152 protein-coding genes and 1 pseudogene (2 of these 153 cut by a window edge) are annotated in these 230,686 nt (G+C 47.4%); 125 read left to right on the top strand and 28 right to left on the bottom strand.

The window, feature by feature from the left end:
• The 3 genes from E0496_RS18250 to E0496_RS18240 all read left to right on the top strand — a co-directional run.
• A protein-coding gene (locus tag E0496_RS18250; RefSeq protein ID WP_161601468.1) for a fibronectin type III domain-containing protein crosses the window boundary here: on the top strand, positions 1-4,601 show its 3' portion. Its footprint begins 1,615 nt before the window's first position; 4,601 of the gene's 6,216 nt are visible here — the last part of the coding sequence; the start codon falls outside the window, past its left edge; its stop codon occupies positions 4,599-4,601.
• A gap of 554 nt (positions 4,602-5,155) precedes the next feature.
• On the top strand, positions 5,156-8,401 hold the full coding sequence (locus E0496_RS18245; RefSeq protein ID WP_141503181.1) for a family 43 glycosylhydrolase: 3,246 nt from the start codon (positions 5,156-5,158) through the stop codon (positions 8,399-8,401).
• Positions 8,402-8,486: 85 nt separating this feature from the next.
• Entirely contained in the window at positions 8,487-11,972 is a 3,486-nt protein-coding gene (locus E0496_RS18240; RefSeq protein WP_141503180.1) for a carbohydrate-binding protein, read from the top strand.
• A 333-nt stretch (positions 11,973-12,305) separates the two neighbouring features.
• Here the strand turns inward: E0496_RS18240 and E0496_RS18235 are convergent, their stop codons facing one another.
• The 3 genes from E0496_RS18235 to E0496_RS18225 are packed head-to-tail and all read right to left on the bottom strand — an operon-like array spanning position 12,306 to position 16,730.
• Complete coding sequence (locus tag E0496_RS18235; protein WP_141503179.1) at positions 12,306-13,319, bottom strand: sugar ABC transporter substrate-binding protein; 1,014 nt, start codon at positions 13,317-13,319, stop codon at positions 12,306-12,308.
• On the bottom strand, positions 13,294-14,934 hold the full coding sequence (locus tag E0496_RS18230) for a response regulator (RefSeq protein WP_141503178.1): 1,641 nt from the start codon (positions 14,932-14,934) through the stop codon (positions 13,294-13,296). The genes E0496_RS18235 and E0496_RS18230 overlap by 26 nt, the downstream gene beginning before the upstream one ends.
• Positions 14,931-16,730, bottom strand: a complete 1,800-nt coding sequence (locus tag E0496_RS18225; protein ID WP_141503356.1) for a sensor histidine kinase — start codon at positions 16,728-16,730, stop codon at positions 14,931-14,933. The genes E0496_RS18230 and E0496_RS18225 overlap by 4 nt, the downstream gene beginning before the upstream one ends.
• A gap of 282 nt (positions 16,731-17,012) precedes the next feature.
• On the opposite strand from E0496_RS18225, the gene E0496_RS18220 reads away from it, so the two are divergent.
• The 15 genes from E0496_RS18220 to E0496_RS18150 all read left to right on the top strand — a co-directional run bounded on the left by E0496_RS18220 (position 17,013) and on the right by E0496_RS18150 (position 36,821).
• On the top strand, positions 17,013-18,047 hold the full coding sequence (locus tag E0496_RS18220; RefSeq protein WP_141503177.1) for an ABC transporter substrate-binding protein: 1,035 nt from the start codon (positions 17,013-17,015) through the stop codon (positions 18,045-18,047).
• Between the two features lie 85 nt (positions 18,048-18,132).
• Positions 18,133-19,656: a sugar ABC transporter ATP-binding protein gene (locus E0496_RS18215; protein WP_141503176.1), complete on the top strand. Its 1,524-nt coding sequence runs from the start codon at positions 18,133-18,135 to the stop codon at positions 19,654-19,656.
• The gene (locus E0496_RS18210) at positions 19,653-20,678 is read left to right on the top strand and encodes an ABC transporter permease (RefSeq protein ID WP_141503175.1); all 1,026 of its coding nucleotides are present in this window, start codon (positions 19,653-19,655) and stop codon (positions 20,676-20,678) included. Before E0496_RS18215 ends, E0496_RS18210 begins: the two co-directional genes overlap by 4 nt.
• Positions 20,671-21,639 carry a galactofuranose ABC transporter, permease protein YjfF gene (gene yjfF / locus E0496_RS18205; protein ID WP_141503174.1) on the top strand — a complete coding sequence of 323 codons (969 nt, stop codon included), beginning with the start codon at positions 20,671-20,673 and terminating at the stop codon, positions 21,637-21,639. Before E0496_RS18210 ends, yjfF begins: the two co-directional genes overlap by 8 nt.
• A gap of 73 nt (positions 21,640-21,712) precedes the next feature.
• Positions 21,713-22,777 (top strand): ABC transporter substrate-binding protein, encoded by a 1,065-nt coding sequence (locus E0496_RS18200; RefSeq protein WP_241674857.1) that lies wholly within the window; start codon positions 21,713-21,715, stop codon positions 22,775-22,777.
• A 26-nt stretch (positions 22,778-22,803) separates the two neighbouring features.
• Positions 22,804-23,844 (top strand): S-layer homology domain-containing protein, encoded by a 1,041-nt coding sequence (locus E0496_RS18195; protein WP_241674856.1) that lies wholly within the window; start codon positions 22,804-22,806, stop codon positions 23,842-23,844.
• Positions 23,845-24,229: 385 nt separating this feature from the next.
• On the top strand, positions 24,230-24,988 hold the full coding sequence (locus tag E0496_RS18190; RefSeq protein ID WP_141503173.1) for an IclR family transcriptional regulator: 759 nt from the start codon (positions 24,230-24,232) through the stop codon (positions 24,986-24,988).
• Positions 24,989-25,086: 98 nt separating this feature from the next.
• A complete protein-coding gene (locus tag E0496_RS18185; RefSeq protein ID WP_141503172.1) occupies positions 25,087-25,992 on the top strand; it encodes a fumarylacetoacetate hydrolase family protein in 906 nt (301 codons plus the stop codon).
• 13 nt (positions 25,993-26,005) lie between these two features.
• A complete protein-coding gene (gene gucD / locus E0496_RS18180; protein ID WP_141503171.1) occupies positions 26,006-27,487 on the top strand; it encodes an alpha-ketoglutaric semialdehyde dehydrogenase GucD in 1,482 nt (493 codons plus the stop codon).
• A 19-nt stretch (positions 27,488-27,506) separates the two neighbouring features.
• On the top strand, positions 27,507-29,501 hold the full coding sequence (locus tag E0496_RS18175; RefSeq protein ID WP_141503170.1) for a YjhG/YagF family D-xylonate dehydratase: 1,995 nt from the start codon (positions 27,507-27,509) through the stop codon (positions 29,499-29,501).
• Positions 29,502-29,616: 115 nt separating this feature from the next.
• Positions 29,617-31,152, top strand: a complete 1,536-nt coding sequence (locus tag E0496_RS18170) for a glycoside hydrolase family 43 protein (RefSeq protein WP_141503169.1) — start codon at positions 29,617-29,619, stop codon at positions 31,150-31,152.
• 364 nt (positions 31,153-31,516) lie between these two features.
• Positions 31,517-32,440, top strand: coding sequence for an ABC transporter permease subunit (locus E0496_RS18165; protein ID WP_141503168.1), 924 nt, complete (start codon positions 31,517-31,519; stop codon positions 32,438-32,440).
• Entirely contained in the window at positions 32,437-33,384 is a 948-nt protein-coding gene (locus E0496_RS18160) for a carbohydrate ABC transporter permease (RefSeq protein ID WP_141503167.1), read from the top strand. The genes E0496_RS18165 and E0496_RS18160 overlap by 4 nt, the downstream gene beginning before the upstream one ends.
• Positions 33,385-33,427: 43 nt before the next feature.
• A complete protein-coding gene (locus E0496_RS18155; protein ID WP_141503166.1) occupies positions 33,428-35,185 on the top strand; it encodes a type 2 periplasmic-binding domain-containing protein in 1,758 nt (585 codons plus the stop codon).
• Between the two features lie 94 nt (positions 35,186-35,279).
• The gene (locus E0496_RS18150) at positions 35,280-36,821 is read left to right on the top strand and encodes a carboxylesterase/lipase family protein (protein ID WP_141503165.1); all 1,542 of its coding nucleotides are present in this window, start codon (positions 35,280-35,282) and stop codon (positions 36,819-36,821) included.
• 42 nt (positions 36,822-36,863) lie between these two features.
• Here the strand turns inward: E0496_RS18150 and E0496_RS18145 are convergent, their stop codons facing one another.
• The 7 genes from E0496_RS18145 to E0496_RS18115 all read right to left on the bottom strand — a co-directional run bounded on the left by E0496_RS18145 (position 36,864) and on the right by E0496_RS18115 (position 46,121).
• On the bottom strand, positions 36,864-37,628 hold the full coding sequence (locus E0496_RS18145) for a helix-turn-helix transcriptional regulator (RefSeq protein WP_141503164.1): 765 nt from the start codon (positions 37,626-37,628) through the stop codon (positions 36,864-36,866).
• Positions 37,629-37,934: 306 nt separating this feature from the next.
• The gene (locus E0496_RS18140) at positions 37,935-38,855 is read right to left on the bottom strand and encodes a carbohydrate ABC transporter permease (protein ID WP_141503163.1); all 921 of its coding nucleotides are present in this window, start codon (positions 38,853-38,855) and stop codon (positions 37,935-37,937) included.
• Between the two features lie 19 nt (positions 38,856-38,874).
• Positions 38,875-39,783 (bottom strand): ABC transporter permease, encoded by a 909-nt coding sequence (locus tag E0496_RS18135; RefSeq protein WP_421924217.1) that lies wholly within the window; start codon positions 39,781-39,783, stop codon positions 38,875-38,877.
• Positions 39,784-39,944: 161 nt separating this feature from the next.
• A complete protein-coding gene (locus tag E0496_RS18130) occupies positions 39,945-41,642 on the bottom strand; it encodes an ABC transporter substrate-binding protein (RefSeq protein WP_141503162.1) in 1,698 nt (565 codons plus the stop codon).
• Positions 41,643-41,766: 124 nt separating this feature from the next.
• The gene (locus E0496_RS18125) at positions 41,767-43,512 is read right to left on the bottom strand and encodes a sensor histidine kinase (RefSeq protein WP_141503161.1); all 1,746 of its coding nucleotides are present in this window, start codon (positions 43,510-43,512) and stop codon (positions 41,767-41,769) included.
• A 13-nt stretch (positions 43,513-43,525) separates the two neighbouring features.
• Positions 43,526-45,091 carry a response regulator transcription factor gene (locus E0496_RS18120; protein ID WP_161601467.1) on the bottom strand — a complete coding sequence of 522 codons (1,566 nt, stop codon included), beginning with the start codon at positions 45,089-45,091 and terminating at the stop codon, positions 43,526-43,528.
• Positions 45,092-45,218: 127 nt separating this feature from the next.
• On the bottom strand, positions 45,219-46,121 hold the full coding sequence (locus E0496_RS18115) for an AraC family transcriptional regulator (protein ID WP_141503159.1): 903 nt from the start codon (positions 46,119-46,121) through the stop codon (positions 45,219-45,221).
• A 116-nt stretch (positions 46,122-46,237) separates the two neighbouring features.
• On the opposite strand from E0496_RS18115, the gene E0496_RS18110 reads away from it, so the two are divergent.
• The 7 genes from E0496_RS18110 (at position 46,238) to E0496_RS18080 (ending at position 60,752) form a co-directional block, all read left to right on the top strand.
• The gene (locus E0496_RS18110; RefSeq protein ID WP_141503158.1) at positions 46,238-48,670 is read left to right on the top strand and encodes a glycoside hydrolase family 31 protein; all 2,433 of its coding nucleotides are present in this window, start codon (positions 46,238-46,240) and stop codon (positions 48,668-48,670) included.
• Positions 48,671-48,835: 165 nt separating this feature from the next.
• Complete coding sequence (locus E0496_RS18105; protein WP_141503157.1) at positions 48,836-50,704, top strand: cache domain-containing sensor histidine kinase; 1,869 nt, start codon at positions 48,836-48,838, stop codon at positions 50,702-50,704.
• Entirely contained in the window at positions 50,685-51,500 is an 816-nt protein-coding gene (locus E0496_RS18100; protein ID WP_141503156.1) for a response regulator transcription factor, read from the top strand. Before E0496_RS18105 ends, E0496_RS18100 begins: the two co-directional genes overlap by 20 nt.
• Positions 51,501-51,557: 57 nt before the next feature.
• On the top strand, positions 51,558-52,940 hold the full coding sequence (locus E0496_RS18095; protein WP_141503155.1) for an ABC transporter substrate-binding protein: 1,383 nt from the start codon (positions 51,558-51,560) through the stop codon (positions 52,938-52,940).
• A gap of 185 nt (positions 52,941-53,125) precedes the next feature.
• Positions 53,126-53,998 carry a carbohydrate ABC transporter permease gene (locus tag E0496_RS18090; protein WP_141503154.1) on the top strand — a complete coding sequence of 291 codons (873 nt, stop codon included), beginning with the start codon at positions 53,126-53,128 and terminating at the stop codon, positions 53,996-53,998.
• Positions 53,998-54,819, top strand: coding sequence for a carbohydrate ABC transporter permease (locus E0496_RS18085; RefSeq protein WP_141503153.1), 822 nt, complete (start codon positions 53,998-54,000; stop codon positions 54,817-54,819). The genes E0496_RS18090 and E0496_RS18085 overlap by 1 nt, the downstream gene beginning before the upstream one ends.
• Before the next feature lie 101 nt (positions 54,820-54,920).
• A complete protein-coding gene (locus tag E0496_RS18080) occupies positions 54,921-60,752 on the top strand; it encodes an InlB B-repeat-containing protein (RefSeq protein ID WP_141503152.1) in 5,832 nt (1,943 codons plus the stop codon).
• A 189-nt stretch (positions 60,753-60,941) separates the two neighbouring features.
• Here E0496_RS18080 and E0496_RS18075 read toward each other — a convergent pair whose 3' ends face one another.
• Together E0496_RS18075 and E0496_RS18070 are read right to left on the bottom strand one after the other, a co-directional pair.
• Entirely contained in the window at positions 60,942-62,375 is a 1,434-nt protein-coding gene (locus E0496_RS18075) for an alpha-L-fucosidase (protein WP_141503151.1), read from the bottom strand.
• Positions 62,359-64,431, bottom strand: a complete 2,073-nt coding sequence (locus E0496_RS18070; RefSeq protein ID WP_141503150.1) for a beta-galactosidase — start codon at positions 64,429-64,431, stop codon at positions 62,359-62,361. Before E0496_RS18070 ends, E0496_RS18075 begins: the two co-directional genes overlap by 17 nt.
• Positions 64,432-64,631: 200 nt before the next feature.
• On the opposite strand from E0496_RS18070, the gene E0496_RS18065 reads away from it, so the two are divergent.
• From E0496_RS18065 to E0496_RS18045, 5 genes are read left to right on the top strand one after another with little or no spacing between them, the layout of a single operon-like run.
• Entirely contained in the window at positions 64,632-66,266 is a 1,635-nt protein-coding gene (locus E0496_RS18065) for an extracellular solute-binding protein (protein ID WP_141503149.1), read from the top strand.
• A gap of 7 nt (positions 66,267-66,273) precedes the next feature.
• Positions 66,274-67,185 carry an ABC transporter permease gene (locus E0496_RS18060; protein WP_141503148.1) on the top strand — a complete coding sequence of 304 codons (912 nt, stop codon included), beginning with the start codon at positions 66,274-66,276 and terminating at the stop codon, positions 67,183-67,185.
• A gap of 19 nt (positions 67,186-67,204) precedes the next feature.
• Positions 67,205-68,074, top strand: coding sequence for a carbohydrate ABC transporter permease (locus E0496_RS18055; protein WP_141503147.1), 870 nt, complete (start codon positions 67,205-67,207; stop codon positions 68,072-68,074).
• A gap of 29 nt (positions 68,075-68,103) precedes the next feature.
• The gene (locus E0496_RS18050) at positions 68,104-69,834 is read left to right on the top strand and encodes a sensor histidine kinase (protein ID WP_141503146.1); all 1,731 of its coding nucleotides are present in this window, start codon (positions 68,104-68,106) and stop codon (positions 69,832-69,834) included.
• A gap of 2 nt (positions 69,835-69,836) precedes the next feature.
• The gene (locus tag E0496_RS18045) at positions 69,837-71,420 is read left to right on the top strand and encodes a response regulator (RefSeq protein WP_161601465.1); all 1,584 of its coding nucleotides are present in this window, start codon (positions 69,837-69,839) and stop codon (positions 71,418-71,420) included.
• On the opposite strand, the gene E0496_RS18040 is transcribed toward E0496_RS18045, so the two are convergent.
• A complete protein-coding gene (locus tag E0496_RS18040; protein WP_206669803.1) occupies positions 71,417-72,232 on the bottom strand; it encodes an AraC family transcriptional regulator in 816 nt (271 codons plus the stop codon). The two genes, E0496_RS18045 and E0496_RS18040, sit on opposite strands and share 4 nt — an antisense overlap.
• Before the next feature lie 397 nt (positions 72,233-72,629).
• Between E0496_RS18040 and E0496_RS18035 the strand changes: the two genes are divergently transcribed.
• The 3 genes from E0496_RS18035 (at position 72,630) to E0496_RS18025 (ending at position 76,235) form a co-directional block, all read left to right on the top strand.
• Complete coding sequence (locus E0496_RS18035; RefSeq protein WP_141503143.1) at positions 72,630-74,315, top strand: type 2 periplasmic-binding domain-containing protein; 1,686 nt, start codon at positions 72,630-72,632, stop codon at positions 74,313-74,315.
• Between the two features lie 75 nt (positions 74,316-74,390).
• The gene (locus E0496_RS18030; RefSeq protein WP_141503142.1) at positions 74,391-75,308 is read left to right on the top strand and encodes an ABC transporter permease; all 918 of its coding nucleotides are present in this window, start codon (positions 74,391-74,393) and stop codon (positions 75,306-75,308) included.
• 18 nt (positions 75,309-75,326) lie between these two features.
• Positions 75,327-76,235, top strand: a complete 909-nt coding sequence (locus E0496_RS18025) for a carbohydrate ABC transporter permease (protein ID WP_141503141.1) — start codon at positions 75,327-75,329, stop codon at positions 76,233-76,235.
• A 111-nt stretch (positions 76,236-76,346) separates the two neighbouring features.
• Here the strand turns inward: E0496_RS18025 and E0496_RS18020 are convergent, their stop codons facing one another.
• On the bottom strand, positions 76,347-78,053 hold the full coding sequence (locus E0496_RS18020; protein WP_241674855.1) for an RICIN domain-containing protein: 1,707 nt from the start codon (positions 78,051-78,053) through the stop codon (positions 76,347-76,349).
• 285 nt (positions 78,054-78,338) lie between these two features.
• Between E0496_RS18020 and E0496_RS18015 the strand changes: the two genes are divergently transcribed.
• The 7 genes from E0496_RS18015 to E0496_RS17985 all read left to right on the top strand — a co-directional run bounded on the left by E0496_RS18015 (position 78,339) and on the right by E0496_RS17985 (position 87,324).
• Entirely contained in the window at positions 78,339-79,133 is a 795-nt protein-coding gene (locus E0496_RS18015; RefSeq protein WP_141503140.1) for an alpha/beta hydrolase, read from the top strand.
• A 397-nt stretch (positions 79,134-79,530) separates the two neighbouring features.
• Positions 79,531-80,511: an ABC transporter permease gene (locus tag E0496_RS18010; protein ID WP_141503139.1), complete on the top strand. Its 981-nt coding sequence runs from the start codon at positions 79,531-79,533 to the stop codon at positions 80,509-80,511.
• 14 nt (positions 80,512-80,525) lie between these two features.
• Positions 80,526-81,440 carry a carbohydrate ABC transporter permease gene (locus tag E0496_RS18005; RefSeq protein WP_141503138.1) on the top strand — a complete coding sequence of 305 codons (915 nt, stop codon included), beginning with the start codon at positions 80,526-80,528 and terminating at the stop codon, positions 81,438-81,440.
• Positions 81,441-81,502: 62 nt separating this feature from the next.
• Positions 81,503-83,101 carry an ABC transporter substrate-binding protein gene (locus tag E0496_RS18000; RefSeq protein WP_139997235.1) on the top strand — a complete coding sequence of 533 codons (1,599 nt, stop codon included), beginning with the start codon at positions 81,503-81,505 and terminating at the stop codon, positions 83,099-83,101.
• A gap of 80 nt (positions 83,102-83,181) precedes the next feature.
• Entirely contained in the window at positions 83,182-84,918 is a 1,737-nt protein-coding gene (locus E0496_RS17995; protein ID WP_139997236.1) for a histidine kinase, read from the top strand.
• Between the two features lie 2 nt (positions 84,919-84,920).
• The gene (locus tag E0496_RS17990; RefSeq protein ID WP_141503137.1) at positions 84,921-86,549 is read left to right on the top strand and encodes a response regulator; all 1,629 of its coding nucleotides are present in this window, start codon (positions 84,921-84,923) and stop codon (positions 86,547-86,549) included.
• A gap of 220 nt (positions 86,550-86,769) precedes the next feature.
• Positions 86,770-87,324, top strand: a complete 555-nt coding sequence (locus tag E0496_RS17985; RefSeq protein ID WP_141503136.1) for a helix-turn-helix transcriptional regulator — start codon at positions 86,770-86,772, stop codon at positions 87,322-87,324.
• 132 nt (positions 87,325-87,456) lie between these two features.
• Here the strand turns inward: E0496_RS17985 and E0496_RS17980 are convergent, their stop codons facing one another.
• Genes E0496_RS17980 through E0496_RS17970 form a run of 3 tightly spaced genes read right to left on the bottom strand, consistent with a single transcriptional unit; the run spans position 87,457 to position 90,082 of the window.
• Complete coding sequence (locus tag E0496_RS17980) at positions 87,457-88,251, bottom strand: ABC transporter permease (RefSeq protein ID WP_139997239.1); 795 nt, start codon at positions 88,249-88,251, stop codon at positions 87,457-87,459.
• Positions 88,252-88,269: 18 nt separating this feature from the next.
• Positions 88,270-89,043 carry an ABC transporter permease gene (locus E0496_RS17975; RefSeq protein ID WP_206669802.1) on the bottom strand — a complete coding sequence of 258 codons (774 nt, stop codon included), beginning with the start codon at positions 89,041-89,043 and terminating at the stop codon, positions 88,270-88,272.
• Between the two features lie 28 nt (positions 89,044-89,071).
• The gene (locus E0496_RS17970; protein ID WP_141503134.1) at positions 89,072-90,082 is read right to left on the bottom strand and encodes an ABC transporter ATP-binding protein; all 1,011 of its coding nucleotides are present in this window, start codon (positions 90,080-90,082) and stop codon (positions 89,072-89,074) included.
• A 219-nt stretch (positions 90,083-90,301) separates the two neighbouring features.
• Between E0496_RS17970 and E0496_RS17965 the strand changes: the two genes are divergently transcribed.
• The 6 genes from E0496_RS17965 (at position 90,302) to E0496_RS17940 (ending at position 100,229) form a co-directional block, all read left to right on the top strand.
• A complete protein-coding gene (locus tag E0496_RS17965; RefSeq protein ID WP_206669801.1) occupies positions 90,302-92,137 on the top strand; it encodes an ABC transporter ATP-binding protein in 1,836 nt (611 codons plus the stop codon).
• Positions 92,127-93,944, top strand: coding sequence for an ABC transporter ATP-binding protein (locus tag E0496_RS17960; protein ID WP_141503132.1), 1,818 nt, complete (start codon positions 92,127-92,129; stop codon positions 93,942-93,944). The genes E0496_RS17965 and E0496_RS17960 overlap by 11 nt, the downstream gene beginning before the upstream one ends.
• A gap of 80 nt (positions 93,945-94,024) precedes the next feature.
• On the top strand, positions 94,025-94,657 hold the full coding sequence (locus E0496_RS17955) for a hypothetical protein (protein ID WP_141503131.1): 633 nt from the start codon (positions 94,025-94,027) through the stop codon (positions 94,655-94,657).
• Positions 94,658-95,052: 395 nt separating this feature from the next.
• On the top strand, positions 95,053-96,765 hold the full coding sequence (locus E0496_RS17950) for an extracellular solute-binding protein (RefSeq protein WP_241674854.1): 1,713 nt from the start codon (positions 95,053-95,055) through the stop codon (positions 96,763-96,765).
• 91 nt (positions 96,766-96,856) lie between these two features.
• Positions 96,857-98,626, top strand: coding sequence for a sensor histidine kinase (locus E0496_RS17945; RefSeq protein WP_421924150.1), 1,770 nt, complete (start codon positions 96,857-96,859; stop codon positions 98,624-98,626).
• The gene (locus E0496_RS17940; protein WP_141503130.1) at positions 98,601-100,229 is read left to right on the top strand and encodes a response regulator transcription factor; all 1,629 of its coding nucleotides are present in this window, start codon (positions 98,601-98,603) and stop codon (positions 100,227-100,229) included. Before E0496_RS17945 ends, E0496_RS17940 begins: the two co-directional genes overlap by 26 nt.
• 274 nt (positions 100,230-100,503) lie before the next feature.
• On the opposite strand, the gene E0496_RS17935 is transcribed toward E0496_RS17940, so the two are convergent.
• Positions 100,504-101,661 carry a family 8 glycosyl hydrolase gene (locus E0496_RS17935; RefSeq protein ID WP_141503129.1) on the bottom strand — a complete coding sequence of 386 codons (1,158 nt, stop codon included), beginning with the start codon at positions 101,659-101,661 and terminating at the stop codon, positions 100,504-100,506.
• 107 nt (positions 101,662-101,768) lie between these two features.
• Between E0496_RS17935 and E0496_RS17930 the strand changes: the two genes are divergently transcribed.
• The 6 genes from E0496_RS17930 to E0496_RS17905 all read left to right on the top strand — a co-directional run bounded on the left by E0496_RS17930 (position 101,769) and on the right by E0496_RS17905 (position 110,921).
• Entirely contained in the window at positions 101,769-102,872 is a 1,104-nt protein-coding gene (locus E0496_RS17930; protein WP_141503128.1) for a response regulator transcription factor, read from the top strand.
• Positions 102,873-103,046: 174 nt separating this feature from the next.
• The gene (locus E0496_RS17925) at positions 103,047-105,041 is read left to right on the top strand and encodes a glycoside hydrolase family 43 protein (protein WP_241674852.1); all 1,995 of its coding nucleotides are present in this window, start codon (positions 103,047-103,049) and stop codon (positions 105,039-105,041) included.
• A gap of 301 nt (positions 105,042-105,342) precedes the next feature.
• Positions 105,343-106,068: an ABC transporter ATP-binding protein gene (locus E0496_RS17920; RefSeq protein WP_175598081.1), complete on the top strand. Its 726-nt coding sequence runs from the start codon at positions 105,343-105,345 to the stop codon at positions 106,066-106,068.
• Positions 106,043-107,101 (top strand): efflux RND transporter periplasmic adaptor subunit, encoded by a 1,059-nt coding sequence (locus tag E0496_RS17915; protein ID WP_241674851.1) that lies wholly within the window; start codon positions 106,043-106,045, stop codon positions 107,099-107,101. The genes E0496_RS17920 and E0496_RS17915 overlap by 26 nt, the downstream gene beginning before the upstream one ends.
• Before the next feature lie 85 nt (positions 107,102-107,186).
• Complete coding sequence (locus E0496_RS17910) at positions 107,187-110,024, top strand: ABC transporter permease (protein WP_241674850.1); 2,838 nt, start codon at positions 107,187-107,189, stop codon at positions 110,022-110,024.
• Positions 110,025-110,027: 3 nt separating this feature from the next.
• Positions 110,028-110,921 (top strand): ABC transporter ATP-binding protein, encoded by an 894-nt coding sequence (locus E0496_RS17905; RefSeq protein ID WP_141503126.1) that lies wholly within the window; start codon positions 110,028-110,030, stop codon positions 110,919-110,921.
• Positions 110,922-111,059: 138 nt separating this feature from the next.
• Here the strand turns inward: E0496_RS17905 and E0496_RS17900 are convergent, their stop codons facing one another.
• A complete protein-coding gene (locus E0496_RS17900) occupies positions 111,060-111,821 on the bottom strand; it encodes a helix-turn-helix domain-containing protein (protein ID WP_141503125.1) in 762 nt (253 codons plus the stop codon).
• Between the two features lie 380 nt (positions 111,822-112,201).
• Between E0496_RS17900 and E0496_RS17895 the strand changes: the two genes are divergently transcribed.
• The 13 genes from E0496_RS17895 to E0496_RS17835 all read left to right on the top strand — a co-directional run bounded on the left by E0496_RS17895 (position 112,202) and on the right by E0496_RS17835 (position 130,670).
• Positions 112,202-113,584 (top strand): ABC transporter substrate-binding protein, encoded by a 1,383-nt coding sequence (locus tag E0496_RS17895; RefSeq protein ID WP_141503124.1) that lies wholly within the window; start codon positions 112,202-112,204, stop codon positions 113,582-113,584.
• A gap of 95 nt (positions 113,585-113,679) precedes the next feature.
• Positions 113,680-116,574: an extracellular solute-binding protein gene (locus E0496_RS17890; RefSeq protein WP_141503123.1), complete on the top strand. Its 2,895-nt coding sequence runs from the start codon at positions 113,680-113,682 to the stop codon at positions 116,572-116,574.
• Positions 116,575-116,594: 20 nt separating this feature from the next.
• Positions 116,595-117,551: a carbohydrate ABC transporter permease gene (locus E0496_RS17885; protein ID WP_141503122.1), complete on the top strand. Its 957-nt coding sequence runs from the start codon at positions 116,595-116,597 to the stop codon at positions 117,549-117,551.
• A 14-nt stretch (positions 117,552-117,565) separates the two neighbouring features.
• Complete coding sequence (locus tag E0496_RS17880) at positions 117,566-118,429, top strand: carbohydrate ABC transporter permease (RefSeq protein ID WP_175598083.1); 864 nt, start codon at positions 117,566-117,568, stop codon at positions 118,427-118,429.
• Positions 118,430-118,445: 16 nt separating this feature from the next.
• The gene (locus E0496_RS17875) at positions 118,446-119,903 is read left to right on the top strand and encodes a hypothetical protein (protein WP_141503120.1); all 1,458 of its coding nucleotides are present in this window, start codon (positions 118,446-118,448) and stop codon (positions 119,901-119,903) included.
• A complete protein-coding gene (locus E0496_RS17870) occupies positions 119,896-120,522 on the top strand; it encodes a Yip1 family protein (RefSeq protein WP_141503119.1) in 627 nt (208 codons plus the stop codon). The genes E0496_RS17875 and E0496_RS17870 overlap by 8 nt, the downstream gene beginning before the upstream one ends.
• Positions 120,523-120,539: 17 nt before the next feature.
• Positions 120,540-123,092, top strand: a complete 2,553-nt coding sequence (locus E0496_RS17865) for a DUF5696 domain-containing protein (protein WP_141503118.1) — start codon at positions 120,540-120,542, stop codon at positions 123,090-123,092.
• Entirely contained in the window at positions 123,089-123,997 is a 909-nt protein-coding gene (locus E0496_RS17860; protein ID WP_141503117.1) for a carbohydrate ABC transporter permease, read from the top strand. Before E0496_RS17865 ends, E0496_RS17860 begins: the two co-directional genes overlap by 4 nt.
• A 16-nt stretch (positions 123,998-124,013) precedes the next feature.
• Positions 124,014-124,964 carry a carbohydrate ABC transporter permease gene (locus tag E0496_RS17855; protein WP_141503116.1) on the top strand — a complete coding sequence of 317 codons (951 nt, stop codon included), beginning with the start codon at positions 124,014-124,016 and terminating at the stop codon, positions 124,962-124,964.
• 130 nt (positions 124,965-125,094) lie between these two features.
• Positions 125,095-126,384 carry an endo-1,4-beta-xylanase gene (locus tag E0496_RS17850; RefSeq protein ID WP_141503343.1) on the top strand — a complete coding sequence of 430 codons (1,290 nt, stop codon included), beginning with the start codon at positions 125,095-125,097 and terminating at the stop codon, positions 126,382-126,384.
• A 131-nt stretch (positions 126,385-126,515) separates the two neighbouring features.
• Positions 126,516-128,045, top strand: a complete 1,530-nt coding sequence (locus E0496_RS17845; RefSeq protein WP_141503115.1) for a glycoside hydrolase family 43 protein — start codon at positions 126,516-126,518, stop codon at positions 128,043-128,045.
• Between the two features lie 33 nt (positions 128,046-128,078).
• Positions 128,079-129,593 carry a glycoside hydrolase family 43 protein gene (locus tag E0496_RS17840; RefSeq protein WP_141503114.1) on the top strand — a complete coding sequence of 505 codons (1,515 nt, stop codon included), beginning with the start codon at positions 128,079-128,081 and terminating at the stop codon, positions 129,591-129,593.
• 69 nt (positions 129,594-129,662) lie between these two features.
• Positions 129,663-130,670, top strand: a complete 1,008-nt coding sequence (locus E0496_RS17835) for an endo-1,4-beta-xylanase (protein WP_141503113.1) — start codon at positions 129,663-129,665, stop codon at positions 130,668-130,670.
• A 163-nt stretch (positions 130,671-130,833) separates the two neighbouring features.
• On the opposite strand, the gene E0496_RS17830 is transcribed toward E0496_RS17835, so the two are convergent.
• Positions 130,834-132,057 carry an SGNH/GDSL hydrolase family protein gene (locus tag E0496_RS17830; protein WP_141503112.1) on the bottom strand — a complete coding sequence of 408 codons (1,224 nt, stop codon included), beginning with the start codon at positions 132,055-132,057 and terminating at the stop codon, positions 130,834-130,836.
• 558 nt (positions 132,058-132,615) lie between these two features.
• Here E0496_RS17830 and E0496_RS17825 point away from each other — a divergent pair.
• From E0496_RS17825 to E0496_RS17720, 23 genes and pseudogenes are all read left to right on the top strand, one after another.
• The gene (locus tag E0496_RS17825) at positions 132,616-133,539 is read left to right on the top strand and encodes an aldose 1-epimerase family protein (RefSeq protein ID WP_141503111.1); all 924 of its coding nucleotides are present in this window, start codon (positions 132,616-132,618) and stop codon (positions 133,537-133,539) included.
• A 110-nt stretch (positions 133,540-133,649) separates the two neighbouring features.
• On the top strand, positions 133,650-134,147 hold the full coding sequence (locus E0496_RS37200) for an L-arabinose isomerase family protein (RefSeq protein ID WP_421924141.1): 498 nt from the start codon (positions 133,650-133,652) through the stop codon (positions 134,145-134,147).
• A 55-nt stretch (positions 134,148-134,202) separates the two neighbouring features.
• A pseudogene (locus E0496_RS37195) lies at positions 134,203-134,918 on the top strand (L-arabinose isomerase family protein).
• 434 nt (positions 134,919-135,352) lie between these two features.
• Positions 135,353-144,001 (top strand): immunoglobulin-like domain-containing protein, encoded by an 8,649-nt coding sequence (locus tag E0496_RS17815; RefSeq protein WP_141503110.1) that lies wholly within the window; start codon positions 135,353-135,355, stop codon positions 143,999-144,001.
• 165 nt (positions 144,002-144,166) lie between these two features.
• Positions 144,167-145,078 carry an ABC transporter permease gene (locus tag E0496_RS17810; protein WP_141503109.1) on the top strand — a complete coding sequence of 304 codons (912 nt, stop codon included), beginning with the start codon at positions 144,167-144,169 and terminating at the stop codon, positions 145,076-145,078.
• 18 nt (positions 145,079-145,096) lie between these two features.
• Positions 145,097-145,978 (top strand): carbohydrate ABC transporter permease, encoded by an 882-nt coding sequence (locus E0496_RS17805; RefSeq protein ID WP_141503108.1) that lies wholly within the window; start codon positions 145,097-145,099, stop codon positions 145,976-145,978.
• 64 nt (positions 145,979-146,042) lie between these two features.
• Positions 146,043-147,806: a sensor histidine kinase gene (locus tag E0496_RS17800; RefSeq protein WP_161601464.1), complete on the top strand. Its 1,764-nt coding sequence runs from the start codon at positions 146,043-146,045 to the stop codon at positions 147,804-147,806.
• The gene (locus E0496_RS17795) at positions 147,766-149,454 is read left to right on the top strand and encodes a response regulator (RefSeq protein ID WP_206669800.1); all 1,689 of its coding nucleotides are present in this window, start codon (positions 147,766-147,768) and stop codon (positions 149,452-149,454) included. The genes E0496_RS17800 and E0496_RS17795 overlap by 41 nt, the downstream gene beginning before the upstream one ends.
• A 101-nt stretch (positions 149,455-149,555) precedes the next feature.
• Positions 149,556-151,232 carry an extracellular solute-binding protein gene (locus tag E0496_RS17790; RefSeq protein WP_141503105.1) on the top strand — a complete coding sequence of 559 codons (1,677 nt, stop codon included), beginning with the start codon at positions 149,556-149,558 and terminating at the stop codon, positions 151,230-151,232.
• A 76-nt stretch (positions 151,233-151,308) separates the two neighbouring features.
• On the top strand, positions 151,309-154,032 hold the full coding sequence (locus E0496_RS17785; RefSeq protein ID WP_161601463.1) for a family 78 glycoside hydrolase catalytic domain: 2,724 nt from the start codon (positions 151,309-151,311) through the stop codon (positions 154,030-154,032).
• A gap of 343 nt (positions 154,033-154,375) precedes the next feature.
• On the top strand, positions 154,376-156,670 hold the full coding sequence (locus E0496_RS17780; RefSeq protein ID WP_141503103.1) for a helix-turn-helix domain-containing protein: 2,295 nt from the start codon (positions 154,376-154,378) through the stop codon (positions 156,668-156,670).
• A gap of 327 nt (positions 156,671-156,997) precedes the next feature.
• Complete coding sequence (locus E0496_RS17775) at positions 156,998-157,852, top strand: ABC transporter permease (RefSeq protein ID WP_141503342.1); 855 nt, start codon at positions 156,998-157,000, stop codon at positions 157,850-157,852.
• Positions 157,853-157,877: 25 nt separating this feature from the next.
• Positions 157,878-158,774 carry a carbohydrate ABC transporter permease gene (locus E0496_RS17770; RefSeq protein ID WP_141503102.1) on the top strand — a complete coding sequence of 299 codons (897 nt, stop codon included), beginning with the start codon at positions 157,878-157,880 and terminating at the stop codon, positions 158,772-158,774.
• A gap of 104 nt (positions 158,775-158,878) precedes the next feature.
• Positions 158,879-160,546 (top strand): type 2 periplasmic-binding domain-containing protein, encoded by a 1,668-nt coding sequence (locus tag E0496_RS17765; protein WP_141503101.1) that lies wholly within the window; start codon positions 158,879-158,881, stop codon positions 160,544-160,546.
• Positions 160,547-160,805: 259 nt separating this feature from the next.
• Entirely contained in the window at positions 160,806-162,602 is a 1,797-nt protein-coding gene (locus tag E0496_RS17760; protein WP_206669799.1) for a hypothetical protein, read from the top strand.
• Between the two features lie 316 nt (positions 162,603-162,918).
• Complete coding sequence (locus tag E0496_RS17755; protein WP_141503099.1) at positions 162,919-165,279, top strand: glycoside hydrolase family 95 protein; 2,361 nt, start codon at positions 162,919-162,921, stop codon at positions 165,277-165,279.
• Positions 165,280-165,579: 300 nt separating this feature from the next.
• On the top strand, positions 165,580-167,481 hold the full coding sequence (locus E0496_RS17750) for a sensor histidine kinase (RefSeq protein WP_161601462.1): 1,902 nt from the start codon (positions 165,580-165,582) through the stop codon (positions 167,479-167,481).
• Entirely contained in the window at positions 167,462-168,955 is a 1,494-nt protein-coding gene (locus E0496_RS17745) for a response regulator transcription factor (RefSeq protein WP_161601461.1), read from the top strand. Before E0496_RS17750 ends, E0496_RS17745 begins: the two co-directional genes overlap by 20 nt.
• A 39-nt stretch (positions 168,956-168,994) precedes the next feature.
• Positions 168,995-170,275, top strand: coding sequence for an ABC transporter substrate-binding protein (locus E0496_RS17740; protein ID WP_206669798.1), 1,281 nt, complete (start codon positions 168,995-168,997; stop codon positions 170,273-170,275).
• A gap of 228 nt (positions 170,276-170,503) precedes the next feature.
• The gene (locus tag E0496_RS17735; RefSeq protein WP_161601460.1) at positions 170,504-171,829 is read left to right on the top strand and encodes an ABC transporter substrate-binding protein; all 1,326 of its coding nucleotides are present in this window, start codon (positions 170,504-170,506) and stop codon (positions 171,827-171,829) included.
• A gap of 77 nt (positions 171,830-171,906) precedes the next feature.
• Positions 171,907-172,779, top strand: a complete 873-nt coding sequence (locus tag E0496_RS17730; protein ID WP_141503094.1) for a carbohydrate ABC transporter permease — start codon at positions 171,907-171,909, stop codon at positions 172,777-172,779.
• Complete coding sequence (locus E0496_RS17725; protein ID WP_141503093.1) at positions 172,779-173,606, top strand: carbohydrate ABC transporter permease; 828 nt, start codon at positions 172,779-172,781, stop codon at positions 173,604-173,606. Before E0496_RS17730 ends, E0496_RS17725 begins: the two co-directional genes overlap by 1 nt.
• Before the next feature lie 80 nt (positions 173,607-173,686).
• Positions 173,687-176,443 carry a family 78 glycoside hydrolase catalytic domain gene (locus E0496_RS17720; protein ID WP_141503092.1) on the top strand — a complete coding sequence of 919 codons (2,757 nt, stop codon included), beginning with the start codon at positions 173,687-173,689 and terminating at the stop codon, positions 176,441-176,443.
• A 143-nt stretch (positions 176,444-176,586) separates the two neighbouring features.
• Here the strand turns inward: E0496_RS17720 and E0496_RS17715 are convergent, their stop codons facing one another.
• A complete protein-coding gene (locus E0496_RS17715) occupies positions 176,587-178,377 on the bottom strand; it encodes a family 43 glycosylhydrolase (protein ID WP_206669797.1) in 1,791 nt (596 codons plus the stop codon).
• Positions 178,378-178,756: 379 nt separating this feature from the next.
• Here E0496_RS17715 and E0496_RS17710 point away from each other — a divergent pair, with 379 nt between their 5' ends.
• The 4 genes from E0496_RS17710 (at position 178,757) to E0496_RS17695 (ending at position 182,640) form a co-directional block, all read left to right on the top strand.
• A complete protein-coding gene (locus E0496_RS17710; protein WP_141503090.1) occupies positions 178,757-179,431 on the top strand; it encodes a response regulator transcription factor in 675 nt (224 codons plus the stop codon).
• Positions 179,428-180,795 carry a sensor histidine kinase gene (locus E0496_RS17705; RefSeq protein ID WP_141503089.1) on the top strand — a complete coding sequence of 456 codons (1,368 nt, stop codon included), beginning with the start codon at positions 179,428-179,430 and terminating at the stop codon, positions 180,793-180,795. Before E0496_RS17710 ends, E0496_RS17705 begins: the two co-directional genes overlap by 4 nt.
• Before the next feature lie 243 nt (positions 180,796-181,038).
• Positions 181,039-181,980, top strand: coding sequence for an alpha/beta hydrolase (locus E0496_RS17700; protein ID WP_141503340.1), 942 nt, complete (start codon positions 181,039-181,041; stop codon positions 181,978-181,980).
• Positions 181,981-182,016: 36 nt separating this feature from the next.
• Positions 182,017-182,640 (top strand): hypothetical protein, encoded by a 624-nt coding sequence (locus tag E0496_RS17695; protein ID WP_141503088.1) that lies wholly within the window; start codon positions 182,017-182,019, stop codon positions 182,638-182,640.
• Between the two features lie 121 nt (positions 182,641-182,761).
• Here the strand turns inward: E0496_RS17695 and E0496_RS17690 are convergent, their stop codons facing one another.
• The 3 genes from E0496_RS17690 to E0496_RS17680 are packed head-to-tail and all read right to left on the bottom strand — an operon-like array spanning position 182,762 to position 183,570.
• A complete protein-coding gene (locus E0496_RS17690; protein ID WP_161601459.1) occupies positions 182,762-182,917 on the bottom strand; it encodes an S-layer homology domain-containing protein in 156 nt (51 codons plus the stop codon).
• Positions 182,910-183,128 (bottom strand): S-layer homology domain-containing protein, encoded by a 219-nt coding sequence (locus E0496_RS17685; protein ID WP_141503086.1) that lies wholly within the window; start codon positions 183,126-183,128, stop codon positions 182,910-182,912. The genes E0496_RS17690 and E0496_RS17685 overlap by 8 nt, the downstream gene beginning before the upstream one ends.
• Before the next feature lie 49 nt (positions 183,129-183,177).
• The gene (locus tag E0496_RS17680; protein ID WP_141503085.1) at positions 183,178-183,570 is read right to left on the bottom strand and encodes a hypothetical protein; all 393 of its coding nucleotides are present in this window, start codon (positions 183,568-183,570) and stop codon (positions 183,178-183,180) included.
• A gap of 334 nt (positions 183,571-183,904) precedes the next feature.
• Here E0496_RS17680 and E0496_RS17675 point away from each other — a divergent pair, with 334 nt between their 5' ends.
• The 21 genes from E0496_RS17675 (at position 183,905) to E0496_RS36555 (ending at position 211,043) form a co-directional block, all read left to right on the top strand.
• The gene (locus tag E0496_RS17675; protein ID WP_141503084.1) at positions 183,905-184,774 is read left to right on the top strand and encodes a YitT family protein; all 870 of its coding nucleotides are present in this window, start codon (positions 183,905-183,907) and stop codon (positions 184,772-184,774) included.
• A 357-nt stretch (positions 184,775-185,131) separates the two neighbouring features.
• A complete protein-coding gene (gene cyoE, locus E0496_RS17670; protein WP_141503083.1) occupies positions 185,132-186,052 on the top strand; it encodes a heme o synthase in 921 nt (306 codons plus the stop codon).
• 405 nt (positions 186,053-186,457) lie between these two features.
• Positions 186,458-187,147 carry a hypothetical protein gene (locus E0496_RS17665; protein ID WP_141503082.1) on the top strand — a complete coding sequence of 230 codons (690 nt, stop codon included), beginning with the start codon at positions 186,458-186,460 and terminating at the stop codon, positions 187,145-187,147.
• 49 nt (positions 187,148-187,196) lie between these two features.
• Entirely contained in the window at positions 187,197-187,448 is a 252-nt protein-coding gene (locus E0496_RS17660; protein ID WP_141503081.1) for a hypothetical protein, read from the top strand.
• Positions 187,449-187,560: 112 nt separating this feature from the next.
• Entirely contained in the window at positions 187,561-188,283 is a 723-nt protein-coding gene (locus E0496_RS17655) for a metallophosphoesterase (protein ID WP_141503080.1), read from the top strand.
• 218 nt (positions 188,284-188,501) lie between these two features.
• A complete protein-coding gene (locus E0496_RS17650; RefSeq protein ID WP_141503079.1) occupies positions 188,502-189,008 on the top strand; it encodes a GNAT family N-acetyltransferase in 507 nt (168 codons plus the stop codon).
• A gap of 197 nt (positions 189,009-189,205) precedes the next feature.
• On the top strand, positions 189,206-189,709 hold the full coding sequence (locus E0496_RS17645) for a DinB family protein (RefSeq protein WP_141503078.1): 504 nt from the start codon (positions 189,206-189,208) through the stop codon (positions 189,707-189,709).
• 138 nt (positions 189,710-189,847) lie between these two features.
• The gene (locus E0496_RS17640) at positions 189,848-190,198 is read left to right on the top strand and encodes a hypothetical protein (RefSeq protein WP_141503077.1); all 351 of its coding nucleotides are present in this window, start codon (positions 189,848-189,850) and stop codon (positions 190,196-190,198) included.
• Positions 190,199-190,243: 45 nt separating this feature from the next.
• Positions 190,244-190,498, top strand: a complete 255-nt coding sequence (locus E0496_RS36215) for a hypothetical protein (protein WP_206669796.1) — start codon at positions 190,244-190,246, stop codon at positions 190,496-190,498.
• Between the two features lie 346 nt (positions 190,499-190,844).
• Positions 190,845-193,652, top strand: coding sequence for a beta-galactosidase (locus E0496_RS17630; protein ID WP_141503076.1), 2,808 nt, complete (start codon positions 190,845-190,847; stop codon positions 193,650-193,652).
• Positions 193,653-193,796: 144 nt separating this feature from the next.
• On the top strand, positions 193,797-194,825 hold the full coding sequence (locus tag E0496_RS17625) for a LacI family DNA-binding transcriptional regulator (protein ID WP_141503075.1): 1,029 nt from the start codon (positions 193,797-193,799) through the stop codon (positions 194,823-194,825).
• A gap of 322 nt (positions 194,826-195,147) precedes the next feature.
• Entirely contained in the window at positions 195,148-196,548 is a 1,401-nt protein-coding gene (locus E0496_RS17620) for an ABC transporter substrate-binding protein (protein ID WP_141503074.1), read from the top strand.
• Positions 196,549-196,660: 112 nt separating this feature from the next.
• The gene (locus tag E0496_RS17615) at positions 196,661-199,588 is read left to right on the top strand and encodes an extracellular solute-binding protein (RefSeq protein ID WP_241674849.1); all 2,928 of its coding nucleotides are present in this window, start codon (positions 196,661-196,663) and stop codon (positions 199,586-199,588) included.
• A gap of 39 nt (positions 199,589-199,627) precedes the next feature.
• Positions 199,628-200,566, top strand: a complete 939-nt coding sequence (locus E0496_RS17610) for a carbohydrate ABC transporter permease (RefSeq protein ID WP_141503337.1) — start codon at positions 199,628-199,630, stop codon at positions 200,564-200,566.
• A 5-nt stretch (positions 200,567-200,571) separates the two neighbouring features.
• Entirely contained in the window at positions 200,572-201,435 is an 864-nt protein-coding gene (locus E0496_RS17605) for a carbohydrate ABC transporter permease (RefSeq protein WP_141503073.1), read from the top strand.
• A 20-nt stretch (positions 201,436-201,455) separates the two neighbouring features.
• Positions 201,456-202,904: a gluconolactonase gene (locus E0496_RS17600; protein WP_141503072.1), complete on the top strand. Its 1,449-nt coding sequence runs from the start codon at positions 201,456-201,458 to the stop codon at positions 202,902-202,904.
• The gene (locus E0496_RS17595) at positions 202,882-203,499 is read left to right on the top strand and encodes a Yip1 family protein (RefSeq protein ID WP_141503071.1); all 618 of its coding nucleotides are present in this window, start codon (positions 202,882-202,884) and stop codon (positions 203,497-203,499) included. Before E0496_RS17600 ends, E0496_RS17595 begins: the two co-directional genes overlap by 23 nt.
• A 22-nt stretch (positions 203,500-203,521) precedes the next feature.
• Positions 203,522-206,104 carry a DUF5696 domain-containing protein gene (locus tag E0496_RS17590; protein ID WP_141503070.1) on the top strand — a complete coding sequence of 861 codons (2,583 nt, stop codon included), beginning with the start codon at positions 203,522-203,524 and terminating at the stop codon, positions 206,102-206,104.
• A complete protein-coding gene (locus tag E0496_RS17585; RefSeq protein WP_141503069.1) occupies positions 206,101-207,000 on the top strand; it encodes a carbohydrate ABC transporter permease in 900 nt (299 codons plus the stop codon). The genes E0496_RS17590 and E0496_RS17585 overlap by 4 nt, the downstream gene beginning before the upstream one ends.
• Before the next feature lie 59 nt (positions 207,001-207,059).
• Positions 207,060-208,076 (top strand): carbohydrate ABC transporter permease, encoded by a 1,017-nt coding sequence (locus E0496_RS17580; protein ID WP_421924123.1) that lies wholly within the window; start codon positions 207,060-207,062, stop codon positions 208,074-208,076.
• A 9-nt stretch (positions 208,077-208,085) separates the two neighbouring features.
• Positions 208,086-211,043: a glycoside hydrolase gene (locus E0496_RS36555; RefSeq protein WP_241674848.1), complete on the top strand. Its 2,958-nt coding sequence runs from the start codon at positions 208,086-208,088 to the stop codon at positions 211,041-211,043.
• A 606-nt stretch (positions 211,044-211,649) separates the two neighbouring features.
• Here E0496_RS36555 and E0496_RS17570 read toward each other — a convergent pair.
• Entirely contained in the window at positions 211,650-211,880 is a 231-nt protein-coding gene (locus E0496_RS17570) for a hypothetical protein (protein WP_206669795.1), read from the bottom strand.
• Positions 211,881-212,282: 402 nt separating this feature from the next.
• Here E0496_RS17570 and E0496_RS17565 point away from each other — a divergent pair, with 402 nt between their 5' ends.
• From E0496_RS17565 to E0496_RS17515, 11 genes are all read left to right on the top strand, one after another.
• Positions 212,283-214,241: a glycoside hydrolase family 127 protein gene (locus E0496_RS17565; protein ID WP_141503067.1), complete on the top strand. Its 1,959-nt coding sequence runs from the start codon at positions 212,283-212,285 to the stop codon at positions 214,239-214,241.
• A gap of 43 nt (positions 214,242-214,284) precedes the next feature.
• Positions 214,285-216,096 (top strand): sensor histidine kinase, encoded by a 1,812-nt coding sequence (locus E0496_RS17560; RefSeq protein WP_141503066.1) that lies wholly within the window; start codon positions 214,285-214,287, stop codon positions 216,094-216,096.
• Positions 216,097-216,107: 11 nt separating this feature from the next.
• Positions 216,108-217,682, top strand: a complete 1,575-nt coding sequence (locus E0496_RS17555) for a response regulator (protein ID WP_141503065.1) — start codon at positions 216,108-216,110, stop codon at positions 217,680-217,682.
• Between the two features lie 147 nt (positions 217,683-217,829).
• A complete protein-coding gene (locus E0496_RS17550) occupies positions 217,830-219,236 on the top strand; it encodes an ABC transporter substrate-binding protein (RefSeq protein ID WP_241674847.1) in 1,407 nt (468 codons plus the stop codon).
• 101 nt (positions 219,237-219,337) lie between these two features.
• Entirely contained in the window at positions 219,338-220,240 is a 903-nt protein-coding gene (locus tag E0496_RS17545; protein WP_141503064.1) for a carbohydrate ABC transporter permease, read from the top strand.
• Positions 220,240-221,085, top strand: coding sequence for a carbohydrate ABC transporter permease (locus E0496_RS17540; protein WP_241674846.1), 846 nt, complete (start codon positions 220,240-220,242; stop codon positions 221,083-221,085). The genes E0496_RS17545 and E0496_RS17540 overlap by 1 nt, the downstream gene beginning before the upstream one ends.
• A 13-nt stretch (positions 221,086-221,098) precedes the next feature.
• Positions 221,099-222,169 carry a M24 family metallopeptidase gene (locus tag E0496_RS17535; protein WP_141503062.1) on the top strand — a complete coding sequence of 357 codons (1,071 nt, stop codon included), beginning with the start codon at positions 221,099-221,101 and terminating at the stop codon, positions 222,167-222,169.
• Between the two features lie 40 nt (positions 222,170-222,209).
• The gene (gene dapA, locus E0496_RS17530; RefSeq protein WP_141503061.1) at positions 222,210-223,082 is read left to right on the top strand and encodes a 4-hydroxy-tetrahydrodipicolinate synthase; all 873 of its coding nucleotides are present in this window, start codon (positions 222,210-222,212) and stop codon (positions 223,080-223,082) included.
• Positions 223,083-223,108: 26 nt separating this feature from the next.
• Positions 223,109-224,545 (top strand): aldehyde dehydrogenase family protein, encoded by a 1,437-nt coding sequence (locus E0496_RS17525; protein WP_141503060.1) that lies wholly within the window; start codon positions 223,109-223,111, stop codon positions 224,543-224,545.
• A gap of 63 nt (positions 224,546-224,608) precedes the next feature.
• Complete coding sequence (gene rpoN, locus E0496_RS17520; protein ID WP_141503059.1) at positions 224,609-225,919, top strand: RNA polymerase factor sigma-54; 1,311 nt, start codon at positions 224,609-224,611, stop codon at positions 225,917-225,919.
• 181 nt (positions 225,920-226,100) lie between these two features.
• Positions 226,101-228,230, top strand: a complete 2,130-nt coding sequence (locus tag E0496_RS17515) for a LamG-like jellyroll fold domain-containing protein (RefSeq protein WP_241674873.1) — start codon at positions 226,101-226,103, stop codon at positions 228,228-228,230.
• A gap of 65 nt (positions 228,231-228,295) precedes the next feature.
• Here E0496_RS17515 and E0496_RS17510 read toward each other — a convergent pair whose 3' ends face one another.
• Genes E0496_RS17510 through E0496_RS17500 form a run of 3 tightly spaced genes read right to left on the bottom strand, consistent with a single transcriptional unit; the run spans position 228,296 to position 230,120 of the window.
• Entirely contained in the window at positions 228,296-229,498 is a 1,203-nt protein-coding gene (locus E0496_RS17510) for an NAD(P)/FAD-dependent oxidoreductase (RefSeq protein WP_141503333.1), read from the bottom strand.
• A 5-nt stretch (positions 229,499-229,503) separates the two neighbouring features.
• On the bottom strand, positions 229,504-229,857 hold the full coding sequence (locus E0496_RS17505; protein ID WP_141503058.1) for a (2Fe-2S)-binding protein: 354 nt from the start codon (positions 229,855-229,857) through the stop codon (positions 229,504-229,506).
• Positions 229,854-230,120, bottom strand: coding sequence for a (2Fe-2S)-binding protein (locus E0496_RS17500; RefSeq protein ID WP_141503057.1), 267 nt, complete (start codon positions 230,118-230,120; stop codon positions 229,854-229,856). Before E0496_RS17500 ends, E0496_RS17505 begins: the two co-directional genes overlap by 4 nt.
• Before the next feature lie 177 nt (positions 230,121-230,297).
• Between E0496_RS17500 and E0496_RS17495 the strand changes: the two genes are divergently transcribed.
• A protein-coding gene (locus tag E0496_RS17495) for a M24 family metallopeptidase (protein WP_141503056.1) crosses the window boundary here: on the top strand, positions 230,298-230,686 show its start. The gene runs 712 nt beyond the window's last position; only the first 389 of its 1,101 coding nucleotides appear in the window; the start codon lies at positions 230,298-230,300; its stop codon lies beyond the right edge, outside the window.

The following is a 230,686-nucleotide window of genomic DNA, read 5'->3' as shown; positions in this document are numbered from 1 at the left end:
GGATATTTAAACGATTTTACGGTTACGGCCATTTTTCCCGTTTTATGAATCCGGGGGACAAGCGTTTTGATGTAACACGCTCTCCAGTGCAAGACATTAATATCGTAGGCTTCAGAAACAACACAGATTTCTCCATTACGGTCTCAAACGCCAAGAATGACGATAGCATTCAGCCGCTAGAATTCACGCTTAATCAGTTCCCAGTAGGCACATCTAGCGTTACTGTATTTCGCACCTCCGGCAGCGAGAACCAGCAGAAGCTGGCGACGATTCCAGTCGTGAACGGTAAGTTTGTCATTAACATCCCATCTGCCAGCATAGTCACGATCGTACCATCCGAAGGTACATACGCGACATTTAATAGCTTAGATGGCGAACGAGATATATTCTCCACGCTCGAAGCGGAACGAAACGATAATAGCGTTCAAGGTAACACAGCAGGCAATGCTGGGCGAGCAGGCGAAGCAGTAGCTTTGAAAAATGACAACTATCTTACCTACAACAATGTCAATTTTGCAGACGGATCTGCGAATGGGGGCGTTGTTCGAAGACATTTACTCTATCTTACCGCACAAGCGAAAGCGGCCAAAGGCGGGAATCTGGTTGCGTATGTTCTACCCGTAGGGACGGAGGTTAACGACGCGAACGAGATCCGTACATTTGGCAGAGAGGTTGCCCGAATTGAGGTGCCGTCCAATAATGGATATGGCCAATTTCAGGATATGGTCGCAACGGGCGACCTCAGCGCCTATGGTCATAAAGACTTCTATATCGTAGCAGAAACAAATGGCAGCAGTTCAATTGTAGTTGATCGTTTCTTATTCGGAGCAAATGATTCTGATTGGAGCACTGCCGCTAACAACTCGACAGTATCCATTCCTGGCAACTTGCTGCTCAATGGAGATTTCGATACTGCAACAGCTTCTAATACGAACAATTGGTCCACCGGACGTTACGATAACGGAGAGTTCCGACAAGCCGTGACGGGTTCGGAGTTTACGGCCGATACGATTCAAAGTTACACAGGGTTCTCTCGTAACCTGAAGAACAATTCAACGTCGCGGGTAGCTGGATCAGCAAAGTTGACAAACCGAGTGGATGCAGCTAATCAGTACGATGGTATCTGGCAGGACGTTACTGGCAAATTGACGGTTGGTGAAAGCTATGACTTCAAGGGATACTTCATGTCCATGAAGCATCGTCCAGAAAGTTATGACGTTGCGGCGGAGAATCCTGGCGATGTGGAAGTAGCCTTGGTCTATTACGATAGCGATGGTCATCAGCTTGCCCTGACTCCGATAAGCGGACGCAACATGCCCGAACCCTATCAAGCGCGTGAAGCCGGTGATCCTGGGTACTGGAACAGCAATGGACAGTTCGTCGGTCGGATTTTAAAAGGCGGACCGCTTAGCTTGAGTTCATTCCAGCCTGTCCATGTTAAGGTTGCGGACTGGCATGAAAGCGATGGGGAGTCATTTGTCTATAGCGAGCCTGCCAATACGGCTAAGACTGTTCTGGCTGTATATGCTAAGGATTCGAATATCATGTACGCTGATTTGCTGTCTTTGACCCCGCCAATGATAGCGAATTACAATATTTTTGTCGATGGAAGCCTACCAGCAAACTTTTCGCAGGATAAGTTTGATTATACGTATACAGTCAATGGTACTACCGTGCCTGTTGTTACGGCGTCCTCCAATGATCCAACTGTGAGGGTTAGCATTACGCAAGCAAGTAGTGCTAGCGACACAGCCGTTATACGCTTTATCAAAGGACAGGCGGTCAAGACGTATACGGTAGCATTCTCAACGATGCAAGTATTTAACTTTGCGGAAGGGCTTCCTTCCGGCTGGAGCGTAGGCAATCCTACTGAGAATGCGATAACGTTTAATCCATCGGGAAGCGCAACTCTAAACACAGTTAAGCAAGATGCGGCTTATCCCAATAGCTCCAACCTGCTGCAGTTGCCAGGATCTGCAGAAGGGGACTGGACTCTGACTGCGAGGCTTTCTGTGGATAAAGCTCTTAGCGATGCATTATTTACGAACGCTACGCAAGTAGGTATCGGTATTCGAAAAGCGGACACCGGCGAATTCTTCCGGATCGCCGCGACAAGATTGGACAACAGTATAAAAGTAATTAGCACGGGTTTGTCGGGCACAACAACAAGCAGCAATCAGACCGGACAAACGAGTCTGAGCGGTACAAACTACTACCTCCGTATCGTGAAGACTGGCAACAATGTGCAGGGGTATTTCTCTACCAATAACGGCTCGAGCTATACCATTATGAGCGGCAGCCCTGGCGCTACTGTGCCGACTACGTTCACTCCTGAATTTTTCAGAGACGCAAAGGTTTTGTTGTACGGAAGTAACTTAAGCTCCTCCGATTTGCAAGTAACCTACAACGATGTGACACTTTTGAAATCGAATGGTACAGCAATTGTAAGTCCAGATCAAATGGCTGTGGAGCAGGCCGCGGGCCAGATTGGCCTGTCCATTACAGTACCGGATACAAGTGTAACTCAGCCAGCTTTGCTTATGGAATTGGCACAAGAATATCTCAACCATGACGAAGCTCTGGAAATGCTTGGCGTTACTGTCGTTATATCGTATGAGGATGGTAAGTTTGCCCTTACCATAACGAAAGGCACTTCGTCCATAACTGTAAATTCGGTTTCGATTATAGGAGACGGCAAGGGCACAGACATAACTTCGCCGACTTGGGCAGAAGGCAGCGTGCTTACCAGTTCCAATGTCACTAGCACTGGCCTTACCTTGACATGGACCCCAGCAGAGGATGATGTCAAGATCACCGGCTATAAAATCTACAAGGGGGCAGAAGAAATCGCGTCTCTCAGTGGAGATATCAACACGTATGAAGTGACCGGATTAACTGCAGAAACAGAATATACGTTCAAGGTCGAAGCGGGTGACCTGGCAGACAACTGGAGTACGGATGGGCCTTCGCTACCGGTTGTAACGTCTCCGTTGTCGGATACAGCTCCGCCAACATGGTCAGAAGAAAGCACACTAGTGGAGTCTGACGTTGAGACTACAAGCCTCACGTTAACATGGTCCGCTGCACAAGATGACAAAAGCGTAACAAAGTACAAGATTTACAAAGGGACAGAGGAACTGGCAATTGTAGCAGGAACGGTCACCTCCTACAAGCTGATCGGCTTGGCGCCGGAGACGAAGTATGCATTCAAAGTGGAAGCAGGAGACGAAGCGGGCAATTGGAGCACGGACGGTCCAACGGTATCTGTCACAACATTGCCATCAGCCGATACGACAGCACCGACATGGCTGGAGGGAAGCGTTCTTGCGCAATCCAATGTTGGAGCCACAGGCCTTACGCTGACGTGGACGCCGGCCGAGGATGATTCCGAGATTACCGCCTATAAGATCTTTAAAGGCACAGAGGCGATTGCGACTGTGTCCGGCACGGTATTAACTTATGATGTAGCAGGCTTAACACCGAATACAGAGTACGCTTTTAAAGTAGAAGCAGGGGACGTAGGCGGCAATTGGAGCGGGAATGGTCCTTCGGTTACCGTGACGACGTTATTGGAAGCGGATACGGCAGCGCCGGCATGGAAACAAGGAAGCCTACTTGAGGCAGTCTCCGTGTCAACAAGCAGCCTCACCTTAACCTGGTCGGAAGCATTGGACAACACAGGTGTAACGGTTTATAAGATCTTTAATGGCACTACAGAGGTAGCCACAGTAGACGGGAACGTTCACTCGCATCCAGTTACGGGACTTGCGTCGAATACGTCGTATACGTTCTTCGTACAAGCAGGTGACGCGGCCGGCAACTGGAGTACGGACGGCCCAAGGGCGAGCGTGACAACACAAAGTGCGACTACGCCTCCGCCAACAACACCAACACCAACATCGCCAACAACAGCGACACCGACACCAACACCGACACCGACACCAACACCAACACCAACACCAACACCAACACCAACACCAACACCAACACCAACACCAACACCAACCCAATCGCCGAAGCCGACACTTGGGCCTCATGCCTTCCATGATGTGGGTAGCAAGTACGACTGGGCGTCCGTAGCGATTAATACGCTGTATGCAAACGGCGTAATCAAAGGAACGTCTGAATCGACCTTTAGTCCCGACAAGAAGATTACGAGAGCGGACTTTGTTGTGTTGCTGGTCAGGGCGCTTGGATTAACAGCGGACATTGAGTCCAGCTTCTCAGATGTCAACGAAACCGCCTATTACTACGAAGCGCTGGCCATTGCGAAGAAACTGGGTATTATAACCGGCGTTGACGCCAGCCGCTTCAATCCAGATGGCGAGATCTCAAGACAGGATATGATGGTAATTGCCGCAAGAGCGATGACGGCGGCAGGACGTTTGACAATGAACGGCAGCGAGGATGAATTGAGCGGCTTTAAAGATGCAGCCGACATTTCCGGTTATGCCAAAGACAGCATAGCAGCCTTGATCAGAGAAGGCATCATTAAGGGAGATGGCGAGTCTATTCATGTTGGCGGCACGGCAACAAGAGCGCAGGCAGCCGTCGTTATCTTTAGAATATACACCTATCAGGACAACGACTCTGAGGAATGAAAAAGCATAGTAGAACGATGAGAGGGAAGCTGCGAAGCTTCCCTCTTTCGCGAGCAAAGGACGAGAGAGGCGCGATATCAAGCAGTTTTGCAGCAGCATCTTAGTGGAGAGTTTTCAGCGGTTAATGGGAACAAAGGAACAACCCAGTACCGGCATAATGCTGGGTTTGTTGTATTATGCGCTCGTACCATGGGATATGAACGGGGTTAGAGCTTCATTTCCGGAGAATGGATTCACTGAATTTACAAGCTGGAGAAGAATCGCTAAAAAGTTCACTTTTAGAAAAAGAAATTACATCGTGATTTGCAGGCAGTCTCGTTATAATTAGAAAACAATACGGGACGGTGAAGGGAGGAGTGGAATGATTAAGGCAAGCGAAATCGGAACATAGGCATTTAATTAGAAGACAGAAAAGGAGGGGATGTTTTCATGTAAGCAGCTTAGAATTAGGATTAAGCAGCTATCCATATATCGAGGGATACAAAATGTATCATTAGGTCGTTCGACTATTGTCGCATTGAATACCAGATTGAACCAAAACGGGAGGCATTGAAATGAGGTTAAAAAAGTGGGCAGCATTCGCTTTGGTATTTACTTTGCTAGTGACTCTTCTGCCGAACACGCCCGTGCTAGCTGCGGATACCACTGCCAAGAATCCGATCATCTGGGCAGATGTGCCTGATGTTTCGGTCATCCGCGTCAACGACACCTATTATATGACGAGCACGACCATGCATATGAATCCCGGCGTTCCCGTTATGAAGTCTAAGGATCTCGTCAATTGGGAAATCGTCAATTACTTATACGATGTTCTCGCAGCAACAGATAAGCAAACGCTTTCAAACGGTCAAAGCCTTTACGGGCAAGGATCGTGGGCGAGCAGCATTCGATACCATAATGGCAAGTTTTACGTGGCATTTGCCTCCAACGATATCGGCAAAACGTTTATTTTTCAAACGTCTGACATTGAGAAAGGTCCGTGGGAGAAATACGAGCTTGCGGGTGGCGTCTACCATGACATGTCCCTGCTGTTCGATGATGACGGACGGGTATACATGGTTTACGGCAACGGAACGATTCGAATTATTGAGCTGACTTCCGATGCTACGGCTGTCAAAGCGGGCGGCATGAATAAAGTCATTATTCAAAATGCAAGCGCTCCCGCAGGAAGCGGTGGGCTTGGCGCGGAAGGCTCGCACATTTATAAGATTGACGGCAAATATTATATTTTTCATATTTCCTGGCCTTCAGGCGGGATTCGAACGCAATTGGTGCACAAATCCGACGCAATCGATGGCCAATATGAAGGGAAGGTTGCACTTCGATCGGGCAGCAGCGCAAGTGGCGCCGGTGTCGCCCAAGGCGGCATCGTTCAATCGTCTGATGGCAAATGGTATGGCATGCTGTTTCAGGATTTCGGTTCGGTCGGTCGTATCCCTTACATCATACCGGTGACTTGGAGCGCAGATGGATGGCCTGTATTCGGGGATGTCAACGATACGGGTATTGCAGCAGAGCTCTCGAAGGCTTGGGTATCCTCGGATAACTTTGATCAAAGAGCCGAGAAGTCAGCCGCCTATCATACGGAAGTGGTCAGCGGAGAGAATGACCACAACGGTTCCAATCTCGGATTGGTCTGGCAGTGGAACCATAACCCAGACAACCGGTACTGGTCACTTACCGAGCGTACGGGTTATCTGCGGCTGACAACGGGAAGCACAAGCACAAGCATCCATAATGCTAGAAATACGTTGACGCAAAGAACGTTCGGACCGGAAAGCTCGGGAACGATTGCGATTGATGTTAGCCATATGAAAGACGGGGATTATGCCGGTATTGGCTCATTTCAGCAAAATTACGGGTTTGTCGGCATCAAAATGTCCGGTACGGCTAAATCGGTAGTCATGGTAAACGGAAATTCAACCTCTGCTGTGGAGGTCGCTAGTGTTCCGCTGAATCAAGACACCGTCTATCTCCGTACGGAGCTGGACTTCAAGAATAGAACGGACAAAGGTTACTTCTACTACAGTCTGGATGGGGAAAGATGGGCGGCAATCGGTAATACGCTGCAAATGTCCTACACGCTCCCGCATTTCATGGGATATCGATTCGCCTTGTTCAATTATGCTACCAAAACGACAGGAGGCTACGTTGATTTTGACTATTACCGGATCGACGACAAGCTGGCAGGATCGAATTTCGATACGAATTTGAAGTCGCTGCAGGTAAATGGCGCTGCGCTGAACGGGTTCAGCCCAAGCCGATATACCTACGCGCTGGATGTTCCATCTGGATCGGCTCCGCCACAAGTGACTGCGACCGCGAACGATCCCGGCGCGATCCTATCCATTGAGCAGGCAACGGCGGTACCGGGTACAGCTAAAATTTCTGTGAGCAGGGAAGGCTTGCAGACATCGGTGTATAGCATTCAGTTTGATACGCCGTCCTTTGTGGCCATTGAAGCAGAGACGGCTGCGAATCATACGGATCATGCCTATGTATCCGGCGTTATTGAAGGCCATACCTGGTCGCTAGTGGACGGACAATCGACAAAGGCGATGTTATTCGGTCCTGATACGGGCCTCGCGAGGTCAGGCACGGATGCAGCTTCGCTTGCAGCAGGCTCCAAGCTTGGTTATAAGGTCAACATCCCGGCATCGGGCGCCTACCATGTGTGGATTCTTGCCAAAAGCGTCGATTTCAACTCGGATTCCGTTCATGTCGGAATCGATAACCAATATCGATTTACATCCAACGGGATTCAAGGCATCAGCAACAGTCAATTCAGATGGGTGAATCTGAGTAATGGCGGTACGACTGTGCCAGGAGGAACAACGCTCAATTTGACCGCCGGCGTCAATGAGCTGAACTTCTGGGGAAGGGAAGATGGTCTGATCATCGACCGAGTCTACCTCACTACAAGCAACGCAACGACCGATCCGGTCTGGCCTCCGGCTGAGCCGGCGACTCCAACCGCGGCTTTATTAGCGGAAGATAGCGTTAAACCAGGCAGCAGCTTTGCGGTAGACGTTAACCTTAACAACGTTACGCAAGCGGTCCATGCCCAGGACATTACCTTAACGTACGATGCCAACGTATTCGAATACGTTGGTGCGGCAGGTGTAAACGACAACATTCAACTTGTCGCGGAAGACAAATCTGTCGAAGGCAAAGTGAGACTTGTCGCTGCCCACATTGGGGGAGTAACCGGAGCGAGCACGCCGATATTGAAGGTGAACTTCAAGGTAAAGGCAGGCGTGTGGAATACGACCGGAACCATTGCTGTTTCCGAAGCCAAGCTAGGCGCGGGGCCAGATGGCACCGTTATTCAAGCGGGGCTTAGCACAAAGAGCATCGCGGTAGGCAACGTCGAGGTCGTCATCGATAAAACGGCTCTGAACGCGGCGATCTTAGCAGCTCAAACGCTGTATGACGATGCTGCCGTCGGCAATCAAGCGGGTCAATATCCGCAAGCGGCCAAAGATGCGCTTAGTCAAGCCATTAACGCAGCTCAAGCCATCGCGGGTAACGGAAGCGCGACGCAGCAACAGGTCGACGATGCCGTCACGGCACTGAACGGCGCGGTTATGGTCTTTAAAGCCGCTGTGATACAAGAATCGTCTGCAGATCTCAATACCGATGGCAGCATTAATGTAGGAGACCTTGCCATCGTAGCTTACCATTACGGTAAAAACTCCACGAGCGCGGATTGGGCAGCAGCCAAGCTTGCGGACATGAATACAGACAGCAAGATCGATATCACAGATCTGTCCTATGTGGCTTCCAAAATTCTGAAGTAAGCGCATAACATTGCATTCGGACGGTCCTGTCCCAATAGCGAGGTTGGCTACTGGGACAGGAAATTGAGAAAGGTGGAGAGTTTGAATGAAGAAGAAATGGAAGAAATGGCTGACGATGACGATGGTGGCCGCGCTTATTATCATGTTAATTCCGGTGGGAGCGAAGGTGCAGGCGGCCGACGCAGCACTTGCCCCGGCGATTGGAAAGACGCCGGGCAACGGCAACCCGCTGTTCTCGCACAAGTTTGGCGCGGATCCCTATGCGATGGAATATGACGGCCGCATTTATATTTACATGACTAACGATATTCTTCAGTATAATGCCGATGGATCGGTAAGGGATAACACGTATAGCTTAATTAATAAGATTACGGTCGTTTCGTCGGACGACATGGTGAACTGGACTGACCATGGGGAGATACCGGCAGCAGGGTCGCAAGGCGCGGCCAAGTGGGCCAACAACTCATGGGCGCCAGCAGCGGCACATAAAACAATCGACGGGAAAGAGAAGTTTTTCTTGTATTTCGCGGACAGCGCTAACGGCATCGGCGTGCTTACGGCAGACAGCCCGATTGGCCCGTTCACGGATCCGCTTGGAAAAGCTTTAATTAACCGCAACACGCCGGGAGCAAGCGACGTTACGTGGCTGTTCGATCCTGCGGTTCTGGTGGACGATGACGGAAGCGGATACATCTATTTCGGCGGAGGCGTTCCGGCGGGCAAGGAGTCCGATCCCGGAACGGCGCGTGTCGCGAAGCTTGGGGCGGATATGATCAGCTTGGATCTGTCTGCAAGCGGAGGAACGGCGAAGCCGATTAATCCGCCGTGGCTGTTTGAGGATTCAGGTATTAATAAATACAACGGAAAATATTATTACTCCTATTGTACAAACTTCTCCAGTGGCAATCGGCCGGATCATCCGACGGGAACCATTGCTTATATGGTAAGTGACAACCCTCTAGGCCCATTCACCTACGTCAAGACGATACTGCCTAATCCTGCGACGTTCTTCGGCGTCGGTGGCAATAACCACCATGCGATCTTCGATTTCAAGGGCGAGTCATACATCGTCTATCATGCGCAAACGCTCGCGAAGGCGATGGCGGAGAGTGGTACAATGCCGGAAATGGGAGGCCAGGCTCACGGTTACCGCAATGCGCACATTAATAAATTGAGTTTCGATGAGAGCGGTGTGATCCAAAATATAACGGGCGATTATAAAGGCATACCACAATTGAAAGCGTTTAATCCCTATACAAAGGTTGAAGCAGAAACGTTTAGCTGGAACGGTGGCATTGCGACCGAGAAAACAAGCGAGCCTGGACCTTTGGCAGCGAGCATTAATCTGGCCGTCGGCAATATTGACGATGGGGATTGGACCGCTATTTCCCAAGTCGACTTCGGAACTGTAGGCGCGGGTACGTTCACGGCTAATGTCGCAAGCGCCACAGGAGGCGGGAAAATCGAGCTTCGCCTCGACAGCGCGAGTGGCCCAGTAGTCGGGGAGCTGTCCGTATCGAGCACGGGAGGAGAGAACAGTTGGCAGACGAAGACGACAAGCATTGTCGGTGCATCAGGCGTACATGATCTCTATTTAATATATAGAGGAGCTCCCGGCAAACTGTTCAAGGCCGACTATTGGCAATTCGAGCAAAAGAGCGAGACACGCGAGCTTGCCGCCATTCATGCGTCAATTGACAGATATAAGCTTGATATCGTCTCTGGTACGAATAAAGCAGCCCTGAAGGTTACGGCTGTTTATCGTGATGGAACAAGCGAAGACGTAACGGAACAGGCTGTCGCTGAGCCGAGTCAGAGCGGTATTGTCAGCATTGGAGACAGAGCAGTAACCGGCGTAGGGTATGGCTCGACAAGCATTAATGTTAGCTATGGCGGAAAATCGGATGTGCTTCATGTGTTGGTCAAGGACTTGAACAGCGAGCTAACTGTGAAGGAAATTAAAATCGATAATGCGACGATAGCGCTGGATTCCGGCCAAACCGCAGCTTTCAAGGTTACGGCGGAATACATAGACGGGCATACAGAGGACGTAACAAAAACCGCGGTTTATACGAATCCAAATCCTAGTGTCGCGGAAGTGGCTAACGGGAAGATAACGGCGAAAGAAGGAGGTACAACCGACGTTGTCGTCAGCTTCAAGGGAGCATTTGGCGATGCTGTAACTGCCCATATCAGCGTAACGGTAAATCGGCCTTCCATCGTAGCGATCGAGGCGGAAACGGCTGCGGAAAATACGGAGAACGCATACGTAACCGGCGTTATCAGCGGACATACTTGGTCGCTGGCGGATGGCCAGTCCACAAAAGCGATGCTGTTCGGGCCAGACACGGGCTTTAGCATGTCGGGAACGGACGCGGCTACGCTTGCTACAGGATCTAAACTAAGCTATAAGATCGACTTCAAAACTTCTGGCAATTACCAGTTATGGGTGCTTGCCAAGAGCGTCGATTTCAATTCGGACTCTATTCACGTCGGATTGGATAATCAATATAAATTCACTTCTAATGGCATTCAGGGCGTGAGCGGAAGTCAATTCAAATGGGTTAATCTCAGCAACGGAGGTACTGCCGTGCCCGGCGGATCGGCTATAGCAGTCACAGCCGGTGTGCATGAGCTGATTCTATGGGGAAGGGAAGACGGTTTGATTATTGATCGGATCTATTTGACGACGAGCACTTCAACTGCCGAACCGGTATGGCCTCCGGCAGAGCCCCAAGCGCCTTCGACGGAGCTAACGGCAGACAGCCTCGTCAAGCCTGGCAGCAGCTTTACGGTTGCTTTGAATCTAAATCATTTGGAACAAATCGTTTATGCACAGGATATCACCTTAGATTATGATGCGAACCTATTTGAATTCGTGAACGCGGAAGGCGCGAGTGACAATATTAAAATCGTGACAGAGGACAAAGCGGTGCTAGGCAAAGTCAGGCTCTTGGCCGTCAACATTGGAGGCCTCTCCGGTGTGAGCACGCCTGCACTTCGTATGAACTTCAAGGTGAAGGCTGGCGTACAGAATACGTCTGGTTTAATAACCGTTGCCGACGCTCAGCTGGGTATTCCTCCGGAAGGGACCGTCGTTCAGGCTTTGACGAGCAGCAAAACGATTGCCATCGGCATCATTGAAGTGATCATCGATAAAGCGGCGCTGATATCAGCCATTGCCGAAGCTGAAGCCCTGTTCAAAGCCGCAGTTGTCGGCACGCTTCCTGGTCAATATCCGCAAGCGGCCAAAGAGGCGCTCGGCTCGGCCATTGCAGCAGCCAAAACGGTGAAGGACAATGCAAGCGCTACGCAGCCTCAGGTGAATAGTGCCGCAGCTGAGTTGATTGTAGAGATCAATACGTTCAAAGCGAAGGTTATTAAGGAAGCATCCTCGGATCTGAATAATGACGGAAGCGTTAACGTAGGCGATTTGGCGATCGTGGCATACCATTATGGCAAGAATGCAACAAGCGCGGATTGGTCGGCAGCCAAGCTTGCGGACATGAACGGCGACAACCGAATTGATATCACCGATCTGTCGCATGTGGCTTCTAAACTGCTTCAATAAATAATGTAGGATTAATTCGTGCCAGTAAACGGCATTGCCCTATCCGTCTATGCTGTGAGCAGCATAGACGGATAGATATAGCCGAGTTTCGGTTTCTCATTCGTACAAGAATAGAGGAGCAATTGGCCTCATCTCGGTTATGCAAGTTAAGTTATGAACGGAGACAAACGGATTAGTATTGTGGATTTTCCCATGTAGCTTGCAAATGAATTGACAAAGAATTTAGAAGGATTAATCAGTAACAGTCAAATGATAGAACAAAACCTCCGTACTCACGTTAATGTAACGTGAGTACGGAGGTTTTTTGGGTTTTGGCCGTCAAGGCTTTGTCTATTAACGTCTTTGTTGATTGTAAAGTTTGGCTATGTCGGGGAACGAATTAACGGTTTCGATAGTCAGAACTCTGGTGCCGGTATCGATCCGGTCCGGGAAAGGCTTGTTTTGCGCGGCGCTCATCAGGCTTACGATGATTTCTATAGCCCATTGCTGCTCATTTTGTGAGACGACCGAAGTAATTTGACCGTTATGAATCGCTTCCTTAATATCGCTTTGCATGCCGAATGCCACAACGTCCCTGTTCAATCCTTTCGCTTTCCAGACGAGAATTGATGACGAGGCAGACCATAGATCGAGCGAAACGAATGCGTCAAAATGCGGATGACTGTCGATCATGACCTCCATGTCGGCCAGAGCTTGATCCTCGCTCCCATGATTGTACCGGATATCGAGCACCTGGATGTCCGTATGCTTATCAATGTAATTAAGCATCCCTTCAAGCCGCCGCTGCTGAGCGGGCATATTCGGAAATCCGTTCTCCACAAGCAGCATGCCTCTGCCCTTGAGCAGCCGATCGAGCACTTTGCCGACAAGCGCGCCTCCTTCATAATGGTCGGCTCCGATATAGGATAATCGGTTGCTGCTTGGAGAATCCGTCTCGAAGCAGATGACCGGAATGCCGGCTTTGATCGCCCGATCGATGACCGGAGCGAGGGCATCCCCATCAACCGGACTGACGGCAATGCCATCCACGCCTTGATTAATCATTTGGTCCATCATCCGGATCTGCTGCTCCAGGTTGACTTCGTCTGGGGCTTTGACGATCAGTTCGATGCCGAGCGGACCGGAAGCGTCTTCTGCCATTTGGGTAATCATTTCGTAGAAGGGATGAGCCATCGGATACAGGATGCCAAGCGTTAAGCCGGCTGGCTTATCCACTTTATATTCTGAAATCTTATTGATGGGGTTATGTGCCTCCGGCCCGCCGCTCGAACAGGAACTTGCGAATAATAAAGCTAATACAGTAAGAAGAGTGGAGAACCGCTTAGCCGTGCTCGAAGGCAGCTTCATGACTGGCTCCTTTATTCCCGAGGGATAATCCGCCGTTCTTACGGAATTGCTTAGTCGTAAGTCCGGTGACGCGCTTGAACAGGTTAGAGAAGTAATGGGAGTCGTTATAGCCGACCTGAAAGGCCACTTCATAGGATTTCGCTGGGGTTGTCAGCAGCAGCTCCATTGCTTTCTGAATACGCGTTTGGGTTAAATATTCGATAAATGTCTGTCCGGTTTCCTGGCTGAATACTTTGCTCAGGTGGCTAGGGCTTAGCCGCACGAATTCGGAGGCGCTCTGAAGCGAAATGTATTCTTTATCGTAATGTTCCTCGATATACGTCTTCATCTTGACAATCAGCTCGCCGTATTTGTCCGAGCCCTCGGCTCTCCAACGCCAATACTGTGCCGCAAGACGGACCAGATAGGACGATGCGTCCTCCTTCGTCCTAATATTGCCGATCTCGGCTTGAAAGTAGGACAACGCTTCCATGTGCGGGATGCGAAACGATTGCTCGGACGCGTGCAAGACTTCAATCGTGAGATCGCTTAGAATGTAGTATCCGAGGGAAGAGCTTTCCCAGTCTTGCCCGTTCAAGCCGGCCATATACGCTCCTACGAAATGCTCGGCTTCAGCAGGTGTCCCAAGCTTTAGAAATTCCAAGAATTTGGAACGATCAAGGAAAGCGGACGGATCAAGTGGAACCTGTGCTGACGATTTCATCTCAAGTCGGTTCTGCTTGGAAAGCCGTTGCCAGTGCATAGCCTCCTCCGCATCCAAATAGGAGAGATGAATGCCCTGCAGCCGATCTTGTACGCTCCCAATTCCGATGGAGGTTGCTGTACTGAAGATGTTATCGGCTTGTTCTCGCATGCTGCGGAAGCAAAGGAGCCGTTCCTCGAGCTGCTGGCGTGAATCCCCTGTAACGATCCACACCGTCTCGGACCTGCTGCGCCTGTAAGTCAGCATAACGCAAGCGGGAGATAACGGGACAGGTAGCTGCTCATCACTCAGCCCAATGGTTGCGTTCTTGACCGAAGTCTCTTCGCGGTCCTCCCCGGCCGTGCAGCGATCATCCGACACGACGACCGCATAATAGGAGGACAGCAAGTTTAGCGCTAGTGCCGAGCTCCAATGAATGGCCTCTGATGCGGTCAAGAATCCACAGCACAAATCGCCCAGTAGCTTTTCTTTCGTCATAGTAATAATTTCATTTTCTTTCAGCAGTTCCTTGCGAACTTTCTCCTGCTGCTGTTTCTCTTCGTCGATTTTCCGGCTGACACCATGCAGAATCGCAAGCATGTTGGCCGCGCTTACCGGCTTTAGGGCATATTCCTCAACACCTAGGCTTAAAGCCTTCCTTGCATATTCAAATTCGCCATGGCCGCTCAGGATCACGATCTTGACATTCGGCATCCGCTGGCGGACGATTCCGCTAAGTTCGAGTCCGTCCATGAATGGCATCTTGATGTCTGTGATCAGAATGTCGGGCTGCAGCTGTTCGATCAGTTGGAGCGCGATTTCGCCGTCAGGCGCGTCGCCTACGTACCGGAAGCCTTCCTTCTCCCATTGAATACATTCCTTGACCATCTCGCGAACGAGAATTTCGTCATCCACAAGCATCACATTTTTCATTGCGATAACTCCTCTCTCATTGGAATTCGAATCATGACCTTCGTGCCGATGCCAGCTGTGCTTTCCACGGTCACGCCATACTGTTCTCCGTAATACAAGCTTATCCGCTGCTCCACGTTATGCAGGCCGAAGCCGCCGGATACTTCTTTTCCGGTTTCCTCCGGTAGCAATTGCGCCTTCAGATTGCGCTGAAGCGCTTCTAGTCTTTCTGCGGACATTCCGGCGCCGTTGTCCTCCACCATGAGGAGGATCTCTTTCTCTGGGGTGCTGCAGCCGACGATTCGGACTAGACCTTTGCCTCGTTTGTTTTTGATGCCGTGATAGATAGCGTTTTCAACAATGGGCTGGACCGTCATTTTTAGAATAGAGAAGCCATTCAATGCGGGATCGACATCAATTTCATAATCGAGTATGTCACGATAACGCATTTGCTGGATGATCAAGTAGCTGTGAACATGTTCAATCTCCTTCTCCAAAGTGATCCAATCGCGGCCTTTGCTTAAAGAGATTCGGAAAAGCTTGGATAACGCTTCGACAAGCAGAATCACTTGCTTGTTCCTGCCGGCTTCTGCCATCCAGACGATGGAATCAAGCGTATTGTATAAGAAATGAGGATTAATCTGCGCCTGAAGCGCGCGCAGCTCCGCCTTCTTCATGGCTTCATGTTCTTTCAAGCTTTGGTCAAGCAAATGTTTGATCTTCTCGAGCATGGTATTAAAGCTGTTGCTTAAATTAGCGATTTCGTCTTTGCCCGACGTAATAACCTTGGCTTCCAGGTAGCCGGAAGCGGCCAACTGCATTTTGTTTTTCAGCAATTGAACGGGTCTTGTCAGTTTGGAGGAAATAAAGAAGTGAAGCGTAATGGCAAACATGATGCTCAGGATGACGCTAATAATAATCATTTGCCTGATGGAGTTGGCCTCTTTCACGATTTCCTGCAGCGGAACGTAACCGATGATATGCCATCCCGTTCTAGGAGATTGCGCAGAGAAGATGAATTTCGGTTTTCCGTGCGACGAGTCGATATAGTGGCGGTCCGATTGCACGATAACGTCGCTTGCGCTCGGAAGCTGTCCGGCAAGGCGGCCTGTCGGCGAGAAGATAGGCACGCCATTGGCGTCGGCGACATAGAAGAAGCCCGATTCGCCCAGCGTTGTTCCGTCGATCGATCGGCTCACGACTGAGTCGTCGATGTCAATGACGATAAAGCCGATTACCTCGTGGGTAATCCGTTGCTTGACCGCGGTCATGATGGAGATGACGTTCGAATTTTGGTAAAGAAAGCCATCGAGCCGATCCAGAGGGGATGACTGGGTAGGAGGTATATTCAGAATGTCGTCAGGATGGTTCGTCAAGTATACGAAATGCGGGTTACGAAGCGGGTTTTTATCCAATTGAAAGACGCCTCTGCGTTCGCTTATGCCTCTGCCGTACAAATTAATGATCGATATGTTGAGTACGCTCTCGTCGGTATAAGTGTCCAGATACGCATCCATAGTCTTCAGAATGTCTTTGGCATCGGAATAGGTGTCGCTTTGTGAGAACAGAAAATGCAGGACGCGCGGATCGTTGCCTAGCTCCAGTAATTTTCCAGTATCCTCAAAAAGCAGATCAATGTCGCGCGCTAACTGCTCGCCGGCAATCATGGAAGACGCTTTGCTGTTGCCGTACACGGTGTTGAATGATTTCTTATAGGACACGAGGCCAACGACGATAAGCGGCACGCAGGTAAGGATGATGAACATCGTAAGTAATTTCGCCCTTAGGCTGGATGCGATCCAATCTATCAACTTCATATTCACGAGTGACCTTTCTTATCAACGATTAGAATGATAAAAATTGAAGCGCTATCATCCCTAATTATACCAAAAGGGTAAGAGGAAGGATATGGAAGCGTAAACATTCGAAAAAAAATACAACAAACTCACAAGAAAGCAAACCAATTCGGAATCAGCTTCCGAAACGCGTAAAAATTTACAAGGTTTACGTATGAAACTCCGTATAAGGCATCATGGAAAGCCATCTATAATCGTGTCAAACCAATTCAGTTGGTTACCACAAGGAGAGGAATGAAGAAGATGAAACCGACTACAAAAAAGGGTCTAGCTTTGATCGCGATGGCTATGCTGGTATTCACGACAGCTTGCGGGGGGAATGGGGGATCAAATTCTCCAGCGAACAATAAAGGCGGTTCAAGCCCATCCGCGACGGAGACGACGGTAGCGCCAGACGACAAAAAGATTACGCTTGGCTTCTCGCAAGTTGGGGCAGAGAGCGGCTGGCGTACCGCCAATACGCAATCGGTTCAGGACTCGGCAAAGGAAGCGGGCTTCGAGCTGAAATTCTCCGATGCACAGCAGAAGCAAGAAAACCAAATTAAAGCCATTCGCACTTATATTCAACAGAAGGTGGATGTAATCGCTTTCTCTCCGGTCGTTGAATCCGGTTGGGACACCGTATTGAAAGAGGCGAAGGATGCCGGAATTCCGGTTATTTTGACGGACCGCGCGGTTGACTCCACGGATACTTCTCTTTATGAAACCTTCATCGGCTCCGATTTCGTTGAGGAAGGACGAAGAGCAGGCACTTGGCTAGTCGACCAGTTCAAGGATGCAACGGGCAATGTCAACATTGTCGAATTGCAGGGCACAACCGGTTCCGCTCCTGCGAATGACCGCAAAGCGGGCTTTGCTGAAGTGATTGCTTCCAATGCTAATCTGAAGGTAATTGCTTCTCAGACGGGCGACTTTACGCGCGCCAAAGGCAAAGAGGTTATGCAAGCGTTCCTTAAAGCTCATGCGGATATAGACGTGTTGTACGCTCATAACGATGATATGGCGCTTGGCGCGATTCAGGCAATCGAAGCGGCCGGACTCAAGCCGGGAGTAGACATTATCATTATCTCGGTTGATGGTGTCAAGGACGGATTCGTAGCGGCAAGTGAAGGGAAAATTAATTTTATCGTCGAGTGTAATCCCCTGCTCGGGCCACAATTGATGCAGGCCGTAAGAGATGTTGTGGAGGGCAAGGAAGTGCCGAAGCGCATCGTGACAGAGGAAGGCGTGTTTACGTCAGAGGAAGCGAAGAGCGAGCTTCCAAACCGCAAGTATTAAATCTGGCATAGGGTTAAATGAACGATAGCCGTATCCCGGCGCCATGCCGGGACGGCTTTATCTCTAAACAGAAAGGAGCATTCAAATGGAAGAAGGCCGGCCCATCCTGCATATGAAAGACATTCACAAACAATTCCCCGGTGTCAAGGCATTGTCGGGCGTGCAATTCCGTTTGTTTCCCGGCGAGATTCACGCGCTAATGGGGGAGAACGGCGCGGGTAAATCGACGCTGATTAAAGTCTTGACAGGTGTTTATTCCATCGACCGCGGACAGGTAGAGATGGATCAGGAGCGCATTTCGATCCAAAGCCCGCAGGAAGCGCAGGCGGCAGGAATCAGTACGGTGTATCAGGAAGTCAATCTTTGCCCGAATTTATCTGTTGCGGAGAATATTTATATCGGCAGGGAGCCAAGACGCTTTGGCCGTATTCTATGGAAAGAACTTAATAGCGCCGCCGCAAAGCTGCTGGAGGAACGCATGAATCTAATGATTGACGTGACGAAGCCGCTGCATTCGTATCCGATCGCGATCCAGCAATTGATTGCCATCGCGAGAGCGCTGAACATTTCGGCGAAGGTGCTCATTCTGGACGAACCAACGTCAAGTCTCGACCGCGTCGAGGTGAGCCAACTGTTCAACGTTATGAACAAGCTGAAGAGCGAAGGGCTCGCGATCTTGTTCGTCACGCATTTCCTTAATCAGGTCTACGAAATTTCGGATCGAATAACCATTCTCCGGGGTGGAGAATTTGTTGGGGAGTATGCGGCTTCCGCGCTTTCCCGTATAGAGCTCGTCTCCAAAATGATCGGCAAGGAGCTGGAGTTGCTGGAAGAGCTTCCTAAGATGTCATCCCTTGACGGTAACGGAAAAACCGGCAGTGAGCTTCTGCTCGAAGCGAAGTCGCTCGGCAGGCGGGGCTCGATCGAGCCGTTCGATCTGTCCATACGCGCAGGGGAAATCGTTGGACTCGCCGGTCTGCTCGGTTCTGGCAGAACAGAAGCGGCAAGACTGCTATTCGGAGCGGACTCTCCTGATCAAGGCTCTCTCAAGATTGGCGATAAAGGCTCCGCGCACACGCCGAGACAAGCCATCGATAACGGCATCGCTTTCTGTTCAGAGGATAGGAAAGGGGAAGGCATCATCGATGATCTGACCATTCGGGAGAACATTGTACTGGCGATGCAGGCTTCCCAAGGCTGGCTGCGTACAATTTCGAAGAAGAAACAGTCCGAAATCGCGGAGCAGTTCATTGAAGCGCTGAACATTAATCCGCCCAACCCTGATCAATTGATCAAACATTTGAGCGGGGGCAATCAGCAGAAAGTGCTGCTCGCCAGATCGCTGCTGACCGAACCGAGGCTGCTGATACTGGATGAGCCAACACGCGGAATCGATATCGGAGCGAAGGCGGAGATTCAGAAGCTCGTTATGTCCTTATCGAAGAAGGGCATGTCCGTTCTATTCATCTCCTCTGAGCTTGAGGAAGTGCTTAGGGTAAGCGACCGAATCGCTGTCATGCGCGACAGGAAGAAAGTGAAGGAAATGACGGACGGAGAAATGAACGAGCAGCTCGTTATGAAGGCGATTGCTGGAGGAGGAGAGGAATGAAACATCATTTGTTCTGGCCGCTGACGATTTTGGCCCTGCTATTAGTGTTCAATTTGCTTTACGACCCAACATTCTTCTCTATTAAGGTTAGGGATGGCCATCTCTATGGGAGCCTGATCGACATCTTGAACTTCGGAGCCCCGCTGTTGCTGGTTTCAATCGGCATGACGCTCGTTATCGCAACCAAAGGCATCGACTTATCGGTCGGTTCCATCGTGGCGATCACTGGGGCGATGGCTTGCCTGACGATTAGCAAGGGCCCAGACCAGAATGCGCTCGTGCTTGTAGCAACAGCTGTCGGTTTGTCGCTCGTTCTATCGCTTGCGCTCGGGCTGTGGAACGGCTTTCTCGTCGCAGGAGTCGGCATCCAGCCTATCATTGCTACGTTAATTCTAATGGTTGCTGGACGCGGAGTCGCCCAGCTTATTACGAGCGGGCAAATTATTACCGTATCCAGCAGCTCTTATAAGTTTATTGGGGCAGGCGTACTGTTCATGCTGCCGTTCTCGATCTTCATCGTCGCCGCGGTATTCGCGGTCGCGTCTCTCTTGACAAGAAAGACAGCTATCGGCTTGTTTATCGAATCGGTCGGCAATAAGCCGGTGGCCAGCAGGCTTGCGGGCATCCGAGCGAAATCGGTCATGATTGCGGTTTATCTATTCTGCGGGTTATGCGCAGGGGTAGCCGGTCTTATTCTGAGTTCCAACGTGTCAAGCGCCGATGGGAACAACGCGGGCCTCTGGTATGAGCTTGACGCTATTCTTGCAGTCGTGATCGGCGGGACTTCGCTCAATGGCGGCCGGTTCTATCTGGCAGGCACCGTCATTGGGGCGTTGATTATCCAGACGTTGACCACCACGATTTACATGATTGGCGTGCCGCCGGAAATTACGTTGGTCGTCAAAGCGTTCGTCGTGCTTGTTGTCTGCCTTATTCAGTCCGAATCATTCCGGAAAGCAATTGTCGGCAGATGGAAAACTCGTCGCTATCCAGCTGAGAAGGAGGTAGCGCGCCATGTTTAAACGACAGCATTTGCCAATTATCGTAACTCTGGCTCTGTTCGTATTTATGTTCATTGCAGGCTCTTTCCGATACACAGGTTTCTTCTCCACGCAGGTTCTGCTCAATTTGTTTATCGACAACGCCTTCCTGCTCATTGTTGCAATCGGGATGACGTTCGTCATCGTTTCCGGAGGAATCGATCTCTCCGTCGGATCGGTTATTGCGTTGACGTCGATGATCTCGGCTTCGCTGCTGCAGGAGGGCTGGTCGCCAGCAGCGGTCATCCCGCTGGTCTTGCTTCTCGGTTCCTTATTCGGTTCGGGGATGGGCGCAATTATCCATTATTTCAAAATTCAGCCGTTCATTGTCACATTGGCGGGTATGTTCCTGGCAAGAGGACTGTGCTATGTCATCAGTACGAACACGATAACGATTAACAATGCATTCTACACATCCGTAGCGCAGACAAAGGTCTATCTGCCGGGCGGCAATTTTGTCTCGATCAGTGTAATCATCGCGCTGCTTTTGTTCGTTCTAGCGTTCTACGCGGCACATTACACCCGTTTCGGCCGTAACACCTATGCGATTGGCGGAAATGAACAGTCAGCGGTTCTCATGGGATTGCCGGTCGCGCGGACGAAGATTGGGGTTTACCTGTTCAGCGGCTTTTGCTCGGCGCTCGGAGGTGTTGTGCTTACGTTTTATATGTTATCCGGCTATGGTCTTCATGCCATTGGGATGGAGTTGGACGCTATCGCTGCGGTCGTCATCGGAGGCACGCTGCTGACAGGCGGATTTGGTTATGTTGCGGGCACTTTGTTCGGCGTTCTGATCCAAGGTGCCATTCAGACAATTATTAGCTTCGAGGGAACGCTTAGCTCTTGGTGGACCCGTATTGTCATTGGCCTGCTCCTGTTTTTATTTATTTTGCTGCAAAGGCTGTTCAGTTCCAGACAACTGCTCCAGAAGCATCGCGCCTAGAAGAAAAAGGGATTTGACTTAAATGTGTCGAATCTCCTAATTCGTCCATTATATGCAATTGGAAGGTGTCGAGATGAGAAGAACGCTTGAAATACGGTACGGCAAGGCAGTGGGTCTAGCGATGTTGATGCTCGTCTTGGTAGCGGGGATCATTGGGTGCAAGACGGATGAAACGGAAAAGATTTCTGGCAACGTCGTGAACCAGACGCCTTCTTCTTCGAATCGGAACGATGAGGAGGAAGCGGAGCCGCTGAGGCGTTCGTTCAAGCTTGGTTTCTCCCAGCTCGGATCGGAGAGCGATTGGCGTCTTGCGAATACCAAGTCCATTCGGGAAGCGGCGAATGAAGCGGGAATACAGCTATTTCTCGAAAACGCGGAGCAGTCGCAAGAAAAGCAAATCGAGGCGGTGCGTTCGTTTATCGACCAAGGTGTCGATGTTATCGCCATAGCGCCTGTCGTAGAGACGGGATGGGAGCCAATTTTGCGTGAGGCCAGGACAGCTGGTATTCCCGTTCTCATCCTCGACAGGAAGATGGAGCTTTCGGATCAATCGCTATATGTCACTTTCATAGGCTCCGATTTCTACGAAGAAGGGCGAATGGCGGGAAGGTATTTGCTGGATAAGATGAGAGACCGTTCGGGTGAGATTCGTATTGCAGAACTGCGCGGCACGGAAGGAGCATCTCCTTCCATCGACCGAGGAGGAGGCTTTCGGGAAGCGCTAGGCGAGTTTAAGGAAATGAATATTATCGCAAGCGAGTCAGCAGATTTTACTCAATCACGGGGCAAGGAGGTCATGAAGTCATTTCTTGAGACCCATAAAGGAGCGATTGACGTTCTATACTCGCATAACGATGACATGGCGCTTGGCGCAATCGAAGCTGTCGAGGAATATGGTTTGCAGCCGGGCAAGGATATCATCATTATTTCCGTGGACGGCACTCGGCAGGCCTTCGAGATGATGATCGAAGGCAAGATTAACGCTGTAGTTGAATGCAATCCGATGCTGGGACCGAATGTGATGCAAGCCGTGCTGGAACTGATGGAAGGCAGGACGCTTCCGAAACGGATTATTACGCCTGAGAGAATCTACACGGAGGTGACGGCAGAGCGAGAAGTTTCGAATCGCAAATATTAGCTTGATCAAATGATAATAGCGAAAGGATGGGGAAGCGCTTGAAATATCGAGTCGGAATGATGCTTCTAGCTGCTTGGCTCGCATTTTCCATACTGCCGGCGTACGCGATGGCCAAGGACGCCTCTTTCAGCTTGTCAGTCTCCAATCAGACGTCCATGAAGGGAAATCAAGTTGTGGTGACGGTGACGGGATCGGACCTTGCCGATGTATATGGTTTCGAAATTAATCTGAAGTACGATAAAGACAAACTGTTGTACAAAAAAAGCGCAAGCTTGCTGCAAGGCTTCTCCGTTCCCATAGCTCCAGAGGACGGCGTTGTCGTATTCGCGCACACGAAGGTTGGCAAGGCTGCAGGCTTATCGGGAAAAGTCGAGCTCGCGGCAATTACGTTCGAAATGATAAGCAATAAGACCGCAAAGACGACAGTGGAATTAACGCGCGTGAAGCTGGTGAAAAGCGATCTTACGGATACTGTACTCGAGCCCGGAACGAAAGCGGAAATCGCAGTACAAGCAGTTGGAAATTCCGGCACATTCAAGGATATTGCGGGCCATTGGGCTAAAGAAGGGATAGAACGCGCGGTCAATATGGGATTTGTAAGCGGTTACGGAGATGGAACCTTCCGACCGGATTTGAAGATTACGCGTGCGGAGTTCGTTGTGATGACCGCGAGGGCGTTTGATTTCGAAGCTAAAGGCGGGATGTCGCTAAATTTCAGCGATGTAGATAAAATCCCGGTTTGGGCAAGGTCTTATGTCGCGGAAGCGGAGCAAGCTGGCCTTATTAAAGGCTACGCGGACGGCAGCTTCCGACCTAATCAATGGATTAGCAGGTCCGAAATGGCGGTTCTGATCATGAGGCTGTATGACGGAGAGCTCAATACCAGCGCAAAGGCTACGTTTGCCGATAAGGAACAGATAAAGCCATGGGCGCTTCCGTCCGTCGCGGCCGCCGCTGATTTAGGAATCATTAAGGGCAAGAACGGTAATCGTTTCGCTCCTGCCGATTCTGCTACTCGGGCTGAAGCAACGATTATGCTGCTTCGTCTGCTTGATGCAAACAAGTAACTCTTGATATTCAGTATTGAATTGTGCTCGGCACGATTATGTTGGAAATGACGGATAGTAATATAAAGCGTCTTATGGCCAGTGCAATCGGGTAGCGAGTGACTGAAAAGAAGCGGAGCTGCTGGCTCTGCTCGCGTTATCCGTACTTACGGAAACGATGCGGCGTTGTTGTCCGGTCTGCATGCCAAGGGTGCTTCACGGTCGATCATGATAAGGAAGACGATGGTTTGCAGGAAAGGCGAATCGTATTTGCCACGGCGGCCGAAAAAAGAGACAAGTTGGAATTTAAAGGAGATAACCAACTGGACGACATCGTCGCTAGTTTGGTACAATATATAAGAACAATGTTCTATATTATAAAACTAAGGAAAGGGGGGGATTTTTCATGCCGATCATTCAATCACTCGACCGTGCACTTACTATTTTAGATTTATTTGATGAGCATAATCGAGTGTTGAAAATAACCGAGATCAGTACCAGGGTCGGCTTGCATAAAAGTACCGTGCATTCCCTGCTAAAGACGCTTCAACTTCATCGCTACATTGAACAGGATGAGAACGGGCTGTACCGGCTTGGCATGCGTTTGCTGGAGAAGGGGCAGCTGCTGTTGCAGAGCTTTGACATTCGTGAGATCGCGAGAGGACCGATGGACGCACTGTCAGGGAAGACGGGACAGACCGTTCATCTTGTCATTCGGGACGGAGCGGAGGGCGTCTACATTGATAAAGTCGAGGGCAGCAAAGCAGCGATCCGATATTCCCGGATTGGCCGGCGTGTACCTCTGCACAGCAGCGCAGTCGGTAAAGTACTAGCAGCTTACATGCCGGAGGCCGAGCTAGAGCGTCTGTTGGAGGGGTACGACTATTCCATTCATACGCCTCAGACGATCTCAAACCAGTCAGCTTTTCAAGGAGAGCTGATATCGGTACGGAACGCTGGCGTCGCCTACGACCGGGAAGAGAATGAAGCAGGTGTTCGCTGTGCCGCGGCACCAGTGTACGATCACAACGGCCACATGCTGGCAGCGATTAGCATCTCAACGATGACGTCAACTGTCGGAGATGAGGAATTGGCGGCATTCGTCTTGCTTTTGCAAGAAACGGCAGAACAGATCTCCCGCGGACTCGGCCACCGTCCAAGCTAACGAGACGGTACGTAAAGATCCAGGCCGGGTCTTCTTTTGCTGTAATATAAGAACATAGTTTTATAATATAAAACAACTTAACTGGAGGCCATACAATTATGCGTATATTTCGATACCTAGAAAATTTGCGTCCCTATTTGGGAGTTATAACTGAAGGCGGAGATACATACCGGCTAGATGCGCCGGATCTCATGACACTCGTAGCAGATGCCCACATCGCAGGATTGTCAACTGCTGCTTATGTGGAGAGCATGCTCGGCAGTCTCTCTGCGATCACAGCTCCGGCAGAATCGCTGAACTTGACGACGCCACTGGACGCACCGGAGGTATGGGCGGCAGGGGTCACGTATCAGCGCAGCCGTGAGGCGCGGAATTACGAGGCGACGGAGGGGCGGCTCGATGCTGACACTTTCTATGACAAGGTGTACGATGCCGAACGGCCGGAGCTGTTCATGAAATCGACAGCGGCCCGTACCGTTGGACCTGGCGAGTCGGTATGCCTGAGAAGCGACTCCACGTGGCAGGTGCCGGAGGCAGAGCTTGGGCTTGTCCTGGACAGTTCCGGCGCAATTATCGGTTATACGGCCGGCAATGATATGAGCTGCCGCGACATCGAGGGCGAAAATCCTCTTTACCTGCCGCAGGCAAAAATTTGGAAGCGTTCCTGCTCGATTGGACCGTTCGTCCGGTTGGCAGAGACGGTTGCTGATCCGTATGCCCTCTCGATTACTTGCCGCATTTACCGGGACGGAGCACTAGTCGTTGAAGAAACGGCTCATACGGGGCTGTTAAAGCGCAAACTGGAGGATCTTGTCGGCTTCCTGAAACGGGATAATGAGCTGTTCGACGGTACGGTGCTGCTGACAGGGACCTGTCTTGTTCCGCCGAACCAGTTCACGCTGGCCTCTGGTGACCGGATCGAAATTGAAATCGAAGGTATCGGAACACTGGTGAACACGGTAATTTGCGCTCATGAGCTGGACACGGCTCCTATTCATGCATAAGGGGGAAAAAATAATGACAAACAGCGAAAACACAACGAACCTGAATGTTCCTGAAATTGACAACTATATTGGAGGCGAATGGAAGTCGCCACTCACGGGCAGACGCAAGCCAGGCTTTAATCCGGCCCGCAGCAGCGAGATGGTTAGCTTAATTCCCGAATCCGACTACGAGGATCTAAGCATTGCGGTTGAATCCGCCGAAGCGGCTCGGAAAGCTTGGCGAAAGCTGGCGGGTGCGCAGCGCGGAGCGCTCCTCTTCAAGGCGGCTGATCTGCTGGAGAGCCGTATGAATGAGATCGGCCGTGCGATGACCCGAGAGATGGGCAAGACGCTTGGCGAGGCGAAGGGCGAGACGGCTCGTGGCGCGGCTATTTTACGCTATTACGCAGGTGAGGGGATGCGTTCGGTCGGCGACGTGATTCCGGCAACAGATGCGGAAGCGCTGATGTTCACGACCCGTGCACCGCTTGGCGTCGTCGGCGTCATTTCACCTTGGAATTTTCCTGTTGCAATTCCTATATGGAAAATGGCTCCTGCACTGGTGTTTGGCAACACCGTCATCTGGAAGCCGGCGGCTGAAACGGCCCTCACCGCCTCACTGGTCATGGCTTGCTTCCACGAAGCCGGTTTTCCGGCGGGCGTTGTAAACATGGTCATCGGAGACGGTGCCGTTATTGGACAGGGGATTGCCGAGCATCCGGGCATTCACGGCGTAACCTTTACAGGCTCTGACACAGTCGGCAAGCGTGTCGGCCAGACAGCTCTGGCACGCGGGGCGAAGTACCAGCTGGAGATGGGCGGTAAAAATCCGATCATCATCGCAGCTGATGCCGATCTGGATCTAGCGGTTGATGCTACAATTAGCGGAGGGCTTCGCTCCACCGGCCAGAAGTGTACTGCAACGAGCCGGGTTATCGTCGTCAGTGACGTTTACGAGACGTTTAGGACGAAATTGCTCGAGAAGGTAACAAAGCTTCAGGTAGGCGACGGCTTGAACCCGGAGACGTGGCTTGGCCCGTGCGCTAGCCGGAAGCAGTATGAAACTGTGCTTGATTACATTCGCAAGGGTAAGGAAGAAGGAGCAGAGCTGCTGTTCGGCGGCGAGCGACTGGACGATCCGGCGTTAGCGGACGGCTATTTCATCACTCCGGCCGTATTCGACAAGGTGACTTCGTCGATGGCCATTGCTCGGGAGGAAATTTTTGGGCCGGTGCTGGCGTTAATTGAGGCACGCGACCTGGATGAGGCAATTGAACTCGCGAACGATACAAAATATGGACTCAGCGCCTCCCTTTATACGAGCAATTTGGGTTATGCATTAAAGTTCATTCAGGAAACGGATGCAGGTCTCGTTCGGGTTAACGCCGAGACTGCTGGCGTGGAGCTGCAGGCACCGTTCGGTGGCATGAAGGGCTCCAGCTCCCACTCTCGTGAGCAGGGACAGGCGGCCGTCGAGTTTTACACATCAGTGAAAACGGTATTCATGAAGCCATAACTAGAAGGGGATACGTGCGATGGAGGATCTGTTAAAACATGTTATGGGCCCGGACGGCGCGGATTATTTCGAGGTGGCCACGCATGCTCCGGGGCCTTCTGGCAAGCTCCCGCTGACCCCGGAGCTTTTACTGAACGCGCCAAGCGGCGACCTGTTCGGCTGGAGCCAGAATGTCGGCATGGGATGGCGGACGGATCGCTTGCTGGGCAGGGAGGTTCTCATTATGGGGACGCTTGGCGGTATCCGCAACGAGGATGGGACACCTGCCGCGCTAGGCTACCACACTGGCCACTGGGAAATCGGTCTATTAATGAAAGCGGCGGCGAAAGAAATTACCGAGGCGGGCGGTATCCCGTTCGCAGCTCATGTTAGCGATCCGTGCGACGGACGCTCGCAGGGTACATCGGGTATGTTCGATTCTTTGCCTTACCGCAACGATGCGGCAATGGTGATGCGTCGACTGATCCGCTCGCTGCCCACCCGAGCAGCTGTTGTGGGAGTTGCGACCTGTGACAAAGGCTTGCCTGCAATGATGTTGGCGCTTGCCGGAATGAAAAGTTTGCCTGGTGTTATTGTGCCTGGCGGCGTTACGCTGCCGCCGACAAATGGCGAGGATGCCGGCAAAATCCAGACGATTGGCGCACGATACGCAAACGGCGAGCTGTCGCTCGAGGAGGCTGCCGATCTTGGCTGCCGAGCCTGCGCGACGCCGGGCGGAGGCTGCCAGTTCCTCGGAACGGCGGGAACGGCGCAGGTCGTAGCGGAGGCACTCGGGCTGACCGTGCCTCACGCCGCGCTAGCTCCCTCGGGCCAGCCGGTCTGGACAGAGATGGCGCGTCAATCCGCACGTGCGGCTATGGCGCTTGCCAGAAAGGGCCTCACACTGGCTGACCTGCTTACAGACGCGTCTATTCAAAACGCAATGGCGGTTCATGCTGCGTTCGGCGGCTCGACGAATCTGCTGCTGCATATTCCTGCGATTGCTCATGCTGCAGGGCTCAAGGTGCCGAACGCCAGCGACTGGGCGGCAGTCAACCGCAAGGTTCCACGGCTGGTCAGTGTGCTGCCGAATGGTCCTGTTCCACATCCGACAGTTCGTGTGTTTCTTGCCGGCGGAGTGCCGGAGGTTATGCTTCATCTGCGGCGGCTCGGCGTGCTTGATGTAAGCGTGCTCACCGCAGCTGGTGTGACATTGAATGAGACGTTGGACTGGTGGGAGACCTCTGAGCGGCGGCAAAGCATGCGAAACTATCTTGCAGAGCAAGAAGGGATCGACCCCGATACAGTTATCTATAGCCCGGATCAGGCGCGGATCGCTGGCTTGGCGCCGACGGTTACGTTCCCGACTGGAAATATCGCGCCGGAAGGCTCCGTCATAAAGTCAACGGCTATCGATGCGTCGGTTCTTGACGTCGATGGTGTATTCCGGCATGTCGGACGGGTCAAGGTATACACGACCGAGCGCGACGCCATTCGCGCCATTAAGACCGGAGGCATCTCCGCTGGCGACATATTGGCACTGATCGGGCGCGGCCCAACAGGGACCGGGATGGAAGAGACGTACCAGTTGACATCAGCGCTGAAGCATTTGACCTTCGGCAAGCAGGTGTCGCTTCTGACCGACGCCAGATTCTCTGGCGTGTCGACTGGCGCCTGTATCGGACATATCGGGCCGGAAGCACTTGCAGGCGGTCCAGTCGGGCGCTTGCGTGATGGAGACTGGGTAGATATCCGTATCGACACACGCAAGTTAGAGGGCTCCATCGATATGGTCGGCTGCGGCGAACTGCCGGACACTCCTGAGGCGGGGGCAACGATCCTTTCCTCAAGAACGCCGCATCCCTCGCTTGCGGAAGACCCTGATCTTCCGGATGATACCCGTCTTTGGGCCGCGCTGCAATCAGCGAGCGGCGGAACCTGGAAAGGCTGTGTGTATGATACAGACCGCATTATTCAGACGCTGGAGGCAGGCAAGCGTATGCTTGCACTGGAAGCTGGCGCTGGAGAAGGCTGATTCATCAGGACTTGACAGAGGTATTGCGTCAAGGGGATAAGGGTTGGGACAAGTAATGTTGATGAATGGGCCTGCTCGCTTGAGCGGGTCCAATTACAGAATAGGGGAGATACAAATGTCAAAGAACCCTATTATTTGGGGGGATTACCCGGATCTCGACGTCATACGGGTTGGCGATACGTACTACATGGTCAGCACTACCATGCATATGATGCCGGGCTGCGTCATCTTGCGCTCGTATGATTTGCTGCATTGGGAAACGGCAACGCATGTATTCGATGTTCTAGAGAATACGCCTGCACAGCGGCTAGAAAACGGACAGCAAATTTATGGGCAAGGGATGTGGGCTGCATCTCTACGCCATCATAATGGGAAATTTTATGTTGTCTTTGCGGCGAATGATACACGCAAGACTTATTTGTATTCAGCTGAGGAGATCAACGGACCTTGGACTAAGCAATATATTGAAGGCTTTTATCACGATTGCTCGTTGCTGTTTGACGATGACGGTCGCGTGTATTTAATCTACGGAAATGCAGAGATCATGCTCACGGAACTAAAGGACGATCTTTCCGGTCCCAAGCCTGGCGGCCTAGAACGTGTGATCGTAAGAGATACCCCGCCGTATGATTTGGGTTATGAGGGGGCGCACTTTTACAAGATCAGAGGCAAATATTATGCCTTCTTTATTCACATATCGCCAGCGTACGGCCGTAGAACCCAAGCTTGTTATGTATCGGATTCGCTGGAGGGTGAATTTTCTGGCGGTGAGGTCTTCAATGACGATAGGGGGTACTTCAATTCTGGAGTCGCGCAAGGCGGGATCGTTGATACGCCGGAAGGACTATGGTATGCCCTATTATTTCAAGACCATGGAGCTGTGGGCAGGGTTCCGGTCATCGTCCCATTGGAGTTTGTGGATGGTTTCCCGGTTTTTGCGAAGGAGACGCCAAAAACGATTGATATCCCAAGCACAAGACCTGACTACACGTACAAATCTCTGATTGGAAGCGATGAATTCCGCTATGAGCCGGATTCAAACGGGAAGGTTCAATTGAAAGATTTTTGGCAATGGAATCATATTCCTAATGAAACGCTTTGGTCGGTGACAGAAAAACCAGGAAGCTACCGAGTGCGCTCCGGAAATATAAGCCCTAACCTGACATTTGCGATCAACACGCTCACACAACGCGCAATAGGTCCTGCTTGCGAAGCAGTGGTTACCCTTGATGGAAGCGAGCTGAACAATGGCGATTATGCGGGGTTATGTTTCTTAATCGGCACGTACGCCTACATAGCCTTGACCCAAGAAGAGGGGCAATTATATCTGGTGTTGATGGCTAGAAAAAGCGAAGATACATCTTTATTCGGAAGCATGGTGGATGACGAGCCTGGGACAGAGTATGCCAGGGTTCCCATCTACGGAACTAAGGTAATGCTTAAAGCGTACGGCAACTTTATGAATAATGCGGATACATGCACGTTCAGCTACCGGGAGGGTGAGGAATGGAAGCAGCTCGGTAATCCACATCAAATGGTATACAAGCTTGATTATTTTATGGGATGCCGCATCGGGCTGTTTTTATTCTCTACAGATAGGTTTGGAGGAATGGCCGAGTTTTCGAAGTTCCAGTACAATGTATTATCGTAATTTGCTTCATAATCAGAAGCCGAAGTAAATAACATGCTCCTCTTACAGTGAACAGGTGAATTTATTCTTAACCTGAGTCTGTTTAGGGAGCTTTTTTTATATTGAAATTTATTGAACTGCTATTAAATTTACAATCAAACCATCGCAGGATATATCAATTATACGTGAGTATAGATCATTGTTTTTAGGCGGCTTATAATTTACTATTTATAAGAAAGTTGGTAATTAATTGAAGGATAAATAATGCGTTTACGGAGGTGTATGGGCCAGAAAGGGAGTGTTTGCTGGTTGTCTGGCATCGCAAATTATTTCATTTCTGTAGTATTGGAAGCGCTTCCAATTAAATTATTTATAGGGGGATTACATGGTGCGTACAAAAGAATACAGGATGAAAAGTGAATCTATTAAAAAATTTCTATACATACTGCCTTTCATGTGTTTACTTGCTATCTTTGCATACTACCCGCTATATGGTTGGGTTTATGCCTTCTTTGACTATACGCCGCCGACACCTTTGTCTCAATCCACTTTTGTTGGTTTCAAGTGGTTTCGATCCTTAGTTGAAAACCAAGTAAAGATAGACCAATTGCTTCAGGTTATTAAAAATACGTTCGGGATGAGCGGCTTGGGCTTGCTCTTCTCATGGCTTCCAATGATATTTGCTATATTTCTGAATGAAATAAAGGCTTTGCGATTTCGGAAGTTTGTGCAGACGGTTACGACCTTGCCTAACTTTATCAGCTGGGTACTGGTCTATTCTCTGGCATTTTCTATGTTATCGAGTGAAGGTATCATAAACGGTCTATTGAATCAATTGGGATTCACCGATTCTCCGATCCTATTCCTTCAAGACTCTGAACATGTATGGATCACCATGTGGGGGTGGTCAATCTGGAAAACATTAGGCTGGTCAGCCATCCTGTATATAGCGGCCATTATGAGTATAGATGAATCCCTTTATGAAGCGGCGCGTGTTGACGGAGCGACAAGGATGCAGGTCATATGGCATGTGATTTTACCGAGTTTGATGTCCACCTATTTTGTTTTGTTAATGCTGCAAATTGCGAGCTTTCTGAATAATGGCCTGGAGCAATATTTTGTTTTTCAAAATGCATTTAACAAAGAAAACATACAGGTTCTGGATTTATATGTGTACAACCTAGCCATGGGAGGCGGGAGCTATTCCGTTTCTGTAGCGATCAGCATGCTGAAGAGTTTGGTTAGTGTTGTGCTTCTCTTTTCAGTGAACGGATTATCAAAAATGATAAGAGGAGAGAGCGTGGTATGAGCGATAAAGCAGCAGGCCTGGCAGTGAACAATGTTCACACTAACAACAAGCATTCCAGCATAACCGAAATCTTAATTTCAGCTTTGATTTATACCCTGTATACGCTGTTTGCTCTCCTATGCATTTTTCCATTTTACTCTATCATTATCAATACCATTAGCGCCAATGATCTTAGCGCCAGAGGTGAGATTGTATTTTACCCGCAGCAAATCCATTTCCAGAACTACTTGGATGTATTTAAGATTCCGGGACTATGGAACGCTGCCGTTGTATCTTTGGGAAGAACGCTGATCGGGACTTCTTTGACCGTTGGGGCTTCAGCCTTTTTGGGATTCATGTTTTCTCAGGAGGATATGTGGGGGAGAAAGTTCTGGTACCGCTTCACAATAATTACGATGTTTTTTAATGCAGGAATTATTCCGTGGTATCTCACCATGCGCTCCTTGCATCTGACAAACCATTTTTTGGCCTACATTTTGCCGACAATAGTAGCCCCGTTTTTTATCATTCTTGTAAAAACCTTTGTGGAATCAACGCCCAAGGAATTGCAGCAGGCTGCAAGTATCGATGGGGCTGGGATTATGACGATCTTCTTCAAAGTGATATTGCCTATTAGCAAGCCGATATTGGCTACGGTTGCCATATTTGCAGCAGTTGATCAATGGAACTCTTTTCAGGACACACTGCTTCTTGTCACTGATAGCAAATTGTATAGCCTGCAGTTCATTTTATATAACTATATTAATCAGGCAAGTTCATTATCCACAATGGTAAACCTTCAAAATGCCGGTTCTACAGCCATGGCAACTTTGGCAACCAAACAAACGACAACTTCAATCCGTATGACAGTTACCATTATTGTTGTTGCGCCTATATTGCTGGTTTATCCGCTCTTCCAGAGGTTTTTTGTAAAAGGGATTATGATAGGGGCAGTGAAAGGCTAACCTGCACCATTATAATAAAAAAATGAATCGAGGGGGTTTACCATTGAGTAATCGTAATAAAACGGGTAAAAAATCGATGGTTGTGTTGTTTACTTGCATATTCATGGTTACAACAGCATTGGCTGGCTGCAGCAAATCTGAGCCCAGCACAAATGAATCGGGACCACAAAACAACACCACGATTGATCACAGCAAGCCGCTAACCCTCACCGTATTCAGCAACGCGGCAAATTACCAAGGAGAGCAGACCGGATGGTATGGGAAGCTACTCAAAGACAAGTTTAATATTACATTGAACATTCTTGCACCTCAGGTAGCTGGCGACCAGTTATACAAGACAAGATCAGCAGCAGGTGATCTGGGAGATATTCTGATCATCGAGAATAGTCAGTTGGAAGAGTTGATTCCTGTCGGTCTTGTGATGGATATCACCGATCGGGTTGCAAATACGAAGTACCTGTCACAATATGTGGACAATCATTTCAAGCCATTTAATGGAGGATTTGATAAAGTAAATCCGGAAGGCAAGATTTATGGTCTGCCGACTTTTGTAGCGGATACTTCACCAACGACATTCTCAGAAGAACTGCCTTACTCCAGTCCAATCCTGCCTTGGGATTACTATAAGGGAGTAGGAGCTCCTAAGCTGAACAATCTGACCGATTTACTGAATGTACTGAAGCAGATGCAGGCAGAATACCCTAAGACGCCAGACGGCAAACCGATCGTTCCGATCACGCTGTGGAAGGACTGGGACGGCGGGGGCATGGAAAATGTACGCTGGTTGAGCAACTGGTACGGTTATGAACAGCCTAATGGTACGTCTACGATACAGTTGAATGCAAAAGGCGACATCGTTCCGCTCATCGATGACAACAGTATGTACAAAAAAATTGTGCAATTCTATTTTACTGCGAATCAAATGGGTCTGATCGATCCGGACTCGGCTTCCCAGGACTGGAACAAGGTTGCTGAGAAGCTTACCAACAAGCAGGTGCTTCTCTTGTGGTACTCATGGCAAAGAGGGTTTTACAACTCGATTGAAAGAGGGATGAACGGAGATGGGAATGTCGCAGTTCCGATCGCTGACACCCGAATCATTCAAAGCAGCGATGCTTATTACGGCAGCGGGAGAGTATTTGCAGTTGGTTCAAAAGCCAAGGAACCCGACAGAATCATGGAATTCTTGGATTGGTTTGTGTCTCCTGAAGGCCTGCGCTACACGACGAATGGTTTTGAAGGCTTCAACTACGAAAAGACAGCAGACGGCAAGTTTAAGCTGACCCAAGTCGGTCAAACGGCATTTCAGGAGAATACACCTGTTCCGGAGGAGTACGGGGGCGGCGGGTACCAGGATGGCCAAAGCAAGATCAATAGTATGATCATGAGCGATTTTGTGAAGGACCCCGATTCAGGAGAGTTTTATAACAATAATTACTGGAATTCTACCAAAGAAGCTAACAAGACAACCTTAACGACAGATTGGCAGAGTACATTTAATGCAACAAACGCAACAGAATACTACCTGAAAAATAATATGATCGATATTGTACCCAACATTAATACAAGTTTTGGTGTCGATTCATCAGATATTAAAAACAAACGAAGCCAAATTTCGGATTATGTTAAAAATACATCATGGAAGATGGTATTCGCAAAGAATCAAGCTGATTTCGACCAGCTGTGGGCAAAGTTGAAGACAGATGTGGAGGGCCTAGGTTGGAATGATGTCGTTGCCTCGGATACGGAAAAAGCTAGAAAAATCGTTCAAATGCGTGCCGAAGCGTTAGCAAGCAAGTAAAATCTTTAAAAATTTCAAACAAGAGGGATATGAATGATCAATCATACATATCTCTCTTGTTCTTGAATACTTGAAACGAAGGGAGTCGTTATACTTGCTTAGAGTCATAAAGGTTAAAAATGGAATGGTCCAGGGGCTTCCAGCAGCGGACCCACGAATTACAAGTTTTAAAGGGATCCCTTTTGCAGCTCCACCCGTAAAAGAAAATCGCTGGCGTGCCCCACAGCCCGCGCAAGACTGGGAAGGCGTACTCAAAGCATTCGAATTCGCACCAATATCGATGCAGGTGAGACAAGAGATCGACGAAAACAATATCTATACCCGCGAGTGGGCCGTGGAACCTGACATCGCGATGGATGAGGATTGCCTCTACCTAAATGTATGGACGCCGGCCAATCGTACAGATGAAAAACTACCGGTATATGTATGGTATTTTGGCGGAGGACTGCAGGTTGGCCATACAGCCGAAATGGAGTTTGACGGCGAACGTTTGGCTAGACGGGGTATCGTGGTAGTTACAATTAACTATCGTCTGAATGTCTTTGGGTTTTTGTCCCATCCCGACATTACGGCGGAAGCCCCAGAAGCCCCCGCGAACTTCGGCAACCTCGACCAACAGGCGGCTACAAAGTGGGTGAAGCATAATATTGAAGCTTTCGGCGGTGACCCGGACAATATCACCATCGGCGGGCAGTCCGCCGGCGGGGGAAGCGTTATGAGCCAGCTCACATCACCCCAGAATGAAGGGCTCTTTCAGAGGGCAATTATACAAAGTGGGATCTTTACTCCTTTATACCCGGGAAATCTTATGCCTGTTCTTCGGAGTCGCTTGTCAGAAGCGGAACAGGACGGTGTGAAGTTTTTTGAGTATCTCGGTATATCCTCGCTTGCAGAAGCCAGGCAACTGGATGCGGTGTACCTCCGCGACAAGGCGGTGGAATACCATGGATTCTGGGGCACCGTCGCAGACCAAGTATTTAGCTTAGGTAACCCGTTTGAATTGTTTCTCCAAAACAAGCGCTGGATGGTACCGGTAATGTTCGGTCATACGTCCACCGAGTTTTTCAGCGTTCCGCAAGCCGACACCATTGAGGACTTCAAGCAAATGGCTATCGCTTTGTTTGGCAATGATGCGGATACCTTTATGGGGCTTTGCTGCGTTCAGCCTGATCATATCGAGGAGAGCAAGAAGAAGGCTTCGGTGAGCGGCATTGAATATGCCATTCGTATTGCTGCGCAAGGGAGCGCCGATGCAGGTGTCGATACCCCGCTGTATTATTATAATTTTGATGCTGAAATACCGGGTTGGGATAACCCAGGCACTTTTCACTCGGTGGATCTCTGGTTTTTCTTCGAGACGCTCGCTAAATGCTGGAGACCATTCGTAGGCAAACATTATGATTTGGCTCGACAGATGTGTAATTACTGGGTGAACTTCATCCGATCTGGGGACCCGAACGGACAAGACTCTACAGGAGAGGAATTGCCGCAATGGGAGCCCTATACACCCGAAGCCCCGTATGGGATGCTGTTCGCAGATCGGGCCGAGTTTTCTAAGGAGCAACCTAGCGAAATCATGAAGTTTCTAGTGGAACAATATTTTAAGAAGAAAAGGCCGGCCTTGCACCCGGAATAAGAGAGTAAAAACCGATTTTTCCATAGCTTTACGGGATGAAAATTAATTATTGACAAGCTTTTGAAAGTTTCTTGGCGAATGCCCTGTTATTTGTTTGAATTGTCTGCAGAAGTGTTCCACATTGTGATATCCGCTAAGAGAAGCAATTTCAGCAATGCTCTGAGTGTTATGAATTAAGTATTCTTTGGCCATTCGAATGCGGCTGTTGATGACATCATCCATGCAGGAAATACCAAAAGTTTTTTTGTAGATATTCTGAAGATAGCCCGGACTGATACGGAGATAATCCGCCATTTTTGAAACCGTCCAATAATCGCCAGGATGGTTTTGAATGGCGATGCGAAGCTTCAATAAAGGATAGTACTGAGGCATAATGTCAGCTTGAAAGTAGGATTCTAATAGCTTGTTGAACAGCGTCCGGAGCAGACAGTCCATGGAAGATTCTTTGTAATCTCGATTAAAGTTGTGTTCAATGACGAGCAGTTCAAAAAGCTTGCGGCAGTAGTCCGGATCATTCAAGAAAAAGGGAACGCCAAAGGGAAGCGAAGATTCCGTAATATAGGGTTCATTGCTCTCGAAGCGGATCCAGTCATTGACGAATTGATCCGCACAGGCCCGGTAATATACTTTTTGATGCGGAGAGTAGAGGGTGGCACTGTGGGCGGGATATTCCTTTAGATCGCCATTGACCCAGAATTGCGCGGGGGTTTTGTTAATGACAAGGAGCCAGTGAGTGCCAATGGGGACATCGATAACAAAATTCTGTTCGTGCGAAGTATTGCATTCTACATAATGAATACGGGTCATGAGCCCCTCCTTGTAATTAAATCTACTATATAGAATAGAAGAAAATTATGGATTAATATTCAAATGCGTTACAACAGTCAATTATATATACACCAATGGTAGAAACGTTGATTTGCAATTATGCCCTTTCAGCTTCCCGGATGGAAGCGAAAGGGCTAAAAAGGTTACATTCTCGTTAGTTTAAGCCTTGTTATCCTTGTGGACTGCCGCAAGGGAACCCGCATGTACGGTAACACGTAAAGATGAGGGCTAAACGCTTCCTCTTCTACCCGAACAACCGCTCCGCTCCACATGATCCTGTTGTCTTTAACCTTTCACACCGCCAACGACCATCCCTTTGACAAAATACTTCTGTAGAAACGGATAGACCATAATAATCGGCAAACTGGCTACGATCGTCATCGTTGCGCGAACCGATGTTGGAGTAACCGTTGTTACATTTCCCTGCGCGTTAGCAAAGGCATCAGCCGCCGAGCCACCTGAACTTGTCGTAGCGCTTGATGTGGACAACACTTTCATCAGTTCATACTGCAATGTACTTAGATTAGGTCGTGAAGAGTTGTACAAGAATACGTCAAACCAGGAGTTCCACTGGGATACCGCTACGAACAGAGACACCGTAGCCAGAGCCGGAACGGTAAGCGGAAGCACAATACGCACAAAGGTGGTAAAGTCTCCGGCGCCATCCATTTTGGCCGATTCCATGATTCCCTCCGGCAAACCTTCAATGAAGGAACGAATAACAATCATATTGAATACGCCGATAATACCCGGGATAATGTATACCCAGAAGCTGTTCAGCATCCCAAGCTCTTTGGTCAGCAGGTAGGTCGGAATCAAGCCGCCGCTGAAATACATCGTGAAAATAAAGGTCATAGATACAAATTTCTTCAATGCATATTCAGGACGGCTGATTGTATAGGCCAGCATCGCCGTACAAAAGACGGAGATGATTGTCCCGATAATCGTCCGCGCCGCGGAGATAAAGGTCGCATAAAACACATTGGATTCGTTAAACACATATTCAAAGTTTCTCAGAGTCCATTCGCGTGGCCAAATATAAATGCTGCCTCGAATCGAATCATTCGCATCGTTAAACGACAAGGCAAACATGTTCAAGAAGGGATAAAGGGTCAAAATAACCAGAATAATCATAAAAATGATATTACACACATCGAATATTTTATCGCCTATCGAAGAATTTCGAGCTGATTTGGCTTGTTCCATAGCCTTTGCCTCCTTTCATTTAGTACAATCTGCTTTCGCCCATTCGTTTGGCGAGGTTGTTGGCGGCGATGAGGAAGATGAAGCTTACCACGGTTTTAAACATACCGGCTGCGGTCGCTAAGCCAAAGTTATTCATTTGCATCCCGTACTTCAAGACGAAGATGTCCAGATTTTCCGAGAATTCAACATTGATACCGTTGCCCAGCAAGTACTGCGCTTCGAACCCGGACTCCAGAATATGGCCCAAATTCATAATCAGTAGGATGACAATGACCGGCTTCATGCCCGGAAGCGTAACATGCCACATCCGTTGAAGGCGCGAGGCGCCATCCATTTCAGCCGCTTCATATTGAGTCGGATCAATCGTTGTAATAGCGGCCAAGTAAATGATGGTGTTCCAGCCGACATTCTTCCATACTTCCGTTACGCCAAGAATCCCCCAGAAATATTCGCCAACTCCCAACCACAAAATAGGATGATCGATAAGCTGCAATCGGAGCAGCAATACATTGACGATACCCTCTGGCGCGAGTGCTGTTTGCACGATATTTGCAGCGACTACCCATGAAATAAAATGAGGCAAGTAGCTGATTGTCTGCACCGTTCGCTTAAAGTAAACCTTACGCAATTCATTCAGCAGCAGTGCCAGCACGATGGCCGTCGCAAATCCCAGTACCAGATTAATAGAGCTCATAACGAGCGTATTGCGCAGGACTAGATAAAACTGTTGTTCCTGAAACAAAGACTTGAAGTTATCTAAACCGATCCAGGTCTGGTCAAAGAGATCCTTTGCCAATTTGAATTTTTGAAAAGCAATCGTCCATCCCCAGAGCGGAATATATTTAAATAGAATAACCCAGACGAGAAAAGGCAAGGACATCAGCATCAGCATTTTCTGTTTGGATAATGTTTTGAATAAGGTTCTCAGGCGCGAATCTTCAGAAGTCGATCCTGCCAGCTGTACTGCATGTTTCTTCACCCGATCCGTCTCCCTTCCGGCTAAAACTGTCTCTCTTGAGCAAGCTTAGAAGGGAAAAGTGAAGTGGCTTCACTTTTCCCGGTTCATTATTATCATTCAGATACTGTTGTCTACCAATTTCCTTCGATACGATCCTTTACTTTGGCGGTAACAAATTTTTCAAATCCAGCAGAACCTAGCTTATTAAACTCTGCGATGTATTCATTCCAAATGGACTCAAAGGCTGTCTCAGAAGCGAACACCATTTTTGGATAGTATTTCTGCTGTAGATCTCCTGCTTTCTGATTGAAGATCTGTTCAGGAGAGCCTTGTTCCTTCTCAATACTCCAGGCAGGGTACCATGCGCGTTCTACCGGTTCGGAGTAAAAGCCGGAGAAGGTCTTCAGACCGTAGGCTTTTAGCAGGGCTAGATCGCCCTCCGTGTAATTGACTGCCGCTACCTCTGGCTGACTGGTAGGCACATGAGCGTTTCCGTCCTCGTACACCGAGTTATTGCCATAACGCGGCCACTCATAATCGAAGTACGCCCAGCCGTATGTGCGTCTGAATTCATTGTCGTTGCGGTTGGCTAATTGCTCCTTGCTCATGATGAAACGTCCTTCTTCATTAATAGAATAAGTGACATCTTTCTCACCCCATTGAATGAGCTTCTGATTTTCTTCTGTCAGCATGTTATCCCAATATTTAATGATTCGTTCCGGGTCCTCAGCACTCACGGTAATTCCCAGCCCGCGGTTGTTGACGAAGGAAGGAGGATCAATATAGGCATCTGTGATGCTTTCATCAAAGACTATAGGAAGCGCCACATAACGAAGGTCGTCATTGCCCGCCGCTTTCAGATTGTTGGTAGCATCGCCAATCTGCCAGGAATAGTTGACATATCCCAGCACACGGCCCGATGTAAGTTTAGCCAAGTACTGGTCTTTGTTTGCAGTAAAGGTTTCTGGGTCAAGCAAGTTTTTCCGGTTTACCGCGTTTAATGAGGAAAGCCAGCGCTTCTCATATTCGCTAGCCATATAAAGCTTGGCTTCATGAGTCTGCATGTCAACCATGACGTTGCCGTCATTCGGATATCCGGCTAGATGCATCGGCTGATTGGTGATGGTGAAAAACTCACCAGGAGTGCCCGCGAACGTAAGGAAGCCAATCGTGCCTTTTCCGTCTACAGTAGGGTATTTAGCTTGATACTGCTCGATTAGATCAAAATATTGATCAAGCGTTTTCACTTCCGGATAACCAAATTCTTTCAGTACACGTCGTTGCATCCAAAATGTACTGGACGCGTCTGGCTCCATCAAATAGCCGTTTACATTGGCCGTGAAAGGAAGAATATAGATGTTTCCGTCCTCATTCGTGATTTTGTCCATATAATCGCCGTACACACGCTTGATGTTAGGACCATACTTCTCAATCAGATCGTTGAGCGGGATGAACGCGCCTGCGTCCAGAAGCTTAGAAAGCTCGCCTACTGGGGAGATGACATCAGGATAATCGCCGCCGGCGATCATGACACCAGACTTTGTGCTTGCATCCCCTACAACATATTCCATCTTCCAATCGACACCTGTCTGGCCTTGGAGAAGTTTGCCGATGGTCGTGTTGCTTGCAATCACGTCTTTATTCGTTCCGAAGGCAAAGTAATCGTAGGTTACCGGTTCTGTACTAACCTCACCTTTCGTTCCTTCTGTTGCTTTGTTTCCATTTGTTTGCTTGTTTCCTCCTGCATCATTATTTGAGCAGCCAGCAAGGAGGATTGTCATAGCCGTTAGAACGGCCAGGCTGGATTGCAGCCATTTTTTGTTGCGCATTGCCGTATCCCCTTTCTCTATCAAAGTATTGTAAGCACTTTCAGTATAGAAGATCGTGTTTATGATTGTTATATAGCAAACCTTAGATCGGTCTTTGAATAATTAAGTACTTATTGCTCGGAATTTATTTTTTTTTGTCCAGCGGTAGACGCAGCATGATCCGTGAGCCTCCCCCTGGAGAACTGTCAATCGTGAAGGTGAACGATTCACAATAGCATATTTTCAGGCGAGTAATGACATTTTTCATTCCGATAGAATCGCCCATGATCGCTTCCTCATGGAGGTAATGATGAAGCTCGCTGATCTTCTCCTGATCCATGCCCACCCCGTTGTCTGCAATAAGGAAGACAATCTGACCTTGTTCTTGCGCGATCTGAATCGTAATATAACCGATGCCTGGCACGCTCTCGATGCCATGAATGCTTGCATTTTCCACAAACGGTAAAAAGGTCATCTTCGGAATTTCAATATCTAGCAGGGATTGATCCACTTCGATATGAAACTCCAGTTTCGTATCGAAACGGTACTTCTGAATTTCCAGGAAGCTTTCCATTAATTCAAGCTCCTCGCGAATCGTAACGAAGCTCCGTTTCCAAAGAATCGATTTACGGAAGATTTTCGCCATGTTCTGAATCGTCTTGGCCGTCTGTAACTCACCCTTCATCTGACTCCGCATTCGGATCGTCTCCAGCGCATTGAATAAAAAGTGGGGGTTGATCTGACTGTGCAGCGCGTGCAATTGGGCTTGTCTTTGGCTCAGCTCTAGCTCTTTCTTCTGTATTTCCGTTACATACACATCATTGATCAGATTCTCAATCCGCTCACTCATTCGATTGAACTCCACTGCAAGCTCGCCGACCTCATCCCGTTCCCGATGATAAGGAATACGTTCGAAGTTTTTGCCTTTTACGGACTTCATGTGTTTCAGGATCTTTTGAATGCGTGTGTGGATCGAGCGGGAAACAATGACAATCACAATCGTAGGCACAAGGAAATTAATCCCTGCAAACCAAAGGATAAATTGCCCTGATTGTCGGACATCATATAGGATTTTCTCTTCATCCAAGACCCCGTAGATCGTCCAGTCACCCAAATAGCGGTTATTATGATATTGCTTGCTAATGACGATTGCCTTATTTGGTACAGGTATTTCCTTAAGAGTTAGTGTCCGTCCTGTTGTGATCAGATCACTTGGTTGGCCGCTGGACAGACGGCCGTAACGAGCTTGAAAAGACGGATCCATAAAGTAAAAATCCCCCTTAAAGCTGGATAAATCAAGAATTTGGTTAATATAACTCATGTTTAAGTCGATTTTCATCACATGCTCATAGGTCTCAAACCGGAGATCGGATAGTTTTTGAATAACGCTGATACTATCGGACGTTACGTACAAATAGGGATATGTGTTATTGGAATTTTTGATTTGATGATACCAATCCGTGTTCCGCATTTCGTCCTCGAGTCTGATGATATGGCTTGAGGCGAGTATCGTCGGATTGTCGCTCATAATCACAACAGAGCTGATGGATTTGTACTCCTTGTCGGCTCGGTTGAATAGATTTGTTATGGCATTTAGAGACTCTACATAGTGATCATGAGACGCATGAACCGTGTTTAAATGATTGTTGAGCTGCTTGTTAATAGAATACAGATAGGAAATACCAGCTGCATCTTCAATGACCGCCCCTAATTCGGCTTTCAAAAGATTTATCGCTTGTTCCGCATCTGCTGTTTTCTGATTTTTGATGTTAATGGTGGTCACATGATAGAACATTACGTTAGTCAGCACAATGGGTATAAACACGCACACAATATAAATGAAGACCAGCTTGTTTCGGAGCTTCAAATGATGAAACCGATAGTTAAGCACGGGGGGAGCCTCCTTATTTCTTACCGATGATCTTATTGCGATAATCCGTTGGTGTCATGTTTTCCAGCTTTTCAAACTGGGCAGCAAAATAATCGGCATTTTGAAAGCCTACGAGATCCGCGATTTCGTACATGCGTTTTTTCGTTTGCCGCAGCAGCCGCTTCGCCTCCTCGATGCGAAGCGACAGCACATACTCATTGAAATAAACGCCGTAATTTTTGCGAAACAGCTGACCGAGGTAGACCGAATTCATATGAAATTCGGAAGCAATCCCTTTTAAATAGATGTTTTCTTTGTAGTGGCTGTCGATATATTTTTTTACTTTTTCAATACTGCCCTCGTTCTTTTCGCCTCGCTTTTTCGCTATATAGGTAGCCGCTTCTTCTATAAACTGCAAGAAAACATATTTTAACTGCTTCAAATTGCGGTATTTCATTTGCCAATTAAGCAACTCGTCCAACCATTGAAGATCTTTTTCGTTACCTTCCAGCTGCCGGATGATATTGATGATAGCAATCATGATTCGCCTTATTGTGTTCGTAACTGCACCTGAAGCGAAATGCCGTTCCTGAAAGGCAATAAAAATGGCATCAATTGCGGAGTGATAACCTTCCGTTTGATTAGCTTCAATCTCATAGATGAGCTTGCTGTGCAGTACTTCATCCACATCAAAGTAATATAAGGGCAGCTTATGCAGGTCCGATGCCATAAAGATGCCGTTGGAGCCGGCGGCAAAACGATAATTCAAGCATTCCTCGGCACTGGTTCCGGAATGAGCGATCTGTTTTAAATGACTTGCCGTGTGACCTATAAACAAAGCTATTGTCGTTGCAAGCTCCGTCTCCAGCATATCAAGCAGCTTGGTGTAGTTCGTCCGCACTGCTACGTTTTGCTCGTCCAGCCACAACTGAGGCACAATAAAGCCATATTGATTGTACGCGCGTACATGAATGAGCAGAGGTTGCCCCTCATGATGAAAATATTGCTGGAGCGATGTTTGCAGTGCGGGAAAATAGTCAATTACCCCTTGAGGCAGCCTATCCTGTATTTCTGCAATGATATACGTATAGGAAGAGGAGAGTGGAAGCTCCAGCGCATGGGCAATCCGTGCCATCACTTGCTCGCTTGGTTCGGTCTGCAGCAAGCTTTCGATGACGGTTTCGATAAGCGGCTTTTCTCTCGTTATCGATAAGAGCTGTTTTTGATTCAGCGTATTGGCTATTTTCTTCAAGGTGGATGTAAACTCCTGTTCATCAACCGGCTTCAGGATATAATCTGACACGTTGTAACGGAAGGCTTGCTGAGCATAAGAGAAATCGGGGTACCCGCTTAAGATAATAAACAGCGGTTGATGCTCGCACTCTGCTTTCACCTTTTGAATCAATTCCAGACCGTCCAGTACGGGCATGCGTATATCCACAATGACTAAGTCCGGGGTCTGTTGTTCGATAAGGCCCAGTGCTTGCTCCCCGTTTTCCGCTTCGCCACAGATTTCAAATTGTAACGAAGACCAATCCATTAGACTTATTAACCCTTTGCGCACAAAAATTTCGTCATCTACGATCAGCACTTTATACATGAGGCTTCCTCCTCGTAATTCAATGATAAGAACCATTTACTCTCCAGTATCCTGTCGTTTTACACAGCCGCCTCGCGCTTTCGAGGTATTGTCTGCCCAGTTAAGAGTAGGAGAGCTTGTCATGCAGTCAGTTCGGGAAAGCAGCGTTCCCTTTCAGTCGTTTGAATCTCGATGGCGAGATTCCTTTATATTTCCTGAATTGTTTTGAGAAGTAGCTCAGATGCTGAAAGCCGTTCTCGAGCGCTGCTTCTAACATGCTGCAGGAGCCGGATTGTATCATGAGCGCGGCACTGTTCACACGGAGCAAATTAATGTATTCCAAGGGCCTCATGCCTGTCAGTTCTTTGAATAGCCGACACAGATGGGACGGCGATATGGAGCCGATGGTTGCCAGATTGTCAAGCGTGAGCGGAGATTTGTAGTTTTCGTCGATGTATTCCAGCACTTGAAGCATATTCTTCCACTTGTGCGCGTTTAACGAATTGGACCGTTCGTAAAGCTGTTTTGGAATCAATTGCGGGTAGAGAGCCGCAAGAAGCATATAAAGCTGCCCCTTTACGCCAAGCTGAAATCCGTCATGCCCGTTATGGTATTCCGTAAGCAGATCTTCGATTTTATTAATCACGGGTCGATCCTGAGCTCGCTGTCGCGATAGCAGGGGAGGGAACAGCAACTCCCCCCTTAGAAGCGGATTCAAGTACTGCTCCTGACATAAATCGGGATGTAGGGCGGATAGCCATGAGAGCTTGAATACGATGGCGGTATAGGAGCAACCTGCTTCGACATCACTATAGCCGCTGTGGGGCTCTCCCGAATTGATGATTAGGCAATCTCCAGCCTGCACGGAAATCTCGGAATGGTTCACGGAGAAAACGGCTTGTCCCGCTCTTATATGGATCAATTCGATCTCCTCGTGCCAATGCATCGGTAGAATTTGCTGATTACCCAGATAGTAATCCACGTTATAAACGGCGAAAGGAAAGTCTGAGGAGCCGTGCGGCACTTTTTCCAGAAGACGGTATTCCAGCAAAGCAATTCACCTCCATATCAATATTGAGTCAATTATAAGCAAAATTGAGTTAGAAGTTAATTAAAAAAATCAATATCATGATAACTGTATGAAATTATATAACGGGAGGGTTTGAAATGCCAATCTTGGATTACAAGCAGTTGCCGGAAGCTCTGTTGATTGAAATGGGTGACGCAAGAATGCGGATCATTCCATATAACGACAAAGTCATTCGAATTCAGTATACGAAGGAAGAGGATTTCAGCGCCAAAGCAAGCATGGCGGTAGTGGGTGAGCCGGATGCCGAAACCTCCTACAATCTGGAGGATCATGGAGATGAGCTTATCTTTCTTACGGCTCAGCTGAATATTCGAATAAATAAACAATCAGGTTCATTTTCTTATTACGACGCGGGCGGCTGCTTGTTGACGAGTGAGCCTGCGCGGGGCGGTAAGACGCTGGAGTCGGTAGACGTCTTCAAGTCGGTGTTCGACGAGTCGTCCAATTTGGATACAGGGCAGGGAGCAGACGGACTGAGGGTTAGAGCTGAGAATATCCGGAAGACGTTCGACCGCAAGGCATACCGCACGAAGCTTGAGTTTGAATGGGCGGATGGAGAAGCGTTGTACGGATTGGGCTCTCACGAGGAAGGCATGTTTAATTTGCGAGGACAGCATCAATATTTGTACCAACAGAATATGAAAGCAGTTGTACCTATTCTAGTTTCGACAAGAGGGTATGGTATTTTCCTCGATAGTTATTCACTAATCATGTTCCATGATGATGCGTTCGGCTCCTATCTGTCTTCCGAGGTTGACGATGAACTTGACTATTATTTCATCTGTGGCCCGGAAATGGATGAGATCGTGAGCGGCGTTCGTTTCATGACCGGGAAAGCGCCAATGCTTCCCAAGTGGGCGCTCGGATATGTACAGTCCAAGGAGAGATATACCTCGCAAGAGGAATTGGTCGCCACCGTCCGGGAATATCGGGAACGACGCTTGCCGATCGATTGCATTGTCCTGGATTGGAAGTCTTGGACGGGGGAACTTTGGGGCCAGAAGACGCTGGATCCGGACAGGTTCCCAGAGCCTGGTGCCATGACGGAGCAATTGCACGCGATGAATACACGTCTCATGGTATCGATCTGGCCCATTATGAATCCGGAAAGCGATAATCATAAGGAGATGCTGCAGCATGACGGGCTTCTAGGCAATCGTGCTACCTATGACGCATTCCAGGAAAAGGCGAGGAGAATCTATTGGAAGCAGGCGAACGAAGGTTTATTTTCGAATGGCGTTGATGCCTGGTGGTGCGATTGCACGGAGCCGTTTGAGGCTGACTGGCAGGGAGCTGTCAAGCCGGGACCTGAGGAGCGCATGATTATCAATTCGGATGAGGCTAAGTTGTATTTGGACCCGGAACTAATCAACGCGTATTCGCTGCTGCATTCCCGAGGCATCTATGAAGGCCAGCGCGCGGAGTCGCAAGACAAGCGAGTTGTTAATTTGACACGTTCCGCGTATGCTGGGCAGCATCGTTATGGAACGGTCACTTGGTCCGGCGACATCTCGGCGAACTGGGATACAATGCGCAAGCAAATTCCGGACGGCCTTAATTTCTGTGCGACGGGTTCTCCCTATTGGACTCTGGATATCGGAGGGTTTTTTGTTCAAAATAAGCCTGATCTATGGTTTTGGAGCGGGGATTACGACGATGGCGTCAATGATCTCGGTTATAGGGAGCTTTATGTCCGGTGGTTCCAGTATGCCGCATTCCTGCCGTTGTTTCGTTCCCACGGCACGGATACGCCGCGGGAGATCTGGCAATTTGGGGGGGCTGGAGAGCCTTTCCACGATGCGCTCTTGTCGTTTCTTGAGCTGCGCTACAAAATGATGCCTTATATGTACTCCTTAGTCGCCCGTATCTATCGGGACGATTACACGATAATGCGAGCGCTGCCTTTCGATTTCCGGCAGGATGCCGCCACATATGACGTTGACGATCAATTTATGTTCGGTCCTGCTCTGCTCGTTAATCCCGTCACTCGGCCAATGTACTACGATGTCAATTCTAAGCCCATTGAAGGATCGGTTAAGACGAGAAGCGTTTATTTGCCTCATGGGAGTAAGTGGATCGACTTTTGGGAGAACCGTGTCTACGAAGGCGGCCAGAATCTGGAAGCTGAGGCACCGTTGGAACGCATTCCGTTATTCGTTCGGTCAGGCTCCATTCTTCCGATGAAAAATGGAATGCAATTTGCTGACGATCGTTCGGACGGGCGACTGTATGTCCGCATCTATGGAGGCCAAAGCGCATCGTTCGACTATTATGAAGACGAGGGAGACAACTACCGCTATGAGAGCGGCGAGTACGCTACCATTTCTATGGATTGGAACGAGGAGACGCGTATGTTCACGCTTGGAGACCGGAAGGGCAGTTATCCGGGTATGGCTAACCAAATAGACATCACCATTCTTCTGCATGAACCGGGTGCCGATGGGCATTCCATAACGCTTGCTGACAAACCGGTTATTTATGCTGGAAAAAAACATGAGATTGCTTTTTAAACGAGAATAGCGGGAGTAACGCTAGCCAGGAGGTTGGGCTAGCGTTGCACTTTCACTGAACTCTGGATGGAAACGAACATTCCTTAGCACAATTCCGACAGCATTCGTCGCTTGACGGCCTGCCATGTTAATATGGAAGCAATACCACTGGAGAATAGGTGACTTATGATCTGGAAACTGACAGGCTCTATACGATATCAGCTATACATGACATATGCCCTCATCATCGTACTTGTAACCGCCATTTATGTAGGCGCTTTCTTTTTATATGAATCAAAGCAGATTACGCTACGTTCACTGATGTCTATCAATGAGCTCTCCCTTAGCTTGTCGAATAAATTAGATCTCGAAATACAGAAGATAGATGATGTGACGCTCAGTGTTGCTTATTCGAATCTCATCAAGGATCGTCTTCTGCAGCTCTCGGGAAGTCGCGATAAGAAGGAGCCAGCCTCTTATTCGGCCGATCAAATTGCGGACATTAAGGAGCTGAGCGAGATTATGGTGGCAGCCATAGGGCCAACCCAATCCGTCAGGGAATTGACGATTTACGATTTCGAAGGAAATCGCATCTCTACCGGCGCATTGTTGAAGTATACGAAGGAGGATGTTAATTCGAAGTCTTGGTACGAGGAAGTCATTCAAGGCGAAGGAGGAATTGTCATCGGCATGCCTGAGCCGGATGAAGAGCTTGCGCAATCATTTGTTTTTTTCAAAGACAAATATTTTATTTCATTGTACCGCACTTATTTCGGTGGGTTCGGGGAAGCTCAGGGAATCATTAAAGCCCAGCAGGATGCAGAAACAATATTTAGCAGCTTGATCGATCTCGAACTTCGTAACGAAAGCAGAAAGCGCTTCTACGTCATGGACAGCAAAGGCAATCAATTATATCCGTACGAAGGGGAGGACAAGACGGCCGGCTATTATTTCGAGCAGCGAGCCAGTCAAGAACGCCATCCTATTTATATAAACAATCCGTTGAGCGGAGAGAAGGAGTTGGTCTCCTATCACTTATCCGAAGAGACGGGCTGGCTGCTGGCGGTCGTGATTTCGAAAAAGGAGTTATTCGAGCCTCTCAGGCAGTTTACTCTAACGGCAGCGGCGATCACCTTAGCGATACTCGTCTTTACCTTGCTCTTCTCTTATTACGCAGCGCAGAAAATAACGAGGCCGATAGCCAGACTGCATTCCTCGATCAAAAAAATAGACCTGACTGGGACGCTCCAACCGAAGCGCCAAACTGACAGCGGCATAAACGAAATCGAGGCGCTTAATCTAGCCTTTCAAAATATGCAAGCGAAATTACAAAGCTCCGTCGATAAGTTGTTGTATTCGCAGTCCCAGGAGATCACAGCAAAAATAGCAGCGCTCTCATCCCAAATGAACCCTCATTTCTTATTTAATACAATTACGACGGTTAGCATTATGGCCGAAGAAGGAATGTCCGAGGAAATCTTGCATCTCTGCCAGAAGCTATCCACCATGTTACGTTACATTTCGTCGGAAGAATCCAATGTTGTAAGTCTTGGTGCCGAAATTGACTATACATCCGCTTATCTAGAGTGTATGAAAATCCGGTATCAGGATGATTTGCTCTACGATATTGCAATCACGGATGAACTGATGGGAATTCCGATACCTAAGCTGATCATACAGCCGCTAGTTGAGAACTGCATGAAGCATGCCATACACGTTGAAGGGCCGTGGAAAATTTTTGTGAAAGGGTATGTGTACGAAGACGAATGGCTCATAACTGTGACGGATAATGGTCCCGGCATGCCGGAGGACAAGCGCAGGCTATTGGTTGGCAAAATAAACGAATTAGAGGAGACGGGCCGATTCCCGGGCTTGAGTATCGACGGAATGGGGCTGCTGAATATTTATTTTCGCTTGAAGTTCACTTATGGCGAGCGCATGGTTTTTGCGATAGAAGAGAGGAATAGTGGTTTTTCAATCACAATCGGTGGGCCGTTATCCAAATTAACTGAACAACTCGAAGGAGGAATGGAAAATGGGAAGCAGCACGTATAATGTACTGGTTGTGGAAGACGAGCCCATGATTCTGAACAATATTGTGAAGAAGCTGGATCAGTCGAATATGGGGTTTACGGTTGTACAGACTGCGAAAAACGGACGACAAGCGCTAGATCAGCTTGGGGTGGAACTTCCCGATGTCGTCTTCACAGACATTCGAATGCCCCTGCTAGACGGGATGCAGCTTGTTCAGCAAATTGATGCCTACTATTCTACGGTGCGTACAGTTATTCTATCAGGCTACAACGATTTCGAATACGCTCGCACGGCCATTCGGTACAATGTCAGGAACTATCTATCCAAGCCGCTTGACATGCAAGCGCTTCATCAATGTCTGATGAGGCTAAGAATCGAACTGGATGCAGAACACGACAGCGTGCTCGAGCGAATGAAAGTGCTCAAGGCAACCCAGGGAGTGAGTGTCCAGGATTCGATTGAGATGCTAAGGCTATTCCTAAATGAGAATTATATGCATGACTTCCGGTTGGACCAGATTGCCCAGGAGCTGAACTTCAATTCCTCCTACCTGAGCAAGTGGTTCGTGAAGATCGTTGGGGAGACTCCTTCCAACTATATTATTCATTTGAAAATATCGAAGGCCAAGAAGCTGCTGCAATCCGTCCAAGAATTATCGGTTAAGCAAGTAGGCGAGATGGTAGGGTATGCCGATCAAAATTATTTCAGCCGGCTGTTTAAGCAGCAGACGGGACTGAGTCCGAGCCAATACCGAGAGATGTGCCTGCGGGGAGAAAATAAACACATAACATTACACGATCATATGCATAGCGAATAAAAGAAAGCGCACTCATAATAAGGATGAAGCTAACAATAAAAGGGAGGCACCACATTTATGGCAAATATCCGAAAGGCCTTATCCATGGCAACCTGTGTACTGACGGTTGCTGCTGTCACGGCGGGATGCGGCAGTACGAATGGAAACAATATTGATTCGGTCAGTAACGCCCCGTCACCGTCAGGAAATACTGCGTCGACGGATCAGCCGACAAAAAAGAACATGACGTTGACCGTCATGGCTTCGCAAGACCAGATCATGGACGCCGAAGTAGAGCTTGCAAAGACATTTGAGGCTAATACAGGGATCAAAATCGATTATCAGATCGTACCGTCGGATCAGTTCACAAGCTTGATCGGCGCTAAGCTGAATTCCGGAGAGGGTCCGGATGTCATCGTGACGCAAGGCGGGAAGCTTACGCTTAAGTCGACCTTGGACCCGGAGAAGAACCTGGAGGATTTGTCCGGTGAGGGTTGGGTATCCACGCTTAAGAAGCCGTTCAACGAAGGTGTATCTTACAATGGCAAGGTATACGGCTTACCGCTTTGGGATCTAGGCGGAACCTCCAGCTGGGTGCTGGTGTATAACAAAAAAATCTTCTCGGAGCAAGGTTTGATGCCTCCGAAGACGTACGACGAACTGCTGGATGTTAGCGCAAAGCTTTCGGAGAACGGCATTACGCCGATTTATGAAGCGGGTTCCGACGGTTGGCATCACCAGCTTCCTCTGCTCGAAATGGGACCAAGGGTGGAGGAACTGAGCGGAGGCTTATATGATAAGCTGAATGCCAACGAGACGCTGCTGGCGGATAGCCCGGAAATGCTCAAGCTTGTAGAGCAGGTAGCTGCTCTCGTCGAGAAAGGCTACTACGGCAAGGAACACTTCAGCAACACCTATGCCGATGCCTATAACGCGATGTCATCAGGTAAATTCGCAATGATCTTCGACAGGTCCAATTTCGGCAACGAACTCCTCGCGAACAAGCCGGACTCCGCTTACAAGGCAGAGGACTTCGGAGCCGTCGTCATGCCCTTCCTGGACAATCAGACCTTGAACGTAAATCCGCAAGGTCCTTCCAAATTCGTGTACAAGAATGGCAAACATGTGGCGGAAGCTAAGCAATTTTTAGCGTACTTAGCTGAACCGTCAAACATGCAGACGTATCTGGATCAAACCAGCCGTTTCTCCGAGCTGCCTTTCGAAGGGGTAACGCCTAAGAAAAACGCAGTTCTTGAGGAAATCAAAGCAGGCAGTAACGGACAAGAGGGAGCAGTCCTTCAAGCAGGTGTCAGCTACATCGATCCGCAGTGGATGGATATCGGAAAAGACTTGACTGCCGTCTTCTCGGGCAAACTGGAGCCAGCCGATTTGCTGAAAAACATCGACAAACGAAGAAGCCAGCAAGCGACCGCGCAGAAGGATCCGGCTTGGTCTAAATAAGCGAGTCCAATAGCTAAACAAGGGACCCTCGATTCATTTCGTGGGTTCTTTGTTTTCGTAGAATACCTTCCTCATGCGATAAATGAATGCATAAAGTTAAGCGTTTTCGTGTATAGCAAGCTCTTTGAAGCGCCTTCATAATAAAAACATGCAATTCATTCATTAGCGAAGAAGGAGAAGAAGGAATGAACATTCAAAAGAAGATTTACCCCGCCTATTTTTTGTTTGGGGCCCTGCTGTTGTACGTTTTTTTGTATGTATTGCCTAGTTTGGTAGGTATGTATTATTCGTTTACGGATTGGAGCCGATTCGACGATACGGTCCGTTTCATAGGGTGGGACAATTACAAGTCCATATTTTCTTCCGATGAGAACTATTTACGGTATATTGGAAACACACTTCAGCTCACAGTCGTAACAACGATTCTGAAGACCGTGCTGGGGTTGGGTCTGGCGTTAATCGTAGGCCAGAAATTATGGGGAAAAAACTTTCATCGTGCTGTAATCTTCTTGCCTACCGTGCTCTCGTTTCTCATTACCGGATTGACCTTCCAATCTATCCTGGCGCCATCCGGACTTCTGAATTCCTTCCTCCGTACGTTTGGGTTAGACAGCTGGACGCGCAATTGGCTTTATGAAGGCAATTGGCCGTTCTGGTCAATCTATGGCATTGACGTGTGGAAGGGCATGGGCTACATCATGACGATCTTCCTAGCGGGGCTTATGACAATTTCCAAGGATTATTATGAAGCAGCAGACATTGACGGGGCTCACTTCTGGGGAAAACTTCGTTACATTACGCTTCCGCTCCTGTTGCCATCATTCGCGGTGACGACGGTTCTCAACCTCGTTTACGGTCTGAGAGTATTTGATATCGTCTACGTGCTGACGCAGGGAGGGCCTGGAGATCAAACGGAAGTGTTGTACTCCGTAATCTTTAAGCTGTTCGGATACGGCTACTATGGGCTCGGAACGGCCTTGTCCTCGTTGATGTTCGTCATTATGGTTGTCATTGGTTATTTCATTATTCGGTTGCTCAACAAGGAGGTTGAAGCGTAATGGCCACAAAACGGTTATTCAGCAGTCTTAGGCATTTGTCCGTGTGGACGGTCTCTCTGATCATGCTTGTGCCACTGCTCCTAATTCTACTTAATTCATTTAAAACGCAAGGGGAAGCAGCTTCCATGAATTTCAAATGGCCTTCTCAATGGGTATTTTCCAACTACACGGTTGTCATTGAGAGCGGAAAGCTCTTGCAGTCATTCGGCAACAGCATGCTCTATTCGGTCGTATCGGTTGTTCTTGGCATTGTTCTATGCGCGATGGCTGCGTATGTTCTCTCCAGGAAAAAAACGAGGATTAATCGTTTCCTATACTTGTTCGTTGTACTTGGCATTACGATGCCAGTGAACCATATCGCACTCATTAAAGTCATGCAAACCTTTAATCTGATGAATACTCAGATCGGACTCAGTTTGTTGTACACAGCATTGCAAATCCCTTTCAGCGTGTTTTTGATTTACGGCTTCGTCTCTACGGTTCCGCGTGAGCTCGACGAGGCGGGAGTCATGGACGGCTGCGGCAGCAATACGCTTTTCTTTAGAATCATCTTTCCTTTATTGCTGCCGGTAGTTGTTACAGTGATGCTTCTGAATTTTCTGGCGTCATGGAATGAGTTTATTTTTCCGCTTTATTACTTGAACAGTTCCTCATTATGGCCGATGACTCTTGCGGTTTACAACTTCTTTGGCCGTTATGAGACCGCTTGGAATTTGGTAAGCGCGGATATCGTGCTGACGAGCTTGCCTGTCATCCTGATCTACTTGCTTGGACAGAAATATATAGTATCCGGCATGACGGCAGGATCGGTCAAAGGATAAATAAGTGCATAACACTTTGCGTTTGGGTGCATATCGAACGAGGAAGTGGCGTGATAAAATCGAAAGCGGTTACACTATTATGCCGAAGGGGGATTAAAAGGATGAATCGGAACAAGAAAAAATGGAAATGGCTGTCCGGATTCATAGTACACGTGATGGTTATCACGATGCTTTTGCCTGCATTAACGATTACGGTACAAGCGGCGGAGGGCGGTGGAAACGCCGCTGCTTACTACGTAGCGCCAAATGGCAGCGACAGCAACCCAGGCACTTTGCAAGCGCCTTGGAAAACGATTGAAAAGGCTCGCAATACCTTAAGAACATTAAATAAAAGTATGGCGGGAGATATCGTCGTCTATTTGCGGGGAGGGTCCTACTACTTGGATGAGACCATCTCGTTTACCGAGGACGATTCTGGCCAGAACGGACATGTTATCAGCTATGAAGCTTATCCCGGCGAGAAGCCGGTCTTAAGCGGTGGAGATCCTGTCTCGGGCTGGGTGAAGGATACCTCTAATCCTAACCTGTACAAAGCGCCATTGATCAGAGATGAGAAGCTCAGAGCTCTGTACGTTAATGACGAACGGTCGTACATGACGAGCAAGTCGCTGTCTTCGCCAGGCTCATACGGAACTTATACGGTTACGGCGGGGCAGGCGGACTGGGCGTGGCAAGGCGGCAGCGTGGCAGCCGGAACTAAGTTCACGGCTTCGCAGCTTCCGGTTACGACGCGAAATCATTCCGACATCGAGTTGGTTACCCAAATGACTTGGAACAAAGTCATCGTCGGGGTTGATGAAATTATCGACATCGGAGGCGGTCAGGTAGCTGCAATGCTGCAGCAACCATACGGCGCGCTCGCACAACGGATCAACTGGTCGCCATACCGTCCGAATGGCACGCAGGAGGTATACAATGTATTTGAATGGCTAACGCAACCAGGTCAGTTTTACTTCGACCGGGCAGCTCAAACGCTTTATTATTATCCTCGGGCCGGCGAGAACATGGCTACGGCAGAAGTAATAGCGCCTTCTCTTGAAACGTTGGTGGATCTGCAAGGTACGCCGAAAACGGGACAAATCAGCAATATTACTTTTAAAGGTATTTCTTTTGCCCATACCGACTTTAATTTATACGAACTGGAAGGATCCATAGGACTAGCTACTGTTCAGGCAGCTACTATTGTAACCGCTTTCGCTGACCCGAACTGGCATAACGACGTTTATCGGAATTATGATTTGTTCCCGGCAGCCGTTCGCATCGACGCGGCAAGAAATATTAAAATCCTGGACGGGGAGATTAAGCTGACCGGTTCCGTTGGGGTGTCGATCGAAAACGATGTCGAGCAAATCGAAATTTCGGGCAATTCGATCTATGAGACTGGCGGTGCCGGCATCGTCATTGGTCATCCCCAGCATGTTTACGAGAACGATTGGAACGATACTGCCTATCAACGGGCTGGGAAAGCTCCCGCTTCCAAAGAAAAATATAAAAACGGCACGGAGTCGGTACCGAAGGATATTTATATCCGCAATAACTTCATGTACAACGACGGCAGCCTATTCCCTGGCCATGCACCGATTACGTCGTTCTACACACAAAGAATGTATGTGGAGAACAACTTTATTTATGGCGCGGCATACAGCGGCATGAGCATCGGCTGGGGTTGGTGGAACTTCGATGGCTCTTCAGGCGCCATCTTCCCTGGCAAACCCAATACGACGTCGAAGGCAAACTACATTAATAAAAACAGAGTTGAGGAAATTGGGCGCATCTTGCATGACTGCGGCGCCATCTATACGCTCGGCCAGCAAGGAAACAGCGACTGGACACAATCTTCTGAAATTTCCGAAAATTATTTGAATGTTTCGCGAATTAAAAATACGCCTGACGGATCGAGATGGATTAACGGTATTCACCCTGATGAAGGGAGTGCATACATCGAGATGGAGCGCAATGTTATTACGAATACGCTGCGATCGGTGTATGAAATTCAGGAGTTTGGGCGGAAACATGACCTGACAGTTCGGGATGGATTCTCCAATACTTCGGCGATGTTATGCTGTGCGCCGAATACGACGGTCACAAACCAGTTCGTGGACGAGAATTATATTTGGCCGCTTAAAGGTTATGAAGTCGTCATGAATGCAGGACTCGAAGACGAATACAAGCACTTGGTAGGGCAAAATATCTGGAGGGACACAGAGAGAGTATTCCCATCCAATCTGCGCGTGGCGGGGTCACAAGACATTCCGGTAAAAGGTCTGCTTGGCAGTAAAGACATTCTCTGGTTTGCCCCGGAGGGAACAAGTGTATTTGTTGAATCGGATCTGATCACAAGCGCTGCCGGGGACGCAGAGCTTATGCCAATTCCAGAAGAACCGGGCGAATACAAGATGTACATCGAATACGCGGACGGCTCCGTGTCGGAACCGTCCGAGTTCAGCCTCTTTATCGGCAGCGATGTTGCGAACGTAAGGGAAGGGGAGAAGTATCAGGTTTCGGAGAAGAACCCTCTCCTTTTGCAGTTGAACAACAATTACAAATATACGCTGAACGGATCAGCTATTTCTCAAAATCATAAGATTGGTTCCGAAGGCAGCTACACCTTGATTGCAACTAGCATCGCTGGCATGCCGAACGTAACGATTCAATTCGAAACGTACGTGTCCGACGCGAACAAGCTTCTCCCTAGGGAAACCTATATCGCGCCAGGCGCCGAACTGGAGCTGGCAGTCAATCTGAACGATCCAACCAAATCGATCTGGATCTTGCCGTTTGTGGTTACAGAGATCGTGGAGGGGCCTCAGATGGTGAAGGTAACCGGCGACAAGACGAAGATCACGGTGCCTTCCGTTCTGGATAACTACTCCATAGCTGTACTGGATGCTCAAATGAACGTGCTTAGCCGTTCGGAAGCGACGATTCACGTTACGGACAGCGTGCTGCCTCCAAGCGAAGGCAGGAAGCTATGGCTGGATGCTAACGAAGGCGTGACCGCCGATGCCCAGGGACGAGTGTCCTCATGGAACGACCGAAGCGGCAACGGCATGTCCGCGACACAGGCGACTGCCGCCAATCAACCGATTTTAATTGAGGACGCTCTCAATGGAAACAACGCATTGCGATACAATGGAACGGCTGCACATTTGATCCTTACGCCGCTCGATTTGAATCAAAATAATGGAGCAACGATTATTCTCGTCAGCAAGTCTGGCTCTTCCAGCACGGGAGCGAGCCAATCGGGCGATTCAAATTCGCCGATCTATTTCCATGAAAGCGGTTCGTGGGGCAAGATTTACCTGACGCCGTTCACCGATCGGATCATGGGACGCTATGGCTCGGGACAAAGCAACAACGTCGTCACATATGTCAGACCTTCGGCGAAGACCGGCTACTCCGTTTCCGGATTTATGAAGGACGGTACAAGCGAATATATCTATGTCGATGGCGTACGCGTACAGACATATACAGGCAAGCTGGCAACCATTCAGAACAACTCGACGACCGGCTGGATCGGCATGGCTCAAGCGGGTACTAACAAGTCGTATTTTAACGGCGAAATCGCGGAAATATTAATTTATAATAAAGCTCTCAGCGAAGCGGAAATGAACACGGTGAATCAATACATCAAGGATAAATATTATTCGTATTCCGTACATTTTAATGTCAACGGCGGAAGCGAAATCGTCAACAAGAAGGTGGCGCAAGGCGAACGGCTTGCTGAGCCAGCAGCACCAACAAAAACAGGCAGCACGTTCGCTGGCTGGTACAGTGATATTGAGTTCACAATGCCTTTTGAATTCACGACTCCAATCACGGCAGAATTGACGCTTTTCGCGAAGTGGGAAATCAATCCATACAAGGTGTCCTTCGACAGCAGCGGTGGAGCGAATATTGATGCCCAAACAGTAACGTATGGCAGCTATGCGAGCGATCCGGGCGTTTTGGAGAAGGAAGGATATGCATTCGGCGGCTGGTACAGGGATAAAGGGTTAACATTGCCTTTCACTTTTACCACTCCGATTGCGGAAGACACAATGCTTTATGCCAAATGGATCTCAAATCAATACACCGTAGACTTCAACGCTAACGGCGGCACGGCAACGCCGAATCAGATGGTCTCGCATGGAGGAATGGCTGCTGCGCCAACCGCGCCTAGCAAGCCGGACCATACATTCGATGGCTGGTATGGAGATAGCGGGCTGACGATTCCTTTCATGTTCACGACTCCAATTACGGGCAATACGACGCTCTATGCGAAGTGGACGGCAGACGGATACACCGTTATCGCATTTGACAGCAACGGCGGATCCGCAGTGGATAGCCAAACCGTTGCACATGGTGGAACGGCAGCGGTACCTTCGCCACCGATGAAGGCAGGGCACTCGTTTGACGGTTGGTATACCAACAGCATGCTGACGGACGTTTACGATTTTACGGCGACTGTTGCAGGCGAATCGATTACGTTGTATGCGAAGTGGACAGCGAACACGTATAACGTTGTCTTCAACAGCAACGGAGGCACGGTTATTGGCAATCAAAACGTGATTTACGGCAGCCTGGCGGAAGAACCTTCCTCACCAGCCAAGAATGGTTATTCCTTCGGCGGCTGGTATGCCGACGAAGCTTTGACAACGCCTTACGTATTCTCAACTCCGATTACCGGTGCAATAACCTTGTTTGCGAAGTGGGTTGTGGACGGTTATACGGTCGTATCCTTTAACAGTAATGGAGGATCAGAAGTGGCTAGCCAGTCGATTTCGCTTGGCAGCACCGTTGGAGAACCGGGCGCACCATCCAAGACAGGCTACAAATTTGCAGGATGGTACTCTGACAGTGGGTTGACTTCGCTGTATGACTTCTCTATTCCGGTTGAAGGAGACACGATGATCTTGTACGCCAAATGGACACCGGAGAGCAGCGGTCCTTCCTATCCGACGACTCCGGTTGATCCTAGGGTGACGTCTTCGACAGGCTCGATTACCGTTCCTGTCGGCAGCGCTGGCGAAGTGAGTTTGGCTGATGCGGCCGTCAAAGTTGTCATTCCTTCCGGCGCAAGCAGCGAAGAGCTAAAGGTAACCATTGAGAAGCTCACTGATACGAGTGAGTGGAACGATTCCCATGAGCTGCTGCTGACTTCAGTTTATGAAATTACGAAAAATTTCTCGAAAAACTTCAACAAACCTGTAACGCTCACGTTTGTTTTCGATTCATCCCTATTGTCGAATGGAAAAGGACCGAACGTCTATTATTTCGATGAGAAGGAAAACATGTGGGTGAAGATAGGCGGCGAAGTGAGCGGCAATCGGATTACCGCTCATACCGATCACTTAACGAAATTTGCAGTCTTCGCAAGTGATGAACCAACCTTGCCGAATAAGAATGAGCCGTCCGTTACGTTCAGCGACGTTGCTGGTCATTGGGCGGAGATGTCCATCATGAAGGCTGCGGATCTGAAAATCATCAGCGGTTTCCCGGATGGTTCGTTTAAGCCAGAGCGTCAAGTAACCAGAGCAGAGTTTGCGGTGATGGTGATGAAGGCGCTGAAGCTTGATTTGGAAGGAGCATCGCTTGTCTTCGAGGACGAGGAACAAATCAAAAGCTGGGCAAGAACGTCTGTCGCGCAAGCAGTGGAAGCCGGTATTATTCAAGGCTACACCGACGGAAGCTTCCGTCCGGACGCGGAGATTACGCGGTCCGAGATGGCTGTGATCATCGCCAAAGCGATGAAGCTAACGGTCGAAGACGGTGTTGACACCACGTTTTCCGACAACGAACTAATCCCGAATTGGGCAAGAGGCGCTGTTGCGGTGCTTAATCAGCTCAACGTAATCAAAGGTATGGATGGAAACATTTTCTATCCAGCTGGCAAAGCGACTCGCGCGCAAGCGGTGAGCATCGTCGTAGCTATGCTTGAAAACAACAAATAAGTTTGAACAGTTTATAAGGACTATAAGGACGGCAGAGGGATACATTCCTTCTCCGTCCTTTTTTCTATCTCTAGCTATAGTGAGTTTATCCAACGAGGAAAGGGTACAGCGAGATCTGTAAAGGGCTGAAATGACGTCGAATAAATCGGGCAGCGCAAGGATGATACCTTTAGCTGCCCGATTTGTGTTTTATTCGTTATTTTGAGGACTTAGATACAATTCAACTGCGGAAAGCGTGGGACACCATCTGGATTCAGCAATCGTCAAGCGAACCTGCTTCGCTTTCACCGGAGGGAAGCTGCAAATTCGTTTGTAGCCGACGACGGTGCATTCATACAGCTTGTTCCAGGCACCATTTGCCCAATACTCGATGTTTAGTTTCTCAATTCTTTGACCGGTTGCAATATGCTCCTGAAGCACGATTGTGTTGAAAGTGCTCTCTTCCAGAAGCTCGATCTCGATGACGGCTCGTTCCGTCCCTTCCTTGGGAGACCAATACGTGTGTTGGTCGCCATCCAGGATTCGCTCGGCCTCGTGCTGCTCATCCAATGATTCGGAGGCCGTAACACGTCCTCCGGAAGCAAGATTATCCTGAAACGTAGCCCTGAGTATGCTGCCAAGTTCCTCCATGCGCCGCGCATCGTTCTCATGAATCAATCCGCGTTTGTCGGGAGGCAGGTTCAGCAAGAACGTCGAGTTGCCGCCAACCGATTTGTAGTAGATATCCAGAAGTTTCTCGAGGCTTCGAACCTGATCGTCTTCGGAGGCATGATAGAACCATCCGGGGCGGATAGACGTGTTGACTTCAGCCGGATACCACGTCAGGCTCGGCTTGTTCTTGATCGCTTCCCTGCTGCCGAGGTTCTCGTCTCGGGAATTCGCCCGTTTGGAGAACTCGCCGTCATCGACGTGCTGGGACGCCTCCTGGATCTTCTCGCAATCCAGCAACTCCTCTGGAACTACGCTCCATTCAGAATCCCGCGTATGTCCCGCTTCATTGCCGCACCAGCGCACATCCGGACCGCATACCGAGATGACGGCGCCTGGCTGGAGCTCGCGAACCACCTCGTAATATCCGTCCCAATCGTAGACTTGCTTCATTCCATTGGGGCCTTCGCCGCATGCGCCGTCGAACCATACACAAAAAATATCCCCGTATCCGGTCAACAGTTCGCGCAGTTGGTCTTTTAAATAGTCATTGTAGAGCGAAGAACCGTAGCGCTTGTCATGACGATCCCACGGGGATAAATAGACGCCGAATGCGAGGCCACCTTCTCGGCACGCATCCGCCACTTCCTTGACCATGTCTCCTTTTCCGTCTTTCCATGGACTTTGTTTAACCGAATATTCCGTGAAGGCACTCGGCCATAGGCAGAAGCCGTCATGATGCTTGCAGGTCAAAATCAGTCCCTTCATGCCAGCGGATTTACACACATCCACCCATTGTTTGGCATCAAATTCTGTCGGATTAAAGATGGCAGGATCTTCGTCGCCAAGTCCCCATTCTTTATCTGTAAACGTATTAACCCCAAAATGGATAAAAGAATAAAACTCCAGCTCTTGCCAAGCTAACTGGCGCGGGGAAGGCACAACTTGGGCAAGGCTCTTAATAGATACGCTCATGGATTATTTCTCCTTTGATTTGGTTTTGGAATTGTACAAGCTCTGCGTCATAAGCGTCTAAAAGCAGCTCGGATTCGAATGATTGACCGGACAAGAGGCCTAATCCGGAAAGAGGCAGTGACAGCGCCTGAGTTTTGCCTGTTGTATTAACATATAGAATATCACCATTGTCCAAGCGCCGCGCGCTTACGCCTGGAGGCGTTGTAGGCCCATCGACAATTCCAAGCTCCGTATATAGGGAGTCGAGGAGAACGGTCAGAAACTCCGTGTTTGCCGGTAGTGCGACGTAGATGGCTTCGCCTTTGCCGTAGCGATTGCGAGTGACGGCGGGAGAACACTCCCATGTATTGGTGAAGGCCGCCATAATCTCGGCAGTACGAGGCTCCAGAATCTCGTAATAGTCGATCTTGGGCTGGAGTTCCCGGCAGTCCATCATGATCGTTGGCTTCTCGCGCTCCAGGCCCAGCTCCGATTTCTCTAGTCCGCCGGCATTCTCCGATGGGGTATGGCTGCGAGTCCTAATAAACGCTCCGCTGCGGATTCCGAATACATCGCTGAGGCCTCCTGGCTGCGCGGTATCAAATACCTGATTGTGCGCGTTGACCTTCGCCGAATAGGCAGTCATGATGACAGTGCCGCCTTGTGCAACAAAGGAACGAACGGCCTCGGCCGACTCGCTGTCCATCACCGCATGCCCCGGGACGATCAGCAGCTTGTAGCTTTTTCGAATGTCGCGCAGATTGACGATATTGCAGTCCAGATTGGCGAGCTCAAGCGCTCCGTACGCCTGCAAGACCTGCTCGGTATAGTCGGTCTTATAGAAGCTTTGATTTCTTGCCATTATCTTCAGGCTTTCATAAGAATAGGCAACGGCAATCTCGGCATTCGTCTTGCGCGGGAGCCCTCTGTCCTGCAGCAGCTTGAATTCCTCCGCGATTTGTTTGAACTCATCATATTTCCAGCCGGGAAGGCCGTCATGATCTACGAGACCGAATACGTACTGCTCCTCGCCGCCAAGCATCGTGCGCCAAGTCCAAGCGCATACAGCTTGCGCTCTGTGAATCAGAGACAAGTAAGCATACATTCGCATGGCATTGCGGGGAGAGGCATACCCACCGAAATCCCCGGTCTGGAATTCTAAACACCAGATTGGCTGATCCAGCTCCCCGATCCGATGGTCCATGAAAAAGCAGGCCGCGGACAACGCTCTCCGGTCCTCCGGATTTGTGCCGGGATAGAACCCGATGCCAGGTAAATCAATTATCGTGCGATATTGCTTTAAATAATCGAAGCCATAGCCGGGATTCTCGGACCAGTGATTAGTCGTTTCCCTTGCGTGCGGCGCCAGTTCCTTGACGATATCGCTTAACCCTTGCATATAGGCTAGCGTCTCATCAGAATAGAAGCGGGACATGTCCAGCAAACGCTCTGGAGCGCCTTTCACTTGTCCGGAGATCGGTAGCACAACATCGTTGAAGCTGTTAAGCTTTCTAGACCAACGCTGCGAAGCCCAGGCATGATTGAGCCGCTCGACCGTATCGTATTTGTTTCGCAGCCACGCTTCGAATCGATCCCTGGCTGCACTGGAATACGAAGGGGAACCTGAGCCAAGCTCGTTGCATAGCCCGAAGGCGTACAGCGCAGGATGATGCCGATAACGAACTACCAGCTTTTTGGAAAATGAGTAAGCGTATTCTTGAAAGGCAGGGTGGCCAATGTCTTCCATATAACGCGTTTGCGCTTCCATTCGGAGACCGTTAGGTGCCGTAAGTGAAATTTCGGGATATTTTTTGTGAAGCCATGTCGGTGCGGGACGAGTCGCAATATCCAGAACGACTTTGATGCCGGCCTCAGCGAACAAATCCATCACTTCATCAAACCATTCAAAGGTATAGCTGCCTTCTGAAGGCTCGAAGCTGTCCCAGCACAGATGGCCTAATCGCACAATATTGAAAGAAGCTTTCCGCATCAACTCAATATCGTGACTCCATCGCTCACGCGGCCAGTCGTGGGGATGGTAATTTGCGCCTGCAAATAACATAATAATCACCGCCATATAAAAATATTAAAGCTAGGAATTATGATAAATGCTTAAATGAAATTAATAAATATAAAAAAAGAATGTAATGATATAAGAAAATGAAAGTAGTCTGCTTCGACCAAAATAGTTATATAAATCTCTTAATATTGTTATTTATGCAACCATCTGCACGAGGATATACTGAGCGTATGAAAAGAGAAACAGGAGGCCACGAAATGAAGAAAAGAATTGCGAAGCAAACGGCAATGGCGATTGTAACAAGCTCATTGCTGCTGTCGGCGATGGGGTGCAGCCAGGAGCCGAATTCGGTAAAGGAAGAAGGCGCCTCACGCGAAGCCATCATTACTCTGGGGCGCGTAGTAGGATCGGACAACAAATTCAAGAACGGAGAGAGTATTGAAGATAATGTCCATACCCGGTGGGCGAAAGAAAAGTTCGGCATCGACTTCAAGGTCGATTGGAGTGTAGGAACCGGAGAGGCCTATGATACGAGACTCCGTCTGCTGCTTAATTCGAATGACAAGCTTCCAGATGTTTTCACACTTAATAATCCAACCCTCGAAAATCAAGTGGTCGATTCAGGTAAAGTCATGGATATTGGCGAAGCCTTTGAAAAGTACGCTTCACCGCGTCTCAAAGAGCTCTATTCGCAGTATCCGGAAGTTTGGAACGCGGTGTCGTATGATGGCCAGCATTATGGGTTACCAACGTTTAACGCCAATAGTTCATTTAGTGTGCTATGGATCCGTCAGGATTGGCTTGATCAGTTAGGGCTGAAGCCGCCTACCACGATGGAAGAGATGGAGACGGTGATGGACGCTTTCGTGAATAAGGACCCTGACGGCAACGGACAAAAGGATACTATTGGTTTGTCACTCTCTCTAAAAAAAGGAGTTACAGCCGTGAAGGATACCTATATGGTATCGAGCGATTTTCTCTTCGGTCAGGCGGCTATCCCTACGTACTGGACAGAAGCAGCCGATGGCAATCTGCAATACGGCTCCATTCAGCCAACTGTAAAGGAAGGGCTGGTCAAACTGAGCGAATGGATGAGCAAGGGCTATCTCGATAAAGACGCGGGCATTATGGATGAAGCTAAAGCTGCGGAATCCTTTGTTCAGGGGAAATCGGGGATGGTATTTGGTCCGACATGGATGTCGACGTATCCGTTCAATCAGGATATGGGCTTTGATTATCGGCCTATCCCGGTCCCTGCTGGAGTCGATGGAAAAGTGGGCTTCGGCAGTGAACCGCAATCGTCTGTTCGATTTTATTTCAATAAGGATTTTAAGCATATGGATGCATTCTTCGATTATTTGGATGCCATCATGGGTCCCGGATTCTATGATCCTGATTCCGAATTCGCTAATGGCTGGGCGGAAGGCTACGACTATGTCATGGTAGACGGTGAGCCGGTGTACGACCAAGACAAAATTCCGGGGGGATGGATCGACGTCAAGAAATATTCGATTTATGGAAATGATATTCAAACGCCGAAAAAGGAACTTGAGGTTATGGCTAAACTGGGGCGGGGCGAGACGCCAGAGACGCCATATGAGAAATACTTTTCGGCTAGGCCGAAAAAATGGGGTGAGGCAGCCGCAGTTCTGGAAACCTATCTTGACGATTCGGCTGTTTTTGACCGATATACCGGCCCACCTACGGCAACAATGGTTCAAAAAGGCGAGCTGTTGCGCAGAATGGAAAACGAAGCGTTCATGGAAATTATTTATGGTCAAAAATCGCCGGATTCATTTGATGCGTTTGTGGAAAAATGGAAGTCTTCTGGCGGCGACGATATCACGAAAGAAGTTAATGAATGGTATCAAGCTGTGAATGCGAAGGAGTGAGCTTTAAATGACGGAGGGAAAGAAGATCAGGAGAGGGTTGTTTCGCCATCTCCCTCTTCATTTGATTATTTTGCCATCGGTAATCTGCTTGCTGATATTTAATTATGCGCCAATGGCAGGATTAGTCATGGCATTTCAAGACTATAAGCCTCGTTTGGGACTGCTGAAGTCAGCATGGGTTGGTTTTGAGCATTTTCAATACATGTTTACGTATCCTGACAGCTTGCAGGTGATCTATAACACCTTGATTATCGCTGCTTTTAAGATTGTCGCGAATATCGTGGTGCCAATCGTTTTTGCACTGCTGCTTAATGAAGTTCGCAAGCTCGTATTCAAACGTTTTGTTCAAACGCTGGTTTATCTGCCTCATTTTCTGTCTTGGGTGATTCTCGGCGGCATATTGACGGACATTCTGGGCAATAAAGGCATTATCAATCAGTTGATTTTATTATTAGGCGCCGAGCCTGTGTTCTTTCTTGGAGACGGTACATGGTTCAGGGTGACGGTTATCGTAAGCGATGTATGGAAGGAATTCGGCTTCTCCGCCATCATCTATCTCGCGGCGATGAGCGGTATCAATATGTCGTTGTACGAAGCGGCGGAGATAGATGGCGCGGGCCGTTTCAAGCAGACGCTTCATGTCACGCTGCCAGCGATGGTGCCTGTTATATTGGTAGTGGGTACACTGTCTTTGGGCAACATCCTCAATGCAGGCTTCGATCAAATTTTTAATTTGTACAATCCATTGGTCTATAAGACAGGCGATATTATTGATACCTTTGTGTACAGGGTAGGCCTCATGAGCGGGTCGTTCAGCTTTGCAACAGCTGTCGGTTTATTCAAATCGGTTGTTAGCTTCGTACTTATTGTTGCAGCATACCGACTTGCCTACCGCTTCGGCAATTATAGAATTTTTTGACATAGGCAGGTGATAAATCATGCATCAAAAGACGATTGCATATCGTTGGTTTACGACAGGAAACACTATTTTTTTAGCAGTATTAGCAATTCTATGTATATTGCCGCTCATCCATGTGGGTGCCGTATCCTTTAGCTCCAGCTCCGCCGCTACTGCCAACCGGGTCTATTTCTGGCCTGTCGATTTTACGGCCGAGGCTTATTTGAGAACGTTGACGAATCCTTCTTTTCTGCGTTCTTTGCTCTTTTCGGTGGAAAGGACGGTTGTTGGTACATTATTCTCTATGTTTTTGACTGTAACGGCAGCCTATACGCTGTCGCGGTCGTTTGCCGGAAGATCTTTTTATGCATGGTTCTTCGTATTTACCATGCTATTTAACGGCGGATTGATTCCTACCTACCTTGTCGTTACTCAGCTTGAACTGACCAATACCCTTTGGGCGCTGATTCTGCCATCCGCAGTCAATGTGTTTAATACGATTCTGATGATGCAGTTTTTTCGGGCTATTCCTAAAGAACTCGAAGAGGCGGCACATATAGACGGAGCGGGGTATATACGGTCACTAGTTTCCATCTATCTTCCACTGTCGCTTCCTTCCCTGGCTACGCTGTCTTTGTTTGCTATGGTTTGGCACTGGAATTCATGGTTTGACGGTTTGATCTACATGACAGATTATCGGAAGTACCCGCTGGCCACCTTCCTTCAGACCATCATTCAGAGCGGGGACATGCGCAATACCAACATTGATCCGGGGCAGCTTCAGATTTTGTCGGAGCGGACGGTTCGATCAGCACAGATCCTGATTGGCGCTTTGCCTATTTTGATCGTGTATCCTTTCCTTCAGAGGTTTTTCGTGCAAGGCTTGACGATGGGAGCGGTCAAGGAATAAAATAGGCAAAAACTCGGGAGTCGTGGCGGATGAGCAAAAAGGAACGCAGTCTCTTTTCTAAACTGGTCGGCTCGCTCGTCTTGCTGCTGCTGCCGGTTCTGATCCTTTCGGTATACTCCAACAGGGTAAATGAAGACGTCATCACCGGCCAACTGAAACAGTCTAACATTAGCCGGTTGTCGACACTAGGCACGCAGATGAACCATATCATCATGCAGATGGAAACTTTTTCACATATGCTGCTTCGCGATCCGAATGTAGTTGAATTTCAAGATTTGTCTCTGCTTAACACCAGCCATTACGAGCAGATCAAAAAGAAGAAAATTATTTTGGACAAGCTGAATCTTCAGGCGGCCTCTACGAACTGGATCAATGATATTACCGTGTATTCGCCGCAGTCGAAGCAATCCTTGTCTACCATGCATGGGACGATGTTCAACCCGGAGCGGCTTCGGAAGTTAAGCGAGGAGAATTGGAATTTTATTTGGAACCGTAGTGGTGTCGGTGAGCTTGGCAAGGTCATTCATCTTACCTTCGAGCAGTTCGAAGGAGGCATTACAAACGCGAACGCCATTATCGAGATTGGCTTCGATATGAGCAACGTAATTCGTATGCTGGATGAATTCAAGGCGCAGGGCAACGGAGAGGTTTTGTTCTATAGGTCTCGTGAAGCATATCTGACTGCCAGCTCGATGCCTCCGCTTCTCCTTGAACAAGGTCTGTCAGCGTTGCAGAGCATTTCGCTTGCGAACGAAGGAGACTTAACTCTGAAACTCAACGGCACTTCATATCTGTTGACCTATTCCGATGTTCAGGCTCTTGACGGCTATGTGGTCCATATTGTGCCGCTGGATGAGATCCTTACACCACTGCGGGTGACCAATCAGTTCAGTTATCTAGTCCTGGGGCTGCTTCTCATTGTCGGCATCGTCGTCTCCTGGCTGCTGTACCGTAATGTGCAGGTGCCTTTGGGGGCGCTTGTAAAAGGGGTGCAGCAGATCAAAATGGGCCAATACAAATCAAGAATTCCGCTGCGGGTTAACAATGAATTCAGACTGGTCATTTCCAGATTCAACGAAATGGCAGAGCAAGTACAACAGTTAATTGAGAATGTGCTTGAGCAGAAGCTGTATGCGCGCGAAGCCGAGCTTAAGCAATTGCAATCCCAGATCAATCCGCATTTTCTTTATAACAGCCTGACTTATGTGGTTAGCATGACCAAGCTCGGCAACAAAGATGCCGTGATTAACATGGCCTACCATCTCTCCGATTATTATCGCTACACCACACGTGTCGAGAATCAACTCGTCAAGCTTTCCGAGGAGTTAAAGAACGCTGACGACTATTTGAGCATACATCGGATGCGAATGAAACGAATTAAATATTCGATCCAGGTGATGCCTGAGTTGTTGGAAGTGACCGTACCTCGATTGATTCTGCAGCCGATCATTGAGAATGCACTGATTCACGGCATAGAAGGTATGGAGGGCGACGGTGTCATAACCATAACGGGCAACCTCTCTGGGAGCATGAATGTATTGATCGTAGAGGACAATGGCGGAGCGATGACGACGGAGAAGGTAATGGCGCTTCAGCGGATGTTGAACGGCAGTCCCGATGATCGCACGGAGAGCTGCGGCTTACGGAATGTCCATCGACGGCTGCGGCTGCGTTACGAGGCGGATTCCGGCGTGAGGCTATCGTGCAACGCTGCCGGGGGACTTCGAGCCGAACTGCGTTGGAGAGAAGGAGGCGAATGAACATGAAGCTGTTAATCGTGGATGATGAGGAGCACCTGGTGGACAGCATGATCGCGAGCATTCCATGGCAGGAGGCTGGAATCACGGCTTGTTTTGCGGCATACTCCGGCAAACAGGCATTGGAAATTATACAGACGGAGACAGTGGACATTGTCATTACCGATGTTCGCATGCCGGGTATAACGGGCATAGATTTGATCAAGGCCATCAAGAGCCAGTGGCCTCATATATCCTGCATGCTTTTGACCGGACATGCAGAGTTTGAATACGCTCAGGAAGGGCTTAAGCATAAGGCGTCTCATTATTTGCTCAAGCCGGTAAAGGACTCGGAGCTGCTGGCCGCCGTTAATGAAACGGCGAATGCTAGAAGAGAAGAGCAGGAGCAAGCAAGAGCTTTTGTCCATTCGCAAGCCTTGGTGCATCGCAATCTTCCTGCGCTGCGCGCGAATTTGCTTAATAACCTTATCCGGGGTCAAACGATTCCGAAGGGCAAATTAGCTGAGCAATTGGGGTTGTACAATATTCCGATTCTCTACGATGATCAAGTATCTCTCATATTGGTCCGAATTCATGATGTGTACTTACGATATCAACCGTCAGATATGCCAATACTGGGCTTTGCCGTCGCGAATATTGTGGAGGAGCTGCTGTCTGAATCCGGAAATATTTGGAGCAGTGAAGATCTCTACGGTAATCTGGTGTTTGTAATTCGGCGTGATACCGGGGATATAACCGATCAAGGCATCGAACTGCTAGTGGATGAGATGAGACGGGTAGTCAGTGAACTGCTGCATCTTGCCATCACGGTAGTGCTGTCTCCGATCGAAACGCTTGCGGGAGGATTGGAGGAGCTCTATCAGCGCTGCATCGCCACCATGCGTTTGCAAGTTGGACATGAACACGATTTGGTCGTACGACTTGGCGGCGAGCACAGGAGATGGGTATCCCATGTGGTAGGCTCCCTTTACTCGCCCCCTTTATTTCAGCATTTGATGGAAGCGGGCAACTGGTCGGGAGCGAAGGAGAAGCTGGAAGAGATTGTGGAGGAATGGAAATCCAAATATAACGGCTCTAATGAACATTTGTCCGAGATTTATTACTCGCTGAAGTCCGCCTACTCGTACTTTGTGCATAAAAATGGCAAGCTTCTGGCCGATTATCGCTTGCATAGAACAACGGAAATGAAAACCATCGAGGAGTTGGCCTATTGGGCTGCTGATATTATGGAGCGGCTGCAGAATGAGTTGAATTCGGAAATGTCGGCTAACCGCCACACGCTGGTTGCGCAGATTCATCAGTTTTTACAGGAGCGCCTGTCGGAAGACGTGTCGCTGCAGGCTATTGCGGATTATGTGTATATGCATCCAACTCATGTTTCGAAAGTGTTCAAGCGGGAGACAGGAGAGACGATCTCTGATTACTTGCTGCGCTTGAGGATGAATAATGCAGTTGTTTTATTAAAGGACAGCAGATACAAGATTTATGAAATTGCTTCGCATTTGGGTTATAAAAACCCGACGTATTTTATCAAGGTTTTTAAAGAGCGCTTCGGGGTAACACCCCAGGAATTCAGGGATGGCTCCTAGCTGAGCTCCCGGAAACGCAGCGGAGTCATATTCTCGAAATTTCGAAAGGTGGACACAAAGTGGCTGTCATCCAGAAAACCCACCAAGGATGATATCGATTTAATGGTTAATGTTCTGTCATTGATCAGATACTCTTTGGCTTTCTGAATGCGCAGGTTTATCAGATATTGATAGGGACTCATTCCGGTTGTGATCTTGAACAGGTAGTTGAGCCGCTGTGAGCTAAGGTCTGCGTAACTGGAGAGATCGCCAAGGCCGATAGACGGGTTATGAAAGTTTTTTTCCATATATTGGAACAAAGGCATCAGTCGGAGCGAATGCTGGGAGTGGGAGCGCTGTTTGTCCACTTGCCCATAGCGCTTCAAATCCATCAGAAATCGATAGAGAAAGGAGGAGCCTTCCATTCCGTTGAAATCTAGATGGCTTAGCGCCAGCTTGTGGCTTCTCCTGTGAAGCTTGGCCATTCTGGATTCGGGCTCCCATGTAATGACTGTAGAAGTGGCGAGACCTAGCGAAGATACGATCGTTGGCGCGAGATTGCCATTGAAGGTAACATACCAAGTCGACCAGGGATGCGACAACGTGACATATCGATGAGGCACATGGGGCGGCAGCAGTATGCCCTGATTTGGGGCTAATGTCACCGTCGACCCGGCACATTCGAATTGCCCTTCACCGCTGGTGGTATGCAGCCAGTGGTAGCAGTGATACCCTTCAGGCCGATCAAATTCCTCCTGCCATTCGTTCCAGCCCATAAGCTCAATATAGATGGGTAAAGTTCGATCCAGTGCGGTAACCATCATTTGCTTCATGTAATGTTTCAAAATAAATCACTACTTTCATTTTTTTATATACCGCTTTAATTATACCCGATTTTACTTTGTGTGGATATCCATTATAATCAAGCTGTGTTAGGAAAAAGTCGTTCCAAAACAGGATAAAGAAAGTCTATAAGAAGTTGAATTGGGATAGATTCTCCCCTTAAATTCTAGAAAACTGATTTTTATTGAAAGTGCTTACATTTTTTCGGCTCGTTCCTTCTTCAAAAAAAAGTATATAGAAACGTTTATTTTGTTAAGTAGGATATTCTTATACGTGTAAAATACAGAATATTCAGAAAAAAGGGGGTGATGCGGTGCATGCAAAGCTTTGCACAGCCGGATAACACTGTAAAATCAAACCTATAATGGCACAAGGGGTGTTACGAGAATGAAGGTCAAACGTAAATTAGCGATGATGTTGGCAGCTATGATGGTAATCGGATTGCTGGCCGCATGCTCGCAGGGCAATAACGGAAAAAATGAGAGCGCTATCAAGCCGACTGGCTCCAGTACGAACTCAGGCGAATCGTCTTCCAGCAACAAGCCCGTAAAAGTGAATTTGTTCGCAGGCACTTCCAGCTTTAACGGCAATCTGGATACGAACTGGTTTACGGAATATGCAGAAGATAACTTTAATATGGAAATCGAGTGGTCCACCGTGCCCAACACGGACGTAGCTACCAAGCAGCCACTGCTTCTTGCAAGCGGAGATTATCCGTCCATCTTCTGGGCGGGGAACTTCAACAATGAAGACCTGTTGAAATACGGACAGCAAGGCGTATTTGTTCCGCTAAACGATCTGCTTCAGGAGCATGCCCCTAATGTCTGGAATGCCATTCAGGATACGCCTACACTTGCGCAAGGGTTGTTTGCTCCGGACGGCAACATCTACGGGCTGCCGTTCTACAACTATTGCCTTCACTGTTATTACTCTAGCAAACTATGGGTTTATAAGCCCCTTCTTGAGGAACATGGCTTAAGCATTCCAACCACAACCGAGGAATTCGAGCATACGCTGGAGGTCTTCAAGCAAAATGGCATCCTGCCGTTAACAGGCTCGACAGACGGCTGGAACTCTGATCCGACCACTTTTCTTATGAATGCTTTTGCATACAATGATGGCGGTAATCATCTGCAGATCAAAAACGGTCAAGTGGAGTTGGCCGCGATTCAGGACGGCTGGAAGAAAGGTCTGGAATACATGAATCGGCTGTATACCAAAGGGCTGATCAGCAGCTCGGCATTTACGCAGACCAATGATGTGTTGAGCAAGCAAGCTGTTAACCATGAGGTGGGAGTCGTGCCTTGGGGCTGCATGAATTGCGTCGTCGGCTCGGAGAACATGAACGACGTTATCAACTGGGTAACCATTCCTCCGTTAAAAGGGCCGGACGGCGTGCAATATGCGGCGTTCAGCGGCAATGGAGTAAGCGGCGCGGTATTTGCCATTACGAACAAGGCTTCGGAAGAAGAGAAAATCGCTATCATGAAATTGCTTGATTTCATCTGGACGACAGAAGGCACGACGATTGCCGATTACGGTCCGGAAGGCAAGTATTGGTTCAAAGCGAAGGAAGGCGATACTGGTCTCGTGGGCACGCCGGCAAAATTCGAGATTGATATTCAGCCGCCTACTCCATTTACCTGGGGTTGGAACCAACTCGGACCGATCTATCAAGCGGAAGAATGGCGCAACAGTATCGTAGCCAAGTCCCCCTTTACGCCTGACGGTTCGGGCTCGGAAGCGCTGCTTCACTACTACACGGAGAAGGACTATAAGGGGAAGCAGCCTGCAGAGGTAGTGCCTGCATCTATGTGGATCGATCCAGCTCAGTCCCAAAAGTTTTCGCTGTTAAAGACAAACATCAATAATTACGTCAAGCAGTGGACTGCTGAATTCATTGTAGGCAACAAATCGCTAAGCAAAGACTGGGATACTTACGTCTCCGGCGTTCAGAAGCTAGGGCTGGATGAATATTTGAGCATTACTCAATCCGCGATGGTTGGCCCGTTCGATACGAGCAGCTTCAAGCGTGACGATGCCGTCATTAAGAGTTTGGAATCATTGAAATAAAAGCAGCAACGGCATCCTCCTCTTCAGACTTCTTGGAGAGGATGGTGCAATTTCTTTAAGCGAGGATTGATAGATATGAGACAAAGTCATGGGATAAAACTTAGGATCGTGAGGCACTGGCCGTTGTACGCCATTATCGCACTGCCGACAGCTTTTCTAGTGCTATTCAGTTATTGGCCGATGCTGGGGGTGCAGATTGCATTCCGCAATTTCAGCCCGGTGCTGGGCATTTGGCATAGCCCTTGGGTCGGCTTTCAGCATTTTGAGCTGTTTCTATCCTCCCCGTATTTCGGGCCGTTGCTTAAGAACACGCTAACCATAAGCCTTTATTATCTTGCGGTATCCATTCCTTGCGCGATTATTCTGGCACTCGCTTTGAACGAAGTCAGAAACGGTCGGTTCAAAAAGGCTGTACAGATGTTTACGTATGCACCTTATTTTATCTCGACGGTTATTTTGGTAGGCATGGTTCAAATCATGCTTTCGCCTACAAGCGGTCCTCTTTCCCTCTTCTCCAAGCTGTTCGGCGAAAATAATCCCCCGAACGTGTTGGCTAGCGCGGATAGCTTCTCATCTGTTTATGTCTGGTCGGGGATCTGGCAAGAGACGGGATACGGTGCCATTATCTATCTTGCGGCTCTAGCTGGCGTAAACCCAGAACTGTATGAAGCAGCGAAGATCGACGGCGCCTCCCGAGTTCAGAAGATTCGCTATATCGACCTGCCGGGCATTAGCTCGACAATTATTATCCTGATGATCTTGAGTGTAGGTGGGCTGCTAAGTGTCGGTTTTGAGAAGGTGTATCTACTTCAGAACAATCTGAACTTGAGCTCCTCGGAGATTATATCTACTTATGTATATAAGGTCGGTTTGGTTAATGCCGATTTCAGCTTTGCCTCAGCAATAGGTCTGTTTAACGCAGTGATCGGCCTAATCCTGATTACGGCAGTCAACTATTGCGCCAAAAAAGTTTCGGACAGCAGCTTGTTTTAGGATAGGAGGATATATTCTATGCGTCACACAACCACGATTCGTGAGTCCGGGGCGGACCGCATTTTTTTGTTTTTTGTGTATACAGGATTGACTGTGGTTCTCCTCTTTGTCCTGTATCCACTGCTTTTTATTGTCAGCTCTTCATTTAGTTCGGGAGCGGCCGTACAGAGCGGCAAGGTGTGGCTTTGGCCGGTCGATCCGACGCTCGACGGTTATATCGGTGTCTTTAAGTACAGCGCGGTGTGGACCGGATTTGCCAATTCTTTTCTTTATACCGTAGGCGGAACCTTGCTGAGTGTCTCTCTCACGATTATGATGGCATATCCGTTGTCAAGAAAAGAGATGGTTGGACGCAGCGTATGGATTTGGGCTATTCTGTTTGCCATGCTGTTTAACGGAGGCCTGATTCCTTTCTATCTCGTGGTCAAGCAACTGGGCATGCTAAATACGCCATGGGCGATCATCGTGCCATCGGCGCTGAATATCTTTTCCATTATAATAGCCAAGACCTTTTTCCAGACTTCATTGCCCAAGGAACTTTACGAAGCTGCGCAACTGGACGGCTGCGGAGATTTCCGTTTTTTAACGCGCATTGCTTTGCCGTTGTCCAAACCGATCATTGCCGTTTTGACTCTTTGGTCCGCGGTCGGACTGTGGAACTCATACTTTAACGCCCTTATATTTTTGAATTCACAGTCTCTGTACCCGTTGCAGCTCGTGCTGCGCCAAATCCTGGTAGAGAATAAAATCGATTATACGAGCATGTCGTCGACATTAGATACCCAGAGACTGACGCTGATGCAAAATATGGAGACCTTGCTAAAGTACTCTTTGATTGTGATCACCACGATTCCAATCTTAATTATCTATCCATTTGTTCAGAAGTATTTTGTTAAAGGCGTTATGGTAGGATCCGTAAAGGAATAGGGCTTCCATGGGGCGCATACCAGTTTGTTCAATCTGTTGTGCTAACCAAACTAAAAGAAGGTGCCCTGAAAGCCATAGGCTTCTTGGGCACCTTCTTTAAAACATTTCCTGCTAGTTAATCTGTACCAGTTGCCATTGTTGATTGAGATCGCCGCGGTAAACGTTTTGCTGAATATTCGCGCCATCAGCCGAGGAGGAGCTGGTCACCTCTACCGCTTTATTGCTATTTACGTTCAAGATGCTCCAATAACCGTTGCTGAGCTTGATCAAACGGAACTGCTGCGCGGTATTTGAGAGATCCTGCATAAGCTGAATCGCTTCTCCGTTGTTTTTTGTTCCGTTACGAACATCCATGACTTTGTTATCGGATGAGCTTACGCTTCGCAATTTGTAATAGTTGTTAAAGGTGCCTTGATCCGTGACGATCCAGCGCTGAGCTGTCGTATTATTGTCTGCCCGCTGTTGAAGCTGCAATGCGTTAGTATTTTGGCCGCCTGGAACCTCGAGTATTTTACCCGAAGCACGGTTGACGAGCTTATAAGTTGCGCCATTCGTGACCCCATTCCATATCCCATTCCAAGGATTAAACTGCGCACGTTCATAGTACCATTCAAATATAAATCGGGCCATGCCGTCCCGGGCAGTATTGCCATCGTACATCAAACCGCCTGTCGGATCTGCGAATGAACTTCTCGTGCCTGGATTCAACAAGAATCCGTTCATATGGACGGCAATGCTCACATTGCCTGCTGCCGTGAAGATCGCCTTGGTATTTTTGCCGAAGCCTGCGTTCGAGCCATTAAACAGATCCCAATAGGCAGAGTCTCCCGGCTGGGTCTTGAACCAGGTGGTCTCCGTAATATTAATTGGATAACTATCGGCGCAAGGCTTAATATTGGTGTCCCATTGCTGCTGCAAAGGATTGTAATCATCATAAGCGCCATAACCCGGATACCAGTGTACGGAATAACCTATATTGTTCAGTGGATCTGTCAGCGGATAGGCTGCGCATAGCTGATAGTATTGATCCCAACCAAGACCCGATGCCCAGATGACGTTATCCGCGCCTTTGCCGCGAATGGTGGAGATCATGGAGTTTTGGAAATTTTTGAGCGAGTTCCAGTATGCAACGAAATTGGATTGGGAGGGGTGGCCGCCCCAAACCCCGTTGACATCAGATAGTACGGGCTCGTTAATAAGCTCGAACATGACATTGTCTGCACTCTTGATGTCTGGCTGATCAGCAAGGTAACCCCAAATCTGATTAAACTTGGCGAGGTTGGCAGGAGTTGTTGCCTTGTTGTCGCTTAAAGTGAAATCTAGGCCGAGGGTGACATACAGGCCCTTGGTCTTGGCATAGTTGATATAAGGAATGATGACGTTCTGAGTAACGGCCTGCAGGCCGGCAAAATTGTACGTTCCTGCGGCAACGTCGCCCATGTCCTCCCGATCAATGAATAGACGTACCTGATTCATATACCACCCATGGCTATTACCGTATTTGGCCGAGGTGCTCGTAAAGGTATCCGTGATATCCTTCAAATACGCCAAGATCGCCGCATGTCGATTCCCGCCATTTTGATTCAGGTAGTAATTGCTGTTCTGGTACGTCCAGTAAGCGCCAGATGGCTGGTGCCAGCCGCTTAGCAACACGGGCTGGCCGCTGCTGTTCACCAATTGCTTGCCGTTTACATGGAGCTTGGACATCGGCATGCCTACCCACGCTTCTGCTTTCTTGCCGCTTAGCAGCAATGGCGAAATCACTAGCGCCATAAGCAGGAGAAGCTTCATTGCCAAACTGACTTTCTTTTTCATCATTAATACTCATCTCCTTTTTTTGTTCTATATATGTGAATTCATGGTAGTACAAGGGAAGCGGGAAGAGGTTGTTGTATGCAAAATAATTTGTATGCGCTTACAAAACTGAGTTTACTATTTGGGAGATACCGACGACAACCTGTCTAATTATGGTTCTGGAGCCCTCCTAACTCTCACTTTACGGTACCGGCGAGTAGTAGTGTTTGACAGGTTGTTTGTTCAGGTTGGAAAGTTTATACTCTGTGGCAGTTAAGTTGTTGTAAACAGAAAGGAGAAGGAAATAGGATGAATCCAATTAACTACGATTGTTTAAGACACGCTGTTCCGAAGGGGTATGACCAGTATAGGGAAGATATTGCCCACGGTAAAATGGAGACGGTTGAATATATTTCTAAGACAGTAGGGTGCAAGCGCAAAACGATGATTTACATCCCTCCAGGTTACCCGGATGGTCAAGGGGAATATAACGTTCTTTATTTATTGCACGGTATCGGGGGGGACGAGGAGGAATGGTACAAACATGCGAGGCCGCAAGTGATTCTTGATAATTTGTATGCAGACAACAAGCTTGCGCGCATGATCGTGGTCCTGCCTAACGGCCGTGCCATGCAGAATGACCGGGCGGAGGGCAACTTATTCGATGCGGATAAATTAAAGGCGTTTGAGGATTTCGAATCCGATTTGCTTTATGATCTCATCCCTTATGTGGAATCCAACTATAGGGTTCTGGCAAGGAGAGAGAACCGTGCTCTAGCCGGTTTATCGATGGGAGGAGGACAATCGCTGAATATCGGATTAGGCAATCTTAATCATTTTGCATGGATTGGCGGTTTTTCCTCTGCGCCAAACACGAAGGAGCCCGAGCTGCTTGTCCCGAATCCGAAAGATGCGTCGGCTAAGCTGAGTTTGCTCTGGTTGTCATGCGGACTTCTGGACAATCTTAAGCATGTTAGCGACCGGACGCATGCCTATTTGGAGACGAACCATGTGCCCCATATTTGGTACGAGGAAAGTGGCGGCCACGATTGGCCGGTTTGGAAAAATGATTTATACCATTTTTCCCAACTCCTTTTTAAATAACCTGTCTAGCGATTGATTCCTCAGAGGTAAATGAGTGAAATAAAAACCATGGTATCATGGCAATTTGAATTCTCAACAACCGGAGCATCACCTTATCGAGGTGATGCTTTTGTGATGTTTTATTCCCCTTTTGTTCGAGCTCAAAGGGAGTTATGTCATGTATCGCTCGTCTCCATGCGCGCATCGTTCAATTGGTGAACGTTTATCCGAAGGAGGGGCCAAGCCACCTTTGCAGCTAGGTTACCTGCGTATGGCGAAATCTGTGCGTAGAAGAGTATCTGGACATCAGGCTAAGAGGTAACTTTCTAATAAATGAGATCACCTGGGATAGAGAATTCCTAATTCTAACTTCATTATAATAAATCTATCCTATTTCAATAGAGTGAGGTTAACTGCTATGTCCATTCCAACATCAGTAAATGATTCAACTGAGCCAGCACGTTCACAGCGACAGAGGGGCTATGCCCGTTTGCTGCGAAACATTGTGAAATACCGCGTGCTGCTGCTTATGCTGCTGCCAACAAGCATCGTTTTTTTCATTAATTGTTATATCCCCATGTTTGGCGTTTTCATTGCTTTCAAGAACATTAACTACGTCGACGGAATTTTGGGCAGTCCGTGGGCGGGGCTCGACAATTTCCGTTTTCTCTTCGCTACTTCCGATGCGTGGCGAGTAACAATTAATACGGTTGCCTACAATGTTGTCTTTATTGTGACTGGTCTTCTTCTCTCCGTTGCGATTGCCATTGCCGTAAATGAGGTTCGTGCCAAGCTGGCATCGCGACTCTATCAGACGGTGATGATCATGCCGAATTTTTTGTCCATGGTTGTCGTCAGCTATATCGTATACGCCTTTTTACACCCTGAATACGGTTTTCTGGTCAAATACGTGTTGCCGTTGTTCGGACACTCTTCGGTTAATGCTTATATGCACTCGGAGGCTTGGCCTTATATTCTGTGGTTGACGAAAATGTGGCACTCCGTTGGCATTGGCAGCGTCATTTACTTGGCGGCAATAACTGGAATCAGCGAAGAGCTGTACGAAGCAGCGGTCATGGACGGAGCCAGCAAATGGCAGCAGATCATCCGAATTACGATTCCGCTCCTGACTCCTGTGATGGTCATTCTGACGATATTAAATTTGGGGGGCTTATTCCGCTCTGACTTCGGGTTATTTTATCATGTTACGCTCGATTCCGGCGCGTTGCGCTCTACGACGGATGTCATCGATACGTATGTTTATAGAGGCCTGATTCAGCTCAATGACTTGGGAATGGCCTCCGCAGCGAATTTCTACCAATCGGTAGTTGGATTTTTCCTTGTCATTGGAGCAAATAGTCTGGCTCGCAAGCTTAATCGCGACACGGCACTTTTCTAGAATGGAGAATCAATATGAACAAAGCAACGAGCGTTAAACCGTATCAGAAGGTATCTAAGCTGGCCGCACTATTGCTTCATACTATTTTTATCGCTTTCAGTCTCGCCTGCATTTTGCCGATCTTGCTGATCGTCGCCATCTCATTTTCAAATGAAAAGCTCCTAACGCTAAAAGGCTACAAGTTCTGGCCTGACGAAATCGATGGATCTGCATACCACCATCTATTTGCCAATTCGTCGACTCTTATGAAAGCCTATGGGGTTAGCTTATCTGTAACCTTTATTGGGACCTTGCTGGCGGTATTGTTAATTGCGTTATATGCGTACCCGATCTTTCGCAAGGATTTTCCGTTTAAGAAAATATTTAATATCTATCTTCTGATTACGATGCTGTTCTCTGGAGGGCTGGTCCCTTTCTATCTGTTGTACGTCAACTATTTGGATCTGAAGGACACTTATGTCGCGCTTATCCTTCCAGGCCTTTCGAACGCATTTTATATCTTCATTGCCCGTACATTCTTCCAGCAAACCATACCGGAAGAGATGATTGAATCGGGTAAGCTCGACGGAGCATCGGAGTGGCGAATTTTTTTTCAGCTCGTTCTTCCTATTTCGCTTCCGGTACTGGCAACAATCGGATTGTTTACGACGCTAATGTATTGGAACGATTGGTTCAATTCCTTGTTGTTCATTAATGACAGCGAAAAGTTCTCGTTGCAGTACGTCATGATTCAAATGATTCGCCAAGCGGAGTTTTTCAAAAATCAATTAGCGGGCAGCGGAGTAGCTCTGCTAGTGCAGCAATCAGTACCGACAGAAAGCTTACGGATGGCGATGGTAGTCGTCTCCATTGGTCCCATTCTGTTTGTCTATCCTTTCTTTCAGAAGTACTTTACCAAGGGACTTACCATTGGAGCCATCAAAGGTTAATTCGTCTAGCTCTGGCTTAACGGCCGGTTAGAATATATGAAAATTTATAGGGGGTTAAAGAAATGAAGGTAACGAAAGGTTTGGGCAAAACGCTTGTTGGGCTAACGGCGGCCATGCTTGTCATGTCAGGCTGCAGCACAAATTCAGGATCATCCGGTTCACCTAATGCAGAACCGCTGTCAACAAGCAAGCCATCCGAGGAAATCGGATCAAGCACAAGCAATCCCGATACATCGACCTACCGCAAGCTCAAAGTCTATACGGTAGGCAATTTTCCACAAAACGACTCCAAGGCAGTTGTTGCAGAAATCAATAAATACTTGAAAGAGAAAATTAATGCGGAGATCGACTTCCAAGGACTGCCCTGGTCCTCCTGGTCTGAGAAGATGGCGCTGGCCTATCAGTCCGGAGAGCAAGTAGACTTGACTTTTGCTCCGAACTGGGCAGATTTTTCCAACAATGTAACCAAAGGGGCGTTTCTCCCGCTAGATGATTTGTTAACCGAATACGGGCAAGGAATAATGGAGACTTTAGATCCTCGTTTTCTCGATGGGGGCAGAGTAAATGGGAAAATTTACGCGATCCCAACTAACAAAGAAATCGGCGAGAGCCACACGATTATGTTTCGGAAAGATCTTATTGATAAATACGGATTTGATATCAACTCTATCCAAACACTGGAAGACCTAGAGCCGTGGCTTCAAACCATTAAGGATAAGGAACCCGGCCTTGCACCTATCTGGCTCTCAGGCAGTGGTTCTGATACGCTGAGCTACTTCGACAAAACAAAGCCGAGCATGGAAGAAAACTTCCGTTACGAGCTGGTGGCCGGAGCGCCTGCCGGTATTGTATTGGATACTAAGACAGATAAGATGATCATCAGCACGTTGGAATCCGATGCGACTATTTATAGGTTGAGGCTCTACAGCGAATGGTTCAAAAAGGGATTCATCAATCAGGATGCCGCGACGACCAAAACGAGCGCCGAAGATGCATTTAAGGCCGGCAAAACGTGGATGAAATTCGGTTCCGATAAACCGGATTCTGACAAGGAAGATTCCAGCGCGACGGGTATCGAACTAGTCAAGCTGAAGGGGAATGATCCTGAAATCAGTACAGCAAGCGTCAGCAACTCCATGATGGCAATCGGCCGCACATCTGTCGATCCGGAGCGCACAATGATGCTTCTAAACCTTCTTCATACCGACAAAAATCTGGTCAACCTGATCGATTTCGGTGTGGAAGGACGGCAATATGTCAAGGTAGAGGGCAAGGATAATTTCATTAAGCTGCAAGATGGCGTCTCTACCCGTGCGGATACGGGGTGGGCTCCGGGTATTGAGTGGATGTTTGGGAATCAGACGCTCACTTATTTGTGGGAAGGCGAAAGCCCTGACAAATGGGAGAAGTTCAAAGCCTATAACGAAAAAGCTCATAAAGTAAAATCGTTTGGCTTCAGCTTCAACACGGACGCTGTCAAAACAGAGGTGTCCGTCGTCAGCAATATTATTAAGGAGTATCGTCCGCTGCTTGAAACGGGAAGTTTGGATGCCGACAAGGTACTGGCAGAATACAATGAAAAGCTAAAGGCCAACGGTATTGAGAAGATCCGAACCGAAGCTCAGAAACAGTACGATGAGTGGAAGGCAAATCAACCATAAGCAGGCAGGGGAAGGACCGAATCGGTCTTTCCCCTTTCGTGCCGCATGGGTACTAATAAACTAGGCAAAGGAGAGGAAATGTGAGACTTTCGTTGCAATTTAAAGTAAGCGCTCTCGTCCTGTTATTAGTAGCGCCACTTTTTTTCTTCCTTTATTACACCAATATCTACTCTACAAATATCGTTCGCGAGAAAGTAGCAAAATCCGCGTCGGATACGTTGACCCTTCACTTAGGCGCTCTTGATGAGCTACTGGAGCAGACCAGTACTTATTTGCTGCGAACGGCAAACGAAAGCATGCTGCTTGAGCTATATTCGGAAAGCGACCCGGAAAGTGTTAACTATTATTTATCGATCAGAAAATTAATGGATCAGTGGTATAGCGACGTTAGCTACTACTCAATTATTCGCAGTGTGTTCGTATATCATCTTAGCCGGGACGAGTTATTTCTAAGCAGTCAGAAGGAGTATTACGAGGAGAAGGAGGCTATTCGCAACGGACTGTCTTCCCGGCTGAAGAAATTCAAGCTTCCGACATCCTTGAAGTGGGAAATCATTAATGTCGGCGGCCAGCCAGTCCTATTTAAGGCATTACCTGATAAAAGCGGAAGGCTGCTGGTCGGCGTGCTGGTCAGCATTGACTCCTTAGCCCAGCCTCTAATCCGTTTGGAGTCAGTAGAGAGCGACGAGAAGATTGGCATTATTTCCAAAGAGGGTCATCTATTGTGGGGGCAATTCTCCAATGAGGATCTTGTCCGCATCCGCAGGCATTTGAACGATCAATCGAATCACACGAGCGCTTCTATTCAACTTAGTGACGGCAGCAGCTATTTGTTCGTAGGCAAACCGTCTCTTTTCTCAGATCTCAATGTGTTCATTTTATTGGACGAAAAATTGCTGCTCGACGAGCTGCCTCTGTTTCAACGAGTAATTAAGGTTATTCCGATAGCTGTTGTCGTCATTCTAGTTATTCTGTTCTTTCTATTAAGCAGGCTAGTATTTAAGCCCATTCAGCAGTTGGCAAGCGGGATGCGTATACTGGGCAAGGGACAATTGGATTTTCGTTTAAAGGAAGAGAAATCCAAGGAGTTTCAACTGATTACACAACAGTTCAATCGAATGGCTGAACAAATCGGGGATTTAAAGATCTACGTATATGAAGAGCAAATGAAAGTGCAGCAAGCCGAGCTTAAGCATCTTCAGGCTCAGATTAATCCTCATTTTTTCATGAATTCCTTAAATATTGTTTTCCATCTAGTAGAGCTTCAGAAGTATTCGCTTATTAAGAAGATGATCAGCCACCTGGTCTCCTATTTCAGGTTCATCATGAGCACCAACGATGCGTGGATTGCGCTTGTCAGCGAATTTAATCATATCCGAAACTACATGGAAATCCAAATGGTTATGTACCCGGGCAAACTTAGTTTTCACGAACGGCTGCCCAAGGAACTTGAGAGCGTCCTAGTGCCGCCATTGCTTGTACAACCATTCGTGGAGAATGCCATTAAGCATGGATTTATTAATAATGCAAAGCATTTTGAAGTCAGCATCACGGTAAGTGAAGAAACTAGTGACGATGGGCATTTATATATGGCTGTTCAAATTTGCGATACCGGACCGGGATTCTCCGAGCAGCAGCTGGTCATGCTTAACCTCGGATTATATGAAAAAGAGCCGACAGACCGTCAATTGGGGATATGGAATGTGCGCAGACGCTTAATTATGTTCTATGATGAACGCGCGAAAATAACCTTCCGCAATGATCCTCGGGGCGGCGGAATGGTGAATATCAAATTGCCTATGCAGAGGAGGCTTTGATCATGGGGATGTACAGAATCTTAATTGTTGATGACCAATACTTTGCCTTGCTTGGTTTGCAGCAAGGTGTGAATTGGAGCGTGCTGGGCGTTACGCACATTAGCTTGGCGGAGAACGTGGAACAAGCGTTGAAGGTTCTGAGAAGCACTACTGTCGATTTGCTAATTTGCGATATCGAAATGCCGGGCAGCAGTGGTTTGGACTTGTTGGCCTGGGTGGAGCAGCACTCGCCGGACACTTTCACGATTATGCTTACTTGTCATGCAGACTTTGAGTACGCGCAGCGCGCCATCCATCATGGGGCGTTCCATTATTTGCTGAAGCCCGTCGATTATGAGCAATTGAAGAAAGTGGCGGGTGATGCTCTTGCAGAGGCAGGCAAGCAAAAAGAACAAAAAAAGTTTGAAACTCTGTTGCAGGATTATCGAAGGAAATGGGAACATCAGCTGCCTATATTGGTTGAACGCTTCTGGCAGGACATGATTAGTCAACGGGCATCACTGCTCCTAGATTCGTTGCAAAGGTCCGCACAAACTTGTGGCTTGTCTATCAAGCCTGGTGATCGATATATTCTGGTTCTCCTTGGACTCGAGCAATGGAAAGATAATCTAAGCGCGCGGGATGAAGCCATTATGGAGTACGCGCTTCGCAATTTAGCCGGGGAACTGCTTCTGCTAGAGCTGGAAGGTGTCGTATTTCAGGATCATACGGGTCTCAATCTAGCGATCATCTATGCGAAGAATGAAGAGATTTCGATTAGCGACGTGCTTAATTACAATTGCCGTCAGTTTCTGAACGAGTGCGAACGGCTCCTTCATTGCTCCTTATCCATTTATATCAGCCCGACAGTATTATTACCGGAGATCGTTAGCGCCTACACTTATGTGACGGAGAGAGAGCAGCACAACTTAACCCGCTCCCGGCAAGTGTTCATGCCTGTCTCTACTCCTTCTGAAAAAACCATGGATCAATTGCAGGCAGCAGCTCCTCTAAGCTTGTTTGCGGAGTGGTCGACGATCATGGAACTTGGTGAGCTAGAGGAGTTGGATCGCCGTGTTAAGCAATGGTTTTGGAATAGTGAAGGAAATACATGGACGAAGGAATCCCATCATCAATTTATCCATGGTATTCTATTCATTATTCACACCCTTTTGGCCCAAAAGGGCTTATCGATCCACAAGTCGGCGGAATTAAAGAGCTTGACAGATAAGGAAAGCTATCCGAAACACTCAGATGCCCTTCAACATTGGACGCGATGCTGCCTGAGGGCAACCATACGACTTCTCACGGTAAGCAACAAAGTATCTTCTGCTGTGGTTACCAAGATTAGACATTACATTCGTTCACGATTGGATCAGGAGATTACCCGGGAGGATTTGGCTGCCCATGTCTATTTGAACCCGGCGTATCTATCCAGACTTTTCAAAAAGGAGACGGGGTTATCTTTGTCGGATGCCATGATTCAGGAACGGATCCTTGAGGCCAAACGATTGCTGGAAGAAACCGAATATAAGATTACAGACATTGCAGAGCATGTAGGCTATACCAGCTTAGGAAGTTTTTCGAACTTGTTCAAAAGAGTTGTCAGTGTAACGCCGCAGCAATATCGGGCACGGAAAAAACGAGATTAATTGATCACTTGGTGGAAGACTCTAGTATGGCTGTATTTTCTGAGAAACTAGGCGTGATTCTTATTCTTCACTATACGAAGATTTGTGATTCGAAGCATAATTGCAACCTAGAGTTGCAAAGGATGCATTGTCCATTCTCTTTACACTTGCTTTAGGTTTTATTTTTAATGTGATAGCATTGACGTGTATTTAAATACTCTTTGTTGGAGGTGAAACTTGATTGCTCGAAAATGATAAAATTGGAATGAACATATCGAGACTACGGCGTGGCTTGCAGTTGACGCAGGTGGAAATTTCAACATTATTGGGGGTTAGTCATCAAGCTGTTTCAAAGTGGGAAAACGGGGGCTGTTTGCCTGATATTGAAATGTTACTTAGGCTGGGAAAGATTTTTAATCAATCCGTTGAAGAGCTTCTTCTGAGTGAGAGGGTGGCAGATCATGTATTTCCTGGCGGGAAAGTTGAACATGTTTATGAATCTTCAGACCGATCAAGGGTATGGGCAAAAGTTTTAGACGAAATTAGAAAAAAGATTTCTTCTCCCAGCTTCAATGCATGGTTAAGAAATACGAATGCAGAGTACGTTGAGGAAACGTTCCTTATCTATAGCCCGAACAGCTCCACCTCAGAATGGCTTTACCATCGATATTCCCCGCTCATACTAAAGACGCTTAAGGAAATAACGGGTGAGTCAGACTTCAAGTTGGAATTTCGATCTAGGGATACAAACGATGGAGGAAATGGATTTTTCGAAGTGGAGCCTCTTAAAACTTAGAAAAGAGGTAGGTTTTAAACTAAGGGGGAATTTTTGTTCAATGAAGCTGTGGCAGTCTTAGACTATATTTTCTAGTCCAAGGCTGCCATAGCATTTTACTCTACGATAGGTACGCTTACGAACGGCAAATAGTTATCCGCCCGCTCCCTGATACTTGTTTGCGCCATACATCCAAAAGCGGTAGCCTAGTCCATAAATCAGCGGACCCGCGAGCGGGACCAGCCACTTGGCCCAATGCGGAATTAGCGATGTTTCGTACGACAAAAGAAAGGCTGCAGGATAGAAATTGACAAAAGCGAGTGGAACCCCAACGGTCAAGAGCAGCTGAACCACGGTTCCGAATATGGGAAGAGGATAGGATATGAATTCCTTTAATTGGAAAAATAATGAAAACAAGTATCCTGTCCTCACCCATACGAAGGTGGTCGCGCCAATAGCAGTGAGCAATCCAGCATGAATCATTGCACCGCTGATTAAAGCAAGCAGCAAATAGACATAATCTGTCCATGACCACTGTAAATTTAATTGAGCGATAGCCCAAATTAATACAGTTCCGGAAATACTGATATGGGCGACGTATGCCAGGTTAAAACCGCGACTAATCAGGTATAAGTAGGGGTTGACAGGTTTAATGAGCAGCGTATCGAAGGTGCCTTCCCGAACTTGACCTTCCAGACCCGACATCTGCACGAAAGAAAAGGATGCGCCAAGCGCATATGTAAATAATCCAATGCTATAAAGCAAAGCAATTTCAGGCCAGTTCCAGCCAGCAATCGAGTTGAATTGCTTCATGAACAGCCAGATGACAATATAGTCGCCTGCATAGGAAATGATTTGAGCGAAGGCAGAAAGTACAAAATCAGCTCGGTATTCCATTTTCTCTTTCAATAATAATCGAACCAGCTTACTGAAGAGTAATAAAGTCATAGTACGCCTCCTTTCTTATTAGCCTCCTTGAACGATTAATCGCCGAACGGCTTTGCCCCACAGCCAATGGGCAACAACAAGCAACAAGATGATCCATATCAAGCCTAACGCGATGGTTCTCCATAATTCTGCCTCGTTCAGATTACCGAGATAAATCGCCGCAGGTACGTAGCCTAGATATTGGAATGGCAACAACTTGGCGACCGCTGCCCAAGAAGGGGAATAGAACCACAAGGGCAGAAACGAACCGCTGAAAATGGTAATTAAGCCGCCGAGCGTCCAACTGAGAGCAAAATGGCTTAAGAACCAGAAGGCCAGAAGAGAAACAAGATAACCAAGTAGAAAAGAAAGAATTAAAGCCATTAGCAGAGCCCCTAGAAAAGCAATGAAATGTATCGTGGAAGCTGGAGGAAGCATTCCGAACAAAATCCATGCAAGAATCAGAGAGGGGATAACTGTGAAAATGAACTGATAAAGCGATTGTCCAAGCCCATCAAAAAGCAGATATAAAGGATAGGAGAGCGGTTTGATTAGCTCTGATGCAATACTGCCGGATTTAAGACTGCCGTCAACCTTACTGCTAACCCGGTTTAGCAAAAGAGCAAAAAGGAGGGTGTTTAGTATACTATATGTAATCATTTGCTCGACTGTCGTACTGGCTGAACCGCCGTTACCGATAACGGCCCTCCAAATCTCGACTTGGATGAGTATTGCAAAATAGTTTCCGAGCAGACGAAGCCATACTTCGGAACGAAATGCTAACTGGTTAACAAAGGCCTTTAACGTAAACATGAAATAGGTCGACATTGTCTGCTCCTTTTCATCCGATTTTGCTGATCGGTTGTTCCTCACTAGCTAGTTGAAGATACAGCTTGCGTATGACGGATTCGATATCCAGACTTTCAATAGAGGCGTCTTCTACAGGGTATTGGGAGGCAATCCGGCTGACGTGTTCAAATACGGTTGATTCACCTCGCGGTACTAAAAAGGTTTTGCGTATTCCCTCGTCCTGAAGCAGCGTAATGCCAGGGATATCGAGCAGCCCGGGATCAACTCGGAAATCGATGATAACTTTCCTTTCACTTCCCAGCTTAGCTCGTAAATCTTCTACAGAGCCATCGTAGACTAGGCTTCCTTTGTTAACGACAAGCATACGTGGGCAAATTTCTTCAATATCTTTCATGTCATGGGTAGTTAATACAATCGTAACTTTACGCTCACGATTTACAGTGCGAAGAAAGCGCCGAATTTGATCCTTGGCCATGACATCTAGACCGATCGTTGGTTCATCGAGAAATAGTATTTTGGGCTCATGAAGTAGCGCCATGGCGATCTCAACTCGCATACGTTGCCCCAAGCTAAGCTGTCTTACAGGCTTCTGCACAAATTCATGGATGGAGAGCAGGCTCATGCAAAGCTCCAGATTTTTACGAAATGCAGAATCCGGTATTTTATAGATGTATTTGTGAAGATCAAAGGAATCTGTGACGGGAAGGTCCCACCATAATTGACTTCGTTGTCCAAAAACGACCCCGATTTGCTGTGCATTCGCTTTTCTTGCTTCATGCGGTACTACGCCGAGTACTTTAATGTCTCCATTCGTTGGGACCAGGATGCCTGTCATCATTTTAATCATTGTAGATTTACCTGCACCATTTGGCCCCAGATAACCAACGGCTTCTCCTTCGTTGATCGTAAATGACATATTGTTAACAGCATCTTCTTCTGTATATTGCCTTGTAAATAGACTTCTAACGGACCCGATCAGTCCAGGAAATCGTCGGTATTGCCGATACGTCTTCGTAATTCCGTTAACGGCTATTATACTCACATCGTCACCTGCCTTTAGAATTTATCGCTACGTCGATCATTTACAATTTAACCATCTTAAGGGAATTTGGGGGTAAATACAATAGATTGTAAAAAAATCTATAATTTGACGGGTAAATGATCAGCTAATTAACAGGTTGTTTCCAATTTCACTATGTAGTAAATTTTGAGTTACTAATTATTGGAGGAAGAAAAGACCTTGGAGAAGATTAAACTGACAATGCAACATATTAAAGTCATTATTGCCAATAACTTATTTGTGTTCAGATTGGCTTGGAGTATGCATCCACAGAGAGTGCTGGCGGATTTTGCAGTTCAAGCCGGAAGACAGCTTGCTAATGTATTTTTTTCCGTATATTTCATGAAATACATCATTGAATCGATATCAATCGAAAGGGAGTTTCAGCAAGTTGTCTATTTCATAATTATGACGCTGGTGTTGATATTCGCTTTAATCTTACTGGACAATTGGTATGAATACCGCTTCAGACCCTTAAGTGATCTCAAGCTGTATGAGAAGCTGTATCTTATTCTTTTTCGGAAGGCTGCATCCGTAGAATTGAAATGCTTTGAGGATCATGAATTTTATAATAAATATACAAAAGCCATTCAAGAAGCCGATCAAAGAGTCAGCGCTGTTCTTGAAAATCTCTCCAGAGTGATATTCGTCTCGCTCGCAACGATTAGCATATTTGCCGTGATGTACGCCATTGACCCGTGGGTGGTATGGTTTGCTTTATTTCCAATTGTTGGGAACTTTTATTTTGGAAAAAAGCTTAACCGAATTCAGTTCCAGCAAAATAATGAGCGGGTACCCTACCAACGAAAAATGGATTATGTCAACCGGGTCATCTATTTATCCCACTTTGCCAAGGAAATCCGACTGTCCCGCATATTTTCAGTTCTGAGAAACACTTATATAGAAGGCTATGACGGTGCCATTTCGGTCGTTCATAAGTATCGAGTCAAAGCAGGAGTTGTTTCCTTTTTCAAGATATTTACAACCTTCACGCTAATATTCCAAGGGGTGCTGTTGTATGGAGCTTATTTGGCTATTGTCAAGCAGTCGATTTCTATCAGTTCTTTTATCGTTCTGGGAAGCGCAATGGTCGGCGGTGCGTGGTCGCTCATCCGATTGTCTGATAGTTTTGTAGAAATCAATAAAAACGGCATTTACATCGAAAATTTAAAAACTTTTTTAAGCTACGTTTCTGAAATCCAGGAGCATTCCGATTCAGTCAAATTAATTGCGCCGCCAATTCAACAATTATCATTTCGGCATATTTATTTTACTTATGATGGCGCAGAAGAGGCCACTATTCGCGATATTACAATAGAAGTTAATAAAAATGAGAAAATTGCTCTAGTCGGGCATAATGGCGCCGGCAAATCAACGTTAATCAAGCTCATGATGCGATTGTACGATCCTACTGAGGGCGAAATATTATGGAATGGCCAAAATATTAAAGAGTTTGATCTCCTGTCATATCGCTCAATGTTTGGAACCATATTTCAGGATTTCAAGATCTTTTCGATGACGATTGCAGAGAATGTGCTTATGCGTGACTTGGTATCCGAAGCAGACCGTCAGCTCGTTATAAGTGCGCTCCAGAAAAGCAGAGTATACGATAAGGTAGCCTCGTTGCCAAAGGGAATAGATACGATGCTTACGAAAGAGTTTGATGATCAAGGAGTTGTTTTATCGGGCGGCGAGTTTCAAAAAATTGCGATAGCGCGCATTTTTGCGCAACAGGCCGAAATTCTCGTGCTTGATGAGCCTACGAGCGCGTTGGATCCGATTGCGGAATATGAAATTTTTGAAAGTATGATGGAAGCCTGCACGGATAAAGCCGTTGTTATTATTTCTCATCGCATGTCATCAGCTATGCTGGCAGATCGCATTTATTTCATGGAGGATGGCGAAATCAGAGAGTCTGGTTCGCATATAGAATTGATGCAGCTACAGGGGAAATATGCGGAGCTATTCTTAAAGCAAGCGGAAAAGTATGTTGATCAAGAAGAGTTGGCAGGAGTGGTGAATCTGCATGAAGCCTAATAAGCATAGCTTTACTCGGGTCCTTAAAAATAATTGGTTTATTATGAAATACGGGCTGCGCTATTCCCGCAACTATATTATCTTTACATGCTTGTATGCATGCTTGCAGGAAATCGAAATTTTTATTGAGCATGTCATTTTGATTAAGTTTGTATTCGACAGCGTTCAATATGGCACTTCCTTCTCTACCGTTGCCTTCTATATCGGCCTTACGATTTTGTTTATCGCAATTTGCTTTGTGCTGGACAGCATCTATTTTCAAAGCGTTGAACCGAAAGGAAAAGAATTGCTTTATCAAAAAATAAGGATGGATCTCTACGAAAAAGCGATTAGCACCGATTTGGCCAACTATGATGATCCTGTTTATTATAATGATTATGTGTGGAGCGCCAATGATGCCCATAATCGAATTGATGCTACGATAAACAACATTAGAAAATTGTGCCGATCCGTCACGGTTATTATAACCTCTATAAGCTTTTTCTTGTTCGTTGACAAGCTTGGTTTGCTATTTGTGCTCGCGTCTTTCATTCTAACTCTAATTGTCAGCATGATCACCAATAAAATCAGGTACAAAATGAGAATGGAGCTAAACGAAAAGGATCGTAAACGAATCTATTTGAAACGGTTGTTTTATTTGGCTGATTATGCGAAGGAATTAAGGCTTTATTCCATCAAGGAGAAATTTTTTAGAGATTTCAGCGATACGCATAAAGAAATGCACGGAATTATTCAAAAGCGTTCGAAAAAGCAGTTCTGGTTAAATTTCACCTCAGAGTATTTCTTCAACGAGTTGATTTTGAGTGGCATGTACGTGACTTATGTTGTCTTTATGTCGTTAGTGAAAGGAACGCTAAGCTATGGAAGCGCAGTTACATTGTTGAATTCATCATGGCGTCTAAAAGGCAACATGCAATATATGACGACGCTCATCAGTGAGATGCAAGAGAACAGCTTATATATCGAGAAGTTAAGAAGCTTTCTGGAGCAGAAGAACACTCTGAAGGAAGTAGAAGATCCACTGCCTGTGCCGGATCAGTTTACTGGATTAAAGCTAAATGAGTTATCGTTCCAATATGGTCCATCCGGGCCGCGGATTCTTCATAACGTTAATTTCAGCATTAGGCCAGGTGAGAAAATTGCAATCGTAGGTTACAATGGTGCGGGGAAAACAACCTTAACGAAACTGATCATGCGTCTATATGATGCAAGCTCGGGAGACATTCGCTTAAACGGAATACAAATTGATCAGTTTAAGCTGGATGATTACCGTATGAAGATTAGCTCCGTTTTTCAGGATCACCAGTTGTTCGCTGCTACGCTTTCCCAAAATGTCGTCATGAATCAGTTTACATCCGGCGATTCATTTCTGGTAAGAGAAGCGCTGGAGAAAAGCGGTTTTGGCCATAAGCTGCAATCCTTGCAATTGGGGACCGATACTTCCGTCACCAAGGAGTTTGACGACGCCGGGATAGAGCTATCTGGTGGAGAGGCTCAGAAGGTAGCGATCGCAAGAGTGTTCGCCAAACCGACTCTTCTTATCCTATTAGACGAGCCCTCCAGCGCATTGGATCCTATGAGTGAATACCATTTGAATCAAGTCATGCTGGAGAAGGCAGAAGATCGACCTATCATCTTCATTTCCCATCGCTTATCGACGACCAGAATGGCGGATCGTATTCTCATGATGGAAAATGGTCAAATTATTGAGCAAGGTTCACACGAAGAGCTTATGAGAATGGACGGGAAGTACGCTCAAATGTTTAACCTTCAGGCCTCGCGCTACCGTGTGGTCGTTGGAGCTTGAAAATAATCAAGCTACAAGGAATCGGGACGATAAGAATTCCGGACGATAGACGAGTATTGTAATTGAAAGGAGAATCGAGTATGCATAGTAGAGGAATCATTCTTGAAGGTTATTCTAATGCCGGAAAGACTTCATTATTAAGAGCAATAAAGCAATATCAATCTCAAGATGAGTCTGCAGAACGAAGCGTAGTTATTTTAGGAGAACACTACTCACAGATTTTAAATCATAATCATGGGAAGTACGAGAGCCTGACTCGAGAAGAGCATATAAAAATACTTAGAGAACGAGTAGAAATGCTTAAAAAGCTTAACGAATGGGCGGTTTATTTAGGTCCTGCATCCCGAAGGGCGAGAGGTCTGTTTTATGTATTAGAAAGGTTTCACTTAAATCACAGAGCAGCTTTTTCTGATTCGGATACTTCAGAAATAATTGAAATTGAAGAACAACTTGTATCGTTGTCTGCAAAGTGCATCTTGCTTTCAATCTCACCAGAAGTAGTTGAAGATAGAATTAAAAGCCGACAACCAGAGGAATGGATGTATAAAACCAAAGAAGAAGTGCAGTCGTCAATGAATGAATTATTAAGTGTTCAGAATGAATTGAGACATCAAGCTAAACGATCGCGGGTGCCAACTTTAGAAATAAATACAGATAATAAGGACTGGAATAGCTATGTAAGAACCATCATGGAGGACAAAGACTTCGCCTAAAACAACATATTTATCTCATTTTAAATGGGAAGATGTTATTTGAAAGAATAGAAATAATTAATTTATCCTTCAATTCTTCCGTTCAACTTATCTATTTCTCCAAAACCCAGCCATAGCCAGTTCATTTGGAGCTGCTGGGTTTGGGACTATTATAGATAGACTATGCATCTGTATGGATTCCTTCTTCCAGAATCTCATTGAGTCTAAACCCATTAGTTGAACTATTACAGATGTATAAATAATAAACACGCCAGCACCGGCGTGTTTTTTGCATGCTGTCGGCAAACAAATTTCGATTTGAACCTTATATTTTGCATTAAGTAAAGAATGGGTAACATTATAAAAGATTGGCTCTTGATTTTTTGGTGATTAATCATGGAAAATAATAATTATACATGATTAATTCGTTGACGAGAAATGGGGTTGTCATCTTGCGGAAGCGAATATGGAATAAGGCTGTGCTCATGCTCGCCGTATTCATGTTTATGCAGACGCTTACGGCGTGCGATAAGAAGGAAGCGGCTGAGAAGCCGGATACCGATGATGTGGAACAATCGATGTATTCGGATTTAGGCTTAACCAAATATAATCCTCCGATCGAAATTTCGCTCGTACGTGAAATAGACGAAGATTTTACTGATTTGATTGCCAATTTTCCCGGGGAGTCACTTGAAAACAATCGGTGGACGCAGCTCTACGAGGATATGCTTGGCATTCGGGTTAAGTACCAATGGACTGCGAAAAGGGATCTTTATCAACAAAAACTAGGATCTGCGTTAGCATCGGGCAACATCCCTGATATCGTTAGGGTGAATGCGCAGCAGCTGCGGCAATTGGCAAACGAAGAACTCATGCAGGATTTAACTAGTGTGTATGAGCAGTATGCAGCGCCGTTCACCAAGGATGTGCTGAACCAGGAAGGAACGGGGCCGTTTGAGGCGGCAACGATTGACGGGAAGCTGATGGCGATACCGGAAACGTCGGCATCAATTGAAGGCGCCCAATATTTATGGATACGGACCGATTGGCTGAATAGGCTCAATTTAGAGCCGCCAGAGACAATGAATGAGTTACTCGCAATTTCGAAAGCGTTTACAGAAAACGATCCCGACGGAAATGGCAAAAATGACACGTACGGGCTGGCGCTAACGCAATATTTGTGGGATCCCGTTATGGGGGCTTTGGACTTTATGGCCGGTTACGGTGCTTACCCAAACATTTGGTTGGAGGATGGTAAGGGCAAGCTCATGAATGGAGCCGTTCAGCCGGAAGCGAAAAAGGCGCTAGCCGTTCTTCAGCAGATGTACCGCGACGGACAAATTGATCCGGAATTTGCGCTGAAGGACGGCCGCAAAGAGAAGGCGATGATCACGGAAGGGAAAATCGGCATCATGTACGGTGAGCAATGGGGATCATTCGTGGTTCAAGCGAACTACGAGAAAGATGCCAATGCGGACTGGCAGCCGTACCCTATTGTGTCGGATAGCGGTCAGTTGCCCAAAGTACCGCTTCGATTCGCGACTACGCAGTTTCTAGCCGTCAAGAAAGGGGTCGAACACCCCGAAGCGATCGTGAAAATGATCAATTTGCATCTGGAGAAAAATTGGGGCGTTACGGCCGAATACGAAACCTACTACAGCACTCCGTATCCGGCATGGCAGCTCTCGCCCTTTACTCCCGCGCCATTGCTTAAAAATTACGAGGCTTTTCTGCAGTTGGATGAATTCCGGACAACGGGAGACGAAGCGGTGCTGCATGATGAGGCAAAAGCAATCAAAAAAAACATCGATGCGTATTTGACTGAGAACATCGTAACCGGATGGGGGTGGGAGCGTACTTATGGTTCCAAGGGGGCATTCTCTATCTTTAGGGATTATGAAAAAAATAATCAGCTGCTTTACGAGAAGTTCGTCGGCGTTCCGACGCAAGCGATTATCGAGAAGCAATCCATATTGGACGATTTGAAGAACAAAACATATATGAACATTATTCTCGGAAGGCCTATCGAGGAATTTGACCGTTTCGTTGAGGAATGGCATCGATTAGGCGGTTCGCAGATGACGGCTGAGGTGAACGAATGGTATGCGAAGAAGGATGGTTCATCCTAGATAAGAATTGGTTTCGTTCATGGCGATCCCTTTGCTTTTGGGCTCCTTGTTCCCACCATGGATAATGCTGCTTGCGAGGAGTTGTGTAAGATTGCTCAAGATACCCGTCAATTCGATGCGTCATGCTTTGTTTTTAAGGCTTGTCATCATGTATCTCGTCGTTATATTGCCCATTATCTTACTTGGTGTTTATTTATATAACTGGAGTTACACCAACGCGAGCCAAGACATTTCCAGAAACACCTTGGCGCAGCTGTCATCGTATCTTGAAGACATGAACCGCGAGGTGGAATGGCTGGAGGTTCAGCAATTCGATATGCTGCAGGAGGGAGAGCTTACGAAGATCGCGGTAACGTGGGATATGATGGACAGCGTAGAGAAGAAGGAAAGCATGGATTACTTGGTTCATAGGCTGACCTCTATTAAGAACAGCAGTGCTTACATGAAGGATATATACGTTCATATTCCCTCTATTGGAAAAACGCTCTCATTCGGCAATGCCGTTCACGATCTCGAACAAGAAAGGTATGACCAAATCCGTGCTGTGTCGGAACGAAACGGGGCGAAGCGTCTCATCAGGCAGGGTGATTCGCTCCACTTAAGCGCCTCCAAGTTCGGGGGAAGGAAGGGGGAAGAACCGCTTTACATCGTGCAGATCGAGCTCGATATGGCGAAGTTGAAGGAATCGTTGAACCAACTGAGCGTTTATGCCGAGAGTGGTTCTTTCCTAATCGCCGAAAAGGCGGATTTTGCGCTGCTTGGAAACGACAAGTCTAGCGATATATTGGACAACTATTTGCAAACACCGCGTATTTCGGAAGAACGTTCTCTGCTGTTGAAAGTAAATGGACAAACGTATCATGTCGACAAAGCCGATTCGCCGGAATTAGGGCTTTCGGTCGTCACATATTTACCGGAGGAGACGGTAAAGAGGCCGCTTAATAAGTTTAATCTATGGGCTTGGCTGTTCACGGGTACGTCGATTCTTGCGATTGTCGTTTATTCCCTCTCGACATACAGGCTCGTTCATCGGCCATTGCTGCTGCTTGTTCAGAGCTTCCGCAGAATGGAAGGCGGCACGCTGGATATTCAGATCGATCACGAGAAGAAGGACGAATTCGGTTATTTGTATGACCGTTTTAATCAGATGCTGAACAAATTGCAGGCGCTGATCGATCAGGATTTTAAGCAGAAGCTGATGATGCAGAAGGCGGAGCTGAAGCAGCTGCAATCCCAGATTAACCCTCATTTCCTGTACAATAGCTTCTTTATTCTTAATTCGCTCGCCAAAACGGGCGATACGGACCGTATCGAGCTGTTTACCAATATGCTGGGGGAATATTTCAGATTCATTACGCGCAACGGGGAGGATAACGTTTACCTTTCGGAGGAAATCAAGCATGCAAGGATGTACACCGAGATCCAGATGCTTAGGTTCTCCAGACGCATAAGCGTACAGTTCGACGAACTGCCGAAGGAGTTGGAGCGCATACGCGTACCAAGGCTTATCGTTCAGCCGATTATCGAGAACGCGTATGAGCATAGTCTTGAGAAAATGTCGGAGGAGGGCTTTCTGCGCATCTTCTTTGCGCGGAATGAGGCGGAGTCCATGATTGTCGTCGAAGACAACGGAAGCCGGATCGACGATGCTGTAATCGACGCTTTGAACGGACAAATGGCAAATAACGGGGAAGCGCATGAAATGACAGGGATCATTAATATCCACCGTCGCATTATACTGACCTATGGAGAAGGCAGCGGCTTGTATCTTTCCAGAAGCGAGCTAGGTGGCTTGCGAGTCGAAATACGCATAAATTCAAAGGAGGAGGATGGGGATGCACCGTCTGCTTATCGTCGATGACGAGGAGATTATTACCGACGGCCTTTATGAGGTGTTGAGCAAGCTCATGCCGGATCAATTGGACGTTTGCAAGGCGTATTCGGCTAAGGAAGCTCTGGAATGGATGTCACGAACGCGCATTGATATTGTAATGACCGATATCGCCATGCCGGGCAAGAACGGACTGGAATTGTCGGAAGAAATATTGACGTATTGGCCGAGATGCAAGGTCATTTTTCTTACGGGACATAGCGAATTTGATTTTGCCTACCGGGCATTTCAAATGCCGGATGTCCGTTATTTGCTGAAGACAGAAGGCTATGCGAAAGTGACGGAAGCCGTGCGGGGCGCCTTGCTCGATATTCAGCGAAGCACGGTCGAGAATATGTTGCTGGAACAATCGCGTGAGCAGAAGTATGCATACGAGTTCATGGCGCAAGGCGATTATATGAGGCAACTGCTGCAAGAGAGCGATTCGCTCTGTTCGGAGCAGAAGGAGGTCATCGAGGAATTCGGCCATTTGAATATCGGATTGGACCCAACGAAAACCGTCATGCTCGTGCTTGCTAGATTGTCCTATCCATCCGGCATGACTTATACGGGGAGGAGTAAGCTGCTTGCTTCGGCTAGGACGATATGGGATACCTTGTTGAAGGACCATGTGAAGAGCATCGGCATTGTCGATCGGCATGGTGACCTTATGTGGTTCATACAGCCTGAAAGTGAAAGCGGAGGGAAACCACCCGTCGACTTTGCCTGTTATATCGAGGGGGTGCTCGAGCTTATCCAAGAAGCCTGCCTCGCCTCGCTCAAGCTGGAAATCACGTTGACAATAAGCGGAGCGAGCTGTGAATGGACGGCCGTCACCCAGCAATATGAAAGACTGCGCCGACTGCAGCAGCTCAGGATCGGAACCGGCATTTGCATGATTCTAAGGGATCGTCACGAGAATATGGACGGAATTTCGGGGAAAGAAACATTCGTGCCGAGCCGTAAAGTAGAGATTATGGCCGCGCATTTGGAGGCTGGCCGCGCGGAAGAGTTTTATTCCGATTGGGAGCAATTGTCGAGAGTGGCGCTGCTTCACAACGAGCAAGCGCAGCGCTCCATCGAAGCTTATTATTCAGTTGCTCTGATGCTCTACTCGTGCTTGAACAAGCTTGGGCTTCAAAGCCGCCTCGACGATCACGGGAAGCTGATGCGACTGGACTGCCATGCCTCGATGAAGGAGGGGTTCGGGTATTTGAAGCAAACCGCGGAAGCGATTTTCCAACATAAGCAGAGCGACGAGCGGGACAGAACCTCGCAAGTTATTGACCGAATCTGCCAGTACATCGAAGACCATCTGAGGGAGGACCTTTCTTTGGTAAGGCTTGCGGAAATCCACTACTTCAATCCGTCCTATCTGTCGCGTTTCTTCAAGCAGGAAAGGGGCATTAACCTATCCGAATACATCGACACCTGCAGAGCAAGAAAAGCAAAGGAACTGTTGCATGTCAACGATTTGAAGGTAAAAGAGGTTGCCGTGTCAGTCGGGTATGAAGCTGCTCATTCGTTCACGCGCTTCTTCAAGAAGGTGACGGGCATGACGCCCCAAGAGTATCGCGATTCCCTCAACGTATAGATGAATTCCAATAACAAGGCGAAAGGATAAGATTTCTCTTAACCTTTCGCCTTGTTATTGTTTCTGCGCGTAGCCGGTTGTCGCAGTGCTGCAATTTGAGGGGTAAAAACACATGATTCGTCAGGTTGTGGATGCGTCTTGAAGGCGATAAATTGAAGTAACGAGAGGCCGAGCGATACCGCGGATCGCAATCGTGAGTAAAGATGAAGAAAGCGGCGATCGTTTCCTTGTGTTAGCAAGGGAGACGATTGCCGCTTCAATATTGTGCATTAGTTTAATAAATACGGTAGTTGCCGCTTAATGCCAGCAGACTGAAGAAATACAGGCAATTATCGTAATAACGCCGAACGCCGGTACGCAAGGGCGTGCCCCAGAACAAGCGGACAAAATGGGCGGCATCGGGTCCGTCCGCTGCGAGAGATGCCATTGCATTCGTGGCGAGAAGGCCGATCGGATGCAGCGCAGGTTCCTCGAATGGCTTGCCTTCGATTGTATAGCGACGATAATCGGAAACATCGATGTTGCGGAAGAATGCCTGGATGCGAATACTCTGATCGATTTGCCAGGGGTCCTTGCGGAACCATTCATAGTCAAGTCCGATATTCGCCGCTACGCGGTAAGAGTCACTGAAGAAATGACGAAAGTCGCCGTGCCGCTGCGGTACCGCAGGCGTTCCGTCATAGTTCGCGTATTCGGGCGAGAGTCCCGTTACGGGATGGCAGGCGGCATGCAGGTAAGCACGGCTCGCTTCGGCGGCTTCTCTCCAGAATGGCCTGTCCTGTTCGTCGGCATGAATAGCGAACAACTCATAGAAGTGCGGGAGATGATAGGAGGGATCGCTAAAGGGAGATTCAGGTATGAATTTAATTAGCTTGGTTGCCGGATCCCACATCGGGTCGCCTTCGCCGTTCTCTCCTTGATGGATGCATGCGCGCAGAATTGTTTTGGCTTGCTCGGAATAATCGAACGGCACCGGCCCGTCACCCCAACGGTTCGAGGCGAAAATCAAGGCCATGGCGAAAAACTCTTCCCCGTCGGGTGCGGGACCCTGCGAGATGCGAGTGCCATCCGGCTTGCAATGCCACGCGAAGTAATGCTTGTAGCGGCTGTCTTTATGCTGCATGAACGTCTTCGCGTAGTTCCATAGTCTGTCGAATTCATCCTTTTTGTTCATTTGCACCGCCATCATCATGCCGTAAGACATGCCTTCGGAGCGTACATCTAGATTGCCGGTATCGAGGAGATAACCTTTGTCGTCGCCTAGTGGGTAATAGATCCGCATCTCAGGGTCGCCGTAGAACAGCTCGTTCCAAGCCTGCTCCAGCTTGCTTTCGATTTCCTGATCGGAATACCCCAGTTCCTTGAATAGATTCTTGTAGCTGCCTGTATGGAAAGCACCTTGGTTTGAGTCTGACACTAGCGCAACCTCCATAATTCAATTTTTTGTACATATCATAACATGGTAGATACTTAAGGAATTAAAGAGTCTTCTTTAAAAACTATAGCACTATCCATTTTCAGAGAAGAGAGGGTTACCTCATGCATAGCGTTATTATTGTCGACGACGAACTATTTTTCCGCAAAGGCTTAGTAGGAATGATAGATTGGGAGGGTAACGGTTATCAAGTAATCGGTGAAGCGGCTAATGGCGAAGACGCGCTTGTCATGATTAGAGACAAAAAACCTGATCTTGTCATCACCGATATCCAGATGCCGGTACTGGACGGTCTTGCCTTAATTCAAGCTGCGGAGGAGGAGAAGCTCGATACGGAGTTCGTTATTATAAGCGGGCATACCGATTTCCGCTATGCACAGCAGGCCGTTCGTTTCGGCGTACTGGATTACGTGCTTAAGCCTATTGACGAAGCTGACCTTGTAAATGCACTTGTGAAGCTGCACGACAAGTTGGAGAAGAAAATACAGCCTCAAGCGCGAAAACGGATGCTGATGAGCCAGAAACAAATCGAAACATTCCTTCGAGGAGAATCGACGTTGGACGACGACCTAAGCTGTAAATTGGTAGAGGCAGTCGAGGAGAATGATGCATATCACATCAGGCTGGTCGTTGATCGGATATTTTCTGAATTTAGCGAGAAACGTTTTTCGCCCGAGGAGATCCAAACAGGCATCGTACAATGCGTGCTAATGATTTGTAAATCAATTAGAAGCATGGAAGGCGATGAAACCGAGCTGACATCCTTTGAATCACTCATTAATTGGTATCATCACAATGTAACGTTAGACGAGATCAAACGGCTGTTTAACGAGTTCCTTTTCGAAGCGGGTGATCTGATCAACAGGTTATACAGAACCTACGGGAAGGGGAGAATTCACAAAATCAAAACGTACATTGACCAAAATTATAGCAAAAATATTAGTTTGAGGATAATTGCTGGTCAATTCTATTTCAATCCGGCTTATTTAGGACAGCTCTTCAAAAAAAATTACGGTATGTACTTTAATCAATATCTGCAGCAGTTGAGAATCACAGAAGCAAAAAAATTGCTGCGGATGAAGGATTTGCGCATATATGAAGTGGCAGAGAGGGTCGGATTCAACAATTCCGATTATTTTGTTACCCAATTCGATAAGCTGGAGCGAATGTCACCTTCCGAATATCGAAACCAATGGAATCTGCAATAGTTTTTTGACCAAGGGATGATGGTTGGCGGTGCTATTTGAATTGCTATTCTGCTTTGCGATCGAATCTATCTGCATGACAACTAGAACTTGACGGGTAATGAATGAGAATTTGACAGGTTGTTCCTTGCCGTGGATAACCTTACTATGTTCAGTAATAAGGAAAGAGGTGAAAGCTTGTTGACAAGCAAGAAGCGCTTCGGACTCATTGCTGTCCTTGCAGTGATGGCCACAGCGATATTCCTTCTCAGCCAGTTGCAGGAGGTTAACCGGAAAGAATTGGAGCAACGACCTGCTGTAAAGTTATCGGCTTACCTGAAGGAAGAGACGATAGAGCTTAGCAAGAAGAGAGATAGCGCATATGAAGTGGATTTACTCATGGACGATTTCCCGATCGGGGCAGAAGTTGTACAAATTCGTTCTACGCTTCATATTCCGGTTGCATTAGAAATTGATTCGATCGTTCTGAACCTCAATAATGTTTCGGCGGCAGCTGTTGCCTTTCAGCCTTCCGAGGAAGGGCTGGAGCTTTGGATCGGCAATGACGACGGCTCCCTAGTTACATTTGCGAACCATGACGGCAGCAAAACGCTAGCTACGATTACATTAAAACAAAAGCGGGAGTTGATTGTGAAAATGAAAGAAGAATTGAAGGTAAACAGTCTGGAAATTTTGGAGTCTAATCAGAATAAAACGACGTATGATGTGAACGGGGCAGCCACGGAGCTTAGCTATGAGCCGCCGGCCAGCGCAGTTGGAAAGCTCCCTCAGAACGGCAATCCGATCTTATCCCATAAATTTGGCGCAGATCCTTATGCTCTCGTACATAATGGCCGCGTTTATATTTACAGCACTTACGATGTACTTGAGTATGACACCGCCGGCGAGGTGAAGGACAACTCTTTCGGATCAATCAATCGGCTGTCGATCGTTTCTTCCTCGGATTTAATGAACTGGACGGATCATGGTTTCGTAGTTGCTGCTGGTCCCGAAGGAGCGGCAAAGTGGGCGACACAATCCTGGGCACCGGCAGCGGCGCATAAGGTGATTGACGGCAAGGATAAGTTCTTCCTTTATTTCGCGAATAACGCAAGCGGCATTGGCGTACTGACGAGCGACAGCCCAACGGGTCCGTGGATCGATCCGATCGGCAAGCCGCTAATTGCAAGATCGGCGCCAGCCGCAGAAGGAGTCACATGGTTGTTCGATCCGGCTGTGCTGGTCGATGACGACGGCAAGGGCTACATCTACTTTGGCGGGGGGATCCCGGAGGGCCAGGAGGCGAGACCGGATACGGCTCGCGTTATGCAGCTAGGAGACGATATGATCAGTGTTGTCGGCGAATCTGCTGTCATTCCGGCACCATTCATGTTTGAGGATGCTGGAATCAACAAAGTAGACGGCACTTATTATTTTACGTATTGCTCCAATTTCTACGACGGCACTCGTCCAGAGGGAAGCCCGCAGGCAGGAGAAATCGCCTACATGACAAGCGACCATCCGATGGGACCTTGGACATACCAAACGACTATTCTGAAAAATCCCGGCCATTTCTTTGGCGTGGGCGGCAATAATCACCATGCGATGTTCCAATTCCAGGAGGAATGGTACATTTCATATCACGCACAAACATTGTCCAAGGCGATGGGCGTGCCGAAGGGCTACCGATCCACACATTTGAACAAAGTGAGCTTCGTCGCGGACGGCTCGATTCAAGAAATCGAAGCTGACTTGAAAGGCGTACCACAGCTCGATAAGCTTAACCCGTTCTCGCGAGTGGAAGCAGGGACGTTTGCTTGGAGCGCAGGCATCGAAGTGTTGCCGCATAAGATGGACGAGAACGGAACGGCGGTAGAAGAGGTTGCAGTCGGAGCTATTCACAACGGCGATTGGACGGCCGTGTCCAGCGTGGACTTCGGCGCAGGTGCCTCTACGTTCACAGCGTTCATAGCAGGTGGAAGCGAAGCCGCCGTCATAGAGCTTCGTTTGGACAGTCCGGATGGCGCTTTGCTAGGTTCGCTTTCTGTTCCGCAGGGAGATGGATCGACAGGCTGGATAGAAGCAAAAACGGCGGTCAAGGGTGCCGAAGGCGTTCACGATCTGTATTTTATGTTCAAAGGCAAGGCTGATACGGATTTGTTCACATTCCGTGCATGGCAGTTCGCCAACTAATTGAAAAGATTACCACTAATGAAATCCATCCATCTTCCTTGAACAGAAAAGACTTGCAGCCTCATCGCTGCGAGTCTTTTTTTATTGATGTAAAGCAGAGATTTAATACTATCGGAGTTGCTGGATCAATGGTAAGAGGCTTTAGCTTCCCCTTTAGGATTTAATTTATAGTTCTCTCATGGTTAATCGAAACCAACAGCTATCATTTATAGGGTAAACGAACAAGAAATGGACAGGTACTTCTACAGAAATGAAAGCGTTAAAATAAATAGTAATAGCGGGAAATATGAGGAGGTTAGCGATGTTGGCGAAGGTAGAATTGCCTGGAGAAGCAATTGGCGGGATGATTTTGAAGGCGGTTGGCCTTAAGCGTGTATTCGGTAGAGGCGCTGCCGCCGTCACCGCGTTATCGGACGTCCATTTGGATATACCAGCCGGATCAATGGTTGCGCTTAAAGGCAGGTCAGGCTCAGGCAAAACGACTTTGCTGAATATGCTTAGCGCGCTTGACGAGCCGACGGAAGGGCAAGTGTTTTTTCGAGACAGAGAAATTACGCGCATGCCCGGCAAGGAGAGAAGTGCTCTGAGACGCAAAGAAATCGGTCTCGTCTTTCAGTCATTTGGGCTTATTCCGCTCATGAATGCTTACGAGAATGTGGAATTTGGCCTGCGAGTTGCGGGTACTCCTTTTAAGGGAAATCGCGAGGCGGCGGAACGGGCATTGGAGCAGGTTGGGATGAAGGAAAGAATGCAGCACCGGCCCGCCGAGCTCTCTGGAGGGGAGCAGCAGCGCGTGGCGATTGCAAGGGCAATCGCTCACGCGCCCGTGCTGCTCATCGCGGACGAGCCGACGGCGGAGCTCGATAGCCGAATGGGCATTCAAGTGATGCGGGTATTCCGGGAACTCGTTAATCGTTCCGGTATGACGGTCGTTCTGACCACGCATGACCCGGGCATTATGGAGCTTGTTGATCATGTCATTTCATTGGAGGATGGAAGAATTGTATCGCAAACGAATATCGAATAAGGGATGCGGACTGCTGCTTTCAGGCGTGCGCCGATCGGTAATGGCGTTGACAGCGATGCTCGCGTTGTCCGGATGCGGCCTTCTCCCCGCAGAGCAGTCTGCTTTGCAGCCGCCGCTTGTTCAGCCAGCGCAGGAGCAATTGGATATCGTAGAGGCAAGCCGTGGATCGATTCAGACGTACCTTAAAGGTACGGCCCGTTTCGTTTCCTCAAGTGCGGAGAACTTGTCGTTCAAGGAATCGGGAGGCCGGCTCAAATCAATCAAGGTGAGCGTCGGCCAGGAAGTTAAAGCTGGCGATCTGCTCGTGGAGCAGGAAACGGGCGATCTCGAGCTTCAGGTAAGCCTTCAGCGGCTTAACTTGGAACGAGCGGAGCTACTGTTCAAGCAAGCGTACCTTGACGAAGCGTCGTCCACCGACTTGCGGCTGCGCGAAATTGATCTCGAACGCGAGAGAATGTCCCTTCAGTCAATGGAGACGCGCCTTACAAAATCACGTCTATATGCGACCCTTTCGGGAACGGTGACGTTTGTGGAAACCTTGAATGCGGGGGACTTTGTGAACGCCTACCAGGCTATTGTATCGATTGCAGATACGTCCCGGATTCAGCTTACTTATGTAGCTGCAGATAAGAAGGAAGTACAGCCGGTCGAAACAGGCATGCCAGTTAATTTGAAGTACAAGGGAAAAGCGTATATGGGCAAAGTGCTGCAATCTCCTTCTACTGTGCCGATTGGAACGGATGGATCCAAAGCAGAGCGCAACGCCGTAACGATCTATATGAGTATGGACAAGGCCCCGGAAGGCATCCAAATTGGCGATAGCGCTGAGTTGACGATCGAGCTTCAGAAGCGTGAGAATGTCATCACCCTGCCTCGCTCGGCCATCCGATCTTACATGGGCCGCTATTACTTGCAGGTGGCGGAAGGCGAACGACGTAAGGAGGTCGACATAGAGGTAGGGCTGTTAACGCCGACGGAAGCAGAAATCATTAAGGGACTAGAGGAAGGCCAAAAGGTCATCTTGAACAACTAACTAACAATGAAGACCGGATACTGCAACATATCCGGCGCAAGGATGGGGTGTGCGAATGGCCTTATGGACGATGATCCTCCGAAAGATGGCAAACAACAAGTGGCTGCAGTTGAACCTTTGGATCGGCCTTACCGTGTGCGTGGCTTTGTTCAGCTCCATGCCGCTTTACTCCGAAGCCATCTTGCAGCGGACGCTGCAGAAGGAGCTTCAATCGGTGCAGCTTCTGGAAGGCGTGTATCCGGGATATATTCGCATTGGTACGACAGTATCCTCGTCGTCCGTGGACGAGAAGACGGTAGAGGCCATCAAGCGGGCTGACAGATTCGTACAATCGATACCGGGGAGGGCGGAACTAGAGGCTATATCCGCTTATCAGCAACGTTTCACGCAGCGTATGAAAGTGTACGGAGCTGATGCTACGGACCAAGAGAAGCAGTCGCAAAAGGCGACGGGCAGCATCAAATCGCTATCCGGTCTTGAGAAGCGCGTTCGACTGATCGACGGTGTGATGCCAACCGTACGCACGGATGGCATTTACGAGGCTCTCGTTACGCAGAAGTTCCTCATCGCTACGAAGCGTGATCTCGGGGATGAATTAATCGCGGAAGCGCCGGACAAAAAGAAGTTCCGCGTTGTCGCGGTCGGGGTCATGGAGACGGATCCGACTGCCGATCCATATTTGCCATACCTAGCTTCAAAGGATAGCGATGGCTTTATTATTCCTTTTGATCAATTCGAGAGTGATTTTATTCTTGGAGGCAAGACGAAGCTCGCGAGCCTCGATTGGCGCATAGCGCTTAATTACGAGCAGTTAACGATCGATTCGATTGATGCATTTGTAAAGGCAGATAAGGATATCAGGCGATATTTCCGCGGCCGAATTGGGGTTGACGAGGTCAACATCCCAGCCATCTCGACAGTAGGTGCCTATCAAGGCAAGCAAGAGAAGCTTGACGTCATGATGCTGTCTCTTTATTCGCCAGTCATGCTGATGCTCGCTTTCTATCTCTTTATGGCCGCCAATCTCCTTATTGAACGGCAGAAGACGGAGATTTCCGTCCTGCGCAGCAGAGGGGCAAGTCGTCTGCAGATTATGATGGCCTATACGTTCGAGAGCCTATTTCTTGGCGTAAGCGCACTTGCGGTTGGTCCTTTACTCGGCATTCTGTTCACTAAAGTATTAGGCGCCTCGAACGGTTTCCTAGAGTTTGTCGATCGTTCGGCGCTCGAGGTCAGTCTGACCAGCAGCGCTTACTTGATGTCGGGGGCAGCGGTAGCCGCAGCATTGGTTTTGACTCTCATACCCGCTTTCATGGCGACCAGAGTAAGTATCGTCAGTCATAAGCAACAGAATGCTCGCCATAACAAGCTGACATTTTGGCATAAGACCGGCCTAGACTTTATCCTCGTGGGCGTTACTATGTATTTGCTCTATAATTTCAACAAACGGCAGGAGGATTTGCAGCGGTTAGGGCTTGATTCGGATGCTTTCCAGCTCGATCCGATGCTGTTTCTAATGCCTTCGCTTTTCGCGCTCGGGGGCGGCTTGCTGCTGCTGCGGGTCTATCCGTGGTTCATACGTCTGATCTATTGGGTTGGCCGCAGATGGTGGTCGCCAGCGCTGTATAACACGCTAATTCAGATTAGCCGATCATCCGGTCAATATCAGACGATCAAGCTGTTCCTGATCATGACCGTTGCGACAGGACTCTTTAGCGCGAATGCTGCACGAACCATAAACGACAACATGGAGAGCAAGATTGAGTACGCCATTGGAGCCGATATGTCCATTATGACTCGCTGGGAAAGTGATGCGCGTCCCTCAACCTATATGTCGTCAGCTTCTCAAACGCTGACCGAATCGACCCCGTCCAGCTCGAGCCGGGTTAATTACATCGAGCCGCCGTTTCAGCCGTTCGAAGAGCTGGAAGGCATTGAGGCGAGCGCTAAAGTATTTAAGAAAGAGAATGCGCGCTTTGTCACACCTGCCAGCGGTGCAAGCGGTGCAACGACGCTCTTTGGCATTGACACGTTGAATTTTGGCCAGACGACATGGATGAAGGAGGGGCTGCTTGACTATCCCATTAACGGCTACCTGAATCTCCTCGCTCCGAATACGAAGGCGGTTCTGATCTCTCGTTCAATTGCGAAGAAGACAAAAGCAAAGCCAGGCGACACCATTAGCTTGTCCTGGGACGGGCTGGAACAGGCGCAATTCGTTGTCTATGGCATTATCGATTACTGGCCAAGCTGGAATCCGCTTCCAACGAGCAGCAAGGATAATGAAAAAGCGGTTCAACCCAACTTGATCGTTGGCCATCTCGGCACGATACAGAAGAGACTTGCTGTAGAGCCATACGAAGTATGGCTGAAACTGAAAGAAGGCGTTACAAGTCAATCTGTCTACGACCAGCTGGCGGAGAAGAAGCTGCGAATCATCCAGCTTCAGGACGCAACGCAAGAGCTGATTGAATCAAAAAACGATCCGTTCAGACTTGCAATCAATGGCGTGATGACGCTCGGCTTCGTTATCTCCATGCTAATCAGCTTCTTCGGCTTCCTACTGTTCTGGGTGCTCACGCTCTCAGGCAGAACGCTTCAATATGGCGTGCTTGGAGCAATGGGGATTCGGTTCGGGCAAATTATTGGCATGCTCGTCAGCGAGCAATTGCTAACTTCGGGAGCAGCGGTTGTTCTGGGCGTTTTCATCGGAAATTCCATAAGCGAGCTATTCGTTCCGCTCTTTGAGATGTCTTTCTCAACAAAGGATCAAGTTCCGCCGTTTGAAATGGTGCAACAGCTCAGCGACTATTTGCAGCTGTACAGCATCGTTGGCATTACGCTGACCTTGGGTTTGCTTATTCTCGGTTACCGCTTGTCGAGAATCCGGATTGCACAAGCACTCAAGCTTGGAGAGGAGTAAACGATGATTAAAAGTGAAGGACTCGTCAAAATTTACAAAATGGCGGATCTTGAGGTGTTCGCTCTGCAAGGTCTGGATCTGCAGGTCGAGGCCGGCGAGCTAATGGCGATTATCGGCAATTCAGGCAGCGGCAAGTCGACGCTCCTGAACATGCTGGGGGGACTTGACAAGCCGTCGGCCGGCAAGCTTTATGTGGACGGCAAAGACCTGCTGAAGTTCGGAGAAAAGGAACTGGTAGCCTATAAGCGCGATACGGTCGGTTTTGTATGGCAGAACAATGCGCGTAATCTCATACCATATTTAACGGCGCTGGCTAATGTGGAGCTTCCTATGCTGCTCCGCGGCAAGCGCCGGCGGGAGCGGGCAATGGAGCTGCTGGAAGCGGTAGGGCTTGGCCACAGGATGCGGAACAGGCTGAATGAGCTGTCTGGCGGCGAGCAGCAGCGGGTGGCGATTGCAATCGCGCTTGCCAACGATCCAAAGCTGCTGCTCGCGGACGAGCCGACAGGATCACTCGATACAAGCACATCAAATCAAGTACTTGATTTGTTCCGAACGCTTAATCGATCGATCGGAATTACGATCGTAATTGTAACGCATGATCCGGAACTCGCACGCAAGGTGGACCGGGTCGTCCAGATTAGGGATGGTAAAACGTCAGCGGAGATGATCCGCAAAGTCTCGTACACGGATGAGCTGGCTATGCTGGATGCCGAAAGCGCCATGCTGGAGGCGGAGAGCCACACAGAATATGCGGTGCTGGATAAAGCGGGTCGATTACAGATTCCTTCTGGTTTCCTAGACACGGAAGGATTCAAAGAAATCAACAAGGTGCGGGTGGAGATGGAAGATGGCCGCATTGTCCTCTATCCGCGTCAGGAAAGCACGGAAAGTTAACGAAGCAATCTTAAAGATTATGACGTAATTGGGAAACCTCCCATACGAAAAGCAAAACCTCATTTCCCGCTATTAGGCGAGGATGAGGTTTTTTTGCTACAAATGTCAGACGAATCTGCCATGCAAAAATGTAAGCGGTTACGAGATAATGGAAAACATTTTTCGATATTCGTTAGCACTTACACCGGTATATGATTTGAACTTTTTATAGAACCAATCCATCTCCGTATATCCGATCTCATTCGCGATTTCGTACACTTTCAGGTCCGTATTCTCAAGCAGCAGCTTTGCTTTCTCCATACGCTGCTGCAGCAAATATTCATTGAAGGTCATATTTTCCTGATACTTGAATTTTTGACCTAAATACGAGCAATTGAAATGCAGACTGTTGGAAATTTGTTTCAAGGTAATATTTTGATACAGCGATTCATCGACATATTCCTTGACCCGTTCAATGATATTCGGCTGAGGCGGAGTCTCATTTTCCATAGGCGTCCATGAGAGCGCTCTATTATTATCGATTATGCAATCAAGCTCGCCTTTGACAGTCAGAAGACATGAAGTCAGTTCGACAGAAGTAACAGGGTCCGGCAAATAATCGTTTACTTGGTAATAGAGCGCCTTTCGGGCAAGCTGGAAGTCGTTGCTTCCGCCTATAAGGACAAGTGGTACACGGCTCTTCCGGCGAATGTAATCACAAAGAAACAAGGCATCATGGTGAGAGCCGTTCATGCCGACCAGGATGAGCGAAAAATAGTTTTGATCTAGAAATTTAATAGCGTCCGCAGAGCTGTTCGCATAAGCGTCCAATTCAAATCCAATCCCATGCCACTCTGGCATACGTTGCAACATCTCCATCGAAGATGTGGAGTCATAGTCGACAAGCAGCACTTTATACATGATGGTTACCTCCCAATTGCATTTGCTTGAGCGTAAACGGCTATCGCCGTTCTTGGCTGTAAAAGCTAAATTTTCGATGTGAAATATAATCAAAGTTAATCAACAGATGATTTACATTCTTATAGTTGTACCTGAGGGTTTCTCTAACGGGAGAATGTCTACGTTTTTATTATGTAAATTGGGGGCAGTGGATACAATGTGCTTTTCTTTGCATTGCGCGCAGTTTTTTACTTCTTGAAAAAAAAGGGTCTAACGAAGAAAGTAAATGATTTCCAATCTAGAATGTGAAGGGTAATAGATCTGATATTCAACAGGTTGTTGCTTGCCTTATGAAAGCGCTACACTTTCGGTGTAGTTCAATATGTTAAGGGGGATTCGCAATGAAGATTCGTAAATTAATGGTTTTGTTATGCGCATTCGTTCTCATTCTTTCTGCATGCAGCAGCGGTTCGGGCAACAGCAAGAACAACGGAACAAACGGCGGCTCGAACAATGGGTCGGGCAATGGGGGGACTGAGACAACCGTTCCTGAGGGCAACGGAGAAGAAGAGTTAAACAGCTCGCCCGAGTTAGATTTCGACATGGGCGGCAGAACGATTAAAGTCGTTTCTTGGTGGGATATGGCGATTAAGGAAGACAATCCGGACAACATCCAACGAAAGAAAAATCTTGATGAGCTGATGAAGAAGCATAACTTTAAAATGGAATATGTAGCGGTTGACTTTGGCGAATATCAACAAAAAGTAACAGCATCCCTACTAGCGGGAGAACCGCTTGGCGATATCGTCCGCTTGGGAAGAAACTATTCGATTCCGACATTGGTCAAGCAAGATTTGCTGTGGCCTGTCGATGATTATACGAAAAACACGAAAGTGTTTAATCAGAAGGCTACGAGCGAATTCTTTACTTATGAGGGTAAAGGCTATGCGTTTACAGAAGACAATAACAACCTGGTACAAGGCATTTTCTACAATCGGACGCTCTTGAATCAGCTTGGCATAAAGGCGCTTCAAGATTATGTGAACGAGGACAACTGGAATTGGGATACCTTCGTTCAAGTAGCGAAAGAAGCCAATAAAGATACAAACAACGACGGCAAGCTGGATACATGGGGACTTGCTAATTCTCAAGTTATCGAGCATGCGATGTATTCAAACGGAGCTCATCTGACAAAAGGCAACAAACAAAATCTCGATGACCCCGCTACGCAAGAAACGTTGAACTTCTTGTCGAAATTGGCAACGGAGCAAGTTTACAGACCGACGGAGGGCGGAGATTGGACGGAGCCTGGACAATTTTTCCGTCAAGGAAATACGCTAATGTATGCCGGTGCTATTTATGAATTGAATGGCTTTAAGACGGATATGCCGGACGCGGATATTGGCTTTGTACCATTCCCGAAAGGTCCAAGCGAAACGGAATATCATTCCGGCGAAGGTGCTTACCAAGCACTGACGATTCCAAAGGCAGTGGAGAATCCCGAGCAGCTGCTTTACATTTGGGAAAAAATCAACGATATCGATTCCGAATACGACTATCCTGGTCAGTCATCCCTTGAAAGCAGTTTTTCAAACGAGGATGACATTAACAATGCCAAGCAAGTTGGAGCTGGCATGATCGTATTCGACCACGGCACTTACGGTGATGCCTTGAAGTTCTGGGACTTCGTAGGTGAGATCAACAGCGGGGTATCGGTATCTACGGTCGTAGAGAAGTATAAACCTGTATTCCAAGCGGCGATTGATGCGGTGTATGGTTCTTAACGTGTAATAACGTGTGAGAGGCAGTCCCCATTTTAGAAATATTTCTAATGGGGACTGTTGTTGAATTTAACTTCTTACTGTAGGAGGGAGAAAAGTTGAACTTCAGAAAGAAGAACTACATCGCAATTATACTCGTTCTTACCGTTCTGGCAACTTCTATATGGGCTTTCTACCCTTCAGATTCGAAGGATAGCAGACGCGTCATGGCTATGGGTGATTTCGATGCCGTTACGGCATCAGCAGGAGAAGACAGCTATGATGCGTATTTGACTACGCATATCAAGGCTGGGGGGCCAGACGAGGTCATTCGAATAGAGGGCGAGAGCTTCTCTGGAACGACTGGAGAAGGGTTCGACATTGCGAACGATCTGGAAGGATTGAACGGTAAGGCGGTTGTAACACCGGAGAGCGGCTCCATTTCATGGGATGTAATGGTTACACAAGCGGGTCTGTACAACATCAGAATTCATTATTTGCCGATCGAGGGGAAAAGCTCTGCGATTGAAAGGCAGTTTGCCATTAACGGAAAAGTCCCTTTCAAGGGGGCGGATATTTTATTATTCGATCGAGTTTGGGGAAATCGACAGGACGAAATTGAGCGTGACGATCGCGGCAATGAAATCAGGCCAAGGCAGGTAGAAAAACAGTCATGGCAAATCGGAGTTTTCACGGATCGAAATGGATATTATGACGAGCCTTACTCCTTTTACTTTGAGAGCGGGCAGCAATCGTTTTCCTTGACGGCTTTAAGGGAACCGATGGCGATTGATTATATTGAATTGTATCAAGAACCAGTATTGTTTCCGTATGAGGACAAGAAGAAAGAGTATGAGGCAAAAGGAATCAAGCCGGTATCGAATCAGTACATCGAAATACAAGCGGAGGACGCGGTCGCCAAATCATCGCCTACGTTATATCCGCTGGCGGACCGGTCGAGTCCGACGGTCATTCCTTACAATGTATCCAAGCTTCGAATCAATACGATCGGCGGAACGAACTGGAAGCTTCCGGGACAGTGGATTGAGTGGGAGTTTGAGACTGTCGAGGACGGCTTATATCAGATCGCGCTTAAGCAAAAGCAGGATACGCTGCGCGGCATATACGCCACTCGAAGCTTGACGATTGACGGAGAGACTCCTTTCCAGGAAATGAAGCGTTTACGCTTTAATTTTAACATGGATTGGGAAATGAACGTGCTGGGGGATGAAGTAGAGCCGTATTTGTTCCACTTGTCCAAGGGAAAACATCGCATTCGAATGGAAGTTTCACTAGGCGACATCGCCCCGCTCATTCGAACGATTGAATCTAGTGTGCTGGAGCTTAACGAGATGTATCGCAAAATATTGATGATCACATCAAATACGCCCGATCCGTTCCGTGATTACCAATTAGGGAAGCGGATACCGGATATGGTTAAGACATTCGAAGAGCAAGCAGTGATTATACAGAACGTAGCCGATTATTTAGAAAAATCGACAGGAGAGCGGAGCGACAAAGTAGCCGTTCTTCATACAATGGTTGGCCAATTAAAGGAAATGATTAAAAACCCAGAAACGGTTGGCAATCGCTTAACCGCATTTAAAACGAATGTCGGGGGATTAGGCACGTGGATTCTTACGGTTCGGGAGCAACCGATTAAGCTTGATTATCTCGTTGTGACCTCGCCGAACAAGAAGCTTCCGAGAGCCGGAGCGACTATCTTCCAAGAGATCAAGCATGAGCTTGGCGCATACTTTGCGTCTTATACCGAGGACTATGACAGCATCGGGAATACGAAAAATGAGCAGGACCGCAAAATTACGGTGTGGATTACAACGGGCCGGGATCAAGCACAGGTGCTTAAGAGCTTAATCGACGATTCCTTCACGCCGGAGTCGAATATCGCGATAGATTTAAGGCTCGTACCGGGGAACATTTTGCTTCCGGCGACACTGGCCGACGAGGGACCTGATGTTGCTATGCAAATTGGCGAGGACGTTCCCGTGAACTACGCGATGCGGGATGCGGCGACAGACTTGACTCAGTTTGCTGATTTCGATGAAGTCGCTTCGCGTTTCCATGACAGCGGACTTACGCCTTACAAGTACGATCAAGGCGTCTATGCACTGCCTGAGCAGCAGTCATTCCCGATGCTATTCTATCGAAAGGATATTCTTGAGGAGCTAGGACTCGCGCCGCCGAAGACATGGCAGGATATTTACAACATGATTTCTGTCCTCCAGAAGCACAATATGGAGTTTTGGCTGCCGATTGAGGCTACGAACGCAAGTCTCATACCGAATGCGACCTTCTCCATGCTGCTTTATCAGAATGGCGGTGAATTCTATCGTGATGACGATAAGAAGAGTGCGCTTGATATGGATATATCTATGGAAATGTTTAAGAAGTGGACGCAATTTTATACGAACTACAAATTTCCGGTACTGGCAGACTTCCCGAACCGATTTCGTACGGGCGAGATGCCAATCGGCATTGCGGATTATACAACGTATAACATGCTAACGGTGCTCGCGCCTGAGATTAAAGGGTTGTGGGAGTTTACACTCGTTCCTGGTACGGAGCAAGATAACGGAACCGTTAATCATGCGGTAGCCAGCCATACGACTGGCGTTATGATGATGGAGAATGCCGATAACAAGGAAGCGTCCTGGGAATTTATGAAATGGTGGACCAGCAAGGATACGCAAATTGCTTACGGTAGAGAAATGGAAGGGTTAATGGGCGAAGCCGCACGTTATCCAACGGCTAACGTAGAGGCACTTGCAGAATTGCCTTGGCCAATTAAGGATTACAACAATCTGTCCAGCCAGTGGGAGTGGGTTGAAGGCATACCTCAAGTGCCGGGCGGTTATTTCACCGGCCGACATCTGGACAATGCCTTCCGCAGAGTCGTCAACGCGAACGAGAATTCTAGGGAAGCGCTTAACGATTATGTGCTCTACATTAACGATGAAATCGAGATCAAGCGGAAAGAATTTAATTTACCGTAATTGTTTGGGGGTGGAGTTCATTGGAAGCCGAAACAACCAGTCAAGCCGTACCTAATCTTATCCATCCGAAGAAAAAATCGAAGTTGTCCCATGTATGGACGGAACTGAAGAAAAATAAGCATTATTACCTTTTGATGAGCCCATACATGCTTATTTTCTTTACCTTTACGGTCATTCCCGTCGTATTCTCGCTCATACTTAGCTTCTTTTACTTCAACATGCTCGAATTTCCGCGGTTTGTCGGATGGCAGAACTACTCCAGATTATTTCTGAACGACGATATCTTTATGATTGCATTAAAAAACACATTCATCTTCGCAATCATTACCGGTCCGGTCAGCTATATCGCCTGCTTTTTCTTTGCATGGGTTATTAACGAGCTATCGCCAAAAATAAGGGCGGTTATGACTTTAATCTTCTATGCGCCGGCGATTTCCGGCAATGTATTTTTTATTTGGCTAATTGTATTCTCGGGCGACCGCTACGGCTATATGAACGGATTCTTGATTAAATATGGATTTATTTTGGAACCGATCCAATGGCTGACGAATGAAAAATACATTCTGATGATCGTCATGATCGTACAGTTGTGGCTCAGCTTAGGCACTAGTTTCCTTGCCTTTATAGCAGGATTGCAAACGATTGATCGGACGCTGATAGAAGCGGGAGTCGTAGACGGAATAAAAAACCGCTGGCAGGAATTATGGTTCATAACACTGCCTTCAATGAGGCCTCAGTTGCTGTTCGGCGCCGTTTTGCAAATTACGGGATCTCTTGCGGTGGCTGATATTACGATCGCACTCGCAGGTTTCCCGAGCGTTAACTATGCGGCACATACGGTTGTTACCCATCTGATGGACTACGGGACGATTCGTTTCGAAATGGGTTACGCTTCGGCGATTGCGACTGTGCTGTTCGTTATTATGATCGGGACTAACAAATTGACGCAAAAATTGCTCAGAAAGGTAGGTGAGTAACGTTGGTCGTTAAAATGATGACCGTATTTCGGACGACGAAGCGTCTGAACCGTTCGTTTACGGTTAGCTTCATCTTGTTCGCGTTTCTCGCCCTGTTCGGAGCGTTTATGGTGCTGCCTCTGCTGTATGCAGTGAACAACGCCTTCAAGCCGCTGGATGAATTGTTTATTTTCCCACCGCGCTTCTTCGTGAATAATCCGACATTGGACAACTTTTATGATCTGGTCGCCTTGATGGGCAATTCATGGGTGCCGTTATCGCGTTACATTGCAAATACATTGCTCATTACGCTCGTCGGAACGGTCGGACATATTTTGCTGGCTTCCGCTGCGGCGTACCCGTTAGCTAAATATCAGTTCCTCGGCTCGAAGACGCTGTTCTCGATCGTTGTTCTTTCGTTGATGTTCTCTGGTCATGTTACAGCGATTCCAAACTATATGGTGATGTCTTGGCTCGGCTGGATCAATACGCATGCGTCTATTATCGTTCCTTCGCTCGCATTTCCATTAGGCTTGTTCCTAATGAAGCAATTCATGGAGCAGCTTCCGACAGCTTTGCTGGAAGCCGCCAAGATTGATGGAGCGAGCGAGTACCGGATCTATTGGAGCATCGTGATGCCGAACGTAAAGCCAGCTTGGCTCACTCTTATGATTTTGCAGTTTCCTATGCTTTGGGGAACAGACGGAGGCAGCTTCATCTACAGTGAAAACCTGAAGACGCTGCATTACGCGCTGGGTCAGATTACGCTCGGTGGTATTGCGCGCGCTGGCGTCGGAGCGGCCGTCGCGCTCATCTTGATGGTTGTTCCAATTACGCTCTTCGTCATCTCGCAGAGCAGTGTCATCCAGACGATGGCGACTTCCGGGATGAAAGAGTAGAAGGGAGATTTGCACGATGTTGAAGAGAAAAACCAAACTAAGAGCTTATCTCCTTGCGGCTATATGCTGCGTATTCGGCATAAGTGCGGGAGGATCGCTTGCTTATGCCGCGGATGGCGATTCTTACAACTATTCCGTCTGGGGAGATACGGTCGTATCTCCTTCCGCATACGAGGCTACGACTCTAATGACCGGCACCTCGCTGGGTATAGGCGCGTTTAAAGATCCAAGCGATCTGCACGTGACGGCGGACAATGAAATTTATATTCTCGATTCCGGCAATAATCGGATTGTTGTTCTGGACATCAATTATCGTCAGAAGGCAATGATCAACAGCTTCAATAACGACGGTGTAGCCGATACGTTTCTGAATCCTCAAGGGATCTTCATAACCGAGCAGAAGCATGTGCTGATTGCAGATACGGGAAACAAGCGGGTCGTTCATCTGGATGAAAAAGGCCAGCTGGTGCAAATCGTAGAGAAACCTGAATCCGATCTGCTGCCGGGCAACTTCGATTTTCAACCGGTGCGGGTCGTCATGGATAAAGCGCAGCGCATCTATGTCATGGCGGTAGGTGTGTTCGACGGGCTGATGGAATTTAGCGCGGAGGGCGCATTCACTTCTTACATCGGTGCGAACCGTGTCTGGGTGGATCCAGTGGAGCTGTTCTGGAAGAGGCTGTCGACGAAGGCGCAGCGCAGCCAAATGGTGATGTTCACGCCAACGGAATTTACCAATATGGACATTAATGATGAAGGTTTCATTTACGCGACCAGCGGAGATTCGGGTGACACCATCCGCAAGCTGAACGCGCAAGGAAACGATATCTTGCGAAGAACCGGTTTATACGACCCGCAGGGTGATATTAACTTTACGCGCGATCTTGGACCTTCCAGACTTATTGACGTCGATATTACGGATAGTGAAATTTATTCGGTTCTTGACTCGAAGAGAGGCCGGATTTTCACTTATAACGGAGACGGGCAGTTCATGTATGTGTTCGGTGGCATGGGCAATCGGATCGGCGAGTTCAACACGCCGGTTGCCATTGAACGGGTTGGGGACGATTTCCTCGTTCTGGACAAAGCGTTCGGTGAAATGACGTTGTTCCAGACGACGGAGTACGGCCGAACGTTGAATGAAGCCGTCAGAAGCTATTACCGAGGCGAGGAAGACAAGGCGCTTCAGCTCTATAAGCAGACGATTAATAGAAACACAAATCTGGATTTCGCTTATTCCGGCATCGGCAAGGCGATTCTAAGGCAGGGTGACTATAAGGATGCGATGCGGTACTTCAAGCAAAGTCTAGATCAACCCAATTATTCCAAGGCGTTTCTCCTTTACCGCAAAGAAGTGTTAAGAGCAAACTTCAGCACCATAATGACGGTTGTCATCGGAATAGCCGCTGTTACTCTGATTATCAGGACTTATCGGAAGAAGCAGGCTAGAAAGCGGGGCGTTTCGTTTGAATAAAGAGTTCATTAAATTTCCGTTATATGTAATTATGCATCCCTTTAACGGTTATTGGGAGCTGAAATACGAACAGAATAAGAAGCTGAATTTGATTTTATCGTTCGGGATTCTGCTGATGCTGATCTTGACTAACGTACTGAGCAGTCAGTACAGCGGGTTTCTAGTTAACATCTACAATCCTAAATACATGAACAGCTTAATGGAGATCACTTATGTTCTTGTGCCCGTCTTATTCTGGTGTGCAGCGAACTGGTCGCTTACGACCCTAATGGATGGTGAAGGGAAATTCGTTGACATCTTCATATCTACCTGTTTCGCACTGCTGCCTTTGGTTATTATCAACTTCCCGTGGATTTGGCTAAGCAACGTCATTTCCATGCAAGAGACAACGTTTTATTATTTCTTCAACAGCTTTGCGGCTCTATGGTCGCTATATCTTATGTTCGTTGGAAATATGACCGTTCATCAATTCACGCCAAGCAAGACCATCGTAACGATGATGCTCTCGCTGATTGCTATCGGGTTCATGGCGTTTCTCTGCTTATTGTTTTTTAGTTTAATTCAACAAATTATTACTTTCATCACGATCTTATATCAAGAAATCACCTTGAGGAATTAGGAATGGAGGAACGATAGATGCGTATGGCCAGAAATGCCATCATGTCCGCGTTTCTCGTAACCGGACTGCTGGTCGCCGGCTGCTCCAGCTCGGGTAACGCAAACCAAGCGGCAGACATGCAGCAGTTAGAGGCGTCATTCGTGCAAGGAAAGGCAATTAACGCTTCGTTTACGGATGCGCGTCTTGTTGATATGAAGGGAATCGCCGAGAATGAGCGGCTCAGGCTGTTCATCAACGAGGAGACGGGCGCCATTGCTGTGCTTAACAAAAGCGGCGGCGAAGTATGGCATAGCAATCCCCTCGAAGCGGAGGCAGATCCTATCGCGACCGGAGTGAACAAGGGGTTGCTGTCCTCGCAAATGAAAATAGATTACTATAACAGCTTTGGACAGGTCAATTCTATCAATACGTTCCTGGACAGTGTTGCGTACAAGCAGGTTAAATATGAAACGATGGATAGCGGAGTCAAAGTAACCTATAAATTTGGTAAGGCGGAGAGAACTGCCATGGATCTGCCGCTCATGTTAAGCGAGGCTCGTTTTGAGGAGTTGACGGTCAAGCTCGATAAGGCAGGTCAGCGAGCCTTACGTATTGGATATACCAAAAATGATGATAAGGCGGTCTATGCACGGAATGATCAAGCGCTGAACGGTCTTCAGCTTGATCGCGCGTTCAAAGCATTCGAGGATGCCGGCTACACACAAGAGGATTTGGAGAAGGATATGGCTGAACTGAACTTTTCGCAGGATTCGCCTGCACCGAGAATTTTCCTCGCTAGCATCGAGTATAAGCTCGATGCGGAGAGTCTTGTTGTTAAGGTGCCGTCCAAGGAAATTCAGTCCCCTAGCGAGTATCCGGTCAGCAACGTCTCCATGCTGGGCTTCTTTGGTGCAGCGGGGAGTGAGGAGAAAGGCTCGATCTTCGTTCCGGACGGTTCCGGCGCTCTCATCTCGTTCAATAATGGCAAGACGAAGTATCCTGCTTACCAGCAGGCGGTATATGGTAATGACCAGGCAATGGAGAGGGTCGAGAATGCTATTAACGAACAAACCGTCAGGCTGCCGGTATTCGGCATGATCAGGGAAGGCAACGCATTCCTTGGCATTATTGAGGAAGGAGCCCCTATTGCGACGATCAATGCGGATATCAGCGGCAAATTGAACAGCTACAACTATGTTTATCCTACCTTCAACGTTACGAACAAAGGGGAGCTTACGCTCCAGGCGAACGGATCGGAGCGAACGCTGCCCAAGTTTCAGGAGCAACCGATGAAAAGTGATTTTATAGTGCGTTATGCCTTCCTTACGGGCAAGTCCGCGACGTATCAAGGCATGGCCGAGTATTATCGTCAATATTTGGAGAGCCAGGGCGGTTTGCCGGTGTCGAAGAAGGGAAGCGGGGATAGCGAGCTTCCGTTCTACGTTCAGGTTGTGGGAAGCATTGCGAAACAGAAGCATTTCGCCGGCATCCCATACAAGACGCTAGAGCCGCTTACCACGTTCAAGCAGACGGAGGAAATGATTAGTGAAATGCAGAAGCTCGGCATCGCTAATATCAAGCTTCGATATGCCGGCTGGTTTAACGGTGGACTCGATCATAAAGTACCCGAGGAACTATCGGTAGACAGTTCGATTGGCGGTGCCAAAGGCTTGCGCAGCTTGGCGTTGTTCGCAAAGGAGCAGGGCGTAGAACTCTATCCCGACGTCGCTATTCTAAGCGCGCATACGGAGAAGGGATTCAACGAGAAGGAGGATGCGTCGCGTTCTCTGCGTGGCGTGCCTTCGTCATTCTACCCTCTTGATCTTGCGCTAGGGCGACGAGACCGCTCGAAGTCCCCGTCCTATGTCGTATCGCCGAGACGTGTAGGTACTTATGTGGATACTATTCTTAAGGGTATGGAAGGCTTTAAAACGGACGGGATATCACTTCGTGATATGGCCGATAAGTTGAATAGCGATTTCCGCAAAAACAAACTAATCGACCGTACAGAGTCGGAAGATATTTCTATTCAGGCGTTGAACAACATTCGTGAAGCTAATTTAACTATTTTGGCTGAGGGCGGCAATGCCTACGCACTGCCTTACTTATCAGATATTACGGACGCACCTTTAACGAATAGTCGCTATAAGCTCGAGGACCAAGAAATCCCATTTTTCCAAATGGTGATTCGCGGGAATATCGATTACACGGGTTCTCCATATAATTCGACCAGCTACACGAATGTAAGACAATACATTCTGAAATGTCTCGAGTACGGCTCTGGTGTATATTTCGAATGGATCCACGAGCCGAATTATAAGGTTAAGGATACGGAATTCAGCAAACTATATGCAGTCAATTACGAGCAGTGGCTGGAGCAGGCTGCACATATTTATGCTGAAGTGAACGGCGTACTGAGTAAAGTTCAGAATGAACGTATTGTTGCGCACGAGAAGCTAGCCGAAGGTCTGTTCAAAACCGTCTATGAAAACGGGACGTACGTCATCGTTAACTACAATGCGACGAATACAACAGTAAACGGGATGACGATAGAGGCCGAGGGCTATCTGACGGGTGGTGAGCAATCATGAGAACGATAACGAAGCTTGTATTCCGATCAAGGACGTACAACGAGCAGAAGGCATTGTGGGGCTTTCTTTACGTGCTGCCTTGGCTGCTTGGATTTCTATTTTTCTTTCTTATTCCTTTATTAAGTTCACTGCAATACAGCTTCAGCTCAATTAAGGCTAATGCGAACGGGATGACAATGAAATACATTGGATTCGCGAACTATATTGAAGCACTCACCGTCAATACGAGCTTTAATCGAACGTTGACGGAGTCGGTCATGAACATGGTCGTAAACGTTCCTCTTATCGTTATTTTCAGCTTGTTTCTGGCTGTGCTGCTGAATCAAAAGTTCGTGGGGAGAGCACTAGCAAGATCGATCTTTTTCCTTCCAGTTATACTGGCTTCCGGCGTCATTGCGACTTTGGAGGCATCAAGTTTAGTGCAAGCCATCAACGAACAAAATGCGAACGGTGGCGTTTTTTCGAGCGGGACGGTAGAGCTGGCAAACATTATGGTGAGATCCGGAGTTAATCAAGATATTGTCTTGTACTTGATGGATGCTGTCGAAAGGATTTATCAGATTGTCAGTCAATCCGGCGTGCAAATCCTTATTTTTCTAGCTGGCATTCAGACCATCTCGCCGCAGTTGTATGAGGCCTCCAAAATCGAAGGAGCGACAGGGTATGAGGCATTCTGGAAAATCACGTTTCCGATGGTAAGTCCACTCATACTCGTAAACGTCATTTATACGATTATTGACTCTTTCTCGAGGAACAATATGACGACGCTAATCAAAGAAACCGGCTTTACCACCTTTAATTTCGGGCTTAGCTCGGCGATGGCGTGGATCTACTTCTTAGTCATCATGATCATTCTATTAGTTAGTACGTACTTCATATCCAAACGGGTCTTCTACCAGGAATAGAAGGAGAGTGAGAACGTTGATATTGGCCCGATTGTTATCATTGGATAGCTGGAAGCGAGGACTGTGGACGATCATTCGGCTTGTGCTGATCATCGGCTTGTCGTTCGTTATCTTGTATCCCATTATTCAAAAGATTTCGACGGCGATTAAAGACAAGGCGGACCTGTATTCGCCAATCGTCGTGTTCATTCCAGAGCACTTTACGCTTGATAATTTCAAGCAAGCGATCTCCATTATGGATTATTGGGAAACGCTAGTAAATACGTTTGTGCTATCTAGCATGACGACAATCATGACCGCCGCTTCCTGTGCGTTCGCAGGTTATGCGTTCGCCAGATTAAAGTTCAAAGGAAGCAATCTGCTGTTCGGTGGCGTTATACTAACGATCTTGGTTCCGCCTACGACCATCCTGATTCCGATCTATATGAACTTGAAGGACTTTACGCTTCTAGGTGTGATCCCGCTGTTAACCGGCGGAAAGTCCTTGAATCTGCTTAATTCTTACTGGCCTTTCATTTTAACGTCGCTTACAGCGAATTCGTTGAAGGCGGGGCTGTACATCTTTATCTTCCGGCAGTTTTTCCGAGGTATTCCGAAGGAGGTAGAGGAAGCAGCATACATCGACGGGGCAGGCATTGGCTCGACGTTCCTTCGCATCATGCTGCCGAATGCGATTCCGTCCATTGTTACAGTATTGCTCTTCTCTTTTGTGTGGCAGTGGAATGATAGCTTCTTCACGACAACCTATCTGACGTCGAGCAAAGTGATGTCCACGCAGTTGTCATCCCTTCCTTACAACTTGCAAATATTGCTAGAAGGCGGCGCAACGACCAACAAAGACCCGTTCTTCATGAGCATGGTGCAGGATACCGGCATCCTGCTTGCGATTCTGCCGCTCGTTATTCTTTATTTGTTCGTTCAAAGGTACTTCGTCGAGAGTATCGAGCGTACCGGAATCGTCGGTTAAGGGAAGTCCTGATGCATGTATAGCGCCTTGCGGGGGCCAGTCATTTCGGCCAGCTGCCCGTGAGGCGCTTATTGCTGCTTAGAGGTTTGGTGTGGAAAAAAAGATTACGAATGAAGGGCGGGCAAACGAAATGATTCAAAAAAGAAACAAGCTACTATACAGCATAATAGCTGCTGCCACCTTAATTGCGGTTGTTGCTGTGCTTATCTTCAATAAGCATCAAGCGGAAACCGGGAATGAAGCGGCTGCGCTTCAGACGGAAGCACCTGCTGGCAGTGTCATTACTGAAGATGACCAGCCTACAAGCACTATTGAAGCGAGTCCGACCCCGGCTCCAACATTGAAACCAACTCCGACGTCAGAACCATCGGTCGAGCAGGATATTCCCTCGCTTGCGGAGACATTCGCTGATTACTTTCCGATCGGAGCTGCCATTGAGCCGGCCCAGATGGAGGGTCTAAAGGCAGAGATGCTCAAGAAGCACGTGAATTGGCTAGTTGCGGAGAACGTGATGAAGCCCGATGCGATTCAACCTACGGAAGGTAATTTTAATTGGGGAAATACGGATCGAATCGTAGCTTTTGCGAAAGAAAACAACATGGAAGTGCGTTTCCATACCTTGCTTTGGCATAGTCAGGTTGGCGCTTGGTTCTTTAAGGATGCTGAGGGCAAGCCGATGGTTGAGGAGACAGACGCGGCTAAGCGCGAAGCGAACAAGAAGCTGCTGCTGCAGCGAGTCAATACGCATGTCCGCACAATTGTCGAACGATACAAGGACGACATTCAATCATGGGACGTTGTCAATGAAGTCATAGAGCCAGCCGACCCTGATGGCATGCGGGCTAGCGAATGGTACAAGATTACGGGTACAGACTTTATCGAGACGGCGTTCCGAGCGGCACGCGAAGCGGGCGGAGCTGAGGCAAAGCTGTACATTAATGATTACGGTACGGACAATCCGGCGAAGCGAGACCGATTGTATGAGCTTGTTAAGGAAATGCTGGACAAAGGCGTACCGATCGATGGTGTCGGCCATCAGACCCATATCGATCTATTCGGCCCTACGGTGAATTCTATTATCGAATCGATGCAGAAGTTCGCTGAGCTAGGACTTGATAATCTCGTTACCGAGCTGGATATGAGTCTCTACGCATGGAACGATCGCAGCGATGTGGGCAGCGACATTCCGGTTGAGCTGCTGCAGAAGCAGGCGGATAGGTATCGCGAGCTGTTTGAAGCTTTCAAAGACAATAAGGACATTCTTAGCGGCGTCGTATTCTGGGGCATCGCGGACGACCATACGTGGTTGAACAGCTTCCCGGTGACGCGTACCAATGCGCCATTCCTGTTCGACAAGCAGCTTCACGCGAAGCCGGCATTCTGGGCCGTCGTCGATCCATCTGGGCAAGTACGACCATAAAAGTATGAAAAGTAACGCCTATAATTTGAATGAAAAACACTATAGACAGACGGGTTGTTGCCGAGGCGCATACAGGCTAGACTGATGGGATGATGGACTAATCCAGACCTAACTAAACAGGGGGGCTAGCGATGAATAAAACGACAATAACGAACCCGGTCATCTGGGCGGACGTTCCGGATCCGAGCGTGATCCGTGTAGGATCGACCTTCTATATGGTCAGCACAAGCATGCATTCCATGCCAGGCTGCCCAATTATGAAGTCTGAAAATCTTCAGGATTGGGAGCTTGTTAACTACGTATACGAGACGTTCGAAGATAATGACGCGCACAATTTGCTTGACGGTAAAGGCATTTACGGCAAGGGATCATGGGCTGCCAGCTTACGCTATCGCAACGGCATCTTTTATGTGTGTTTCTCGAGTTTGGATATGAATCAGTTCTACGTTTATACGACCGAGGATATCGAGAACGGGAAGTGGAAACGTAACGTTATTCAAGGAATTCACCATGATCCGAGCATGCTGTTTGACGACGATGGGCGTGTGTTCGTCTTCCACGGCAATGGCGATATTCGGATTACAGAGCTGACTGAGAAAGCAACTGCTCTGAAGACGGACGGTATCAATCAGTTGCTGCTCGAGACGGAACGAGACGGAATTATGCTTCGTGCCGAGGGCTGCCATGCCTATAAAATTAATGGTTATTATTATCTGTTCTTTATCGATTGGCCGAATGCAGGTAACAAGCGCCGCAGACAGCTATGCTATCGTTCACGTGATCTGCTCGGCCCATACGATCATAAGCTAGTACTCGATGATCCAATGGATCATCGCAACAATGGCATCGCGCAAGGCGGCATTATTGGTACACCAGATGGGGATTGGTATGCGGTACTGTTCCAGGATCACGGCGCCGTCGGCCGTATTCCATGTGTTCTGCCGGTCGTTTGGGATAATGACTGGCCAGTTCTCGGGCAACAGGGCAAAGCGCCGAAGACGTTCGAAGTGAAGCTCCCTAACTCGGAGTCAAAGCCGCTTGTCATCAGTGATGAGTTCGATTACGGGGAGAACCGTCTAGCACTTCATTGGCAATGGAATCATAATCCCGACAATAGTAAATGGTCGGTAACGGAGCGACCGGGGTGCTTACGCCTAACGACGGGACATGCCACGAATAGCGTAGAATTTGCCCGCAATACATTAACACAGCGTACTGTAGGTCCGGCATGTGTCGGTACAACGGTTATGGATATCAAGGCTATGAAACCGGGCGACCGTGCAGGATTGGTGTCGCTGCAATATGCTTTCGGCTCGGTCGGTATTCAGGTCGACGATAACGGCGATCGTTACGTAGCAATGTGCATCAATGGCAGAGTGGATGGCGGTCAAGGCGAAATCACAGTTGATCGCGTAAAGTATGAGGGCGACCAAATCTATTTGCAAATAGAGTGCCAGTTCGATAATGGCGATTGCGAGGATATTGCCTGCTTCCGCTATTCCTCGGACGAAGTGAATTGGCTTGTAATCGGCGATTCGTTTCGTATGCAATACAGGCTCGAGCACTTTATGGGCTACCGATTCGGGCTTTACAATTACGCCACGAAGCAAGCTGGCGGTTTCGTAGATTTTGATTACTTTCGCTATGTGAATCTTAATTAACTATTTTCGCAACGATAAGGAGAGTGCGCTTGCATGAATTATAACAATCCGGTTATAAGCGGTTTTCATCCGGACCCAAGCGTCTGCCGTTTTGGCGATGATTATTATCTCGTAACGAGTTCCTTCGAATATTTTCCGGGTGTTCCGCTGTTCCACAGCAAGGATCTTGTGAATTGGACGCAGCTCGGCCACGTTTTGACAAGGCCCGAGCAGCTCGATCTAAGCCGTGCTCCAAGCTCCGGCGGCATATTCGCGCCTACCATCCGCGAGCATAACGGAACGTTCTATATGGTGACGACGAACGTTACCGCCGGCGGTAACTTCTTTGTACATACGAATGATCCGCGCGGGGAATGGTCGAATCCGATATTCGTCGACCATCCCGGTATCGATCCCGACTTGTTTTTCGATGAGGATGGAACATTGTATTTTACTTCTTCTGCTCACGGGGATCAGGGACCTGGTATCTATCAGAGCAAGATTGATCCGAAAACCGGCAAAAGGCTGACTGATCCTACTTTCCTCTGGACGGGAACAGGAGGCCAGTACCCGGAAGCACCGCATATTTATCGTTTCGGCAGTTGGTACTATTTGATGATTGCCGAAGGCGGCACCGAGTACGGCCATATGGAAACGATCGCTAGAAGCGAACGTCCGAGCGGGCCTTTCGTAAGCTGTCCGCACAATCCAATCTTAACCCATCGCAGTCAGTCGAAGACTATTCATGCAACAGGACACGCAGACCTCGTTCAAACGCCGGATGGTGACTGGTGGGCTGTATTTCTTGGCATCAGGCCGCATGGCTATCCGAATAAACACCATCTCGGCAGAGAGACGTTTCTTTCTCCCGTCACATGGACGGAAGAGGGCTGGCCGAGCATTGGCGATAACGGAACGGTCAGCGAGACGATGCCGGCAGGCAATCTTCCGCTGCAGCCTGCAGCCGCTGCGCCAGTTCGGGACAACTTCGATGCGGCGGCGCTTGCGCCTTGTTGGAATTTTATGCGTTCACCCAACCCGGATAACTGGTCTCTTAACGAGAAGGATAGTTGTCTAACGCTACGGGGCAACGAGACGACGTTGAATGAAATCGGAGCTCCTGCATTTTTAGCGAGAAGACAACAGCATTTCGATTGCAGCGTGTCTACGCATATGGAATTTGCACCTCAGTGTGACGGAGAGGAAGCGGGCATTACCGTTTATATGAATGATCGCTTCCATTATGAGATGGCTGTGACTCGTATCGCTGGCGTTTGCAAAGTAATCTTTCGTAGAAAGCTTGGCAGCTTGTGGAAGATCGAGAACGAGGCGCCGTGGGCGTTCGACACTATCGTGCTTCATGTGAACGCCAATCGCGACCTGTATGCTTTCGGATTCTCTAATGGCAATGGAGAACCATTCTGGTTCGGCCGTGGAGAGACCTCCCTTCTTGCAACGGAAGTGGCTGGCGGATTTACTGGCGTGCTCTTCGCTTTGTACGCGACTGGCAATGGCGCCCAATCGAAGTCGCTTGCCCATTTTGACTGGTTTGATTATGAATCAAAGTAACTGGTGGGTTTCGTTGTCTTGTATTAAGTCTAAAGTCAACCTATACATGAAGAGGAGGCGATAGGAGAAATGGACAATTCCCGATATGAAGGAACTTTAAAACTTCATCAATCATTCAAGCAGCAATTTTTAATTGGTGCAGCTGTAAATATGAAGACGCTGGTCACACAACGTGAGTTGTTGGCTTATCATTTCAATAGTTTAACGGCTGAAAATGAGATGAAGTTTGAGCGTTTGCATCCTTCGGAACATCAGTATACATTTGAGAACGCGGATCGCTTAATGAAATTTGCGAAAGTAAACGGAATGCAAGTTAGAGGGCATACGCTCGTCTGGCATAATCAAACGCCTGCTTGGGTGTTCGAGAATGAAACTGGAGGTCTAGTTGATCGCGATACGCTGTTGGAGCGAATGAAAGCTCACATTAATACAGTGGTTGGGCGTTATAAGGGTCAAATTTATGCATGGGATGTCGTGAATGAAGCCGTATCAGATAGCAGCGAAGAACAACTGCGTTCGTCCAAATGGCTCGACATCGCCGGGGAGGAATTCATTTCCAAGGCGTTCGAATATGCGCATGAAGCCGATCCCGAAGCGCTGTTGTTCTATAACGATTATAACGAGTCCGTACCTGAGAAGAGGGAAAAAATTTATAGACTGGTAAAATCTCTAAAGGAGAAGGGCGTGCCAATTCATGGTATCGGACTTCAAGCGCATTGGAATTTATCCCATCCGTCACTGTACGATATCCGAACGGCTATAGAACGTTACGCTTCGCTTGGGCTAAAGCTTCATATCACGGAGATGGACGTGTCGGTGTTCGAGTTCGAAGATAAACGAATTGATCTGATTTCCCCTACTTCCGAGATGATGAGTCTTCAGGAGGAAAGGTATTCCCAGTTATTCCAGCTGTTCTGCGAATATAGAGATGTGCTGACGAGCGTAACGTTCTGGGGGGCAGCGGACGATTATACGTGGTTGGACAACTTCCCGGTCAGAGGGCGCAAAAATTGGCCGTTGCTATTCGACAAGGAACAGCTCCCGAAAGGATCGTACTACAAGCTGGTCAGTAGGTAGATAAATATCGCTTAGGTGTTAATTCTATACGTTTCAACTTATATAGAAGCCCTTCGAGCCCTTAGTAAAAGCGGGCAGAAGGGCTTTCATGTTGTATAATCATTTTTACTCCAGAAGTATATCAGTAACAAGCAATTCTGAATGTATAATTAGTGAAAATTGACTATTGTACAAAGCCGAAGCCCAAAATTGTAAATCGCTTGCTCTCATGTTCTGCCGCCATTCTGATTTCCACTGTATGCTCTCTCGATTGCGGCTCCCGATACAAAATGAGGGCGTGGCAACGCGTCCACTTGACCGTTTGGGACTCTGCCACCTTTACAAGCTTTCCATCAACCCAAATATCGGCGTTTCCGAAATCGTCGCTTCCGGAATTCTTATAAATGAGAAGCAGGCTTTTGCAGTGAAGCGTCATCGTGAAGCTGTCGCTGCCTGATTCGGATGTGTGCATCCAGTTGTAGGGGAATTGGGCCGTGCCGGATGGATGATCATCCATCTCCGCGAACTGGAGTTCGGAATCGGATGCGTAGAAACCACCTTCCGTAATCTTTGTTCCACTAGGGCAATTGTCCCTATCTAGCAAACGAACGTCAGCGAAATCATTGCCGAACACCGGAGGTTTGTTGATAACGATATCCTTCTGATTAGGTGCGCAACGATCGGTCTCGGTGAATAGCCAACGCAAGCAATCGGCCATGATGCGATGTCCCGCATTGGTCGGATGATAGATATCGCTAAAAAATTGTAACTTGGAAATGACGTGGCCTTCGTCCTTTGACTTTGAAAATTGTTTCGTTACCGCATCCTTCACGCTTACCATGGGAAGTTCATAATGCCAGCCGACATGAGAAAGTTGTTCCTGCAGATTCCAATCGTTTTCGAACACACTGAACAGCAGAATGACAGCGGGTTCATTGGCTGCGCTCAGGATTTGTAGTACGAGACTTTCATAGCAAATCCCTTTCGTCTCGTCGTCGGCGTCATTGACGGCAAACTCCACGACGACGATGTCAGGTTGAACCGTTCCGTTTCTCAGGACATCCCGCTCATAGCGAATCATGCCCAGTTCAGAAGGCGTGCCGCCTAAGCCGGCTTTAATAAAGTGAATCTGATTACCGCCGTCCTTACCAAACATATCTTTAAAAGCGGTATACGTAAGGTGAGCGTAGTTGGAAGTATGGAGCGGCTCTGCTCCGGCTCCATGAGTAATGGAGCCGCCAATGAAAGCAAGCGTAATGTTATCGCCTCTTTTGGCTTTTTCAATGGCGACTTTCAAACGCTTATTGTTGCCCTTATTAAGCAGGGATTTGACGATCATCTCGTGATAACCCTCCGAGTTAAAATCAACGAGCTCTTCTGTATCGTCTATGGATAGACCGTCTGTCATAGTAATTCCCCTTTCTTAGGTTTAATTAGTCTATCTTAGTACAAACCGACCGAGCAGCAAACCCGTCGAAGCATGGTTATTTGGATATACTCGAAGATAGGGAGATTGCGAAGGAACTGGGGATTTCCGAGCTATGTGTCTCAGATAGAAAAATAGCCCTCATAAATCTTTATCATGAGTTTAAGACGAAGAGAAAGATTAGTTTTGATCAAGACTGTTCTTTTAGAGCAGTCTGTTTTGTGTTTGAATGCTAATGTTATTTGCATCTAGCCAAAATACCACCAAAACACATAGCAGTTTCAAAGATAAGCACATGTTAATGGAGCTGGACGGAATGATAGGATAATGATGTTACGAGGGGGATTCAATTTGAGGTTCAAAAGATAGTAGCGCCTATTCATTCGGAGAGTCACACCGCTTATTATGTTAGTTCCAGCACTGGCGATGATGCGAACGATGGCTTAAGCGCTGAACGCACATGGAAAACGCTTAATAAAATCAATATTTCGGCTTTCAGCGCAGGGGATTCCATTTTCTTTAAATCCGGCGACGCATGGAATGAACCGCACCGGTTCTGGCTTATCCTACTATGTGACGCCAGACAAGGGACTGGATATCTCGCTTGCAGAGATGCATGGCGTTCCGGTCAGCTGGTCAGCCGGTAATGGTGAGCCGCATCCAGCCTATTTCGATCAACGCGAGGCCGAGTGGCTAAGAAGTGCATCCGGAGGTTTGCTGATGACCTGCGGACTATCGCAGGTAGGGGCGCCGGGTAAAGATAGCGCAGGGGCATACGGCCTGCATGGGCGCATTCACCATACGCTGGGCCGCCAGATCTCCAGCTGGGCGGAATGGGAGGGCGATGAGTATGTAATGAAGCTCCGCGGTGTTATGGAGGATACCTCCATTTTCGGAGGGCGTATACGCCTGACCAGAATGATTATGAGCCGTTTGGGAGACAACCGGATTACCATTCAGGATACCGTTGAGAATGCAGGCTTCCATCCGGTGCCCCATATGATGCTCTATCATTTTAACTTTGGATTTCCGCTTATGGCTGAAGACACGACGGTTACCCTACCTGAGGGAAATAGCTTTCCGCGGGATCCGGACATGGATATGAGCAGAATGGGGGAGTGGCAAGCACCCGACCCCCAGCACAAGGAGCAAGTCTATTACCATGAGCCGAAGAAGGGGAGCGAGCTTATCAGTGCGCGTATTCACAGTCCTTCTTTCCCCGTGAACCATGAATGTTCCTCTTCCATGGGACTCATAGTTGAATTGGAATGGGACGCGGCGGTGCTGCCAAAGCTGGTGCAATGGCGTATGCCGGGTGCAGGTGAGCATGTACTTGGGCTTGAGCCCTCCAATTGCTGGACGAAAGGCAGGTCCGCAGAAAAAGAAAGCGGCTCACTTCGGATATTACAGCCTAGAGAATTCATTCAATATCGGCTTGATTTAAAATTTATAAATCATTTATAGGAGGAATTTACATGCTGCAGGCAAAGCCTTACGTATTCTGGCTCATAACGGGAAGTCAGGGACTATACGGTGATGACGTTTTATTAAAAGTAGAATAAAATTCAAAGGCAATGGTCGATGCTCTAGACAAAGACCCTGTTATCCCGTATTCGATTCAATTCAAGACGGTTGTCACTACCCCCGAAGCTATACGCCGAGTGTGCGTGGAGGCCAATTCAGACGAGAGCTGTGTAGGAATCGTGACATGGATGCATACGTTCTTGCCAGCGAAGATGTGGATCTCGGGGCTAACGCAATTACGCAAGCCGCTGCTTCACTTTCATACGCAATTTAATGTCGATATTCCTTGGGACAGCATCGATATGGACTTCATGAACCTTAATCAAGCCGCACATGGTGATCGCGAATTCGGATTTATAGGTGCACGGCTCGGCATTGCCCGCAAAATCATCGCAGGACATTGGCAAGAGGTGAAGGTGCGTGAAAGAATTAGCTCTTGGATGAGAACATCAGCTGCGTATACGGAGAGCCAGACAATGAAGATCGCACGGTTCGGAGATAACATGCGTTATGTTGCTGTAACCGAGGGGGATAAGGTCGAAGGGTAAAGTTCGGTTCGGGTGGTCCGTTAACGGTTATCCTGCTGGCAATTTGGCCGAACGTGTGAACGATGTGTCGAATGCTCAAGTAAAGGAATTAATGGAGGAGTACCAGGAGTTGTATGACTTTACGGAAGGCGGGCGACTCGAAGGTTCGGAGCGGGAGGCCATTGGGGAGCAGGCCCGGATTGAGATTGGTTTGAAAGCCTTTCTACAAGAAGGCATAGTCCGGATGATGAAGATTATGGCCGAGAACAAAGGCACTTCATTCATGGAGGATTACACCTACCATATGCAAGCAGGCAATCAAATGGTGCTCGGAGCCCATATGCTGGAGATTTGTCCAACACTCGCAGCAAATAACCGAAAATTGAAGTCCATCCATTGTTCGTTGGCGGTAAGGCGGATCCGTCTCGTCTCATTTTTAACGGGGCTAGCGGTATAGGAATTAATGCAACAGTCGTCGATCTGGGAGACCGCTTCCGCTTGATCGTTAATGAAGTGACCGCAGTTGAGAATGAAAAGGTAATGCCGAACTTGCCGGTGGCAAGTATCATGTGGAAGCCCGAACCTTCCCTCACGGACGCAGCTGAAGCATGGATCCTCGCCGGCGGTGCCCATCACTTCGGATTCTCCTTCCATGTAATTAGCCAACAAATGCAGGATTGGGCTCGAATGGCAGGTGTTGAATGCATTATCATTAATACATCTACCACAATGGCTTCACTTGAGAATGAAATACGCTGGAATGATTTATATTACCGGTTAAACCATAAATAACAACATTTTAGGACGAGAAATTAAAACGTAGATTAGGCCATTGCATTTCAAGCCTAATGTATGATTCTCGTCCTTTTTGCTTGTTCAAAGCAATATGAATGATTGGAAGGCTGAGAAGCCAATAAATTGTTCTCCATCATAACCGAATTTTTTAAACCATTTCCGTTATTTTAAAAAGTTTTTTGTTATCACGTCTGAGCAATATACTAAGCATGCGCAAACAATGGCAAGATGCTAAGAGTGTTTGATGATCAAGGCTAGTATCAAAGCTATCTGTGAAATATGTAAAAGAAAGATACTACAAGTCGATACAAACCACTAGCAGCAGTAGAGCAGCCAGCCTTACAATCAGTGAGAAAGCGCTTACCACCAAAGAGTATACAGAGCCAGAATCGTTTAGCGCTTACCATTTTGGTGAGAAAAGAGGGGAATTCATGTACAAAAGATGGCTTTCTATGTTTTTGGTCATCGCTTTATTGAGCAGCATGCTGCCAAACATAACCATGATCAAGGTATCTGCAGCAACAGATCCAAATTTGAAACTATGGTATCAATTTGATGAAACTTCTGGCACGGTTGTCAAGGATTCCTCAGGCAACGGACAGGACGCTACATTGTCTGGCGGCGCTGTATGGTCTGAAGGCGCGGTTATTCTTGATGGTGTAAACGGCAATGTACGTATGCCCAATAACCTTTTGGCAGGGATCACTGAAATTACCGTTATAACAAGCGTTTATGTGAGCCCAGACAAACAAGATCCTTCATGGTTCTTCAGCTTTGGCAATAGAAGCACCGAAAATACGGGCTGGGGAGCGAACTATCTGATGGCTACATCGGCAGAAGGCAATCCAAAAGCCGCCCGATTCGTCATATCCAAGGATAAATGGGTGGACGAGCAATCAGTCAGAAAGTCAGGAACCATTAGTACAGGTGAGTGGAAAAATATTGCGATAACGATAAAAAAGAACAGTACCGATGCGAAGTACACGGGTACGTTTTATGAAGACGGGGTGGCGGTTGGTACAAATTCGAATATGGTCACGTTACCGAAAGATTTGGGCGGCGGGGTGACGACGGAGAATAATCTAGGCCGACCGGCGTATAACGCGGACAAGTATTTCAAGGGAAAAATCTCGGAATTCCGTATGTACGACAGAGCGCTAAGCGAGTCCGAAATAAATGCAATCGTTTATGAAAATTTGTCGGATACCGAAGCAGTCAAACGCTTGAAAGAGAAGCTCAGCCTCGGTGATTTGTCTGCTGTGGCTGGTAACTTGACGCTGCCGGTTTCTTACGAAGGAGGCATGGCTGTCTCTTGGGAATCAAGCAATACAGCCGTGATGGAGAATAATGGTACCGTGCATCGTAACCCGGAAGGAGAGGTTATAGTTCAATTAACCGCAACGATTAGCCGTGGTGCCGTTACCGAAACGAAGACTTTTCAAGTGACGGTTTTGCAGGCCAAAACGGTTATCACTTTAGACTCAGACGCATATACGCTTCCTTTTGTTCATGCTACGCATGCAACCGTGCTGACGGCTACCTACGCGGATGGCACAACTGGGGATGTGACTAGTCAAGCTACAATAACATCTTCCGATCCAGCGGTCGTTTCTGTATCAAAAGCTGGATTAATCGAAGGGCTCAAGGAAGGCAGTGCAACAATAACACTGAATTACCTAGGTAAGGACTACTTCGTACAGGTTAATGTCGTCAAGGAACCTAACCTTAAGCTGTGGTACAAACTGGATGAGAAGACGGGCACAACTGCGGCGGACTCCTCGGGCAATGGCAATGATGGAACGCTTAGCACTGGCGCTACATGGTCGACAGGCAAGGGAGGGACAGGAGCGGCAGCGCTTAACGGTTCCAATGGGTCTATCAAAATGCCGGATCATATTTTAAACGGTGTAACCAATGTAACCGTATCGACGAACGTATTCGCCAATTCCGTTAGTCGTCCGTCATGGGTATACGGGTTCGGCAGCGTAACGGACGCGAGTGTGAATGGCTCAAAATATATGGGACTTCTGGCTGCGGATAATCAAGGCAGCAACGGCAACTTCCGCTTCACGATATCGACGGACAAATGGACGTTAGAGCAATCGGCGACAAGGACGAATATACCGCTTGGGGCAGGTGAGTGGAAAAACTTAACGGTTACTATAGGGAAGAATGATACGGATTCTAAATACACCGCCATTCTGTACGAAAATGGCTTTGAAGTTGGCCGAAATACGGGAATAACGATATTGCCAAAGGACTTAGAGAATACGATATTTAATTACATCGGCCGCCCGCCTTACTCCGGTGACCGTTGGTTCAACGGAAAAGTGTCGGATTTCCGTCTGTATGACAGGGCGCTAAGCGCAACGGAGGTTCGTGGGCTTGCGAATCAGATAAGCTTTCAGGATATTTTGGAAGATGCGGATGCACTTACGCTGGGAGACGTCAGCGCAGTGAAAACGAAGCTTGTGCTGCCGAATGCCGGGGACAATGGCACAATCATAACATGGGCTTCAGAGAACGATTCGATCATTAGCGGAATGACGGGGGAAGTTAACCGTCCGGAAGCGGGCGCGGGCAATATAGCATTAAAATTAACGGCTACACTGAGCAAAGCGGGAATGTCGCACACGAAGACATTTATAATAACGGTTCTTGAACAAATAAGCGACGAGCAGTCGGTAGCACTGGACAAAGCGTCGCTCAACCTTGGAAACGATATTCATGCACTTAGTCATGATCTCCTATTGCCGGCCAAAGGAATGGAACAATCGAAGATTGTTTGGGTATCGAGTCAGCCAGAAGTGTTACATGCAGACACTGGTGCCATATCGCGGCCTGCTCAAGGGTTACCTGATGCAACCGTAACGCTCACGGCCACCATTAGAAAAGGAACTATTCAAGATCAGAAATCGTTTACAGTCGTTGTGAAATCCAAAGAAGCGTATGCGGGATACCTGCTGTCTTATTTCAAGACCGCTGATGAATCTCTTTATCATGCGTACAGCAGGGATGGTCTTCATTGGACAACATTGAATAAAGGCGAACGCATTCTTAAACCAACGATAGGCAATAAGTCAATTCGGGATCCGTTCATTATTCGCAAGCAAGACGGAAAGTATCATCTTCTCTCCACGGATTCGTGGACGAGCAAAAACTTGTTAATTTATGATTCAGAGGATCTTGTGCATTGGACTAATGGACGGTCTGTATCATTCGCGCCTGGGAATAGCACGGATGCATGGGCGCCGGAGGCTTATTATGACTCCGCCAAAAATAATTATGTCGTCATTTGGTCCTCTAAAGTACCGGGAACTCCTGTATCCGGCGAGCATCGGACTTACTACCGAACGACAACTGACTTCGTGAATTTCTCGGCGCCAAAGCTGTTCCTCGATCCGGGTCATAACGTCATCGATCCGACTGTTATCGAGGATGCTGGAAAATTCTATACTTATTATAAAGATGAGAGAGATAACAGTACCGGAGCACCAACGGGTAAAGGAATCAAAATGGCGGTATCAGGAAACGGATTAATCGGAACTTACGATACAGCTAGTTACCCGAACGCGGTAATTCTACCTGAAGCGGAAGGTCCGACAGTTATTAAATCGTTTACGGAGAACATTTGGTATCTATATGCCGATGAGTACAATAAAGGAACATATGCGGGTTACAGCGCCACGGAGCTCGCTTCCGGAGCTTGGACGAAGCTAAGTGCCGGCGATTATCAACTTCCTACGGATATCCGACATGGCAGTATCATGGAAATTTCTGAGGAAGAGATAGAGACTTTGCTTAAGGGTTACGCGACGATGGTAAATATTGCTGCAATCGAACTCGCCATCGATACGGGGGAATCGCTTCAGCTTCCACCGTCGTTGGATGCTCAGTACAGCGATGGTTCAATCGGACGCATAAATGTGGTATGGGATGCAGTTGATCCTCAGTCTTATGCGGCGCCTGGCACCTTTGACGTAATCGGAGCCGTAGCAAACAGCGCGATTAAAGCGAGAGCTACCGTAACGGTTGGCGGTGGCGCTATTAAACGTCCTGGTGGCGTTGTGGTAACGGAGAACGGCACAAGCACGATGAATTTAAAGTGGAATGCCTCAGAGGGAGCGGAAAGCTACAATATATACCGTTCTGACTTACTCTTTGGCACCTACACGAGAATCAATAGTGATGCTATTACAGGCACCACCTTCGAGGATAAGGGATTAAGAGAGGGAACCACTTATTATTATGCGGTATCTGGAGTGAATTCTAGTGGAGAATCGGCGAAATCTGATCGCGTAACGGCAAGAACCGGTGCTGCATTCATTGAGAATGGCGCGTTTTGGTATGCCGACAATGGAGACAAGATTCAAGCCCACGGCGGAGGCATGATCAAAGTCGGTGATACCTTTTATTGGTTCGGTGAAGATAAGTCGACGGACCAGGCCCATTTCTACAATATTAAAGTGTATGCTTCGAAAGATTTGAAGAGCTGGACGTTTAGGAATAATGTCTTGACACAGACATCCCGCGGACTGGACGGTCAACCGGCACAGGATCTGGCAGATAGCAACATTGAAAGGCCGAAGGTGTTATATAACGAAAAAACGAAGAAATATGTACTGTGGATGCATTACGAGAACGGTCAGCACTATGGCTTGGCACGGGTAGCGGTTGCTACTTCCGACACCATCGACGGAAATTATACTTACATTGATAGCTTTAGACCAAATCCAGCCGATCCGAATCATGAAGGTGACCCGGAAGCGGGCAAAGATTCACGTGATATGACGGTATTCAAAGATACCGACGGATCGGCCTACTTGTTCTCCTCTTCGAGTGTTAACGCGGATATGATTCTGTATAAGCTAACAGACGATTATACCGGCGTGGCGGCGGAGCTTGGCAAAATCTATTCGGGTCCATACCGTGAAGCTCCAGCCGTCGTGAAGAAGGGTGAGCTTTATTACTTGATAACATCGGGAGCGAGTGGCTGGTACCCGAATCAGGCCATGTATTCGACAACCAAGACGATTGCGGATGTTTCTTCGTGGACAACGCTCAAAAATATAGGAAATACTTCTTCCTTCTACACCCAATCGGCTTATATTTTTACCGTTGAGGGAACGGAAGAGACTTCGTATATCCTTCATGCAGATAGATGGAATCCTGCAAAGCTTGGCGACTCTAAATACATTTGGCTGCCGTTAACGCTTAATGAGACCAATGCTTCTATGGAGTTCTACGAACAATTCGATATGGATGCGGCGAAAGGGAGTATTACCATACCGCCAACAAATCCGCTTATCTCTCAAGGCAAACCAGCGGCCGCGCAGTCGTCTAGGCCATTGACAGCAGAAGAGGATTTTACTCCAAGCAAGGCGAACGACGGCAGTTACGACACATCGTGGACAGCTTCCACAGGCACATGGCCACACTGGTGGCGCGTTGACCTTGGGGCTGAATATGATCTTAGTAATATCCAAATTTCGTGGTTTATGTATAAGGGTTCAGAAGCTTACTATCCATATAAAATCGAAATTAGTGACGATGATGTCCATTATACGGTCGCTCTGGATCGTACAAATAATACGACATACGGCTTTACGTCTGATAAACTGACTGGCAAAGCAAGATATGTGCGGGTCAACATGGTTAATGCAGTGCTGCACAACAATCCGAACAACTGGTATACGCCGCAATTGTACGAAGTTAAAGTATTTGGCACGCTGCGTGCGCCTGCGGTACCTATAGGGCTGGGAACGATTGGCGTACAAACACAGGGCGCAGACGTATCGAAGGTAAATGTAAAATGGAATTCGGTATCAGGTGCATCACTCTATAAGCTTTATCGAGCGGATGATGCAGCAGGTCCCTATATGGAGATCTATAGCGGAAGCACCGTTGCGTATAGCGATACGGGACTTCAGTCAGGCAAAACCTATTATTACAAGATTCGCTCTCAGAATGACGCAGGCGAATCGGAACTGTCTAAAGAGGCAAGCGCTACGACGTTCAGCATTCCGGCAACATCGATGACCTTTACGAACGGCGAAAATTGGTGGAATGACGAGGAAGGAAATAGTTTGGGATTAGGCGGCTTCTTCAAAGCGGGTTCTTCCTATTACTTCCTCATAGGCTCCAAGGAAAATGGGAAATTCAAAAATTTGGTTATGTATCAATCGGCTGATTTGAAGACTTGGACCTTCAGCCAGACCGTTCTCGAATCGAGGGATCATCCAGAATTGGCCGAAGCTAATCTAGAAGGCGTACAGATTGTATATAACAAGAGTACGAATAAGTACATCATGTGGATGCATTATGAGAACGGAGTTGATTACGGGCTGGCAAGAGTCGCGGCTGCTTACAGCGATACACCTGATGGAAAATACACGTTCACAAAAAGCTATAGGCCAAACGGTAATGAGTCTAGAGACTTGACGGTTTATGTGGATGACGACGGTGCGGCATACTTAATTTCCTCGGCTAGCGTTAACGCGGATTTGAAGCTCTACAAACTGACTTCAGATTATCTTTCGGTTGAGAAAGAGATGTTGACGATTTATACCGGGAAGTTTAGGGAAGCGCCTACTATCGTAAAAAAGGACGGTATCTACTTCCTAATTACTTCCGGCGCATCGGGCTGGTATCCGAATCAAGCGATGTATTCTACCGCAACTTCAATGGAAGGTCCATGGTCGGAACTGAAAAAGCTGGGCAACGGATCATCATTCAGTGCCCAGAGCGGTGGAGTCGTTACGATTAAAGGGGATACGACAACCTCTTACATTTGGAATGTATATCGGTGGTTAGGCGACGCAAAACAGATGTGGATGCCCCTTATCCTTTCGGGAACAACGGCTTACGTAGACTATACGGAACAATTGTCGGTTGATTTCCAATCGGGTGTAGTGGTACCAATATCGAATGGAGATCTCCTATCGCAAGGAAAGCCTGCGACTGCCGAGAATGAGACGTTGACGAATCCGGCTAGCCTTGCAAATGACGGCGATTATTCGACGACTTGGTCGGCTCTCAGCAATTACTCATGGCCAAAATGGTGGAAAGTGGATCTTGGAGATAACTACGACCTAACGAATGTCCAAATCTCTTGGCCGATGGTACAGGGCTCCGAAGGCTACTATAAGTATCGAATTGAAACGAGTAGCGATGATGTCTATTACGATGTATCGCTGGATAGAACCGGGATAACGGAATATGGTTTCACTACGGATACGATAGCAGTGAATGCAAGATATGTGAAAATCGTACTAGTGGATGCTGTACTTCATAATAATCCGAATAACAACTGGTATACGCCGCAGATGGCGGAAGTGAAGGTTTTCGGTTACATGACCGGCAAACCGGAAGGACTAAGTGCGGTATCCTTGACGGCATCGACCGTGAAGCTGGATTGGGTCGAATTGCCAAATGCCCTAAGCTACAATGTATATCGAAAAGCGGCGACGGACGGCAGCTTCAAGAAAATCAATACGGCTCCAGTTGGTTCAGGATCCTTTACGGATACAGCCTTGAAACCAGGTACCGCCTATGAGTATCGAATTACTGCAATCAAAGACGGTGTAGAATCGGTTTTCTCAGCTATCGCAAAGGCAACGACAAAAGAATGGGTGCGGGTAAACTCGATTACCATTGGCGGGTCGGACGGCTTGCTTGCGATCACGGAGGATAAGGGCTCACTGCAGTTGAATGCTGAAGTGCAGCCGTCCGACGCAACAGACCCGTCTTTGACGTGGACGGTGGCAAATGAGGACGGTACTCAGACAAACTTGGCCGTTATGAATGCGAACGGATTATTAACCGCAGTGAAAGACGGCAAAGTAAAAGTGACTGCAGCATCAGGAGATGGTTCGGGTGTAACGGGCAGTGCAGTTGTGACCATAAGTGGTCAAGTCGTTGAACCTGGTACGCCCCCAAATTCTAATGATCCTAAGGCTGATAACGGAATGGGATCGTCAGATGTGAGCGAACAAGATCTTCGCAACGTGAAGAACGGAAGCGTAACGGTTGAAGTGAAAGCTGGAAAAACAGAAATTTCATTACCTGGCAGCACGGCTGCCATTCTTGGGAAAATAAAATTGATTATAAAAAGAGGAGACGTAACCATCGTGATTCCTTCTGAAGTGCTGAGGGATCTAACGAATCTAGCGAGTGGCATGAACGTGTCAGGGTTGGAACTGATTGTACGATTAAAACCAGTAGATGAGCTTTCAGTAGACAGCAACCATCCACAATTAAAGTCTGGAGGGTACGCTTACGATCTAGATCTGTTCCTTCGTACCAAAGAACAAAAGGAGTACCGTTTAAGCCAATTCGCTAAGGCTGTAAGCATCGTGCTTCCATTTGAGGAGAACAAAGTAGATGATCAGTTAATTGGCATTTATTATTACAATGATTTGACTGCATTATGGGAATATGTTGGCGGTGTGATTGATATAGCGAATAGGACTGTTTCAACTGACGTAGCTCATTTCAGCAAATATGCAGTGTTAGAATACAACAAATCATTTAAAGATTTACCTCGCAATCATTGGGCGTTCCAAACGGTGAAGGTACTGGCTGCCAAACATATCGTTACCGGCGTGACGAGCGGGGAGTTTAAACCAAATGATAAAACAACGCGTGCAGAATTTATCGCCTTGTTTACAAGGGCGCTCGGTTTAAGAGCTACCGGGAAATCGATGCCATTCTCGGATGTCAGTGAAAATGCATGGTATGTGTCGGACGTAGCCGCAGCCTATGAAGCTGGATTGATTCAAGGGACAACAGATAATAAATTCGACCCGAATGCAACCATCACAAGGGAGCAGATGGCGGCATTGCTTGTACGTGCTTATACTTACAGTTCGGGTAATACCGTTCAGTCTAACCTTGGGCTGGATGGCTTCAAAGACAATGCAAAAGTATCGTTGTGGGCGAAGCAGGAAGTAACCCAGGCCATTTCAGTGGGATTGATGAAGGGTGATGGGAAACAGCTGTTTAATCCAAGGTCAGAAGCCGTCCGGGCAGAAACGGCTCAGGCGATTTATAACTTATTGAAGCTTATCGGGAAATCATAGGATTCATGCACGAAAAGGCAGATCAGGAGCAAAGTCTCTTGGTTTGCCTTTCTTTTTCCTCAACATTCGTGGAGGAAGGTAATGAAAAGATACCTTTTGTAAAGACGTCACACTGTCTCCAAACCAGCATGTGAATTTATACTAAGTAGCAAGGGAGGAATTATTATGGGAACACGACGACGCTTCAGGCGGATGAAAAGAAATATTCCGCTACATGTGATGATGATTCCGGGAATCATTATTGTTCTGATTTACTGTTACATTCCAATGATTGGTAATGTGATTGCTTTTCAAGATTTTACGCCGCTGATGGGCTTCGCTAAAGCCGAGTGGGTAGGATTGGACAATTTTCAATATATGATGGAGCTCCCATCATTTTATCAAGTAGTATGGAATACGGTGTTTATTTCAATCATGAAAATTGTTTCAGGTCTGGTTGCTCCAATTACGGTGGCTCTAATGTTGAACGAGGTAAGAAAATCTTTTATAAAGCGATACGTTCAGACGGTCATTTATATGCCGCACTTTTTCTCTTGGGTCATTTTGGGGGGGATTGTCGTCGATATTCTGTCCCCGTCGGAAGGGCTAATCAATCAGATCATTAAAGCGGTCGGCTTCCAGCCTATTTCATTTTTATCCGATAATACATGGTTTCCTTATGTGATGGTAATAACCAACGAGTGGAAGGAAGTCGGCTTCAGTACCATTATTTATTTGGCTGCGCTGACATCCATCGATCCGACACAATATGAAGCAGCCGTCATTGACGGGGCAGGCCGTTGGAAGCAAACATGGCACGTTACGCTGCCTGGCATTCGCCCTACTATTATATTGCTTGCTTGCTTAAGTCTTGGTAATGTGTTGAACGGGGGATTCGATCAAGTATTCAATATGTACAGCCCGGTCGTATACGAGTCAGGTGATATCCTGGATACGCTTGTGTATCGAATCGGTCTTGTCGATAATAATTATTCAGTCGCGACAGCAGTTGGATTAGTGAAGTCGGTTGTTTCTTTAGTGCTGATTGGCGCGGGTTATGGGCTAGCTTATCGGTTTGCCAAATACCGCATTTTTTAAAGAAAGGACTGGGTAACGATGCTATCAAAAAAATACCGCTTTTTTTTAATCGTGAATGCCTTTCTGTTGTTGTTACTGACGGTGGCTTGTTTATTCCCGATTCTAAATGTACTCGCGATATCCTTCAGCTCGAAAGCTGCGGTAAGCGCGGGTCAGGTTTCCATATGGCCGGTTGACTTTACGCTGAAATCCTATGATTACGTATTCAATAACGTAAGCTTCCTTACTTCTTTCATTGTCAGCATAAAACGCGTAATACTTGGAGTCGGAATCAATATGGTGCTTAGTGTGCTGGTGGCATATCCTCTTTCAAAGGAGGCTCAAGATTTTGGCAGCAGAACTTGGTATGCATGGTTTTTCGTTTTTACAATGTTGTTCGGAGCTGGATTGATACCGGGATTCCTGGTTGTCAAAGAAACCGGAATCATGGATTCAATATGGGCCTTGGTATTACCGGGAGCCATACCTGTTTTTAATGTGCTTCTTATCATGAATTATATGAGGACGCTGCCAAAGGCACTAGAAGAATCGAGCTTTATGGATGGTGCAGGCCATTTCCGGACGTTATGGACGGTTTATTTGCCCCTGACGTTGCCAAGCTTGGCAACGGTAGCTCTATTCTCGCTTGTAGCTCATTGGAATGCTTGGTTCGATGGTATGATTTATATGAACCGCCCAGAGCATTATCCGCTATCTACTTATTTGCAATCACTGCTTCAATTCGATAGTATGAACCAAACGAATATGAGCTTGGAACAAGCAAAGATGATGCAATTCGTTTCTAATCGAACAGCAAGAGCCGCTCAAATCTTTGTATCCGCATTGCCAATTTTGCTCATCTATCCTTTCTTCCAACGTTATTTCGTTAAAGGACTAGTTGTTGGAAGCGTTAAAGGGTAAAATCATAAAAAACGAGGAGCCGTATTACGGCTCTTTTGTCGTATTCTGATAAGTGGGGATGCTCGTGAAAATACAATGGAACTCTATTTTTACAAAATTATTTATCGCTTTTTTTCTCGTTATTATTCCGCTTTACGGACTCGGGATATGGTCAACCTTCATCGGATCGGAACAGATGCGGAAGGAAATTGACAAGTCAAACATTTCCAAGCTGTTATTTCATTATAATCACCTTGAATTCGAGATGACGAGAATGTCCAGTCTCATTACGGAATATTCCAATGATTACGAAATGGTAGGCTTCCCTGCTGAATATCCAGTATTGAACGGCTATGAGGTGTCGGTACGAATGAACGAAATTCATCGAAAATTGCGTCAAGTTCAGCAGTCGAGTCCTTATATTGAAGACGTCATTTATTATGTGCCTGTGATTGGGAAAAAAATTAGCGCCCTCTCCTATATTTCGAATTATGGGGGAGAAGAATTGAAAGGCTTGTTGGACAGCAGAGGGAATTTACAGAGCTCGATCTCTCTATATGAAGGAAGCCTTTATTTTACAATGAGTATTCCGTATATGATGGATAGCTCGATGGAGCCTAACTTTTTGCTTGCATTTAAGATTAACGCTAACGAAATGATCAGGACATTAAATGGGTTTACAGAAACGGGTTCAGGAGGGGCTTCCCTTCTATTTGGCGAAGGAATATTTAATTTGAATTCCGATGGCTTATCAGAAACGGATACTAGTATTCTATTATCGGATGACAGGAATGAGACGAAGGAATTGCCTAATGATGTTCGACGATTGGAAACGGAGAATAACCGAGTCTATACGATTAATAATGAGGAATTTGGTATTCAACTTGCGGAAGTTATTCCGAAGTCTACGCTGCAGCAGCCAATCGAAATTTACACCCGGTGGCTTTGGATCATTACTTTCTTTTCATTTTTCGTCATCATCTTGTTTTCTTATTGGATCATCAGACTCATCTATCAGCCTCTAGGCAAGCTGACTACTGCATTCAAAGTAGTGGAGTTTGGACAAAATGGGAAAATTAAGCATAATCGCAAAGATGAATTCGGTTTTTTATATACAAGGTTTAATGACATGCTTGAACGATTGCATATGCTGATTAAGGACAATTATTTGCAGCGAATTCGTTCGCAGGATGCGGAGTTAAAGCAGCTTCAGTCACAAATTACACCTCATTTTTTATATAACAGCCTTTTTACGATCAAGCAAATGGCAGAGCTCGAAGATGTGGATGGCATTAAAGAATTTTCCGGTTATTTGGGTCAATACTTTCAATATATTACCCGGAACGCAGCGCAGGACGTTAATTTGGAGGAAGATGTCGTACATGTCATTAACTATATGTCTTTACAAGAAATCCGGTTTGCGCCAAGAATATCAATTATCTATGAAAAGATCCCGAAGTCGCTCCAACGAATTCGTATTCCAAGGTTAATCCTCCAGCCAATCGCAGAAAACGTTTTTGAGCACGGGGTGAAAGAAAACAAGAGCAAAGGGCTACTGAGGCTGAGCTTTCATTCACAGGAGAACAGTGCAAGCATCATTGTTGATGACAACGGAGAGAACTTAACGGATTCGAGGCTTGCTGAATTAACGCGTATGCTTAACGATGCCTCGATATTTTCTACCCACAAGGAAATCACTGGGCTTTTGAACGTGCATAAAAGAATTGTTATTCGTTATGGTGCTCCCTATGGCATTTCGATATCCAGAAGCGAATGGGGAGGCATGAGGGTAGAAATAAAAATTCCAATTGAAGAGGTGGAGACAGATGTTCCGACTTCTGATCGTTGACGATGAAGCGCATATCGTGGATGGTCTTTACGAATATTTTTTAAAAGAAAGTCGTTATGATTTGGATGTACTGAAAGCCTATACGACTTCGGAAGCGATGGATTGGCTCGATGAGGTGAAAGTGGATGTCGTTCTGAGCGATGTATGTATGCCGTTCATGAATGGGCTGGAGCTCGTGAAAGAAATTGAGACGAAATGGTCACGCTGCAAAGTTGTTTTACTTACCGGGCATAATGAATTTGAATATGCCCATCAAGCGATAAGAAGCCCTGTCGTCGTAGATTATTTACTGAAGACAGAAGGGATGGACCGAATTAAAGAGACCGTCTTGCGTGCTACCCAGCTTGTACAGGATGAACTGGAGATTAGCCATCAGAGGGTGCTCTTAAAGGAAAAGATGCCAAAAGTGATAACCGGCCTACAAAATCAATTGCTGAAGGATATACTTCAATCCGCTCATGGTTCAGCCCGTTTGGAGCAAGCTGCCTTTGATACGCTGCAACTGCCATTTCGTATGGAGAAATCTATCCTTTTAGCAGCCATTACGGTCGAGGATTGGGGGAAATACGAGGGAGATGAAGACCGTAGATTAATGATGTACGGAATTGGCAACATTGCAGAAGAGCTGCTAGGGGAAAAGGCTAATATTAAATGTACAGATATTGACCAAACATCTTTGGTATGTTTCATGCAATCGGCAGACTGGTTCTTGAGCATGAAGGAGAACGAATATCACTTGCTTCGTTTTATTCATGGTACACTCGAAACGTTCCAGGAAGCGTGCCGGCAATATTTGAATATATCGGTATCGGTTGCGCTGATCGACCGTTTTGTAGATTGGGGACAAGCTTCCAAAACCGTTAGTAGACTTCAATTGGCATTATTACAAGGACCAAGCGCGGGAATGGAGAAGTGGATGTTGGTCCCTCTGAATAACCAGGACTCTACGGATAATGTAGATAAAGAACGGGATCACAAAAAAGCTGCTATACAGTGCATGCAATTGATATTTCAAGCGTTAATGAAAGGTGATCGTTTGGAGGTGGAAAGGCATTTTAAAGATTTTTGTAGCATTTATAGAGAGGAAGGACCAGAAGACCCGTTCGACAAAATGCAAATTTTGCATGGTGTTTCCAATCATTTATTGATGGCCATTGATGCCTTAAACCTTAAGGAACATGCAAGGAATCGGGAGGATTGGTTTTTATTTCTACGATTTGATGCCCAGATTGTGTGGATGAGAGCATTACATGTATTTCAGAGATGGATCAATCTTATTCTTGAACGAGGCTATTGGGAAGGCAAGCTCGTCGAAGACGATTTGCCGATGCTAGCCATTGTCCATCACTATATTCATACCCATCTGGAAGATGACCTGTCATTGACCCGAATTGCCGAGAAAGTAGCACTCAATCCCTCATACTTATCCAGATGGTACAAGAAACATACCGGCGAATCGATATCCGACTATATTAACCGCTTGAAGATAGAGAAAGCGAAGGAATTACTCAGTTCCAGCACGCTGAAAATTCATGATATTTCTTCGAAGCTGGGCTTTACTGACCCCCATTATTTTTTTAGATTTTTCAAGAAAGCGATGAAGTGCACGCCAAATGAATACCGGGACCTTATGTCCGAGAAAAAGTAAACAGAAGATACCTGAAGTCAACTCAGCCCACTATCAGGATTGATTGGTCAAACCCTACAATAAAAGAAGAAAGTTATTCAACCATTGGGAGGGTTTAAAGCGTGCAAACAAAAAAAAATAAGCGTGTAAAATGGATTGCCCTGCTAGTCGTTGCTTCATTAGTGTTGGTAGCGGCATGCAGCAACAATTCGAACAAGGAAGTCAATCCAAGCAATAGTCCAGACAATCCTTCAGCGAATGCTCCTGCGGATACTGGTCCTCTGTCAAAGTATGATCCGCCGATTGCACTTACGGCCGTCAAAGACGATTCATCCAAGAGTTTTCTGCCTGAAGGCGAGACTGTAGAAAATAATGTTTGGACAAAAGGGTATGAAGATGAGCTGGGCATTAAAGTGACTTATGATTGGGTTGTGCCGACCGCTAATTTCGGCGATAAAATGAATGTCACACTGGCTGGTGGAGATTTGCCGGATTTAATGAGTGTCAATGGCACGCAATTAAAACAGCTAATTGAAGCAGATAAAGTGGAAGATCTGACGAGCGTTTACGAGACCTATGCGTCCCCTCTCTTGAGGAGCATGGTTGAAGCGGATGACAAGTTGGGTATGAAAGCAGTTACATTTGATAATAAACTTTATGCGATTGCTAACTATACCGGTGTGCTAGATTCTGCTCCAATGATCTGGATTCGCCAAGACTGGTTGAAGAAGCTGAATTTGGAAGCACCGAAGACGATGCAAGATGTCATTGCTATTGCAAAAGCATTTACGAATAATGATCCCGATGGCGACAAAAAGAACAATACATTTGGATTTGTCATAGCTAAAGGTCTTCATCAAGATTGGATGCTTCAGCCGACATCCTTCTTCAACGGTTACCATGCTCAATTGGGAAGCTGGGTGAAGGATACTTCAGGCAGCAGCTATGTGTACAGCAGCATTCAGCCTGAAGTGAAAGAAGCATTGGCTCAACTGCAGCAATTTTACAAAGAGGGTGTCATTGATCCGGAATTTGGTACAAAAGACATTGATAAAGCGCTTGAGACTGTGAACTCGGGAAAAGCTGGCATGATTTTCGGACCGATGTACGCGCCGTTCAATATCGGCGAAGTCATTAAGACGAATAAGGAAGCTGACTGGAAGGCCTATCCGGTAGTTTCAATCGACGCTGAAACGGCTTATGCGCAGACGCCTGCACCGAATTCGAATGCTTACGTCGTTCGTAAAGGTTATGAGCACCCAGAGGCATTAATTAAATTGCTAAATTTCCAGGTGGAGAAAATGTACGGAGAGAGCTCTGTAACGGAGCGTAAAAAGTACACCGGTGAAAGTGATCAAGCCTGGCATGCAGCAGTCGTTTCCGTGCTCCCTCCGAATAAAAACGTGAAAGCGCAAATAAATGTGTCGGAAGCGCTTAAAGCTAATGATCCATCTAAGCTGAACACGGAAGAGAAGGGCTATTATGATGGGATTCTTAAATATCGGGCTGGAGATATGACACAATGGTGGAACGAGCGGATCTTCGGTCCGGAAAGCTCTCAAGGCGTACTGAAAGATTACATGGATCATAATCTAACGATCGCGAATGACTATATTTTCGCGAATACCAAGACGATGGATAGCAAGAAAGCAACCTTAGATAAGCTTGAGCTGGAAACGTTTACGAAAATTATCTATGGCGCTGTATCGATCGATGAGTTTGATAAATTCGTTGAAAATTGGAAGAAGCTTGGCGGCGATCAAATTACGCAAGAAGTCAATGAAGCGTTAAAGAAGTAGGCTTGTTTAATTAATAATGGGATGCCACTGGTATCAATACCAGTGGCTATATTTATTGATACTGGGAGGAATAATCATGCCTATAAGTCCAATAGAAGTTATTTCCTTACAAACGGAGCATGCATCCAATCCACTTGGTTTGGAAGCAAGCCATCCAGCATTGAGCTGGAAATTCAACAACGATTCGACGGAACGTAGTTTATTCCAGGCGGGATATCATATTTTAGTCGCAAGTCTGCCGGACGATCTGGAACCGGAGAAAGCAGATATGTGGGACAGCGGGTTTATAATCTCAGGTGAACATACATCCATTACCTATAACGGCCACGAGCTTAAGAGTGGAGCTCGTTACTACTGGAAGGTACGGATTCGCGATGGAAGCGGGCGAGATAGCGAATGGAGCAAAGCAGCTTCATGGAGTATGGGATTGATACATCCTGGTGATTGGAAGGCTGAGTGGATTGGGCTTACAGAGCCGACCGCCCTAGCTTGGACAGAAGAAGGCAGTTCCTCCGACACCGTGCCTATGCCGCTGCTTCGGCATGAATTCGAAATTGCCCAAACTGTCGTTCGGGCCACTGCTTATATATGCGGTCTGGGCCAATTTGAGCTGCGTATAAATGGCGATTCGGTAACGGACAATGTGTTGGAGCCAGGCTGGACCGACTATGATCATACCTGTCTTTACTGCACATACGACGTCACGGAACATATTCGCAGCGGCAGCAATGCAATTGGAATCATGCTTGGCAATGGATTCTATAACATAACAGGTACACGTTATACGAAATTCACAGGCAGCTATGGCCTGCCGAAAGCCATTATGCAGCTTGAGATTGAACTGGACAATGGAGAGACTATACAGATCTCTAGTGGCCCCGAATGGGAGATGGCGCCTGGCCCCATTTACTTCTCCTGCGTGTATGGAGGAGAAGATTACGATGCAAGGCTGGAGGAGCAAGGCTGGGATATGCCGCATTTCAAACCAGCAGGAAAGTGGGCTAGAACAGCATTAGTTTCACCGCCTAAAGGCAAACTCCGCTCCTACCCATTTCCGCCTAACAAAGTCATGAAGACATATGAAGTAAAACTTATTACACAGCCATCACCTGATGTGTTTGTATATGACTTTGGTGTGAATTTCTCTGGTAGGCCCCATCTTCGGATACAAGGCAACCGCGGAACGAAGATCAGTTTGGTACCTGGAGAATTGTTGGATGAGCAAGGCAAAGTAAGTCAGGAATATACGGGAGCCCCACGTTCTTTTTCCTACACATTAAAGGGCGAGGGAGAAGAGATTTGGTATCCGAGGTTTAGTTATGATGGCTTTAGATATGTTCAAATTGAGGGTGTTGAAGTGAGCTTACCGTCAAATCCAGATGCCAGCCAAAACTCAAAGCCGGTCGTGTTCGAGATGCTGGGCGAGATGATTTATCCGGAATTAATTTCGACTGGCGGCTTCGAATGCTCAAGAGACGATTGGAACGGCATTCATAAGCTCATTATGCAAGCAGTTCTAAGTAATATTAAAAGTGTGCTAACCGATTGCCCCCACCGTGAGAAGCTTGGTTGGCTGGAGGAGTCCCATCTAATGGGGCCATCTATTATGTACAATTATGATCTCTCCTCTTTATATTTAAAGATGTTTAAGGATATGAGAGAAGCGCAGACGACAGATGGTCTTGTGCCAGACATCGCGCCTGAGTATGTTGTCTTTGAGGATGGTTTTCGAGATTCTCCTGAATGGGGAAGCGCATACATCATCGCTCCTTGGTACTACTATAAATGGTATAAGGGCGATCTTCGCGTTTTGTCAGAGCATTATGATTCGATGAAACGTTATGTGGAATATTTGCAATCCAAATCATCCGATCATATCGTGCGCCATGGGCTAGGGGATTGGGGGAATATTTGGCAAAATCTTGACGGCGCTTCTGATCGCACACCTATCGGGATTACGGCAACGGCCATTTTTTATTACGATTGCATCATAATGTCCAAGATTGCTCATTTGCTCGGCAAAGAGCAGGATGCGCATCATTATGAGCATCTCGCCAATGAAATAAAAGGGGCATTCGAGCGAGAGTGGTACAATGTGGAGCAGAAGTCTTTTGCTACGGGCACGCAGACGTCGAACTCTGTTCCTCTTGCAGTTGGACTTACAACGCCTGAGACGGAGGCGTCAGCACTTGAAGCGCTTACCTTGGATCTGAAGCAAGGCGATTATGCGATTACGAGTGGCGAGATTGGGCATAGGTTTACGCTACTGGCTCTAACACGCAAGGATCGTTCAGACATCATTCAAAAAATGCTAGAACAGACGAAGAAGCCTTATTACGCTTATCAAGTGGCACACGGAGCTTCTAGCTTGACGGAATATTGGGATGGACCAACAGATGGTCATTCGCAGAATCATTTTATGATGGGACATATTGAAGAATGGTTTTATTCCTCTCTTGCGGGCATTTCAATTGATTATGATGGGACTAAAGAGCATGCACTCCTTATCAAACCTTATTTGGCGGAAGGGGTAGACTGGGTTAAAGCCTGGCAAGTATTGCCGCAAGGAAAGCTGGATGTTTTATGGAAAAAAGAAGTAAATGGAACGTTGGCTTTACATTTGACGGTTCCAGTATCGGCATCCGTTGTTGTTGCTGTCTCTACCATAGATGCTTGTAACATCAAAGAGAACGATAGATTAATTAAATCCATTTCGGATATTGAGGTTATTGGGGAAAACAACGGACATTTATTCGTACGAGTGGGTTCGGGTACGTATTCGTTTCATTCTCCAATCTAGGTAAAATCAACTATATATTTATGAAACAAGCGGATACTTCACTATATAGTGAAGTATCCGCTTGTTATCTGAGTTTTGAGACACTCCTTACATTCTCCGATTTGGAATAACACCTCCATCGTAGCCCTAGTTTAAGTTTTTCTGCTTATAAGCTTAAAAAAAGACGTGAATGCGTTATAATGGCATTTATAGAGATATTCAATAAAATTCAATTCCCCCAGTCCGAATTTCTTCGCATTTGATAGCCATGCTAAATCCGAATGATAAACAACCTTTATAAATTACATACATTCAAGATTCAGTTTTTTATATTTGTATACGCTTTCTCGCCGGGAGGATTTCTATGAAATGGCACAGTTTCTCACCGATATTTAGAAATTTTTTGATATCATATGTTATCGTGCTGCTAATCCCACTCATTGCAGGTTATGCTTCGTACAGAACGTCACTTAATTTCGCGGAATCCATGTTCATAGAGAATAGCTTAATGACTCTTAATCAGACCAAAGAAATATTGGAGCAAAGATTTGCGGAGGTGGAAGGTTTTACGAAACAGTTGGCGATTAACGAGGATTTGCGCCAGTTGATAAGTGAACGCAAAAAAGACAATCGTTATAATGTCTATGGCTTATGGAAAACGGCTCGCGACATCACTAGCTACAGCCAAACGAATGATTATCTATCCAACTTCTATATATACATGAGTAATTACAATGTGATCATTACGCCAAAATCGATATATCATCGTCCTGAACACTTTTTTGAGCTGAATCATTATAAAGGAATGACTTTTAGTCAGTGGGAAGAGACGCTACTGAACAAGAATCATCAAAACGAAATTATTCCCCAGCGGCCTTTCATTCGAAACAAGCAAGAATCGACCGTCATCACGTTTGCACAGTCCCTTCCACTGAATAGCTTTAATAAACCGATGGCTAACGTAGTAGTGCTCATTGATGAGGAGAAGATTGGTAATCTGCTAGGCAATATCTTCAAACAATATGGTGGTTGGTCTTTTATTACCGACAACAAGAGCAACACTCTTGTGTCTAATGGAATTAAAGAACAGGACATTACAAAACTAACGAATATACCTTCTGGAGAATCAGAGGACAAGATACGAATGCATGATGGGGTGCTGCTAATTTCGATTCGATCCGACCTGAGCGGATGGGTGTATACAGCAGGGATTCCTCAGAAATCTTTAATGGAGAAAGCGGATAAGATTAAATATTTGACGGGAGTTTTTACCGCAGCTGCTTTACTGCTTGGTCTATTAATTGGACTGGTTCTTGCTTACCGCAATAGCGCTCCGATCAATCGTTTGCTAACTGTGTTTAGTGAGCAGGTCGGACTAGAAAGAGGGAAGGGGAGAAACGAATACGATTTCATTACAGGCAATATCTCTAATTTAATCGTAAGTAACAAGCTTCTGAAAACGGAATTAGATGACCAACTTCCGCTGCTGCGAGATGCTTTTATTAAAAGGCTGCTTGTCGGCGAGATTCATTCTAAGCAAGAAATAGGCGCGGCGTTTTCTCAAACCGGCATTGAAGTTAAAGGCGAGTACGGCTATTTGGGCATTATAAAAATTAACGGATACAGTGATAGCAACAGAGAGGAAATTATCCAAGAATTAAGTGTAGCGAGAATTATTATAAGACAAGCACTGCATGAACTTGACTCTGAGTTTCTCATTACGGATTGGGGCACAGACAAAATCGCGATCATTCACTTCCAGGATAGCGAACCGAAAACCGGACAGGGGAGTGAGATTGACTCCGTAATGAAACAATTTATTGATAACGCCTACGCTAAATTCCATCTTTCGATTAATATCGGAATAGGCTTACCCTTTCAGCATCTTCGTGATATCAGCCAGTCATTCGATGAAGCGAAACAGGCGATTGAGTATGCTGTTTATAGAGGAGATATTGGAATTATTTGGCATCAAGATACAATCAGGGATACGGCTATGTATGATTATCCTATTGATTTAGAACAGCGCCTGCTGAATACATTAAAAGCCGGTGAGATTGAGGAAGGAAAACGGATTCTTATGCAGTTATTTACACGTAACTTTGTCGAGCGAGAGCTCCAGTATGAAATGAAAGAGAGGTTAATTATTGAATTAAAAGGGACACTGCTCAAATTGATTGACCAAAAGGCATACCATGACGAAACATTTGCCGAGAAAGTCAAAGATCAAATTGTACAGGTTCAGCCGACCGACGGAGCAACTCTGCTTAGAGGGAAATTTGAAGCTATAATGAAAGAGATATGCGATATGATCATGAAGAAGAAGTTCGAGCTTCATCATGAGACCGTCCGTGAGGTCATACAATTTGTTGCGAAAGAATTTGGAGATGCTAACCTAACTCTTTACCACATTGCGGATAAGATAGGCCGACCAGAGAAGGATATATCTCAGCTATTCAAGGAACATACAGGAGAGAATCTGTTTGATTATCTCGAACGGATTCGGATCGATCATGCTTCTGCATTGCTAGTTGAAAACGTGCTGACGATTGATCAAATTACGGTCCTAGTCGGATACAATAGTGCGCACTCATTCCGGCGAGCATTTAAACGTGTGAAAGGGGTCTCGCCAAGCGCGTTTCGTAATTCAGCTAACTAAAGGAAGGACCTGTCTTCGGACAGGTCCTTTCTATTTCCTCAGCCTTTGAAAACGCTGTTATATCCATGTTTATGGGCGATTTACGCTCATTGTACGGTGGAAATCTCATTGTACCTTTACGGAAAGAAAACAATTATTCTAAGATATGGCTTAAGAAAGCGCTGTCATTAACGGATGGGCAAATCACAAAGAACATCATTTTGGGGGGTGGTTTTTCTGGAGACTGCAGTCATAAAGAAACGAGTTGTGAAGACCAAAGGAAAAGCATCGTATCATTGGCAGTCAGCGAAGAAAAGTTTAAAGAGACATTGGCAGTTATACCTATTGGTGATTCCGGTGGTGCTTTATTTTCTTATTTTCAAATATGTTCCACTTGCTAATGCGGTGCTCGCATTTAAGAATTACAACGTTATCCAGGGGATTTGGGGTAGTCCATGGGTTGGAACTAAATACTTTGAAATGTTTTTCCATAACCCGTCATTCGTTCCCCTAATTAAAAACACATTGAGTATTTCTTTGTTTCAGCTCGCGGTTGGTTTTCCGATACCGATCTTGCTTGCATTAGGGCTTAATGAAATCAAAAGTGCGCGTTTCAAACGGACGGTTCAGTTGGTAACTTATGCACCTTATTTTATATCCACTGTCGTCATGGTTTCAATTATCATGCTGTTTCTCGCACCTCGGTTAGGCATAATAAATACAATTTTGAATGCAGTTGGAATCGATTCTATCAATTTTTTAGGTGATTCGAGCTGGTTTCGTTCGATTTATGTATTTTCTGATGTATGGCAAACGGCGGGCTATTCGGCAGTTATCTATTTAGCGGCTCTCGCAGGTGTTGATCCATCCCTGTACGAAGCAGCGAAAGTAGATGGTGCTTCTCGTTTTCAGAAAATCATAAACGTTGATCTTCCTGGTCTGATGCCGGCTGCCGTCATCATTCTAATTCTTAGCGTAGGCAATATTATGGCGATTGGATTCGAAAAGATGTATCTGCTGCAAAATCCACTAAATTTGTCAACATCAGAGATTATTTCTACTTACGTGTATAAGATCGGCTTGTTGAACGCCAACTACAGCTTTGCAACCGCAGTTGGACTTTTCAACTCCGTAGTGAACCTTACTCTACTGTTGGTAGTCAACACAGTCTCGAAACGAGTTTTCAGAACCAGCCTGTGGTAAAGCTAATGGAGAGGAAGGGAAGTTTATGATCGCCGAGAAAAAAACAATTAGGGAATCACTGGGAGACCGAATTTTCCTGGGGATGATTTATCTATTTTTAACTATTATCCTACTGTTGGTTCTCTATCCGCTCGTTTATATTCTGAGTTCATCCTTAAGCAGTCCTGAGGCGGTATCTGCTGGTCGTGTGTGGCTATGGCCAATGGACATCACACTGGATGGATATAAGACTGTGTTTAAAAACGAACAGGTTCTGCACGGTTATGCGAATTCCTTGTTTTACACCGTCATCGGTACGCTCATTAGTGTAACCCTTACGATTATGATTGCTTACCCGCTGTCGAAGAAGACATTTTACGGCCGCAGTCCGATGATGATGTTCATTACGTTTACCATGTTGTTTTCGGGAGGCCTAATACCAACCTATTTGGTTGTAAAGTCGCTTGGAATGATCGATACCCGTTGGGCGCTGCTGATCCCCAATGCGATTTGGGTTTGGCAGGTGATCATTGCGCGGACATTTTTCCAATCGTCTATTCCAGATGAGCTCGGAGAAGCAGCCGAAATCGATGGATGCAGCGACTGGCGTTTTATCTTTAGTGTTATTATCCCTCTTGCCAAGCCGATCATTGCGGTTTTGTCTCTCATGTATGCAGTCGGGCAGTGGAATGCTTACTTCGATGCGTTGATCTACTTGAAAACGCAGTCGCTTTATCCTCTACAGCTGATTTTACGAAGTATTCTGGTTCTCAATAACGGGGCTGCTACCGTTGATGCCGGCGAAATGGTAAAAAGACAGCAAATGGTTGAACTAATGAAGTACTCGCTTATTGTCGTCGCAAGTCTACCGGTGCTCATTATCTACCCGTTCGTCCAGCGTTTCTTCGTCCAAGGGATGCTAATCGGCTCGGTAAAAGGGTGAGAGAGGGTACTGGAAGGGGGAATTCCTATGTAGGCAAATGCTGTTGGCAGACTTGGCTTTATTTTTTGGGGGTTAAACAAATTTGAATAAAGGGAGAGGTTACTTTGAAAAGAACATGGACAACCATAACTGCTTGTGTTCTGATTCTCAGTCTTATCTTAGCAGGATGTTCAAAAGGCGGAAATAATGCAAACCCGGACAATTCAGGCATGGACTCCACAAATCCAAGCGGTGAGAGCAACCCCTCGGTAACCATTTCGGTTTTTGCGCAGCAAGGCACGGACACCAATCTGGCAACCAGCAAATTCACTAAACTGCTTGAAGAAAAATTCAAGATTAAATTTAAATGGACAACCGTACCTTTCGATGGTGCTGCTGAGAAAAGACAGATATCCCTTGCAAGCGGAGATTATCCTGACCTATACATGCTTATTCCGTGGGTGGACAGATTCTCGCAAACCGATTTGTTAAAGTTCGGCCAGCAAGGAGTCGTCGTACCGCTGAACGATTTAATTGAACAGTATGCGCCGAACATCAAGGCGACACTGGATAATAATGAATATTATAAGGCGATGAACACGGCACCGGACGGAAATATTTATGGTCTGACAGGCTTAAACGAGTGCTTCCACTGTTCATATCCGAACAAAATGTGGATAAACACGAAATGGCTGGAGAAGTTAGGCCTAGAAGAACCAAAAACGACAGAAGAGTTTAAGAACGTATTGAAATTGTTCAAAACGAAAGACCCGAATGGTAATGGCAAAGCGGATGAAGTACCACTTAGTGGTTCCACTGAACCATTCGGCGTACACATCATTCCGTACTTAATGAATGGCTTCATCTATGACGACGATAGAACCTATTTAAACATAGTTGACGGCAAAGTGAATATGGCAGCTAACAAGCCAGAATGGAAAGAAGGCCTAGCTTATGTCAAGTCGCTGTATGACGAAGAACTGATCGATCCAGGGGCATTCACACAAAATGCCGAAGCCTACAAAAAAATTGGCGACAATGCTGACGCAGAACTGCTCGGAGCCGGGGCTGGCATGCATCCTGCTATTTTCGTTAACACCGCACAGGAGGGCCCGTATGGCAAAGATTACAATCCAATCGCCCCTCTGCAGGGCCCTTATGCTAATTATGCTACGTTTAACTACCCGGTTGATCCGGGCGCGTCCTTCGTGTTGACGAACAAAGCAAGTAAGGAAGTTCAAATTGCTGCTATTAAAATGTTGGACTGGATCTATACGGAAGAAGGATCGATGCAGGGAATTTTCGGTGAAGAAAATGTGGGTTGGACCAAGCCGAAAGAAGGAGATATCGCCCTTAATGAAAAAGTAACACCGCTTTATGCTGAAATCCCGGCTAAGACAGGCGATGAACCGCGTAACGTCTGGGGGCCAATGGCACAGTACAACCAGCACAAAGCATTTCGGGATGCTGCCGTACAAGGAACAGATATTTATGCCAGTAATGGATACGAACGCCGCCTTCAAGAAGCTACTTACCTATTTGAAGGCAAGCAGCCGAAGGAAATATTCCCGCACTGGGCTCTTTGGACGGACCCCGCTCATGCAGATGAAGTAAGCATGATGCAAACCAATATCAAGGATTATATTGATCAAAATGCACTTCAATTCGTGACTGGAGCAAAAAATCTTGATAAGGATTGGGATGCTTATGTTAAAGGTCTTGACGCACTAAACCTAGCAGGTTACCTAGAAACGATGCAAAAGGCTTACGATTCTTCTGCGATTTCCAAATAAATTCGAATAAGATATAGAGAATTCTCACTATGCAAGCGACTCTAAGCGATGGGGGCGCTTGCATAGTAGAAATAAACGGTAATAGAAGTGAAAGATGAGCGGGGTACTTTTTATTTTTACTCTATAGTCTGGCTTAAAGGCACGCAAGTAAAAACCTTTCTATGAAAAGGAGTCTATGATTATCTTGCATACTGCTACGCTAAGATGGTGCAACAGGGAAAGGCCGCAATTATGGTGTGGACAACAAGTTATTGGTGAAATGTTATCGTCACAATCGGATGACGTTATTTATGAAGACCATGTTGAAACGATCAAAGACGGATTATTCTTATGGAAGCGAACATTTACGGCTACCAAAGATTATCGTGCAAACTATAGGCTGACTATGGACTTTGCGGCTCACTATGAGATGCAATATTTTATGATTCCGTCCGTTTCCTACAATGGGAATCCTTGGGGCAATGGGGATGAGCCAAGAGGTTTAGCTTTGAAAGGAGAGCCATGGACATTTGCGTGGCACCGTACGGCAATAGCAGGAGCGACATACACAGAAGGCCATAGTTGGTCAGTGGCGTTATTCGGGAGCACGGATGATCATCATCAGCGTTTCTCCTGCTCGCTAGAGAGGGAGGAGGATCGAGTTGTTCATCGATTAATATGGCCTGAAGAGGAGGGTCCTCTTGTTTATCATGATAGGGATTCCTATGACAAAGCGCTATTAACGGAACTGTTTCTAAAGCCTGGGGAACAGAGGACAATGACAGCGTATTTGGTCGTAGCCCCTGTAGAGCAACCTAAGATAGCTTGGCATAAAATGCTTGAGGAAGCATGGACGCTGAACCGTAAACTCACACGTCCTAAGTTTGACCCCGAACGGATTTGGAAACTGAGCCTGACATTTGCTCAGCAGTCATTATGGGCCTACGAGGAATCCTTTGAAGGCTGTTGCATCGGGCTTATGCATAACGGTGTGGGCTGGGAGCAAATTCGGCATTATGAAATCGGTTGGTGCGGCCAGAACGCTTCATACGCCAACTCTTTTTTATTTGATTATTTAAAATCAGGCGATGAAGAATCCCTCCGTAAAGGTCTTGCTGTGCTGGATTCTTGGACAGGGCATGCGAGAATGAAGAACGGTTTAATTCACTGCCATTACGATTATGTCCTATTTAAATCAAGCGAAAACGAAGTACAGGATGCTTGCAACCTTGGTACTGCCGCTATGAACTTTATGGAGGCGGAAAACTTAGCAAGCAAATGTGGGGTAGATAGACCCGAATATTTAGAAACGGCATTAGGGATATGTGATTTTGCCGTAAGGAAGCAAGCGGTAAATGGACAAATCGGCAAGTCATGGACGAATGATGGCGTAATGATTGATCCAAACGGAACCGTTGGTTGTTTTTTGATCCCTCCGCTTGTAATGGCATATCGATTAACGAAGCAGCGCAAGTATCTGGAAGCTGCGGAGAAGGGATACCACTATTACGTCTCAGAATTAGCAGAGAAAGGCTACACAACGGGAGGCGCTCTGGATACCTACTGTATTGATAAGGAATCTGCGATTCCTCTGCTTAAGGCGGGTCTGTTGCTATACGAAACGACAGGGAACTCCCAGTATTTGGAGTGGGCTGAACTTGCCGCATGGTATCTGGCTTCTTGGCAGTGGCATCATACGGTGCATTACCCGGAAAATAGCGAATTAGCAAGAATTGGCTATGACACGTTTGGAGGAACGGCCGTATCGACACAGCATCATCATCTCGATCCTTACGCATTAGCGTTTGTAGAGAATTGGATTCGTTTATCGGACATTACTGGAAAATTAATATGGCGCGAGCGTGCATTAGCTGTCTGGTCAAATGCGACGCAAGGCATTTCGGACGGAAAGTTGATCATTATGGGGAAAGAGCGCCCTGTTGGAAGCCAAGATGAAGGGTTCTACCATACACGTTGGAAAAATACATTTCATGTTTCGGAGTGGCTTGTGGCCTGGCCCTCGGCATTCCGGCTGGAGGTGCTTAGAAGAACAGAAGATTGGTCTATTTTTAAATAACGGGGGCTCACTTAGGCAGTCAAATGGTTCTAAGTCAATATCTTCAACAATTGAGGCATATAACTCTAAGAGTTTTATTTCTCGTTTTTGTATTCGCATTGAATCGAGTATCCCGAAAGCATATCTATATAAAGTAAAGAGAAGATACCGCGAAATCAACATAACCCACTAGCAGGAACGGAAGGTCAAACCTACAATTAAAGAATAAAATGGGACATGAAGGGCTGAAGAAATGATAGTGATGTAAGTATCCGAACAGCGAAAATGAAAAAATAAAAGGTATAACGAGAAAACACGTAACAAACGGAGGCTGCTAATGTCCATACAACTAAAAAAACCTACAAAATTATGGTATCAAGAGCCCGCAAGCGAATGGGTAGAAGCATTACCGCTAGGGAACGGAAGAATCGGAGCTATGCTCTATTGGAAGCCGGATAGGGATACGATTATGTTGAACGAAGATACGCTGTGGTCCGGATATCCGCAGGACACTAATGTACCTGGGGCTAGCAAGTATTATTATGAAGCCATGAATCTCATAAACAAAGGGAAATACAAAGAAGGGCAAGAATGGATTGAGGACCATATGCTGGGGCCATTTACTCAGTCTTATATGCCATTAGGCGATCTACAGCTGAGCTTTAGCAATATTAATGAAAACTTAGTATCGGACTACTATCGAGAGCTCAATCTGAACCATGCAGTATCAAAATCATCCTTTATGCATCTAGGCGCCCGCTATCATCGTGAAGCATTTATTTCCGCGGTAGACCAGTGTATGGTCATTAAGCTTAGCGCTGATCAACCCCAATCGATTAGCTTCCATATGACGATGAATAGTCCATTACAACATTCAATAAGCGTAAAGGACCATACAGTTATACTTGATGGACTCTGCCCGTCGCATGTAGATCCCAACTATGTCGATTCACCAAATCCTATTATCTATGAAACGGATGAACGGAAGCGAGGCATCGCATTCCGTACTCTAGCTGCAGTTGAACCGCTTGGAGGCGCTGTAACCACAACAACAAACGGTATTGAGGTTGCTATGGCGGATAGTGTAGTTATTAAAGTCTGTATTCGTACAAGCTTTAATGGCTATGATAAGCATCCATTTCTCAATGGAAAAGATTACAAAGCAAACTGTGAGAATGATAGGCAGCATGTTCGGATCAATAACTATGATGAAATGAAACAGAAGCATGTGGCGGATTATCAAAGGTTGTATGACAGAGTGGATATTCATCTTGGGGAAGATATTCACTACCATATTCCAACGAATGAAAGATTGAAGCGATTTGGGGAGACACAGGATGATAAGGGGTTATATTCGCTCATTTTCCAATATGGGAGATATTTGTTGATAGCAAGTTCGAGAGAAGGAACGATGCCGGCTAATTTGCAAGGGATTTGGAATAAGGAGCTACGGGCACCTTGGAGCTCCAATTATACCGTAAACATTAATACCCAAATGAATTACTGGCCAGCAGAGATAACGAATCTATCTGAATTGCATCAACCGTTATTTGACCTTATTAAAGTGTTGAAAGTAACAGGGTCGCTAACCGCTCAAACTCACTACAATGCAGGTGGTTTTACCTCTCATCATAATGTTGATATTTGGGGTCATTCAAGTCCCGTTGGCAATAAAAGCCGTGGAACAGCTGGTTATGCGTTCTGGCCGATGTCGTCGGGGTGGTTATGTCAGCATCTATTCGAGCATTATGAATACACATTGGATTACAGGTTTTTGCAAGAAACAGCTTATCCAATTATGAAAAGCGCTGCACAATTTTATGTCGACCTCTTGGTAGAGGACGAGGATGGTTATCTTATACTGTCACCTTCGACATCACCAGAGAATGCTTTTATATACGATGGTCAAAAAAGCAATGTAGCCAAGACAGCTACGATGACAATGGCTATTGTGAGAGAAATATTCCGTAATTGTATTCAAAGTTCGAAGCTGCTGGACATGGATGCTGCCTTTGCCAACCTTTTGCAGGAAAAGGCTGATCGACTTTATCCCTATCAGATCGGAAGCAAAGGCCAGCTTTTGGAATGGAATGAAGAATTTCAAGAAGCAGAGCCGGATCATAGACATATTTCTCATTTGTACCCCTTGCATCCCGGGCATGATATAACCGTTACGGATACACCTGAATTGGCAGAAGCGTGCCGGACATCACTTCATTTAAGGGGGGATGATGGTACAGGCTGGAGTCTCGGCTGGAAAATTAACGTATGGGCGAGACTGCATGATGGGAATCGCGCCTTAAAGCTTTTAAAGCGCCAACTTCAGTTTGTTCAAACCAATGAAACCGATTATCTCCACGGTGGTGGTACTTATGCCAACTTATTCGATGCTCATCCGCCATTCCAGATAGATGGTAATTTTGGTGCGTGTGCGGGTATTGCGGAGATGTTCCTACAAAACAGCAATCATAAAATTTGGCTATTGCCCGCTTTGCCAGACGAATTCGAAGATGGCTATGTGAGAGGCCTTCGTGCCAAGGGGGGGCTTATTGTAGACATCTATTTCAGCGGGGGCAAGCTTACGAGAGCCGTACTCACTGCAACGGCAGATCAATTAAATGAATATACAATCATTTACAAGAGCAGCACGACTATGCTTCAGCTGAATAAAGGTGAGAAATTTACGTTAGAAGGTTAATTCATTTAACATAATTGAAGGAAGATTAACTAGTCTTCTTTATTGTATTATAATGCATTATGAAATATGGAAAGTAAGAAATTCAGTATAGTTTTTTTAATTTTAGTATGTTATGAAATAATCGGATGAGGCATTATCAGATGGCATTCCTATGAAGGACATGCTTATGGTAATGCTTTTTTTCAGTTGAAACAACTACAGGTATCAACAGAAGCTGAGCAGAATATTATCAAAGCTCATTATTAAATTTGAGACGAAAATTTAGCTTGACGCTAATTTATGGAACAGAGTAACGTAAGGATGAATTATAATGATGAGTCGCTAATCTCCTATTGGGGGCTAACAAATGTTGCTGCAGTTGAGGAAGCTATGAAGCATTGGCAAACATGGAATTTAAAAACGAAGCTTGTCATTAGCTTTACCGTATTATTTGCCTTTTCTTTCATTTTGACAGGGGTATTCTATTATTACAGCAGTGTGAAGGAGTTGGAGAAGCAATCACTGCAGCTGTTGAGCACTAACAGTACACAAATTACTCGCTCACTCGAGCTCTACACCGAAGATTTGGAGAAGCTTTCTCTTTCTGTTTTCAATGATTCTATTGTTCAAAAGATGGTAGGAATGGATCAAGAGTTGAGTGCGGCTGATCAAGCGGAACTTGCCCAGCAAGTAACAGCGCATCTCATGAATATGACCATTTCATGGCCAGATGTACAAGGCATATATCTTTATACCGAACGGAAGTTGGCATTAACGTACTTTTGGTCCAAAAGAAGTCCGCCAATTGGGCATACAATCGAGCAGGAGCCATGGTACCCGCTTGAGATGAGCAAGCGCTCTACCTTTTTGCTGTGGCCAACCATGAGGGAGAATACGATAACCAATTTTCTGGGGGAGCAAGTCTTCTCTCTCATTCGTCCAATCAATCATATTTCGACTGGCAAGCATATTGGATACATGAAAATTGATATTCATGCGGACGTGTTTAAAGATTTGGTCTCGTTTCAGGAAAATAAAAATGTTTCAAATTCTATGCTTTTCGTTGTGACCGATGACGGCCAGGTTGTATATGACATACAAGATACACTTACCGGCAAATCCTTACCGGGTATTCAAATGTCTGATTTGCCGCGTTATAGCGATATGGGAACGATAAATTGGGAGGGGAAGCCATTTCTATACGGGCTGGACCGATCAAATTATACGAAATGGACAACCTTGATTCTGACGCCAATGGACTCGATCACGAAGCAGCTGAATCATATTCGCAATACTGTCGTTTGGATTGAAATCGGCATGCTTTTTCTTGTCGTTGTTGTCGGGTGGTTAATTGCAACGGGAATTACCAAACCGCTTAGAAAAATGATTATAACGATGCGTCATGTAGAACGCGGGGATTTTACCGTTCGATTGGACAATCAGGGCACTCGAAACGAGATCGGCCTGCTCGGTAAAGTATTTAATCAAATGCTTGATAGCTTGCAAGATATGATTGCCAAAGTGTATGTAGCAGAAATTCGGGAAAAGGAAGCACGACTCATTGCTTTGCAGGCACAGATTAACCCTCATTTTCTATTTAATACGTTAACCATATTGAAGTCACTAGGAAGAAAAGGCGCATCGGAAGACGTTGTTGAGGTAACCGAATCGTTAGCCCATTTATTCCGTTACAGCTTATATGATTGGAATCGAACCGTCGAGCTTACGGAGGAGCTGAATCTAGTCGAGAGTTACATTAAGATTCAGAAGTATCGATTTCGTGATCGATTCGCGTTCGAGAAAGACATTCCTGAAGAGCTGTATAAGGTGCAGGTGCTGCGTCTTATGATTCAGCCGCTGGTGGAGAATGCTGTCGTTCACGGATTGGAGAACCGGAGGTCTGGCGGTCTGATCACAGTAAGCGTGAGGAAACTCGGCGAAATACTGGAGATTATCGTCTCGGATAATGGGGCGGGCATGAGGGCAACCGTTCAAGAGAAGCTTAAAAAACGCTTTGAGGAGGCCCATGTGCATGGCCCGAATACAGATGAGGAGCATTTGGGGATTGCGCTTGTAAATATTCAAAAGCGATTGCAACTGCTATATGGTACAGAATATGGTCTTACATGTGTAAATGTTGAATCAGGTGGAACGGCTATGATCCTTAGGCTGCCCCTTATCTGGTATGGGGAGGAAGAAAGCGATGAACATCATGCTGATTGAAGACGAATGGCTTGCGATGGAAGAACTTCTGCATCTACTGAAGCCTTACGAAAAAGATCATTCCATAATCAGCTTTGACAACGGCGAGGATGCGCTTGCCCATGCCCTTACAGGTCATTATATACCGGATATCCTTATTACGGATATTCGTATGCCGGGCTTTACTGGACTCGAAGTTATTGAACGATTGATTGCTCTATATCCAAATATGCAAGCTATCATGCTCAGTGGCTATAACGACTTTGAATATGCGAGAAGCGCGCTAAAGCTAGGCGCTAAAGAGTATTTATTAAAGCCTGTGCCCGCTGATGAACTGCACGCTGCAGTAGAACGGTTAATGGATGCTGTCTATAAGGAGAAAGAGAAGAGCCGCAATGTGTTTGATTTAACGTTAGCAGGGATGATAAGGGGAATCAAGGGGAAGGAGCATGCTGACAGCACGCATGATTCGTCACAGTGGCTGATGATAACCATTCTTCTTGAAAATTGGAACAGTCCGTATACATGGCCGCAAATGGGAGCTTCTACGGAAGTTGTAACCGCCTGGCTGCGACGAGAGGTTGATTCCTTAGCCAATTGTTTTGACATGGATGGGCATATTCGAGTTATTCTTCTCTCTGCGCAAGTGAATGATCGAGAGAGCGATATCCGGCAAAAAGTGAAGAGCATTCATGATTTCTGTTGCGAGCGGGACAGCATCATTATCCATACCTCTTATCGGATGCCCACAGCAGGTGAATCTATGGAAGGCACTTACCAGGTTTGTCTAGAGCTGCTAGAGCAGCAGGTTCGCCTAGGAGCAGCTACGTTTATGCCGCTTTCAGTCAGCAATCAAATGGAATCGTTCTGGGATAGTGCAAGACGAATTGAACTGCATATCCGAGAGTCGGATTATGCTAAGCTGCAGCTGGAGCTGCGCCGTATGCTGGATGGGCTTCGGCGTGATAGCATAACGGTGAAGCAAATGTCCGAGCTGCTTTCCGACTTCTTGTATGCGCTGAAATATACATTGACTGGCAAACGCAGTGAAATAAGCGTTATCAGTACAGATTCCGTATACACCTATTTAAAAACATGTCGAGATGAAGCCTTGCTCCAGCAATGGATTTCTGATCGGTTGATGAGTATGATGACCGCCAATAATCAAACGATACCCCAGCCTAAACAAATTATCCCAGCTCTCATGGATTATGTGCAGCAGCATTATAGTGATAAGATTCATCTTGGGGATTTCGCCGTGCGTTATCATGTGAGCATTGGGTACTTATCGAAGCTATTCAAAGCGGAAACCGGCTTAAACTTCTCGGATTATATCGTTCGGATTCGTATGAATAAAGCAAAGGAGCTTTTGGATGGCGGATACAAAAAAATTAGTGAGATCAGCAGGCTTGTCGGCTATGATGACCCTAAGTTTTTTAGTCAAACGTTCAAGCGATGGACAGGCATCACGCCTCAGGAATATAAGCGTAAATAGTAGAAGAGGGATCGTATGCGAACGAGTATAAGAGTCAGCTTGACCATAATCATAATGGTTAGCGTAGCGGTATTCGGCATCGGCTGCCAAACAAAGGGCGATGAGATTGCAGCGAATACTCTGGTGTCAGATCATCAGATTACGCTTCATATGTTACATTGGATCGGCACAGAAGCGGGCCCGGTGGTGTCGGAAATCAATGAGCGATTTCATAAGGAATATCCGAACATTACGATTCAGGTCGAATATGCGCCTGTGGACCAATATCAGAGTATAATTCGTAGCCGTTTCGTTGCGGGCGGAGCTCCAGATATTCTTGGCGTTTTTCCGGGTACGTGGCAAGAGCCTTTTGCCGAGGCGGGTTATTTGATGGATCTTAGTGGAGGCAGTTGGGCGAGTAGGCTCCAGGATCATGCAAAAGCGATGATGTCCACTGGCGGGAAGCTGTATGCGATGCCCGTTAACCGTAATGCAATCGGTGTATTGTATGATAAGAAGTATTTTAAAGAAAAGGGTCTGACACCTCCAAGCCATTGGGATGCTTTCTTATCGCTATGCGAACAAATTAAGCAAGATGGGCGTATTCCGATGTCTCTAGGAATGAAAGACCAGTGGGTAACACAAGTCATTCCCTATGCGATGGCACCTTCGGCCATCTATCGGAATAATCCAGATTTTGATCGTAATATGTATGAAGGGAAGGCAACTTTCTCGAATTCTTCATGGCGCGAGATGTTAGAGGATTATATTGATTTGAGAGTAAAAGGATATTTTAATGAAGACATATTAGGCGTAACCTACGATCAAATGGTGCAGATGCTAGCAACTGGTCAAACCGCTATGATGATTATGGGCAACTGGTCACTTGGCCCCATTACTTTAACAAACCCTGATGCGGAAATCGGAATGTTCCCACTCCCGTATGTCAAAGGGGATAACGTTGTGTGGCTATCATCCGGCGTTAGTATAGGGCTTGGTGCATCCAGCTCAACTGTTTATCCTGATGAAGTAAGGAAGTACATTGATTTTTGGAGCAGGCCGGACATTAATGCCCTGTTTCTGGAAAGAACGAAGTCTTATCCGGTGTTCAAAGATGTCTGGCCTTCCATCGATCCAGCTCAGCAGGAACTTGAACCTGCTTTTCAGGTGGGGACCTATCCTTTTCTAGACCAGAACTGGCCACCTGCTGTACAAGATACGTTATTCCATGTCATCCAAAAACTGATGGTGGACGGAGAAGGCTATACCATAGATAAGGCGCTGAGCGAATTGGACCTGGCTTATAAACAAAATATAGCAAGCATGAAAGATGTCCCGTAGAGAAATCTGCAGGGCATTTTTTTTGATATTTAGGAATGAATATCCTTAGGCTATACATTCTCCATATTTCTCGGAATGAAACGCGCCGCGCCGCCAAAGGACGACAATAGCTATTTCACCTTGGTTTAGAAAATGAACCTACCTTTTTTGGAAAATGACTCGGTGTTTCCCTCCATGTATTCAAGTTACACTATTCATGTAAGCGATAATTATTTAGGGGGTCATGAGATGTTGGCAAGAAAGAGAATGATTGGCTGTACAATTTTCATTGTTATGCTTTTATCCATCGTACTAACAGCATGTGGCAACAATAATTCGGCAGAATCGTCAAACGGAGGGGAAGCAAGTCCAAGTACAACGACTGCGGATTCCGAAGCCAAGCCGGTTACGCTCAAGATGCTTCACTTTATGGAAGCAGAAGCGGGTCCTACATTGAAAGAAATCAATAAGAAGTTCCATGAAAAATATCCAAATATTACGATTGAGTATGAGAACGCACCAGTCGATCAATATCAGACACTGATCAAAACGCGATTCGCCTCAGGAGACGCACCGGATATTGTCGGTGTAGCTCCCGGCACTTGGAAAGTGCCATTCGTTGAAGCGGGCTACTTGATGGATTTGTCTGATAGACCATGGGTTTCACGCCTCCAAGAAGGCGCCAAAGAGATGGAGAGCATGGATGGAAAAGTGTATGCGCTCCCGCTGGATCAGAATGCTATTGGTGTGATCTATAATAAAAAGATATTTGCGGATATGGGGCTCTCCATTCCTAAGAACTGGGAAGAATTCCTTGCACTTTGTGAACAAATTAAAGCTGCTGGAATTACGCCGCTAGCAATCGGCAACAAAGACTTATGGGTGACGCAAATTATTCCCTACGCGATGGCACCTTCTGCAATTTACCGAGACAATCCGGATTTCGATCAGCAAATGTATGAAGGCAATGCCACTTTCGTTGGATCAGCATGGAATCAAATGATGGAGGATTATATTTCATTAGATGAAAAAGGCTACTTCAACAAAGGAATTTTGGGAACAAACTACGATCAAATGGTTCAGCTAATGGCAACGGACAAAACTAGCATGATGGTTATGGGGAACTGGGCATTGCCAGCCATTTTAGCAGTAAATCCTGATGTGGAGCTCGGTATGTTCCCGCTTCCTTATGTAAAAGCCGGTGAGAAAGTATTCGTATCATCCGCTATCGCACTCGGCATTGGAGCATCAGCAAATACGGAGCATCCTGAAGAAGTGAAGAAATATATCGACTTTTGGGCAGAGAAGGAAAATAATGAAATGCTGCTCAAGCAGGCGAAAGCATTCCCGGTATTTACGGATGTGAATCCAGATTTGGATGAGACGCTTAAGGAGCTGATTCCATATTTGAATGTGGGAACACATAACTTCCTTGATCAGAATTGGCCTTCTGGGGTTCAAGATACGATGTTTACCGGCATTCAGCAGGTGTTGGTGGATGGGGGCAAGTCTTACCCAATCGACAATATGCTGAAGGAAATGGACAAGGTGTTTACTGCCAAAAAAGCAGACTAGGCGATGCTTTAGACAAATTAAAGGGAATCAGGTGGGGATTCTCCCGCCTGATTCTTATAGGATTAGAGGGATAGAGAATGCACAAACGAAGACTACAACTGTTATTCATGCTGCCGGCTTTTATCGTTTACAGCCTTTTCGTCATGGTTCCTATGCTTGGCAGTTTTTATTTCAGCTTTACCGATTGGAATGGATTGAATGCCCGTTATCATTTTGTAGGCATTAACAATTACATATCTCTCATTCATGATGCGGAGGTATGGATTGCGCTCAAAAATACGATCGTATTTGCTGTGCTGGTTACCCTTATTCAGAATGTTCTTTCCTTACTGCTTGCTATACTTGTTGATGGATCAAGCTGGGTAAAACGGTTTTTGCGCGTTGTTTACTTAATTCCGGCACTGCTCAGCGCTCTTGCTATCGGGTATATTTGGAGTTATTTATATAATCCCGTTCTAGGGGTTATTAATATGGCACTCCAAAATATCGGCCTAGGACATTGGGCACAGGATTGGCTCGGAGATCCGAAGTGGTCTATGTATAGCGTTGTTTTTACGAATATCTGGCAATGGATGGGGCTATCGATGATTATTTATCTTGCTGGGCTGCAGGCGATTCCCGGCGATTTGTATGAGGCGGCTGATATAGACGGAGCGGGTAATTGGGAGCGATTCGTGAAAATAACATTCCCTCTTATTGCACCGGCATTTACCGTTAATATATTGATATCTATTATTGGTAGTTTTAAAGTGTTTGACATTATTTATGTCATGACAAAGGGCGGGCCGGGAACGGCTACAGAGTCGCTAGCCATTCTGTTATATAAAAAGGCGTTTAATTTCAATGAGATGGGTTACGGAACGGCGATTGCCATCGTCATGTTCCTTATCATTCTGTTCATCTCCATCTTCCAGCTTCGCATTCTTCGCAGCAGGGAGCTGGATGCATAATGAAAAAAACACTGACAAGCAGCTTGGTAGCCGCCGCCTTATTGCTGATCTGGGCGCTTATCGTTATTGTTCCGCTTCTCATTCTCATCTCCGTAACGGTGAAATCACCGAAAGAAATGCTGGATAGCACCTTCGCATTTCCGAAGGAATGGATGTGGAGCAATTTCACGGAAGCGTGGCAGACCGCCCATATGTTGACTGCCTTTGGAAACAGTTTGCTCATAACTGCATTTTCACTCATTGGTGTTGTTATCGTAAGCGCTTTTGCAGCTTATCCGATCGCCAGAGTGAAATCCAGGCTTACAGGTTCGTTCTTCCTTTATTTTATTGCAGGGATTATGATTCCGTTTCCACTGAGCATGATTCCATTATATAAGCTGTTGAAAATGCTCGATCTTATCAATACGCATCAAGGCGTTATTCTGATCTATATCGCGATAACGATTCCCTTCTCGGTCTTTCTATACACCGGATTTCTGAAGGGCGTACCGAAGGAATTAGAGGAATCGGCGCTGATTGATGGGTGCGGCCCCTTGCGTACGTTTCTCACTATCATATTTCCGTTGATGAAGCCGGTTACTGCTTCGGTCATTATAACGAACAGCTTAACGATTTGGAATGATTTCTTAATTCCACTGCTCTATCTGCAAGCAAGGGAAAACCGAACGATTCCAATGGCCATATTCAGCTTTACCGGACAATATAACAGTAACTGGGCTATGATTTTCTCGGCCATCGTACTCGGTGCGCTTCCGCTAGTTATTACCTTTTTACTGCTTCAGAACCAATTTATTAAAGGGATTGTAGGCGGAGCGGTAAAAGGTTGATTATTTTAGCGACACCTCGGCTGCTTACATTCGGTCGGGGCTGCTGCTGTTGAGAATAGCAAACAAAGAGAGGGTATACCATGACAATGAAAATTAGCAATCTTTTAACACAGTATTTGCACAATCCGATAGGAATGAATAGCACACGCCCCATTCTAAGCTATTCACTTGAATCAGACGAGAAGAATCAGTATCAAACTGCGTATCGTGTCTTAGTGTCATCAACGGTTGTATTATTACAGAACAATATTGGTGATGTTTGGGATTCTGGAAAAGTAAGCAATGATATGAATTTTGCCATTAAATATGACGGGACTCCTCTTACTTCAAGACAGGATGTATTCTGGAAAGTGAAGGTGTGGGATAGGAGTGATATAGAATCAGGATGGAGTCCAATCCATTCATGGGAAATGGGGCTTCTGGAAGACGATCAATGGATAGCACGCTGGATCGGGCAAGGCGATCATATTGAATGCAATAAGTCAGCAGCTCCTCAGGTGGCTATGGATTTCAATGTAGACAATGTTAATAGTATCGTGAAGGCTAGAGCATACATTAGCGGATTAGGATTATTCCATGCCAGCATTAATGGTGAACGGCTCGATGATGCTTTTTTCAATCCTGGCGAAAGCGATTATTCCAAGACAGTCTATTATTCGACCTATGATATTCTCCATCGATTGCACAACGGTTGCAATGCAATTGGAATCATGATTGGAAATGGTCAGTACGTGAATTTTATGGTCAATCCTGTGATGATGCTTGATGATCAAATCGAAGCTCCTGAGCATCGATATCAGAAAAACGACAGCGGCTATGTGAGAAAAGGACTGTACGGTGATAAAAAAGTGATTGCGCAGATAGAAGTAACTTATGCAGATGGAGAAGTAAAATATATTGCAGCTACGGATGAGAATTGGAAGCTAACAGACAGTCCCATCACATTCAATAACTGGTATGGAGGCGAGGATTATGATGCGACAGCGGAATTAGCCGGTTGGGATATGCCCGGAACAGATCGCAAGAGTTGGGACAATGCTGTAGTAATGGAGAAGCCGCTAGGTAGATTAAAGGGAATGGAATTCCATCCAGTCAGGATGTTGGAGAAATTCCCGGCTGCTTCTGTAACGAAACTAGAAAACGGTAATCTCCTTGTTGACATGGGAAGAAATGTATCCGGGTTCCCAGAACTGGTATTGCAGGGAATGACAGACAAGGAGAGAGGAGCGACTATTAAGATGCTGCCGGCTGAAGTGCTATACGATGATCAATCTGGCGTTGATCAATCTTCCTGTACGCAGAGCTGGTCGCAGAAATTTCACTGCAGCATTACGAACAGTTATACGGTAAAAGGAACAGGAAGCGAAAGCTGGCATCCCCTGTTTTGTTATCAAGGATTCCAGTATGTTGAAGTTTCTGGATTCATAGGAGAAGCAACCGTTGCAAATTTCAATTGCTGCGTACTGCGTATCGCCAATGAGAAAACCGGCGCATTCGAAACTTCGAATGAAGTTTTGAATCAGATTAATGAGATAACGGAACGTTCTATTGAAAGCAACATGTTCTTTTCTTTCACAGATTGCCCGCAAATTGAGAAGTTGGGCTGGCTTGAAACATCGCATTTAATGTTTCGCTCCATTACAGCCGGGTATGATATCCGTTCATGGATTCCCAAGATTGCTCAAGATATGATCGATTCACAAACGGACAGTACCGATATCGACAATGGTGATCCCGAAGGAATCGGATATATTCCTGCCATTGCGCCTGAATACCATCGGATCGTCGGCTTGCATAGAGACCCTAACTGGAGTGGTGCCTGTATTCTGACCCCATGGGAATATTATCAGATTTATGGGGATCCTACCGTATTGAAAAGCGCATATGCCACTATGAGAATATATATGAATTACTTAGACGCCCAGACGGTAAATGGACTTCTAAGCGATTATGCCCAGATGGGAGACTGGGGGCAATTGAATGAGGCAACACCAAAAGTGTTGGTAGAGAATTGCGCCTATTATTATTTGTTAAAGACGATGGCTAGCATTGCAGAACTAACTGAACATGAGGAAGACGTAAGTCATTATTCGTCTAAAGCGGCAGATGTACGGGAGCGATTTCATAGCCATAAGGAATGCTACCAATTCGAGAGCAGGAATTATGGGAATGGAAGCCAAGCTAGCTACGGATGTGTTCTTTTTAGTGAAATTGTTCTAGATGAGAATAGAGAAAGTTCTATTGAAAAGCTTCAGGAAGCAGTCGAAATACGAGATTATCATCTGTCGTCAGGAGAAGTGGGTTTGAAACAAGTATTTGCATCATTAGGGCGATACGGGAAGAGTGATGTTGTCTATAAAATGGTCATGAATGATACACAGCCAAGTTATAAGTATTTTGTCGATAAAAATCTCACTACATTACCAGAATATTGGAATTATGAAGAACTATGGCTTGGCACTATGGTGCGTTCGAGAAATCACGCCATGATGGGACATGTGAAAGAATGGCTTACGAGTTATGTCCTAGGGATCAGAATGTCAGTCCCGGGTTATAAGAAAATAGTAATCGCGCCTGCCTTCATGCAGACATTAGAAAAAGCAGAAGGAAAGATAACCAGCTCTTATGGGGTTATAAGTGTGAAATATTACCGCAATAGCGAAGGTTTGCATCTCGAAGTTCAAATCCCTGTAGGAACAACCGCAGACGTTGGTATGCCCGTTATAGATGATAAGCAGTTGACTTCGGATAGTGGCGAGCTTAACATTCATCCGCAGGATAAATCTATTTGGATTCAAAATATTGGTTCAGGAAGCTATAAGTTTACATTAAACTGATCCAGAAGCATCATTGAAATAGGGGAAGTGACAAAGAAACTCTCCGGGGCCATGTGCCCGGGAGAGTTTTATTTTTTATATGGAAGTTCATGGCTGGACGCCAAAAGTGCTGCTACCCAGCCTTGCTACACATCAAGTGCTAACTAATAAATTTCTATTTCAGCGAGCTGCATGCGGTAATAATTAGATTCTGTTGGGTTCGGCCTTAGGTTTGTTCCTGTAACCTTCACATATCTAGCGGATTGCGAGGTGAAGCTGAAGCTCTGTGCGGCATTTCCCGGCTTTGCATAATTCGTTCGGGTCACAACTGTACTCCAACTCACGTTGTCTGACGAGATTTGAATCGTAAAATCGATAGGAAATCCGTTTCCGACTTGTGAGGCATCGTTTCTGGGATACAAGTTCACTGTACTGATGGATTGCACTGCACCGGTATCTACTTTAATAGATTCTGTATGGTTTTGAGTTAATAGGTTTTGACTAGACCATCCTCGGGAGCCAGCGACCGTACCTTTCTGTCCATCATTTACCCGGTGCGTAAACCAATCGCTTGCCTCATAGGAGCTGCTGGCTGTGACAGGTTTAAGCTCGGCCAAATTGCCGATGTTGCTGCCGAATGTTTTGATTTCTGCAAACTGCATGCGATAATTGTTCAGATCATTCGGATTTGACCTTAGGCTCGTACCGTTTATTTTGACATAACGGGCAGTTGTTCCGTTAAAATCGTAGGTTTGCATGCCGGTAGGAAGAGGGGTTGCCGTCTTGGTAAGTACGGTGAACCAATTGGTTCCATCTGTTGACAACTGAATAGTGAAGTCGATAGGGAATCCATAGCCGGCATTCACGCCATCGGTTCGAGGGAATAGTTGAACCTCGCTAATCTTCTTATTCTGGCCAAAATCGAGTTGTACCCATTCTGTATGATTAGCCGACAGGCTGCTGTTACTGCTCCAACCCATCGAACTGCTTGTCGACTGCTCCTGCCCGTCAACAACATTTGGTTTGAGCCAGCCTCCTACATCGGCGCTGCTGCTTGCCGTCACCGTTGCACCCGTGATAGGCGTATAAATGGGAGCACTCACATAGAGCCAATTCGCTGCCCCAGTTCGCGGGGAGTCTCCGAAGTATATCGTTCGTATGTTCAACGATTCCAAGCCCGCACGATTCGCGTCATAGAAATGATAGGCAAGACGTGTGACCGCGCCATCATTGAATGGATCGGCACCTCCAGCCGCAACCTCCGTACCGGCACCAGACATGATTCTCGTCCCGCCTCCGTTGACCATATTAACACCATTCTCATCCAGATATGGTCCGGTAATACTTGTAGAGCGGCCAACAACGGTGTAATAGGTACTGTTAACACCAGAACAACAGCTGCCCTTGGAACCGAACATGTAATAATATCCGTTGTTATATAGGATGGATGAATTCTCGATTCCTGTGGCAATGTTCCATAGGTTGTTGTCCGCCGTTGACAGCTTGCCGGTCGTTCCATCAAGAACATGCATATTGATGCCATTGCCTGTCCAGGATCCCCATGTAATGTAAGGAATGTTGTCCGTGCTCCAGACTACGTTAGGATCAATGGGGTAATTGACGTTGGTTACTTCTCCCTGATCCGTCCAAGGTCCTTCAATGTTGGTTGCTGTCGCTAGTCCCATCGTAGCGGTGTTCGTACCCCATATAGAAGCTCCATAATACAGATAGTACTTTCCATTGAAATAGTTGATATCCGGAGCCCATAGATTTCCCGGGTTGGAGCCAAGTCTAGCAATGATCCAAGCAGGAATGGTGCTAAATATCGTTCCTACACTCTGCCAACTGGTTGTACCTATAGAATCGCAAGTTTTTGTTTCCTTTATTCCAACATAAAGACCGGTAGAAAACGCATAATAACAGCTCCCCACCTTAATGACACTGGGATCATGCATGTTCGTTTCTCCTGCGAGAGCGTAGGCTGGTAAAGTCTTAACATGAAATGTTACCAGGGATAACAAAACTGCGATTAATACAAGACTGCGGAGCGGGAAAACAAACCTGCGGATTGCTGGTTGAACCCAATCGATCTTCATCTTTTCATCTCCATTTCAATGGTTTGGATTATGAAGCAAGTTAAGTATAAATGCATATTTTTCCTTTGAAAGCGTATTTATTTTCCTGTTTAGGTAGGTTCGTTTTCCAATATAGTGATCATTCCATTTGAAGACGGATCTCTTTCAATGAGCTACATTTCTTGCTGACACGTGTAAACTTGCTTATACTAAAGGGTAAACTGGATTTATGGGACACAGAAGAGAGAAGAGGGAATGAATGCCTACGATATTGGTTGCTGATGACGATGAGAACATTCGCGAACTCGTCTGTTTGTTTTTGAAAAACGATGGATTTGAAACCGTTGAGGCGGTGGATGGCAAGCAAGCGCTGGCTGTCTATGCCGCAAAGCCTGTTGATCTTGTCGTACTGGATATTATGATGCCGATTATGGATGGCTGGACGTTGTGCAAGGAGCTCAGAAGAGCCAATCCGGATCTTCCGCTGCTTATGCTGACTGCTAGAGGCGAGACTTGGGAGAAAGTAAAGGGATTCGAGCTTGGAACGGACGACTATTTGACTAAACCATTTGATCCATTGGAGCTGACAGCCCGTATCAGGGCGTTACTGAAACGATATCGGATTGGTACAACGCAGACGATTCAGTTCGGCAACATCATACTGGATCGGCAGACCTATAAGGTAAGGGTCGGCACAGAATCGCTCACATTACCGCTTAAGGAATTTGAATTATTGTATAAGCTCGCCGGAACACCAGGACAGGTCTATACCCGTGATCAGCTGATCGATCAGATTTGGGGAATCGATTATGCCGGAGATGACCGTACAATAGACGTACATATTAAGCGCCTGCGTGAACGGTTCGCGAATACATCCGATTTTCGGATTGAGACGGTACGGGGGCTTGGGTATAGGCTTGAGGCCCACGAATGATCAAATCCTTATATATACGTGTCATATTTACTTTTCTAACCGCAGTCCTTGTGGGTATAATCATTGCTTTTACGATTACTTTTTTGATTTATCAAGAAAAAATGAACGAAAATTTGCAAACAACCTTGGCTAATTATGGGCAGGATATCGCTCGAATTTACGAGACTGTATCGTTACGAGAAGCTGACTTAATCGTAAGCGGCATGAAGCTGCTCAATTCCTACAACATTCGAATCTATGATGAAACGGGACAGACCCAATATTTCGGATCGCTTAAAGGGCAAAATCCTACGATCCTGTCAATGGCCGATGTAAAGAAGATATTGGCTGGCGAAGTTATTCAAGTCAATCCAAGCATTACTTCTCAAAGTCTCCTAGGATTGTCGATGAAAACGGAGTCGGGAACGAAAGCATTGATTATTGAGTCCATTGCATCCCCTTCAGCATCTTTTACGATAAAATGGTTAACCACCTTTTTGATGTATTTCTTGTCCATTGGGAGTTTATTGATTTTGGTTGCTTCCATATTTCTGGTAAGGCCAATCAAAAAACTGACGGATGCGACTAGACGAATAGCTAGCGGGGATTTTAACATCAAGCTGAATATTAAACAAACTGGCGAACTGGGTACACTGGCTCAAAGCTTTGAACAGATGATGTTCGATCTTCGGCAGCTTGAACAGATGCGCAGAGATTTTGTATCCAATGTGTCCCATGAGGTTCAGTCGCCACTGACCTCCATATCTGGGTATGCTATGGCACTCAAGCAAGTAAACATCTCGGACAATGAGCGAAGCCGTTATCTTGATATTATCATTTCCGAAGCTACGCGGATGTCTAAGATGAGCGATAGTCTGCTAAAGCTAAGTCTGCTGGAATCACAATCGCAACAGATGCAGTTGACCTCTTTCAGACTTGATGAACAGATAAGACGAGTCATCGTCGCTTTTCAACCGCAATGGTCGGCTCGGAATATCTATTTTGATCTTAATTTAAAGGCAGCTATGCTAACGGCTGACCATGACCAGCTTAATCAGGTTTGGACTAACATACTGGGCAATTGCATTAAGTTTTCTGCGGATGGCGGCATGATTAATGTCAGCTTGAAGCAAGATATCAAATACTTAACAGTACGAATATCCGACTTTGGCATTGGCATTTCCCTAGAGGATCAGAAGCATATATTCGAGCGTTTTTTTAAGGCTGATCGTTCCCACAGTCGTAAATATGAAGGCAGCGGCATGGGACTTGCCATTGTCAAACAAATCGTATCGCTTCATCAAGGTGATATCCGTGTGGAAAGTGAACTGGGGCAGGGAACGACTTTCATTGTTACCTTGCCCACTACAATGGCTGCAGATTAAGTGATTTTTTTCATACTACGGTTTCATTTGCAAGCTTCCTTGCAGGTGATGCTGTAGTATTTTTTTTGCCTGTTCATATTCCGTTCATGCTGACGTTTTAAAGAGTACATATTCGTCGATTATGATTTTCTTAAAGGCTTGCAGCTAATAAATAAGTGATGTCAGGAGTAGGTATGAGTGAAACTAAGCGAGGCAATAAAACGGAAGAAGGATTCGACTGCAGATAGGAAACCGACTCCAATGATGAAAAAAATGGTTATTATTTTACTGAAAGCGTTAGCAGTATTAGCTATATTAGCAGTCGTATTTTTAGCTATTGTTTTTATCGCTGATAAGGTCGCCACTAAATCGGAGCAGGCAAAAATACAATCCTATGGTCAGTTTGTGCTTGTAGACGGAAAAAGGATGAATGCTGTGATTCAAGGAATAGGGGAAGAAACAATCGTGCTCTTGCCTGGTTTCGGAACGGCGGCACCGGGACTTGATTTTAAGCCATTAGTGGAAGAACTATCCCCGTACTACAAAGTAGTCGTGATTGAGCCTTTTGGTTATGGACTAAGCGATCAAACCAAAAAGGAACGTACTACTGAAATTATCGTAAATGAAATTCATCAAGCGCTGCAGAGCCTGCAGATTGACCGTTATATTCTAATGGGCCACTCTATTTCAGGCATTTACGGGTTAGATTATGTGAACAAATATGAAAACGAAGTGACTGCATTTGTTGGCCTCGATAGCAGTGTTCCAACGCTAAGCGAACAGAAGGTTGCATCATCAACATTAGGAGCTTTAAGCCTACTCAAAAAATTAGGCTTCGCCCGATTGTATGTGAAACTAGGTGATGATCCGTATGCTGCACTACCCTATGGTGATGAAACAAAAGAACAAATGAGAATGCTTGGTCTCAAAAACATGTATAACCCAAGCCAACTAAATGAAATCGAAATGATGCATTCTAACTTTAAAGCAGCTGAAAAATTAACATTCCCCAAAAATCTTCCCGTTGTTTTCTTTATACAAGCGAATCATCCCGTAACGGACAGATGGATACCAGAGCATGAAGAGCAAATAAAAGATTCTGTTTATGGTAAAATGATAATATTTGAAGCCAATCATTATTTGTATCGTACCGAAGCAAAAGAAATCGCAGAAAACTTGCGAGTATTTATTGAAGAAATTAAATAAGAAGCTGTTGCACTAAATGATGAAGGAGAATAATGGATGACTATCATTGATAAGTTAGCAACTTCGCTCAATCGCAAAGACGAAGGCCCTAATCAGGATCTGGCGAAATTGATTGCCGAACGAAATGACAGAGGAGCCGTGAATGAACTTGTAGAGCATTTGAGTAACAAGGACAAGAACATTCAAAGCGATTGCATTAAGGTTTTGTATGAAATTGGAGACATTAAGCCATCTTTAGTAGTGGAATACAGCAAAGAGTTCGTAACGCTGCTTGATCATGGGAACAATCGACTTGTTTGGGGGGCTATGACAGCACTTGATGCAATCACTCTTGAGAACCCGGAAGTCATTTATTCAGCACTTGAAAAAATTGTTGAAGCTAGCAACAAAGGATCAGTCATCACTAAAGATCACGGAGTAAATATCTTGATTAAACTTTGTTCTGTCAAAGAATATGCTGATGATGCATTCACATTACTCATCGAACAGCTTAAGAGCTGTCCGACAAATCAACTTCCAATGTATGCAGAGAATGCAATATCCGTCATTAACGATACAAACAAAGAATTCTTTCTAAATACGCTATCCTCACGGCTCGACGATATTGAGAAAGAAACCAAACGAAAACGAGTGGAGAAACTGATCAAGAAATTAAGTTGATTCTATCATTTAGGTAACAGTATATAGAGGACTGATCCCCAAAAAAGCTTTAACTCAAAAGTTTGAGGCTGCTCCAGAAGGATTTGCAATCCTTTCCGAAGCAGCCTCAGTCCAACTGCTTTTATTCAATTAGCTCGGAATTTCTTAGTAGTTTCTTTACGATCACGGTTGCTTCGGCTCTCGTAATGAATGCTTTTGGAGCGAGCTCCTTGTCACCGCGGCCGGAGACGATTCCGACTTGTATGCCAGCAGCGATTCCGCTTCTTGCCTCAGACACCGATGCTATCCTCATCCGCGAAAGACTCGAGCAGTTCATCCTCCTCTTGATATAAAGGAAACTTGTCATTTAGCCCGGTTAGCTTCATCGCGTTCGCGATGATCACCATCGCCTGCTCCCGCGTAATGTTGTCTGCAGGGCGGAAGGTTCTGTCCTCAAAGCCATTGATTAATTGAGAATTATGAGGGTTTGACCAGCTCCGCTGTACCATGCCTCCGACTTCACGTTCGAGAAAGGTGATGCCGCGCCGTTGTCCGCTTTCAGTCCCAAGCTCCGAACGAGTATCGCCGCGAATTCCGCGCGGGTGATGTTTTGATCAGGGTAGGCACATGGCGGACAGTTCCACCCGGCTCGACGATGACGGCAGTCGTAACTTGGCTAGAATCCGTGCCATCCGGAAGCACGATCGTTCTCTCTACGTAGGTGCCGAAATTAGTTGCTTCCTTCTCGGCGCTGCCGTAAATTCCCCTCACCGTAAAGTCTAGCGAGGGGGCAACAAGAGCGAATCCGCCTTGGATCGCAGCCTTCTCGACGAATAGCACCGTGTCGGCTGTCGGCTTGGCGATTTTTAGCTGAACCTTAAGCTCTTGTAGCGTCGCCGAGTCTCCAAATGATCCAATGAGCGACTGAATGTCGAGCTGCTGGAGAGGCAAGCGGTGGGTTGCGTCCTTGGTCCGTATTTCAATAATATCGACGGATAACGTGTCCTGGCCATTCCTGCTAAATTGATGGCTTTCACCGTAAAGGTATAGGCCGTACCGTTTGTTAATTCTGTCACCTTAATAAAGGTTTAAATACATGGAATACCGGTGATTAAAGGCTTTTGCATAGGGAAAAGGTTCGAATTCTAGATCGTGGTCGCATCTGTACTTCTTTTTATTGGAAAATATTAATTGACTTTAGGGGAATAGATATTTAAAATTTTAATGTAAAAAATATTTACATGTAGTGAACGTTAAGAAACGAAACTGGGAAATGAGGTTTAAAATGAAGAAAGAGAATAAACAGACTGCAGTATGGAGCGCGGTGCTGCGAGGACTCATTGTTATCATCGGCGCTTTTATTACGGCCTACGGCCTTGAGGCTGTATTAATTCCGAACAATGTATCTGACGGTGGCGTGACGGGTCTTAGCATCGTAGGGTCGAAGGTATTCGGGCTGCCTTTAGGACTTCTCATTGGGGTTCTGAATATACCGTTCGTCTATTTAGGGTATAAACAGATTGGAAAAAGCTTCGCGATCTATTCCGTGATCGGTATTGCTTCACTGGCCGTGGGTACCGTCGTCATGCACCATATTACTCCGATCGTAGAAGGAGATACGCTCCTCGTCACCGTTGTCGGAGGCATCATTATCGGTTTGGGAATGGGGCTTGCGCTTCGAAACGGCGGCGCGCTGGATGGCATCGATATGTTGGCGGTATTGCTTTCCCGGAAGCTTCCTTTCGGCACAAGCGATCTTATCTTATTCCTAAACGTATTCGTGTTTATTGTCGTCTCGACCGTATTTGGCTTGCAGGGTGCTATATTATCGGGTATTGCTTATTTTATAGCTTCCAAGGTGATACATATCGTTGAGGAAGGCTTGAGCGGTGCTAAAACGTTCAAAATCATTACCAAACATCCAGAAATGATGATTGAAACGATTCGTGATCGCTTGGGTCGCGGTGCTACGTATAGTGTGGTGCAAGGAGGATATTCAAATGAGCATTTCAAAGAAATCACATGTGTCATTAACCGGTTAGAAGAGCGGAAAATGAAAGAAATTATTCGTGAAATTGACGAGAATGCTTTCATTATGGTGTATGAGGTTGCTGAAGTAAAGGGAGGAAGCTTTAAGAAGAAGGACATTCACTAAACGATTTCAATTTTTAATTTCGGACATGCTTAAGAGGAAAAGATGAAAAACCACGCCAACTATTGGCGTGGTTTTTGGTGTTTCAGGGGTACGTCATGGGACATACCTCAGATAAATGTTTTTATCTTCTACAAGTTATACTTCCGGATCAAGTAAGTCGGCGTACAACTCCAGGCGTGGCAATAACTATTGATGGTAGGATTATCAGAGACAGGAAGGTAAGACTCGCAACTGGATTATTCACGAAAGCGACATAGGTTTTTGACAAAATGATGAGGGTTTGCTGAGGAAGGGCATATAAATGTTGCTATATGGTAACCTATAGAAGTGAAATTACGGAGAGGAAGTGCCACCGTTATGCAAAATTATAGCAATACGATTAGTATCGAACGAATGCCGACCTCGGTCACGAAGGTACTCTTCGAAACGATAAAGATTGGTATTATTAAGTCGAATCTCATCGCGATAATCGCAGGGTTTAGCATGGCGATGTTCGTTCATGGCATATCTTTCTTTGATAAGATTGGTAACATTTTGTTGACTTTGATTGGATCTGCCTTGGTGATCGGAGCAGCAGGCATCTTTAATAATTTATACGATCGCGATATCGACAGTATTATGGAACGGACGAAAAATAGGCCGACTGTTTCCGGAATCGTTGATGTCAGGAGCGGCCTGTTCATGGGGATCTGGATCGCGTTCGGCGGACTTATCGCTTTGTTTATTGCTTCTCCGCTTTCTGCTTGCTTGGGATTTTTAGGAATTTTCCTTTATGTTGTGCCTTATACCATGTGGACGAAACGTAGAACTATATATAATACAGAGGTAGGAAGCTTATCAGGTGCAATGCCCCCGCTGATCGGTTGGGCTGCCATCTCACCTGACGTTTTGCATCCAGGTGCTATTGCATTGTTCCTGTTAATGGTCATTTGGCAGATGCCACATTTTTACGCGATAGGAATTCGCCGCATGGAGGAATATCGGGCGGCTAACATCCCGATGCTGCCGGTCGTCAAGGGAATTCGGAGAACGTACCTGCAGATGAACGTGTACCTGGTTGCCTTGTTCTTGTGCAGTATCTTGTTTTGGTCATTTAATCCTTACATCGCTGTGGCGAATGCTCTATTGAGCTTGGGATGGTTAATCTTGAGCATTAACGGATATCGTCGGAAACAAGAAGACAAGTGGGCCCGTTCGATGTTCATCTTCTCACTGAACCATATTACAGTTCTGCTGTTGATGATCGTCGCTTACTCCATAGGTGCACCTTTGTTATAATGGCAGTGACTTGACGAATGACAAAAACGATCCAAAGCCACAACGTTGATATTATCCCCTTCAAGCTGGTACTCAAAAATCTTCATGCGTTCATGGAGGTTCGAGTGGCGCTTAGAGGGGATTTTTTGTTAGCGGTTAAAAAGATGCCAATAGAAAGTAGATATTCCATAGAAAAAACAACCTTTCTAGTCTACAATTTTTCTAGTCTACAATTATTGTATTAAGAAACCATCACTAACAGCTGCTTTTATGAAGCGTAGGCAATTCCGGTGTGCAGTGTATTTGCGGGTATGCGGCCCGACAGGTAGAGGAATCTATCCATGATGTCCGAAAAACAGAATGAATGAAGTCAAGCTAAAATGAAAGCGCTGTCGATTAGAGGAATACATGGGAGAGTGATAGGCAATGACAAATCCGCTAATGCTGGATCCACTTTTTAGTGATCATATGGTAATCCAACGGGATAAAAGTTTTTTAGTCTGGGGGACAGGGACAGATGGGCATCGAGTGACTGTGACTTGTCGCGGTGTAAGCGGATATGCTGAGGTGCATGAGGGTCAATGGAGCGTAACTTTTCCAGCTATGGGGATTGGTGAAGCCTGTGAGCTGGTTGTGGAAACGGCAGAGAGCACGATTACGCTGGTGGATGTTGTGTTTGGAGACGTCTGGCTGGCAGGCGGACAATCCAATATGGAGTGGCCTTTGAAAAGTAGCGATCAAGCTGAACAGGCGATAGCTGCTGCGAATGTACCTTTATTGCGTTTTTATGAGGTGCCCAAGCTAGCTTATGAGCAAGAAGGCGTTCATTTGCCAAGCTTGTGGAAAACATGCACGCCTGAAACGGCAGGGGACATTTCTGCGGTCGCCTATTATTATGCGAGAGGGCTGATCGATTCAGAGCAAGTGCCAATCGGGATTATCGACTGCAATTGGGGCGGAACCTCCGCTTCTTGCTGGGTGTCGGAAGAAGTATTGGAGACAGATGAGGAGCTTTCTATCTATACCAAGGAATTTACTGAGGAAAAGAGTGGCCGCTGCTCAGAGAGGCGCAGCAGCAAACGGCCGATCATGTTCCGTTTACGGCAGAGCGGTTAAGAGCTCTGGACCCGTTTATCGTGAGATTACTATAGAGGATGGCCATGCTGTGGTGCATTTTGATTATGCAGAAACAGGACTGTTGATTCGCGATGGGAATCGATTAGCTGGTTTTGAGGTAGCTGCTGAGGAAGGAAAGTTCCTGCCAACAGAGGCTAAAATTCATGGGAGTACAGTAAAGGTCAAAAGCGATCAAGTTAGCCTACCGCGGTTCATACGATATGGGTGGGCAAATGTCACCAACGCAAACCTGGTGGGTGTGGAGGGTCTGCCGGCTGCTCCGTTTCGGATATTGCGATAACTTAAGCGAATGGATTGACTTTCAAGGTATGATGGTACTAGCATGGTATCATACATCTCAGCGTCAATTGAGGGGGAAGTGGTTGAGCTGATCGGGAGGTCAATGGATTAGGATGAGAAGAACCGTTGTTATATCAGATATTCATGGCTATTATGAGACTTTTAAGGCATTACTCAATCTGGTACAGTATAACGCCATTCATGATCGGCTTGTTTTGCTGGGCGACTATGTAGATGGCGGGCCTTCGTCTCTAAAAGTGGTGCAGCATGTAAGAGCTTTGGCTAAACTAAGCGGGGTAAAGGCAATTGGCGGCAACCATGACGATATGTTTTTAAATTGGCTGGATGATCGGGATTATATCTTTTCTCCATACTCAACCGCACGGAATGGAGGGAGGCAAACAATTCGTTCGTTCTGTCCTTGGTATGAAGATGAGTCCGATGATGAGAGGGCACGAATTTTTATAAAGCAGAAGTATGCGCAAGAAGTTCATTTCCTTCGAAATTTAAAGTATTTCATAGAGGATGATCATCATATCTATGTGCATGCTGGAATAGATCCCAAATTATCCCACTGGAGCCAAACGTCTACCAAGGATTTTCGCTGGATTAGGGGTGAATTTCATGCTCATGATGGGATATTGCCTATCTTTAAAAAGATTGTATTTGGACATGAAGTAACCGCTAAGCTGCATCATTCAAAAGAATTCCATCCATGGTTCGGTAAACAATTGATTGGCATAGATGGCGGCATCAAATTTGGGTTTCAGTTAAATGCTTTAATTATTAGTGATGATTTGAAATATACTTATTCAAGTATGGAGAGCAAGGATTGAGTGATGGATTGAAGTATATCTATTCGAAAAGTACTCATGACAAAGTTATGAGTCGGATTCAGAAGTTGATGTGGATCAAGATAGCTAAATAAATACGCAAAGGCAGCCGATCAGATTGATCCGTTGCCTTTTATTTTGTAAATGGGGACTAAGTCTTGTGCTGAAATTTATGATATTCTATCAGAAGCTGGAGTTAGAGAGAAAGGTGTGCACAAGTCATGAAAATTAGGTTTCCACAAGTGAATACAGCGGAAGAAATTGCTGAGGTTGCTGAAATAGCGGCAGAAATATGGCGCGAATACTATGTATCGATTATTACCATTGAACAGATTGAATACATGATTAGCAAATTCCAATCGATTTCAGCGATTGAGGATCAGATCTATCATCAAGGCTACGAATATTACTTCATCCATAATGATGAATCTGTGGCTGGGTATATGTCGGTAAGACAAGAAGAGAATAAGCTTTTTCTGAGCAAGTTTTATATAAGCAAGGGGCACCGAGGACGCGGCTATGCGAGCCAAGCATCGGCATTCCTTGAGCAGTTGTGCAAAGACCGGAATTTAAGTCATATTTGGTTGACGGTCAATCGTTATAACACATCCACGATTAAGGTGTATGAGAAAAAAGGTTTCCAGATCGTAAAAGAACAAATGGCGGATATCGGGAATGGATTCGTTATGGATGATTTTATTATGGAAAAAGAAATTCTGGGTTTATAATTAAATCAATAATTTCAATTTTAAAAATAGCGACGGTCTAGGACTAATCTTTACCTCCCTGGCAGCCGCTGTTTTTATTACGGGGGTCAGTACTTCTGTGAAGAAGCTGCTGACAAATATAATCCTGATATACAGCTGTCAGGGTAGTCATTGTATAATGGATGGAACTATTCCATTACAAAAGGGAGATGTTAGATATGTTTAGACAAATCGAGGATTTTGTAGCAGCTTGGCGGAATGAAACGGCAGCAACGCTGCGGACGCTGGAGACGCTTACGGATGAGTCCCTCAGACAACAGATAACGAGCGATCACCGAACATTGGGACGTCTAGCTTGGCACCTTGTACAGACATTGCACGAAATGCCATCGCGGACGGGCTTGTCTTTTGAAGGACCGGGCGAAGATGCATTGGTTCCACCTTCGGCAGCGGACATCACCGAGGCGTATAAGCTGACCTCGCAAGCGCTTCTTGATGCGGTACAGTCCAGTTGGAAGGATGAGAGTTTGCTTGTCATGAGTGACATGTATGGTGATCAATGGCCGAACGGCGTGACACTGGATGCCCTCATCAAGCATGAAATTCATCATCGCGGTCAAATGACGGTCCTGATGCGCCAGGCTGGCCTTCGTGTGCCAGATATCTACGGCCCGACGAAAGAGCAGTGGGCGGAGTTTGGAGCACCGGCTCCTGTAATATAGATTAGGATTATATCCCGCTTTGGTTGATTGGCTGAAGTGGGATTTTCAGCATTGATGATAAAGGAAGACGCAATTCAAACAAAAGGATTCTATCTGTAAAATGGACAGGAATGCACATGTGGCGGGAGCGTATGAACGATGGGGAAATCGGTTGAATTAATTTCAGCTTTTAGTCTGGTACATCATCAGTTTCGATATTTACATTCCTATCATTATGTTCGTAACTTTAGGGAAGACGGCGGTATAGAGCAAAATTTCAAGATTACTTTATGTGATTATCCCTATTACGAGGATGATCCCAAATTAGAGGTAACTTTTTTCAGCGTAAGCGATTTGAAAATAGGGGATATTGGGAGTCTATTTTGTTTATACATTGAAATCTCAGATATATCAAATTACCAATTAGAAGCGATAAACTATAGGGTTAAAGAAGAAGAGGAAGAAACTTTTGCGTTTGATTGTAAATCATTTGAGATTAAAGTTATTTGAGAAGGAAAGTATCTGGACAAGTTTTTTTAAGTACCTCTATGGTTATTGGAGTCAGCTTTCTATAGCATTCCGAAGAAAGATCTCCTCCTATTAACGAAGAACAAACCGATTATTCATGGTCATACGCCTGTTGAACGGATTTATTTTGATGGATTTCGCCTGAATGGCGACATGGGCTCGAATACATATAAGATTATCGAAGAAAGAGGCTTGGGGATTGTGAATTTGACTGAGATGGTTTATTACGTGTATAAGCAAGCACAGAACAAGATTGAGAAAAGGAATGTTGCACGTATTTAGTGAAGCGGATGCCTCAGGCGACCGCTTCTTTTTTTTCGCTTCTTACGATTATTAACACTAATTATTGTGTTCTTAAAATTAAGCCTTAGCCCGATGGTTTATAAAATAAAAATAGCAGGCGTAGCAAAGCTGCAGCCTGCTGGTGGAGGGTACCCCGAGATATGGTAAACGTTGACAACAATTACGAAGTAGTTCTATAATTTAAATGCTATTTATGAAACCCGTTTCATAAAGTGTGGCTAGCATATGAAATACGTTTATCGAGCCTTTCAAGGCGTTAGATATTCATGTATTTGATTAGCAACTCGACTAAGACAATGCTTTCAGAGAGGGAGGTACGGGATTCATGAGTTATACGTTAGGGAACTCTGAATTACAAACAATAACAGGAAATACACAGCTTCATTATGACGCGAAGAGCTTTATAATCGGGGGGAAGAGAGTATTTCTAAACATCGCGTCAATCCATTATTTTCGGATGCCTAGGCAAGAATGGCGGGAAGTGCTGGTCAAGGCGAAGCTTGCAGGGATGAATTGCGTCGATACTTATTTTGCATGGAACGTACATGAATCAGAAGAAGGAAACTGGGACTTTAGCGGTGACAACGACTGCGGGGCTTTCCTCGATTTATGCTCCGAGTTGGGACTTTGGGTAATCGCGCGCCCGGGTCCGTTCATCTGTGCGGAATGGGATTTTGGCGGTTTTCCATATTGGCTGAAAACAAAAGAAAAGATTCAGTTCCGAACGGACAATGAAGAATATCTTCGTTATGTTTATCGTTACTTTGACCAGATTATTCCCATTATCCATTCTCGTCAAATTACACAAAACGGGACTGTTATTCTGGTACAGGTTGAGAACGAATACGGCTACTTGGCCGGCGATGCGTCGGGCATGTCTTATATGAACGGCCTTCGCGACGCTTTGCTAAGCCGAGGAATTGATGTGCCGTTGATTACCTGCGAGGGGGGAGCGGAAGGGACGATCGAAGGCGCAAACTTTTGGTCGGGCGCGAGCGTGCATTATGAGAAGCTGATGCGCAAGCAGCCGGACGTTCCTAAGCTTGTGACCGAATTTTGGACGGGGTGGTTCGAGCATTGGGGAGCGCCAGCCGCCACACAGAAAACGCCCGATTTATATGAAAAACGGCTGATGGAAGTAATCCGGGCCGGTTTTGATGGCATTAGCCACTATATGTTTTTCGGAGGCACCAACTTTGGAGGATACGGCGGGCGTACGGTCGGAAGCAGCGATATTTTTATGGTGACCTCCTATGATTACGACGCTCCCTTGTCAGAATACGGAAGAATTACAGCCAAATACAGAACGGCCAAGAAGGTATCCTTGTTCACTCAGGCGCTTGGCGAGTTCTTGCTAGAATCCGTGCCGATGGATAAGGGCGAGGCGCGCTGCGTGGAAGGTATCGACCTGCAAGGCAGAGAGTGGAACGGGCAAAAGCTATGGTTTGCCGAAAGCAATAAGCAGGAAAAAGGCGTGTTTCCGGTTACGCTCGGAAGCGGCCGAACGCTATCGGTGCCGATCAAGCCGGGACAGATCGCTACGATTCTTGATCGGATAGAAGTATGTCCAGGCCTAAGACTCACTAGTGGCGGCTGCCTCATCGGAAACGACCGGCTTGGCGACGTCCAAACCCTAATATTGGCGGGAGATGACGGCGGGCGTACGCATGCCATATTTGAAGCGGATCAGGCGATTCATTATGAAAATGCAGGAACTATCCTGCTTGAAAGCAGCTCCGACGCTCGGACTCTGCGTATGGATGCATTCCATTTCCAGACGCCGCAGCGCATTTTGCTGAAGGTTGGCGGACAACGCGTCGAAATCATAACGTTAAACGGATATATGTCGGATCGAGCATGGAAGCTCCAAGGGGACGACGTCCGCTGGGCAATCGGCTGGGAGGATATGAACTTAGGAGCGGATGGCTGTGTTAGCGGAGTAAGCGGCGGCACCAATTGTGAAACGCTCCTTTTAGGGAACTGGGGAAGTAAGAGCGGCAATGGTTGGGAGCATCAGGGCAGTACGGTACGCAACTCAGGCAATGTGACCAAATCGCTTCTACTGCCAAGCATTTCAGAGTGGAAACAGAAAGCTGTAAATCTTCTTGCACTTGGCACAGGCGAGCTCGCCGAAAGCCCGCAAGGATTTGCAGAGCTTGGCCTAGCATTCGGCTATCTCCTTTACAGCAGTGATGTGGAATGCGATCAGGATCACGTCAGCACCCTTGTTTTCTCAGCAATTCAAGATCCTGCACGCTTGTTTGTAAACGGACAGGAGCAAGCGATAATTCGCCAGGTCGGGGCGGCGTCTACCGCCGTGCGGCTGTTGAAGGGGCACAACAAGCTGCAACTGCTTGTGCAGCACATGGGCAGTCTCAATTTTTCCCCTTATTTGGGTGAAGAGAAGGGGATATTTGGACCAGTATATAAGGACGGCTCAGCCGTCGATTTGCGAAGAGGCTGGTATTACGGCGAAGAGGTTGTGCATCTAGACGAGGTACATGCCGCTCCTTTTGCTTCTGCGCTAACGCGAACATTCGAGTTGATGGAAAATGACCATGCGTTATTGGTTGGTGCAATATGCAATGGGCTTCGAATTAACGGCACGGAGGTTTCTATCGCTGGTTATCAGAATTGGTTTGCGTATCACGCAGTTGACATTTCTGCCTATCTGGTTAAAGGCAGCAACATCATTGAAATGCCGGTGGCCCAGTCACCCTTGAATCGGTTGGAGCTGCTAACGTATAACGGATCAGGGAAGCTGGAAAATTGGTCGATAGACGTGCTGGACGACGCAGTGGAGTTTGATGAATCATCAGACTCCATCATAGGTACCGGGCCTACATGGAACCGCAGCACCTTCGATCTTCCTGAAATTCCATCGGATAGCAATCCTAAGCTGAAGCTCCGAATGTCAGGAATGAGCAAGGGCTATTTGCTTTTGAATGGCCGCAATCTGGGACGCTACTGGCAAATCGGGCCTCAGGAAGATTATAAAATTCCGATGGCGTGGCTGAAGAAGACTGGCAATGAGCTGATCTTGTTTGACGAAGAGGGCAGGATGCCAGATTCGGTACGCCTCTTCTATGACGAGCAATCGAATCGAAGCTGGCATACGCTGAATAAAGCTTAATAGGAGTTATAGATGGGGCAGGAACGATCGTTGCAGCGACGAGCCTGTCCCTTTTGCCTATGGCAGCTGCAATACATTACATACCATGTCCTACTTTTTTGCTATAATGGAATGAGACGTGAAACGAGGAAGGAAGCGTTAGGCTTGAGACAGGTCACCATATATGATATTGCAAAGGAAGCCAATGTGTCAGTTTCGACGGTATCCCGGGTATTAAACGATACCGCTCCGGTAAAAGGATCTACCCGCGCCAAGATTGAAGAGCTTATTCAAAAATACAACTTTCAGCCTAATGCAATGGCTCGAAGCCTTCTTACAAATGAAACCGGAATTATAGGCGTAATCGTCCCCGATCTGACCAATCCCTTTTTTCCGGAAGTATTTGCGGGAGCAGAGGAAAAGGCGCAGCAGTCGGGACACACCTTCCTGCTTAGCAATTCAATCGGCGATTATGCGAAGGAATCGCAATATCTCAGCATTTTACGGGAGAAACGTGTGGATGGCCTTATATTTCTGGGAGGACGGATTAATTTAAAACAATGCGATGACCATCTGGTGCAGGAGCTCGTACAGTTTGCCAGCGTCATTCCGACAGTATTAATTAATGGAGCCTTGCGGGGCACCGACTTGGTTAGGGTAGCCACTGACGAGTCGGCAGGCACCACTCTCGCGGTCCGGCATTTGATCGAGCTGGGGCATACAGAGATCGGCTTTATAGGCGGTGAAAGCCATATGACAACAACATTGAACAAGCTGCGTGCATTCCGAAAAACGATGAATGAGGAAGGGCTGGATGTGCGGGAGGATTGGCTGCTGCCCAACAGCTTCTCTATCGATTCTGGCAAGCATCAGATGCTGAAGTTGCTGGCGATGAAGGAGAAGCCGACTGCGGTGTTCTGCGTCAACGATTATACCGCGATTGGAGCGATTAAGGCGTCTGTGGAGTCTGGACTAACGATTCCGGATGATATGTCTATCGTCGGATTTGACGATATTCCGTTGGCGCATCATTTTATCCCCGAATTGACTACCGTTTCCCAGCAGGCACACGAGCTTGGAAAGACGGCAGTAACAGTACTTAAAGCGATGATGAATCAAGAAAAAGTCAAAAAGCTGACATCGCTGGCGCCTCAGCTTATTGTTCGGCAAAGCTCGGGCCCCCGAAGGGGATAGATTTTTTATTGCACTCATAAAAGCGAAATTATTCTTAAAAGAGCAGCATCCCTATTTACGGGATACTGCTCTTTTTGTTCGGAAGAAGACGGAATCGCTGTCTACTGCCATAAGGAAGCGCTGGAAAAATAAACTTTATTATTGACCAATAATTGGGATCGAGCTATAATGAAATGGGTTTCATGAAAACCATTTCATAAATTGGCTGCCGATCGGAATTTTTTCTTCGGGGGAGGATGGAGGAGATTTTTTAACGGAACCGTCTTGTTTTTACTCTATTCATTAGGCATGTAATCATTCATTCAAGGGGAGTGGCTAAACCATGTATCAGTTGAAAAAGATGAAACCGATGTTGATTGTTGCATTAACCGTCTTTATGGCGATGATGTCTGCATGCAGTGGCAACAACGGAGGGAATGCGCCGGTAACTCAAGCGCCTGCAAGCGAAGCACCGACTGCAACCGTGGCTCCAAGCGATGAGCCTAATCTTCCTGCGCCTGATTTGGGGGGAAGAGAAATTCGCATTTCGCACTGGTGGGACGCAACACCGGTTGGCGACTCTGAAGCTGATGAATTGGCGCGTGAAAGAATCAAAAAAGTGGAAGAGAAATATAACGTCAAAATCAAGTACCTAAACACAGAATACTGGTCGACTTCCGAGAAGCTGTCGTCCTCTGTTATGGCTAACGATCCTTTCGCGGATATCGTCCGGCTGCCAGACGGATTTATCTGGGGACTTATGAACGGTGGATTCCTAACGCCATTGGAAGATTACCTGAATAATACCCGCATTGCCCAAGACGTAATCGACTCCATGCGTTTTGGCGGCGAGCATGTATTTGGCCTAGAAGGCTGGTTCAACGCGAATGACTCCGGCATGTACTACAATAAACGAATCTTTAAGGAAGCTGGCTTGAAAGATCCTCAGCAATTGATGGACGAGGAGAACTGGAATTGGACGACGATGCTTGATGCTGCGAAGAAACTGACTGTAGATAATAACGGTGACGGCAAAATTGACCAATACGGTCTTGCGGGCGCGCATTATACTTTCTCGGAGCAGTTGATTGCAAGCAACGGCGGCCTTATCTACGATGAAGCCTCCAAGAAAGTAGCGTTTGATTCTCCAACTGCAATGGAAGCGCTTAATTTCGAGTATGAGCTTTACAACACTCACAAAGTGATTAAAGCGAACGAAGGAAACGACTGGGAAGATCCGGCAAAATATTTCGCAGAAGGCAAAATTGCGATGTACCCAGGCGGATTGTGGGAGATTGAAGGACGTTTGACAGATAAGATGAAGGATGAATGGGGTTATGTCTACTTCCCTAAATCACCTAATGCATTATCCTTTACAGATCCGCTCGGACAAACAGCTGCTTATGTCATTCCTAAAGGCGTCAAGGATGCGGAAGCTATCGTGAAAATTTGGGAAGAGCTTCAGGATTTTGACAACTGGCAACCTAATCGCCAGCTGTGGCTTGAAAATGTGCTGCCGGATGAAGCCTCAATTGCAAATGCAATGAATGAAGCGGGCAAGGTACAGCGGGTATTTGGCGGACGCTTCGGTGGTTTGGGCGTTAAAGACCAGCTCGATGCCGTGACAGGTAAGTTCGTTAAAGGTGAAATTACGCCGTCGACGGGTATCGCTCAAGTGATCGGACCAGCACAAGCGGCTGCTGATAAGGTATTGAGAGGCGAGGTTGAAGAGAAGAAAGAGTAGGTTCACAGAATAATAGATGTGAAAAGGCAGATTGTCCGGTTTTCCGACTACGGACGACCGGGTGATTGCTGGAAAAACAAGATTCCGCTAGTTTGCAAAAGGGGGAAATTAGGTGAAAATCGCCTTTTCCAGAATGACCGTCTCTTGGCTGATTGTCATCACTATGCTGATGTCGATATTGGTTTTCCCTATACCACAGTCCAGCGCGGCAGTTACTGGGGCCGCAACAAATACAGAAGCCGATGCAATCCTTGATCAGAACTCCTTGACGGGAGTATCGGAGAAAAGCTATGACCATTATTTTCAGCTGTACAAAGATGAAGAACGGCTGGGTGAGGAGGTCGTGATTCAAGGTGCGGACTATATAAGAGCTAATGAAATGAATCCCGAAATTGTAAGCGAGCTAGGCGGACAATCGGGCAACTTCGTCAAGACGGGGGAAAGCGGTTCGATGGAATGGGAACTCGAGGTACCGAAATCGGGCTTATATCATGTCGCCATTCGCTATTTTCCGATAGAAGGCAAAAGCTCCGCAATTGAAAGGGAGTTATTGATAGATGGGGAGCTTCCGTTTTTAAGTGCCAAGAACCTGACTTTTAACCGCGTATGGAAAAACGAGAGCGAGCAAATCGCGCAAGATAACAGGGGCAATGAGCTGCGGCCGCGCCAAATCGAATCGCCGATGTGGCAGGAATCGCTGCTTAGAGATACAGAGGGATATTACGAAGATCCGTACATGTTCTATTTCTCGGCTGGCAAGCACACGTTGACCCTAGTGTCTTCCAGAGAACCGATGGCCATCGACCACATCAAATTTTATCGGTATGATGCACCTGCTGCTTACGAAGAGGTGAAAGCCGACTATGGCTCTAAAGGCTATAAAGAGACGAGCGGACAACTAATTAAAGTTCAGGGCGAGGACGCTTCTTACAAGTCATCTCCAACTTTATATCCCATCTCCGACCGTTCGAGTCCGTCTACCGAACCTTATGACGTGTCGAAGATCAGAATGAATACGATCGGCGGCAATAACTGGCGAGTGCCAGGCCAATGGATCGCATGGGAGATCGAAGCGCCGGAGGACGGATTATACCGCATTGCCCTTAAGAGCAGGCAAGAATTGCTGCGGGGGATTTACTCTACACGCTCGCTATGGATTGACGGGGAAATCCCGTTTAAGGAAATGACGCAAATTCCGTTTTATTACGACTCGGATTGGCAGATGAATGTGCTTAGCAGCGATGAGGAAGAACCTTATTTATTCTATTTGACCAAAGGCAAGCACGAGCTGAAGCTTGAGGTAAGCCTAGGTGCGGTCGCACCTCTGATTCGCCAAGTAGAGGCAAGCTTGCTCGAAATTAATGCTATGTATCGAAAAATCTTGATGATTACTGGTAATGTGCCAGATCCGTACCGAGATTATCAATTAGATAAACAAATTCCTGACATGGTTGAAGTGTTTAAGAAACAAAGCGATATTTTGTATGCTGTGTCGGAAGAGCTAGTGCGCTTAACGGGCGAGAAGAGCGACAAAACCGCCGTATTGAACAAAACGGCTTATCAGCTGGCTGATTTGGCGAAAAAACCGGATACGGTTCAGAAGCGGCTCGGACAATTCAAAATCAACGTAGGCAGTGTTGGAGCATGGCTTCTTCAGGTTAGGGAGCAGCCGCTTGAAATCGATTATTTAGTGCTTGCTTCTTCTGACAAAAAGCTGCCTAAAGCGAAGGCTTCATTTGGCAAAAAAGCTGTTCACGAGGTATCGTCCTTCTTTCATTCCTTTTTTGAAGATTACGATACGATCGGAAACACGGCTGAAGACCAAGAGTCCATAACGGTATGGATAGGAACAGGGCGCGATCAAGCGCAAGTGTTAAAAGCGATGATTGATGATTCATTTACACCGCTAACTGGAATTGGCGTCAATCTTAAGCTGGTCAATCAGGATGTCCTCCTTCGCGCATCTCTCGCTGGTGAAGGCCCTGATGTGGGCATGCAGGTAGGAAATGATGTACCAGTCAATTACGGCATGCGAAGTGCAGCGGAGGATTTGACGGTATTCCCGGATTACGAGACGGTTGTGAAGCAGTTCAGAGACAGCGCAACTGTACCTTACCAGTTTGAGGGTCAAGTATTTGGCCTGCCTGAGCAGCAAATCTTTAATATGCTCTTTTACCGGAAAGACATTTTGGAGGAGCTGAATTTGGAGCCACCGCAAACGTGGGAGGATGTTTATGCGATGATCCCTGTTTTGCAGAAGAACCATATGGACTTTGCTCTTCCAGTTGCCCAGACGACGGGTGTACCCGTGCTTGAGGCGAACCGTGCCTATGCGATGCTGTTGTACCAGATGGACGGATCGTTCTACTTGAACAACGGTGCCAAGAGCGGTCTGGATACCGAGATTGGACTTGGCGCATTCAAGAAATGGACCGATTTCTATACCAGCTACAAGCTGCCGTTGATTTTCGATTTTCCAATGCGGTTCCGGACGGGTGAAATGCCAGTTGGTATTCAGGATTACACCTTTTATAACTATTTGACCGTATCCGCGCCAGAAATCAAAGGCTTATGGGAGTTCATTCCGGTTCCAGGCTTGAAGCAGCCTGACGGTACCATTCGCCGTGACGTCGCCAGCAGCGGAACAGCCACCATTATGCTCAAGGGCGCGAAGAATAAAGAAGCGGCCTGGGAGTTCATGAAATGGTGGGTAAGCAAGGATGCGCAGGTACGCTTCGGCAGAGAGATGGAAGGGCTGATGGGCGCCGCGGCGCGCTACCCAACGGCCAACATCGAAGCGCTTAAGGAGCTGCCTTGGCCCGCTCAAGATTATCGCAATCTTGAAGAGCAGTGGAAATGGGTGCAAGGTGTCCCAGAGGTGCCAGGCGGTTATTTCACGGGCAGGCATCTCGATAACGCGCTTCGCGAAGTGATCAACAACGGTACGAACACGTCTGACGCCTTGTATGACTATGTTCAGGAAATAGACTATGAGATCAAGGAAAAACGTAATGAGTTCAAGTTGGACGGGAAGGACTAGGGAGGGACTCTTTTGCAAAAAACGAAAATCGCGCCGGAGATGATGATGCAGCCGAAGGGCCGCTCCACCCGGTTGCAAGGGAAGTGGGAGCTGTTTGCCAAGGACATAAAGCGGGATCGACATGCTTATGTTCTGCTGGCTCCATATGTGTTATTGTTCCTGTTGTTTACGGTACTCCCGGTCGTCATATCGATTTTCTTCAGCTTTACGAGCTTTAACATGCTGGAGTCGCCACGCTGGGTCGGCTGGGAGAACTACTCCAAGCTGTTGTGGAACGATGATGTATTTCTGATCGGGCTTAAAAATACGATGATTTTTGCCGTTATTACCGGACCAGTCAGCTATATTGCCTGTTTTGTCTTTGCGTGGCTTATTAATGAGCTTAAACCGAAGGTCAGGGCGTTTATGACGCTCGTGTTTTTTGCGCCATCGATATCAGGCAATGTGTTCTTTATATGGCAAATTATTTTTTCCGGCGATTCATACGGCATCATGAACGGATTGCTAATGAAGATCGGGATCATCTACGAGCCGATTCTATGGCTTCAGAATCCGAAATATATGCTTGGTATCATTATGCTTGTCCAATTGTGGCTCAGTCTGGGCACCAGCTTTCTGGCGTTCATTGCCGGCTTGCAGACGGTTGACCGTACGTTGTACGAGGCTGGGGCGGTGGACGGGGTTAAAAACCGCTGGCAGGAGCTTTGGTTTATTACGCTCCCTTCGATGCGGCCTCAGTTGATGTTCGGCGCTGTCATTCAGATTACGTCTTCCCTTGCGGTAGCGGACGTCGCGATGGCTCTTGCCGGCTTCCCGAGCGTGCAGTATGGAGCTCATACGATCGTTACCCACTTGGTGGATTACGGCACGATTCGGTTCGAAATGGGTTATGCATCCGCCATTGCAACCGTGCTGTTTATTCTAATGCTGGGCTCGAATCTGGCCGTTCAAAAGTTGCTGAAGAGGGTGGGGGAATAGGCTCGATGAAGCTGGCTATAAGTCTCAAAAAAAGGGTAAACCGCTCTTGGCAGGTAGACATCATGCTGTTCCTGTTGCTGGGTCTGTTCGGAGCCTTTATGGCAGTGCCGTTGATCTATGTCATTAATAATGCGTTCAAACCACTGGATGAGCTGTTCGTATTCCCGCCAACGCTGTTTGTGAGGAATGCGACACTTGATAACTTCATGGATTTGTTTCAAGTGATGAAGAGCTCATGGGTTCCATTTTCCAGATATATTTTTAATACCTTTTTTATAACGGCAGCAGGCACCGCAGGGCATATTCTGCTCGCTTCGGCTGCGGCTTACCCGCTGGCCAAGATCAGATTCCGTGGGCATAAAGTATTGTTTACGATCATTGTCCTTTCGCTGATGTTCTCTCCGCATGTAACGGCTATTCCGAACTATATGATCATGTCTGTCCTGGGATGGATTGATTCGTATCAGGCTGTTATCGTACCGGCGTTCGCGTATCCGCTCGGCTTGTATTTAATGAAGCAATTTATGGAGCAAATACCGGATGCGCTGCTGGAAGCGGCGAAGATCGACGGCGCCAGCGAATACCGTATTTTCTGGCAGATCGTCATGCCGCTCGTCAAGCCAGCTTGGCTTACGCTGCTCATCCTGATGATGCAAATGCTGTGGGGAACGGATGGAGGCAGTTTTATCTATAGTGAACAGCTTAAGACGATGCACTACGCCATGGGACAAATCGTTCAAGGCGGTATCGCCCGCGCTGGGGTGGGAGCCGCAGTTGCGGTTATTATCATGACGGTGCCGATCGTAACGTTTGTGTTGTCTCAAAGCAATGTGATTCAAACGATGGCTTCGTCCGGCATGAAGGACTAAAGCGATGGAGGCGTATAGGTTTGATAATTAAGCGATCGATTCTGATCCTGGCAGCAGCGATGATGATATGCGGCCTAAGTCCGAAGCCAGCTCAAGCAGCGCCGTATGAGGGATATACGTATTCGTATTGGGGAGATGACGTTAAATCGCCAATTGCTTATCTTCCCTCCAGGGCGATAACGGGACAGGAATTAGGTATTGGGCCCATGATGACGCCGAGCGATATGTTTATGGCGTCGGACGGCAATTTGTACATTCTGGATTCCGGCAACGGGCGAATTGTCGTGCTTAACAGCGAGTGGAAGGCCATCCGCCAAATTCAAGGCTTTGACCATAACGGCAAGCAGGATAGCTTCAACAAACCCGAAGGCATCTTCGTTACCGATGGGGGCCATATTTTTGTGGCAGATACCGAAAACAGGCGCGTCATCGTACTTGATGGCGACGGAGCATTCATTAGAGAAATTGGCGCTCCGAAGTCGGAGGTGCTTAGCGACAATTTCGAATATATCCCGCGCAAGGTAATCGTCGATAAAGCCGGCCGCATCTACGTAGTCGCGAGAGGCGTCTTTGACGGGATTATTGAATTCGACAGCGAAGGCGATTTTACCGGCTTTATTGGTACGAACCCCGTTCAATTTGATCCAGTTGATTTGTTCTGGAAGACGGTAGCAACCAAGGAACAGCGGGAGAAGATGATCCGGTTTGTTCCGATTGAATTTAATAATACGGATGTCGATTCTAATGGATTTATTTTTACGACTACCCTTGACAAGCAAACTTCAATTCCTGTCAAAAAGCTAAACCCATCCGGCATCGATGTGCTTCGTGTGAATGGGGCATGGGGGCCGATAGGCGATTTCACTAGAGACCGATCAGCTTTCATCGATATCGATGTCAGCAGCAATGGAGTTTACCGGACGCTTGATTCAACTCGGGGGCGAGTATTCACTTACAACGAGGATGGCAATCTGTTGTATGTGGTCGGACAACTCGGCAGTCAGCTCGGGACGTTCAAAACTCCGATAGCAATTGAAAGCTTCGGCAATCGAATCTTCGTGCTGGATCGTGATTTGGGCATGATAACCGAGTTTACCGCGACAAAATTTGGAACTTTAGTTAACGAAGCGAACGGATTATACAGCATAGGGAAGCATGACGATGCGGCGAAGCTTTGGGAGCAGGTGCTGAAGCTTGACGCCAATTACGAAATGGCATATGTCGGAATCGGAAAATCAATGCTTCGTCAAGGCGAATACAAGCAGGCCATGAAATATTTGAAGCTGGGCAACGACAGAGAATATTATTCCAAAGCGTTAACGAAATACCGCAGGGAATATATGCGCGAATATTTTGGAATCTACATGACGATTGTGATCGCTTCCATATTGGCTATAATGGTCGTGCACCGGAGCCTAAGGCTTAGAAAGGGGGACATGAAACAGAATGCAGTTTCTCAAGGACGCTAAGTACACGCTGCACGTCGCTTTTCATCCCTTTGACGGTTTTTGGGATCTGAAATACGAGAATAAAGGGAAACTTAGAATCGCACTAGCCATCTTGTTCGGCGTAACAGTAATGATGATACTGAAACGCCAGTATTCCGGTTATGTAGTCAACTTTAATTACCCGCTCGATTTAAACAGCATTGACGAGTTGAAATACATTGTCCTCCCATTCTTACTCTGGTGCGTCGCGAATTGGTCGCTCACCACACTGATGGACGGTGAAGGGAAATTTAAGGAAATTGTCATCGCCACAGGTTACGCCATGCTCCCTTTGATCTTGGTCTACTTGCCCAATTTGTTGCTCAGCAATGTCATTTCGCTGCGTGAGGCTTCATTTTATTATTTGCTGGAATCAGCGGCTACGCTATGGTTTGTTTGGCTGCTGTTTATCGGAACGATGACGGTTCATCAATATACGGTTATGAAGACCATCATGACGATGCTGTTAACTGTCGTGGTCATGGGTGTCATCATTTTTTTGGGGCTGTTGTTCTTCAGCCTCATTCAACAAATCATTGGGTTTGTATACACGATCTATCTGGAACTTTCATTGTGAGCATGAGAAAGGGGGCCAAGCGGTGAAGCGAAGACTTGCGATCATTATGACAGCAGCCATTACCTGCTGCTTGCTAATATCCCAAGGCACCAATTTCGCAGAACCTACTTCGGTGGCGGTGTCCGGTTTAGAGGCAGAAGCGGCGTCCGCTTCCGAGCCGGGCGACGATCAGACTGTTGAGGTTGAGGCTGCGAGCGTCGGTGTCAGTAAGACGGAAAGTGTAGCTGAAGGTATGGAAAATGTGGCAGAGAATGAATTTTTGATTTTATACGCCAATATGTCAACGACAGAAATCGCTGTTGAGGACAAGCGCAGCGGAGCGATCTGGTATTCCAATCCGCAAAATCGCGAAGATGACAAGGTCGCTACAGGCTATAACAAAGCGAAGCTGAATGTGCAGGTCGAAATATCTTATTTGGACAGTGCGGGTAATTCATTGAAGTTTGACAATTATACGCACAGTGTTCAGAACGGCCAATTTGCCTTAGAGAAGGTAAATGACGGCTTGAATATCGATTATACGCTAGGGGAAGCCAAAAGCGATATCGATGCGATTCCGAAGTATATTAGTGAGGAAAGATTTCAAACGCTCATTTTAAACAAACTCGAAGATAAGGGAGAAAAAAGAGAAGTTGAAAAACGTTTTAAATACAATGAGCAAGAGAAGCATTACGAAAGACGGGACTCTTCCCTCAAGGGGGTTGGATTAAAGAAGGTCATGGATGCTTTCGAAAAGGTCGGCTACAACGAAGAACAGAAAGCGATTGATAACGCCGCGTTTGGCATAACCGCTGCTGACCAGCTCTTGGTTAAGATCCCTCTCCATTATCGGCTTGATGGAGAGCAACTGAAAGTGGGGATTGAATCGGGCGGAATCGAATATCCAGAATCTCTGAAAATTCAATCGATTTCCCTGTTGCCGTTCTTTGGCGCCAGCGGACGCGAGGATGAAGGCTATACGCTCGTTCCGGACGGATCGGGTTCACTCATCCGGTTCAACAATGAAAAAACATATGCAGCTCCGTTCCATAAAGATTTATACGGAACAGATTCGTCCATTAGCCAGCAGATTCGAATTCAGAATGATGAAGCTGCGCGATTGCCTATATTCGGGATGAAATACAAGGACCGGGCATTCGTTGGCATCATTGAAGAGGGAGATGCTGTCGCATCAATCGATGCTGATATAAGCGGCAGGCTGAACGTCTATAATACGGTGTCTCCTAGCTTTACGCTTCTTAAGCTTGAGGAGGTTACGCTCACGAATGGGTGGCGCTCCAGTACGGTTAAGAAGTTCCAAGCAGAGCCTTTCCAAGGCGAGATTAGCGTTCGCTACGGGTTTCTCGGCGCCGAGGATGCAAGCTACTCCGGGATGGCTGCGCATTACCGTAATTATTTGATCAAGCAAGTGGGACTAACTAGGATTAAGAACGAAGAGGGGGTTCCATTCTATGCCGAGCTTATAGGCGGCATACCGAAAAAGAAGTTTTTCCTGGGCATTCCCTATAACGCCTATGAGCCTCTTACGACCTTTGAGCAGGCGGAATTCCTATTGGGCGAATTGTTGGAACTGGGAATTGACAACATCAAGCTGCGTTATACAGGTTGGTTCAACGGCGGCATCAACAATGACCTTGCCAAATCCATTTCCGTCGACAAGAAGCTTGGAGGAAGCAAAGGCTTGAAAAAGCTGAAAGCTTATGCGGATGCGAACCGGATCTCCTTGTTCCCTGACGCAGCCTTCCTTGAAGCAGCACCGCAATCGGATGGCTTCAAAAAATCGCAGGCTTCACGATTTATTACGGGCAAGCTGGCGAAAGTTTATCCGTACAGCTTTGCCAACTTCAAAGAAGAAGACTACCTAGAGCCGGGTTATGTACTAAGTCCGAAGTCGCTGCCGGAAGTGGTGGGTGGATTTATGAAGGACTATGAGAAGCTTCAGCTCACTGGATTGTCGCTAAGTGACTTTGGCAGCAAGCTGAATTCCGACTTCAATCGTGACAATGTTATCAATCGCGAAGATTCGAAGGGGATTGTCGTTGAACAGCTCCAGCAAATGAGTGGTGCTGTAGAGGAACTATTGGTGGAAGGCGGCAATGCCTATGCAGCCTCCTATGCAAAGCATATTGTAGATGCGCCGATGACAAGCAGCAGCTTTATCATTACTGACGAAGCCGTTCCCTTCTTTCAGTTGGTGTTCCACGGTTATGTTTATTACGCGGGTATGGCCTGGAACATGGCGGATGATCAGGATTCTACGTACAACTTCTTGAAGGCGCTCGAAACCGGCTCCGCCATTAGTTACACATGGTTTAATGCGGATTCGTCGGCGATAAAGATGACGCCGTTCGATCACTTGTATTCTGCTGATTACCGCCTATGGATCGATGAAGCGGCACAAAGATATCGCGAGCTAAACGCAGTGCTGCATGATGTACAGTCCCAAACAATTATCGATCATCGGTTGCTGACGAGCGGGGTGTATCAGACTACATTCGAGAAAGGCAAAACGATTATCGTCAATTATAACGATGAGGAATCGAACGTGAACGGCATAATTGTGGGGGCAAAGAATTATTGGGTTGGAGGTGAAAGGGAGCGATGAAGTTCAAGAAGCTTTCGCTTGAGCAGAAAAACAGATACTACGGACTCTATTTCATACTTCCCTGGTTTATAGGATTCTTGTTCCTGTTCATGATTCCGCTGTTGTCCTCGTTCCGTTACAGCTTAAGCAATTTGCAGATTACGGATGAGGGCTTCAGCCTGAAGTTTATCGGCTTGTCCAACTACCGGGAAGCCTTGCTGTCGCATGAATCGTATGTCAGGATATTGACTGAATCTGTGATTAACATTGCGGTCAACACACCGCTTATAATTATTTTCAGTTTATTTTTTGCGGTTCTTCTCAATCAAAAGTTTAGAGGACGGGTGCTCGCGCGGGCAATCTTCTTCCTACCTGTTATTCTGGCGTCAGGAATTATCGCAAGCATCGAGAACGGAGATTTAATGCAATCCGTCGTCCGAAGCGCGAGCGATTCGACCGGTGGCGGCTTGTCCGTTATGAAAAATTTAGAGCTGACCGTTATGCTCATCGAATCCGGCATCAATATTACCTTTGTGGAGTATTTGACCGGGGCTGTCAGCCGAATCTATGAGATCGTCAGTCAATCCGGCGTACAAATTTTGATTTTCCTGGCGGGTCTTCAGTCGATTTCTCCCTCCTTGTACGAGGCTGCCAAGATCGAAGGCTCTACCGGCTATGAGGCTTTTTGGAAAATTACGTTTCCTATGATCAGCCCGCTGATTTTGACGAATCTGGTTTATACGATAATCGATAGCTTTATCAGCGATGATACGAGCCGGCTAGTGGTGGATACGGCTTTCAAAAGCTTTGATTTTGGTCTCAGCGCCGCTATGGCATGGATGTATTTTGCCGTCATTGCGCTTGTGCTATGGATCACGACATCAATCGTGTCGCGCAAGGTCTTTTACCAAGATTAGCGGTTTAGGCGTATGCTTACGAAGTAGGTTTGCTCTGCAAACATTTAAGGAGTGTTTACATGAAGACAGAAAACACAGTGCAGCAGCGGCAGGCGAGAGCGGATCGAATGCAGCGCATAGCATCCACTGCCTATTGGGTTGAGTTCGTAAAAAAATGGATATGGGTTCTCGTCCGATTCGTGCTCATTTTTGGTATAGCGTTTGTTATCATTTACCCAATTCTATTGAAGTTATCGATCGCGTTCAAAAGTATGGACGATTTATATGATTCCACCGTCATTTGGGTGCCAAAGGCATTTACGCTCGATAACTTCAAGCTCGTGTTCAATGCGATGAACTATCCGCGTGTTCTGCTCAATACGCTATTTCTATCTTCCACGGTTATGCTGCTGCAAACGATTACCTGCGTGCTTGCCGGATACGGTTTTGCGAGGGTGAAGTTCAGGGGAAGCAGCCTTTTATTTGGGGCAGTTGTGTTTACGATTTTAGTGCCGCCCAATACGATTATGATTCCGCTTTATTTGAATTTCAAAAATTTTGATTTTTTTGGAGTAATCGAGCTGATTAGCGGCCAATCCGCCAATCTAATCAACTCCTATTGGCCGTTTATTATTTCTGCGGTTCTCGGCATGGGCGTGAAGACGGGTTTATACGTGTATATCTTCCGCCAGTTTTTCAAAGGAATTCCGCGAGAAATTGAAGAAGCCGCTTATGTTGATGGAGCCGGATACTTTACAACGTTCAGTAGAGTTATTTTGCCCAATGCGATCCCTTCAATGGTAACGGTCATGCTGTTCTCTTTTGTATGGCAGTGGAATGATTCCTTTTTTACAAATATGTACTTGAATGAACCGAAGATCATGTCCTCAATGATGTCTTCATCTGGATATGCAATTGCTACTTACCTTAGCGGAGGGGAACAGGCGGCAACGGCATCCTACGTTCAGGACCCGTTCTTTATGTCCATGATGATGAACACCAGCGTCTTGATGGCTATACTGCCGCTCATTATTTTATATTTGTTCGTGCAAAGACATTTTGTAGAGAGCGTTGAACGTTCAGGATTAGTCGGATAGGAGAGGCGGATGAAGAAAAAATTGATAGTCATCACACTTGTTGCCTTTACATCAGTGCTCGGAATATATTTCGGACTCACATCGGGAGGCTCCGACAGCACGAGCAACTCTAATCACATGAAAGAGACGGAGGAGCCAATGCAGCAGCCAGCGCCTCCGGACGCCAATGTTACACTCGATGGATCGGTACGCTATCAAATGATTGATAATTTCGGCGCATCCGACGCATGGTCCATGGAGCCTCTTGGCAAACACTGGACGGAAGAGAATAAAAATCGTGTAGCGGATCTTCTTTTTTCCAGAGAGAAAGGAATCGGGCTATCGGCTTGGCGTTTCAATATTGGCGCTGGCTCAACGGAAACGGACCAGATGATTATTCCCGATCCATGGCGGCGAGCGGAAGCGTTCAAGAGTACGGAGGATGGCGATTACGATTGGAGCAAGCAGGCGGGCCAGCAGTGGTTCCTGCAGGCGGCCAAGGCTCGCGGTGTGGATACCTTGATTGCATTTGCGAACAGTCCACCGGTTTGGATGACGAAGAACGGACACGCCCAACCGGATTCGGCTGTTGGCTCTACCAATTTGAAAGAGGGCTATGAGAAAAAATTTGCGACATACCTAATTGATGTCTTGGAACACTTTAGACAGGAAGGCATAGCCTTTCAATATATAAGTCCCATTAATGAGCCGACCTGGGATTGGAACCAGGCGCACCAGGAAGGGAACCGTTATAACAACGATGATCTAAAGCGTGTCATACTCGAATTGCATGAGCAGTTAAAGAAAAGCAGTATCGATGCGCAAATCAGCGCTCCGGACGGTGTGGAGATTACTTCGCTGCTAGATGATGAATTTTATCAAATGTTTGCAGGCGACGGGCAATATATGGGCGGGGCTAACAGCCTGGGAACGGGGAAATACCGCGAATATATTAAGGATTTACTCGGCGACCCCGAGCTCAAGGAAGCGGTTGGCAATAAAATCGCATCGCATTCCTATTGGTCCGATTACAGTAAGCCGGGCGACGACCGTTTGGGCAAGCTTAGAGAATTACTGGAAGCCAATATAAAGAAATACGATGCCGAAGCTAAATATTGGGTCACGGAATATTGCATTCTTGGCGATTACGGTCCAGGCCGTGACCTCGGCATGGATGCTGCACTGCATGTGGCGCGTACCATTCATTTTGATTTGACTGAGGCAAATGCAGCAGCATGGCAGTGGTGGACGGCGGTGTCCAAGGTCGATTATAAGGACGGGCTGATTTATACCGACTTTAATGAAGCGGGAGACGAGCAAAATATTTTAACTTCTAAAATTTTGTGGTCTCTCGGCAATTACAGCAAATTTATACGTCCCGGCGCGGAGCGCATCTCGCTTGCGGGCCTTAACGAGAAAGCGCGGAGCGGGTTGCTCGGATCAGCTTATGTTCATGCCGGAGAGCAGACGGTTACGGCTGTATTCGTCAACGATAGCGAGGAAGATAAACGGATTCGGGTTTCCCTCGAAGGCGTGGACAAGAAGCATTCCATTTCGCTTATGCAATCGTATGTCACCTCGGCCGGCAAGGACCTTGCCAGAGGAGAGGACATACCGGTACAGGACGATCATTCGTTTGAAGCGGTTATTCCTGCGAAGTCCGTTGTCACCTTGACCGGAGGCGGGACAGAGGGTACAGTCGAAGCAAACGAACACAAGGAAAGTGGAGTGACGAAGGCAATGGCTAATGAACATGGAAACGGCGGTAGCGATGATGAAGTGGTGCAACGGGATAAAGAAGCGTTAACGGTATCCAATATCGACAATGTGCGGGGCAACTTGACTTTGCCAGAGAAGGGGGATAACGGAACGAAGATTACTTGGCAATCCGGTAGCTCTGGTGTCATTGCGGCGTCTGGAGCAGTGACACGTCCCAAGCACGGCAGCGGAAACGCATCCGTGACGCTAACAGCGACCATCGTAAGGAAAGACGCCATAACAAAAAAAGAGTTCAAGGCGACAGTAATCGAGCTTCCGGCCAAGGAAGACTACGCTGGTTACCTCTTCTCCTATTTTACAGGCGAAGGGACGCTGGACGGAGAGCAAGTCTATTTTGCGCTCAGTGAGGGGAATGACCCGCTGCATTGGAAGGAGCTGAATGGAGGAAAGCCGGTACTTACCTCTACGATGGGCGAAAAAGGAGTGAGGGATCCTTTTATCATCCGTTCCCCGGAAGGCGACAAGTTTTACATGATTGCCACCGATTTGAAAATAAACGGTGACTGGAACTGGGATCGAGCTCAAAGACAGGGTAGTCGCTCGATCATGGTATGGGAATCGGATGATCTTTTGAAATGGTCCGATCCAAGAATGGTCGAAATATCGCCTGCTGAAGCGGGAAACACCTGGGCGCCTGAAGCTTTTTACGATGAGACAACGGGGGAATATATCGTGTTCTGGGCTTCCAAGCTCTTTGCGGGTGAAAGCCATGCCGGAGATGTTTATCAGAAAATCATGTACAGCAAAACCCGGGATTTCCATATCTTTACGGAAGCACAGGTATATATGGATTTTGGATATTCCATAATCGATACGACGATGATTTCGCATAACGGGAAGATTTATAGGTTTACGAAGGATGAGAGAGAAAATCAGCCCCTATCCCCTTATGGCAAAATGGTATTTCAGGAGGAATTGGGCTCTGTATTCGATCCAGGTTATCTCATGATCAAAGAAGGTGTCGGCAGCGTTAATGGTGTCGAAGGGCCTACCGTATTCAAATCCAATAAGGAAGAGAAATGGTATTTGTTCGTCGACGAATTCGGCGGCAGAGGATATGTTCCCTTGGAGACGACGGATCTAGACTCTGGAGTATGGAAGGTTTCTCCCGAATACGATCTGCCCGACAGTCCCCGCCACGGCACCGTTATACCGATAACGAAAACCGAGTACGATGCCATACAAGCTAAATACTTGCTTAATCGCTAATGGTTAAGATTGACAGGTCTTCATAGGCTTGTCTTTTTTATTTTCTTACGAATCATTACCAATCCTATGAATGCTTCGGAATTGCAAAGGGGTCATTCCCTCAAGCTGACGGAAGCATGAGCTGAAGTAGCTGGCTTGGGAGAAGACTGTTTCCGGTGTGAAATCCGAAAAGATTTACCGACTGTCTGAGCGAATTTGCGACTGAAGTAATGGGTGCTATAACCAGCGAGAGCTGCTGCTTTTTCGATAGAAGCTACCGTGTATTCATCATCGATCTGATAGGCTCTGCCTAGTGATAGCAGCTTTTGGATTAAGCTCTCGATGGGAGATAAGTTAGTTAAGGCAAACAGCCAAGGCTCATCAAGATCTCTGCCATCTAAAAGCTCCTCCAGCCGCTCCCCGTAAAAATGAGCCCACCGGATGCTCCATGGTTCATTTGCATCGGAGTAATAGTGTTGTCTTAGCCAAGTTGGAGCTCAGTTAAGGAAACGCCTCGTGCTTCACCACGCATGACCAATTTAATGGTGAGGAACCACGGTATCGTTTCTAATTGTATGACTGCAACAGCATGGTTAGGACGATCACCTAGGATGCTTGAGTTTCAGCTTATTGTTCTACAATCATCCAGGTCCCTTCGGCGGAGACGGGATTCTGTGGAGGATAAAAGACGCCCGGCCGTTTCATCTGCGGCATCAACGACCAATATTTGAGGTAATAGCTTCGTCCCCGTTTTTTTAAGATATCCGCTCTCCATAGCTTTAGGCGCGATTTTTTTTCTTCCTCCGTTAAGGAATCCACATCTAGTCCCGTAATGGCATTTATGGTCATCATCAGCATGGGGCCTGGGATATATTATGTCCGCAGCCAAAATGCTTTTGAATACGTTGCCCATGTACATCGAGAAGTTCTGAAAGTTCTTTGGAGCTGCGGGGCGTATCTTTGCATAGATAGACTAGATTTTGCCTGCGCAAATTTGAAATGGTTAGGTGAAAACGAAAAAAATAATAGCATAAATTCAGAATTGAAGCTCTTCATAAATGAAATTACATAAATGAGTGCAGCAAATAAAAGGATAGAATAGCCACTTGGCTTGAAAGCGAAGAAGAGACATAACGAGCCTAAAAGATATAAAAGTCGGTTTTATCTACCAATTGTATTGTTTTGACGGACTGACATCGTCTTCTCTGCATGTTAATTTGAAAGAGCCAGGCATACCATGAACGGCGAGGGGATAAACCGATGAGAAAGATGAATCCGGTAGCGGTTTCGAAAGTGACTATTGAAGATCGATTTTGGAGCCCTAGACAGGAGCTTGTGAGGGATATTGTCGTGCCTTATCAATGGGAAGCGCTTAACGACCTGATTGAAGGTGCGGAGAAGAGCGGTACGATCGCTAACTTTCGTGCAGCTGCGGAAGGCAGAATTGGCGGGCATCACGGCTTCGTATTTCAAGACAGCGATTTGGCGAAATGGCTGGAGACGGTCGGCTTCGTGCTGCAGCAGAAGCGTGATGAGGGTCTGGAGAAGCTGGCGGATACAGCAATCGAGCTGATTGGCAACGCACAGATGGATAATGGCTACATTGGCACTTACTATCAGCTTCAGAAGCCTGGAGAGCAATGGGAGAACGTCAGGGACGATCATGAAATGTACAATGCCGGACACTTCTTGGAAGCGGCGGTCGCCTATTACGAAGCGACGGGCAATCAAAGAATACTCGATATTATGTGTAAATTTGCGGATCAGATCGTCGAGACGTTTGGGGCTCGCGAGGGGCAACTCCCGGGTTACTGTGGTCATCCGGAAATCGAGCTTGCGCTCGTCAAGCTTTATAAGCTGACCGGCAATAAGTCGTATCTGGAAACGTCACGATTTCTCGTCGAGGAGCGGGGACGGGAGCCCAAATATTTCGATGTCGAGCTGGAGAAGCGGCTCGCCGCCGGGCGCAAGGAACGTGTTGACCGCAGGCCGATGGACTACTTTCAGTCGCATGCGCCGATTCGTGAACAGGAGACGGCGGACGGACACGCTGTGCGCGCTGTGTATTTGTTCGCTGGCGCAACCGACATCGCTGACGAATATGACGATGCATCGTTGTTAACCACGGTCAAGTCGCTGTGGGATAATGTTGTGCAGCGAAGAATGTACGTGACGGGAGGCATAGGCTCCTCTGATTATTACGAAGCGTTCTCGTTCGATTATGATTTGCCGAACGATCGCGCATATGCCGAAACCTGCGCCGCGATTGGATTCTTGAATTGGGGACAGCGCCTGCTTCAGATCGAGGCGGATTCACGTTATGCCGACGTAATCGAACGCGTGCTGTATAATGGCCTGCTAAGTGGCATTTCGCTGGACGGACGAAGCTACTTTTATGTTAATCCACTAGAGGTTTGGCCTGTGGTCAGCGGCCGAAGGGACGATATTCCAAGCGCGAGAACGCGTAGGCAGCCTTGGTTCGGCTGCGCGTGCTGTCCGCCGAATATCGCTAGATTTATTGCTTCCTTGAGCAGTTATATTTACTCTGTGAACGAGGATGAGCTGTATGTGCATCAGTATATAGGCAGTCACACAGAGCAGACGTTCAAAGGCAGCAAGATCACCGTTCGCCAACAGACGGAGTATCCTTGGACGGGGAACGTCGTGCTTGAGACATCCGGCGGTTCGGCGGACTTCTCGCTTGCGCTTCGGCTACCCTCATGGTCAAAACGCACGGTCATACGATTGAACGGTGTCAAGATTGAATCTTCCGGAATTACCGAGAAGGGATATGTCAAAATCCAACGGGTATGGAACGAAGGTGACATCGTTGAGCTGGAGCTGGACATGAGTGTCGCCTTGGTACGGCCGCATCCCGAGCTTAGGGAGGCCAGCGGTAAAACGGCCGTTCAACGAGGGCCTGTGATCTATTGTTTGGAGGAAGTGGACAACGGCGCTAATCTTCGCGATGTGCAGCTATCCTCCAGCGCGGCATTCGAAGGGGCGTTCGTTCCGGACCTGCTGGAAGGCGTTTATGTCATCGAGTCGAATGATGTTTGGAGAACAGCTTATGACGAGGTGTCTTCCGATTTGTACACAACAAAACGTTATGCCAAGCAGCGAACGAAGGCTACGTTCGTGCCCTATTATGCTTGGGCCAATCGCGACGAAGGAGAAATGACGGTTTGGATACGAGAGCGAGAGCACGGAGACGAATAAAGGGCTTTCAGGCCGAATGGAACGAATGGAAGGCGGACAATGGATGAAAATACGGCGAGGAAACGTTTGGAAAATCCGTACGATACGCGGTAAATTTCTGATGCTTACCTTGCTGCTTACGGTCGTGCCGATGTTCGTCCTTACCTTTACTTTCCACCGAATAGCTGTACATTCCCTCGTTGGCAAAGCGGAGGAGCGTGCCACGCAATCGAGGCAAATGAGTGAGAGCTTCTTGAACCGCACCATTGCCGATTTACATGATTTAACTAACGCTATTCTAGGGAACCCCGAAGTACAAATGATTTTGCAACTGCGTCCGTCGGACGATTACGAATTTCTTCGCAACGTGGATCGGGTGAATAAAATAATTCGAGCGCAAACGCAGACGAAATCCTACATTATATCCACACTCATCTATGCCCCCGGAGGCGGCGAACATCAATCGTTCTATCAAGGAAACGATTCGATCCGCTTCGGGGGTCTCCCTACTGAGCTTGAAGCCCGCATTTATTATGACCAGCTGCGAAGCGACAATCGCATCATGTGGCATAACGGCTCTCCCTTTCAAGGCCCCCTAGACCCATCTGATGATAATGAGCATCTGTACGTCGGCAAGCTGCTAAGGCAGACGGAAGGAAATTACAAAGACATTGGATTTCTTATGCTGGAAATCGAGAAGGTGCATTTTTTTAGCGGCATATCGGTGCTGAACCCAAATGAGAAGGAACAGTTCTGGATCGTAGACAGTGGAGGAAATCCGGTTTATCAAATGCCGGAGGATGCGAAAGCGGATAATCGCGCCTTGCGTAAAGTCGCGATAGAGGCGAAAGCCTCCCCGACTAAGGATAAAGGCTGGACGAGCTGGAATGGCAAACGGACGATGGTCTCATACGCTCCGCTCGCGGCGAATCGATGGACACTGCTGCATTTGGCGGATGCGGATGCGTTGTTCAAGGACGCCAATCAGATCGGCAGATGGACGATGGAAATTTTTCTCGTGGTGTTCGTGATCGGCTGGATCGTCACTTATCGGGTGAGCGATACAATCAGACGTCCGCTTCGCCGTTTGCGCAGCTTGATGGGTACGACGACTGGAAAGGCTCAAGTACTCCCTCCCTTCGACCCCCTGGATGAAGTGGGGCAAATCGGGGACCGGTTCGAGCGAATGATGCGGGAAAACCAAGAGCTGCACGACAGGGTTTACGAGGCACTGCTGTCACGAAAGGAAGCGGAGTTTCGAGCCCTGCAGGCGCAGATCAACCCCCATTTTCTCTATAATACGTTGGAATCGCTTAACGGGCTGGCGCTAACGAACGGACAGAACGAGATGTCTGAGGTGATTGGAGCACTAGGCAAGTTTTTCAGGATAGCTCTAAGTCAAGGCAGCGAGGAAATTCGTGTCGCCAATGAGGCGGAGCATGCCGGCGCTTACGTGCGCGTACAGCAATTCCGCTTCAAGGACAGGTTGGAATGGATTTCAGAGATCGACGAGGATATTTTACACTGCCGCGTGCCGAAGCTGATTTTCCAGCCTATTGTGGAGAATGCCATCTACCATGGCGCAAAGCGGAGGAAGGACATCGTTTATCTGATGCTGACGGGCGTTCGGGAAAAGGGGCGTTTGCGCTTCTCGATCAGCGATGATGGGAACGGCATACCAGGGCAAAGGCTTGATGTGATTAGGCGAACACTGGACGGGCAGCAGGAGGATGTCGATGCCATTGGATTCGGCCTAAGAAACGTACATAAACGGCTTAGGCATTATGGCTCCGAATACGGCGTTCACATCGCAAGCGAGCTCGGAAAATATACGACGATAACTCTGTATGTTCCAATTCATGAGGAGCAGTTCTAGGAGGGGATACGATGCGTCGATTGCTGATTGTTGACGATGAATACCATATTCGCGAAGGCTTGAAGCATCTGATTGCCCAGATCGAGCTTCCTATACAGGTGGCGGGAGCTGCCGAAGACGGAGAAACTGCGATCCGTCTTTATGAGGAACTGAAACCGGACATTGTGCTGCTTGATATTAACCTGCCAGATTTCAGCGGTCTGGATGTGGCGCGTCGCATTCGGGCGATAGACGATGAGACGCAGCTGCTGTTTCTAACTGGCTATAATTCTATGGCGTTCATTCGAGAGGCAATTATGCTCGAAACCGTCGATTATATGCTCAAGCCGATTACGAAGGAAGAGCTGGCGTCCGGCCTGCTTCGTGCGGAAGAGCGGCTATCGAGGCGTGGGCGTTACGACGAGAGCAACGATGCAAGGCGAAGCCGGGAGCGTCATCGCATGCAGGAGTATGCCATGTTGGATTTGCTGCTGCAGCGGCGGTCGTGGGGGGACGCCATCGAGGCGCTCCGCGCTGCCCATTCACCGCTTGCGGAAGCGAAGCCGCCGTTCGCGGTGCTGTGCTGTGAGATGGATGTTATTCCGCCTCGCCTGTCGACGATCGATGATCGTCAGCTATACGGTGTAGCATTCGCCAAGCTATCTACGGAAGCGGCCCAGCACTGTGCTGCAGCATATGGAGCAGCTACCTCTCCAGATCGGATGCTCATTGTGCTGTCTGCCACTGGCAAAGAGACGGTAATCGAGGCAGCCAAGAGCGTCCGTGCCGCTGTTCAATCGTATATGGATATATCGATCACGATTGGTATGAGCCGGCTGGTATCGGAGCTGAAGCTGCTGCCAGAGGCTTACAGGGAAGCTGTCCATGCTGCCGAGCACAAGGGTTGGATTGGTGAGGGGCAGATCATTCCATATGAGAGCGTGCAAATCGCAGCAACGAACAACCGCAGCCTGCTCGACAAGGAATTGATTCTGCTAACCGAAATTCGTGCGGGGAACGATGGGGCAATTGCATCCATTCTACAGGAATGGACGGCGCAGTTCGCCGGCCTGCCCTCGCGACAAGTGAAGCTGATGGCAACACAGCTCGTGCTGTACGTCATGCGCGTCGTTCAGGACTTTCCGCTTCCGGATAGGGGCGGGCGCTTCTGCCGTGATCCGCTTCTCGAAATGTCGCGAATGACGAGCGGGAGCGAGATCGTGGCCTTTATCTCTGATTACTTCGAGAAGGTCGGGCTATGGATTCGTGAATCACGGGAGTTTGCCGTTCCCAAAATGTTCGAGGATGCTCGTCATTGGATCCGCGAGCATCTGCACAAGGATGTGAGTCTGATTGGTCTCGCCGACTATTTGCATCTAAGCCCGAAGTACGTCAGCTCACGCTTCAAGCAGGTAACCGGCGAGTGCTTCGCTGATTTTCTGGCCCGCGTTCGTTTCGAGAGGGCACGAGAGCTGCTGCTCGATCCCATGCAGAAGGTGTCAGCGATTGCGGAGGCAGTCGGCTACACGGATACGAATTATTTCAGCATCGCTTTCAAGAAGAATATGGGCCTGACGCCTTCGGAATTTCGCAAACGGTATCTCTAATCAACAGAGATATCGATTTGGTATGTCAGGGGTGGAAACAATCAAACCAAAACAAAGAGGACATGGAGCACCCTTATATAGACAGCTGCGGAAAAACCAGATAATAAATGCGTAAGATATATTTCCATATGGAGAGGGGATCCCTACATGATGGTGATAAGCAGACGAAAGTGGTTTTTCCTATTGTTGGCAGTCCTGTTTGCGGTGCTTAGTGCATGCAGCTCAAACAGCAGCAACAACGAGGCTACGTCGTCTCCAAGCGATTCGCAGACACCGGCGGAAACGAGCGAGGCGCCTAAGGAAACGGTCAAGCTGAAGTTTATGTACTGGGGCAGCACAGATGAGAAGAAGGCAATGGAGCAGATGATCAAATCGTTCAATGAATCCCATCCACATATCCAAGTGACGGGCGAGCATGTTCCGGGCGATTATAACACGAAGATGAACACGCTAATGGCGGCTAACGAGCTGCCGGACGTTGCCTATTTGGGTGACGGCTTGACGAACAAATGGGGAAGCGAAGGCAAGCTGCTTGATTTCAGCCAATACTATGACAAATATCCTGAGCTGCAGAATAAGCTGAAAGCTTCCTATTTGTTCACGGAGCCAGGCAAAGCGGTTGCCAACTTTACTGCACTCGAAATTATGGTTCTGTACTACAACAAAGACATTTTTGCGGAAGCAGGCGTTTCCCTCCCGCCTTCTGATCCAACGCAGGCTTGGACGTGGGATGAGTTCGTCTCTGTGGCGAAGAAATTGACGAAGGACAATAAAGGACGGAATGCAGAAGATCCAAACTTCGACGCGAAGAACATCGATACCTACGGCTTCTCGTTCGGTACTGACCGCGGCACATACGGACCTCTGCTTGAGAGCAACGGCGGGGGCATTCTGGACGAATCGGGCAAAAGCTATGCGCTTAACGAGCCGGAATCGGTCGAAGTGTTCCAGAAGCTGCAGGATTTGATCTACATCCATCACGTTTCTCCGAACTTAATTCAGCAGCAGAACATGCCGGATAACCATGTTCGTCTTCAAACGCGTAAAGTTGCGATGGTGCTCGACGGAACGTGGGCGCTGCTCGACTTGACGAATAACAAGAAGCTGAACTATGGCATAGGCGTCTTGCCGAAGCTAAAGGAGCCTAAGACGGTCATTCTGGCAGGCACGACGGTCGTATTCAATTCAACGAAGCATCCTGCCGAAGCGCTGGAGTTTTATTTGTACCATAACGACCCGAATCAGGTCGATCTGTATAGAACGGGCCTATGGATGCCGACGGAGGAGAAATATTATACGGAGGAAGCGGCCATCAAGCAGTGGACTGACAATCCGGCTCATCCACCGGATTTTCAGCAGGCAGGTATTGAATACACGAAGGGCTATGCAGTCAAATCTCCTTCAACGGCGATTAAAAATTGGCCGGAAATTAACAGTAAGCTTACGCCGGGACTTGATCTCATCTGGACGAACAAGAAGACCGCTCAAGAAGCGCTTGACGAGCTGAAGCCGCAGATTGAGCCCCTCATTCAAGGAGAATATCCGAACGAATAAACGGCAAGCGATTAGTGTACAGGTCGGAAAGTGGTGGCTGCCACCGCCTTCCGACCCCTAATTACCATACCGTTCACTTATTCGGGAAGGAGGGATCCACTATGAGTCGTAACAAATCTGGACTGCTTAAGATGGAACGCCGCTGGGGCATGCTGCTCGCGCTTCCGGTCACGCTCGGATTGATACTCTTCGCCATCGGACCGATCATTGCGTCCTTTGCCTTCAGCTTGACCGATTGGCAAATCGGCGGTCAATCTTCATTTGTTGGCTTGAACAACTACGAAACGATATTAACGAAGGATCCGGTATTTACGAAGTCGCTGTTCGTGACGATTTATTATGTGCTCGCCACGGTTCCGGTGGCCATTATCGCGGCATTCGGGCTGGCGATGCTCCTTAACCGCAAGGTAAAAGGCTTATCTATTTTTCGCACAATCTTTTTCTTGCCGTCCATCGTCCCCCGAATTGCCAGCACGATGCTGTGGCTGTGGTTGTTTAACCCCGATTTCGGCATGCTCAACTCGATGCTTGAATTTGTGGGCTTGCCCGGCAGCCAGTGGATTTATGCAGAGGAAACAGCGATTCCATCAATAGCGCTTATGAGCGTGTGGGGAGTCGGCAATTATATGATTATTTTTTTGGCTGGACTGCAATCAGTTCCCTCGCATCTGTACGAGGCGGTCGAAGTGGACGGGGGAGGCGCTTGGCGTAAATTTTACCATGTCACATTGCCCTCGATGACACCGACGATTTTCTTCAATATGGTTATGATGCAGATTGGAGCTTTCCAAAGCTTTGACAGTGTGTACGTCATGACGCAGGGCGGACCAAATAATGCCACCTTGCTCTATGTTGTTTATCTGTACCGTGTTGCTTTCACGGAAACGAAAATCGGCTATGCATCAGCGTTGTCTTGGATTTTGTTCATCATTATCGTCGTCCTGACGCTCATCACGTTCAGAACCTCGCGCAAATGGGTGTATTACGAAGGGGGAGGAAAGTAGTGAGTAGAACGAATCCCCGTATTTTCACTTATATTACACTCATTTTTCTTAGTCTGCTGATGATTTTGCCACTTATATGGCTGGTCAGAAGCTCTTTGATGGATAATGCGCAAATTTTTATTTTCCCGCCGGAGTGGGTTCCGAGTCCGTTTCGTTGGAGCAATTATCCGGAGGCGCTTACAGCTGTACCGTTCAGTCGTTTTTTCCTAAACACGATGACGCTTGAATTCATTACGGTCAGCGGCGTGCTTGTGACGACGATCATCTCTGCCTACACGTTCGCAAGGCTGAGATGGCCGGGCCGAAATATTGTGTTCGGCGTGCTGATGGCAACCGGCATGCTGCCCGGAGCAGCAACGCTGATCCCGATGTTCGTCCTATGGCGGGAAGTGGGAGCACTGGATTCGTTCGTTCCACTTGCGCTTCCCTCCTGGTTCGGTGCAGGTGTCTATACGGGTCAAGGCGTATTCGCGATATTTCTGATGCGTCAATTTTACATGTCCATTCCACGCGAGCTCGACGAGGCGGCCTATATAGACGGAGCAGGTCCGTTGACTGTGCTATGGCGGGTCATCATTCCGCTCTCAAAGCCTGCATTGCTCGTTATAACTGTCTTTTCGTTCAATGACGTTTGGAATCAGTTTTTGGAGCCTACCTTGTATCTCAGCTCGGAGTCTAACTTTACGATGGCGCTTGGTCTGGCATCCTTCAAAGGGCTTTACAATGCGCAGTGGGGTTATCTGATGGCCGCGTCAGCTACGATGGTTGCACCTATCATTCTGCTCTTCTTCCTTGCGCAGCGCTATTTTATCGAAGGCATTACGCTTACGGGCATTAAAGGCTAAGGGAGGACTTCGGATGATAAATGCAAGGCTGTCACGGCTGCGATCGGTGCTGAAAGAGAGAAGTCTGGAAGCGATCCTTATTTCGCATGGACCTAATCGTCAATACATTTCTGGCTTTACCGGCACGTCCGGATATGCGGTCGTAACTGGCGAGCACGCTCTTTTGCTAACTGATTTCCGCTACCTTTCGCAAGCCGGGGAACAGTCGGTATCCTTCAAAGTGGAACGGCATGGGGATCAGCCTTTTGCGTCAATCGCGGAGCATGTCCGCAAGCTTGGCGTTCGAGAGCTGGCCGTTGAGGAAAATCGGTTGAGCATTGCACAAGCCGGGCTGCTGCAAGAGAACTTAACCGGCATGGTGTGCGTGCCGACCGAAGGGATCGTGGAAAAGCTTCGCAACGTTAAGGACGAAATCGAAATCGCGTCGCTAAGGGAAGCAGCCCGCATTGCGGATGAGGCTTTTTTTCAACTATTGCCGCTCATCCGTCCGGGCATAACCGAGAGAAGAATTGCAGCGGAGCTTGAATACCGTATTCGACTGCTCGGCGCGGAATGCGGGTGGCCAGGATTCATCGTCGCCTCGGGGTACCGATCGGCGTTGCCGCACGGCGTAGCGAGCGCTAAGGAAATCGGTAACAACGAATTCGTGACGCTCGATTTCGGAGCAATCGTGAACGGCTACATGTCGGATGTGACGAGAACGGTATTCGTGGGCAAGCCGGATGAGGGGCAACGCGAAATATATGAAGCGGTGCTTGCCGCCAACGAAATGGCGATTCGCGGCTTACGCCCCGGCATGGACGGCAAACAGGGAGACGCGCTCGGCCGTGATGTCATTGCCGCGCGGGGCTACGGCGAATATTTCGGACATGGTCTCGGGCATGGCATCGGCTTGGAAATTCACGAGCAGCTTCGCCTATCGCGGCAAAGCGATTCCATTCTAGAACCGGGCAACGTGCTGACCGTTGAGCCGGGCATATACATTCCGAATGTGCAGGGCGTTCGCATCGAGGATGACGTGCTCGTAACCCCGCATGGTGTGGAAGTGCTAACAACAAGCCCCAAAGCGCTGATTGCGCTCTAAATTGGATGGCTCGCGCCGTCAAATCGAGGAGGAAGCAAATATGAGTTTATTTTCTGGCGTTTATGTTGCAATCGTTACCCCTTTTGATGACAAGCTGAATGTGGACGTTTCACATCTTGGAGAGCATGTCGATTGGTTGATCCGTGAAGGCGTAGACGGCATTGTTCCGACCGGCTCGGTCGGGGAGTATGCCACTTTGTCGGCGGAAGAGCGAAGGACGGTAGTCGAGACTGCAATTGCCGCGGCGGCAGGGCGGGTGCCAGTCATCGTTGGAACGGCCGCTGCTGCTACGGGAATGGCCGTTCAATGGGCGGAACATGCCAAGCAAGCGGGTGCAGCGGGTATTATGGCGCTGCCGCCGATCAGCTATCGGCCATCTGAAGCCGAAGTGATCCATCATTACGAATCGCTATCCGCGGTGGGGCTGCCTATCGTCGTCTACAACAATCCGCATGATTATCCGACAGACATGAAACCCGCTTTTCTGCAGAAGCTGTCCGCGATCGAGAACGTCGTTGCTGTCAAGGAGTTTTCAGGTGATATCCGAAGAGTACATGATATTCAAAGGCTGACCGATCTGAAGATCATGATCGGCGTGGATGATTTGGCTATGGAGGGTGGACTCTTAGGTGCAACAGGTTGGATCGCCGGACTTACGAATGTAATGCCATCAGAGAGCGTCCGCATGTTTAAGCTTGCTCAGCAGGGCCGGTTAGATGAGGCGATTGCGATCTACCGCAAGTTGCTTCCGTTATTCCATTGGGATGCGAACCCGCGGCTCGTGCAGGCAATCAAATACAGCATGGAATTGGCAGGTCGGCCGATGGGCTTGACTCGTCCGCCGCGGCTGCCGCTAACGGAGGCGGAGCAGAACGACATCCGGGAGGCATATGCGTACGCGACGAGCGAATAAGTGAAATTCAGAAGGGAGGAAGCGGCATGGAATCAAGGAACTGGATCGGCGGAGAGTGGAACAAGCCGAAAGCGGGCACGCTCGAAATCCGCAATCCTTCTGATTTAGCAGAAACGGTGGGGTACGTTCACTTATCGGGCAAGGGGGAATTGTTGGAGGCGGTCGATGCGGCGCGGAGCGCGCAGCCGAAGTGGGCGGCCATGACGGGAGCAGCAAGAGGGGAATGCCTCTATCGTATGGCCGGCTTGCTTGAGGCTCATGGAGCGGAGCTTGCGAATCTGGCCAGCAGTGAAATGGGCAAGCCGATTGCCGAGATGCGCGGGGAAGTGGCGCGTGGCGTCCAATTGCTTCGCTATTACGCAGCGGAAGGTGTCCGCGCGAACGGCCAGATGATCCCTTCTGCGTTCGTGAACGTGAAGCAATATTCGGTCCGCGTCCCGCTCGGAGTGGCTGCAGTCATAACGCCTTGGAACTTCCCGGTAGCCATTCCGATTTGGAAGATCGCTCCCGCATTAATATGCGGCAATACGGTCGTGTGGAAGCCCGCAGAGAATGGCTGTCTAACCGCGGTTAAACTAGCGGAAATATTCGCTGAAGCTAGCTTGCCTGCGGGTACCCTTAACTTGATTATTGGCAAAGGAAGTGTCGTTGGGGAGGCGCTGCTGGAGGAAGCGAAGATTGACGCGATTAGCTTTACCGGCTCCTCCGCAACGGGCTTGCGGGTTGCCGCGGCCAGCGCTGCACGTAATTTGAAGTATCAGACGGAAATGGGCGGCAAGAATGCTGCTGTCGTTCTACGCGATGCAGATCTTGATGCCGCTGTTGCGGCTGTCGTAAGCGGAGCTTTTCGTTCGGCGGGTCAAAAATGTACGGCGACGAGCCGGGTTATCGTCGAAGGGGCCGTTTACGATGAGTTTGCGTCCAAAACTACCGAAGCGATAGCCAAGCTGCGTATGGCGAATGCGAAACACGAAGGGGCGTATCTCGGTCCAGTCGCCTCGTTGGAGCAATTCAAGACGGTGAACGAGTACGTGGTGACCGCGCTTGCGGAGGCTCGGACCGTCGCTGTCGGCTCTAGTGCCGATGGAGAGGGTGAAGGGTATTATATCTCCCCGCTGCTTGTGGAGGGAGTAGGGGCTGATCATCGACTCGTTCAAGAGGAAGTGTTCGGCCCCTTGGCCGTGATGCTCCCTGCAGCTAACATTGACGAAGCGATCGGGCTTGTCAATCGGACCGTCTTCGGTCTTAGCGCCTCCGTATTTACAAGAGACCTGAACAACGCGTTCCGGTTTCTAGACGAAGCGGAAGCGGGCATGGTGCGCGTCAATCAGGAGACGGGAGGCGTTGAATATCAGGCACCTTTCGGCGGGATGAAAGATTCAAGTTCCCATAGCAGAGAGCAAGGCCAATCCGCTCTCGACTTCTATACCCATCTGAAAACATGCGCGATTCAATACCGTTAATACGGGATGAATGGAGGAACGCCATGGATAACGATTACGGGGAAAGGAGCGTGAGCAAAAACGATGGCGAGCTCAACTATGAATATGATTTTGTTACCGCAAATGCGCTGCAAGCTTGCGCCAGAGCTGCAGCAATCGCTCATGCTGCTGCAGATGACGACAGCCGATTTATTTTCATATTTGCGGGAGGTCGAGCAGGATAATCCGTTGATTCAGCTGGAGGTGGCGGAATCGCTCTCCTATGGAGGCATGCACCGGCAGGGTGTCCGCTATTGGACTGATGGTGTAGATCTGACGACATTACGCGCGGATAGGGAGACGCTGGAGCAAGCTTTACTCGCTCAGATTAGACTAACTGATGTATCGAGAGCGGAGAAGCGGGTTGCCGCCTTTTTGGCTGGGAATTTGGACGAATCCGGATATTTGGACATTGGGCTCGAGGAGGCGGCGGCATGCACAGGGCATGAAATAGGTGTAGTCGAAGCCGGACTTAGGCTGCTTCATACGCTGGAGCCAGCAGGGATCGCCGCCACATCGCTGAAGGAATGTTTGCTGCTGCAGGCGTCCCGCGACAACTGCGCGCCAAGGTTTGTCAAGGAGCTGATTAAGCAACATCTTGGCGATGTTGCTAAAGGGCGTTGGAAGGTCATTGGCAAGTCGCTCGGCATCTGTGAGCATGAAATCGAACACGGCGTTCGGTATTTGCGAGGTCTAAATCCCCGTCCGGGACTTCAATTCGGAAACTCGGACGTTTTGTACGCGATAGCGGAGATAAAGTTACGAAGAAGCGAGGGCGGTACAGGGTTCACGGTACGCGAAGCGGCTCCATTTCATGTAAGCGTTCATGCGTCCGCACTTGATGCGGGAGCGGGCACTGGCAAGTGGTGTGATTGGGTCGCGGCTAAGCAAAAAGAAGCAGCCAGACTGGATGGGATGCTGGGCTTCCGGAAGAGCGCATTAACCGTAGTGGCCGCCGCTATTGCCGGGCAGCAGCAGCGTTTTCTGGATGAAGGGGAGGGAGGGATACGACCTCTTAAGCTGGAGCAGATTGCCGCCGAGACGGGCTTCCATGTCTCGACCGTCAGTAGGGCCGTGAGAGGAAAATACGTAGACACACCTTTCGGTGTGCTGCCGATGAATGTATTTTTCTCCACTGGTCTCGGAAGTGACAACGGAGAAGACGTATCCTCGCGTGCAGTGAAGATTCGCATCCGAGGGCTAGTCGCAGGCGAGAACAAGCAGCGACCGTTCACGGATGCTCGTCTTGCTGCCTTGCTTCACGAGGAAGGATTGACTATCTCCAGACGCACCGTAGCCAAATATCGGGAAGAGGAACGTATTTTGCCGTCGACTTTCCGAGCCATGACGATGTGAGCAGACCCGACTTATGAAGGGGGAGATGCCCATGTAATTGCGGGAAGGCGAAGGGATGTGTGCTTCGAATTTCAAAACGGAAGAGGAGGCTCAAGGAATGGAACAACGTGCAAAACAAGGCGACCGGAGCGTTACGTTCACCGCAGGCGTGTCTGCCATATTGGTTGGCGCGCTTCTAGTTATGATGCTCTTCACGGGTCCGCCGAGACCCGTTCATGCCGCAGCGAACTACGCCGAGGTTGTCGATATTTTCGGCCGGACGGTGAATGATAACGGCATTGAGCTTGTAGATTGGCAGGGCTACCTGGCCAACCCGTACATCAAGCTGACAGTCAAGCCGCCGACAAGCGCAGTATTCCCTGTTACGATTAATTTGACGACCCAAGGCACCTCGCGCCTGATGATGAACAGGCCGAGTACAATGTCAGCGACAGGTGCAGCCAAAACGTTGACGTTCGCTAATGCCGCAGCAACTCAGGAATTTAACTTGGCTATCCACCCTGACCGTGTCGGCGGAAACGGAGAGATCGAGAATCATACGCTGACTTTGCAGGTGGTTCAAGGAAATAATGCGACCAGCACTCAATCTATTGCTATTCGGGTACTCGATCAGGATGATAATGCCGAACCGACGATGCCGCTTAAATTCGATTACCGCTTTGATACAATCACGAACATATTCGGCGATGCCGGCGTGAAAGCAGCTACGGAGCAGGCAATCAAGGACTGGTTCTATTTCTTCGACGAAGCGCCTTATGATACAGTAGCTTCCGGCGCTGAGCAGATGTGGCTTCCTGGAGACAATTGGCAAAACTCCATTTCAGTAACGAACAATGCCGCGTATAACGGGATGTGGATTTTCCTGCGCGGAATCAACGATCCGTACTCGACCGGTTTCCCCGCTATTAATGGCAATTACCACAAACGAGCAGGCGTTCAAGTACCGGGACCCATTCCGCGTTCACTCGCAACGATATTGGATTTCTATACTGGATTTACGCCGTTTACTTCGCTGAACGATGAAGAATATTACTTGACGCAGATGCCTGGAGCTTCTTGCACTTCCAACTGCCAGACCGATTTGCTCGGCTTGATCGCTCATGAATTTGGGCATGCAGTCGCTTTCCACAGCGACTGGCCTGGTATGGCAGCGTATGTCGCAAGCGGCGGAACCAACGATTCCGAAGTTATCGCTTATCAAGGCAACGCGGTGCCGCTCGATACCAGCTACCACATTCCGGAAGCCAATTCTCAGAATTGGGATCGGCTGAGCGGGCAAAGCGGCGGGCGCAGCCACATGTTCCATCCGAAGAGATGGATGATGACGAAGCTGTCCTTGCTGATCGCGGAAAACGCGGGTTGGAAGCTGAAGAAAAGCCTGACTCCCTTCCTTGCGCCGTCCATCGTTACGACATCGCTGCCAGGGGGCACGAAGGGCGCGGCTTATTCGCAGAAGCTCGCGGCGAAAGGCGGCGTGCCGTTCTATGATTGGAATGTAACAAGCGGATCGCTTCCGCCGGGATTGACGCTGGATCGCTTCAAGGGAACGGTCAGCGGTACGATCTCGAGTAGCGCACCACAGAATAGCTATACGTTCACCGTGCAATTACGGGATTACGATGAGCTTAGCACGCCGGTCATAAAGACGTTTACAATCAGCTTGAACGGTACCCAGCCGCCGACTGACCTTGTTGCGCACTACCTATTCAATGAGACGAGCGGCACAACAGCGGCCGACGCTTCCGGCAACGGCTTGAACGCGACACTAAGTGGCGGCGTAACATGGGCCGCTGGTCATGCGGCCAATGCTGCTCTCTTTAATGGAACGACTGGATACGGCAGCTTGCCTAGTGGGATCGTCAGTGGACTGAACGATTTCACGGTAGCCACGTGGGTCAAAGTGGACAATACATCGAACTGGACTCGAATATTCGACTTTGGTACTGGGACGACATCGTATATGTTCTTGACGCCGAGACCTGGCGGGGCAGGGCTCCGGTTCGCGATAACGACGAGCGGCAGCGGCGGGGAGCAAAGATTATCGACGACTACAGCGTTTCCGACCGGCGTTTGGAAGCATGTTGCGGTTACATTGAACGGGACGACGGGAACGATGTACGTGGACGGTGTGTCCGTTGCGACGAATACGAATATGACGCTCAAGCCTTCGAGTCTCGGCAATACGACGCTAAACTATCTAGGGCGCTCGCAATATGCCGGTGACGCTTACCTGAATGGCGGAATAGACGATTTCCGCATCTACAATCGTTCTCTGAGCGGATCGGAAATTACAGCACTCTTCAATAGCTGACCATTGTGATGAGAAAAGCCGCCTTCCGGGTTGTAAAACCTAGAGGCGGCTTATTTGCATGGTTGTTATACGATTTCAATTTGATACAATTTCGCTCGGCTGCGAGCGATGTCGGGATGAAATTGAATAAGTGCCTCGTGTCTCGTCAGTTTGACTTGCTCCATGGCATCCTTGATTTCGGCTTCGCCGGGAGCTTTCTCGGCTGCGGCGCTGAACGCGATTGATAAGCCGGCTACCCTTCCTTGCGCGATCGCGACTTTGGCGCTCTCTACGCCGGTAATGTTGCCAGCGACGTAGAGGCCGGGAAGCAGCGTTTGCATATTCTCGCCATGCACCGGAACATGCCCGCCAAGCTCCGGCACGTAGCGGAAAGGGCAACCGGCGACGGCGGCCAGCTCCACAAGCGGGTATAACCCGCCAGCGATGCAGACGAAGTCGGCTTCCACGACGCGCTCGCTGCCAGCAATAGGTTCTCCACGCGGTGTAATGTCGGCGACGAGTACGCCCTCTACGGCATCTCGTCCGACAATTTCGATCGCGCAGCGGCGTAGCTGAAGCGGCACGTCCAGCATTCGTATCCCTTGCTTCGGATATAGGTTCAACGCGAGATTGCGCAGCATACTGTTTTGCAGAAACTTTGCGCCGTATTTGAGCATCGCGTTGGGTGCTAAATTCGCGAAGCGCAGCAGTGAGTCAAGCACGGCTTCAGGATTTGAATCCTTGCCGCTGAGCGCATTGCCCGGCGGCAGTACAATTGCGGCCAATTCGATGCCGGCGAGGCGCAGCTCGGACATGATGGCCATGGCGAGCACGCTCATGCCGATGACGACGCCCCGATTGCCAACACGCACGCGCTGCACATTCGTCATCACCTGCGCGGCTCCTATCGACATGACACCGGGCAGCGTCCATCCTGGCAGCGGGTTTGCCGATTCAGCAGCGCCGGTAGCGAGCAGGACGAAGGGAGTGCGATAACAGCCTTGGGTCGTCCATAACGTCCAACCGTTATTGTCGGTCCTCTCTAAGCCGGTCACTGACACTCCGGTTGCAATATCAGCGCCTGCTTCCTGGGCACCTAGCACGAGCAGTTCGGCCTCACGAATGCCGTTCCACCAAGCACCTCCCGGCTCCTGATGCAGCTGGCCGAGTAGACGTCCGCCAAGCTTCATGAATTCGTCCAGCAGCAGCACCTTTAAGCCGGCTTGTGCGGCAGAACCAGCTGCCGCGAGGCCAGCTGGTCCCGCGCCGACGACGATAAGATCGTAGATGGCGTTCATAGGGAAGGACTCCTCTCTGCTTCTGTTGTCTGCCGGAACGGCGAAGGAAGGACGGTACCAGAACGAACGTCCATGCCGTTCTTTACTTGGGTCAAGCAGGAGCGTACGCCAGTGATGCCGCTAATCGTTACCCGGCATTCCATGCAATGCCCGATGTTGCAGTAAATGCCTCTGGGCGACCCATGCTCCTCGTGGAGCCTCAGCGTCCGAACGCCGTTAGCAAGCAGCGCAGCGGCGACGCTTTCGCCCTCACGTGCTTTATAATTATTCCCGTCAAAGGAAAATGAAAGGGTAGCTGCGGGAGGGAGAGGGCCAAGAACAGGATGGTGTTCGATTCTGCCGTAGCTCATAACGATCGCCCCCATTGGGCGAAAGACACCGGACGAACCGGCGGCTGGATTTTTAGCGGGAGCTCGGAGGCATGGTCACCTTCCAGCGGGACCATCAAGCGTTCCAGCAACGGTCGGCATGTACGGCCGCCGCATATTCCCATGCCTGCACGTGTTCGCAGCTTGGTCTCGCGTGCTGAGCAGCCATGCTGGCGTATGGCCTCCCGAATTTGCTCCAACGTGACCTCCTCGCATCTGCAAACGATAATCGACGTTTCTTTCATGTAAACGGCCTCCTTATTGTTCGGAATGGATACTTTACGAAGCTGCAAATTTCATGCCAGCCGATGTTGATCTAAGAAAAATGTGGTGAATTTAGATGGCGTGGCATCGATTTTGCAGCAGCTAGTAATGAGAAGGGAAGTTGCCGTCCCAATCCGTTTAATAAGGAGGGATTCCGTTTGAAGATACTGTACAGGAACAGAAGGAGCATACTGCAGGAAAAGCTGGAGAAGAGGGCTGTCAGGGCGACGCTTGTGATTTCACCGGCATCGATTGCGTATTTGATTGGATTCCGTTCGGATCCAATGGAACGATTTATGGCGTTATGGATAAAGGCGGACGGTACGATGATATTGTACATCCCCGAATTGGATGAGACGAAGGCAAGCATGGTGCAGGGGATTGACAGGCTGGTGCTCATTCCGGATGGCAAGCCGGCGACTGAAGCGTTAAGGGAAACTTGCGGCGGGGAGCCGGAGCGATGCGGAATCGAAAAAGAAACGCTAACGTTAAAAATGGCTGAGCAGTTGGCTGAGCTATGGCCAGATACGGAGTTCGTCGATATAGG

It is taken from the genome of Paenibacillus luteus (assembly GCF_006542765.1).
In the GTDB taxonomy this organism is placed as follows: domain Bacteria; phylum Bacillota; class Bacilli; order Paenibacillales; family Paenibacillaceae; genus Pristimantibacillus; species Pristimantibacillus luteus.
The sequence above is the reverse complement of the archived record's forward strand: the minus strand, read 5'-3'. Positions and strand labels throughout refer to the sequence as shown.

Bases quoted from the DNA above. Each gene is read 5' to 3' on its own strand.
- E0496_RS18245 (WP_141503181.1), top strand. From the start codon at position 5,156: ATGAGGTTAAAAAAGTGGGCAGCATTCGCTTTGGTATTTACTTTGCTA.
- E0496_RS18240 (WP_141503180.1), top strand. From the start codon at position 8,487: ATGAAGAAGAAATGGAAGAAATGGCTGACGATGACGATGGTGGCCGCG.
- E0496_RS18235 (WP_141503179.1), bottom strand. From the start codon at position 13,319: ATGAAGCTGCCTTCGAGCACGGCTAAGCGGTTCTCCACTCTTCTTACT.
- E0496_RS18230 (WP_141503178.1), bottom strand. From the start codon at position 14,934: ATGAAAAATGTGATGCTTGTGGATGACGAAATTCTCGTTCGCGAGATG.
- E0496_RS18225 (WP_141503356.1), bottom strand. From the start codon at position 16,730: ATGAAGTTGATAGATTGGATCGCATCCAGCCTAAGGGCGAAATTACTT.
- E0496_RS18220 (WP_141503177.1), top strand. From the start codon at position 17,013: ATGAAACCGACTACAAAAAAGGGTCTAGCTTTGATCGCGATGGCTATG.
- E0496_RS18215 (WP_141503176.1), top strand. From the start codon at position 18,133: ATGGAAGAAGGCCGGCCCATCCTGCATATGAAAGACATTCACAAACAA.
- E0496_RS18210 (WP_141503175.1), top strand. From the start codon at position 19,653: ATGAAACATCATTTGTTCTGGCCGCTGACGATTTTGGCCCTGCTATTA.
- yjfF (WP_141503174.1), top strand. From the start codon at position 20,671: ATGTTTAAACGACAGCATTTGCCAATTATCGTAACTCTGGCTCTGTTC.
- E0496_RS18200 (WP_241674857.1), top strand. From the start codon at position 21,713: ATGAGAAGAACGCTTGAAATACGGTACGGCAAGGCAGTGGGTCTAGCG.
- E0496_RS18195 (WP_241674856.1), top strand. From the start codon at position 22,804: ATGGGGAAGCGCTTGAAATATCGAGTCGGAATGATGCTTCTAGCTGCT.
- E0496_RS18190 (WP_141503173.1), top strand. From the start codon at position 24,230: ATGCCGATCATTCAATCACTCGACCGTGCACTTACTATTTTAGATTTA.
- E0496_RS18185 (WP_141503172.1), top strand. From the start codon at position 25,087: ATGCGTATATTTCGATACCTAGAAAATTTGCGTCCCTATTTGGGAGTT.
- gucD (WP_141503171.1), top strand. From the start codon at position 26,006: ATGACAAACAGCGAAAACACAACGAACCTGAATGTTCCTGAAATTGAC.
- E0496_RS18175 (WP_141503170.1), top strand. From the start codon at position 27,507: ATGGAGGATCTGTTAAAACATGTTATGGGCCCGGACGGCGCGGATTAT.
- E0496_RS18170 (WP_141503169.1), top strand. From the start codon at position 29,617: ATGTCAAAGAACCCTATTATTTGGGGGGATTACCCGGATCTCGACGTC.
- E0496_RS18165 (WP_141503168.1), top strand. From the start codon at position 31,517: ATGGTGCGTACAAAAGAATACAGGATGAAAAGTGAATCTATTAAAAAA.
- E0496_RS18160 (WP_141503167.1), top strand. From the start codon at position 32,437: ATGAGCGATAAAGCAGCAGGCCTGGCAGTGAACAATGTTCACACTAAC.
- E0496_RS18145 (WP_141503164.1), bottom strand. From the start codon at position 37,628: ATGACCCGTATTCATTATGTAGAATGCAATACTTCGCACGAACAGAAT.
- E0496_RS18140 (WP_141503163.1), bottom strand. From the start codon at position 38,855: ATGGAACAAGCCAAATCAGCTCGAAATTCTTCGATAGGCGATAAAATA.
- E0496_RS18130 (WP_141503162.1), bottom strand. From the start codon at position 41,642: ATGCGCAACAAAAAATGGCTGCAATCCAGCCTGGCCGTTCTAACGGCT.
- E0496_RS18120 (WP_161601467.1), bottom strand. From the start codon at position 45,091: ATGTATAAAGTGCTGATCGTAGATGACGAAATTTTTGTGCGCAAAGGG.
- E0496_RS18110 (WP_141503158.1), top strand. From the start codon at position 46,238: ATGCCAATCTTGGATTACAAGCAGTTGCCGGAAGCTCTGTTGATTGAA.
- E0496_RS18105 (WP_141503157.1), top strand. From the start codon at position 48,836: ATGATCTGGAAACTGACAGGCTCTATACGATATCAGCTATACATGACA.
- E0496_RS18100 (WP_141503156.1), top strand. From the start codon at position 50,685: ATGGGAAGCAGCACGTATAATGTACTGGTTGTGGAAGACGAGCCCATG.
- E0496_RS18095 (WP_141503155.1), top strand. From the start codon at position 51,558: ATGGCAAATATCCGAAAGGCCTTATCCATGGCAACCTGTGTACTGACG.
- E0496_RS18090 (WP_141503154.1), top strand. From the start codon at position 53,126: ATGAACATTCAAAAGAAGATTTACCCCGCCTATTTTTTGTTTGGGGCC.
- E0496_RS18085 (WP_141503153.1), top strand. From the start codon at position 53,998: ATGGCCACAAAACGGTTATTCAGCAGTCTTAGGCATTTGTCCGTGTGG.
- E0496_RS18080 (WP_141503152.1), top strand. From the start codon at position 54,921: ATGAATCGGAACAAGAAAAAATGGAAATGGCTGTCCGGATTCATAGTA.
- E0496_RS18075 (WP_141503151.1), bottom strand. From the start codon at position 62,375: ATGAGCGTATCTATTAAGAGCCTTGCCCAAGTTGTGCCTTCCCCGCGC.
- E0496_RS18070 (WP_141503150.1), bottom strand. From the start codon at position 64,431: ATGGCGGTGATTATTATGTTATTTGCAGGCGCAAATTACCATCCCCAC.
- E0496_RS18065 (WP_141503149.1), top strand. From the start codon at position 64,632: ATGAAGAAAAGAATTGCGAAGCAAACGGCAATGGCGATTGTAACAAGC.
- E0496_RS18060 (WP_141503148.1), top strand. From the start codon at position 66,274: ATGACGGAGGGAAAGAAGATCAGGAGAGGGTTGTTTCGCCATCTCCCT.
- E0496_RS18055 (WP_141503147.1), top strand. From the start codon at position 67,205: ATGCATCAAAAGACGATTGCATATCGTTGGTTTACGACAGGAAACACT.
- E0496_RS18050 (WP_141503146.1), top strand. From the start codon at position 68,104: ATGAGCAAAAAGGAACGCAGTCTCTTTTCTAAACTGGTCGGCTCGCTC.
- E0496_RS18045 (WP_161601465.1), top strand. From the start codon at position 69,837: ATGAAGCTGTTAATCGTGGATGATGAGGAGCACCTGGTGGACAGCATG.
- E0496_RS18040 (WP_206669803.1), bottom strand. From the start codon at position 72,232: ATGAAGCAAATGATGGTTACCGCACTGGATCGAACTTTACCCATCTAT.
- E0496_RS18035 (WP_141503143.1), top strand. From the start codon at position 72,630: ATGAAGGTCAAACGTAAATTAGCGATGATGTTGGCAGCTATGATGGTA.
- E0496_RS18030 (WP_141503142.1), top strand. From the start codon at position 74,391: ATGAGACAAAGTCATGGGATAAAACTTAGGATCGTGAGGCACTGGCCG.
- E0496_RS18025 (WP_141503141.1), top strand. From the start codon at position 75,327: ATGCGTCACACAACCACGATTCGTGAGTCCGGGGCGGACCGCATTTTT.
- E0496_RS18020 (WP_241674855.1), bottom strand. From the start codon at position 78,053: ATGATGAAAAAGAAAGTCAGTTTGGCAATGAAGCTTCTCCTGCTTATG.
- E0496_RS18015 (WP_141503140.1), top strand. From the start codon at position 78,339: ATGAATCCAATTAACTACGATTGTTTAAGACACGCTGTTCCGAAGGGG.
- E0496_RS18010 (WP_141503139.1), top strand. From the start codon at position 79,531: ATGTCCATTCCAACATCAGTAAATGATTCAACTGAGCCAGCACGTTCA.
- E0496_RS18005 (WP_141503138.1), top strand. From the start codon at position 80,526: ATGAACAAAGCAACGAGCGTTAAACCGTATCAGAAGGTATCTAAGCTG.
- E0496_RS18000 (WP_139997235.1), top strand. From the start codon at position 81,503: ATGAAGGTAACGAAAGGTTTGGGCAAAACGCTTGTTGGGCTAACGGCG.
- E0496_RS17990 (WP_141503137.1), top strand. From the start codon at position 84,921: ATGGGGATGTACAGAATCTTAATTGTTGATGACCAATACTTTGCCTTG.
- E0496_RS17980 (WP_139997239.1), bottom strand. From the start codon at position 88,251: ATGACTTTATTACTCTTCAGTAAGCTGGTTCGATTATTATTGAAAGAG.
- E0496_RS17975 (WP_206669802.1), bottom strand. From the start codon at position 89,043: ATGTTTACGTTAAAGGCCTTTGTTAACCAGTTAGCATTTCGTTCCGAA.
- E0496_RS17965 (WP_206669801.1), top strand. From the start codon at position 90,302: ATGCAACATATTAAAGTCATTATTGCCAATAACTTATTTGTGTTCAGA.
- E0496_RS17960 (WP_141503132.1), top strand. From the start codon at position 92,127: ATGAAGCCTAATAAGCATAGCTTTACTCGGGTCCTTAAAAATAATTGG.
- E0496_RS17955 (WP_141503131.1), top strand. From the start codon at position 94,025: ATGCATAGTAGAGGAATCATTCTTGAAGGTTATTCTAATGCCGGAAAG.
- E0496_RS17950 (WP_241674854.1), top strand. From the start codon at position 95,053: ATGATTAATTCGTTGACGAGAAATGGGGTTGTCATCTTGCGGAAGCGA.
- E0496_RS17940 (WP_141503130.1), top strand. From the start codon at position 98,601: ATGCACCGTCTGCTTATCGTCGATGACGAGGAGATTATTACCGACGGC.
- E0496_RS17935 (WP_141503129.1), bottom strand. From the start codon at position 101,661: ATGGAGGTTGCGCTAGTGTCAGACTCAAACCAAGGTGCTTTCCATACA.
- E0496_RS17930 (WP_141503128.1), top strand. From the start codon at position 101,769: ATGCATAGCGTTATTATTGTCGACGACGAACTATTTTTCCGCAAAGGC.
- E0496_RS17920 (WP_175598081.1), top strand. From the start codon at position 105,343: ATGTTGGCGAAGGTAGAATTGCCTGGAGAAGCAATTGGCGGGATGATT.
- E0496_RS17910 (WP_241674850.1), top strand. From the start codon at position 107,187: ATGGCAAACAACAAGTGGCTGCAGTTGAACCTTTGGATCGGCCTTACC.
- E0496_RS17905 (WP_141503126.1), top strand. From the start codon at position 110,028: ATGATTAAAAGTGAAGGACTCGTCAAAATTTACAAAATGGCGGATCTT.
- E0496_RS17900 (WP_141503125.1), bottom strand. From the start codon at position 111,821: ATGTATAAAGTGCTGCTTGTCGACTATGACTCCACATCTTCGATGGAG.
- E0496_RS17895 (WP_141503124.1), top strand. From the start codon at position 112,202: ATGAAGATTCGTAAATTAATGGTTTTGTTATGCGCATTCGTTCTCATT.
- E0496_RS17880 (WP_175598083.1), top strand. From the start codon at position 117,566: ATGATGACCGTATTTCGGACGACGAAGCGTCTGAACCGTTCGTTTACG.
- E0496_RS17875 (WP_141503120.1), top strand. From the start codon at position 118,446: ATGTTGAAGAGAAAAACCAAACTAAGAGCTTATCTCCTTGCGGCTATA.
- E0496_RS17865 (WP_141503118.1), top strand. From the start codon at position 120,540: ATGCGTATGGCCAGAAATGCCATCATGTCCGCGTTTCTCGTAACCGGA.
- E0496_RS17860 (WP_141503117.1), top strand. From the start codon at position 123,089: ATGAGAACGATAACGAAGCTTGTATTCCGATCAAGGACGTACAACGAG.
- E0496_RS17850 (WP_141503343.1), top strand. From the start codon at position 125,095: ATGATTCAAAAAAGAAACAAGCTACTATACAGCATAATAGCTGCTGCC.
- E0496_RS17845 (WP_141503115.1), top strand. From the start codon at position 126,516: ATGAATAAAACGACAATAACGAACCCGGTCATCTGGGCGGACGTTCCG.
- E0496_RS17840 (WP_141503114.1), top strand. From the start codon at position 128,079: ATGAATTATAACAATCCGGTTATAAGCGGTTTTCATCCGGACCCAAGC.
- E0496_RS17835 (WP_141503113.1), top strand. From the start codon at position 129,663: ATGGACAATTCCCGATATGAAGGAACTTTAAAACTTCATCAATCATTC.
- E0496_RS17830 (WP_141503112.1), bottom strand. From the start codon at position 132,057: ATGACAGACGGTCTATCCATAGACGATACAGAAGAGCTCGTTGATTTT.
- E0496_RS17825 (WP_141503111.1), top strand. From the start codon at position 132,616: ATGAACCGCACCGGTTCTGGCTTATCCTACTATGTGACGCCAGACAAG.
- E0496_RS37200 (WP_421924141.1), top strand. From the start codon at position 133,650: ATGGTCGATGCTCTAGACAAAGACCCTGTTATCCCGTATTCGATTCAA.
- E0496_RS17815 (WP_141503110.1), top strand. From the start codon at position 135,353: ATGTACAAAAGATGGCTTTCTATGTTTTTGGTCATCGCTTTATTGAGC.
- E0496_RS17810 (WP_141503109.1), top strand. From the start codon at position 144,167: ATGGGAACACGACGACGCTTCAGGCGGATGAAAAGAAATATTCCGCTA.
- E0496_RS17805 (WP_141503108.1), top strand. From the start codon at position 145,097: ATGCTATCAAAAAAATACCGCTTTTTTTTAATCGTGAATGCCTTTCTG.
- E0496_RS17785 (WP_161601463.1), top strand. From the start codon at position 151,309: ATGCCTATAAGTCCAATAGAAGTTATTTCCTTACAAACGGAGCATGCA.
- E0496_RS17780 (WP_141503103.1), top strand. From the start codon at position 154,376: ATGAAATGGCACAGTTTCTCACCGATATTTAGAAATTTTTTGATATCA.
- E0496_RS17770 (WP_141503102.1), top strand. From the start codon at position 157,878: ATGATCGCCGAGAAAAAAACAATTAGGGAATCACTGGGAGACCGAATT.
- E0496_RS17760 (WP_206669799.1), top strand. From the start codon at position 160,806: ATGTTATCGTCACAATCGGATGACGTTATTTATGAAGACCATGTTGAA.
- E0496_RS17755 (WP_141503099.1), top strand. From the start codon at position 162,919: ATGTCCATACAACTAAAAAAACCTACAAAATTATGGTATCAAGAGCCC.
- E0496_RS17750 (WP_161601462.1), top strand. From the start codon at position 165,580: ATGAATTATAATGATGAGTCGCTAATCTCCTATTGGGGGCTAACAAAT.
- E0496_RS17745 (WP_161601461.1), top strand. From the start codon at position 167,462: ATGAACATCATGCTGATTGAAGACGAATGGCTTGCGATGGAAGAACTT.
- E0496_RS17735 (WP_161601460.1), top strand. From the start codon at position 170,504: ATGTTGGCAAGAAAGAGAATGATTGGCTGTACAATTTTCATTGTTATG.
- E0496_RS17730 (WP_141503094.1), top strand. From the start codon at position 171,907: ATGCACAAACGAAGACTACAACTGTTATTCATGCTGCCGGCTTTTATC.
- E0496_RS17725 (WP_141503093.1), top strand. From the start codon at position 172,779: ATGAAAAAAACACTGACAAGCAGCTTGGTAGCCGCCGCCTTATTGCTG.
- E0496_RS17720 (WP_141503092.1), top strand. From the start codon at position 173,687: ATGACAATGAAAATTAGCAATCTTTTAACACAGTATTTGCACAATCCG.
- E0496_RS17715 (WP_206669797.1), bottom strand. From the start codon at position 178,377: ATGCATGATCCCAGTGTCATTAAGGTGGGGAGCTGTTATTATGCGTTT.
- E0496_RS17710 (WP_141503090.1), top strand. From the start codon at position 178,757: ATGCCTACGATATTGGTTGCTGATGACGATGAGAACATTCGCGAACTC.
- E0496_RS17705 (WP_141503089.1), top strand. From the start codon at position 179,428: ATGATCAAATCCTTATATATACGTGTCATATTTACTTTTCTAACCGCA.
- E0496_RS17700 (WP_141503340.1), top strand. From the start codon at position 181,039: ATGAAAAAAATGGTTATTATTTTACTGAAAGCGTTAGCAGTATTAGCT.
- E0496_RS17695 (WP_141503088.1), top strand. From the start codon at position 182,017: ATGACTATCATTGATAAGTTAGCAACTTCGCTCAATCGCAAAGACGAA.
- E0496_RS17685 (WP_141503086.1), bottom strand. From the start codon at position 183,128: ATGGTACAGCGGAGCTGGTCAAACCCTCATAATTCTCAATTAATCAAT.
- E0496_RS17675 (WP_141503084.1), top strand. From the start codon at position 183,905: ATGAAGAAAGAGAATAAACAGACTGCAGTATGGAGCGCGGTGCTGCGA.
- cyoE (WP_141503083.1), top strand. From the start codon at position 185,132: ATGCAAAATTATAGCAATACGATTAGTATCGAACGAATGCCGACCTCG.
- E0496_RS17665 (WP_141503082.1), top strand. From the start codon at position 186,458: ATGACAAATCCGCTAATGCTGGATCCACTTTTTAGTGATCATATGGTA.
- E0496_RS17655 (WP_141503080.1), top strand. From the start codon at position 187,561: ATGAGAAGAACCGTTGTTATATCAGATATTCATGGCTATTATGAGACT.
- E0496_RS17650 (WP_141503079.1), top strand. From the start codon at position 188,502: ATGAAAATTAGGTTTCCACAAGTGAATACAGCGGAAGAAATTGCTGAG.
- E0496_RS17645 (WP_141503078.1), top strand. From the start codon at position 189,206: ATGTTTAGACAAATCGAGGATTTTGTAGCAGCTTGGCGGAATGAAACG.
- E0496_RS17640 (WP_141503077.1), top strand. From the start codon at position 189,848: ATGGGGAAATCGGTTGAATTAATTTCAGCTTTTAGTCTGGTACATCAT.
- E0496_RS17630 (WP_141503076.1), top strand. From the start codon at position 190,845: ATGAGTTATACGTTAGGGAACTCTGAATTACAAACAATAACAGGAAAT.
- E0496_RS17620 (WP_141503074.1), top strand. From the start codon at position 195,148: ATGTATCAGTTGAAAAAGATGAAACCGATGTTGATTGTTGCATTAACC.
- E0496_RS17610 (WP_141503337.1), top strand. From the start codon at position 199,628: ATGATGATGCAGCCGAAGGGCCGCTCCACCCGGTTGCAAGGGAAGTGG.
- E0496_RS17605 (WP_141503073.1), top strand. From the start codon at position 200,572: ATGAAGCTGGCTATAAGTCTCAAAAAAAGGGTAAACCGCTCTTGGCAG.
- E0496_RS17595 (WP_141503071.1), top strand. From the start codon at position 202,882: ATGCAGTTTCTCAAGGACGCTAAGTACACGCTGCACGTCGCTTTTCAT.
- E0496_RS17585 (WP_141503069.1), top strand. From the start codon at position 206,101: ATGAAGTTCAAGAAGCTTTCGCTTGAGCAGAAAAACAGATACTACGGA.
- E0496_RS17580 (WP_421924123.1), top strand. From the start codon at position 207,060: ATGAAGACAGAAAACACAGTGCAGCAGCGGCAGGCGAGAGCGGATCGA.
- E0496_RS36555 (WP_241674848.1), top strand. From the start codon at position 208,086: ATGAAGAAAAAATTGATAGTCATCACACTTGTTGCCTTTACATCAGTG.
- E0496_RS17570 (WP_206669795.1), bottom strand. From the start codon at position 211,880: ATGCTGATGATGACCATAAATGCCATTACGGGACTAGATGTGGATTCC.
- E0496_RS17565 (WP_141503067.1), top strand. From the start codon at position 212,283: ATGAGAAAGATGAATCCGGTAGCGGTTTCGAAAGTGACTATTGAAGAT.
- E0496_RS17560 (WP_141503066.1), top strand. From the start codon at position 214,285: ATGAAAATACGGCGAGGAAACGTTTGGAAAATCCGTACGATACGCGGT.
- E0496_RS17555 (WP_141503065.1), top strand. From the start codon at position 216,108: ATGCGTCGATTGCTGATTGTTGACGATGAATACCATATTCGCGAAGGC.
- E0496_RS17550 (WP_241674847.1), top strand. From the start codon at position 217,830: ATGATGGTGATAAGCAGACGAAAGTGGTTTTTCCTATTGTTGGCAGTC.
- E0496_RS17545 (WP_141503064.1), top strand. From the start codon at position 219,338: ATGAGTCGTAACAAATCTGGACTGCTTAAGATGGAACGCCGCTGGGGC.
- E0496_RS17535 (WP_141503062.1), top strand. From the start codon at position 221,099: ATGATAAATGCAAGGCTGTCACGGCTGCGATCGGTGCTGAAAGAGAGA.
- dapA (WP_141503061.1), top strand. From the start codon at position 222,210: ATGAGTTTATTTTCTGGCGTTTATGTTGCAATCGTTACCCCTTTTGAT.
- E0496_RS17525 (WP_141503060.1), top strand. From the start codon at position 223,109: ATGGAATCAAGGAACTGGATCGGCGGAGAGTGGAACAAGCCGAAAGCG.
- rpoN (WP_141503059.1), top strand. From the start codon at position 224,609: ATGGCGAGCTCAACTATGAATATGATTTTGTTACCGCAAATGCGCTGC.
- E0496_RS17515 (WP_241674873.1), top strand. From the start codon at position 226,101: ATGATGCTCTTCACGGGTCCGCCGAGACCCGTTCATGCCGCAGCGAAC.
- E0496_RS17505 (WP_141503058.1), bottom strand. From the start codon at position 229,857: ATGAGCTACGGCAGAATCGAACACCATCCTGTTCTTGGCCCTCTCCCT.
- E0496_RS17500 (WP_141503057.1), bottom strand. From the start codon at position 230,120: ATGAAAGAAACGTCGATTATCGTTTGCAGATGCGAGGAGGTCACGTTG.